The organism is Puia sp. P3, from assembly GCF_050632245.1.
Classification (GTDB): Bacteria; Bacteroidota; Bacteroidia; order Chitinophagales; family Chitinophagaceae; genus Puia.
The window spans coordinates 6568204-6786897 of sequence record NZ_CP192583.1; the positions used below are offsets into that span (position 1 = coordinate 6568204).

Genomic DNA, 218694 nt, shown 5'->3' on the forward strand with positions numbered 1-218694 from the left:
GCGGGTTTGGGGGGATGTTTGGGGAGGGCTGCGGCCGGGAGGGGACTGGGAGCCGGGACGGTGGATGGGGGACCGAAGGCGGCCGGGCCGGGGACGGCTGGCTGGGACGGTGGTCGGGGGACTGAGATGGGGGACAAAAAAAGCCAGGCTTAGAAAAGCCCGGCGGTTGTTGATCGTACCCTTTAAAACTAAAAATTTATAATATCTTCAATGAGACGTCGGTATACCCGGGGGAAACGGACCCATAGGGAACAACGCAGCTCACAATAATCAGATGAATACGGGATTGCCCGAAACAAAAAGTAGTGGAGTCAACTAATTCAAAAAACCACTAACGGAGGATTGGAAATAAAAATTAACGGATTGTTTTTCGGGAGCTTGGAGGGTTTGTCTTGATGACGATGTAAAGATTGCCAAAAGTTTTTAAATCTGCAAGCCTTTAGACCTGATTTTTTGACCGCAGGTATCTAAAATTTTCCGCAGTGGACCGACAGAATCGATGCTGGGGGTTGGTGGAATTTTATTGGGGCCGGTGAGATTTTGAGAGGGGGTTGGCGGAGTGTTGGCGGCGGGCCGATAAAAAGAGGTAACCCGGGTGGATTACCTCTTCGTATTTTTCAATTCCTGATTGTTACTTATACTGCGGCATGAGACTGTTGGCCAGGTCGACCATCTTCTTTACGCCGTCGTCGGGAAGGTTACCCTTCTTGAATTCGGCCAGAACGTCGGACAGTTTGTTCTCCATCTCCATCAGAAAATGTTCTTCGAACTCTTTCACCTTGCGCACGGCCACCTGACGCAGCAGACCCTGGGTACCGAGGTAGATGATCGCAACCTGCTTCTCAACAGGGAACGGGCTGTACTGCGGCTGCTTGAGGATCTCCACGTTGCGGGAGCCCTTGTCGATTACCAGCTTGGTAGCCGCGTCGAGGTCGCCACCGAATTTGGAGAAGGCTTCCATCTCACGGTAGAGGGCCTGGTCGAGCTTGAGGGTACCGGACACCTTCTTCATGGACTTGATCTGTGCGTTACCACCCACGCGGCTAACGGAGATACCTACGTTGATCGCGGGCCGGATACCTGAGTTGAACAGGTTGCCTTCCAAAAGATCTGGCCGTCGGTGATCGAGATAACGTTGGTGGGGATATATGCGGATACGTCACCGGCACTGGGTCTCGATGATCGGCAGGGCCGTCAGCGAACCACCACCCTTTACGAGGTGACGGATAGACTCGGGAAGGTCGTTCATATTTTTGGCCACGTTGTCATCGGAGATGACTTTCGCTGCGCGCTCGAGCAGACGGCTGTGGAGGTAGAATACGTCACCGGGATAGGCTTCGCGGCCGGGAGGGCGGCGGAGCAGCAGGGACACCTCACGGTAAGCGACAGCCTGTTTCGACAGGTCATCATAGATGATCAGCGCGGGCTTGCCCAGGTCGCGGAAGTACTCGCCGATAGCGGCGCCCGCGAAGGGAGCATAGAACTGAGGGGGCGGGATCGGAAGCCGAAGCGGCAACGATCACGGTGTATTCCATGGCGCCGTTGTCGGCGAGGGTCTTCATCACACCGGCAACGGTGGACGCCTTCTGGCCGATAGCGACGTAGATACAGAATACCGGTTTGCCCGCCTTGTAGAATTCTTTCTGGTTGATGATCGTGTCGATCGCGATAGCGGTCTTACCCGTCTGGCGGTCGCCGATGATCAGCTCGCGCTGTCCGCGACCGATGGGGATCATCGCGTCGATGGCCTTGATACCGGTCTGGAGGGGCTCCTTAACCGGTTCGCGGTAAATAACGCCGGGGGCTTTGCGCTCGAGCGGCATTTCATATCTTTCGCCTGCAATGGGTCCTTTACCATCGATGGGTTCACCGAGGGTATTGACCACACGGCCAAGCATGCCATCACCGACTCTGATAGAGGCGATCTTACCGGTGCGACGGACCTTTGCGCCTTCCTTAATGTCTCCGCTCTCTCCCATCAGTACCACACCCACATTGTCCTCTTCGAGGTTGAGGGCGATGGCTCTGACGCCATTCTCGAATTCCACGAGTTCACCGCTGCTGACGTTGCTCAGTCCGTAGACACGGGCGATACCATCACCCACCTGCAGCACGGTGCCGACCTCTTCCAGTTCGGCGGAAACGTTGGAGTCGCTCAATTGCTGACGCAATATCGCTGAAATCTCATCCGGTTTAATCTCTGCCATAATTGTATTCAGTTTGAAGTTTGTTTGTTTTGTTATCTCCGGCCCCGGAGGGCCTTTGTCCACCCCCGGGCCTTTGGGTCCGGGTTATCTGATCTTATAGATAAAATCGTTGTTCTGAAATTCCTTTTTGATATTGTTCAGTTCGAACGCGACGCTCGCGTCGACCAGTTCGTCCCCGATCTCCAGTACGAAACCGCCGATAAGCGCGGGGTCCACTTCAGTATGAAGGTCGACCTGCTGAATATTCCTTGCAGCCTTCAGCTTGTCGAGGATCGCCTGTTTCACGTCTTCGCCGACGGGCGAGGCAGTAGTGAGCTTTACGGTCCTGATGCCCTTATACGCCTTGTACTGTTCGATAAAAGCAGTCGCGATCTCGGGCAGGTACGCTTCCCTTTCCTTGTTCAGCAGCAGCCTGTTAAAGGAAGCCGTGATCTCAGAAACCTTCACGGACGTGATAGCGTCCAGGATCTTCCCTTTCTTATCGGCCTTGATTATCGGACTGCGCAGGAGGTTGACCAGGTCACGGCTGCTGCGGCAGGCGGAGTCAAGGAAAAGCATGTCACTATATACGGCGTCCAGCTGGCCTCTCTCGATGGCAAGATCGAGGACAGCCTTTGCATAGCGCGCTGAGAGACGTGGGTTTGGTTTCATAAATTAGTTCAGTTTCACTTCGTTCGACAATTGACGGATATAGCTTTCCTGCTGGCTCTTGTCTGTCAGCTCGCGGCGCAGCACTTTTTCCGCCAGCTTCGACGACGAGGCTACCGACCTGGTTCTTGATATCGGTGATCGCGGCCATCTTCTGCGTTTCGATAGCGGCCTGTGCGTCGGCAATGATCTTTCCTGCCTCGACCTTGGCCTGTTCCTTAGCCTCGGCGATCATCTTGTCCTTTGTATCCCGCGCTTCCTTCAGCATCTGTGCTCTTTCTTCACGGGCTTTGGCCAGCAATGCCTCGTTCTCGCTCTTCATCTGGGCCATTTCCAGCTTTGATCTTCTCGGCACTGGCAAGGGAATCGGCAATCCCGGTCTCCCTTTCCTTCAGGGACTTCAGGATCGGCTTCCGGGCCAGCTTACGCAGGATGATCAAAAGAAACAGGAAGATGATCACATTCCAAACAAATAAACCTAAGTCAGGAGTTAACATAATAACTATTTTGTAAAAAGTTGTGTAACCAGGTTAAAAATACTGCACCCTCGGCCCTGTGCGTCGGATGCAGTACATTTCTTTAACGTTCCGTCCCGCCGGACAAAGTCCGGCAGAGCATCGCCTTATCCCTTTGCGAATACCGCGAGCAGACCAGCGACGGCAGCGAGAAGGGCAACACCTTCAACCAGAGCCGCAGCCAGGATCATGTTGGAACGGATGTCATTCGAGGCTTCCGGCTGACGGGCAATGGAGTCAACTGCTCCTTTACCGATCTGTCCAATACCGATGCCAGCACCGACAGCGGCCAGACCTGCACCAAGTGCACCGTAACCGGGCTGAATAACGTCAGCCAAGAGATTCATCATCATCATTTTTGTTGATTTTATATTTAAAAAAACGTTTGGTCAATTTTAGATTGCTACATTCTCGTGATGGCCGTGCGCGTCGTCGTGTCCGCTCTCAAAAGCCTGTGCAACAAACACCGCGGTCAGGTTGGCAAAGATATACGCCTGGATGAACGCGACCAGTACTTCGATCAGATAGATAAAGATCGACAGGGCCACGAACAGCGGCGAAGTTCCCCAGCCCAGGGCCGTATTCATCGCGCCGAAAATAAAGATCAGGATGATAAAGCTGAGGATGATGATGTGCCCGGAGATCATGTTCGCAAAAAGACGGATGATCAGGGCGAAGGGCTTTGTAAAGATGCCCATTATTTCCACCGGCCACATGATCACCTTTACGCCTGCGGGTACGGGTGGGTTAATGATATGTCCCCAGTAGTGCTTGCCCGTGCTGAACATGATCACTACAAAGGCGAGCAGCCCCATCGCACCGGTAAAAGCGATATTGCCGGTGACATTGGCGGTCCCGGGAATCAGCCCCAGTAAGTTGTTGATCAGAATAAAGAAGAAGACGGTCAGCAGGTAGGGCATGTATTTCTCGTACTTGTCGCCGAGGTTCGACTTGCCGACTTCGTCCCGGACGAAGGTAATGACCGGCTCGACCGCATTCTGAAATCCGGTAGGCGCCGTTTTTACACCCTCGCCTTTTTTGTACTGGCTTGCAACGCTTCTCATCAGGAAGATCAGCAGGATCGCGGCGATCAGCGCCTGCATCGCGTTCCGGCCGAGGAAAAATCATATACGGCCACCGAAGCGTCGGGCCGGCCTTCCGCGTCGACGGCGTAGATCTTTGCCGTCTTGAATTGTTTCTCGTCCAGGTGGTGCTCCTCGACGTACTCTTCGTTCAGCAAACGGTAGCCATTGTAGACCGTATTGCCTTCTTCGAATTTCGAAGACATGAAGACCGAGAAACCTTTCCCGGAGGAATAGACGATCACCGGAAGGGGAATCGTAACGGGCTTCTTATTGAGAGTGAAAAAATGGAATTCGTGGGCGTCGCCGACGTGTTCGAGGATCAGTTTGGCGGGATCCAGGCTGCCGTGTTGCTTAGCCGTCTCTTCGCCGGCATTCGGGGCCGGCGGCTGCGCCATACACACATTAAAAAAACAAACTACTTAGGCTGAAAGCCGCGACCAATATAGATTTGAAGCATCTCAATGCCATACCTTCCTGAAATTTGCCGCAAAGATACGGGCGGAGGGGCAGAATATAAAAAGAAGATTAAAAAAAGTCATCCCCATTCCTAACGATACTAGTTAATTGATTCTCACGGTTTTCAGTCAGCGATGCCTCGCTACGACGCCTTCTTCTCAGCGTGGGTGTGTTTGCTGAACTGCATCTCGTGCAGCCGGGCGTAAAACCCACCTTTTGCCAGCAATTCTTCGTGCGTTCCGATCTCCCGGATCTCACCCTTGTCCAGGACGATGATCTGGTTCGCCTTGCGGATCGTGGACAGCCGGTGGGCGATGATTATCGAACTGCGCCCGGTGATCAGTTTGTCGATGGCTTCCTGGATCAGCAGTTCCGATTCGGTGTCGACGGAAGAGGTGGCCTCGTCCAGGATCAGAATGGAAGGATCGTAGAGCAGCGCGCGGATGAACGACAGCAGCTGCCGCTGGCCGAGGGACAGGGACCCACCCCGCTCCATGACGTTGTAGTGATACCCGCCGGGCAGGCGCATGATAAAATCGTGCATCCCGATCAGTTTGGCGGCTTCGATCACCCGCTCCATCGGAATATCCTGATTACGGAGCGTGATATTGTCCACGACGGACCCCGAGAACAGAAAGACGTCCTGCAGTACCACGCCGATGCTCCTGCGCAGTGCATCGAGTTTGTATTCTTCGATACGCACGTCGTCGATCCGGATCGCGCCGTCCTTTATCTGGTAAAGGCGGTTCATCAGGCTGATGATCGAGGTTTTACCGCTGCCGGTATGTCCGACGATAGCCACGGTCTGGCCTGGCTGCATGGTAAAGGAAATGTTCTTCAGGACGAGCCGGTCGTCGACGTAGGCGAAATTGACCTTGTCGAACTCTACCTTGCCCCTTATTTTCCCGGGAGGGAAATTGCCCTCTACTTTGATCGTATCATCGTTGTCCAGTACGCGGAATACCCTCTCGCTGGCCACCATCCCCATCTGAAGTACGTTGAATTTGTCGGCGATCACCCGCAACGGTCTGAACAGGAGGTTGAGATAGAGATAGAAGGCCACGATCTTGCCGCTGAGCTCCTTTGCCTCCAGCTCGGAAACGTTCAGGACCGGGTGGCGCCCCACCAGACCAGCAGACCGGTGGAGATGGCAAGGATGATCTCCACCACGGGAAAAAATACCGAATAGGCGAAGATCGCATTGATATTGGCGTTGCGGTGTTCGCGGTTGATCTTGTTGAACTTGGCGTCCTCGCGCTGTTCGGCTGCAAAAGCCTGTACGATCGGCATACCGGTGATATGCTCCTGAACGAACGCGTTCAGCGCCGCCACGGCATTGCGTACGCGGATGAAGGACTTGTTGACGGATTCTTTAAAGAGCCAGGTCGCCAGGATCAGGAAAGGGAATGGCGCGAGACAGACGAGTGTCAACCGCCAGTCCACGACAAACATAAACGCCAGTACCGAGAGAATGGACAGGAGGTCCGCAATGATGGGGATCAGGCCATCGGAGAAAATGTCGTTGATGGCCTCGATATCGTTGATGGTACGGGTCGTGAGCGTTCCGATCGGCGTTTTGTCGAATTGGGAGAGGTTCAGTCCGAGGATCTTCCGGTAGACGTCCACCCGCAGGTCTCTCACCACCGTCTGACCAAGCCAGGCCGTTATGAAGGAAAAATAGAAGCGGGCGACGGTTTCGATCAGCAGAAAAACGATCTGAAGGACCGTCATCCAGATGACCAGCTCTACAAAATGGTTCTTCAGGGACAGGCCCGGGGCTCCGGCCCCACCCCGTATGTAGGTGTTGATCGTTACCTGGATCAGAAAGGGCCGAAGGGGGAGAGTATGGCCAGGAGTATAGAGAGAAATACCGATACATAGAGCCTCCTCTTATAGGGGGCCGCATAGCGGAATACCCTGCGCAACAAGCTAAAATCAAAAATTTTCTTTTTCTTCTTCTCGTCTGACATATCCGGCCTGCAAATTACAAAGAATTCTAGTCATCCTGGTCCATGGCCTTGCGGTAGGCTTTTATAAAGATCGCCCCGAGATTCTTATAGGGGGAATATAGTCGTCGAACCTCTCTTTGGCGGCGGGGTCCTTTTGAAAACTGGCTTCCAGTTCCCGCCACATCGGCAGCCAGTCTATTCCCTTCCCTGCGACCAGCGAATTGTTGATCGCCCGGAGAATGGGCTCGTTGACCGTCTTTGTACCGACCTGTTTGGAAGAGATGATATGCGCGTCCTCGCTGATCTTCAGCACTTCGCTGAGGTTGTTATATCCCCCGCAGGAGCCTAATACGACGATCCTCGCCGAGGCCGGCATCTGTTCGATGGTATACTTTACGTGATAGCTATGTCCGCGGTGGATCACGATGGTGGGCTTGAGGTGATGGTCGTAGAGGTAGTCGTTCAGCGCCTTCTGGGCTTTGGCGTCGGGATCGTCTTCGCCGAGCAGGGGTTTGTTGGCATAAATGGTCACGGGTTTGCCGTGGATCGAGCTGATCGTCACCCACTGCGGGTTCTCGGCGATCTTCCATTCCGGCTTTGCATGCAGTTTGGGCCGGAAAAGGGACATGAAATCGATGTAGGAGTTTTTGCCCGTCCTTGTCCTTATCGCCGTAAAAGAAAACCTGCTGGATCACCCGGCCGCTGTCATCCGTCAGCGCGCTGCGATCGATGGTATATACGGGCGGTATGCCGAGCTGGGCGGAGAGGTCCACCTTTTTGGTCGTATCGGCCGACTCGAAAAGGGTCTGGAGAAGGTTATAGATGATGGTGCCCTTCTTGTTGGCCGCGGCCACGTTCTTGTCGTAGTTCCATTTCACCTCGCTGAGGATATACCGGGCCAGGGCCGGATTCTTTTCCACGATGCTGCTATAGGAATCCGCTACGTCCACGGCCTCTTCTTCATCCGCATTTTCCAGATGGATGACAAAGGATTTCATAACTGTACCGGCGTTCTGTTTGTCCATCGTACCCAGAAAATGTTCCAGCTTGTTATAGGCCGCCGCCATCTTGATGAATTTCCTGAAATAGTCGCCGTGTACCTGCATCAGGAGGCTATCCCCGTAGGGGGCCTTCATCCGCTGGAAGATCCGGTCGTATACGCCCAGATAGCTGGATGTATAGATCTCGTCTTCGCTGAGCACCACGAGATAGTAGAGCTCCTCCGGTGTCAGGGGGTCCAGTATTTTGAACCGGATGGCGGGGTTCTCGACCGTGTGCAGGGCGTTGATCTCACCTACAAAAACCTGTTTGCCCTTCTTTTCCAGCATTTCGGTCAATGCATTCATTTCCAGAGGAGTATCTTTTGCCGGGGGCAGGAGGCGGGCCGCGTAGTCAAGGCGCGTCCTGACCAGCAGCCGGTAATAGTTGAGGTCGTCGTCCTTTACTTTGTCGATATCTTCGATGGTTATCCTGCCTTTGACCAGATTGTCCAGGAAGGGAAAATAGAGCTGTCCGCTCTTGCTGTTGGCCAGTTGGGCGACGGTATGGACGAGGGAGTCTTTGCTATTGCGGATATGGCTGCCCAGATCGCCCGAGATAGCGGCAAAATCATACATCTGGCGGACGTTGTTATGACCCGCCACGATGATGAGGCTATCCTCGAATGGCAGCCCCTGATGTCCACGTAAATAGTTGAGGATCAAATTGGGGTGCATCTCGCAGTATCGCCGGGTCAGAATCAGCCGGGAGGGTTTTACGCCGACATTCTCCGACGGATAGCCGAAGCAGTCTACGACGATATTGCCGACCTCGTAGGGGCTGGCGAAGATCACCGGTTCGATACTCCGGCCCTTCTTATCGAGTTCCATGGCCTCGGTGAAGGCGTCGACCAGCCGGGGGCCAGCGCCGCGGAAATGGCCCGGGCCTGCCAGGTCTTGTTGAACCCGAATAGTAGGTCGGCAAGCCCGCGCAAATAGCGTTTCTTATTGTTGGTATTGAGAGTGGAATCGAGCTCTATCTGCTGCTGGAGGAGGTCGATACGCCTGCTCAGGGCGTCCGTCACCTGAAGATTGACGGTCTCGTCTTTGGAAAGCCGGATCAGGCTGTCGTATTTCCCCCGCCGAGAATGACCAGCCGCTGCTGTTCCTGGTCTACCTTGTCGTGCCAGAGCATGCGGTCCTGGGCAATTTTGAAGGGATAGGAATTGGGTTGAGCCATCCCGGTAAAAGGGATCGTCATCACCAGACCAAGAACCCAAAAAAGAGGTAAAACCGTTCGTATCGCTCTATTCATAGGCATTTTATCCACCCGTTGTCAGCAAAAATACGACCAAACACCCCTATCATATTATTTATGTATTAAGAAATTGTAAACTGATCCGGGATATTTTTAGCCCAAACTTAATTTGGAGTAGGTTTGCGTAAATTTTTAATTTGATGGAATCCAAAGGCAAGAAGATCCTGATTGCAGACGATGAGCCCGATATCCTTGAGATCATTCAGTACAACCTGACCAAGGAGGGATATGAGGTGACCACAGCCAAGGATGGAGATGAAGCAATTGGAAAGGCCAAGATTGTCCGGCCGGACCTGATCATTCTGGACATTATGATGCCGAAAAAGAACGGGGTCGAGGTCTGCGAGGTCCTGCGCTCACAGCCTTCCTTCAAGGAAACCCTGATCCTTTTCCTGACAGCGCTCAGCGACGAGGGTTCGCATGTGCGGGGCCTCGAGACCGGCGCCGACGACTATGTCACGAAGCCGATCAGTCCGAAGGTGCTGATCAGCCGGGTCAACGCCCTTTTCCGGCGGGTCAATAAAGAGCCGGAGGACAAAGTGCTGAAGATCGAGAATCTGTCCATCGACCCTGCCAAGTTCGAGGTGATGGTAGACGGCAAGGACGTGACCCTGGCCAAGAAAGAGTTTGAGCTGCTGTACCTGCTGGCTTCCCGGCCAGGGAGGGTCTTTCTTCGCAACGAGATCCTGAATCAGGTGTGGGGGAATGAGGTCATCGTTGGGGACAGGACTATCGACGTACATATCAGGAAGATCCGGCAGAAGCTGGGTCTGGACTGCATTACGACTGTAAAAGGGGTGGGTTATAAATTCAATCTCTAGACCGGGGCCCGAACACGGGAAGCGATTTTTTTGTAATTTATGATCCATGCCTTCCACTAAAAATCTATCTCCCAAACAATTATCTGCCCTTACCGCCAGCCTGCTCGCCCTGCCCATCGCGGCGGGTATTTATGTGCTGACGGGCAACCGGGTCTTCGGACTGGCGTCGCTGCTGATCATTTTTTCCGGCAGCTACGCGCTGATCCTGTTCACGCTGGAGAAGTTCATCTACCGGAAGATCAAGCTGATATACAAGCTGATACACCAGACAAAGGCTACCAAGAAAGAGGAGGTCTACTTCAAATACATCCTGCCCCAGAAGAGTATCGATGAGGTCCGGGAGGATGTGGAAAAATGGGGGGAGAAGCGCAACGAGGAGATCGAGCTGCTGAAAAAGAACGAGGCCTACCGCAAGGAGTTCCTGCAGAATCTGGCCCACGAGTTCAAGACCCCGATATTTGCGATCCAGGGCTATGTCGACACGCTGCTGGGCGGGGCTATGGAAGACGCGGTCATCCGGAAAAATTCCTTGAGAACGCCGCCAAGAATGTGGACCGGCTGGTGAATCTGATGAACGATCTGGACGAAATTTCGACGCTGGAGCGCGGTGAACAGCTGCTGTACAAACAGAATTTCGTCATTCAGGACCTCACCCGCGAGATCTACGAGTCGCTGTCCATCAAGACCCATGGCAAGAACGTGAGGACTACCATCAAGAAAGGGTGTGAATCTCCGATCACCGTTTTTGCCGATAAGGAGAAGATCCGGATGGTGCTGATCAATCTGGTGGAGAACGCGACGAAGTATGGGAAGACGGGAGGGAGTATCGTTGCCAGTTTTTATAAGATCGATGAGAAGAATGTCCTGATCGAGATCAGTGATGATGGGATCGGGATAGAGGAGGAGCATCTCTCGCGTATTTTCGAGCGGTTCTACAGGACCGATACGGCCAGAAGCCGGGACAAGGGGGTACCGGATTAGGGCTCGCCATCTGCAAGCATATTATTGAGGCCCATAGCCAGTCCATACATGTGAGGAGTACGCCGGATGTAGGGACCACGATCGGGTTTACCCTCGAATCGAGGAGGGATTAGGGTGCCTGGGGGAGTTGGAGGGGAATTGGAGGGGAGCTGGCCCGGCCAGGGACGGGATTAATTGGATTTTCGTAGCTTTGCGGGCTATGACGACGACCACCCAAATATTCGATTATAGCAAGTGGACGGCCCAGCTGCCTGAGCTGAGCAAAAAATATCAGGCCGCCAGCCCCTACCCCCATATCGTACTGGAAAACTTCCTCGACCCGCAGGTTCTTGACCAGTGTATCGCCGAGTTCGACAAGCTGAATGAGAACAACGGCTGGATCAACTATAAACACTACAACGAGGACAAGCGGGGTTTGAACAAGATCGACCTCCTGCCGGAGACCATTCGCGGGACCATCAACGAACTGAACTCCCCCGAATTCCTTCAAGTGGCTGAGCGTCATCACCGGAATCAAGGATCTCCAGAAGGACGAAAGCCTCGAGGGTGGCGGCATTCACCAGTCGACGCGCGGCGGTTTCCTGAACATCCACGCGGACTTTACCGCCCACCCCCACCAGAAGAACTGGCAGCGGAGGGTAAACGTACTTGTTTATCTCAACAGGGACTGGAAAGAAGAATACGGCGGCAAGCTGGAACTCTGGGACAAGAAAATGAAATCGTGTGAAGCGGCGGTGCTACCCGTCTACAACCGCTGTGTCATCTTCAATACGGACGCCGACTCCTACCACGGGCATCCCGAACCGATGACCTGTCCCGAAGGCGTATTCCGCAGATCGATAGCCCTCTACTATTATACGGTCGAAGCGAACCCGTACCGCCGGGCCACGTACTATAAAGCAAGGCCGGGCGACGGCAGCAACAAGCTGCTGGTGAAGCTGGACAACGCGCTTGTCTCGGCGTATACGGCGGTAAAAAGCAGGCTGGGGGCCAATGACAAAGTGGTCTCCGGGATCCTCCGGATGTTTCAGGGAAAGAAGAAATAATCAGAAAGGCTCCCTTCGGGAGCCTTTTCTTTTAATCATTTATTTCGTGGGGGGCGGGACTTCTCTCCTGAGGAATACAAACCCGTTCTTCCTGTAAAGTTCTTTCAGCTGCGGGAACTTATATTTATCCTCCCGGTCTACTTTTGTGACGAAATAGGCCGGTTTGTCGATGGGGCCCCAGAGCAGCCACTTGCTCGTCGTAAGAGTTGGGGTTGGTGGGCCGGGGTTTCATCGTATAGAAAAGGTCGCCATAGCTCTTATAGCCGAGCGTATGTACATAACAGTCTTCTCCCTGGCGGGCGATGAAGAAGTCGATGGCCGCGCCCTGGCTGTAGCGTTCGACTTTGGGGACGATGATCGCCGATGCAAAAAAGATCACGATGGCCGTTCCGACAAACAAAACCCGCGCCGCGCGCGTATAGTTGCCCCTCGACAAATTGCGGATGCCGACGACCAGCGCCACCACCATCAGAATGCCGATCAGCCCTTCGAGACCGGACCAGTGAACCTCGGCCTCCATATTGCCCTGGGCGAACTTGTCGTCGACGTAGGGCGCCAGTTTATGAACATACAGGCCGATAATGGCAACGCCCAGGATCGCAAGGGAAATGAGCCCTCCGAGAATACCCATCAGCACTCCCGTATATTTCTTATAGATGAGTTCGTGCCGGTCCCATTTGTAAATGGAATACGCGGCCAGGAACGTGACGGGGAACCAGGCCATGGAAGAATAGTGTATGATTCTGGACTGGACGATGGTGAACAGTATCGTCACCACCCAGAAGAGCAGTACCATCCATTTCTTAAAGTCCCGGTCGTACCGTCCGTTGTACTTGGCCTTGAAGAAAGAGGGAATCGCCAGAATAGAAGCGGGAAAACAGCCGATCAGCAGGACAATATAGTGGTACCCGAAAAATCCCGCCTGGTCGGCGTCGTGGGTCGTGAACAGGCGCCACTGGTATTTGAGGAACTCGTTGATGAACCAGGGCCCGCGTTTGATCGTCTCGTAGCCATACCACGTGAACGTGACCAGAGCGGCGACGATCAGGAATACGATAGCGTGCCACCAGGAGAAATAGAACTTCACCCTATTATAGAGCAGATAGACGCCGAGGACCAGCAGGAAGACCATCAGGGCGACCTGTCCCTTCATCAGTACGGCCAGGCCCATCCAGATACCGGACCAGATGACGTAGTAGAGCTTGCTCCTGTCGACGCCGGGTTTGTCGAAATTATTCCTCTTCCAGTGGTAGAGTATAAAATTATAGAGAGACAGAAAGATGAACAGGTTGAACCAGGGGTCGATGATTCCCGACTTGAAATACATATTCGGGAAGAGTGACCCGCCGTAGGCCAGCGCCCAGAGGACGCCGAATTTACGGTCATAGACGCGGGTGCCGACCACAAAGACCACGATGAGCGTGACGATCCCGCAGAGCGCGTTGGGGAAGCGGGCGGCGAATTCCGTTACGCCGAATAGTTTCATGGCCGTGCTCTGCATCCAGAAGAACATGGGCGGCTTCTCCCAGAACGGTTTAAAGTCAACGTATACCCGCGTATAGTCGTCCATTTTGATCATTTCCCGGGAACATTCGGCAAAATTGATCTCGTCCCAGTCGAAGAGGTGGACATGGCCAAGAAAAGGAATGAACAAAAGAGCGGCCAGCGCGCCGATCACGAGGATAGTGGTTGTCTTCGTCAAACGCATTATTTACGTGGTTTATACATTTCTCTTTTCATCAGCCCCCATTTACAGAGGCGGTGGACGACGGATACGTGCAGAACGCCAAGCCCATAGACGACGCTGCGACGGAAATTGATACTGGAAGCCTCGTCGAAATACTTGGTGGGGCAGGTGATCTCCGCTATCTCGTAGTCCAGATAGATTATCTGGGAAAGCATTTCATTGTCGAATACGAAGTCCTCGGAATTGATCTCGTAGTTGATCCGCTCGAGGACCTCGCGTGAAAATGCGCGGTAGCCCGTGTGATACTCTGCCAGTTTTTGGCGGAGCAGGACGTTCTCGAAGAAGGTAAGCCCGCGGTTGAAGATATATTTATACAGGGGCATGCCGCCGCGAAGAGCGCCCTTGCCCAGGGTTCTGGCTCCCAATACGACCTGGTAGACGTTGTTGGCGATCAGCCAGGCCATGGACGGGATCAGTTTGGGCGTATACTGGTAGTCCGGATGGAGCATGATGACGATATCGCCGCCCAGTTCGAGCGCCTTGTTGTAGCAGGTTTTCTGGTTGCCGCCGTAGCCGCGGTTCTTGTCGTGTTTGATGACGTGGCGGATGCCGAGCTCTTTCGCGACGGCAACGGTCTGGTCGCTGCTGTTATCGTCGACGAGGACGACCTCATCGACTATATCGAATGGGATCTCTGAATAGGTTTTCCGAAGCGTAAGTGCTGCGTTGTAGGCAGGGAGAACGATAACCAGTTTTTTTCCTTCAATCATGCTTTCTATCTTTCTATTGGATCTTTGTACGACAGGATGGGGGTTTTACCAAAGGTACCCCATCCTGTCGCACGTCTGATGATGGGCCTTCGGCCAGCGGAGAACTTCGTCGGAGCTGCTTCGCCACGCGCCTCCCTGTTCTCACCCTTCGTTCCTCGGGTGGGTCCGCTCTTCCGATTAATTTTCCCATTGCGGGAAAATTATCGAAAAATTGAGGGCAAACCTACGCATAATATTTTATACTCTATCCCCCTACCCGCCGGGACCTCGTAAAAAGGGGCAGCGATTCCAACTTTTCACCCAATAACCAATAAATAACCAGTGAAGTAAGCATTCCGATCGTCGATCCCATTAACACGTCGTTTAGAAAATGTTGTCCGAGATAGATCCTCGAATAACCCACCGCCACGGCCACCAGCAGATAGATGGCGTTCGTTTTTTTGTTCTTCTCGAGCAGGGCGAGCATGGTGGCCAGCGCGAAAACCGATGTGGTATGGCCGGATGGGAAACTGGCAAAGCCCACATTGGTCACCCCATTGATGAAATAGGCGTACTCCCCCGGGGCAAAGAACTGTTTGGGCCTGGGCATCGAAAAGACGTTCTTTAGTATATTGGCGAACAGCGCCGAAAGAAGAAATGAAATAGTGACGAGGCTGGCCTGGGACCAGCGCCGCATCAGCAGGAACAGGACGATCACCAGTACCGAGAATGTGCCGTCCCCCAAAAAGGTGACGTATATGAAGAAGGTATCGAGGGCGCTCCTATGATAAGGGTTCAGCGCCACAAAGGCTCCGGCCTTTCCCTCCATCAGTAAAAAAATGAATCCTACGATGAAAACGAAGACAAAACAGCTAAAAAAAGACGGTTGTCCGCAAAGATGTCCCTCAGCTTGTTCATCCGGTAAAAGTACATAATCCCGCGGAAACGGGATCCGCGGGCGGTGAGGCCCGTGGGGGGTGTCGGGCCCGCTTGATGGCCAGGCCTACAGTCCCTCGACCAGTTCTTCGGCCAGGCCGAAGGAAAGGGTCATACCGGCGCCACCTACCCCATTGATGACATAGACGTAGGGCTCGGGGGAAAAGAAGAGGTCTGCCTCGCCATCCGTGAGTTTCGCATACACTCCGTTCCAGGTCTCGGCAACGGACCAGTCCCTGAAACAGGCAAAGCGGCGGAGGTAGTCCAGGATCTTCCGGTTGATAAAGTCCTTGTCGAACGGGTCGTGCGTGAGGCCGTACTCGTGGGAATCTCCTACGGTCAGTTCGCCCCGGCCGTTCTGGGCGACCATCACGTGGATGCCCCACTGCAGGTAGTCGGCCATTTCTTCCTCATACCGGCTCCTCAGCTTCGACAGTGAGGGAGCGGCCTTAAAACTATTGTAGTGTATCAGCGACAGTCCCCCGCAGAGTGCGGGTCCGATACGCCAGTCTTCCGGCTGGGCGGTGAGCCGCATCATCTGCAGTTTGCATTTGGTGACGGGCTGCCCGGCGAAGTGTTCCGGATAGAGGGTCTCGAAGTCGGCGCCGTTGCAGATGAAGACAAGGTCGGCTTCGTACTCTTCGTCGTTGCCGATATAGACGATCTGGTCGGAGATATAGGACACGCATTTACCCCAGTAGAACTCGACTCCGTACTGTTCGGAAAGCCATCCTGGCAGTGCGGCGATGGCTTCGCGCGGGTCTACGATGACTTCGTCCGCGCTATGCAGGCCGCCTATCAGTCCTTCGGTGACGACGGCTCCGGATATGGCTTTGACTGCCCTGGAGTCGAGCAGCTTGATGGGCCGCCCTTCCTTCTCAAAGCCGGCGCAAAGCTCCTGCAGCACCTGCCATTCTTCGGGCTGGTAGGCCAGGTGGAGGCTGCCCGCGGATTCCAGCCAGAAATCGGCCCTGGGAGCAAGATCTTTCCAGATGTTCCTGCTGCGGACGGCCCGGTCATACATCTTCCCTGCCGGCTGACCGATCGGCCAGATCATCCCGAAGTTGCGGATGGAAGCCCCGACCGCCTTGTCGGTTCGTTCGAAAACTTTTACCGAGAAGCCGCGTAGCGAAAGAGCCCTTGCGGTTGCCAGTCCTACAATACCGGCGCCAATAACGATTGCAGATCGCGACGTCATAAATTCCTCAATTATTTTTCCTGTAAATATTTGCAAAAAGTACGGAACCCCACAATACCAGCAACATACCTGCTGCGGCAGAGACGTAGAACATGCCGGTAAAAAAGTCGACCCAGGTATAGTGGATATGTACAAATTCCTTGATCAGCAGGACGACTACCGTCCCCAGATAGCCGAAGGCGTCCGCCAGATAGATCAGAAAGCCGACGTTCCCCGCGACCTTATAGGCGGCGAGCATGCGCTCGAAATAAAAACAATTGTAGGGCACGTAGCCCAGATAGAGCCCCGCCGAGGCCGTGACGATCCAGGCTACGGGCGAAAGCAGGTGCAGATGAAACAGGACCGTAGCGCCCGCGGCCAGGATAAATCCGCCGACAATGATGGCGTTGTTCAGCTGAAACGCGAGGTAGTTGTTGCGGAGGAGAAAAACCGCCGACTACCGCCAGGACGATGAGTGACACGATGGTGCTGGTGTTGGCAAAAACGCCGGTGTTGGCGCCGTAGCCGGTTTCGGTCCAGAGCTCTTTCGCGAAATCCTCGGTGAAATCGCGGAGGATGGTGAGCATTACGTAGGCGATGACTATCGGGATCAGCGCGTATCCGAACCGGTTCAGGAAGTCGCGGCGCTGCTGTGGCCCCATCGGCAGCCTGATCGTCCGCTGGGCGATGTCCTCGCGGGTGGGGGGCGGCGTCTGGTTCAACAGCCAGGTCGAGAGGAGCAGGGGACCGATAAATGCGGCGCCTGCGACAAAGGGCATCCAGGTCTCGCTGACTCCGTGTTTGGTCATCGCGCTTCCAACGGTCTTGGCGAGGCCGCTGGCGAAGATAAAGCTGGTGGCGAGTACGGCCCCCATGAGCTCGGTCACGCGCCGGCCTTCGAGGAAGCCGAAGACGAGGCCCCAGACCATCCCGAGCGGAAGACCGTTGACGAACATGAATATGAAGTTATAGGGAACCGGTACTATCGCAAACAGCAACAGTGATGCCCATGCGACTAGGACCAGTCTCACGATAAAGCCCGCTCTTTTCGACGGTTGCATGCCTGCGATAAAACGAATGCCGTAGAACTTACTCAGCATATAGCCTATCACCTGGGAAATGACCAGTATGACCTTATAGGAGATCCCGAGAAAGGTTATTCCCGAATAAGAGGCGGCGGTGAAGGGTTTCCGGAAGCCGTACATGCAGGTATAGACAACGAACGACGTCAGCGACACGTAGACGACAAAGACCCATACCGGCGAGCGTTGCAGCCGGGCCTTGAGACTCATTCCGCCCTGCGCAGGCGTCACCAGCTGACTCATACCCTCACCCCCCGGCTGAATCGCGTCCATAGTAAATGATTTATTCCTATTAATGATTGTCTTTGCCGGTCTCTTCAGAGGCCTCGAGTATGGAGAGCAGCTCTTCCAGATCGTCGATAATATGATCGGGCCGGTAGGCTTCCAGCTGCTGACGGGTATATGCACCCGTAGTAACGCTGACGACCTTTCCGCAGGCGGCGTTGCGTCCTTCCTCCACGTCGACCTCTGTGTCGCCCACCTTCAGGACCCGGGCGGGGGAGGTGATCCCGAGGTCTTCGATCAGCACTTCGATCATGTCGGGGTGGGGTCGGCCATTGGCGACCTCGTCGCTGCAGATGACCTTATCGATCAGTGAATTCCGGCTGTCCCAGCGAAGGCGGTGCAGAATGGTATCGGTAATGCTGCGGGTAAACCCGGTATTGAGCGCGATCTTGATGCCTTTGCGTTTGATCTCGGAAAACACGCGTTCCGTATGAGGGAAAGGCGCCAGCGCCGTGTCGTTGCGATAAAAAGCGATCATCCGGTCGATAAAACGGACGTGAATGCGGTCGATGAGCACGTCGTCGTCCCGGTGTTCGGGATAGAATTTCTTCAGGAGCCTGGCTACCGCCTCTATCTTGCGAAAACCCATGACCTTTTTAACCTCGTCTACAGGTACCTCCAGATCAAAATCCCTGAAAGCGGCCATGAAGGCTTCCGCCACGCTGCCGTTGTCACGGACGGTGGTGCCTGCTATATCAAAAACGACAAGTTGTATCGAGCTCATATTGTTGGGGGATTTTGTGTGACGACGGGTTTATCGGGGTGGTTGTGACTCAGGGTTTGTTGGGGGATTGTGGGTCAATGGTTTTAGCGGGGGGTAGCGGGACTATTAGAAAGGTGCTGAAAGATCATGGCGCGGTAGTGCTGCAGGTCGGGAAGGGGTTTGTTCTCGATCTTCGCCTGCTCGTCCCATTTCCTCATTTGTATGATAAGGTCGAAGAGGGGATATTGTTCGAAGGCGGCGGCTTCGTCTTCCGTCATGGGTCCGCCCCGGAATTCCAGGGGTTTTTTGCTGGCCTCGGACAGCTGGGCGTAGTATTCCGGGTCCCTGGCGGTCAGGTAACGTTTGGCTTCCACGTGCGACTCGACAAGGCGCACGATTTTTTTCGAAAAGCCCTTGCCGCGCAGGAAATCGGCCCCGAGTTCTTCGTGGTCCATCACGCCGAAGCCGTCCATGTCGCGGGGGGTGGAGGAAGCCCCGGCGTTGATATGTCCGATATCGTGGAGAAAAGCGGCGAGCACCAGCTTCCTGATCATAGCCCTGCTGTTCGGCGAGTTCGGCGGCCTGCGCCATGTGTTCCAGCTGGGTTACCTTCTCACCTGCATACCCGGCTCCGCCAAAGCCTTCATAGAGGCCCATTATTTCGTCTGTGATCCGTTGCGCTTGCTCTGTATTCATAAGTGATAAATTTAAATAAAAAGTGCGGCCCCTACGGAGCCGCACCCAATTGATAACATTTAATTTATTTCAGTATCCACATCTTCTGGTTCAGGTCGTCCGTGCCGAATCCCTGACCCGACAGTGCGGCCCTGTAGTTAACGGTATTTACCGTCTGCTCGGCCACGGGATACGCCCACCGTAGCGGAATTATCCCGTTGTTGCCGACACCGCTGCCGCCATCAAAGGACGGAACGCCGGTCCTGCGCCAGTTGTAGTAGGACTCGTAGCCGGAGTTCTCGAATGAGGCGATATATTTCTGCAGGACGATCTGGTTGATCGCCGTAGCCGTCGTGGCGGAGAGCTTAACGGCCGGCTGGGCATAGTATGCAGTAAAGTCAAAGGTTACCGGATATGGCTGCACATCGGAGGTGGAAGTCCCGCCCGGCGGCAGGAAAAAGGCGGTGAATCCAGGCTGCGTAACGTCGATGCCATAGAAGGCAAACGAGTTGGTGATGCCTTTTTTGTACCAGTCCTCGGCGGTCCCGCCGATCCAGCCGCGCTCGATGGCTTCGGCGATGTTAAAGCACAGTTCCTTGTAGCCAACCAGTACGTTGGGTTCGCCGGTGAAATTGGCGTAGTAGCGCTTCCGGTTGATAAACGAATACAGTCCGGCGTCGGCGTTATTGTACATCGTCGCCAGCGGCTCGCCGGTGCTGGCTCCTGCAAAGTACTTGTATTGCGCCGGATGAAGGCTGTCGTTGCCAACCAGCGCCCAGGCCGGTTCGGAGGTGACGAAGACGCGCGCGTCGTTGAGCGTCGTCATCGTGCTGACGTAGGCTTTCGCCATGTTGAACCGGGTAGCGATCGATCCGAAATTGCTCGGATTGAAAGGATAAAGACTGTATGTATTGGTCCCGCCCGGGTTGAAGTTGAATTTCAGGTCGTCGTCCTGGCTCTGGAAGATCGGGTATTTACCGGGGTTATTGATGATGTTGGCAAACTGCGCCGCCACATTCAGCGTGGCGTCGGAAGCTTTGCCGCTCAGGCTGATGAGGACGCGCAGCTTAAAGCTGTTGACCAGCCGCTGCCAGCTGACCAGGTTGTTAGCCTGGGTACCGTAATAGATATCCTGGTTCTTGTCCAGCAGGTTGTTGATATCGCCTGCCGCGATGAGCGACGCCAGCTCGGTATTGGCTGTGTCGAGCACGCTAAGCACGTACTGGAAGACCTTCTGCTGTGTAGTATAGGATGGCGTCAGGTTGGACAGCCCCTGCAGGTCGTTGCCAAGAGGAATATCTCCGAACATCATGGTCATGTTGTAGTAGTAATAGGCGCGGACGAATCTGCCGACTGCCTTGTACGGGTTGACGGCCGGCAGCAGCTTGGACGCTTCGCCTTCCATCTGCACCACCTGTTTGAGGACCGTGTAGGAGTTGAAGGAGCCATTGGTCCAGGAATAGATATTGTTGTCGTAGTAGTCGTAGTTGCTGCAGTGGTACTGGTTCCACCGGTGAGCCGCGTCCCAGGCATTGACACCCTCATTGGATCCCGTTGCGCTGAGCGAACCCTGTCCTTTTACCGTACCGGACATATCGGTAAGGACGGTACCCAGGATCAGCCTGGGAGGCACGCTGGAGGGATTGTTCGGGTCGACTTGTTTTTCGTTGATCTGCTTGTTACAGGATGCCGCCACGATTGCGGCCATCAGCAGCAGAAAGATATATTTTCTCTTTTGCATATTTTGATGTTTATACGATTAAAAGGAGAAATTGATGTTTATGCCATAGCTCCGGGTCGTCGGCGTCTGCAGGCCTGATGAGGACGAGGGAGTAGCGCTGTATTTCCCGTTATTGCCGACCGAATAGACGCTCTGGCTGTACTGGTCCACGTCAAGGTCCTTGTACTTGTCCGGGAAGAAGTAGAGCAGGTTCCTTCCTACCAGCGAGACGCTCGCGTCGCTGATGATGGTCCGCTTGCCAAATACCTTGTTGGGCACTTTATAGGTAATGGCGACCTCTCTCAGTTTGGCGTAGGTCTTCTTTACGATGTCGAGATCGGGGATGCTGGCCGCGCGCGTAACGAAGGGCTGTACCTGGCTCTTGACCGTATTCTTCGTCTCGTTCAGGTCTTTCATGTTGACGATATTGCCGTTGATGGGATCCAGCTGGATGCCATTCGTACCGGTCAGGACCACGCCGTCGCCCGTATAGGCTGCCACGTTCGCCTCGTCGGAAGGCCTTGCCGCGCCCAGTGCGCCGGTGGCACTCTCGGTATGACGACCGGCCTGCAGCGTCTTCTTTCGTACGTTGTCCTCGATTACGCCGCCCACCATGCCGTCGAACTGAAAGCGAAACGAAAAGCCTTTGTAGCTGAGGGTATTGATCACACCCCACTGCCAGTCCGGGTCGCTGTGTCCGTATACTTTCTTCGCCGAAGTTCCGACGTCCGAATACCGCAGATAAACGCCCGACTGCGGATCGATGACCATCTTGCCGTCCGGAGTCCGTACGAATGCGTCGTCATAGACCAGGTCCACTCTGGCGCCGTTCTTCTCATAGTTGTCGGGCTTGCTGACGTAGTCGGTCCATTTCCTCTTGAACGTAAAGAAATTCGCGGTTACATTCCAGCTGAATCCATCCTTGTGAGAGACCGGCGTACCGTTGATCACGGCTTCCCAGCCATCGTTGGTATAGCCGTCGCCGTTGGTCCGGTAGCCGGAATAGCCCGAAGCCTGCGAGGTCAGCTGCTGTACGATGCCCGTGTTCTTGTAGTGGTAGCGGGTGAGGTCCAGACCCAGCCTGTTGTTGAGGAAGCGGATGTCGAGGCCTGCCTCATATGCTTTCCGCTCGGAGGTCTGGATATTGTTGCTGATCACTACGTCGGTATAAGCAGCGCTGACCTGGTTGTTGTAGGTAGGGCTGAGCGTGTAGGTTTTCGAGAACAGATAGGCTGGGCCATTGTAGGGAGAAGCCCAGTAGTAGCCGTATCCGTTGGCGGGTGTGCCGGTGATATCAGGCGAGAACGTTGCGCTGGTGCCACCGCTCTTGCTGGATGCGTAAGAACCTCTGACCTTCAGGAAGGAGATTGCGCTGGGCAGGTGCACGTACTCCGAAATGACCGACGCAAGGTTGAAGGAAGGATAGAAGTAGCTGTTGGTATTGGAAGGCAGTGTGGAGGATTTGTCCACGCGGCCGGTAATATTCGCCGTTATATAGGACTTATAACCGAGGTCCAGCGAGTAGTAGGCGCTCAGCACCAGCATGCTCGACCGGTAGCTGATACCTGTCACGGGATTCAGGGAGTTTGCGAAATTATAGATGCCGGGGACGTTCAGGTAGTTCGTCGACGTATAATCGGAATTGAAGGTCTGATTCCTGACCGTTCCTCCGCCTACCGCCTGCACGTCGAGGAAGCCGGCGATCTCGTTGCGGTGATACCTGACCTGCAGGTCTTCGTTGGTCTCGAACTGGGACCTCCGGTCTTCGCGGTAGTCGCCCTGACGAAGCTCGCGGCCGTATACGCCGGCCGAGTACGGCAGTTTTTCGTTGTTCATCATGTCGTATGCCGTCATGCTGGGGCGAAACTGGAAGTCGACTTCGTTGTTAAGCTTGTAGTTCAGCGAGAGATAGCCGTACTCGTTGTTCTGATAGTGTCCGCGCAGCCATTCGTAGGACATGAAATAGGGGTTGTTATACCGGTAGTACTCGGCATATTTCTGCTGGATGCCGACCTTTCCGGGCTGCCAGTAGTCTTTCATATCGTTCATGGACCAGTCGGCGCCCCCCACAATATAATATTGTAGATGATGCTGTTTGGGCCGTATTGGACGTCCGGCACGTTCGGTGTCGACTGGCGGCTAAAATTGAAATAGGTCGTAAGGCTCAGTTTGGGGTTGAAGCGCTGGACTACGCTGGCGGTGAAATTCGCATTGTTCAGCTTAGTATTGGGTACAACGCCCTGCTGATAGGTATTACCGGCGGAGATGCGAATGTCAGTTCTTTCGGTGGAGGAGCTGACCGCGATGCTGTTGGTGGAAAGAACGCCAGTCTGGATGAATTTCCTCAGGTTGTCCTTGCCGCGTGCTACCCACGGCGTAGGCTCAACGTGACCAGTAAACGATTTGCCGTCGGCAAATGTCGTCTTATAGGTCTGGCCGGCCGTAAACTTGCCGTCATACTGGGGGAGCAGCTGGCCTCTGAACTGGGGGCCCCAGACGTCATAGTCGTAGTCGTTTACGCCGACGCCGACCGCACCCGTTCCGAAATAGCTGGCGGGGCTCGATCCGCCGCCGCCGAATGCGTATTTGCCGTTGTCGCCGGGACCGTAGGTATCCTGATATTTGGGCAGGGCGATAAAGCCGCTGTTGATCTGGGTGCTCGAATTGACCGTTACGAGCGTCCCGGCTTTTGCTTTCGAGCCTTTCCTGGTAGATATGATAATGGCCCCGTTCTTTCCCTGGAAACCATAGAGCGCTGCGGCGTTGGGTCCCTTCAGAATGGTAAAGGTCTCGATATCGTCGGGGTTGATATTGTAGGTATCGGAAGCGATCGGCACGCCGTCGACCACGAAGAGGGGGCGGTCTTCGGGACTGTTCTCGCCGCGGATGATGACGTCCGGGGAGTGGCCGATCTCGGAATTGATGTTGACCTCGAGGCCTGCGGCGTTACCCTTCAGAGAGTTGACCGGGTTGGGTTCCCGGGCTGCGGTCAGCTGCGAAGCGTCGATGGCCTGGATAGCATATCCGAGGCGTTTTGCTTCTTTCTTAATCCCTGTTGCGGTGACTACTACCTGGTTCAGCTCTTTGGCATCGGCTGCGACCGTGATCGCGAGGTCGGCGCCCGCGACAGTAGACTCTGTGCTGGCTACGCCTACGCCCGATACGACAAGGACGTCGCCTTCTTTCGCTTTGATGGCAAAGCTGCCGTCTACCGCGGTAGACGTACCGATGCGGGTGCCTTTGATAACCACTGAAACGCCGGCGATCGGTGACTGGTCAGCCTTTGAGAAGACGTGGCCCGTGATGGCCTTTTGTTGTGCGAAAGTAAATAGAGGGAACAGGAGGGTCAGCAAGAGGATCCCCCTTGAGCAGTTCGTTTTCTTACTCATAAATACAGTTTATTAATTGTGTGATTAGCCGGGAGCGAAATTATTCCGGTAGTGTGACCGGAAGGTTAGGGGGATTTAAGTAAATGTTAACAGTTTAGAAATACTAAACGAATGTTAAGTATTTGTAAATAAGAGGAAACACTTGATTACGCATGCAGCAACGCTGATACCGCGCCGGGCGGGTCGCTCAGTGGCGGGAATGGGGAGATGACGGACAGGAGAAGACTGATAACCGGTCAGAACAGATAGATCACCAGAATGAGAGCCTCGGTGTCGCCGATGTTCTTCAGCCGGTGGGGGGCGCGTCCGTCAAAGAATAGTGTGTCGCCTTCGTGAAGGGTGAAGACCTCTTTGTCGATCTGGTATTCGATGTCACCTTTTAAGATATACTTGCATTCGAATGCGTCGGTGCGGATCATCTGTTTGCGGACGGAATTCTTTTTGAGCCCGAGCAGAACGACGTCGGTGGCCTGTGAAGTTATAGACCGGGTGAGTATGCGTTTGTAGCTGAATCCTTTTACGGGTTCCTTGCTGAACATCTTCTCCTGCCCCTTCCGGATGATGAGGATATGGTTGTTATTGAAGCTGTCCTGCATGTCCTCGAAAAAGCTGCGCAGGTCTTCTTCGAGCGAATGGATAATATTGAACAATACGGGGAGGGAAGGGACGGTACGGTTGTTCTCGATCTGAGAGATCAGGCCTTTGCTGACGCCCGCGCGGGTCGCCAGTTGTTCGAGGGTGATATTCTTTTGGGTTCGTTTGGCCTTTATCTTATCACCGATGAGCAGGAGAAGTCCTTCGTTCATGGTGGTTAAACTATATCATAAAGATACATGCTCGTTGAGATAAGCGGCCAATTCTCTGATATGATCCGTATTGATATAGTCGGCGTGCAGCTCCATGAGCGTCTTCCAGGCTGTGGGGGTGTCGGGCGCGTCCCAGAAGCGCACGGGCAGGTGCTGTTCGTGGGCGTTCTTTATGGCGGTTTCCAGCAGGCGTCTGTCCGCAGCGGGCAGTTCGGTCTGGCCGTTCCAGTGCGTAAGGCTGTGCAGGTCGTCGCTCATCATCACGATGCGGGAAAGGGCTTCCGGCGTATAGGCGCGGCCGAGAATGCCGTCGAATGCGATAAAGGAGGGATAGGAGGTATAGAGGGCGGGCGCGGGGCGGTTGCCGCTGATCACCCATTTTATATTCGGACACTGTTCGAGTGCGGGGTATTTGTCGAGCAGCGCTACCAGTGCGGCGAGCGCGGCGACGGAGTCGGCTTTTACGTCGATGAGTATCTGCAGTCGTCTGGCGCTGTCGGCGTAGGGGTGCCCGTTGTTCTTCTCCAGACAGGACAGCAGCGGCTTGATATAGTATTCTTCCAGAGTACGGCCGGCCTTGATCTCCTCCCTGTTGTGCCCTACGAGCACCCGGCCTTCCTGCAGCCAGATATCGGCTTCGATCGACCCAAACCCGGCCTGCCAGGCCAGCCAGAACGGAATGTCCTGTTCGTAGTCGTTATGAGAATGCGTATTCGCGACGGAATACTTCTCTTTCCCCGTCATCAGCCAGCCGGGAAAACTGGCGCCGACGGCTACCCTATCCACTGCGGGAGCGGCAGAGGGCTGCGCCCTGAGCGAACTTACGGTCAGGCACAAACAGACTGCAATAAAGAGAGGTCCAGGCATTTTTTTCATGGGCGCAAAGGTAAAATATCCCTTCCGGCTATAGCCAGAAACCTTTAAAGTTACAATTTCTTAACGTCCAGGTAAAATACCAGTAATATGTGTTATAGAACTTTGGAAAACCACAGAAATGGAAAAGCGACCCGTAGATGTAGTTGTTTTATCAGATGTTCACCTGGGGACATACGGATGCCGGGCCAAGGAGCTTGTCAACTACCTCAAAAGTATCACGCCTAACATACTCATTCTCAATGGGGATATCATCGACGGCTGGCAATTTACCAAGCGTTACTTCCCCGTCGCCCACATGATGGTCATAAAAGAGATCATCCAGTTCATCACCAACGGGACCCGGGTCTTCTATATTACGGGCAACCATGACGAGATGATGCGCCGCTACACGGATATCCAGATGGGGAATTTTACCCTGACCGACAAGCTGGTGCTGGAGATCGACAACAAAATGACGTGGATCTTTCACGGGGACGTTTTCGACAACACTACCAAAGGGAGCGCCAAGGTTCTGGCGAAAGCTGGGCAGCAGCGGGTACAATCTCCTGATCCGTTTCAACAGATTTATTAACTTTATTCTAAAGTCCCTGGGCCGCGAAAGAGTATCCATCTCCAAAAAGGTAATGGCTGGCGTCAACGCGCTCAGCAAGGTCAACGAATTCGAGAATATCGCAGCTGAGCTCGCCATTGAAAAGAAATACGACTACGTCATTTGCGGGCATATTCACCAACCCCAGAAGAAGATCGTAGAGACAAAGAACGGGAAGGTCACGTACCTGAACTCCGGAGACTGGGTGGAGCATCTTACCGCACTGGAATACCAGCAAAACGAATGGACCATCTTCGAATACGATGAAAAGGATTTCCCGGTGACACAGACGATCGAGATGAAGCCCAGTGTGAACGTTATCACAGACGAAATAAATTTCTATATCAATTCACTCGCAGCTATTTAAAGGACTATGAAGATTTTTTACGCAGTTCAGGCAACAGGCAATGGCCATATCAGCAGGGCGATGGAACTGATCCCTTACCTCGAGCGGTATGGCGAGGTGGACATTTTCCTGAGCGGTGCGAACAATAGTCTTCAGCTGGACGGCTCGGTCAAGTACCGGAGCAAAGGCCTTAGCCTTTTTTACACCAACAGCGGCGGGCTCAACTACTGGGAAATAGCCCGACAGATCGCCCCCTCCGCATCTGGAGAGAGGTCCGCGATCTTCCGGTGGAAAAGTATGATCTGGTGATCAATGATTTTGAAAGCATCACGTCTCTGGCCTGCGCCTATAAAAAAGTGCCTTCGGTCAATTTCGGTCACCAGGCCAGTTTTATATCGCCCAAGGTGCCTCGTCCGGAGAAAAAGACCAGATGGGTGAATGGATCCTGCGCCACTATGCTCACGCTACCCAATATATCGGCCTGCACTTCAAACAATACGACGATTTTATCCTCCCGCCTGTGATTAAAAAGGATATACTTCAGGCCGAGCCGCAGGACAAAGGGCATATCACCGTGTATTTGTCCTCCTACAATGACGCCACGGTTCGTCAGCATCTCCAGCCCCTGAAGGAGTTTCGGTTCCAGGTGTTCTCCAAAGAGGTGAAACAGGCCGTCCAGGACGGCAATATCCTGTTCCTCCCCGTCAGCAGGAACGCCTTCAACAAGAGTCTCATCACCTGCAAGGCCATTCTCACCGGTGCGGGTTTCGAAACGCCGGCCGAGGCGCTTTATCTCGGGAAGAAGCTCATGGTCATCCCCATCAGGGGCCAGTACGAACAGTTCTGCAATGCCGCGGCCCTGAAGAAAATGGGGGTGCCGGTGTTGAAAACGCTGGATGCCGGATTTGAGCAGGTGTTTCGCCCGTGGATGGAGCAGAAGAGGAGGCCGACGCTGCATCTCGACTATTCGACGGAGTCGACTGTTAGTTATTTGATGCACAATTGCTCGAATGAGAAGAAGAATGCGTTGGATCTCATCTATCCCGAATTTGTTTTTAATTAGATTTTACTGAGTTTAAGTGCACGGCTTAGGTGCATGGCTCAGGTCCTGGTGTGATTCTCCGCTACGCCGCCGGGCGGCGGCTATGCCGGGGCCGGCAAAAAAATTTCCCCCATAGAGATGGGGGAAATTCTGCATGAGAAAATTCAACTCTACATATATAAACCATCGATTAACAGGTGACTAACCAATTGTCAATTCATTGGCGGCCCAAAAATAAACTCCCCGTATTACGGGGAGTTTACTGAATCGTTATCCTAATATTATATCGGGTGTACCGGGGGAGGGCGGGTGAAATATCCGCCGCGTTCGGAGAAGCTTAGGCGAATTTTTTGCTGTGCTTCAGGACCTTAGCCTCCAGGTAGAAGATGATCTCTTCGGCGACGTTCTTGGTCTGGTCGCCGACGCGCTCGAGACGGCGGATGATCGAGATCAGCCACAACGCCTGGGCCGTGTCCTCCGGATGAGCCTTCAGGTGAGCTTCCAGTACCTTGTTCGACGATTTGTTGACCGCGTCGAGGAGGTCATCGCGCTTGAAAACGCCGCGCGCAAGGATGGTGTCTTCCTTCTCGAAAGCGGCCTGCGTATCTTCCAGCATGCCGACGGCCTCTTCGTACATCGGCATGACGCGCGAGACCTCGAGCAGTTCTTTGGAGAAAGGGGCTTCCGCGTCGATGATATACTTGGCGATGCCTTCCGCGATATCCCCGATGCGCTCCAGATTCGAGTTGATCTTCAGGACGGCCAGGAGGAAGCGCAGGTCGATGGCGACCGGGCAGAAAAGGGCGAAGATGTTTTCGCAGTCCCTGTCGATCTTGAGTTCGCTGCCGTTGACCCTTTTTTCCTTCAGCACGACTTCGCGCGCGAGGTCTTTGTCAAAGGTCAGGAAAGCTTCCCGCGCCTTGTTCAGCTGAGAATTGACCAGCGTCCACATATTGATAGCTTCAGACTTTAGTAGCTGGAGTTCGGTTTCTATTTGTGCCATGGTTCTTTATAAGTTAATACATAAATGTACGATACACCGCGGTATTATTCGCCTGCCGGATCAAACTAGCTGAAGCGGCCCGTGATGTAATTTTGCGTTCGATTGTCCTTCGGGTTGGTGAACATGATCTTGGTATCGTCATACTCGACCAGTTCGCCCATGAAGAAAAAGGCCGTTTTATCGCTGACCCTCGCCGCCTGCTGCATGTTGTGGGTGACGATGATCAGGGTGTAGTTGACCTTCAGCTCGTGGAACAACTCCTCCACCGTCGAGGTAGAGATGGGGTCGAGGGCGGAGGTGGGCTCGTCGAAGAGCAGTACCTCGGGCTCCATCGCGACGGCACGGGCGATACAGAGGCGCTGCTGCTGGCCACCCGAAAGGAAGGAGCCTTTTTTGTTCAGCGAGTCCTTGACCTCATTCCACAATGCGACTCGGGTGAGCGAATGCTCGACGATGCGATCCCGTTCGGCCTTCGGCAGCTTGACCCCGTTGAGCTTGTAGCCCGCGATGACGTTGTCATAGATGCTGAGGTTGGGGAAGGGATTGGGACGCTGAAACACCATGCCTATCTTCAGACGAACAAAGATGGGGTGCATCTGGTAGATGTCCTCTTCGTTGAGCTTCATCTCGCCTTCGCAGGTGGCTCCGGGGATGAGTTCGTGCATCCGGTTGATACAGCGCAGATAGGTGGTCTTTCCGCAGCCGGAAGGACCCATTACCGCGATAACATGGTTTCGGGGAATATCGATGTTGACATTCTTAACGACATGATTGCTACCAAACGAAGCGTTAAAGTTCCTGCTCTTTATAACTGTACTTTCCATTTTCTGGTTACTATCTTAGTAAAAATGTTTAGGAATAAGACCCACAGCAAAAGGATCAGCGAAGCGCCCCAGGCGAGATCGTGCCACTCGTTGTATGGACTGGTGGCATAGTTGAAGATCAGCAGGGGCAGGCTCTGCATGGGTTGGGTCAGGTTGGTCGACAAATAGGGGTTGCCAAACGCGGTAAACAGCAACGGGGCTGTTTCCCCCGTTATACGGGCAATGGAAAGCATGACACCGGAAAGAATACCACTGATACCTACCGGGATAATTACCTTAAAGATCACACGATGAAAGGGCATGCCCAGTGCCAGCGCCGCTTCTTTCAGGGCGTCGGGCAGCAGCTTGAGGGTCTCTTCCGTGGACCGGATGACGATGGGCAGCATCATGATGGCCAGGGCCGCGCTACCGGACAGCGCCGAGAATTTGCCAAACGGCTTGACCAGCCAGAAATAGGCGACGATACCGATCACGATGGAAGGCACACCCTGCAGGATATCCGTGGACAGGCGGCACCAGTAAGCGAGCCGGCTTTTCCTGTTCTCGCTGAGATAGACACCGGCCAAAATCCCGATGGGGATCGCGATGACTGAAGCGACGAGGACGATCAGGATGCTGCCGACGAGGGCGTTGGCGATACCGCCGCCCGTTTCACCGACGGGCTTGGGAATATTGACGAGGAAATGCCAGTTGATCTTGGTTATGCCCGCCTTGATGATGAAGAAGAGAATTGCGAGCAGGGGAACCACACAGGCAAAAGCCAGCACATAGGTCAGGATCTGAAACCCATAGCTTTTACCGAGTCTGTATTTTACGTTGGAGGCTTGCATAACTTATTCGTTGGTGAAGCGGTCAATGATCTTCTTTCCGATCAGGTTGATGACAACCGTGACCAGGAAGAGTACCAGTCCGAGTTCGATGAGTGCGGAGAGATATACCGGTTTGTCGGCCTCCGTAAATTCGTTGGCGATGACGCTGGCCATGGTATTACCCGGCGCAAAAATGCTTTTAGGAATAAGACTGGTATTTCCGATGACCATGGTGACGGCCATCGTCTCACCAAGTGCGCGTCCGAGCGACAGCAGAATGCCGGCGAAAAGGCCGGACTTGGTATACGGCAGTACGACGCTGCGAATGACTTCCCAGCGGGTAGCGCCCAGTCCGTAGGCGGCCTCCTTCAGGTGTGAAGGGACGAGGTTGATCATCGAACGCCCCAGCGAGGCAGCATAGGGAATGATCATCACCGCGAGGATAAGAGAAGAGCTGAAAATACCCACGCCGACGGGCTCCACGCCAATGCTGGATTCGAACGAGCGGACGATGGGTACGAGAACGGCCAGTCCCCAGAAGCCATAGATGACCGAAGGTACGGCGGCGATCAGCTCGACCGTATTCTTCAGGAAATTCGGCAGCCAGCCCTTCGGGTGGTATTCACCCAAAAAGATGGCGACGGCGACGGAAAAAGGGATCGAAATGATCAGCGCCAGGAATGAGCTGAGCAGGGTTCCCAGCAGGAAGGGCCAGGCGCCGTAGACGTCCTGGACGGGATCCCAGACCTTGCTCCACAGGTATTTCGGCCCCAGCGCTTTTATCGACGGGAGGGACTGAACGACCAGCGTAAGCAGGATTCCGAGCACGAGGATGACGATGAGCAGCCCCATGATCGAAAGGGTCCTTTTGAAAACGCTCTCTGTCCTGATCTGGCGAAATGACCTTCTTGCACGCTTCTTCGCCTTTAAAATCGCTTCGGGGGTAGAATTAATTACCCGCAGGGGAAGATCGCTGCGGGTAACCATACCATTCTCTACAGATGTATCCATAAATGTCAGTTAAGGGCGCCGCCACGAAGGCGGCGCCTCGTTCGTTCAATTACTGTAAAATGGGCTTGCCATCATATGTGGCGGACTTCAGGATCGCGTCGCCGGCGCTGACAGCAGCGGGAGACAGCGGAGCATAGGTCAGCGCAGAGCTGAATTGCTGGCCGTCGTGGATCATCCAGGAGATCAGTTTCACCAGCTTGGTAGCGCGTTCGGCGCTGCGGCTGTTGTATTTCTGCTCCTTGTAGATGATAACCCAGGAGAACCCGGAGATGGGGTAGCCATCAGCGGCGTCCGTGTTGGTCAGGGATACCTTGCTGTCGGCAGGGATCTGGATATTCGCGGCAGCAGTTACGCTGGCGATGCTCGGCGTAATGAAATTGCCGGATTTGTTCTTCAGTTTGGCATAAGGCATCTGGTTCTGAACGGCGTAGGCCAGTTCGATATAGCCGATCGTGCCGGGAGTGTTCTTGATCAGACCAGCAACGCCTTCGTTGCCTTTTCCGCCAAGACCCGCGGGCCAGTTGACAGAAGAACCCTTTCCAACCCTGGTGCTCCACTCTTCGCTGACCTTGGACAGGTAGGTGGTGAAGATATTGGAAGTACCGCTGCCATCGCTGCGGTGGGCAATCACGATGGACGTGGCGGGAAGTTTGACGCCCTTGTTCTCAGCGGCGATTTTTCCATCGTTCCACTTGGTGATCTTACCGAGGAAGATATCGGCCAGGACTTCGGGAGTCAGCTTCAGGGTATCTTTTACTTCGGGCAGATTGTAGCTGAGTACAACTGCACCGGCTGTAATTGGGATGTGGATCGCAGGGGCGGAGATCGCGGAATCCTGCTTGCCGTTCATCGGGGCGTCAGAAGCGCCGAAGTCGACGGTCTTGGCGGTCAGCTGTGAGATACCGGCGCCGGAACCTACAGACTGATAGTTGACCTTCAGGCCGTTAGCCTTGTTATACTCAGAGAATTGTTTAGAGAACAGGGGATTATCGAAAGAGCTACCGGCTCCGATGAGGGTATTGTCGTCGCTGCTGGCAGAACCGGTGGAGTCAGCACCGGAAGTGCTGCCGCCGCCACCGCAGGATACCATAGCGACAGTAATAACCGCAAAGATAGAAGTGCTAACCAGGGTCTTAATGTTGAAAAATTTTTGCATCATGATCGTATTGTTAAGGAGTATATATCTTTTTTGATTAATGGACATAAGGATAATAAGAGTATGTCGGGTTCGAGAACAGTTTGCCAAAAGTGAAATAGAAAGTCACCCGATACACCAGATCATAGTCGTGAGCAGCAGCACCCGTAAGACCGGACTGCTGACCCATATACCTGTTATACCAGATATTGGGCATGATATGAACGTTATTTACAGGCGAGTAGTCGATACCGGCGGAAAGGAATCGCTCTTTATTGCTCGGATCATAGGTCGTACTGACCGTGTAAAGAGACTTGTACTTGCTGTAAGTAGTATTATCGTATTTCGTGTTAGGATTGTAGAAATCGTACCGGGCAAAAACACTGAGCTTGTTGCCGATGAGGTTGTAATGTCCGTACAGGCTAAGACCGGTGGCCGTTCCATCCAGCGTATCTACTATCGCACCCCGGGTTGCCTGCTCGGCCTGCGCCAGTTTGTTGGTATAACCTTCCACACCAACCCTGAACTTTTTGTCTACCCAGACGATCGACCCCTTAAGCATCTGACGGTAGGAATGACTATGAGGCCCGGCCACCCAGTTCTGACGCTGATAGTCGGCATAAGCATCCAGGATTAGATGATTCTTAAGGAATCCAACAAATACATCTCCGTAGAACCATTTGTAAAGGGTGCCGTTGAGCGCCTGGGGCTTTGCGCTTGTCCCATTGGCCACCAACAGATTATACCCATATGTTACGTTCTTGTCGGCAGTGTTGAACCGGCCCTGCAGTCCGAGACCGAAGTCAAAGGAAGGAGTCCGGCGGATATCGGTGATGGTCCTTTCGATCGGACGGGAATAAGTAAACAGGTTTTCCGTCATGTAAGGAAAGGCTGGGGTGGGTTGCAGGCCAAAAATAAGGTCATTGCCCTTAAACAGAAAGTTCTTCCAGCGAAGGTTAGCGAATTTAATGTAAGGGGTGAACTTGTTATTCTGAAGAAGGTCGCCGGTCGTGAAATCATCCTCTGCGGCAAAAAGGAACTCAGCGGAAAAATTCTTCGCTATATTATAATCATATCCAATGTAGATGCGACGGAACTGAAATTCATCCTGGTCCTTCTTTACATTGGTGTACTGATTGTTCCCGCCGCGATTCAGGGAGTCTGCATGCGACTTATGGAAATAGTCGCCGAATATATAGCCCCAGACCCTGCCGGAATTCGGAACACCCGCCCGAAAAGCAGAATCGTTGTTCCATAAATACTGCCCCTGGGAGGCGAAAGCCAAAAATGAGAAAATAGCGATAAAAAGGAATTGTTTTGCGAAGTTACGTTTCATAAAAGTCTTGGTTCATTAAAAAACTTGGTTCGAAAAATAAGTTTAGCGGTTCGACGTCGTTCAAATTCGACTGCAAAACAATGTTTAAGCGATGAACCCAATGTTAAGGGAATATTACCTTAATGTTAACAGTTCCAAAAAGAGAGCAAGTTCTCCAAAAAATTGTCTTTTTATTTGCTGTTTTTGAATATTTTATGTATGTTAACTATTTTATCTAAATAAAAAATAGCGTTTATACCCAAGGGTTGGATGCGGATGAGCTTTTGCTGTGTTAAGAAATTATTACCAAATTAATTTTAGCCCCGGTTACCGGTCACATTGAATTTAAATTTGTGATCCTCGCAAAAATTTTATGAAATGAAGGGGTTTAATGCAATTGTTCAGTTATTCATGCCCAAGGACAAGGTCTTCTATTCCCTTTTCGAAGAAGCTGGCAGATAGTGTGGCCCGGATGGGCGAGCTTTTAAAAGGGGTGGTGAGCGAACCGGATTTTGACAAGAGGGCGGTGTTGATCTCTCAGCTGGAGACACAGGAACACGTGAACGACGAATTTACTCATCGGATATTTACGGAGCTCGGCCGTAATTTTATCACACCCTTCGACCGTGAGGACATCCACTATCTCGCCAGCGCCCTCGACGATATCTGCGACTATATCTATGCGGCAGCCAAAAAGATCAACTTCTATAAAGTAAACCCCAATGACCCGGGGATCCAGAAGATGGCCGATCTGATCGAACAGGGCTCGAAACAAATACGTAATGCGGTAAAAGAGCTGCGGAATATGCGGGACATGCGCACGATCACCGACGCGCTGGTGCGGGTGAACAGCATCGAGAACCAGGCCGACGATATCTTCGACATGAGCATCGAGCGCCTCTTCGAGACCGAACCCGACGCCAAAGAAGTCATCAAAAAGCGGGATATCTATCAGGTGATGGAGATCGTGACCGACAAGTGTGAAGACGCCACCAACGTGATCGAATCTATTATTATCAAATACGCCTAGGCGGATGCCTTATTTTTTGAATCGCCCCCTGAAAGCCTTTCCCACATATGTTACTGCTTTTTATCACTATCGCCCTGGCACTGGTATTCGACTACATCAACGGATTTCATGACGCGGCCATCTCCATCGCCACGATCGTTTCGACCAAGGTCCTTACTCCTTTCCAGGCCGTGCTCTGGGCAGCCATCTTCAATTTCGCGGCGTTCTTTATCTTCAAATATTTTATCGGAGAGTTCAAGATCGGCAACACGATCGCCCATTTCGTCTCCCGCGATTTTATCACCCTCCCGGTGATCCTCTCCGGTCTAATCGCGGCCATCACCTGGAACCTGTTCACGTGGTGGTTCGGGATCCCCTCCAGTTCGTCCCATACCCTTCTCGGCGGATTTGTCGGCGCGGCGCTGGCTCATGCCGGCGGGTGGACCGTCCGGGGGCATGACGTCATCGACTATGGCAGCGTGCTTCCGACCTTTTTCTTTATCGTTCTGGCGCCGCTGATCGGTATGTTCGTCGCCCTGATCATCACCATATTAATTGTCAACCTTTTCCAGAAAAGCAATCCCTACCGGGCCGAGAGCTGGTTCCGCCGTCTGCAGCTGCTGTCCTCCGCCCTGCTGAGCCTCGGTCACGGCGGGAACGACGCCCAAAAGTACTGGGTATCATCGCGGCGGCGCTGGTTGCCCACGGCGACATGGAAAATATCCGCGAGATCCCCACCTGGGTGCCGATAGCCTGTTTCTCGGCCATCGCCCTTGGCACTATGAGCGGGGGTTGGCGGATCGTCAGGACCATGGGGAGCCGAATCACCAAGGTCAGTCCGCTCGAGGGCGTTTGCGCGGAGACTGCGGGGGCTATCACCCTGTTCCTCACCCAGTCGCTCGGGATCCCGGTGAGTACGACCCACACCATTACCGGGGCTATCGTAGGTGTTGGCGCGACCAGGCGGATGTCGGCGGTCCGCTGGGGAGTGACGATCAATCTTGTCTGGGCCTGGATCCTGACCATACCGGTGAGCGCGCTGCTCGCGGCCGGGGTATACCGGGTCCTCCGGATGTTCCTGCACGCGGGGTAGGTGGACGGGGAATCCCCGCCGAATCGGACATGGGGGGCGGCCCGCAGCGGGGTAGGTGGACGGTCGTTTAACGATTCGTTACGACCCCGCTAAAATATTTATTACTATATTTACGCCTCGCTTTAAACATGCAAAAAAGGATTTATAAGATTTTCTTCTATACGCTGCTGCTTGCGGTGTATGGAGTATTTTTTCCGTCGAATCCTTTTACAATTTCGAGGGCCACACCGATGCAAAGGCCGTTTTTAATTATTCCGCCCTCGCTGAGCTCCGGGTGAACCACCAGCAGGTGGTCAAATCCAGCCCCATTCAGTCTTCGGGCAAGCACAAGATCCGGCTTAACAAACGCTTTCATCAGGAAGAGATAGCTCCCTGTCCGATGATCACGGTCGCCGCGCCGGAAGAGCGGATCATTCCAAGAGTGCTGGGTGCGTACCGGACCGCCCCGCTGCCTTCCGTGCCGGAGGCGTGCCTGCGCCTGCGAGGTCCCCCGTCGTTGCCTGATTCTCCGGCAACAACATTTTTCATTAAAATAAGCATTGTATGGTCGCTTTCTGTCACAGAAAGTCACTGCGGACCTGGGGTATTCTGGCAATACTGCAGCTATCCGTACTTTCTCTCTTTGCACAACCCAAAAAATATTCGCTCGCGCAGTTCATCGATTCCGCCCAGAAACACCTGCCGGCGCTTCTCCAGAAAAAATCGCTGGTCGATGCCGCAAAAGCGGGGGTCACGGACGCCAGACACGCGTACCTGCCTACCTCCTATATCGGCGATCAGGTGACGGCGGGCACGGATAATTCGTTACCCGGCTCGTATATCGGCTTTGGGGTCATCCCCTCGAGTTCCAGCGGCGTACGCCCTTCCAATATATATGAGTCCGCCATCGGGAATATTGGCTTCTTTTCCAACCAGTACGAGCTGCTCGACTTCGGTCTGAAAAAAGCCACGGTCCGCAGCGCCGAGGCGTTCGCGAATCTCAGCCAGGCCGACCTGGACCGGGAGACCTATCTCGTCCAGTGGCAGGTGGGCAAATTGTATCTGGATATCCTGAAGAACCAGTTCCAGCTGGCTATCGACCGGGAGAACGTCGCCCGCTATGAGACTATATATAAGGTCATCCAGGCGGTGACCCAGAGCGGGATCAAACCCGGCGCTGACTCGGCGCTGGCCATGGCGGAGCTGTCAAGGACCCGTATTACGTACAACCAGACCTACGGCAGTATCCGCGGACTGCAGCAGCAGCTGGGTTATCTGACCGGCATTCCCGCGGACGACATCAATATCGATACGGCGCAGACCAAGAGCTATCTGTCCGCGCTCGGCATCATCGGCCGCATCGACAGCGCCTCGGTCTATAACAATCCACTGGTAGACTATTTCAACAAGGAGAAGCTGCTGTACCAGCAGAAGGAGGATCTCGTCAAAAAAAGCTATCTGCCAAAGGTATTCCTCTCAGCGGCGGGCTGGGCCAGGGGCTCGAGTATCGACTATACGGACAACTACAAATCGACAATCAGCGGACTGGGGTACCAGCGTTTCAACTACCTGGCCGGACTAACGCTGGAGTATGATCTCTGGAATACGGTCCACCGGAAAGACAAGGAGCGTATCGCCCGCAGCAATACCATTGCCAGTGAATACGGGCTGCAGCAACAGCAGCTGTCCCTTGCCAATGTCGGCAATAAAGCCGAAGAAAGCATCCGTACGGCAACCAAAAACCTGATCGAAATTCCGGTACAGGTAGACGCGGCGAACAGCGCCTTCGAGCAGAAGACGGCCCAGTATAAGGCGGGCATCATCAATCTCGTGGACCTGACCAACGCCTCCTTTGTGCTCTACCGCAGCCAGACCGACTATGTGCAGACGCTCAGCGACTGGCTGCTGGCCAACCTGGACAAATATTCTGCGGCAGGCCAGCTCAATCTCTTCATTCAATCAATCAAATAATAATGGTACGAACAGCTCTGAAAAGGCCCATAACGATCATCGTTCTCTTCATGGGGCTCCTGTTGTTCTCAGTAATGGCGATCCGCACCATACCGATCGATATATTCCCCAAACTGAACGCGCCCACGATCTATGTGATCGAACAGTACGGGGTATGTCGGCGCAGCAGATGGAAGGCTTTTTCGCCACGCGTATGCAGGATCAATTCCTTTATGTCAACGGGATAAAGAACATCGAGAGTAAAAATATACAGGGTCTGACCCTCATCAAACTTAGCTTCTACGAAGGTACGGACATGGCGGAAGCCTCGGCGCAGGTGGCGCTGCAGGTGAACAGGACGATGGCCTTCTTCCCGCCGGGGGCGCTGCCTCCGCAGGTGGTCCGCTTCGACGCTTCCTCGCTGCCCGTGGGCGAGCTGGTGTTCAGCAGCAGGACCAAACCGCTCAAGGATATCTTCGACCTGGCCCTCACCCGGGTCCGTCCCCTGTTCGCGACGGTACCCGGTCTCTCGGCGCCGCCGCCTTTCGGGTCGAACGCCCGGTCGGTGCTCATCAACGTCAATCCTGAAAAGCTGCGGATGTACAATCTCTCCGCCGATGAGGTGGTGGAAGCCATCGCGCACAACAATGCGATCACGCCTTCCGGGAATTTACGTATCGACAGCATGATGTATGTCACTTCGATCAATTCGCTGGAGTCGAAGGTGGAACATTTCGGGGACATCCCGGTAAAAAGCAACGGCTCGTCGTCGATATATGTACACGACGTCGCCACCGTCGCCGACGGCGCGGACATCACCGTGGACTATGCGCTCGTCAATGGAAAGCGCTCGGTCTATATACCCGTGGTCAAGACGGCAGACGCCTCCACCCGGGAGGTCGTGCAGACCCTGCGTAAGAGAATGCCCGAGATGAAAAACCTTCTCCCCGACGATATCGATATCAGCTATGAGTTCGACCAGTCGGTCTTCGTCATCAATTCTGCCAAGAGCCTGATGACGGAAGGTATTCTCGGGGCCGTTCTCACCGGGCTGATGGTGCTGCTCTTCCTCCGCGACTGGAGAAGCAGCCTGGTGGTCATCATCACCATACCCGTCGCGGTGATGAGCGCGGTATTCTTTCTGAATCTCGCCGGACAGACGATCAATATCATGACCCTCAGCGGTCTCGCGCTGGCTATCGGGATCCTTGTGGACCAGGCGACGGTGACGATCGAGAACATACACCAGCATCTTGAAATGGGTAAGGACAAAAAGCAGGCGATCCTCGACGCCTGTTCGGAGATCTCCTTCCCGCTGCTGCTGATCCTGCTGTGTATACTCGCGGTCTTCGCGCCGGCCTTTGTCATGTCGGGCGTGCCGAGAGCCATGTTCCTGCCTCTGTCGCTGTCGATCGCCTTCGCCATGATCGTGAGTTTTGTGGCGGCCCAGACGCTGGTGCCGGTCGTCTCGGTCTGGCTGCTGAAGGCGGAGATGTTCCAGTACCATCATACCGGCTTCCACGCCCACGCGGGCAATGCCCTGAACCACGGCGAAAGCGCGCAGGTCGGCCTGCACGGCGGCGAAGAGCATAACCACAAGGAAGATAACGGCTTCTTCCAGCGCATCAAGACCGGGCTGGCGTCCCGCCTCGAAAAATGGATGCCCCGCCGCAGGTTGATAGTTACCATCTATCTCGTACTCGCTTTCGGAGCAGCGGGAGCGTGTTTTGTAATCATCGGTAAGGACCTCCTGCCGAAGACCAACAACGGCCAGCTGCAGCTGCGGCTGCGCGAACCTGACGGCACCCGTCTCGAGATAACGGAGAAGGCCACCCAGGGCGTCCTCAACATCATCGACTCGACCGTCAACCATCAGGTGGCGATCACCTCCGCGTATGTGGGTCTGGTGCCCAGCAATTTCGGCACGAGCAACCTGTATATCTTCAACAGCGGCACCCACGAGTCGGTGATCCAGGTCAATCTTAGCGAGGAATTCAAGGGGAAGGTGGAAACGCTGAAAGAGACGCTGCGGAAAAATATATTGGCCCGGTATCCCGATCTCCGTCTCTCCTTCGAGCCTATCGAGCTGACGGAAAAGATCATGGCGCAGGGAGCCAGCACGCCGATCGAAGTGAGGGTGGCAGGCAAGAATATGGACAATATCGAAGCCTATGCCGGACGTCTGGTGGATGCGCTCAGGCAGGTGCCCTTTCTCAGGGACGTGCAGATCGCTCAGCCGCTGCACATGCCTACGGTCAATATCAGCGTCGACCGCAACAAGCTGGCGCTAATGGGTCTGTCGATCGACAACGTGTCCCGGAGCATTACCGACGCCACGTCCTCGAGCCGTTATACGAACAAGAACCTATGGCTCGATCAGCGGTCCGCCTATACCTATCAGAGTCAGGTGCAGATACCGGAATATATCATGAACTCGATGCAGCAGCTGCAGTCGGTGTCGCTGGTAAAAGGACAGCCCCGCCCTGTGTTGTCGGACGTTTCGACGGTCCGGATCGACACGCTGCCCGGGGAATTCGACCGCAGCGGACCGAGGCGCTATGTGACGGTGAGCGCGAATATCCACGGCAAGGACCTTGGCTCGGCTACGGCGGCGGTGGAAAAGGCGATCAGGGGACTCTGGCGCTACGCCCCCGGGTCTGATCGCGGGAAATAAAAGGGATGTCGTCGCTGTTGATAGAAACGCTCGACTCGCTGCAGACGGGGCTATTGGCAGCCATCGTCGTCATTTTGCTGCTGCTCGCGGCCAACTACCAGTCCTTCGGCCTGTCCATATCGGTGCTGGCGACGGTGCCGGCGGTGCTGCTCGGCGCTATGCTCGTGCTGCTGGCGACGGGCGCGACGCTGAACCTGCAGTCCTATATGGGTATCATCATGTCCACGGGCGTGTCTGTGGCCAATGCGATCCTGATCGTCACCAATGCCGAAAAGCTTCCGGATCGACTATCAGGACCCTTTCAAGGCCGCCATCGTGGCAGCCAGTATCCGGCTGCGCCCCATCCTTATGACCAGTCTGGCGATGATTGCCGGGATGATCCCGATGGCCAGCGGTCTCGGTGAAGCGGGTGACCAGTCCGCGCCTCTCGGCCGCGCGGTGATCGGCGGGCTTGCCGCCTCGACTTTATCAGCGCTGTTCATCGTCCTTTGGTTTATGGCTGGATACAACAAAAGAAATCTTTTAACTCAGTTTCATTATTGCCCGAAGACTCCTCTAAATAAAACTATATGAAGAAGGTTATTTTTTTATTTCGCTCACAACTGTTTTTTTCTACGGTTGTTCCGACAATAAAGCCGCGGAGACCAAAAACGCGGCGCCCGCGGCGCGGCTCCTCACTATGTGCTGGCAACTGCGCGGCAGGAGGCGGTGCGTCAGGGTCATGAAGCTACCCGCGCAGCTGGCGGCCTATCAGGAGGTCAGCATCTTTCCGAAAGTCAACGGCTATGTCAGATCGGTGCAGGTGGATATCGGCTCGCATGTACAGGCGGGCCAACTGCTGATGACGCTGGAGGCGCCCGAGCTGCAGCAGGCTACCGCCGCGGCGAAGGAAAAATACGCGAGGGCTCAGTCGGACTACGCGATCAGCAGGGACAACTTCGAACGCCTCAGGCAGGCGTCCCGTACCCCTGGCGCCATCTCTCCGATGGATCTGGCGACGGCAGGGTCGAAGACGGCAGCCGACAGCGCCCTCTGCAATTCCGAGAAAGCCAACTGGCAGATGCAGCAGACGATGATGGGGTATCTCACGGTCACCGCGCCTTTCCGCGGGGTCATCACCCAGCGCAACGTCCATCCCGGCGCGCTGGTCAGCGCGGAGGCGAAAGACATGAGGCCGATGCTCGAGCTGAAACAGATCGACCATCTCCGTCTGCAGGTAGACATCCCCGAGAGCATCGCCGCCACGCTGCGCAGCAACGACACGCTGTCGTTCTATCTGAGCGCTTTCCCCGGCAAACGAATGACCGGCCGGATCGCGCGCACGGCGATGAACATCAATATGCAGTACCGCACCGAGCGGATCGAGCTGGACGTCTACAACAAGGACGAGGCGCTTTCCCCGGGATGTACGCAGACGTCCTCTTCGACTCGAAGGGTAACCCTCACGCCCTTGCGGTACCAAAATCAGCCGTGGTGACTTCGACCGAACGCAAATACGTCATCGTCGTCCGGGACGGGAAGACCGTCCGCGAGGACGTATCGACCGGCAACGAAAGTAATGACAAGATAGAGATACTGGGCAATGTCCGGCCCGGCGAATCAGTTGTCGCAAACGCCAATGACGAGATAAAAGAAGGAACAGTTGTAAAATAGGCCTGCAGAGTGAGTCAGACTTCGTCTGACTCACTTTTATTCAAATACTCCAGAATATCTTCTTTTGTAAGGAACAACTCTTTCCGGGAATGGTCCCAGTGCTGCTTGGCTGCTATCTGTTCGGTCGTCCCCTTTCAAAATTCCAGAAACGTGCGGCGTCGGAAGAACAGTGCAGGATAGCCTCGTAGTTACCGTAGTTGGTGACATACAACGAGGCTCCGCAAACGGAACAGCTATACGAAAGTTTTTGAAGAACCTTATAGAACAGTTCGATGTGGTCAACATCCATAGTGTCAAATTAAGAGTAAAGTGAAGTTAGGTTCGATGGACTATACCTCCGGAGGGCCCCGAAGGGAGGTCACCGGAAAGCAGGACCATATCACCGCCTCGTTCACTTCATAAAACTCCGGATTACAGGAGATTAGCCAGTTCCTTTGATCGGGTGCAGGTGTAAATAAGGTATAGCCGTTTTCAGAATGGTAGCGTTTGTCAGGGGAAAAATAGCAGTCCTGCGAGAGGCCGGGCTTGCAGGAGAAAATGGCGTTGTGCGCCCTGTGTTTGGCGTTCAGTCCGACGAAAGGCTTATTCGCAAGAAAGTAAAACCTTTCGGAAAGCCGGACAGAGAAGAGCGCCAGACCAACCAGGAGCAGAATGACCTTATACGCGATTTCCTTCTTTTTATTATTTCCTGCATTCATGCCTTGGCATAAAGGTAGCCATCATTTCCGACCCCGGTACCCCTTAATGCGATTTTAATTTTAGGACAAGGGGCGGGTACGGTACCTGAATTACAACAGCTACTGACGGTTACCAGGGGATGCCGAAGCCAATATTACTCAAATTGGTGTAGGTTTGCGTCAACATGACCATTCTCGTATTTACTCTTGCGCTCTTTGTAGGCGCGCTGGCCGCGGGTCTGCTCGGGTCCCTCACCGGACTTGGCGGAGGCGTCGTGCTGATCCCCTGCTGACGCTGGTATTCAAAGTAGATATTCACTACGCGATCGGCACATCCTCTTGTCAGCGTCATCGCGACGTCGTCGGGCGCGGCCGCGGCCTATGTCCGTGAAGGCATCACCAATATCCGCCTGGGTATGTTCCTCGAACTGGCCACTACGATCGGAGCCATCTGCGGCGCCTGGCTGTCCGCCCTGGTCAGCACCTCTTTTATCGCCGTTCTCTTCGGGGTGATCCTGATACTGTCCGCCGCCATTTCCTTTTTCAAGCTCGCCGATCCCGTCAGCACGGGCGAAGGGAGTCCGCTTTCGCGCTGGCTAAAACTCAACAGCAGCTATCCCACTCCGGAAGGGGAGAAGCCATATATCGTAAAGAACGTGATCGGCGGCTTTTTCATGATGAATGTCGCGGGTATCATCTCGGGGCTGCTGGGTATTGGTTCGGGCGCGCTGAAGGTCATCGCGATGGATAACGTCATGCGCATCCCTTTCAAGGTGTCCACGACAACCAGCAATTTTATGATCGGTGTGACGGCGGCCGCCAGCGTCGGCGTTTATCTGAGCAGGGGTTATATCGACCCCGGTCTGTCGATGCCGGTGATTCTCGGCGTCCTGCTCGGCGCGTTCATGGGCTCGAGGATACTGACCACGGCGAAGACCTCCAGTCTGAAAATACTGTTCGCACTGGTGATCATCGTGCTCGCCATAGAAATGATGTACAACGGTTTTACGCATAAGATCTAGCGCTCTTACAAACAAAATATAACGCCGCATGTCCCTGCTCCGAAAAAGACCACAGATACCGACCTGGAAAAGATCATCGGGCAGCTGCTGCGTTATGGAGTGCTGCTTTCTTCGGGAATCGTGATCATCGGCGGCATGATCTATCTCTGGCGGCATGGCAGGGAGCAGCCGCAATTCCATGTATTCAAGGGCGAGCCCGAAAAGTTTCGAACGCCGGGTCCGCTATTTCGCGCGATCCTCAACGGAGAAGGACGTCCCATCATCCAGCTGGGCCTTTTCGTCCTTATCGCTACGCCCATACTCCGGATCGTCTTCTCCATCTTCGGCTATCTGCTGGAAAAAGACTGGCTCTATCTGCTGATCACATTGGTCGTTCTCGCCGTCATACTTTGGAATTTTTGAGTCCGGGCCGTGTAGAAGTAAGTGCTATCTTCGGGCATGCAATGTCCATCCTTCGCCTCTATTCTGACAGCACTGATCCTTATTTCCTTTTTGCCCGCGGCGGCGCAGCACAATCAGCGTGAACATATTCCCTACGACGACAGCATGCTGACCAGCGAAGCGGGTCCATATGCCATGCCGTACAACCGGTGGATAGATCCGGCAGGCGTGGTTGTGCGCTTTGGCGATCCGAAGCTCGAGAACCACAGTCTCGACGCCGTGATGCTGCCAGGGCAAGCTGCTGGCGGTAGAAGACCGCTATGGCATCGTCATCTTTCAGGCGGATGGAAGGCAGGTGATGGCCAGGTATAGCTTTACGGGCGACAGGAAATACGCGCAGCTGATGAGCACCTACTCGGGTATAAAAGCCGTCAGCTATAAGGGCGCCGTACATATTTTCTGGGGAGCGGGGCACGGATCGAACGCGGACTCTTATGTGATGGAGGCCGTCTGGGACGGTACGAATTTGGATTTGGTGCAGGCTATTCCTTTTCCGACGAAGGCGCCGGCTCCGATGGCTTTACCCAATGAGGTGTATGTCCGGGAAGAAGAAGGCGATCTCTATCTTTATGCAGTGCTCAACGGCTGCAACCAGCTGGCCAAGGTCAGGGTAAAAGACCAGGTCCTCATCTGGATCACGGCCACCGGAGTGGCACCCTATGGGATCACGATGGCCGGTGGTCGCCTCTTCGTCACCAACTGGGCGGGTCCCGAACCCACCGACACCGTCGGAAAGGAAACGGCCGGTGTGCCCTGGGGCGCTGCGTATACGGATCCCCGTACCGGCGCCACCGCCCGTGGCACGGTGAACGTAATAGACCCTGCCACAGGACATTTGATAAAAGAGATCGAAGTGGGTCTGCACCCCAGCGCTATTATCCATAGCCCTGACGAGCAGACCGTCTACGTCGCCAACGGGAACAGCGACTATATATCTGTTATACGCGCTGCTACGATGGAGGTAATTGACACGATAGCGGTTTCGCCGTTCGAACAGTCCAACCATTATGCGGGCAGTACGCCCTGCGCGCTTGCGATCGATTCGGGTGCGGGGCGGCTTTATGTGGCTAATGGGCTTAATAATGCGATAGCGGTGATCGGCCTACGGCCGCAGGTGAAGGCACAGGTGAAGGCGCGGTCTTCCGTCCTGGGCTTTATTCCCACGGAGGCGTGGCCTTCCGGGATCGTATGTTATCAAAATACTTTGTTCGTGACCAACCTCGAGGCCATCGGCTCGAGGGTTAAACAGGCCAACGGAGCTTATAATTCTCACTGGCAGCAGGCATCGGTCAGCTGGATACCGATACCCGACGCGCACCGGCTGGAGAACTATACTACGCGGGTACGGCAGCTCAACCTCACCTACCGCGAAGCGCTCTCGAGACAGCTGCCGCGGCCGGACGCGAAGCCGCTGCCCGTGCCCGAGCGGGTCGGCGAGCCCTCGGTCTTCCGCCATGTGGTCTATATCATCAAAGAGAACAGGACCTATGACCAGGTCCTCGGCGATATGCCGGAGGGCAGGGGTGAACCTTCGTTCTGCGTGTTTGGCGACAGCGTTACCCCGAATGAACACCGGCTGGCGAAAGAGTTCCACCTGCTGGACAACTACTATGCCTCCGGCAAGAGCTCCGCCGAAGGACACCAATGGACGGACGCGGCGATGGTGACGGACTATATCGAGAGAATGGTCAGGGCCTGGTTCCGCAGCTATCCACATGCGCAATACGACGCGATGGTATACGACAAGGAAGGTTTTATCTGGAACAATGCGCTGGACCATGGAAAGACGGTTCGCATCTACGGCGAGGCCTGTACCACGACGGTAGACAAACAGTTCGACTGGACGCAGTTGTATCAGGTACACCGGATGGGGCAGTCCTTCGATGCGAAGAACCATAGTACCATTTCCCGCGTAAGGCCGATCCTTTCCGCCGAATATCCGGGTTATGACGACGCCCGTATCAACGACCAGCTACGTGCTGACGCCTTTATAAAAGAATTGAAGGCCTATGAGAACCGTCCGGGCGATAGCTGGCCGCAGCTGATGGTAATGTCCTTACCGAACGACCATACGACGGGTACGAGCCCGGGTTATCCGACGCCGCGGGCGATGGTGGCCGACAATGATCTGGCGCTTGGACGTATCGTCGAAGCCATTACGCATAGCCGTTTTTGGGCATCGACGGCGATATTCGTGACGGAAGACGACAGCCAGGCGGGCTGGGACCATATCTCCGCCTACCGGACGACGGCGTTCGTGATCAGCCCGTGGTCGAGGCTGCGCCGCACTGTTTCCACCAACTATAATCAGACCTCACTGGTACGGACAGTCGAACAGATACTTGGGATCCCGCCGATGAATGCGATGGATGGAACGGCGCTGCCGATGTTCGACTGTTTTACCGATAAGCCCGATACGACGGCCTACACTGTCATCCCGAACCGGATCCCGCTGAATGAGATGAATCATGCGCTGGCGGGGTTGAAGGGGCGTGCGCGGAAGTTTGCGAAGATGTCGATGGAGAATAAGGCCGACGAGATCGATGAGGGGATGACGACGTGTTCAATCGCATATTGTGGTGGGCGACGAAGGGATCTACGCGGTATCCGAGTGTGCCGAAGACCAGTCCTGGGCCGGTGCTGCTGCCGGGGGCAGGGGGTTCGGAGTAGGTGCGGGGTCGGGTGGACGGAGGGTCGCGCGGACGGGGGTCGCGCGGGCGGAGGGTCGCGCGGGCGGAGGGTCGCGCGGGCGGAAGGTCGCGAGGACGGGGGGTCGCGGCGGTCTGGGAGTTGCGGCGGTCTGGGAGTTGCGGGCGGGCACGGGAATCCGCACGCAGTCGTGTTCTGGCGGTTCACGCGCGGTTCACGTACCCGGGGGTGACACACCGGGGGGACGTACCGCCCGAGGTGATGCACCGGGACATTGTGATCCACCGGGATGTAGTGATGTACCGGGGCGGTGATGCTATTCCTCTTCTTCCTCTTCGAATTGGGTATATTCTTCCTGGGGCTGCTGATAGAGGCTTTCCAGCTGCTGGGCTGTTTCCTCATCCAGCTTCTTCGACGAGTTTGAAGATCGGTTCGTCGTGGTACTTGAAAAAGTCTTCTGCCTGTGGCAGGTAACTACGCAACAGCACAGTTTCTTTCGTATGAAGGATAACGGAAACGAGTTCGATATCCGAGTCAGCGTCTACCTGTATCAGGTAGTACGTATCGAGTTTTAATTCTCCGAAGCTGGCCATAGTGGTGTAATTTAGTAGTCAGTAAATTTCCGTTATTAATATTACCAGAGGGTGAATTTTTCAAAAAAGAAAACCCTACCCGTCATAACAACGAATAGGGCAACAAAAGTGTTGAAGCACTAAAGCATTATTTCTTAACCGCGTTCTTCTCTGTTTTCTTAGCAGCGGCCTTTTTGGCTGAAGCCGCGGCCTTCTTCGACTCGTGCCGATGCTTCTTGCTGATCTTCAACAGATCGCGGCTTATCAGCTTACTTACTTCTTTTACCCTGGTGGCCAGTTTCTTCTCGCCCAGTTCCTGTTTATATTCGGCCAGGGCTCCCGTCAGCTTTGTCCCCGATCTCCTTACGCACTTGTTTCTTGCTAGGCGTCGGGGCAACGACTGTTTCTTGTTGATTCATACAATAAATGTTTTTGGTAATAATATGGTAATATAAATTTAACATTAAAAGCCCTTAAAAGTGCAAAAGCCAATGTTAAGTTTTTCCTGACAGCTGCTGACATAAGGCTGTCACAAGGCCGTCGTTATTTTGGTCTATCATCAAAAACCAAACAGCATGTCAACGATCAAACCTCTTCTGAAAGAACTTGAACAGGAAGCCCTGACCACCCGCAGGATGCTGGAACGCATACCCACAGCCTATTTTACGTGGCAGCCCCACAAGAAAAGTATGACGGTGAAGCAGTTGGCCACGCATATCGCCGAGTTGCCGGGATGGGTGACGATGGCCGTGACAACGGATGGGCTCGACTTCGCCGCCAATCCTTACAAGCAGGAGGAGGTACACAATACCAATGAGTTATTGGACTACTTCGACCGTTCGCTGGTGGACGGGAGGCAGCATCTGGAAACGACCACGGAGGACATCCTGGAAGAAAACTGGACTCTCCGCAACGGAGCACAGGTACTTCAAGTTGCAACGAAAGCGGAGATCATCCGGATGACCTACTGCCAGATCGTCCACCACCGGGCTCAGCTTGGAGTCTTCCTGCGACTGCTGGATATCCCGATACCGGGGAGTTATGGACCGAGTGCGGATGAACACGGGAATTAATTGTCTGTCTCTTCCGGCTCGTCTGCCGCCAGTATCGCTTTTTTAGGAGCGCGCTGATCCGTCGTTCGGCCTCGGCGGGAGAAAAAGAGGATTCAAAATCGAGCTTAACAGGCACATCTGCATCGCACAGCCTGGAAGGGTCCTGGTTCCAGGGTCCGACACAGGCGAGGTAGAGGCTATCATCAGAATCGGCTTTGAACGTATAGAACAGAAATCTCCCTGAGTCCTTTTTTGTCTGACCCGACCGGATGGCCAGAAAGGCTACCGGCCTCCATATCATCCTCATTGACTTCCTGATACACCAGGCTTTCTCCGAATGCCTTCTGTGTCCTGAAAGCGGGTGGGAAAAGGGAGAGCCGGTCCGCGTCTTTCAGGTACCGGTAAATCCGGAGCCGTGAAGCCCGGTCGGACGCCAGCGACCGCAGTGAGGCCGCGTCGACGGTCTGCATGTTCCATAAAAGCCGGCGTACTGCCATCAGCCGGAGGTCGGCCAGTGGCCGCGAAATGGGCGCTGTCGCGCCTGCCGGCCATCAGCCTGAGCAGTCTATTTTTCATATTGTTGGTCAGCGGGGTGGCGGGTTACTTACCCGCTATAAATAAAGAGTAAGCTTGTACTGCGGAGTCACGGGTCCTGTAGTTGAGAAATTCTCCCGTAAGCTGGCTGACGTGAAAGCTGGGGAAGCGGTGGACCTCCTGAGAATGAAATCCCAGTTTGCCCAGCGAGTCTGCGTATTCGGGCGGCGCGAAAACGTAGACGGAACTGTCAAGCCGGTAACGCTTTCATGGAAACGCGTTCGACGGGCAGGGCACAGTCGAAGTCGAAGGAATAGCTGGCCGGGGCTTCCTGAAGCGTATAGACCGCCGAAGGCCTGGAAATATAGGGGAGGCCGAACATATGGTTTACAAAACGTCCGGCCTGTGTACCTGCCTGGTACTGAAGGATGGCAGGATAGAGAATAAAATTGACAAAGGAAAAAGCGAGTAATGCCATCCAGAAACTGCGCGCGATCGCCGCCTGAAGGCGCCCGCTGCGAAAGAGAACAAAAGGCAGGACACCGGCGGCCACCAGCCCGGCCATGATCAGCGGCCATGATCTGAAATGATACAACCAGCAGAGCAGGAGTAGCAGCGCCGGCAGGAGAATATTGATGACGCCCTGTATGATGACCAGCGTCCGCTGTGTCCAGCGGCGCCTCACGCCATACAGGTAGCCAGCGGCCAGAATGGAAAAGAAGGGAAATAGAATATTCAGATAGTGCGGCAGCTGGAATCTTGAAAGTGAAAATATGATGAAGCTGAAGAGCGCCGCGCCAAGACAGATATAGTCCCCGTTGACGCTTCTCCTGAACCAGCCGTCGTCTACGCTGCGCCTGCATTTCTGTACGATCGCGGCATAGAGGATCAGGGACCATGGAAGAAAGGCCCACAGCAGGGTATGAAAATAAAAGAAGGGATCCCCCGCTCCCCTGATCGGTCCCGTGTTGAAAAAGCGGCCGAACTGGCTGTCCCAGAAGAAAAAACGGATTCCGGAAACACCCGTCCTCCCGAACACGGTCTTTTCCGGATGCAGGTCAAACTGAAGGTATAAGCATATCAGCTCGGGCAGGGTAAAGACGGCCGTCAGCACAATGGCTATCCACCAGCGGATGTTCCGGAACTGGTCCCATTCCTTACCCGCGACCCAGTCGAGGATAAAGCCCGCGCCAATGGTGATCAGCACAAAGGGGCCCTTGGTCATCGCTGCGCAGCCGGCAAACAGCGAGCCGATGATCAGATGCCAGCCAGGCCTCGTGCGGGAAGCCTTGTGAAAATGGTAGACCGCGCCGATGATCAGACCGGTCAGATAGGGTTCGGCCCTGACGTCGTTGTTGGAAATGACGAGATGGGCGGCGGAGACATAGATCAGTGTGGAAAGCTGCGCCACGGGCTTACCATAGAGGGAGAAAGCTAGGCGCCAGGTGTACAGACCGCCCATGGCCCAGAACAAAAGCGCGGGAAATTTATATGCGAAGGCGTTGATGCCGAAACAGCGAAAGCTAAATGCTGCGATCCAAAACGGAAAATGGGGTTTATCGAGCCAGTCCTTACCCTCGACCCGGAGATTGACGAAGTCGCCAGTGCGTGCAATAGTTTTGGAAATTGTAGCATAGAGAGAGCCGTCGGGTTCAAGAATGGGGATCAAAAGGCCACCGGCATTGACGAGTATCGCGGGTACCAGAAGTCGTATAAACCATTTTTGCAGCCAGGCCTCCCACCCGGCATTGTATGGATCGAGCATAGCTCAAATATAATCTATATACCCGAACCGTAGTTCCGGCCTATATACCCGAACTGTACTCGCGCCGGAAGAGGGGCGGCCTGGGGTTCTGTCTCTTTTCCCAAAAAACGAACAAACGGTATGTGACCAGCCCCGTTAGGTACCCGGTGACGCCACCCACAAATACGTCGAATGGATAGTGTTTGCCTACGTATACCTGGGCATAGCAGACGGCGGCGGCCCAAAACCAGAGCCAGTGCCATTTCTTACCTGATATCGAACGGAGGGTATAAAACCAGAACGCGGCCAGACCGAAATGGTTGGCGGCGTGATTGGAAGGCATGGAATAAAGACCGCCGCAGTCGATCAGACCCCGCAGCAGCTGCTGCATCTCCGGATCGTGACAGGGACGCAGCCGGCCGAACATGGGCTTCAGGACCTGTGCAGCCAGTGAATCGGTGATCGCGAATGTCAGCAGGCTCAGCAGGATAAAAAGTACGGCCTTGTTCTTATTCTTAAAGATGATATAGCAGAACATAAAGACATATAGCGGTATCCAGGTGAGCGGATCGCGCAGCACCGGCATCACGACGTCCATTATGGAATGATCCGAGTCGTGCTGGATCAGCACGAATAGCGTTTTATCCAAATGGTCCAACCAGTCTAGCAGGGACATACGGTATTATTTTGAGCAATTTTCTCCGGCTAAGCTAGTGGGAAAATCCGGCCACCTACCCTTTCCGGGATTATCCTTCCGTTAATAAAAGAATTGTGCCATTCCGGTCGGGAATCCAGGTTGCACAACGTCATCTGATTCACTGCAAAACTAAAGCCACCTGTGGACTCCAACGGCCAACATGATGAGTTCATAATGTTAAATTAATCTTCCGGTAAACATCCCGTCATACCCCTCCGGTAACTTTGGCAAACCCATTAAAGATGAAATATCTCCTCACTTCACTGGTGGCGCTGCTGCTATATTACTCCGTTGAAGCGCAGGGCCACGCTAAGACAAAACACCTCTTCGTCATCACGATCGATGGTTTCCGCTGGCAGGAAGTTTTCAGCGGAGCGGATGCTTCCCTGGTAGCCAATGAAGAATATGTCAGGGATACCGCGCTGATGCGGAGTCTCTACTGGGACAGCAGCGCCGGGGTTCGCAGAAAGAAATTGCTGCCCTTTTTCTGGGGCACTATTGCGGAAAAAGGACGACTATATGGCAACAGAGTGTGGGGAAATAAAGTGAACGTCCGTAACTGGTATAAGATCTCCTATCCCGGTTATAACGAGATCTTCACCGGACATACCGACGCGTTCAGCAGCCCCAACCTCGCCATCAACAACAAGCACGTCAACGTACTGGAGTATCTGAACAGCAGCGATGAGTATAAGGGAAAGGTAGCCGTCTTTACGTCCTGGAATGTTTTTCCCTATATCCTCAACGAAGGCCGCAGCGGTTTTCCGGTGAATAGCGGTTATGAAAGGCTGAACGAAGGACAGGACCCGGAGGCGGGGCTTATCGATAGTGTGCAGGGGACGATGCGGCCGGGCAAGACTCGCCACGATATGCTGACCTATCTGACCGCCCTCGAATATATCCGGGAACACCACCCTTCCGTTATGTTTCTCGGCTTTGGCGAGACGGACGAATGCGCTCACTCCGGACGCTACGATCTCTACCTGCAGCAGGCCACCGATCTCGACCGCATGATCTCCGATCTCTGGTATTATGTCCAGACGGACCCTTATTATAAGGACAGCACTACTTTTTGATCACCACCGACCATGGCCGGGGCTGGAAGCCGAATAAATGGACGACACACGGGTTTTGGGCGGAGGGCTCGGGGGATGTCTGGATGGCCGTCCTGGGTCCCGGTATACGGCCGGAGGGAGAGCTGCGTTCGAGGGGTCAGGTCTACCAGAAACAGATCGCTGCTACGATCGCCAGCCTCCTGGGCGACCCCGCCGCGCCGGGACATCCGCCCGGAAAAGCCATCGGGTTCCCTGTCAGGCCGCGCCCGGCCGAGATTGCAGTTCTGCCGGCCGTTCCGGCCACGGTTGGAAGTAGTGGGGCTTTGCAGGGGAGGTAGGCCCGGGGGAGCCGGGTTCCGCCCGCAGCGGGTCGCCGGGGATGCTCCCTGTGTCGGGGGATGCTCCCCGTGTCGGGGGATGCTCCCTGTGTCGGGGGATGCTCCCTGGGTCGGGGATGCCCCCTGGATCAGGGATGGCCGAGGGGCCGGGGATAGCGGTAGACCGGGGGTTCGGGGATGGCCCGCAAGAATGTGGTCTAATAGTTCTAAATTTGCGGCAAATTTTGCTACCGCATGGGATTCAACTCTATACTACAGCTCTTTACCCCAAAGGACCGGGTTTTCTATTCTCTCTTCGAAGAGGTCGCCGACAGTGTCGGAAAAATGGGCAAGCTAATGAAGGAATTTGCTGCCGAATCCGACGCCGACAAGCGGACCTCCATCCTATCCCGGATGGAAGACCAGGAGCATATCAACGACGACCTCACTCACCGGATCTTTACCGAGCTGGGCCGCAATTTCATCACTCCGTTCGACCGTGAGGACATCCACTATCTGGCGAGCGCGCTCGACGATATCTGCGACTATATCTATGCTACGGGAAAAAGATCAATTTCTATAAGGTCAACCCCAACGATACCGGCATCCAGAAAATGGCGGACCTTATCGAACAGGGCGCAGGACAGATACAGATCGCGGTGAAGGAGTTGCGCAATATGCGGAATATGCGGAAGATAACCGATGTTCTTGTCAAGGTGAACAGTATTGAGAATCAGGCTGATGATATTTTCGATTTTAGTATCGAGCGACTTTTGAGACCGAGCCCGACGCGAAGGAAGTGATCAAGAAAAGGGAGATCTACCAGGTGATGGAGATCGTTACCGACAAGTGCGAGGACGCGGCCAACGTCATCGAATCCATCATCATCAAATACGCCTGACCCAAATACGACAGACCCGTATGCATTTCCTGGTAGTTATCATCATTCTCGCGCTCGTCTTCGACTATATCAACGGCTTTCACGACGCCGCCAATTCCATTGCCACCATCGTATCGACCAAGGTACTCACGCCTTTTCAGGCGGTACTGTGGGCGGCGGTCTTCAACTTCGCCGCCTTCTTTATTTCGCGGTACGTCATCGGAGAGTTCAAGATCGGCAATACCATCGCCAGCTCGGTGAACAAGGATTTTATCAACCTCGATGTCATCTTTGCAGGACTGGTCGCCGCCATCGCGTGGAACCTTCTGACCTGGTGGTTCGGTATCCCGTCCAGTTCCTCCCACACGCTGCTCGGGGATTCATGGGCGCGGCGCTGGCGCATGCGGGCGCACTCAGCCGCAACGGCGTCAACGTCATCAACTATGCCAAGGTGATCCCCACCTTCTTCTTTATATTTCTCGCTCCTTTTATAGGAATGGTGATCGCCTTCATCATAACGCTGATCATCCTCAACGTCTGCCGGCGCGCCAATCCGTACCGGGCCGACAACTGGTTCAGGCGCCTGCAGCTGGTGTCCTCCGCCCTGCTCAGTCTGGGGCACGGCGGCAACGACGCGCAAAAGGTGATGGGCATCATCGGCGCCGCGATGATCTGGTTTGAAAAATCGCAGGGGCATGAATTGTCATTCAGACAGTTCATCGACCACAATATGTGGTGCCGCTGGCGAGCTTTACCGCTATCGCTCTCGGCACCATGAGTGGCGGCTGGAAGATCGTAAAGACGATGGGGACGCGTATCACCAAAGTAACTCCGCTGGAAGGCGTGAGTGCGGAGACCGCCGGGGCGATCACCCTTCTGGTCAGTGAAAAGCTGGGCATCCCCGTCAGTACGACGCATACGATCACCGGGTCGATCATCGGAGTGGGCGCGACGCGTCGCCTCTCAGCCGTCAGGTGGGGCGTAACGATCAACCTCCTCTGGGCGTGGGTGCTGACCATACCGGTAAGCGCATTGCTGGCAGCCCTCGTATATTTTATCGTCAAATAATCGGGCTTTCGGAGGGGCATTTCAGCCACAATCGTTATCTTTCCGGGATTTTCTAACTTTCCTTACACGAACTAATGAAAGGAATCATTCTTGCAGGGGGATCGGGAACGCGTCTGCACCCCATTACATACGCGATCAGCAAGCAGATCATGCCGGTCTATGACAAACCAATGGTCTACTACCCTTTGTCCACTCTGATGCTGGCGGGTATCAGAGAGATACTCATCATTTCGACTCCGCACGATCTGCCTCTCTTCAAAAAACTATTCGGAGACGGGTCGCAGCTGGGTCTCAGTTTTTCCTACGCGGAGCAGCCCCTGCCCAATGGTCTGGCGCAGGCCTTTGTCATCGGCGAGGAGTTCGTCGGCAAGGACTCTGTGGCACTCGTTCTCGGGGACAATATATTTTACGGCGCGGGTCTCGGAAAGCAACTCGCGAAGAACGCCAATCCCGACGGGGGTATCGTCTATGCCTATCAGGTAAGCGATCCCGAGCGATACGGGGTCATCGAATTCGACCAGGACAACAAGGCCGTTTCGATCGAGGAAAAACCGGCCAAACCCAAGAGTAACTATGCCGTGCCGGGTCTCTATTTTTACGACAACAATGTCGTCCCCATCGCCAAAAACCTAAAACCTTCGGCCAGAGGAGAATACGAGATTACCGACGTCAACAGGGAATATCTCCGGCAGGGCAGGCTGCAGGTGTCGATCCTCGACCGGGGCACGGCCTGGCTGGACACCGGCACCTTCGACTCGCTGATGCAGGCTTCGCAGTTCGTACAGGTCATCGAACAACGGCAGGGGATCAAGATCGCCTGTATCGAAGAGATCGCCTGGCGAAAGGGATTCATCGGAAAAGAGCAGCTGGAAAAAATAGCACAACCTTTGCTAAAAAGCGGGTATGGGCAGTATCTTATCAATCTCATTCAATAATAACTAAACGCGGGCCCAGGTCCGCATTCTTTTTATGTCAAAGATTCTTGTAACCGGAGGCTGCGGCTATATAGGCTCACACACGATAGTGGACCTCATCTCCAACGGATTCGAGGTCATCTGTGTGGACAACAACGTGCGCAGTTCACCCCGGGTCCTCGAAGGAGTAGAAAAGATCACCGGAAAAAAGGTCAAGAACTATAAGGTCGATCTGTGCAACTACGACGATACCTTCGCCATCTTTCAGGAGAATGAGGATATCGAGGGTATCATTCATTTTGCAGCTTATAAGGCGGTGGGAGAGTCGGTCGAACACCCTCTGATGTATTTCGAGAACAACCTCATGTCGCTGATCAACCTGCTGAAATGCGTACAGGAATTCGACATCCCTAATTTCGTCTTCTCATCTTCGTGTACGGTCTATGGCAATCCGGACGAGATCCCGGTGACAGAACAGACTCCTCCCAAGCCGGCTGTTTCACCCTATGGCTATACCAAGCAAATGGGGGAACAGATCATCAACGAATTCTCGAAGGCGTCGAATACCAGGTGCATTCTGCTGCGTTATTTCAATCCGGTGGGTGCGCATCCGAGCATCCTTATCGGCGAAATGCCGATCGGCAGCCCGGCCAATCTGGTGCCTGCGATCACGCAGACGGCGATCGGGAAGATCCCGCAAATGACAGTTTTTGGCGATGACTATCCCACGCGTGACGGGTCCTGTCTGAGGGATTTCATTCATGTCAGCGATATTGCGCACGCACACACTCTGGCGATACAGTATATGCTGGCGGGGAAGATCACGAAGAACGCCGAAGTTTATAATCTCGGGACGGGCAACGGAGTCACGGTACTGGAGGCGATCAGGGCCTTCGAAAAGGTCAGTGGTGTCAAGCTGAACTACGTCATCGGACCGCGCCGGCACGGGGACGTCATTGCCATCTATGCCAACAACGACCTGGCAAAAGACAAGCTGGGCTGGGTAACGATTTACGGCCTGGAAGACATGTTGTCCACGGCCTGGAAATGGGAGCAAAAGCTGAAAGCAGACGCAAAATTCTACAACGGCAAGTTCTCGGAGTTCAACTAAAAAATCCTTACTTTGTACCGCCAAAACCAGGGATTCGCGTCTCTGTAATCCATTTTAATCACATTCAAAGTTTTGAAGTAATGCTAAAAGATATTCAAGTAACTGGCCAGAAAGATACACGCAGCGGATTTGGAGATGGAATCGCAGAAGCAGCCCGGAAGAACCCGAACATCGTAGCCCTCACTGCCGACCTCGCCGGCTCGATGAAACTCAACACTTTTATCAAAGAATTCCCCGAGCGTTTTGTCCAGTGCGGTATTGCCGAAGCCAATATGATCGGCATCGCGGCCGGTCTGACTATCGGCGGCAAGATCCCATTTACGACGACTTTCGCCAACTTCTCCACGGGTCGCGTCTATGACCAGATCCGTCAGTCGGTCGCCTACTCGGGCAAGAACGTAAAGATATGCGCATCCCACGCCGGCGTAACTTTAGGTGAAGACGGCGCGACACATCAAATACTCGAAGATATCGGTCTGATGAAAATGCTTCCGGGGATGACGGTTATCGTGCCCTGCGACTATGCACAGACCAAGGCCGCAACGATGGCTGTCGCCGACTATGTCGGCCCTGTCTACCTCCGATTTGGTCGGCCGGTATGGCCCATCTTTACCGACGGCATGCCATTTGAGATCGGTAAGGCACAGGTCTTCTCCGAGGGTACTGACGTGTCGATCTTTGCCTGCGGTCACCTCGTATGGAAGGCCATCGAAGCTGCGAAGGCCCTCCAGGAGAAAGGCATTTCTGCAGAAGTGATCAACATACACACGATAAAACCGCTGGATACTGCGGCGATCATTAAGTCGGTTGCGAAGACCGGCTGCGCTGTAACGGCCGAAGAGCACAATATCATCGGAGGCCTTGGCGACGCCGTTGCACAGACCGTAGCCCGCAACACCCCGATACCGATCGAATACGTAGGCACATACGATACCTTCGGTGAGAGCGGTACTCCAACCGAACTGATGAAGAAATACGGACTGGATACGCCAATATCGTCGCTGCAGCCGAAAAGGTTATTGCTAGAAAAAACAAATAAATGGGGTGACCATCCAAGATACCGAACTGCTTCTGCAATTCCGGGATCCTGCGACCAAAGAAAAGGCCTTTACTGCTATTATTAAAAAATACCAGGAGAAGCTCGTATTGGCATATTCGCCGAATGGTAGTAGAACACGAAGACGCCAATGACGTATTGCAAAATGTCTTCATAAGGGTCTGGAACGGTCTGGAGAACTTCCGGGAAGATTCCCAGCTCTATACCTGGCTCTACAGGATCGCTACCAATGAGTGCCTCAGCTACCTCGAACAGCAGAAAAGGAAGTCCGCCCTACCCTGGACGAATCCGAATCCGGCCTGAGCAATAAGATCGTAGCGCGGATAAACATTTCGATCCCAACAAACTGGAATGGAAACTGCAACTCGCAATTCAACAACTCCCTGAAAAACAGAGGGTTGTTTTTATGTTGCGGTACTATGACGAAATGCCCTATGAAGAAATGAGCTGGGTGCTGGAGACCTCCGAGGGGGCGCTGAAGGCGTCCTACCATCACGCCGTCAAAAAAAATAGAGGATTATATCGTCAATCATTAAACTTTGATTAAGGAGAGGGGTCTCAAAAATAGATGTACGCCAGGAATGAAATATCAGAAGAATTGAGGCTGCTGAGCGCCACGTGTCGGTGAGATCGGCCGGGAGACCCCTTATCGGGTCCCGGCGGGGTGCTTCGATGGGTTTCCGGCGGAGATGCTCAGGGCGCTCGGCCCGGCCGGCGAGGAGGTTCCTTCTTTGCCAGTTCTCTGGATAAACCCCTGACATTCAGTGTACCTGAGGGTTATTTCGACGGATTTGCCGAAAATTACTCAACAGGATCAAGTCGGGGGTTGCGGGACAGGCCACCGCGGTCGGGCAGACCAGAGATAGGGACGGCGAGGCGACCCAAACCGGGCTATCCGTCCTGGCGGGGGAGTCCGTTTCCCCCCGGAGGAGCTGGCAGCGCTTTCTCCCCTGCTTAACGGGATCAGCCGGAGCCTACCCTATCAGGTGCCGGCCGACTATTTTGCACAACTGAGCCCGATCATGGCCCCACTGGCCAGCGTTCGGGACAAGCCCCTATATACCGTTCCGGAAACTTATTTCGACGGGCTTGCCGGCGAGGTCATCGCCAGCGTAAGCACGGCAGAGAAGAAGAGCCGGCCCGGGTGATCTCCCCCGGATCGATCCGTAAACCCGAAGAAAAGGTTCATCCAGCCCTCGTGGTTAAAGTACTCGGTGGCAGCCGCCGTCGCAGGTCTTATAGTCACATTTGGCTGGCTACGCTTGCACAACCCGTCCGGTGGCCACCAGACTCAGTCCACCGAACTCGCCAAAAACCTTGGCAAGGTGAGCGATCAGGACCTTCAAACCTATGCCGAGAGCAACAGCGATCAAGCGACTACGGAATCTATGAACAGCACCGCTACCCTGGACATTAATGACAGCGATGTTAAATCTCTCCTGGGGATGTGCCTGATGATGTTCTGAAACAATACATGGAAGAGCACGGAGGGGCAGTTGACATTGCAACGAATTAGAAGCAACAATGAAAAAATTATTTTCCGTATTGGTGATCTTCTGCTGGCTGGCCCTACCCGCTATGTCTCAGGACGGCCCCGGCCCTAAAAGGCCTATGCTGGAAGCCTATAAAACGGCTTTTATCACACAGAGGCTCAACCTTACCCCGGAGGAAGCACAGAAATTCTGGCCCATCTATAACGCCTATATTGCCGAAGTACGGCAGGCGAACGGCAACTACCGCCGCGACGGCGACGAGCTCAAACACGAAGAAGCCCGTCTCAACATCAAGAAAAATACAGCGTGGAATTTCTGAAGGCCATCTCACCTGGCAAGATCAACGATTTCTTCAAGGCTGAGATAGACTTCGAGAACTTCGTCAAGAAGGAGTTGCAGCGCAGACAAATGGAGCGCTATCCCAATCGACCCTAACATTTCGGCAATTGACCGAATAATTTTATTATAAACTAACCGATATACGATATTTGAACTTGGTGTTTTTCATAGGTTAGCAACGGCCGGCTCTTTCCAGGGCAGGCCTTTTTCTTTGTGAGGCCTGCGGCCCCACGGCCCCCGGCCAGACATTAGCATTTAATCCCGTTTTAATGTTGGTGTGTTGACGTCGTGATAGAAGAGGAAGGTCCATCCTTCTCTTCCTCCGCGCTCCCACCATTCCTGTCTAAGTTCCATCGCCTTCTTTCCATCATAATCATATTTTGCTACAAAGCGGCTCTTCATTTGTTGCAGCTGCGGCGCCACGTCTCCGCCAAAGAAGGCGGTCTCGCCACCATCCACTATCCAGAACGCCTGATGATATGGACAGTGCGCTCCGGTCACGGCATAGCGGATATATCCGTCGATAACGCCGTCTCCATCCAGGAAGGTTACGCGCGGCGAGTCCTTCAGACAGAGGAGTTCCTCTGGAATGTAGGAGGTCGGGCCTTTCTCGAATGCATACTCCAGCTCTTTCCGCTGCACGTAGTATTGCGCGTTAGGGAAAGAGAGTTCGCCGGCACGCGGGGGCACGGATGCAGTGTTGGGGTGAAGGGACCCTGGGGTGTGCACCGCTGTGTCGCTGGTGTGAACCGGATCGCTGGTGTGAACCGGATCGCTGGTGTGAACCGGGCCACCGGTGTGGGCGGGGTCACTGGTGTGGGCGGGGTCACTGGTGCAGTCGCCGCTGAGCCCGCCGGCGTGATCTTTATGCAGATGACTCATCAGGACTTTGGTGACCTTTTCCGGCGGGATGCCGGCTTTGCGGAGGTTGTGATACAACTGCAGCTCGCCGTTGACGCGGAAGCCGAGGCCCGTATCGATGACGAGGATATCTTCAGAAGTGATGATGGCGAAGGGTTGGATTTCGACGAGGAGGCTGCCGACGGGACGCTGCTGGAGGTCGTCTTTTCCGGTGTCAAATGGAACGAATCGTTTGGTCCTGTCTATCGTAAATGCCCCTTCGGACAGTGGAATGATTTGCATACTGTAAAAATACGAATTACCTCAGCACCATCTGCCGGTCCGCGTCGAGACGGACAAGGATGAACAGCATGACGCTGAAGGTCAGCAGCGAGTTGCCGCCGTAGCTGATAAAGGGAAGTGTAATACCGATGACGGGCGCCAGTCCTACTGTCATACAGATATTGATGACTATATGAAAGAACAGCACGCTGGCCACGCCATAGGCATAGCAGCGGCTGAAAACGCTTCGCTGTCGCTCGGCAATGGTCACGATGCGCATCAGGAGAAGCGTATAGATGCCCATAAAGACCATGCATCCCAAAAACCCAAAGCCCTCGCCAATGGTACAGAAAATAAAGTCGGTCTTCTGCTCGGGCACAAAATCGTACCTGGTCTGGGTTCCCTTGAGCAACCCTTTTCCGACGAGCCCGCCGGAACCGATAGCGATCTTGCTCTGCTTCACGTTGTAGTTGTCGTTCCCCTTCTTTCCGCTCTTCTTCTGCTCGTTCTCAAGGGCGGCCTCGTCGGCCTGGTCCTTGGGGATATAGTCCTTACCGATGGCGTCATAGATACGCTTTACCTGGTAGGGCTTGAATACGTGGTCAAACGCAAAAGGCACGACGAAGCGCTGGACGCCCACGCAGACGAACCAGATGCCGACGACCAGAAACAGAACACTCCTGTTCCTCTTGATGGCCTTACGGAGAATATAGATCGCCGCAATCGCGATAGCCGTCAGGACGAGCGCCAGCGTATTGGGCTCCATCAGTAGCGTCGCGACCACCAATACGGCAAAGGAAAAGCCGATGACCAGCACCGAAGGCAGGGAGACCCTCCCGGAACATCACCAGAAAGAAAGAAAAATAGACGAGAGCCAGCCCCGTCTCCTTCTGCATGATGCTCAGCATAGCAGGTACCAGCGCAATAACCGTGGCAATCAGCTGTGACCGGGGACGCGTAAAGTTGGTCTCTACCCGCGACAGGTATTTCGCCAGTGCGAGGTTCACAAAAAGTACACAAAGGTCCGCGGGCTGCAGCTGGAACGCGCTGCCAAAACGGATGATCGACTCGGTCCCCTTTACGCGGGAGTGAAAAGGAAATACGAGCAGCAACAGGAAAAGCCCGAAGGCATAGGTCAGATTGGCCGTAGCTGTAAAAAATTTACTATCCGTCAGCAGGATGAAGGTCCCGAGGATCCCCGAGAGGACAAAGAAGAGCAGCTGACGGCTATACTCGGTCTTCAGGGAAATAAAACCCTGTATGATATTGTCGCCGTTGTGATACGAAGCCGCAAAAATGCTCATGATGCCGATGGCACTCAGTGCAAACCAGATCCAGACCAGCGACCAGTCAACTCCTTTTGATATGGTGGGATTACTCTTGCTCATAGTATTTAGCGGGTCGAGTCTTTACGGCTTTCGTCCGTGCCTGCAGGCGGCGCGTCGGGTTTAATATCGGGTTTAACAGTACTGTCTTTCTTCGGACGCGGAGCGGAAGACTTTTTCTTTCCGGTATCCGGGACGGCACGCACCGCGGAATCCGGACGCGCCGCGGCGGCGTTCTGCGCCTTCAGCCTGGCCAGCCTCTCGGCCAGCGCACTCTTATAAGGAGAAGGCTTGCGAAGGTTCAGGAACAGCGGGCTTCTCGAACCGTCGGAAGTATCCATCATCATATAACGAAACGAAGCCGTCTGGTATTTCATGAGTGTGGTGCTGTCGCCGGTCTGCTTTGCCCTGTAGGCGGCGCGGACCGAGTCGTCCCTGAACTGCCGGCGGACGAGGATCCTGGGCATCAGGTTCCTGGTGGTCACGTCGTCTTCCAGCGCAAGGCGGTTGGTCGCGATCGTATCGTTCAGGTATTTCTCCACCAGGAGCGAGGCGATAGGGCCGGCCTGCGCGCCGCCATAGCCGCCATTTTCGACGACGACCGCAACGGCGATCCCGGGATTCTCCCGCGGCGCGAAACAGACGAACCAGGAGTGCGACTTCAGCTTGATAACCCTGCCGTCGAGGACCGTCTTGTTCTCCGCGGTACCCGTCTTGGAGCACATGTCGATGCCGGGGATGCGGGCAACCTTTCCGGTACCGATCTCGGTCACGTCCTGCATACCGCTGTGCACCAGCTTCGTAGGCCGCGTCGGAGATATGCGTCACTGGCTCGTGCTTCTGGTGAAAACGGCTCAGCAGCGTATCGTCTTCCGGTGCGCCTTCGATGCTCTTCACAAAATGCGGGGTATAGTAATAGCCCTTGTTGGCGACGATGCATATGGCGTTGCAGATCTGCAGCGGGGTCGCCGTCAGCTTGTCCTGACCGATGCCCATCGTCACCATGGTACAGGAGTTCCACTGGTGGTTGTATTCCTTGTCGTAGGCGGTGGTGTCCGGTATGTTGCCGTTGTCCTCGCTCGGCAGGTCGACGCCGAGGCGGTGTCCGAGACCGAAGGCGTTGACGTATTCCTTCCATTTCATGAGCCCTGCCCGGACGCCGTGGTAGGCCGGATTGTCCAGCTCGAGCCGGAAGGTATTACAGAAAAAGGAGTTGCAGGAATGCGCTATTGCCAGGCGCAGGTTCGCGGCGTGGCCTGGATCCTTTTCGTCGCATTTGACCGGCCTGCTGCAGCCATTGTACCAGCCGAGACAGCCGATGCCGCTGGCGGGAGTGATCACGCCTTCGTCGAGGCCGATGAGTGCGCCGATCGGCTTGTAGGTAGAACCGGATGCATACTGGCCCTTGATCGCGCGGTTGAGCAGCGGCCCGGAAGCATCCAGCACGAGTTTCGCGTAGTTGGACTGTTTGTCGGGGCCGGTCAGCGAGTTGGGGTCGTAGCTGGGACCCGAGGCCATGGCGAGGATACCGCCGGTGGAAGGTTCGATGGCCACCACGGCCCCCGTCTTCCCGTACAGCAGGCGCTCGGCGAGCTGCTGCAGCTCGATATCCATATAGGTATGCAGGTTCTTCCCGGCGATGGCGGGGGTATCGAGGGCCTGGTCCTGGTAGTGGCCGACGAGTCTGTTCTTGTTGTCCTTGATCCAGAACTCGATACCGCGCTGGCCCATCAGCACGCGCTCGTAGCTCTGTTCGAGCCCGCTACGGCCCACGTAGTCACCCAGCTCGATAGAAGCCGTTGGACCGGCGCAGGATCGCGGAATCCACCTCTCCGACATAACCCATGATATGCGCCGCGGAATAATAGGGATAGACCCGAACGGGACGTTCCTGCAGGTTGAATCCGGGAAACTTCCAGATATTCTCCTCCATCCTGGCGTAGATCTCGGGCGGCAGCAGGTCTTCGAAGATGGTCGGCCGGAAGAGCCCGTTCTTGATGCGTGCGTCGATGATGCGGCGGCGGAACTCCGGGGTGTCGATGCCGATCAGCTGGCAGAAATAGGTCGTATCGATGTTCTTTACCTGGGAGGGGGTCACCATCAGGTCGTAGAGAATGGTATTGTTGAGGATGGCTTTGCCCTTCCGGTCATAGATGATTCCGCGGGTCGGATAGACGCTCTTGCGGAAAAGCGCGTTCTCCTGGGCCTGCTGTTTGTATCTCGAGGAGATGATCTGAAGATTGAACAGCTGCGCTGCAATGATCAGAAACATTCCTGCAAAGATCAGACGGACAATATTGCTACGGGATTGATTGAAGACAGACATACAACATTATATCGTATTGGTCCTGAATTTTTGTTTACGGAAGAACAGCAGCTCGGTAAGCAGGACCAGCAACAGGCTGACGGCCGTCGACGCCACGACCTTGCCCAGGAAGTACATGAAGGAGCCGAAATTCAGCCACTCCAGCAGGACCAGGTAAGTATGATGCAGCAGTGTCAGCACAATGACGTAGGTGGCATAAGGAGCCCATCCCATACTAACAATGGAAGGAGAGATATAGTTCTTGTCGGCGCCTTCCTGTGAGATCAGCAACCCGATCACAAAAGGGCGTGTGTATGCGATGAGTGTACAGGCGGCGGCGTGCAGGCCGGGGGTCATGGTGAAATAGTCCAGACAGAGACCAAAGAAAAAGCCGATAAAGGTGAGGGCGGCCCGCGAAAGCCCGAAGGGCAGCCAGAGAATAAACAGATAGTACAGATAGGGGGTGATAAACCGGTGCAGGGGCGGCATCTTGAAAAGGATGAAGACCTGGACCAGGATAAACAGGACAAACCGGAATATATTTTTCAGCAGTTCGCTCATTGGATCTTTTTACGCGTCGAATCCTCCAGCCTTCTCTGTTCGTCATATTGAAGATTGTCAATCACATACACATATTCAACATTGGAAAAGCTGGTGGCGGGTTTTATTTTCAGGTTATAGAAATTCGTGGTATTGTCCGGGACGATCTCGTACACCGTTCCGATCATCAGGTCGGCGGGAAACAGAGAGGAGATCTGGGTAGTGATGACCGTATCGCCTTTGTTGACCTGGGCGCTCTTGGGGATATTCCGCAGGGTGACGAAAAGGGGGCTGGCTCCGTCCCAGTCGATGGTGCCGGTCTCGTTGCCGTGTTTCAGCCTTGCCACCACTTTGAACTGGCGGTGGAGCATGCTCATTACCGTGGAGAAGTTCTCGCTGACGTTGACGACGGAACCGACGATGCCCTGGGGACCGGTGACGCCCATATTGGGGCGGACGCCCTGGGCGGAACCACGGTGAATGGTCAGGTAGTTGGTTTGTGATCCGATGGAATTATTGACCACCTTGGCCTCCATGATCCTGTACTTGATGATGGACCTGCCGGTATCGACCTTAATGGTATCCCGGATCAGCCGCTGGAGTGAGTCCGGTGCCTCGTAGTTGGTCTTCAGCTGCTGGCGGAGGAAGAGATTCTCCTGGACGAGGGCCTCGTTGGTCTTCTTTAGCTGGAAATAGTATTCGATACCGTTGTATCTTTCGTTGATGCGTCCGGTGATCTCGCTGCTGACGTTGAGAAAGGCTGCTTCGTGGAATCTGTTGTAGCGAAACAAAAAAGAGAGGGCTATTATCTGCAACACCAGAAAAAATACAAAGTTGAAATGCCTTCTGATGAAGAGAAAAACGTTACGCACCTGATTGGGAGTTGGTTTTTTATAGTTACTTGACGACAGCCCGGGGGCTTGCGTCTATCTCATAACGAACGGATACCGGTCATAATTCTTGAGTGCTATTCCGGTACCGCGGACCACGCTTTTCAGTGGGTCGTCGGCGATATGCACCGGTAATTTGATCTTCTGGCTCAGGCGCTTGTCGAGCCCACGGAGAAGTGCGCCGCCACCGGTCAGATAAAGACCGCGGCGGTAGATGTCCCCTGCCAGCTCGGGCGGGGTCGTCTCCAGTGCCTTTAGGATCGCTTCCTCTATTTTGAAAATGCTCTTGTCGAGCGCTTCGGCTATTTCCTGGTAGGAAACCATGATCTGCTTGGGGATGCCCGTTACGAGGTCACGGCCATTGACCGGAATATCGTCCGGCGGGTTGTCCAGATCCTTGAGGGCGGCGCCGATCTGGATCTTGATCTGCTCGGCGGTTCTTTCCCCGATGAGCAGGCTATGATACCGGCGGAGGGCTTCCATGATGTCGGCGGTAAATTCGTCACCCGCGATACGTATCGACTGGTCGCAGACGATACCTGCGAGGGCGATGACCGTGATACCCGTGGTACCGCCGCCGATATCGATGATCATGTTCCCGACCGGCTCTTCGACGTCGATGCCGATACCCAGGGCGGCAGCCATGGGTTCGTGGATCAGGTATACTTCTTTCGCTCCGGCCTCGTTCGGCGCTGTCGCGGACGGCCCTTTTCTCCACTTCCGTGATGCTCGAGGGGATGCAGATCATCATCCTCCAGCTGGGTGGGAACAGCGGCTTTTTGGGATAGATCATCTTGATCATTTCCCGTATCATGAGCTCGGCCGCGTTGAAGTCGGCGATAACGCCATCCTTCAGGGGGCGGACGGTCCGAATGCTTTCGTGAGTTTTTTCGTGCATCATGAGGGCCCGTTTGCCGACGGCCAGCACGTTCTTGGGATTGTTTCTGTCCAGGGCCACAATGCTCGGCTCATTCACCACTATCTCGTCGTTATGTATGATTAGGGTATTGGCGGTACCCAGGTCCATGGCTATTTCTTGCGTAAGGAAATTGAATAATCCCATTTTATTTAAAAGGTCAGATTTTACGTTTTGATGTGTCTTTCGTCGTGGCCCTGCTTCTACCGGATTCATTCCCCTATCCGGTCGTTTGGCGTTGCCCTACCCCGGATTTGACCATACATCCTACCTTAAAATGGCCAATAGACCGAAGCCTACTATAAATTGTCAGCAAAATTGAAGGAAATAATTTGAATTAACAAGGTAGAACCCCTTGATTTGATGGATTATTTTCCTCACACCTTCAAACGCAAAACTCGTCGGCATCGTATCCGCCAGGAGCATAAAAAAACGCTTAGTTCAACATTCTGTATCCGGCGGATGAATATCCTGCTCTCAGCGGGCCGCAGTTGTGCCGTAAAAGCCTCAGGCGCCCACGACGAAACCAAGCCGGCTCTCCATTTCGGCGCTCAGTGCAGGCAGTCGCCGTCGTTCGATGAGAAAGCTCGTAAGCGCCGCGATCTCCCTGAAGAGATGGTGGCGCTCCAGGGCCGACGCGAGATAGTTCCGGCCGGTGCTGCCTCCTGTGCCGATGCGGGTGCCGATGATCCGGGCCACCATGCTCATGTGGCGATAGCGCCAGGTGCTGAGTTGTTCGTCTATTTCGAGCAGTTGGTGGAGTACCTGAAAAGGCAGCTGCAGCAGCGGATAGCCGCGGTAGAGCATAATGAACAGCGCTGAACGGCAGGCCAGCGGGGAGAGGTTCCGGGACGGAGGGGTTGTTGGGGATGATTGGGGTCCTGCGGACGGTTGGGTTCCTGCGGATGGTTGGGGTTGGGTTGCCGGGGATGACGGAGTTTTGCCGGAGAAGACCGAATCGAAGTATTCCAGATTGCCTTTCTCCGCATCGGCTAGGCTCGCCTGATAGCGCTGGCGGTAGTCCGCGAACCAGTGCGTCGGATGTCAGCATCTGGTCTTCGGGTGGATTTGGGGTTCCGGCGCCCGGCCTCGCCCCGCCCGCGTGGGGCGGCGTTGCGCCGGTCCATACCGAAGGCATCCGTTCGAGCCAGCCGTTGAGCAACTCGAGCAGGGTGGGTTCCGCCTCCGTCGATTTGATCCGGTCGACTTCTCGGCTGGCGCAGCTGGGAGAGGTAGTACTGCTGGCCGAAGCGGTGTTCGTATTTCAGGCCCAGCCTTGCTTCCAGCAGCTTGAACTGGACGCTCTGGAAATCCCGAGGCGGGGCGTAGTTTGTCACGAAAATCGAGAAAATCCATGGGGGTCATGGTCTCCATGATGTCTATCTGGTGAACCAGCACCTTCAGGATGGTAGCACAGCGGGACAGCCGGTGGACGATGGTTTGCAGCTCCGGAGAATTGTCGTTCAGCGTGGGCCGGCCAAAGATGCCGATAACGGAATCCACTTCGTACAGCGACTGATGGAACCATAGCTCATAGGCCTGATGGATCACGATAAAAAGCATTTCGTCGTGGGCCGGCTCTCCCAGCCGCTCACCCTCGGGCTCCTGGGCATTCAAGATCTTATCCAGCTGCAGATAGTCGCTGTAGTGCATGGCGCTCCGATTAAAATTTAGAGGAATTCATATCCGATGTCGCGACGGTAATAGATGCCGTCGTAGTAGATCTTTTCGAGTACGTCCCTCGACTTGTCCACGGCCTCATAGACTGTATCCGCGAAGGACGTTATGCAGAGCACCCGCCCCCCGTTGGTAACGACTTCCTCGTTGTCCACGCGCGTGCCGGCGTGAAAGATGAGGCTGTCGCCGCTGGCAGGCAGGGGCTGGTCGAGACCCGAGATAGGCAGTCCCTTTTCGTATGAGCCCGGGTAGCCGCCGCTGACCGCCACGATCGTACAGGCAATGCGGTCGTCCTCGGCCGATCACGCATTTGTCCAGAGTTCCGTCGGCAACGGCCTGCAGCAGCTGCACCAGGTCGTTCTTCAACCTGGGCATGACCACTTCGGTCTCGGGGTCGCCCATCCGGCAGTTATACTCTATGACGTAGGGCTCCTCGCCGACCTTGATCACTCCGACAAAAATGAAGCCGCGGTAGTCGATCTTTTCCTCCGCCAGCCCGCGGACGGTCGGGACGATGATCCGGCTGTTCACTTTCTCCATAAAAGCCGCGTCGGCAAAGAGGTACGGGGCTGACCGCCCCCATGCCGCCGGTATTGGGTCCTTTATCTCCTTCTCCAATCCTTTTGTAGTCCTTGGCCTCCGGCAGCACCAGAAAATTCCGGCCGTCGGTGAGGACAAAGACGGAGAGTTCGATACCGGTGAGGAATTCCTCGACAACCACCTTATTCCCTGCTTCTCCGAATTTATTCCCCTGCACCATCAGCTCGAACTCGGCCACCGCCTCGATGGTGGTCTGACAGATCAGGACGCCCTTCCCCGCTGCGAGTCCGTCGGCCTTCAGAACGATGGGCAGTGAGTGCTGCTGGATATAGGCAACGCCCTCCGTATAGCTGGCGGAATCAAATTCCCGGTAGGTGGCGGTCGGGATATTGTGCCGTTCCATGAATTGTTTCGAGAAGGCCTTACTGCCTTCGAGTCTGGCACCGGAAGCCGAGGGACCGATAACGGGTATCTTCCTCAGCGCGGCGTCGCCGGCGAAAAAGTCGACGATACCCCTGACCAGCGGCTCCTCCGGTCCGACTACAACCATCCCGATGCCTTCGTTCACGCAGAAATCCTTAACCCCGCCAAAGTCCAGCGGTGAAAGGTCCAGGTTGGTACCGCAGGTGGCAGTACCGGCATTCCCAGGAGCAATGAACAGTGCAGAACAGTGCGGACTTTGAGCCAGCTTCCAGTGCCAGCGCATGCTCCCTTCCGCCGGAGCCTAACAGTAAGATCTTCATGGCCCGAAATTCGAATTTCGCGGGGACATATTGAAAAAAGAATTTGACCCATCTGTCCCTTCCGGCGACCGGAATACCGATAAATCTGTATTTTAGGCTCTTTAATTATATAAAAGCATGACCCAACCTACCACCGGGAAAGGCAGACATCCGAGAGCCCTTTACATACTTTTTTTGACAGAAATGTGGGAACGTTTTGCCTATTATCTCCTGGCGGGGATACTCTTCCTCTACCTTATAGGCGACAAATCCGGCGGCGGGAAAGGCCTTCAGGAAAAGAATGCGGCGGATGTCACCGGAACTTTTCTCGCGCTCATCTGGCTGCCGCTGTTCGTCGGCGGCATGATCGCCGACCGCTATCTCGGCTATATCAAATCGATCTTCATCGGGGGCGGTCTCGCTGGCGCTGGGTTATCTGGGACTTACGCTGCCCGGCGATACGGCCATGTACGTCTCTCTCGGCCTGATCATCTGCGGCAACGGATTTTTCAAACCCAATATCAGCACCCTTTTGGGGAACATATATAATAAAGAGGACCTGAAGCCGCTGAAGAATAACGCCTATAATATCTTCTACATGGGCATCAATTCCGGCGCCCTGCTCTGCAATTTCGCGGCGGCCTATCTCCGCAACAAATACAGCTGGGGTTATGCCTTTGGCGCGGCCGGCGTCGGAATGGTCATCGGACTCATCGTCTTTGGCTTCAATCTGAAACACGTAAGGGCCGGCGACGTCCGGAAGCCGCCGCAGAAAGAGGATATGAACCTCGGCCAGATCGGACTGTACGTCTTCGTGCCGGCCGCGATCGCAGCCATCATCGGATTTGTCGTGCCCATGAGACTTTTTCATGGTACGATCATGGGTACCCAGTCCAGCGATGCCTTCGTCTTCGCGTGTATCCCCATCATCGCCTTTTTCATCTCCATATGGGTGAGGGCCAACAAGAATGACAAAAGGGGCATCGGCGCCCTGCTGTTCATCTTCGCGATCTCGATCATCTTCTGGGCGCTTTTTTACCAGAACTTCACCGCCTATACCCTCTGGACCGAAAAACATACGGACCGGACTCTCAGTTCCCCCGCCATCGCAGGCGGCGCAGACTGGCTGGGCCTTCTGCAAACGGTAAACACCAATCCCCGGACGATCGATTCTGTAGACGCCCACCTTGCGCCGGTACGCGACGCGTCCGGCCAGGTACTGAAGACGACCGGACCCGATCCCTATTTCCTCAATGTCCCGAAAGACAAATGGCCGCCACCGGGACAGGACCTCAAACTGGCCAATGCGGAACTGTACCAGTCCATCGGCCCCTTCTTTATTGTGACGCTGACGCCGCTGCTCGTTGCCCTGTTCAGTCTCCTGCGAAAAAGGGGTAAGGAGCCGACGACTACCTCCAAATTCGGCATCGCCCTCTTCCTTTCCGGGCTGTCGTCCCTGGTGATGTTGTTTGCCGTACTCTCGGTAGCTTCCATCTATCAATATAAGGTGTCACCGGCATGGCTGTGGGGGACCTATTTCGTCATCACTGCAGCGGAGGTCTTCCTCAGCCCGATGGGTCTGTCATTGGTTTCCAAGCTGGCGCCGCCCCGACTGACGTCGCTGCTGATGGGCGGCTGGTTCCTGACCATGTCCCCTGGGCAGCAAGGTCGCCGGTCTGATGACGAGCAGCTGGGACAAATTCCCGGATAAGAGGGTCTACTTTCTGATATGGTTTACCGCGGGCATCATCGGCGGGGTCCTGATCTTTACCCGTATAAAGTCGCTGAACGCCATCGTCCGTGAAAAAACAGGTGAAGCATAACCAAAACAAACCACCAGCATGAGCGAGAAAAAATTCCAGCCTTTCGTCAGCCCGGAGACGCAGATGAAAGAATTTACCTTCAAGGCCCTTCTGATGGGCAGCATCTTCGGCGTCCTGTTCGGCGCCTCGACCGTCTATCTCGCCCTTAAAGCCGGGCTGACCGTATCGGCGTCCATCCCGATCGCCGTACTCGCCATCACCCTGGGACGCAAGCTGTTCAGGACGACGATCCTGGAGAACAATATCATCCAGACCACGGGCAGCGCCAGCGAAAGCATCGCCGCGGGCGTCGTCTTTACGCTTCCGGGTTTTTTGTTTTTGTCTACGGCCGACGCCGCGAACTATTTTGACTACGCGGTGATCTTCATTCTTGCGGTGTTTGGCGGACTGCTGGGGACGCTGATGATGATCCCGCTGCGCCGGGCGCTGATCGTAAAAGAGCACGAAACCCTGCCTTACCCTGAAGGCACCGCCTGCGCTTCGGTGCTGAAGGCGGGGGAAAAAAGGCGGACATTTTGCAAGAACGGCTTTTAGCGGACTGGGTTTCGCCTTTATCTATGCCCTTTTTCCAGAAGATGTTCAAGGTCATCGCCGATACGCCGCTGTTCGACACGGTAAAGAGCAAGGGCCTTAATAAGATATTCCCTTCCGCACAGATATCCGCGGACATCACCCCCGAATATATGGGTGTGGGCTATATCATCGGTCCCCGCATCTCCGGATATTCTGGTGGCGGGCAGCATACTCAGCTGGCTTGTGCTGCAGCCTCTGCTCGCGTCTCTTGTGAGCCCCCTGCAGATCGCTCTCCAGCAGGTGAAGCTGGGCTACCTGAAAGATATCCATACCGCGGGCGGATACGGGGGCTGGGATCCCGTGAGCCAGGACCTTTGCGGACCCCGCCTCAGCGATCTACCGCAGCTATGTCCGTCTGATCGGCGCCGGTGCGGTGGCCATGGGCGGCTTCATTACGCTAATAAAGACTATCCCTACCATTGTATCTTCTTTTAAAGACAGCCTCGGTTCGGTAAAGGAAAAGGCGGCGACAGCCGTCTGCGGACCGAGAGGGACCTGAGCATAAAAGTTGTGCTGTTCGGCAGTATCGCGCTGATCTTCCTGATCGCCATGCTGAGCATTATTCCAGGCAATTCTTCTTCAACCGCCTCCTGATCGGCGTCCTGATAGTGGTCTTCGGGGCCTTCTTCGTGACCGTCTCGTCGCGCATCGTAGGTCTGATCGGCAACTCCAACAACCCCATCTCCGGCATGACTATCGCCACGGTGATGAGCACCTGTCTGATATTTCTTGCAGTAGGGTGGGGAGGAAAGGCTTATGAGGCCATGGCGCTGGTAGTCGGAGGTATGGTCTGTATCGCTGCCGCGAATGCCGGGGCGACCTCCCAGGACCTCAAGACGGGTTATCTCGTCGGTTCCACTCCCAAATACCAGCAAGCTGGCGTTATTTATCGGCGTCATCGTCTCTGCCATCGCGATCGGTTTTACGGTAAAGACGCTGGATATACCGAGTTCGGAGCTCGCCGCGAAAGGCATCCACCACGCCATCGGCAGCACGTATAACGCCCCGCAGGCGACCCTGATGGCCACTCTCGTCAAGGGTATCCTCTCGGGTAATCTGGACTGGAACTATGTTCTGGCCGGGGCCTTTCTGGCACTGGTCATGGAGCTTTGCGGAGTGAGGGCGCTGAGCTTTGCGATCGGTGTTTATTTGCCGTTGTCTACCACCCTGCCGATATTCTGTGGAGGAGCGATCCGGGGAGCGGTCAATCATTTTAAGAAGAAAAGAGGAGAGACGGCCGGGAAAGAGGGGGAGGAAGATCTGGAAAAAGGCAATCTCTTTGCAACGGGGCTGGTGGCCGGGGGCTCGCTGATGGGTGTGCTGTTCGCCTTCCTGAATATCCCTGAAAAGGTAAAGGAGCTGATCGGCAGGCTGAGTGCCGAAAAATTCCTGGTCGGGGCGATGGGGGATACGGGATATTATATCCTGGGGGTGGTCTTCTTTGCCGTGATGGGTTTTGCGCTCTTCAGGACGGGGATGTCGAAGGAGGAAACGGTGAACGCGGATTTTGAATCGAAGAGATTTTAGGGGATGGTGATGGTGGATGATCCTGGACGGATAGTGACGAACGACGATCCTAGAGTTTGCGGATGGCGACGATATAGACGACGCGGAAGCTGGGCGCCGGCGATGCCGAGCTGCTTCATCCCTCCTGTGTTCACGATCTTCAGCGCGACCGCCGTATTGATATCTTTTTGCTGGTACTCGGCGGGCAGGTTGATGGGAACGACGTTCTCTTTGCTGTCATCCAATTTGATATAGATGCCCATGCCATCGGCGGCAGGATCGCCGCCATCGACGACGTGTGCTTTGACTTCAGATATATTGGCTGGGGCGCTCTTCTGGCAGCCGGCGAATACGGCCAGCAGAACCGTCAGCGTAAGCAGGAGACCGGGTATTTTTTCATGGAGGGGTGTGTATGATCAAATGACACGGCAATTTACTCAACCGTTGCACGCCAAAATGTTAAAAGGGCCTGCCGGGGGTAGTTGGGGGACTGGCGGTGGGCTAAATCCACCAAACGGGGATTTCCCGGAGGGGAGTGGTTCGCGGAGTGAGCTCTGCGGGGAGTGCGGCCTTATTCACGGGAGTGGTTGATCCGAGGCGTGGGGGCTGGCTGATCCGGGGGAGGGGGAGTTAGTTCATTTTGAATGGAACGATCATCTCGAAGATGGGGATATTCACTTCGAAGTTCTTCTTGTTGTTGAGGTTCTCCATCGTATAGGAACCATACATCTTCCCCATTTCGGTGCGGAGGTTGCAGCCGCTGACGTACTGGTAGCGTTCGCCGGGCTGGAGGATGGGCTGGACGCCTACGACGCCCTCTCCTTCGACCTCCCGGTAGCTGCCGTTGCTGTCGAAGATATGCCAGTGACGGCGATGAAGTTTGACGGAGAAATTGTTGTGGTTTTCGATCGTGATGCGATAGGCGAACATGTACTCACCGGAAATTGGGTTGGAATAGTCTGGCTGGTAGAAGGTCTCTACGCTCACTTCCATTCCTTCGGAGATCTTGTTTGCCATCTAACCAATTTTTTCTAAAGTTAATCAAAATAGGCACAAAATCTTAACCTAATTTTGCGTCCGAACCACCCCTGCAGTTTTGCAGATTTTAGCATAAACCCCCGCTGCCTCTGAGAGTTATCGAGGCTAAAACAAATACAAAAAATTCAACATATGAAGATCGCAGTTGCAAAAGGAGATGGAATCGGCCCGGAGATAATGGACGCAGTGCTCGGCATTTTTAAGGCGGGAAAGGTCCCCCTCGAATATGAAATGGTAGACATGGGAAAATGGGTTTTCGACAGGGGTTTCTCCAACGGCATGACACCGGAAGCCAAACACACCATAGAAGAACTGGGGATCCTCTTCAAGGGGCCCATGGAGACGCCGAAAGGAAAGGGCGTGAAGAGCGTGAACGTGACGGCGCGAAAGACCTGGAATACCTATGCGAACAAACGGGTGTTTCAGACCCTCCACGGCGTCGACACGGTGTTCTCGCGTGCGGGCATACCGATCGACATCACGATCGTCCGGGAGAATATCGAAGACACTTATGGAGGCATTGAGCATATGCTGACGCAGGACGTCGCGCTGAGCCGCCGCTTTATCACGCGGCCGGGCAGCCTGCAGGTGATCAAATATGCCTTCGAGATGGCCAAAAAGAACGGCGCCCGCCGCATTACCTGCGGGCACAAGGCCAATATCATGAACGCTGACGGACGGTCTCTTTCTCGAGTGCTTTCAGGAGGTCGCTAAGGAATATCCCGAACTGAAAGCCGACGATATCATCGTAGACGATCTGGCCATGAAGCTGGTGGTCAGGCCGCAGGAGTTCGATGTGGTTGTCCTGACCAATCTCCAGGGCGATATCATCTCCGACCTCTGTGCGGGTCTCGTCGGAGGACTGGGCTTTGCCCCTTCGGCCAATATCGGAGACCATATTTCTATTTTCGAAGCCGTCCACGGGACCGCTCCCGATATTGCCGGCAAGAACATCGCCAATCCGACGGCGCTGCTGCTCAGCGGAATCTCGATGCTTCGCCACCTTGGCCTGATGGAAAACGCCGCGATCATCGAAAACGCCCTGCTATATACGCTGGAACAGGGAATCCACACGGGCGACTTCGGCGACAAGAGTAGTCCCTCGCTGAATACGACCGCATTCGCGGATGCGATCGTCGCGAACTTCGGCAAGACGCCGCAGCATATGGCCAAGCCCCTGCTGCCGAACATGCCCGTTACAACCACCGAATTCAAGTTGTCCCGCAACGAAATGATGGTTTCGGAAGAGACGCAGAACGAATTCATCGTGGGCGTCGACCTCTTTATCGAGAGCCCGGAACAGCCCGAATTTATCGCAAAAAATGCCAGCGGCACGCGGGTGTCAAGTTCAACCTCATCAACATCAGCAACCGGGGAACGCAGGTGTGGCCCACGGGTTCGGTATACACCAATCTGGTGAATCAGTACAATGTCCGGTTTGAAAGCATCGACGGCAGTCCGCTGAACCAGCAGGATGTACTTGGGCTCTACGTCAGTCTGAGCGGCGATTTCAAGATCTGTTCTTCCGAGCTGCTGAATATGTGGGGGAATAAAAAGGCTTACTCTCTCGCGCAGGGACAGTAAATAAGTCATATAGGTATCGCCGCGGCTCAGCATCCGCGGTCTTTTGGCATGGAATTAGTGGAAACTACCTGCTTACCGGTCAGTTCATGGCCACCTGATTCCCATATAAGTATCTACCCTTCTCCGTTCCCTCGCGATTTTGGAAAACGAATGGCATGTGTCCCTGCGTGTCTACTCCTATTCTAAGCCCCATAAAAACAAAAAAGCTTATCATGCGCGAATTGTACAAGTTCTGCCGGGCGGTTGTCTGTATCTTACTCTTTATCCCGATGCCCTCCCTCCTTTTTTCCCAGGCGAAGCGGACGCTTACCGCCTTTCCGGGTACAACGATCGATACCTATATTCACGGTTTCTATGTCTCTCTGCCTGCCAGCTATGGTACGGGCAGTAAGAGCTATCCATTGCTGATATTTCTGCACGGCATCGGAGAGGTTGGCGACGGCAGCGCCTCGCAGCTGCCCGCTGTGTTGCGCAACGGACCGCCCATGCAGATCAACCAGCAGGTGAACAATAACACCGACGCCCATTTTCCGGACCCGGTAGTGGTGAATGGCAACAGCTATGAATTTATCGTGATCGCTCCCCAGATAGCGACGCAGCCGGATCAGAACGGGGCTGAGCAGGCGATGGTCGACGATATCATCAACTATGCGAGCAGCCACTGGCGGGTCGACGCGTCCAAGATATCCCTTACGGGTCTTAGCATGGGTGGCGGAATAGCCATCGAATATCCGGGGCAGTCGGCTACTCTTTACGGAGTAAAGCTGGCGAGCCTGCTGGGGGTTGCGGTATCTTCCTTCAATGCTTCGGACAGGACAAAAGAGATCGCCGCCGCCCATTTGCCGGTATGGCTGACGGTCAATCAGGGCGATCCCACGGGTCCCTACTCTTACACTATCGGGTACGTCGATCAGCTGAATGCCCTCAGTGCCGATCCCGCTCCGCTGGAGACCATATTTCCGGTGTCCGGCCACGGCGGCTGGGTGGATACCTACGGCGCTCCGACGGACGGCAGCGGCGCTCATCCGGGCATCACCAACAGCGCCGGTCAGAATGTCTATCAGTGGATGGCACAGTACAAAAGGGTGGGCAGCAATGTCGTTATAGACGCCGGCGCGCAGCCCCTACCCGTAACCTGGGGGCCCTACTCCGCCAGGCTTAGCGGGGGCACTGTAACCGTAAACTGGTCGACCTTGCAGGAACAGAATAACCGATATTTTATCGTTCAGCGTTCCGCCGACGGAAAATCCTTCGCCAGCCTCGATACGACGGCGGCGGCCAATACTCCGCACGACTATACGTATGTGGACGAAACTCCCCTTGCGGGCACCAGCTACTACCGGATCATACAGACAGACCTCGACGGCAGGAGCGACTATTCGGGCGTCATGCGCATAAATAGCTCAGGTTCAGAACAGCTGTCGCTAAAACCCAATCCCACGGCGGGGCTCGTCTATCTCGAAATGATGAACGCCGATCTGGGACGACTGGAACTGAGCATCACGGATGCTGCGGGCAGGACGATGCGCAAATGGTCCTACGATAAACAGACCCTGTACTGGATGCAGGCGATCAACACCGGTAGTTTGCCCGCGGGTACCTATTATCTGACTATCAGGGGCCCGAAGACCCGAACGGTCCGCAGCTTTGTCAAAAAGCAACAGTAACGGGAATCATAACACAGAAGTAAGTAAGGGACTCCCGCAGGGGAGTCGCCGATGGAGACCGTCTGCAACGGCCCTGCCAGCAGGTGCCTGGCATGGAATTAGCGGGATAGATTCTACTCACGGGCCCGTTCCAGGGCTGCGCATATCCCACTAAAATCTGATTCCGGGCCAATTTTATCCGTTAAATGAACAGCATGCGCGAATTGTACAAATTCTGCAGGGCATCCCTATGGCTGGTATTATTTATTCCGATGCCCCTGCTGATCTTCTGCCAGCCCAAGAGAACGCTGACTGCCATGGCGAGTACAACGATCGACACCTGGGTCCACGGCTACTATGTATCGCTGCCCGCCAACTACAGCACCAGCGGCAAGCGCTATCCACTACTGGTATTTATTCACGGGGAGGGTGAGATAGGCGATGGCAGTGCGAGTCAGCTGCCTGTCGTGCTGCGCGGCGGGCCTCCCATGCAGATCGATCAGCAGATCAACCATAACGTCGACGCCCATTTCCCAGATCCGGTAGTCGTCAATGGCAATACCTATGAATTTATAGTGATCGCGCCACAGATGACCATGCAGCCCAACCAGAACGGCCCTGAGCAGCAAATGGTAGACGATGTCATCAACTACGCCGCCAGCCACTACCGGGTCGACACCAGCAAAGTGTCCATCACCGGGCTTAGCATGGGCGGGGGTATCTCCATCGAATATCCGGGACAGTCCGCCAGGCTTTACGGCAGGAGGCTCGCGAGCATGCTGGGATGCGCGACGGCATCCTTCGACGCGCCGGACCGGTCCAAAGAGATCGCCAAGGCTCATTTACCGGTATGGCTGACGGTCAATTCCGGAGACAATACCGGCCCCTACACGTATACGATGGGCTATATCCACCAGCTGGATAGTTTTAATGCGAGCCCGAGGCCGATACTGACCGTATTCCAGGCTGCGGGGCACTATGGCTGGCTTCAGACCTATGGGGCTCCCGGCGTGCCGGGGTTAAAGACAGCACCAGCGGGCTCAATGTGTACCAGTGGATGGCGCAGTACCGGCGGGTAGGCGACAGCGTTGTGATCGACCAGGGGCCACCGACGGACTCGGTGCCGCCAATTGACTCGGTGCCTCCGATCGACTCTGTGCCTCCGGTTGACACGGTGTCTCCGCCGGTAACGCCGCCTCCTCCGACGACACCGCCGCCGACCACGCCACCTGTGACGCCGCCGCCAACTACTCCACCTGCGACTCCTCCCCCGACGACGCCACCCACAACGCCGCCGGCAACTCCTCCGCCTCCGGCCGTCCGCCGGTGACCTGGGGACCATGCAGCGTCACTCCCGATGGAAAAGCGGTGACGGTCAACTGGTCGACACTGCAGGAACAGAACAACGACTATTTTATCGTGCAGCGTTCCGTCGACGGGAATTCCTTTACCAGCATCGATACGACGGCCGCGGCCAATGTTCCGCACGCCTATAGCTATATGGATCAGGTCCCTTTGTTGGGGGCGAGCTATTACCGTCTGGTGCAGGTGGCCATGGACGGAAGCACCAGCTATTCGGACACCATGAGCATAACCGTTGCCGGCGATGTGCAGGTGTCGCTCGGTCTGAGGCCCAATCCGTCAACCGGCATCGTCTATCTCGAAATGACGAACGCGGACCAGGGGAAGATAGAGGTGAGTATCGCGGACGCGTCGGGGAGGCCGCTGCGAAAATGGGTTTTTGACAAGCAGGGTCTCAATTGGGTGCAGACGATCAGCACGGCCGGCTTGCCGGCGGGCACCTATTATATGAATGTAAAGGGACCGAATAGCCGCGCGGTGCGGGCTTTTATAAAAGCTCAGGAGTAGGAGGTGCCGCGGCTGATGCTGTCCGAGAGGTGGATGAGGATCAGTACGCCGAAGAAGACGAAGAGAAAAAGGCTTAGAAAATGGATGGACCGCCAGCGCCGTTCGTCCGCCAGTTTGTTCGCCATTCTCGCCCGTACGTAGAGGAAAAAGGAAACGATTGCGACGACGCCACAGGCGATACAAAGGATGATATACAGGGAGAACATCAAATGCGTTTGGTCGACGTGTATCCGTTCTTCAGCAGCCACTGGGTTATCTTATCCCGCTGGTCGCCCTGGACGATGATCTCTCCGTCCTTCACCGAGCCGCCCGTGCCGCAGTGGGTTTTCAGCTTTTTTCCCAGGTCTTCGAGGTCGTCCTTTTTTCCGGCGAATCCGGTGACGAGGGTAACGGCCTTGCCAGCGCGCTGGCGTGTGTCCAGAATGACGCGCAGCCGTTGTTGTTTGGCGGGCAGCGTCTCCTCAGCGGGGGCGTCCTCTTCCATCCGGAAACCGGGGTCCGTAGAATAGATGATCCCGCCTGAACCTGTTTTCTTCTTGCTCATACTATTTGTAGATTACCGCCTTCAGGCTCATGTCCAGGCTGCGGGCCTGGTGAATGAGCGCGCCGACGCTGATATAGTCTACGCCGGTGCGGGCGTAGTCTTCGATATTGTTCAGGTTGATACCGCCGCTGGCTTCCGTCTCATAGCGGTCGCCGATAAGCGAAAGGGCTTCGGCCAGAAGGCGCGGGGTAAAATTATCCAGCATGATCCTGTCGACCTTGCCTATGGCCAGCACCCTTCTCACTTCGCCGAGATTGCGGGTCTCCACCTCGATCTTCAGCTGCGGCTTGTGCGCCTGGCGGTATGCGCTGGCTTTTTCGATCGCCGCCTCCAGGCTGCCCGCGTAGTCGATATGGTTGTCCTTCAGCATGATCATGTCGTAGAGGCCGAACCGGTGGTTGATACCTCCGCCGATACGGACGGCGTCTTTTTCGAGCAGGCGGAAATTGGGTGTGGTCTTGCGGGTGTCCAGGACCCGGGTCTTATATTTCTGGAGCTTGTCGACGTACTGGCGGGTAAGGGTTGCGATCCCGCTCATCCGCTGCATGCAGTTCAGGATAAGCCGCTCGCACTGCAGTATCGTAGGGACGGTCGCTTCGGCGACGAAGGCTTCTTCGCCGTCGCGCATGACGTCGCCGTCCCGCTTGTATGCAGTGAACTTCGAGCCGGGCTCTTTCATCTTCAGTATTTTTTCGGCTATTTCCATCCCGGCGAGTATTCCGTCCTGTTTGATGTGCAGGACGGCCTTGCCACGGGCGTCGGGCGGTATACAGGCCAGCGTGGAGTGGTCGCCATCGCCGACATCCTCCTTCAACGCGTTTTGGACAAGTAGCTGCAGTTGCTCGTCAAAGAAATTAGGCATGCGGCAAAGCTACGGAAAAAATTAGGGCCCGGCCAGTTGGCCGGGCCCTGCTAATAGGTGCTTCTTTATTGGTTGGTTATTCTGATCTATTGGTTGTTCTGGAACCTGAGTTCCTGCAGATATTGTTTGTCCCCTTTTTGTTTGATAAAGATCGTCGTCCGGTAGTCGCCATTTCTCGTCTGCAAAACTCCTACACAAAACTCAGATCCGCCGTTGGTGCCCTTGCGTTTGACCAGGAAATTTCTAACTCCATTGGTACTGAAGAAATCGCGGATGATCATTTCGGCCTGTATTTTACTGTATGTGTCACTTTTATCCGGAAGACATATATCAACCCTATTGTCCAGAAATTGTCCAAGCTGGCCGGCGTTACCCGCGCGCATGGCATATGTTATTTCGTCAAGCGTATACAGAGGGCGGAAAGAAACCAGGACCAACGATAGCGAGAGAACCGCCAACCCAAGTATGCTTTTCATATAATAGAATATTAGTCGCCCTGCTTAATACCAATTATATGCCAAACTGTCGGAATAGCTAAAAATTCCACTAAAAGGGCAGATTCGGACGAAGCCCCTACCTTTGCGGCGTCAGGAAACAAGTAAAAAAGCTGTCTTTTATGCCAAACGCCAAAAAAGTTATACTGGTCATCATGGATGGATGGGGCCTCGGACAACAAAGCTCGTCAGACGCCATCCAGAACGCCAGGGTGCCCTTCGTCAGTTCGTTATACGCCAAATATCCCAATACGACCCTCGTCACCTATGGCGAAGAGGTAGGGCTTCCGGAGGGCCAGATGGGCAATTCCGAGGTCGGCCACCTGAACCTTGGCGCGGGACGCATTGTCAATCAGGAGCTGCAGCGCATCAATGTGGCCATCCGCGACGGTTCGTTCGCGAAAAACGAGACCCTGCTGGCGGCGATCCGCGGTGCCGTAAAAGACGGCAAACCCCTCCACCTCCTCGGTCTGGTCAGCGATGGCGGTGTACACTCCCATACCAGCCATCTGAAGGCCATCGTGGACACCTGTGTGACAGAAGGCCTTAAAGACGTGTATATCCATGCTTTTACCGACGGCCGGGATACCGATCCCAAAAGCGGTCTGGGCTATGTCCGGGACCTCCAGAAGCACCTCAACGCCACCACCGGCAAGATCGCCACGGTAAGCGGCCGGTACTATGCGATGGACCGGGACAAACGGTGGGAGCGCGTAAAGCTGGCCTATGACGCCCTGGTGAACGGCGCCGGCCCGAAAGCCACCGATGCGCTTGCGGCCGTCGAATCCTCCTACGCACAAGGTATAACCGACGAATTCATCAAGCCTACCGTCGTCGTCGGATCGGACCAGCTGCCTCTGGCGACTATAAAGGACGGGGACTATGCGATCTGCTTCAATTTCCGTACCGACCGCTGCCGCGAGATCACGGAGGTCCTTACCCAGAACGATATACCTGAGCAGGGTATGAAGAAGCTCTCTATCCACTATACGACGATGACCCAGTACGATGCAAAATTCAGGGGCGTCAGCGTCGTCTTCGAGAACGACGACCTGAAGAACACCATCGGCGAGATCATTGCGGGCAAGGGGCTGAAGCAGATACGAATTGCGGAAACGGAAAAGTATCCTCATGTGAGCTTCTTCTTCAGCGGGGGGCGCGAGACTCCTTTACAGGAGAGAACAGGATCATGGTCCCTTCGCCCAAGGTGGCTACCTACGACCTGAAACCCGAGATGAGCGCTGTCGAACTCACCGATGCGATCGTCCCCGAGATACAAAATAAAACGGCCGATTTTATCTGCCTCAACTATGCCAATGCCGATATGGTCGGTCACACGGGGGTATGGGAAGCGGCGATCAGAGCGGCCGAAACGGTCGACCAGTGTGTGCGCCGCGTCGTGCAAGCCGCGCTTGACAATGGTTATACGGTGTTTTTGACGGCGGACCACGGGAATGCCGACTATATGGTGAACGCCGACGGCAGTCCCAATACGGCCCATACGATGAACCCGGTGCCCTTTTTTATCATCGACGCGGACTACAAGGGCGCTATCCGCCCTGGCAAGCTGGGGGATCTTGCGCCTACCATTCTGACAATGATGGGGTTAGAAATACCTAAGGAAATGACGGGAAATGTCCTGATCGGATAGACCCGACAGAACCCCGGGAACCGGGAGCATGGCGGGAAACGGGGGGATCCTGCGAAACGGGAGCAGCCCGCGAAATATAGGAGTACGGCCAATTTTTACCGGTGGCTGTACTCCTTCTTTTTTTAGCATACGCAGCTTTACCTCGTTAAAATTGTCTAAATTACAGGGCAACCAATTACGGTTATTGTATGACCGAAGAAGCCATCCTACAAGGCTGTTTAAAAAATGAGTCGGCTGCTCAGCGTGAGCTGTACAACAGGTACAGCCCGAAGATGTTGGCCGTTTGTTACCGGTTCGCCCACAACAGGGAAGATGCGGAGGATATGCTGCAGGAGGGATTTATAAAAGTATTTTCCCAGATACACACCTTTCAGAACAAAGGTGCTTTTGAGGGCTGGATCAGGCGGATCATTGTACATACCTGTATCAACAACCTCAAAAAAATAAACGATTCAACGAGAGTCTGGATATCGTACACGCACACGGCGTCCAGGTTCGTGAAGAAAGCGTACCGTCGATAGTACAGGCCAAGCAGGTAGTCGAATGTATCCGGCTTCTGCCCATCGGATACCGGACCGTCCTCAACCTGTACGCGATAGAAGGCTATTCTCACAAGGAAATTGCCGATATGCTGGACATCGAAGAGAGCACCAGCCGGTCGCAATACACCCGGGCCAAACAGATGCTGGAAGATATCCTGATCAAAAAGAAAATACTACCCAAACCACGGGAGAAGTCCGAATGGCTCGTCGCAATTCGCTAACCGTTTCGATAAGTATCCAAATCCATGAAAACATCCCTAAAACTGATTGACAAATGAAGGAGAGCAACTTCTATAGTGACGATTTTGAGCAGCTGATCAGGGAAAAGACAGAGCAATACAAAATGTACCCTTCTGAAAAAGTATGGAAAGGGGTTCACGGCTCACTGCACACTAAAAGAAAGTGGTTCATAGGAAGTATGGCTCTGCTGGTTGGAGGTATTCTGTTCTTCGCCGGCAGGGAGCTGATAGCCCCCTCTGCACATCCTGTATTGGCTACGAAAGGTCTTGCCGCCAGTGATTCCGGAGCAGCCCTTTCCAGGATCGTATTGCCCGCCTCTACTCACCGTCATCCAGCCCTCGCAGCTCTCCACGCTCCCAATAATACGACGCCCGCCGCGCGCCACTACAACGGCGCCGACGACCCCACGGGCAACGAAGACAACCAGTCCCCGAAAGGAATCACTATAACGCTCAGCAATCTGGTGATCAGTCAGCCCGATCTTTCTGAATTCCTGAGCCGTGCCGTTGCGCTTCCCGACCATGCCCCGGCTATACCCGTCATCGCTGCAAAGACAATCATTCCGGCCGGTGGCGGTTCATCCGATGCGGCAGCCGCGCGTCTTACCCGCGGCGGTTCCGAGCCTGAGCAGCGCGGCGCTGCGGCCGACGCGACGGACGATATAACGGCACAGAGCGTCCTCGAAAGCCTCAGTGCGAGGACGGAAGTACAGGCCCGCAACAAGCGCGACCTGGCCCATATCCGATCGGGCAACTCGTCCCTTGCGAAGGGGAGGCTCGCCGACTCGGCGTCCGGCGCTACGAGGGCTTCTGCCACCGCGATCGCGGAATCGGGCGACCGGGCGCGCATCAACTGGCTCCACGACTATGCTTTGTATACGCTGGCTGTCTCGCAGCGCCAGTCCAGAACCTATTTCCAGCTGACGCTGTCTCCCACGGTCAACTACAGGTCGCTGTCTGGTGGAGACTACGGCCTCAGCAAATATAGCGGCCCGGCAAACCTCGTGCATACCGGCGACGCACAACGATATGTCGACCATTCGCCCGCGCTGGGCTTCCAGGTCGGCGGCAGCGTCCTGTACCGCGTGACCCGCAACCTCTCCATCAAGGGCGGGCTGCAGTTCAATTTCAGCCGCTACATGATCAAGGCATATGCCACCAACGACCCGCAGCCGGCTACCATCACCCTGAGCTCGTACTACGGCTATGTGATGGACTCCCTCACAGCTTATACGAGGATGGGCAATTTCGGCGGCAGGACGCAGGAGACTTTCAGCAACGACTACTACCAGCTGTCGGCCCCTGTCGGCTTCGAACTGAGGGTCCTGGGCAACGAAAGGCTGCAGTTCAATATCGGCGCCACCATACAGCCGAGCTATCTGCTCAATACCAACGCCTATATGCTCAGCTCGGACTACCAGAGCTATCTGAAAGCGCCGACGCTCTTCAGGCGCTGGAATATCAACGGCGGAGTGGAGGCCTTTATGACCTACAAGCTCAATGGCGTGACGCTCCAGGCGGGCCCCGAGTTCCGCTACCAGCTGCTTTCCACCTATACCAACCAGTACCCCATCACGGAAAACCTGAAGGGGTTCGGGTTCAAGCTCGGTATAGTGAAAGAACTACCATAGTCGTACCTTTGCGGCATGAAATATCTCTTTGTGTTCTCCCTCGTCCTGGGGCTGGCTTGTGGCTCGTGCAACAATCATCAGCAGCCAACGGTCCGGACCATTCAGGACTCCCTGCCAGCTAACGATACCTCCAACACCTTTTTCCCGGTTGCCGAATATCTGGAAACAGAGATCCTGCACGTCGATTCCGTCCCGATGGCGCTGAAGAAATACACCACCATCAACAACAGGACCGACTCCGTCTTCATCGAGGTACCGGAGTTCAACAGCCTGGCCAAGCGGTTCCTGCCGCAGGAGCTACACGACGGGCGTTTTGAAAAGGATTTTACTGAAAGCTCATTTATGGACAAGTCCACGCAGTCCATCATTTTCACCTATTCGAGCACGGTAAAGGAACTCCCACTTGCAACGCGTAGACGTAACGACGGTTACCCACAACGGGTCGCAAAAAGTAAGGAGCATCTATCTCGAAAAGAGCTATAGTTCCGGCGACAGCCTGATCACCGAAAAAGATGTACTGGCGCGCCGGAAAAAACTTTCAGATCGTCACCATGGCTGCGCCGAAGGGCAGGCCCAGCGTCGAGCAATTGCTGAAAGTAGTCTGGGACGAAGAAGAAGAGAATTAGAAGAAGACAATCAAACATGACAGCAGAACAGTTCAGTCAGATCGCCCATACCATCCCGCTCAGTCCCGGGATCTATAAATATTTCGACGAGAAGGACGAACTCGTATACGTCGGAAAAGCCAAAAGCCTGCGCAAGCGGGTGAGCTCTTATTTCTCCAAAACCTTCACCAGCTATAAGACCTACGAGCTGGTGCAGCGGATCCGCCGCATCGAATTTACTATCGTGAATTCCGAGCAGGACGCTTTTTTGCTGGAAAATTCGCTGATCAAGCAGTTCCAGCCAAAATTCAACATCAACCTAAAGGATGACAAGAGCTATCCTTTCATCGTCATCAAAAATGAACCTTTTCCGCGCGTATTCCTGACGCGCCGGAAGATCAGCGACGGGTCGGAATATCTCGGTCCCTTTACGTCCGTGGGAAGAGTCCGCGAGCTGCTGGACCTGGTAAAGAGCAATATCCAGCTGAGGACCTGTCAGCTGAATCTCTCCGACGCCCAGATAAAAAAGGGCAAGTACAAGGTCTGTCTCGAGTACCATCTCGGCAACTGCAAGGGTCCGTGTGAAGGGCTGCAGACCAATGAGGACTACCGGGAAGGGCTGCTTCAGCTGAAGAATATCCTGAAAGGCAATCTGGGTCCGCTGATGCAGGAGTTCAAAAAGGAAATGCGGGATCATGCCGACAGGCTCAATTTCGAAAAAGCCGAACAGACCCGCAAAAAGCTGCTGCATCTCGAAAACTATGAGGCGCGGTCGGTGGTAGTGAGCAGGCATCTGAGCAATGCGGACGTCTTCTCCATCGCCCGGGACGGCGACCTGGCCTATGTCAACTATCTTATGGTCGAAACAGGCACGATTGTCCAGACGCACACCACGCAGGTGGAGACGCACCTCGAAGAGTCCGACGAAGAAGTGCTTGCCTTTACGGCGGCGCAGCTGCGCGAGACCTTCAACAGTCTGTCAAAAGAGCTTATACTGCCCTTCCCTATCGATTTTCCGGAGGAAGGCGTCGTGCAGACTATCCCCAAAGGAGGGGACAAAAAGAAGCTGCTTGAGCTGTCGGAGAAGAACGTGGGTTATTTCAGGGAAGAGCTGCGGAAGAAAAAGATCCTGCAGCTGGAGGGGAAGACTTTGGACGAGCGCAAGCAGGTGCTCTATCAGCTGATGGAAGACCTGCAGCTGGCGGAGTTACCGGTGCATATCGAGTGTTTCGATAACTCGAATTTCCAGGGCAGTTATCCTGTATCGGCGATGGTCTGTTTTCGGGATGGGGTAGAGAGCAAAAAAGACTATCGTCACTACAATGTGAAGACGGTGGAGGGCATCAATGACTTCGCTACGATGAAGGAAGTGGTACACCGGCGCTACAGGAGGCTGCTCGACGAGCAGCAGTCGCTGCCGCAGCTGGTGATCATCGACGGCGGCAAAGGCCAGCTGGGAGCGGCTATGGAGAGCATCACCGATCTCGGGCTGACGGGCATGATGACTGTTGTAGGGCTCGCGAAGAATGAAGAGGAGATCTTTTTTCCGGGCGACACAGAGTCTATCAAGCTGCCTTATAACAGCGACAGTCTGCATCTGGTGCGTCGGATCCGGGATGAGGTGCACAGGTTCGGGATCACGTTTCACCGGCAGAAAAGGAGCAAGGGAACGTTCACGAACGAGCTGGAAAAGATAGAAGGTATTGGGAAGAGGACGGCCGATCAGTTGCTAAAACAGTTTCGTTCTGTCAATAAGATCAAGCAGTTAAGTGAGGAGGAGCTTGCGGCTGTGGTAGGGCCGGCGAAGGCGAAGTTGATTTTTGAGCATTTTACTCCTCCGGCTAAGCCGTCGGCGATGTAGTGAGGAGGGCAAAAAAAGGGGCCCGGATAGACATCCAGCCCCGTTTTTAAAATCCAATATCCTATGAAAAACCATTGTAAAAGTAGTAAAAAGAATTTTATTCAGCAATACCCGCTTTTGGGTATTTTTAAAAAAAATATTTTGTAATAACTAATTAATTTATAGTTACTTAATTAAGGGATAAACAAAACGGGCGCTGTCTTCAGACAGCGCCCGTTTCTTGAAATTATATGGGTCTCTTAGTACGACCAGAGGTCCTGTTCGTAGTTGAAGATCTTTTCTTTAATGTTCTCTCCTTCGAGGAGGCGAAGGATGTCGTCCTTGATATAGCCGGCTATATAGTTATCGCCGGGGTTATCGATGGTGGACTTGATGATTCGGCTGGCGAACATGCGGCTTTCGAACAGTTCTTCCCAGCTCATGCGGGCGCCGAAGTTCTTGCCGTTGTAGGCTTCATATTTGGCGAGGATGGGGCGAAGATCGGGGTAGTAGACCCAGAAGATGGGTACAACACCGCGGAGTGTACCGTCGGCATTTTTGACGGCCTTTTCCGGGGCGATACCCAGGATGCGGACGTGCAGACGGGAGGACTCCTTATCGAATACCCACTCTTCTTTTATCTGATAGCGTTCGATGCCTTCCGGGTCGAATTCTTCCTGGATCAGGGTGTCCTTGGTCAGGCCTTTGGAGCCATCGGGGTCAGCCACCGGATCGGGGATGGAGATGGTGTGAGGGGGAGCGACTGTGTTGTTGGCGATCTGGGTGAAGGTCATCGGCGTGGAGAAGCGGTCGTCCTCGAAGGCCGTGATCTGACCAGACTTGATACCATTCAGCAGTATATAAATAAAGCGCTGGTTGCCATTGTCTTCCGTCGCCTTGTAGTTGAACGGAAGGTTCATCTTCTCGTGAACTTCGATCTCCTGCCATACGCGCTGGCGGTAGACGGCGTCGTCTTCGCGGATATGCTCGTAGGTCAGGGGAGTGCGATCCTTTACCAGATTACGTTCGATGATGGCATCGTTACGAAGGGACCGGCGGGGGGTATCGAGTTTGATATCCGCTGACATCACCTGGGCGGGCTTGGCTGTGTCCTTTACGGGAGCCACGGCCTGACTTGCCGCATCCTGGGTCTTTGTCGTCGCCTTTTTGGTAGCCGCAGGTTTCTTCTTCGCCGTACGCTTCTTAGCCTGCGCATCCGCAGCTCCTGAGATACAGGAGAACACCATCGCCAGAAGACATAATCTGATAAGCTGCTTTTTCATCTCATTCAAAGTTTAGAAAGATATGTCCGGCACAAGCCGGACATATCGGATATAATAATTTACTTCAGGTTGAACACCATTGGAGGCAGTTCGCGGACCTTTCCGTCCTTACCCTTAACCTGAACGTTATCAAAGAAGATATTCGTTCCGGGGGTAGCCTTGGCTACGATGGCTGCGGCCTGGTCGTGCCAGCGGGGGCCGGAGTTGGAGGCTTCCGTGTAGGAAGTGACACCACCGCCGAGAGCGGCCAGTTTGTAGCCTACTACTACGAAGGGAGACTGGAATTCCGAGTTATCGAGTCTGGCGAGCAGACCGCCGATAGCCTTGAACTCTGCCGAGGAGATAACGCCACCTTTGTGGGTACCTATGAATCCGGTAGGATCGGGCAGGTATTTCACGCGCATCTTGAAGGTGGTGATCTTACCGGCTGCATTAACCGTGATGGTACCTTCGCCGGGGGTGGTCGGAACTACGGTGTAGTCGTCGCCGCCCGTGTTGGTGATCTCACCCTTGTCGAAGGTTACGTGGACCTTTTCACGGCCTACGCTACCGCCGGAGATCTTGACGGGGTTGTCTTCCTTGATGTAGAGAACGTTCATTTTCTCCAGGAAGACAGAGGCGCCGGAGGGCTGACCTACTGTATATTTTACTTCCTTGTTGATAACGTCTTTGGAACCATCGGGCTTGTAATACTCGATCTTTACGTTGAGAGTACCAGTATTGCTGACCTTCGTTTTGTAATCGGCAATACCATCGCCGTTGAGGGCCTGCTTGGCGCCATTGATGTAGATATCGGGCTTCGCAGCAGCGCTGAAGGCACCGACGCCAGCCGTGACTTCCAGTTCGTCGCCAGGCATCAGGTAAGTGGCATTTGTTCCTACCAATGGTTTGAACTGATCAAATACCAGTTTAACCGATCCAATCTGTTTGTACAGATAGTCAATTACGATAGCTTCAGAATTTTTCACATCACTCTGGAATTTGCTGAGGATGGTTAGAGCTGCGATCGTCGGAGTCATATGGAAATAGCGGACTGTCCAGTCTTTGGCGCTATCACCTGTTGAAGCGGTGCCGGATTCTGACTGAGGAATGCGCGTATCCAGGGGAGACGCAGGGCGAATTCTGCCTTTGCCCTTGCGAGGTCAGCCTTCACCGGATCGGATAGATCCGGGTATTGAAGGGATCGAGCAGGTTCAGTACGTCGACCTTGAATTTCTTCAGTCTTTCATACAGGACCTTACCTTCTCCTTTGGTGTCGAATAACCGGGTAGCGGCATCGAGATTACCATCGGAGAATTCCCTTTTTCCGTCCTTCATCTGGGGGAAGACTCGTTAATGAGGTTTTCTTTCAGACCATCAATATAGGTAGCCAGGTCCGAAGAAAGTTTTTGGGCCTGAACGGCCTTGGGTGCCCAGATCGCAGCCTTTGAAGCGGTCTGCGGATCCTTTGCGGCTGCATCAAAGTTGTTATAAGTAGTGGTATTCTTCTTAGTAACAACCTCATTGGATTGTTCGATACTATGATTGACGGTCTTGAAGGCATTCAACACTTCCACGGATACGTTCAGCGCTAGTAGGGCTGTCAGTACCAGGTACATCATGTTGATCATCTTCTGCCGTGGCTCTTTTGGTAAAGACATGGGTCAGTAAATTATTTGTACTTTTTTAATAGTTTTTCATTGGTTCATGCGGGCCGGACAAAACGGGCTTTTGGCAAATTTCAGGTAGATGGCCGTGTTATGCCCTGGCGACCTTGCATGGCACTGAGCATGTTACCATAAACATGGTTCAGGTTGCCGAGGTTCTTGGCCAGCAGAGCGATCTGTTCCTGTGTTTTCTTAGCGTCGGTTACGGAACCCTGCATGGTCTCGGAAGCCTTCACCAGGTTGCCATAGAAGCTGTTCATAGCTTTCAGGTGGTTGTTGGTGTCCTGCAGTTCCAGCTCGTAGATCGCATTCAGAGAGCCCAGGTTCTTGGTCAGGACCTGTACCTGAGAATGGAATTGTTTCGTGCTGTCTGCGGCTGCGTTAAAGCTGGAGATCGTGTTGGTAGCGTTCTGGTAGGCACCCTTCATGCTGTCGAGGGCCAGAGAAGCTTCCTTCGTCTTGTTCGTGTAGTCCGTAGTCGCGGCGAGTGCGCCGGATACGTCGCTGATCTTTTCGACTGTCGTGCCGAACTTCTTGAAACCTTCGCTCAGGTTCTTGAGGTTGGCAGGAGTGATGTCGGCTTCCTGGAGCATCTTGTCCATTTTGTCAAGAGCAGGGTTGCCGCTGGAGCCGCTGCTTGCCAGTTTGGGCAGAGCTTCTACCAGGGCGTGCATTTCACCTCCGGGAGGCGGCAGGAAAGCGTAAACGAGGAAGATCAGGGCTTCGGTCAGCAGACCCGCGGTCAGGAAGAAGTCGGCCAGCTTGGTATGCAGGATTTTCTGGAGTGCTCCGAAGATAACGACGGCTGCACCAACGCATACAATAATATTTATCAGTCTTTCTGTTGATTTAGATACACCAGCGCTCATAGTGATTAATTTTTAATTGTTTTTAAAGGATTTTAAAGGGTTATGGAAAAAAGAGTTCCTGTTGATTTTTATACGGTTCTCTAAAATCAAAAACGGTTTTTAGTCGAAAAAATTTTACAAAATTCCCTAAAGTTTATCTGTATACTTCCGAATGGCGCGCTGACAAATGAGGCCGCGGTTCACGGCAGCAGATCTCGGCGACGCGTCGACTAGCGACGGCCGGTGACGGTCGGAGACAGGTCGATCACGCAACGGAACCCGATATACGATTTCGCCGTATCCTGGTACTCATAGGTGCGGGCGCTGGTCTGCAGGTACTGACCTACGTCTTTCCAGCTACCACCGCGGATCACTTTACGCTTCATACGGGGGATCGGAGTCTTTCGCGTTCCAGCGGATATCGGGGTTCATGTCGTGGGAGAAGTTTGCAGCTCCCTCGTAATAGAAGGAGGAAGTCCACTCGGCGACGTTGCCGGCCATGCAATACAGGCCGAAGTCATTGGGCCAGTAAGCGTCGGCACGTACCGTATAGAATCCGCCGTCTTCGGGATAGTTACCACGACCGGGCTTGAAGTTAGCGAGTAAGCAGCCTTTCTTATTCCTTAAATAATAGTTACCCCAGAGGATACATCGACTGTGAGCGGCCGCCGCGGGCAGCGTATTCCCACTCCGACTCCGTCGGCAGACGGAAGCTGGATTCGGTAGCCATCTTCTTCTTCTCGAGGAAACCATTCAGGTAGTTGGTTCTCCATTCGCAGAAAACCGTAGCCTGCGTCCATTTCACGCCAACAACGGGGTAGTTGCCGAATGCGGGGTGAGAATAGTAGCGCTTGGTCATCGGCTCATTATATGAATAGCTGAAGTCACGGATCCAAACCAGCGTATCGGGATAGACAGGAACCTCTTTCTTGCGGATGAACTGCGAACGGGGTTTGCCCTCGTTGTTCTTGGCAGCCGCCTCTTTCAGGTCGAACGTCTCGGAGTGATAGATCAGCTTGCTGGGGTCGATCTCCTTTTTGCCGAAGATGCGGTTGTCGGGAGTGACCACCATCTGGTCGATCTTTTCAATGGTAGCCTTGTCGCCCCATTTGATCGTCTGGGCTTTTTCCAGTCGATCTGGAAACGACCGTCGACGTCCTTACCATACTGCATCAATGTTGCAGCGATAGAATCCCGTACCCAGTTGGTGAACTGGCGGTATTCGTTGTTGGTAATTTCGGTGGCATCCATCCAGAAGCCACTGATCGAAGTCTGTCTGTTTCGGGTAGTGAAAGCGTAGTTGACATCTTCATCGCTGGGTCCCATGTGGAAGGTTCCCGGTGGGATGTACACCATGCCAGTGGGGCTTCTGAAGATTGTAAGCACTTGCGGGAGCGACGCCATGTAGCTGCCCGTCGTCCGGCATTCCCTTACCGGATTTTCCACCTAGTTTACAGCCTGCCATTAAAAAAAGGGCGAAAAAGGCCGTCAAAACGGATAGGTTTTTCATTTTCATAATATTAAAGGGTATTGGGCAAATAAAATCTTTTGACAACATCTCGCTACAAGTTTAAAATTAATTTTTCGAAAGTCAAAGCTTTCCTCCGGTGAAAAATGTCTTTTAAGAGCCCTCCGAACCCCGACAGCAAAAGGCCATTTATTGGCCTAAACTATTCGGATTCAAGATGCTAGTTTATTAAACGCGCACAGGTACCTTTTATTGTATATTCATTGCTGAAACTTATACACATTTTCCAGGTTTCGGATCGCTGTAGCTACTTCATTTACAGGGAGTTGACAGGCATAGTTTTTACATAGGAATATTAGGGAAACCTCGTCGATAAGTTTATCCTGTAACAAAGGGAACTGGGTATCCTTCCGGTCCGCAGATTGGAAAACCCGGTAAGGAATCAGATGGGATAGAAACTCCTTCCGGGCTTTTTCCGGCTGTTCGCCGGTAATAACTACCTCTGGAATAGTATACGTAAAGGCTTGAAACAGGGTTGCCCAAACACCAAAAGACCCAGGATAAGAAATTACAGGTCTTCGAAGCTCCGAGGCCATGCTTAGCGCACGCTCCCCCAACCGGGCTCATCAAAGATTACAGATAGATATAACAAATTAAATGCCATCATAGAATTCCCCGATGGAGTTGCCCCGTCATAAATCTCCATCTTCCTCACAACCACGTCGCCCTGCTCGTCATGGGTGTAAAAAAGAATCCGTTCTCCGGGTTTTCGAAGTGTTTCAGAACCTCTTCGGTTGTCGCTCTGGCCTCCAGGGAGGTGGGCACCGTCGCCCGTGATCTCCTGCAGGCCGATGAGGGCCGCGATCAGGAATGCATAGTCGTCGAGAAAGGCGGGATACCGGGCTGCGCCCTTCCAGGAATGATAGTAGAAATTCAGTCCTTCGCCCTTCATGCGTGCTTTCAGGAAGGCCATGTTCTGTACGGCCATTTCCCTGTATTTTTCTTCGCCGAGGGCCGCGTAGGCTTTGGAGCAGGCCAGATTCATCAGCGCGTTCCAGCCAAGGGAGGATCTTGTCGTCGAGGGCTGGCGGGATCCTTCCGCCGCGGCGGTCGAGGCAATTTCTTTTTTGCGTCCTCCAGCAAGGCTTTTTCCTGCCCGGTCAACGGCCTCTCCTTCCGGGTAAGTATGTTCTTTTCCTCCCAGTTGCCGTCTACCGTCACGCCATAAATCTCGCAGAATAATTCCGCGGCGTCGCCCAGAACTTCCTCTATTTCTTTTCTTTCCCACGCATAATATTTTCCTTCTATTCCTTCGCTGTCTGCGTCGAGCGCCGAATAAAATCCACCCTCGCCATTGGATAAGTCTCTGGCTACAAAGGCGATGGTCTCTTCGATCGCCGTCCGGTACAGCTGCCTGCCCGTCGCCTGAAAGGCTTCGCAGAGTACAATGACGAGGAGCGCATTATCATATAGCATTTTTTTCAAAATGAGGAACCAGCCAGCGCTCGTCGGTCGAGTACCGGGCGAATCCGCCTCCCAGCTGGTCATAGATGCCTCCGAGGATCATCTTGTCCAGGCTCAGGCAGGCCTGGTCGAGAGCGGTCTTGTCTCCGGTGAAATGGTAGTAGTGCAGTAAATAACGGATGGAGAAACTCTGCGGGAATTTGGGTGCGCCGCCGAAGCCGCCTTCCTTTTTGTCGGCGGTAGCCATGAGCTGGTCTCTTGTTTGTTGCAGGGTTGCCGTGGAAAAGATGGACTCCGTGCCGGAGTCGGCGGACGACCCGGTGGTCCCGGACTTTTTCTCGCCGATAGAGAACATGCCGGATGTTTTTACGTGGCGGATCAGTCCTTCGGCCTGCTGCTCGACTTCGGTGCGGCGCTCGCGGAAGGTCGCCGAGACGCCATTGAGGACTTCTTTCCACGATGACCGGTTGTAGACCGGGCGGGGAGGGAAATATGTGCCCCCATAAAAGGGTTTACCGTCCGGAGTAAGGAATACGTTCAGCGGCCAGCCGCCGCTGCCGGTGATGGCCTGTACGGCGTCCATATAGATATGATCGAGGTCCGGCCTCTCCTCCCTGTCGATCTTGATGTTGACGAAATGCTCGTTCATGAATGCGGCCGTCTCCGGATCCTCGAAGCTCTCCCGTTCCATTACATGACACCAGTGACAGGCGGCGTAGCCGATGCTCACGAGGATCGGCCTGTTCTCTGAACGGGCCTTTTCCAAAGCTTCGAGGGCCCCATGGAAACCAGTCGACGGGATTGTGTGCGTGCTGCAGTAAATAGGGGCTTGTTTCATTCGCGAGCCGGTTCGTGTGTTGCATCATCCTGCAAACCTACAAGGTTTGAGCCAGAATATGCGGACCACCGGTCACAACGGACTGCGGATTATTTCAACGGAGTATTGGCGGCCTGCCGCTATTTCTTCTTGCCGGTGACCGCGAGATATTTCTCCAAAGCGGAAACCATGGAAGGCGCCTGGGGAGAGGAGCTTTGATGTCGAGGGTGAGACCGGCCTCTTCGACCGCGCGGGAAGTATTGCTGCCAAATGCACCGATCTTGGTACCGTTCTGTTTGAACTTGGGGCAGTTGTCGAAGAGACTTTTACGCCGCTGGGCGTGAAGAAACAGATGATATCGTATTCGCTCTGGTCGAGGACGGTCTTTACGTCGTTGCTGATGGTGCGGTACATGAAGGGAGTTGCAAAACCGCAGTTGTTCAGCTTGAGCCAGTTGATGATCTCCGTTATCCTGCTGGTTCTCCGAACAGGGATAGAGGAATTTCTCGTTCTCCTTGTGTTTGTTGATGACGTCGAACATGCTTTTGTTGAGCCCGTCCGCGCCATAGAAAACTTTCCTCTTCCGGTAGAGAATGAACTTCTGGAGGTATAGCGCCACCGCCTCGGTGATACAGAAATACTTGGTGTCCTGGGAAACGCTGACCTTCATCTCTTCGCAGATACGGAAGAAATGATCGATGGCGTTGCGGCTGGTGAATATGACAGCCGAAAACTGTGCGATGTCTATCTTTTGCTTGCGGAAATCCTTCGCGGGTATGGGTTCCAGACGGATAAAGGGATGAAAAGCCAATTCCACGTCATATTTCTTGGCAAGTTCGAAATACGGCGACTTATCTGTTTCAGGTCTGGGTTGAGTGATTAAAATCTTCTTTTTATCCCCGTTTTTAATCATGTGTGTCCCCTCTGGATTTGCAAATTTAATACACTTTTTCCAAATATGTCAATAACACCTTGTAAATCAATAGCAGGGGTGCTATTTCGAAGGCGCAAAGGTACAGAAAGAAATAAAACGGCGTTAGTTTTATTTCATTACGCACCGGCCGGTAGGCGGCGAGTACCCGGTAGGCCCACAAAACGAAAACCATTGCCAATGAGATCGTTATGAATATTTCCCGTACAGTTGGGCCCGAAAAAGTGATTATGATCAAGAATGGAAGCAGGAAAATACCCAACATTTTGTTCACCAAAAAGACGATAAATATATAAATATCGGTCGCCCGCGACACGGAAAACACCCATCCGGTGAATTTCAGGACCATGAATTTTACCAGATATACAGCCGCCAGCAGCAGCATACAATAGAAATAGAGTACCCAGAACCGGATGTCCGCTCCTATGCGCGAGTAGTGCACGAGATAGCAGGCATAGAGTCCTCCGGAGATCACGAACAGGATATTCAGCAGGAGGGAGGGAAGGGGCGTCTGCAGGACCTGCTCCCTTATCTGCTGCTGGCGCAGCGAGACCCGGAAGAAGAGGGTCATCAGGTTGTTGAAATACTTCTCGAAGAACACTCTTGTCAGCGCGAAATAGAAGAGGATCCCGACGATGAGATAGAAAAGGCTGTCCTTTGAATTGGCCCTATGCAGCTGAAAGGCGAAGACCACCGGCGTCCCGGTAAAATGAAAATAAGGGTTGTCCGCCAGCACCTTTCTCCAGAAATCCATTGCGGGCGGGCCCTCCTGGACTTCGGGTGCTGGTTTGGGCGCAGCGGGTGTTGCCGCAGGGGGTGTGGGTGTGGTGGATTTTGTGATCCTGGCCAGGGGAATCGGCGCGGGTCAGCGAGTCTACCCCGCGTCTGCGAATCGATCCGCGCGAGCGAGATCTTTGATGGCGCGCCGCACCCTTCTGATGGAATCCCGCCTGACCGAATCGCGGTGCGTCATATGCCGTACCGAATCGTGCTTTACCGTATCGATAACCTTATCAATGACCTTTTGCGCGGGCGGAGGAGGGGTGGTCGAATCGGTCTGGGCCATAACCCCTGAAAAGATCAAGAGACAGAGAAAAAGTAATAAGGAGAGTTTACCCACACTATAGTTACGCACCGGGAATAGGTTAGACCAAAATAACCCATTCCCGGTGCTCGGCTAATGATGGGCCTTCGGCCGAGGAGCCTGTGGCTCCCCCTGTTGTAAAAATACATTAAAACATTTCGTTAAAAAAAGCTGACCATTATCCGAGGTGGATCTTTGCGTCGTGAAAATTGAATTTGGTATCATCTCTTTTTCCGAGGGCATAGGATATGTTGAAGATCCCCGCTTTTGTCTCGAACGCCATCCCCAGCCCCATGCCCAGAAAACTATTGTCGAGATGATAACCCGGCACGTCGTTCTTCGCCCAGCCCGCGTCCAAAAAACTGAACAGATAGGAATTCAGTCCTATGAGATACCGGTATTCGACGGTCCCGACCGCGTACTGCGACGCAAGAATGCTCTGCTCGTCAAAACCACGCAGCAGGCGGTAGCCACCAATCAGGAAAAGTTCGTTCCGGTAAGTGTTGGGGCTGCTGAATACCCCTCCGTTGACACCCAGTTTCAGCGTCGACGCCCTCGATAGCGGGAAATAGTGTGCAGCTGCCAGCCTGACCAGGAACTCATAGGAATTCTGCTTCACGGTATCATACAGTGACGCGTAGTTAAAGCTGGTATCATTGGGGTCCTTGAGCCGGGCGATCTGCGGATTCTCTTTCACCTTTTTGGTGCCCGCGGAACCCAGGAAGCTGAACTCGTTGCCTTTTCTCGGATTGAAACGGTAGTTCGTATTGTTGAAATCGTAGGTCACGCCGAGACTTACCGAACTGACGTCGGCAATTTGCGGCAGCGCGCGCGAGGCGATGATCTGCAGGGTATCTACCTGCAGCAGATTGGAAATGGACTGCTGCAGGAATACCGAGCCGTTCTGCGTCGAAGACAGCGCATACTGGGCGCCGACTCATAAGATTGATGTTGATATAGGTGGAGTCCTGCTTGTACAGGTCGAAGGAAGCATTCAGGCCAAAGGGCGAATGGAACAGATAGGGCTGCTGGAACAACAGGTTCAGCCGGGGCGAACTCTGCTGCAGCTGCTGCCAGTTCAGTCCGATGGTCTCGCCGTTGCCAAGGGCATTTTTCAGATTGACCTGCGCCTCGCCCGTCACCAGGATCTTGTTCCCCAGTACCGGGTCGCTGCTGGGGAGAAAGCCAACCAGAGCGTTGATCTGGCTGCTCTTTTTGGGCCGGAGGTAGAGGTTGATCACGGAGCCTTCGGCCAGCATGGTGAGGTTCCATGGTTCCTGTTCCTGCACATAGGGCAGTTCCATTATTTTCTTCGTAATGGCCTGCAGCCTCTCTTTCCGGTAGATGCTGCCGTTTGCGATATTGAGGTAGCGCTGCATGAACTCGCTGGTGATCTTTGCCGTACCATAGATGCGGATGCTGTCGATCTTATACAGTGGTCCCTTGTCGATCTTCAGAACGGCCGAGATCTCAGAACTGTCTTTCAGTTCTATGCTGTCGAGGCTGACTTTCGCAAATGGGTACCCGTTATTCTCCATGTAGTCGAGCAGTTGCTGCTGCCGCGCCTGCAGCTGACGGTAGTCCAGCAGGCGGTGAGAAAAGGTCCTGTTATTCCAGGCGACGGCGGCCAGCAGCGCCGGGTCGACCCGACGGGTATCGATGCTCGCCCAGTGATAGACGCCTCCCACATAGAGTCTGATGGAGGCCGCGGCATTCTCCATAGTGATGCTGTCGATGGACGCGGTCAGGTAGCCCTTTCCCTGCAGCTGCGGGATCAGCTCGTAAAGGTATTCCGAAACAGGCATCGCGCGTTTTGAACATGGTGACCACCCCCAGCCTGTTTTTGAGAAATCCCGTGTCCCTGTCGACGGAAGAGATGTGAAGGGGTACTGCGCCCAGCCGCTCACAGGAGCCAGGAGGAATATCCATAAAAGCGCGGGCCCGCATCTTCTCATCGCCGTACCGCGACATCTCCGTAATTTTGCAGAATGGCAGGTATCTATCTTCATATTCCCTTCTGCAGGCAGGCCTGTCACTACTGTAATTTTCACTTTTCCACTTCTTTGAACCGTAAGAACGATTTTATCCCAGCTTTATTGAAGGAAATGCAGCTGCGGAAAGATTATACCGGCGGGGAACCTATCGAGACTATTTACTTCGGCGGCGGCACCCCGTCACTGCTGGAAACAGACGAGCTGAATCCGATAATCGACCGCCTGCATACCCTCTTCCCCGTAGCGCCCGGCGCCGAGATAACCCTCGAGGCAAATCCGGACGATATCAACGCTCCAAAATTAAGGGAATGGCGTAAGGCTGGCGTCAACCGGCTGAGCATCGGCGTCCAGTCCTTTTTCGACGAAGACCTCCGCTGGATGAACCGCGCCCACGACGCCGGCCAGGCTGCCAGTTGTATCGAAATGGCGCAGCGGGAGGGCTTCGGCAATATCAGCATCGACCTCATCTACGGAGGCCCTACCCTTCCAGACGGCAACTGGAAGGCCAATGTCGACCGCGCCGTCGGCACGGGAATACCCCATCTATCCTGCTACGCCCTTACCGTCGAGCCCCGCACGGCGCTCGATACGATGATCCAACGGCAGAAAAAGCAGGACGTGAGCCCGGAAGACCAGGCCAGACAGTTCCTTTTACTGATGGACTGGACCGCAGCCGCCGGCTACGAGCACTACGAGATATCCAATTTCGCTGTCCCAGGAAAACGCAGCCGTCACAACTCTTCCTACTGGCAGGGAAAGACCTATCTCGGTCTGGGCCCTTCGGCCCATTCCTTCAACGGAAAGTCGAGGGAATGGAACCTCGCCAATAACGCCAAATACATCGCGGCGGAAGGCTCCGCCATCGCCGAACTGGAGGTCCTCACGCCCGTCCAGCAGCTCAACGAATATATCATGATCTCACTGCGGACCAGCGAAGGCTGCAGTGTGTCCGAAATAATCCGCCGTTTTGGCGCCGCGGCCGCGCGGGAGTTCGAAAAGAATGCCGGCGCCTATATTCTCTCGGGCAGGATGCGGCGGGTCGACGACCGCCTGCAGCTGACCCGCGAAGGCAAGCTTCTCGCCGACGGTATCGCCTCGGAGCTGTTTTTTGAGCCCTCCCATGTCGATTTGTAAGTACCCTTAGGTACCGCCCCAGGTAACCATAAACGCAATGGCTCCCTGGGAAATCGGTTTGACTGTTAGTTATACCTGTGAGGAGGACATAAGATGCCTTGATGCGGGTGGATGCCTTGACGCGGGGGATGCCTTGACGCGGGTGGATGCCTTGAAGTTGCGGGATGACGCGGTGCCTGGTGACGAGGGTGAAGGGAGATCTTTAGTGATGCCGGTGAGACCGCAGGTAGTTGACCCCCTGCACCACCGACAGGATGACCACCATTACGATGATGGCTGTGGGTCCAAAACTTTGAAAGGAGAGTGGCATAGACTTAAGTTTATCTTTTTTCGGTCTTTGGCGTTTCGGCATTTCGGCCGGAGCTTTATCCGCGCCCTCGCCGGAGAGCCAGAGGCCCTATTGTATTAGACAAGATACGGCTCAATTTGTTTAAATCCCACACCGGCTTTAACATTTTCCCAGAGAATCCGGTATACCGTGTCAGCGATCGGCATGTCTGCACCTATCTCTTTATTAATCAAATGCATACAACGGCTTGCGTTATACCCTTCCGCTACCATGTTCATCTCCAGCTGCGCCGCTTTTACGGAGTACCCTTTTCCGATCATATTCCCGAAGGTCCTGTTCCGGCTGTACAGCGAGTAGCAGGTCACCAGCAGGTCGCCCAGGTACACGGAAGCCGCATAGTTGGCGCTCTTTCTGTGCGAGAGCGCGTCTTCCTCTGCATGAATCCCGACCTCGATATGCCTGATGCCCACTTTCCTCAGAAAACCGGCCATTTCGTCCGCGCAGTTGGCGATGAGCACGCTGAGAAAATTGTCCCCGTATTCCAGGCCGTGCGCGATACCCGCGCCCAGAGCGTAGATATTTTTCAGTATGGCGGCAAACTGCACCCCATAGACGTCCTGGTTGGTGACCGTATTCAGGTAGTCTGTCGTAAAATAAGACGCTATTTCGCGGGTCCGGGTTTCATCCAGGCCGGAAAAAGTCAGATAAGAAAGTTTTTCCGCGGCAACCTCTTCTGCGTGGCAGGGGCCCATGACGGTGAAATAATCCGTCTTGTCAAAGGCAAATTCGCGGTCGAGATAGTCGTTGAGCAGCAGGTTTTGCTCGGGCAGTATCCCTTTTATGGCCGACAGGACCTGCTTGCCCCTCGAGCGCCTTTCGGTCAAGGGTTTCCAGCGTAGCGGCGGTATAGGCCGAAGGGACGGCCACCACCAGACAGTCCGAAGCGGCTACGACCTCGCCGACGGAGTCGCTCAGAGCCAAAAGATTCGTATCAAAATATACAGAGGGAAGATACTGCGGATTATGATGCCGGGCCCGTATATGCCGGATCACGTCCTCATTCCGCACCCACCAGTTAACAGTATTCTTATTATCCGTCAGGACCTTGGCCAATGCCGTGGCCCAGCTGCCGCTGCCGATCACACCAAAACGCATCAGGTACCGTTTAGTTATTTCTTTGCTTCAAACAATTTGTCTTTCGGGACGATCTTCACCCGCTGGCCGCCTTTCATGGTCTTGCTGACCACGCTGTAGGGGCCCGTTACTACCTCGTCGCCCTCTTTGACGCCGTCAAGGACCTCAATGTAGTTGATATCCTCGGATATCCGTGCGAACTTTAACTTTTCGGACGGTGTCGCCGGGTTGCACGAGGAAGACCACCTCGTCCAGATCGCCGGAACCGGTGATCACGGGCCGCGCCGCCGCGTCGCCTTTGTTGTCGGCGTTGTCGTCGGTGTTGCCCAGGACCGCATTGTCCGTATTCTTTTCCCTAACGGCGACGGCATTGATCGGCACCGACAGTACGTTTGCGTGGGTTCGCGTCTGGATGTCCGCGCTGGCGCTCATACCCGGGCGGAAGGGGAAGTTCTTTGGGTGGGCCGGGTCTATCAGGTCCTTGTAGCTGTCGGGAGACAGCCGGATATGCACTTTGTAGTTGGTGACGTCGTTGGTGGAGACCGTCGTTGTGGAAGTCCCTGCCGCAAGTGGTAACGCTGCTGGCGATCTGCGTGACGAGTCCCCTGAACTTACGGGTGTTATAGGCGTCTACGGTGATGAGTGCGGAATCTCCGAGGTGTACTTTGGGAATATCGTTCTCTCCGACGTCCACGATCGTCTCGATCCTGCTCATGTCCGCGACCCGCATCATTTCTGTACCGGCCATCATGGAGTTGCCGACGACCCTCTCGCCTTTTTTGATGCTCAGCAGGGAGACGACGCCGTCGATGGGGAAACCACCGTGGTACGGCTCAGGTTCTTGGCCGCGATGGTCAGGTTGGCCTTAGCGCTGGCCACGCCGGCCTTGTTGCCGCGGACGGTCTCGAGGGCGGCCATATAGTTGGCCTCGGGCCGTCCTGAAGGAGCTTTCGGCCGTTTCGAATTCGGCACTGGGAAATGACCTTCTGGTCGAGCAGCTGCTTCTGCCTGTCATAGGTCTTCTTGGCGGTCTCCATCGACACCTTGAGACCCGGGAGTTGTTCGGCCATATTCGAGACCAGCGCTTCCTGCTGGCCCATCCTGCGCCGCGGCCTGGTCCCGCTGCATCGTGTATACGTCGGCGTAAATTCTCGCCAGTTCCTGTCCCTTGTGGACGCTGTCACCTTCCTGTGTCACTTTCAGGTCGACGACCTCCCCCGAGATGTCGGGAGAGATCTTGACTTCCTTTTCCGGATATACCTTCCCGCTGGCCGTCACGATCTCGGTGATATTCCGTTTGACCACCTTCTCGGAAGAGACCTTCGTCCCGTCCTTCTTGCCCAGACCCTTGACCAGAACGAGGATCAGGACAAGGACTACAACGGATATGATGATAATTAGCAGAGTCTTTTTCATGTTATAGGTTATTCTTTAGTCAGTTTAATCCCTAACCCTTTGTAGAATTCAAGAACTTTCATCTTGAATACGTAGTCGTACTGCGAAGAAAGCAAATTGATCCGGGCATTAAAAAAATTATTCTGGTTTGTGAGGAGGTCGATGGTATTCAGCATGCCGACGCTATACCTCTTCTGGGCGTAGTCGTAGCTTTTTGGGTGGCCGTCACCGAGATCTTGTTGGCCTCGAATTTTTGCAGCGCGGTGATCGCTGCGGTATAGGCCTGATAGATATTCTGCTTGAGGGTCAGGTTGTCCTGGTCGCGCTGCAGCTCCTGATTGCGGAGGTTGAGTTTCGATTTGTAGTAGTTGGTGCGCAGCTGGCCGCCATTCAATATGGGAATGCTGACGTTCAGTCCGACGAATTGCTGGAAGGTCTGGTTCAGCTGGGAGAAATAGGGCTTGGTCCGCTGGTCGATCGTGTACTGGTCCTGTACGAAGATCTGGTTCGAGCCCGGTGTCCTTAGGGTTGGCAGGGTATCGGATTTCTGGAAGACCGGCAGTGCTCCCGGTCGTGCTTCCTTGTTGATCGTCGTAAAGTTGGCGCCGAGGCTGCCGGTGAGGGAAAAGGTCGGATACATGGCGCCTCTGTTGGCTTTAACGCTCCGGCGGTATGCCTCGATCGTGAGGGCGTCCATTTTTTGCAGCGGCTGGTTGGTCAGCGCCAGTGCATAGACGGATTCCGGCTGCAGGTCGGCCAGTTTCTCGATGGGTATGTCGTCCACCGGCGGGGCATACACTTCAAAAGGAGTGGCGGCGTCGAGGTCCATATAGGCCTTTAGCGTGAGCACCGCCTGCTGGATATTGCCAAGGCTTCCTACGTAGGTCGAGCTGTCCTGTGCTACCTGTGCCTCGAGTTCGGCGGCATTCAGTTCGGGCAACGACCCGGCATTCACCTGTTTGCGGGTAATGTCCAGCTGGTTTTGCGAGAGGTGCAGCTGGAGATGGGCTGCTTCGCTTTGCTCCCTGGTGAGGAGCACCTGCAGATAGGCGTTGGCGACATTCAGGGAAAGGTCGTTCTTCGTCTTGTCCGAACTGGCCAGCGCTGCCTGCCAGGAATAGCGGTAGGCCTCGATGGTATTGCGCAGACTAAGGAAATTGAATACGTTGACGCTGGTCTGCAGCTGGTAGTTGTTGAGGAAATAGGTGGTAGTGCTGAGGCTATAGCTGCCGGGATTCTGCGTATTACCGCTGCTGACGCCGGCGGTTGTGCTCACCTGGAGGTTGGGCAGCTGGGCCAGCTTACCCTGATTGAGCGTCAGTTTGGAGAGGCGGGCCTGTACGTCCGCCTGCTTGATCGAAATATTGTTCGCCAGCGCATACTCGACGCACTTACGCAAGTCCCATTTTTCCTGCGCTTGGATGGTAAGGTTCAGGAGGGGTATCGAAAAGGATAAGAGCAGCAGTTTTTTCATACTCATGGAAACAAATTTAAAGCAATTTTTACCAGACCATTTCAAATGCCTGCCGCAGGTCCTGGATAAGATATTCCGGGTCTTCCAGACCGGTGTATAGCCGCAGCATCCGGTGTTCCTTTATGCCCGGGTCGAACTCCGCCGCTGTCAGCGACGCGCATTTGGGCAGGATCAGGGACTCGTGACCGCCCCAACTGACGGCCATCATGATATGCTTCAGCCCTTCGCAGAACCGGACGATCTCGTCTCTCGACCTCGCGCGTACGTAAAAGCTCAGCAGTCCGCAGGCGTCTTTCATCTGCGTGCGTGCAAGTTCGTACTGGGGAAAGCTTTCGTCAAGAGGGAACAGGATACTTTCCACCTGCGGGTGTGATTTGAGATAACCGGCAACTTTCCGGGTAGTGACGGTAAGCCGTTCCATGCGGGCGGGCATGGTCCGAAGCCCCCGGATCAGCAGCCAGGCGTTGAAAGGCTGGATGCCGATGCCGGCATTCAGCAGTTCGCTATCGAAGATCTTCTTCATCATGGCCCCGGTGCCGCAGAGGACGCCGCCGACCGTATCACTATGACCGCCAATGTATTTTGTCGCCGTCTGCATGGCGATGTCGATCCCATAGTCAAGAGGCCGCTGGTACAGGGGCGTGCAATAGCTGTTGTCGATGACCGTGACGATATTCTCCGAACGGGCCAGTTCGGCCACCGCCTGCAGGTCCTGCAGCTTGTAGTCCCAGGAATTGGGGGATTCCGGGTAGATCAGCGACGTATTGGGGAGGATCGCCCGCTCGAAGTTTTCGATCCGGGTGCCGTCGATATAGGTAGTCGTAACGCCAAACCGGGGAGGATCACGTCGAACATGCGCTGGGCCCGGTGTAGGGCTTGTCTACCGAGACGATATGGTCGCCGGATTTGACATTGGCGAGTACCGATGCAAAGATCGCCGATGCCCCGCTGTTGAAGACCAGACAGTCTTCCGCGCCGTCCAGCGCGGCCAGCTTCTTCCGCAGGATATCAACAGTCGGATTGAGGCCCCGGCTGTACAGGTAACCGCTGTATTCGTCGTCAAACCGGTCTCTCAGTTCGTCGACCGTGTCGACCCTGAAATTGCTGGTCTGGATGATGGGGGCGCTACCGCGTTGAAATACAGGTGACGGTCTTCGCCCAATTCGTTGATTATATAGGAAATATCCATATGTCTAGTTGACAGCCCTCCGGGCTTTTCGCAGCACAAAATAAAGGATAAAACAACCCACGAATATAAGCACCCCATACAGGGCCGACATGGGATCGTTGATGGCGATGCTGGTGGCCACGCAAACATAAGCCAATATAAAGACCAGCGGCATCACGGGAAATAATTTCATCCGGTAGATATCCCTGTCCTCGCCCGTCTTCCGGCGCCGCATGATAAATATGGTGCTGGCGCTCGTGGCAAAGCCGATGCTATCGAGGAAAATGGAATAGTTGATGATCTTTTCGACCGTGCTGCTGAATATCAGCGTTATGATGATGACCGCCGCGAAGCCCGTCAGCGACCATACGATGACGTCACGCTTCGGGGACCTCTGCTGGAAGGCTGATGGCAAAATCCCTTCCGTGCTCATCGCGCTCATCACCCGCGGATTGCTCATCAGCGCGACGTTGACATAGGCCATCACGGAAAGGAACATCAGTACCCGAAGGATGGCGTCCCCCGTGGGTCCGAACAGGTGTTCCATAAGTATGGCCGCGATGGAGTTTGCCGTTTTCAGGCGCTCGAACCCGATGACCTGGGTATATACGACGTTAATGGACAGATAGAGGGTGATGATGATCGCGATGCCGAAGGCGATGCCTCTGGGAATGGTGCGTCCCGGGCTGCGAACTTCGCCGCCGAAATTGATCGTTTGCTGGTAGCCGCCATAGCTGAATGAAGCCGCGACCAGTGCAAAACCGAGGGCCTTCCAGAAGGGGAGTTGCAGGCCTGCGGCTCCGGTAGCTGTGCCCGTCGCCGGGGGACTATCCGGGAGTGGATGCTTGCCAAAGACGGCGAGCAGCAACAGCAGGATCAGCAGGATCTTGACACAGGTAAGGATATTCAGGACACGGCTGCTCATCCGCAGACCGAGCAGGTTGATGGCGTAAAAAAAGCGACGCCCACAATGGTCACCATTTGCAGGAATACCTGCGGGGTGGGACCGGTGAAAAAGAACCTTCCGATATACTCCGCGCCGATGACCCCCACGGCTGCAGTCGAGCCGGCGTTGGATACGAGTATGATGCAATTGACGGCAAAAGCTATGGACGGATGAAACCCATATGAAAAGATCTTGTAGTATCCCCCCATCACCGGATAGCGGGAGCCAATCTCCGCATAGGTAAGCGCGCCGCACAGAGCGATCACCCCGCCGACTATCCAGGCGAGAAAAAGATGGTCGGCGTGCCGGCACGGGCAGCTGCCTCTACCGGAGTCCGGAAAATACCCATACCGATGACCAGGCTCACCACGATCATCGTAAGGTCAAAAAGGTTCAGCTGTTTTTTATTCATACAATTGTTAGAGAGGAGCAATTGAAGATAATGAAATAACTTTACCGTAAATCCTGTCGGGTGAAAAAACAAACTCCTGTTTACGGTCTCTCTTTGTTACGCTACAGCCCTATCCGCGCAAAGTTCACATCCGACACCATTTTTGACAGACTCGTCCGATACAAAGCCGTTGAACGAGGTAGTGGTAAAAGCCTATGAGCAGCACCGGAAGCTGACCGAAGTCGGCGCGCCCGTGAGCATCGTCAGCAAGGCGTCCCTCAACCGGTTTGGGAACATGAGCATCCTTCCCGCGCTAAACACCAACCCGGGAGTGCGGATGGAAGAACGCTCGCCGGGAAGTTATCGGTTGAACATAAGGGGTAGTTCGATCCGCTCGCCTTTCGGCGTCAGGGATATCAAGATCTACTGGAACGAGATCCCCCTGACAGACCCCGGAGGAAACACCTATCTCAACCAGCTGGGTTTTTATAATTTCCAGTCTCTCGAGGTCATAAAGGGTACCGCCGGAAGTCTCTATGGCGCTGGCATCGGCGGCGCGGTGCTTATCAACAGTATGCCCTCTGTGTGGGAGAAGGGAATAAGCGCGGACTATTCGGGCGGCAGTTACAATACCAACGGTCTCAACCTGAACGTCAGGGTTGGGGATGACGAGCACCGGAATATCATTTCCTACTCGCACCAGACCAGCGACGGCTACCGTCAGCAGTCGCAGATGCGGCGCGATATAGCCAGCTGGGAGACGCAGCTGAAGGCTTCGGAGAAACAGACCATTCACGCCTATATCCTCTATGGCGACCTCTACTATCAGACACCGGGCGGACTGACCCTGGCTGAATACAACAAAAACCCGCGCCAGGCAAGGCCCGCCGTCGGCACGCAACCCAGCGCCATAGAGGCGCAGGCGGCGATCTACCAGAAGAATTTCACAGCGGGGTTCAGCAACGAATATAGATTTAGCGGGCACTGGGAGAATACGACGGCGGTCTATGGGGCGTATACGGATTTTACCAATCCGGGTATCCGCGTGTATGAGACAAGACAGGAGCCTCATTTCGGCGGCCGGACCGTCTTCCGCTACAAGACGGAGCTGGGAACGGGCAGTCTCCGGATCGACGCCGGCGCCGAGGCCCAGCGCGGATTCTTCGAGACCCGCGACTATGCCAACAAGCTGGGAGTACAGGATACGCTGCAGACCGACGACCGCCTTGGCAACTGGCAGTATTTAGCGTTTGTGCAGGCAGACCTGCGGCTGTCCGGCGGGTGGACATTCACTGCCGGCGCCAGTTGGAACAAGACAGCCGTCGATATCACGCGGGTCTCGGTGCGGCCGCCCGTCACCCACCCGCTGCGCTTCGACAACAAGCTGGCTCCCCGGTTTGCCGTACTGAAGAAGATCCTGCCCGAGGTCTCGCTATACGCCAGCGCCGCCCGCGGCTTCTCCACCCCCACGGTACAGGAGCTCGAGAAGACCAACGGAGTCGTCGGCCCTCCCCTCCAGCCCGAAGACGGCACCGACTACGAGTTCGGCGCGCGCGGCAATCTCCTGCACGGAAGGCTGTTCTTCGACGTCAATGCCTTCTTCTTCCACCTCAACAACACCATCGTCCAGCGGATAGACTCTTTCGGCATCGGCTATTCGATCAATGCCGGTAAGACCGACCAGCACGGTATCGAGACCTATATCTCTTATCAGCTGGTGGACCAGTCCACCGGATTCTTCGGCAATGTGCGCGCGTGGGTGAGCCACACCTGGCATGATTTCCACTACCGCGATTTCGTCCAGGATACGACCAGCTTCTCCGGCAAGCGTCTGCCGAGTGTCCCGCCCCAGACCCTTGTCGGCGGCCTCGACGTCCTGCTGCAGTTGGGGCTGTATACAAACGTAACATATACCTATACCGACCGAATCGCGCTGAACGATGCGAATTCGGCTTTTGCCGGGTCGTATGCTCTTCTGGGTGCGCGGCTCGGATACCGGAAAGCGCTCGGCAGTTGGAAGCTGGATATTTTTACGGGGGTCGACAATGCTTTCGACAGGAGGTATGGACTGGGGAATGATTTTAATGCGGCTGCGGGCCGGTATTATAATGCCTCGCCCGGAAGGAACTACTATGCGGGGTTGTCGGTGAATTACAGACTCCCGTGAGACGGCGCCGGGGGCTCGCCGGGGCAGCGGGTTTGCCGGGGTGCCGGTTACTTCACGATCTTTATGGCTGTCTGATAGAAATTATTGACCGCGCCGATGACTTCGTACTTGATGTAATAGCTTCTTACAAAATCGTTCCAGGCGGCAAACTCGTGGTTGGGAATATTGAACTCGTCAAAAGCAGGATATCTCCGTTGCGGAGATAGGGCGCCATCATGGTCAGGGCAAACAGGGTGGATGAATACAGGTCCGCGTCGAGATGGAGGACGCGCGTCGCGTCGGGGTTGTCGAGGTTTTTGCTATAGTTCGCGAGAAAGGTATATACGGTGTCCTGAAAAAGTCCCTTGATGAATGTCCCGCGGGAGTCGTCTACAAAGGGGGTATCATAGCTGAATGCGCCCTTCTTGAAAAAATGCCAGTCCTCGGGGAGACCCTCGAAAGTGTCAAAGCCGAAGAACAGCGAACCCGGGTGCTGGTTGAACTTTGTCCACCAGACGAACGAAGTCCCGCCCGCGACCCCGAACTCGAGGTAGTGGATCGGCTTCTGGTCCAGGCCCTCGGTCTTCACCACATATTCGTGCAGCTTGAGCCGGTTGTTATAGGACCGGGTAGGCTTATAGAAATCCGAGAAAGGAACATTTTTGCTGTGCTTGTTGACCCAGGAAGAAAGCAGCGAAAAATTATGAAGGAATCCCAACCCAAACCGCAGCGGCTTCAGCAGAACGCCGACCCGCGACACCAGCAGAAGGTCTTTGATAAAGGAATTGGCTTTTCGTATAAAGTTTTTCATAATACTTACCAAATGGGGCCCAAGATAAACTGAATTGCGGGAGAGAGCAAATGATTCTATAGCTTTGTTTCCCCATGAACAAACTCCTTATTCCGGTTCTTCTGGTTTTCCTGGCGTGCAATCAGCCGGGCGGAAAAAGCCCCGCCGCAGCGGTGGCCGCCGGCGACAGCGCCAGCGCCACCAGTACGATGCGGTACGCGAAAGGCTTCCGTATCCAATACTACGGCCACTACAAGGTCCTTAGCACTGGTCAACCATATCGCGGGTCAGAGCGATACCCTGCGCTATCTTCTGCTGCCCGAAGGCGTCACGCCTCCCGCGGAGAAAGCGGGTATGCCCGTGATCCGGATCCCGGTAAAAAGTCTGGTCGTCCTCTCTTCGTCTCATGTAGGCCTCGCCGATTTCGCGGGTGTCGCAGACCGGATCATCGGCCTCGGCAGTCTGCAGTATATCTCCTCGCCTGAGATGCGCAAGCGGATAAAGACCGGCGCTGTAAAAGAGGTCGGGCTGGACAATGCCATCAACAACGAACTGATCGTCGCCCTGCATCCTTCGGCCGTCCTCACCATGAGCAATCCCGATATTACGAGCGGTAAGAACCGAACGCTTACCGACGCAGGCATACCGATGATGCCTGTCGCCGAATGGCTCGGAGACGACTCCGCTCGGCCGGGCAGAATGGGTCAAGCTCCTGGCGGCATTGACGGACCGCGAAGAGACCGTCAACAAAAAATTCGACAGCGTAGCAAACGAATATCAGCGGCTGGCGGCACTGGGCGCCGGCGCGGCGTCGCATCCCTCCGTCATCATCGGCATGCCCTACAAGGGCTCCTGGTATATGCCTGCGGGAGAAAGCTATATGGTAAGACTGCTGAATGACGCCGGCGCGGACTACCACTGGAAAGATTCAAAAGGGACGGGCAGCCTCTCGCTGAATTTCGAAATGGTCGCACCGATAGCCCTGTCGGCCGGGTACTGGCTCAACCTGGGTACGGTGGAGTCAAAGGCGCAGGTCGCGTCCAACGACTCCCGATTCACACAGTTTGCACCATACCGCACCGGCGCCCTGTACAACAACACGCGCCGGACGAATGATATCGGCTCCAACGACTATTGGGAGTCCGGCGTCGCCAACCCTCAACTGATACTGGCCGACCTGATCCGGATCGTACACCCAGGCCTTTTACCCAAAGATTCTTTGTACTATTACAAACAATTGCAATAATTCATGCCCGTCATCTTCCCTAAGGTCCGATTGGCAGGTCTTCTCCTGTTGCTGTTCCTGGCCTTCCTGCTGGATATTTCCATAGGATCGGTGAAGATACCGTTGAGGGAAGTATTCCATATCCTGTTCGCTTCGTCTTCCCCCGACAGCACTGAACTTCATCGTGGAAAAGATAAGGATACCGAAAGCACTGACGGCGGTCCTCGCCGGATGCGGGCTGTCCGTTAGCGGTCTTCAGATGCAGACCCTGTTTCGTAACCCTCTCGCGGACCCTTCCGTACTGGGTATCACGGCCGGCGCCGGACTGGGTGTCGCGATGGTGATGCTGTCCGGCGGCAATATGGCTACGCTGTTCGCGATCCGTGAACTCGGTATCTCCGGCAGTCTTCTGATCACCATCGCGGCCTGCGTGAGCGCGGGACTGGTCATGATCCTGGTGCTCATTCTTTCCAGCCGGCTAAGAGACAATGTCCTCATGCTGGTCATCGGCATCATGATCGGCGGCATCACGATCTCCATCACCAGTATCTGGCAGTATTTCAGTTCGCCCGAACAGGTGAAGGACTACCTGCTCTGGACCTTTGGCTCGCTTGGCGGCGTTACCGGCGGACAGCTCCTGATACTGAGCAGCGTCATCGGGGCGGGGCTGATCATGGCCTGGCTTTCCTCCAAGATGCTGGATGCGCTGCTGCTCGGCGAGAACTACGCCCGGAGCATGGGTCTGAACCCACGCCGTGCCAGGCTGGTGATCATCTGCAGCAGCAGCCTGCTGGCCGGTAGCATTACGGCCTTCTGCGGTCCCATCGGATTTGTCGGCATTGCTGTCCCCCATATTACCCGTCAGCTGTTCCGCAGCTCCGACCACAGGGTGCTCGTCCCAGGCAGCTGCCTCACCGGCGCGCTGCTTCTCCTGCTTTGCGATATACTTTCCTAGCTGCCCGGCAGCTCAACCGTACTGCCCATCAACGTCATCACGGCGCTGGCCGGCGCTCCGGTTGTGATAGCCCTCCTTCTTCGTCAAAAGAATATAAACGCGTACTGATGAGCAGTCCCCTCCTTCAAACAAGAGCGCTGCAGACGGGTTATCAGGCCGGGGGCAAGAGGACGGTCACGACAAAGGGGCCGCTGACTCTTGAAGTTCATCCGGGACAGCTGGTCTGTCTACTCGGACCCAACGGGGCGGGCAAATCCACTCTTCTCCGGACGATCGCCGGTCTTCAGCCGCCACTGGCGGGAACCATCGAGATCAACGGGCAGGACGTCCGCCAGCTCTCTCCCGTACAACGCGCCCGTACCGTCAGTCTGGTACTCACTGACAAGGTAAGTACCCACCATCTGGACGTATACTCTCTCGTGGCACTCGGCCGCTATCCATGGTCCAGCTGGCTCGGCGGTATTGGCGACAAGGACAGGGCGGCCATCGAATGGGCCATCGACTCCGCGGGGATCCGGTCATTTCTCGACCGGAAAATCAACACGCTCAGCGACGGAGAACACCAGAAGATCATGCTCGCCCGCGCGCTCGCTCAGGACACACCTCTTCTGGATGCTGGACGAACCTACCGCACATCTTGACCTGCCCAGCCGCATCCGTCTGATGCGTCTGCTGCACCGCCTGGCCCGGCAGACGGGAAAAGGAGTCCTTCTTTCCACCCACGAGCTCGAGCTCGCGCTCCAGGTCGCCGATGAGGTCTGGCTCCTTCAGGACCCGGGCGTTTTTTATTGTGGCGCACCGGAAGACCTCGTGCTGACTGGCGCCTTCGAGGCCGCTTTCGCACACGAAGACATACGGTTTGACAAGCAGACGGGGACGTTTACGATAGAGCATGAGAACCGGAGGCCCGTCGCTTTTAGCGGAGACGGGCTGCCGGCCCGGTGGACGAGAAGGGCGTTGCAGCGGGAAGGATATTTTATCAGCGACGATGCGCCCTGCTCCATCAGTGTGTCGGGTTCCGCGGGCTGGACAATGACGCGCGACGGCAAATCGTATTCGTTCTCCGACATCTCCAGCCTTTTGCAGGCACTGAAGAAGACAGACCCGCAATAATTATTTTGACTTGCCCTTTGTCTCGATTACTTTTGTAGCGTTTTTGGTTGACCTCATCGTCATTAAAAGGGAAGCCGGTGCAAAGCCGGCGCTATCCCCGTAGCTGTAAATGTCATCTCAAACGGCCGACAACTCTCTTCAAGACCACTGCCCGCCAACGCGCGGACGGGAAGGTGAAACGGACCGGACATAAGCCAGAAGACCTGCCAGAATCAAATCATCCAATTTTTTAACCGCTTTCGGGTGAAAAGCGAAAAACACAAACTGTAATGAGCAAAAGACATTCCATTCTCTTTTTGCTGCTGGCAGGCAGCCCGGCAGTGTATGCCCAATCGACAAGAGACAGCACCGTAAGACAACTCGACCAGGTAGTGGTCACGGCGACGAAGTCGCCCAAAAAACTCAGTGAGACCGGAAAAGTTATAACCGTTGTCTCCCGAGAAGAGATAGAACACAGCTCGGGTAAGGACCTTTCGCAGATCCTCAATGAACAGACGGGTATCATCGTCAACGGATCGACGAGCAATCCGGGTAAGGACAAGACCATCTTCCTCCGCGGAGCCTCCGACAAATACACGCTGATCCTGCTCGACGGCGTTCCACTCAACGACCCTTCGCAGACAGGCGGCCAGTACGACATACGGCTGATACCCGTCTCACAGGTCGACAGGATAGAGATCCTCAAAGGCAGCCAGTCCACGCTCTACGGCTCCAACGCGGTAGCAGGCGTGATCAATATCATCACGCGCAAGGGCGCTTCGGGAGAGACGACAGGACACGGCACTGTTTCCTACGGCACCTACAACACCCTGAAAGGCTCAGCTGACCTCGAGCGGAAAGGCAAGGTCTTCGACTACGACCTCAACTACCAGTACATCAACACCGACGGCATCTCCGAAGCAAAGGATACCACCGGCAAAGCAGGCTTCCCGAAGAACGGCTATAGTCTCCAGTCCTTCCAGTCCGGCCTGGTATTCACCCGACCGATAATCTGACCATCAACCCGTATTTCCGCTATTCCGAATTCAAGGGCACCTTCTCCGCCGGCCCCTTCGCAGGCGGCAATGACCCCTACAAGGGATCGCTCGTAAATACCGGGCTTATGGGCAACCTGGAAATATGCCCTGGGGACGGTTTATGCGAACTTCGGCTATGACTATACCCAGCGCTACTATGGCGGCCAGTACTCGTCGACCTACCAGGGCCGGTTCTATCACGGCGAAGCTTTTGTCAACCATCGCATTTCGGGCAACTGGCAGTTGCTGGCCGGGGTGAATTTCCAGTCCTACAGCATCGTCAAACCGGATACCGCAAATACCATCGTCAGCCCATATGCCTCTCTCTTCTACAAGACGAGGGACGGTCTCAACGTCGAGCTGGGCGGCCGGTTCAATCACGACAATAAATACGGGGACAACTTCACTTATAGTCTAAATCCGTCTTATCTCGTGCATCGCAATGTGAAACTGTTTGCGAATTTCACGTCCGGCTTCCGGCCGCCTTCGGTGAATGAGCTGTTTGGGCCGTATGGCGCCAACCCCGCGCTGAAGCCGGAGAAATCGTATAGCGAAGAAGGCGGCGTTCAGTTGTTCCTGCTGGATGACCAGCTTACCGTGACGGGCGACTATTTCGACCGGCTGATCAGGAATGTTATTTTCTATTCAACCGATCCCGTCACATTCCAAAGCCTCTATATCAACCGGGACCAGCAGCACGACCACGGCATCGAAGGCGAGGTCCGCTATTCTCCGGTGAAAGGCCTCACGCTGAAAGCGGCATATACCTATGTCAACGGAAAGACCACGCAGAAGCTGAGCGGCAAGGATACGACGTTCAACAACCTCATCCGCGTACCGAAGAGCAACTTCCAGTTGTATGCGGGCTATCAGGTGACGAAGGGCCTCTTCATCAACACCTCGCTGCAGGTGACGGGCAAGCGCCAGGACCAGTATTTCGACCCGGCGACCTATGTCGCTTCCAGCGTAACGCTCGACAGCTATGCCTTGTGGAACGCCTACGCGGAATACCAGTTGTGCGGGAACAATTTCAAACTGTTCGTGGACGTAAAGAATATCACCAACAAAAAGAATTATTACGAAGTATACGGCTACAGCGTACAGGGAACAAACCTGACGGTGGGCCTCAGCGTCAAACTGTAAATGGCGGGAATAACTTTTATTACGGGTGGTGCGCGCAGCGGAAAAAGCAAATACGCGCAGCTGCTGGCTCTCGAACGGAGCCAGCAGCCCGTTTTTGTGGCGACGGCCCGTGTCTGGGACGCCGACTTTATGGAACGGATCGACAAGCATCGCGACCAGCGGGGCCCGGAATGGACGACCTTCGAAGAGGAAAAGCAGCTCAGCAGGCTGCCGCTGGAAGGGAAAGCTGGCGGTGATCGACTGCGTCACGCTATGGATCACCAACTTTTTTGCGGATAGCCGCTACGATGTGGAGGCCAGCCTCGAAGCCTGTCAGCAGGAGTTCGACGCGCTGATGCGTCAGGATACCGACCTCATTATCATCAGCAACGAGATAGGAATGGGTCTTCACGCCCCCAACGAAGCCGGAAGAAAATTCACCGACCTGCACGGCTGGATAAATCAATATATCGCCGCCAGGGCCAATCGGGTTATCTTTATGATTAGCGGAATCCCTTTAATTGTCAAATAAAACGACTCCATGCAAACGGGTACAACGACGAGCCTGCAGGAAAAGCTGCAACACCTGATCGACAACAAGACCAAGCCAAATGGTGCACTTGGCCGCCTGGAAGAGCTGGCGCTGCAGATAGGCTCCATTCAGGGAACCACGCATCCGCAGCTGAACCGTCCCCATATCGTCGTATTTGCCGGCGACCACGGCATCGCCGCCACCGGCCTTGTCAATCCCTACCCTCAGTCCGTCACCGCACAGATGGTGCTCAATTTTATCACCGGAGGGGCCGCCATCAACGTATTCTGCCGTCAGCACAGTCTCGGGCTTACCGTCGTGGATGCGGGCGTAAACTTCGACTTCGACACGAGCCTGTTCCCCGGAAAGCTGTTGTCCAAAAAGCTCGGATACGGTACCCGCAACTATTTGGAGCAGGAGGCTATGACCGCCGAAGAAGTGCAGAAAGCGCTGGTGGCGGGAGCGGAGATTGTCACAGAACTGGCCTCCAACGGCTGCAACTGTATCGGCATGGGAGAGATGGGCATTGGCAACACTTCGTCGGCATCGCTGATCATGAGTTTTATCACCGGTATACCCGTGGAAGAATGCGTGGGCCGCGGCACCGGCGTCAATGATGAACAGCTCGGGCAAAAAAGGAGACGCTGCGCAAGGTCTTCCGGCGCCATTTGCCGGCGATAGCGGCCACGCCGGACGCGCTCACGATCTTGCAGCACGTGGGTGGTTTCGAAATAGCGATGATGACGGGCGCGTATCTGAAAGCCGCGCAGATGAAGATGGTTATAGTCGTGGATGGGTTTATAACGACCTCGGCTATGCTACTGGCGCGGCTGATCGACCAGAATGTTCAGGACTGTTGTGTTTTTTCGCACGCCAGCGGGGAAAGCGGTCACGCGAAAATGCTGGAGTATCTCGGCGCCGAGCCCCTCCTGAATCTTGGCTTGCGGCTGGGCGAGGGAACGGGTGCGGCGCTGGCCTGGCCGCTGCTGCAGTCTGCCGTGCAGTTCCTGCGCGAGATGGCGTCGTTTGAGTCTGCGGGTGTGAGTAGGGCGAGGTTAAGAACAAATGAAAAGAGAATGGAATATACTGATGACCGCGATACAGTTCATGACGCGGATAAGTGTCCCCGGAACTACCGTGTATGAGCCGGTCTATCTTCAGCAGGCGCCCCGCTATTTTCCGGTCATCGGCTGGATCGTCGGCGGCGTCAGTATTCTCTCCTTCCTTGTTCTTTCCCGATATGTCTCTACCGATGCCGGGATCCTCGCGGCCATGATCACCGGTCTTCTCGTGACCGGCGCCTTTCACGAAGACGGATTCGCCGATGTCTGCGACGGAATGGGCGGCGGCTTTAGCAAAGAACAGGTCCTTCGAATCATGAAAGACAGCCGCATCGGCGCCTATGGAGCCATCGGACTGATCGCTATACTCGGCAGCAAATTCGTCCTTTTAAAGGAGCTCGCGTCCAGCCATCGCTATTTTTTGGTGGCGTTCTCGCCGCACACAGCGTCAGCCGCCTGATGCCGGTGCTGGTGATGCAGACGGCCAACTATGTATCCGACCCGGGCGAAAGCAAATCGAAAGACGTCACCAGCCGCCGGCTGTCGGGTGGTAGCCTAATCATCACCGTTATACTGGCGCTCGCGCCTTACGGCTTCCTGCCCTGGCGCTTTTCGCTGAGCATACTTCCTGCTCTATTGGGGACCTGGCGACTGAACCACTATTTCCGTCGCCGTATCGGGGGATACACGGGTGACTGTCTGGGCGCCGTTCAGCAGGTGACAGAGTTGGTGATTTACCTCGGATTTATAATTATTTGGCGGTACTGAACCGGACTCCGTCCGGTTCGTCCACTTTGTGGACAGACATTAGCGGTATCGGGGAAAAAATTATTTTTTGGGAGAATTTTTTCCCCGATTACTTTTAGGTAGTGAACGACATCTATCTTATTCGACACACCACGCCCGCTGTGGCCAAAGGCGTCTGCTACGGCCAGACGGACCTCGACGTAACGGAAAGCTTCGAACAGGAGGCCGCCACCATTGGTCTTCACCTTCCGGAAGGGATCGACCTTGTCTATAGTAGCCCGCTTCAGCGCTGCGCCCGGCTGGCCAGCCGGCTGTTTCCGGGTCAGCCTTTATCGCTGGAGAACGACCTGATGGAAGTATACTGCGGCGAATGGGAAATGCGGCACTGGGATGAATTGCCCAAACACGAAATAGAACCCTGGATGGCCGATTTCGTCAATGTCCGGATCCCCGGCGGCGAAAGCTATCTGGACCTGCAGGACCGCGTAGGCAGGTGCTGGTCGGTCATCACCGGACAGGCGCCGGACAGGCGTATAGCCGTAGTCGCCCACGGCGGCGTCATCCGGAGCATACTCGCCGGGATCACGAATACCCCCTGATAAATAGCTTCAAAGTTTTTAACTTACACTACGGCTGCGTGGTGAGGATATACTGGAAGGAAGGTGCGCTGGGTTATGAAACGCTATCGAATATTGCGCCGGCGGAAAAGGAACAACACAAGCCGAAAAGCTTTTACTAAGGCATGAATATACACCTCGATCTTAACCAGTTGCTCACGGTGACCTTTACGCTGTTCGCCGTGATCGATATCATCGGCAGCATTCCGCTGCTGCACGCCCTGAAGAAAAAGATCGGCGGCCTGCACGAGGCGAAGGCCACCCTTATCTCCGGCGCTCTGATGGTCCTGTTCCTCTTTGTCGGCGAACAGTTCCTGAACATACTCGGCCTCGACCAGCGCAGCTTTCGCCGTCGGCGGCTCTATCGTGATCTTTATCCTGGGCCTGGAAATGGTACTCGGCATCGAGCTCTTCAAAAGCGAGCCCGACTCCAGTGGCCAGCGTGGTGGTCCCCATTGCTTTCCCGCTGATAGCCGGATCGGGCACCCTTACCACCATCATGTCGCTAAAGGCCAACTACGACACCACGACCGTCCTCCTCGGCATCTTCCTCAACCTGATCTTTATCTTCGTCGTCCTCAAGTCCATGGATTTCATCGAAAAGCTACTCGGCCAGGCCGGAATGATCGCCATCCGGAAATTCTTCGGCGTCATCCTGCTGGCTATTGCCGTCAAAATATTCAGCACCAACCTGCGGGGATTACTGAAATAAGGCTTAGCTTTGCACTCCCTCGAAATGGCCCTTTTTTTGGCCTGGACGAGCATAGGTCCTGTAGTACAATGGATAGTATAAGGGTCTCCGAAGCCCTCGGATTCCAGTTCGATTCTGGACGGGACCACACCACAACCAGACAATGCCCTGTAAACGTTTCGTTTATGGGGTTTCTTATTTTACAGGGGGCGTCTGAGGGGGCGTTTCACTTCCTTTTCCAGATATTACAATCCCATACCTCTACAGCGGCTTTTCTGGCCAAAAATCACGCGGGGAGCATTTAAAGACTTTTGCCAGGGCATTCAAATGATTGACGTTATATTTTGCCCGTCTATTAGGTGTCTCGACGTGTGACACAAAACTATCGCTCATACCCAGTCTTTGGGATAGCTCGATCTGAGACAGACCCAGCTTTTTCCTCCTTTCCCGAACCTGATCAATTATATGCTGCTCAATCTTGGTCATCACTATTTGCTTTGGGCCACCAAGTGAACGGAATAATGCAACATATACAATGGTACAGGTACCATTATTTGATTTAATCCCTTATATTTGGTTGAGAAAAACAATTGCACCGATGGATAGCTCCTGATAATACATAGTTTTTGCGATCCTTCATAACCTAACTTGAAGCATTCGCTTTGTTCTCGTCTTAGAAACGTAGGAAATTTCAAAGGAAACGGGATGCGAAGTGAAGGGCTCACGTCATGGCGTGGGCTCTCTCTTATTCGTTTCCAGGCTTCCTACGGCCTCTAAGACGGTAAGTTGAGACCCGCGCCATTTTTTATCTCTACTTCCGCCGCTCTCTTCTTACATACTTCCTCTCAAAAACGGTCCCATTCATTCATAGGCCAACTAGGTAACGGTTAAGGCAATGATTAATCCATACCCATCAATCCAGCGGCGTGCGCCATAACGGAGCCGCCGCACTTTTCAGAGATTGAAATTTCCCTCCCGACCAACTTAAACTACATGCAAAACATTCTATTAGTTTTCCTAAAAATGCACCGAAACTGCACCGACAAAACCCTTGCCTTAACGCTTGGAATAAGTGTGGACCAATATAAGGAGTTAGAGACCGGCGATCTGCTAATGACACGAAAACAAGCCCAAAAGCTAGGGCGGCTCTTTAAGGTCGATTCGAAGTACATCTATGATTGCGCGATGCTTATAGATGAGTACAAGACTAAGGATACAATTCTGACGATAACCAAGAATAGCCTCTTCTCTGTCCTGGATAGGCTCGAAGCGCTTATCGAAAAATTAGCAAATGAAATGTCCTCGAAGCCTCCAATTAAACAATAACCCAACAATTTTATCAAATGCGCCCCAAAAACGCGAAGCTACCCCAATCAAAAATAGATGCCAATGCCCGTCTACGCTTAAGATTTAAACAATCTGTCGGCATCAAGCTAAGAAACATAAGAATAAGCAGGAAAAAGACCTTAGACATTATCGCGCTCAAACTCGGAATGTCGGAAAGTCACCTAAGGAGAATAGAAAAAGGCCGGTGTGATACCGGCATATCAATTATAGGAAGGCTGTGTGCCGAATATGGGATCAAGCCCAACGACCTTTTTGATGGGACGGAGTTCTTAAACCCATATGTCAAAGACTAGCTCGCAGGGCGATAAGCGGTAGTTCGTCATGCCGCCGCCCTTGACATTTTGTTGATCCCAAGCCCTGGTGTTTTACCGGGGCTTTCTCTTATAGTGCTCGAAAAAGCCACTTCCAACTGCAACCAAACTTTGCTCCATCATCCTTCACACGGTCCTAGTATTCAGGTCCGCATATTGTATTGTTAATCGGCTATAAGGTGTTCCAAAAAAGCGCGAACTTTAAAAGGCGACCGTTATTTCATTATGCAACCAGAGAGTTTTTGCGTATCGGCGCATGTGCAAGCCATAGACCGGGAAAGGCCCCAGAAGTCTCCCCGTTACATTCCATTTAGCCTCCCGTGCTTACGCATTCACAAGCCTCGCTGCAACAGGACAAATTTGCGTCGGTCCATCCATTTATACAGATAGTTGTCGATAGCTTTTTCCGATATACCTTTGATTTCACGTTCACATACGATTGCTATTTTATTAACTGCGCTTGAAGATTTATCCAGCGATCCGGAAAAATGGTACCTTTAGTTTGCTAGCCATACTTAAAAAGTAAACCTCATGTTTGATACACTTTTGATGCGCCCAAATGCCAGCAGAACTTATGCAATGGACTATGGGCAGATGATTGAAAATCTGCTTTACTATAAAAAAACTATTGTCCATATAAATAGAAATGCAATACCTGGGCTATTTGATCTTGCTGATATACCTGTATTAGAAGATTTACTCAAAATGAACTGTCTGAACGTTTATTATAATAACTCATATACTACAGTAGGAAAGCAGGGCGACATTTATTTCGTAGACTCCATAGGCTTATCCAATCTCGATTTGGAAAAAGAGCTATATGAAGAGTCATTTACCTATAAAGGTGACGCTGCACGAAGCAAAAAATTCGCAAAAAAAATATCACGCCTTATAACCGAGTTCCAATTGCCTTCAAATTTCAGTTCCACACTGATTGAACAACTAAAAGATGAGGATTTCAGAAAACAGGCGGTCTTACAAACTTTCAACCACTATGCCCCAGACCAGCCGCTTATCCCAAATCAAATAGAATATAATTTCAATTTTGTCAACAGTACCCAATTTAAGTTAGAAACGAATATCTCTGTAACTGATCCCACGAAAATCGCTATAGATTCTCCTATACTATCTTTGGTGAATGCGTGCGAAGATTTGAAAGTAATGTCCGATTACTCATCCGAAATTTCGCTTCCGGATTTCAACGCAAAAATGATTCAAGCTAAGACCAATTTAATTTTATCAAAAAGCGCACATGCAAGAGGGGAAATAAATGCTTTCAATCATTTTGTATTTAATCACTCTTGGGCCTTGCGTGAGGCGATCAACAATAAGGACATTCATGTAAAAGCTGTAATGGACGTTATTCGAAATGCTAACAAATTTAAAGATTGGCTAAATGCCTTCCCTGACGACACCAATCTCCTATATGAATACGTAAAAAAATACAGGAAAAAAGCGTCCTTGAAAAAATGCCGGCCAAAACCGCACGTTTCTATCTGTTGGCCGGTCTAAGCACAATCTTTGGAACATTGCCGTTTGAGATCGCGATGCCTGTGACAACAGCATTGGGTACCTTTGATACTTTCCTATTGGAGAGAATCGGTCAAAACTGGTCTCCCAACCAATTTGTAGAGCAAGAAATGCGACCTTTGGCCAAGGATCACAAACAGCCAATCTGATTTTTTATCGCTTAATAAGTGATCGAAGCGCCACGAGTAAAGCCCAGCATTACTAACCCTTTTTACTCGTACCACTTTTCACTAGTGAGGCTATATTTTCGATCATTTTAGATTGTTCATATGCTTCAAATTTCAGTTTTTGGTTCTCGACAGTAGATTCACCTTTCTTTAAGACAAAGTTTCTTTCAGTCTTAGCCAGTTCCTTCAATATTTCGGCCGTAATCGGCCCTGATTCCGGATCAAACGAGCAATCCAACGCAAGCAGTTTCAATTTGACATTCGTAATTTCGTTAGTCAAATATTTAATATCATCCAAATTTTTACGATACAACCGCAAAAGAAAAAAGAAAATAATTCCACAAACAATGACAGTATTATTTTGGAAATAAATGGATAAAAGGCAGACAACGCTTGGATTTCATTGAGATTAGAATAATAATTTGAATTAAAAATGGCTGTTATAAGAACTACGATTCCAATAACACTAGTTAATATGCCTATTAATAAATTGACATTCGAATTTCTCCTGGTTAACCCCACCTCGTCTACAAGTCCCCCGATTACGCTTCTATAATAATGCAAAAGGCTATCGCTGGGAAACGAACTATCCTTTTGTGCTTCAGCTGCTGTATTTTTCGCCAACCTTTCAACATTATTTTGCAGTTTATCGTTATTAGAAAGAACCGTTTCGTTACTAAGATTTTCCCTTCCGAAAAATTCATCGTCTTCAATAATGTCTTTCCTTGTAAATATTGGTAAAGAGCAATTACAATCACTAATACAGGGACTGCTATTATCAATATATAAACAAAGTCAATTGGTCGAATAACCTTCTCATACATTGGTTGTAAGGCTATGTCATTTTGGTGTTTGATCAGTATATAAGAAATCAATGATGCTATGGCTGCACCTAAAGACAAAGAGACAATAGCGAATGTCCACTGACCATGCATTTCCTCAATCTTCTTTTTGCGCTCTCAACGAGCGTGCTTGTTTCCTTCAGTCCAGATTTTATAGCGTTCGCCTTTTCCATTAAGTCACTGAGCATTTGCTATTATTTTGTTTTCTGAATATAACCTATTTTCTTTAATATTAGAAAGATAAACATTTTCTAAGTATCGGGCGAATCGTGTTCATCAAAAATCTCTTGTCCTTAATTCATTTCATTCAGCCGAAAGACTACGATCTCGCCAATGGTCCCTTTTGTTTTGAGGGTGTAAATAATACTCGGTGTTCTCTACCCTTGCCGATCTAGACGGTAATTGGCCTGCTGGCACTTGGGTATAGTGCGTACTTTCTTTAACCCTGCAACTAGAGAGTTTTTGCGCATGGGCGCACGCGATTGATAATCAATGGGGAAGGACCCCAAAGGCCCCACTCCCACCACATTCCTTTTGTGGCCCTCGTCGGTTGCGCAAATACACACAATATAATCATACGCATTCTGTACCACACCAAAGGTAAAAGCATACTACCGGAGCCTATTGATCGAAGTTTATATATGCATTACCGTTACACTATTATTGCCGATTTGGTGTATACTTGTCCTCCCAATACGTTTGTCAATTAGGGTTTTCAATGAGACTCAGTTCGTTCCAATAAATATCAGTTTCAATATGTTCTCTGTGCCTTTATTACCATTCCTGGGAAGCGTGCCTTTAAGGGCCTGGAATGCAAATTTTGGCGCGGGCCCGTTGGAGGTTGTGAGATAATATGTACATCTCAAAAAATGGGTGTTTTTACTGTTCTTATAACTCTCAGGCATTTGATAATTTGTGGGTCTTACACCCCCAAACTCTCAATACTATGGATAAAAAAAGCAGTCAACTGATGCCAAGTGATAAACCAAAAAAAGATTTCGCCCAGGAAAATAGGCTTGGTAATAAAGGATCAATACAGGTTCCTAATTGGAACATGTTTGCTCGTTCTAACCTGGTACTTTCAAAATTTCAAAGTCGACGACAAAAAATCTCAAGTTGAGGACACTCGTAGGCTTTTATATAACTATTGGAAATATCAATCTGATCTCCGTACCGACGCCGTGGTAATTGAAACCGCCGAGCTTCATAAAAATTCATATAAGGATACTTCTATTTATAATTCAAAGATATTTGATATGGTGTGGAACCAGACGGCGGACAAGGTGAATGCCATTTACGGTCTGAAAATCCTAAAAAACGAGACTCGTGACAGTTCCGATTTCTTCTACTCTCTCTATTCAAAAGAGTTGCTAATTCTATTCGACTTAAAGAAAAAGGGCCACAGCTGGGCTAATGATAGCACGCTTCACATTATGGCTGAGGAAAAGGAAACCGAATTTCGTCACATAGACTTTGACGCACAGGCCATAGCCGTCAAGCAAATTGCAGCCTTAGACGGCGAAAGCAACTTTATAAAAAGCATCGCAACCATATTATTTGTAATAGCAACAATCCTTATCTCTTACCACCAAGCCATAAAATTCTACCAGAATTTCAAGGCGCAAAAGGAAGGCTAACCAGGTATCTGCATAAATAGCCCTGCAACGTGATACCCATAAGGGCAATGCGGTCAGGCATCTCTGTAAATGAGGGGAGATTATTTTAAACGCTATTCCCCCCAATCTTTTGACGACCTCCCGCAGTTTCGCCTCGAAATATTTTTCGCTTATTTTCATCTTCGATTTTCGTGTATTGTGATCGTGAAACCAAGAAACCACAGAAACCATTTTTTCTTACGCGGTTACGCGCATTAGGGGCGTTAGGTGGGTGCCAGCTTTCTCTCTACTGCCTAATACTACTTTTATTACTTCTAAATAAAAATGGTTTCAATCGTTTCAATGGGCTAAAATGTAGTGTGGCAAAGAGTTCTCGTGTAAACCATAAATGGTTTCAGTTGGTTTCAATGGTTTCACCATTGCCGGTCTCCGAAACCCTTAACTTGCTACCCAGTGCGTCTGTACCATTTCTGATACCCGTAATATTTGAACCTGCGTCCCCCGGTCGCGCGTTCCCAACCGGGCAAGCCCCGCAATATGGTATGTATGTCTTTCGTATTATAGGCGGTCATTTCCCCCGGCCTCTTGCCGAATAGCTCGCACCAGATTTCGCCAGCGCACACGGCAACCCGCTGTATTGTACCAACTTCCTGTAGCTCACCGCCCATTAGGTACCCCCGGCGCTGATCTATATCCCAACTCTCCCAGGATGCTGGCAGGAGCATGTCCAGGAACTCCGTAATCTGGCCAGTGCGCTCGTCCTTCTCTGTGTGATCGGCCTGTATCGCGTTTGCTTCGGCCTCCAGGTCCGCAGACAAGTGCAAAGACTCACCGGCGCGGAAAAGGTGGACTGCCTCGGCCCAAATCTGCCCTACCTCCGGTTCTGTGAGGTCTTCAAATAAGTCTTTCACTGGCGCGGAGACGTAGACGGAAATGGGCCAAAATTTACGGTTGCCGTTCGCGTCGTTCCGCAGAAACTCACCGTCGTTGGTAGTGCCGAGAAAGACGCATTGCCGCGGGCAGTCCATTACCTTCTTACCATAGGCCGCCCGAAACCGGTCCGCAGTTTTACTTATAAAGTGCTTAACCGTACCTACTTCGGCCTTCTTCAAGCCCGCCAGCTCGCCCATTTCGATTATCCAGACCCCTTGCAATTGTTCGAATGCCTCCTTCCCTTCAACCGTTGTAAAGGTGTCGGAAAACCATTCGCGCCCGAGGCGTTGGATAATCGTGGACTTACCGACGCCTTGCTGCCCCACCAGCACGGGAGCATAATCGAACTTGATACCGGGGACAAAGACCCGCGCGACGGCGGCCGTGAGTATCTTGCGCGTTACCGCCCTCGTGTACGGGGTGTCCTCCGCCCCGAGGTAGTCAATAAACAAAGTGTCGGCCCTAGCGGTGCCGTCCCAGGTCAGGCCGCTCAGATATTCTCGGACAGGATGTACTTTGTATTTCTCGAAGACGTGAGCCAACGCGGTATCCTGTTTTGTCAGATTGAGCGGTAGGCCGTACAGCTTCTCCAACCGGTGTGCAAGGTTGGCGCCGTCGCGCTCCGTAACGAACCGGCTCGTCTTAATTGGCCGCCACGGCAACGACCGGGTTATAATCTCGCGTTGGGCAAACTCGTCAAAGGCAAAGACCTGCTTTAGCTTCGGGTCGTTCTCCAATATAAGAATAATATTCCCCAGCGTGGAAAGCGTGTTGCCTTTTTTGTCTTTTTCAAGCTGTGATAGCCATTCATCCGAAGCCGGGGCAGTGCCCTCCATATCCTCGGTGGCTGGATCCACTGCAAAATCCTCCTGCGCCAGTTCCAGCCTTTCGCGACTGATTAGCAGGCTTACGCCTTTATCCCGACGCGCGAGGTCTTCCATTGTGAGATATGAGGGCCGTCGATTGATCGGCGTGTCCGGGGTACAGTTCTCGTCCTGAGTGCCGAATTTGTGAAGCCGCACAAGGTCGAAGGAGTTACACAACTTGCCGCTTGCCGGGTCAGTGCCGTGATGGCTAAACGCGTATTTGTCCTCGTATACAATTAGCCCTGCCGCCGTGCTGCCGCCAGTGAAGGTATAGCGGTCCTCCTGGTCGGTAGACTCGTACTCTTCGCTCAGGTACTCACCTATGACGTCTACAATTCCGTAGGTACGGCAAAAGGCACCGACAATGCCTGGTTTTTCCCACGGGTCGCCCTGCTTCTTAGCGCCTATACGCATCCGCTCCGATTGCCGGGAGCTCATCGGCCATTCGCTAACGTCGTTCCAATTGCGGTATGCCGATAAGCACATTTCCGCGCTCAGGGGCTCTCCATCTTGGTAATGGAATACGTATTCCCCATCTTTGGCAGTCGAGGGCCAGTACATCAGCCGGGTAGACTCAAATGTGGTGTCGTCAAAGGCATCAATGCCGAGATTGTAGGCTATGCGGCGTGCTATGGCCTCATATTGATCTGCGGACACGGGTTTATCCAGCGGGATCACCAGCCGAAACCGTGGTGTCTCGGGGCTGTGCTTATGTGTGCTATACAATGCCGCAGCATTGTCGTAGAGTAGCGTAAAATCGTCCCATAGCGCCGCGCTGCCGTGGTCGATATCCAGGGTGATAAGCCAGCCGCTCCTGTACGCTGCCGGCTTTGCGCCGCCCCCCGATAGGTAGCCGCCGACGAATCCGCCAATATCCTTAATTTCGGACTGTCGTTCTTTCTTGGCGCCTAAATATTCAGCGTAGGTCTCGGCAGTCCGATGGGTAACGGAGATTTTTTCCACCAGCGTGGACCAAAATATTGTTTTATTTTTCCAGGCTATTTCTCTTCGGCTCTTGCCTGTCGCGATGTTAAATTTAAAGTCGTGCTGTAGGTGCATTTTTTTGCTTTCGTAGATTCAACCATTTCGAATTTTTCAGCGGGGCGTATAATAAACGTCCCCGCGTCCAATAGATTTCTATATATATGCGGTGTTAGCCCTGAGTGCCTACCGCACCGAAACCCGCATTCGCTTAAGGGCGTTGTCAATTTCATCCTTTTTGTAAAGGACGCGAGACCCAATTCGATACGCAGGAAGTTTGCCTGAAAGTGTCCATTCGTGAAGGGTGGGGAGAGAAATATTCAATATGCCTGCTGCCGCTTTCCGCGTTAAATAGCCCTCTTTATGTTGGGGCACTGAGGCTTTCGTTTCATTACCTAGCTCGGCGCGGATAGCATCTTTGATAGCGGCCTGCAATGAAGATAAAGGGATGGAAGATAAAATCAATTCTTGCATAATTACGTCGTTTGTTAACGCAAATTGGCGCTATTTAATCACCTTCTATGGGCGATCTATGGGCAAAGTTTGGTGCAACTTTGAGCGGTTGATTGCGGTTATACCGCCTTCAGCTTGTCCCCTCTCTTTTTTCCGGCCCCATTTCATGTAATCAACTGGGTCGAGCGCATTGGCAAGAAAAAGATACAGTGCCGTAAGTATTCACACCGGGGCCGGCCCAATTCAGACGGCAAGCCTAACGGCCGAGGTCTCACAAACTATTATCTCTTGCTATAGGACTACCCAGGAATTTCGAAAAACAGACGTTTCCGAGGCAACGACCACATCCGCCGTATAATTTTCGGAGTCAAACGATGACGGTATAAGTGCCGCCCTAAAGGTTTTCCTAACGTCCTATGATTCCTTCACCTTATAACTACAGTTCAAAAGTAATAGTGAGAAAAAAACTCCATTAGCGAAATGTAGATGAGATACAGACGTCTAGCTCAAAATTACGACACAAGCCAGGACGTTCTCATTTAGTTTAGCTATATTAGTATTCCCATAAACCATATGCCTTATGCTTGATACTCTATTAAAATTGCTCGACGAGTTATTTAGCTATAAAAAATATAGAACCCAAAATAGAAAGGACGGATTCACGAACATTTATGACCCCATCTACTCCGACTTATCCAATATTCGCGCGGACTATACAGCCATGTTCCGCGACGTTCTAGACATTCTCAACAATCCCAAAATATTGTCATCTAAGAAACTCAATGAAACAACAGCTCTTATTCAAAAGAAAAGGAGGAAAAATGAGCCAATTCGAGACAAACTAAAGGCATTTGTTTGGAATCAAAACTTTGAAGGAATTTCGGATGAAGAGCAAGAATACTTGAAGGCAATAAAAGAATATTTCTCTCTTACTACTGGGGATGAAACCGCGCCATATGCAAGTGTAGCGACAAATTATTTGGCTTCCATCCACCACCTACAAGCAATTGAAGGTTTTGAGACATATGAAAACACTGCGCGGCGCGGGGCATGGATTGCCGAAGGACCAATTGGCCAATTTAGGAAATTCTGGTCACACGTTTCGGAAAAGTATCTACACTTAAAAATGTCAATTTGGAAATAAGCATGGGCAATTTAAAAGACAAACTCGACATAGCTATTAAATTAGGAGCACTAGTAGCACTACTTCTAATTGCGCTTAGCAATATTTACATCTTTTACTATTACAATCAATTCGGAATTGATATTTACGGCTACTTGAAACCGACCGATCTCATCCCTCTTTTCCTTCCTATTTGCTTTAAAATCGCTTTTATCGGAATCCCGTCAATTGCGATTCCGTTAGCCTCTTTCTTAAGAATTTACACTCATTTATTAAGAAGAAAAAAGCGATCCAAATTTAGGATGGTCAAATACAAGCATGATATATTAAAGAAGTTCACTTTGATTACTTCTCTTATTTGCATATCCGGGATTGTAATAACCTTAATATTGGATCAACATAAAAACCCAACCACGCATTCGCAAAATGAAATCGGCTTAACCCGAAATATTCTTTTTGTCTTGCTTATGACTCTTACTCTAAATTACGGGTTCCATTTTTACGATCCTAGATACATAATATATAGAAGGTTGCCGCACGCTACTTTAATATTTTCCCTTTTTGTTTCACTTATTTTAACCGTATGTAAATACAACGTAAACGAAGTAAAATTCCATCGGTACAATTCAACACTTGAAACAACTAAATTAGTATTCAAAGACACTACTTTATTCACAAACGATTCAACCAAACTTATTGGATCGCCGGGCGAAACCTTAATTTTCTTCCATACTGGCAGCAAAAAAACCAAAGTTTATAATAAGAGTGATCTAGTCGCACCTATTGAGATTCAAATGCAATAAGGGGTTACTTGTTCAATAGGTTGTTACCGGCATTCTCAATATGGCACCGGCTTTGTTTAAAGTATCCTCTATTCTCTCTTTCGCTCCTTTTTGATTTTGCAAGTCAGACAGCAATCGGTATTGAATCGCCATTACTTCTGAGGCTTGTCCCTTCATTACCGGCATTGGCCCAATTATAACGCTAATATGTTTTGACATATCCGATCCAAAATATGGAAGAAGAGCTAGTTCGTGGTTGACTATATCGTATTTCTCGCCCTCCGTAAATTCCGCCAGGGGTTTATTGGGGTAACTATTCATAGCAGATGGTGTAAAAGTGACAAACGACAATATTGGGATTCCTTCAAGATAACAATAAACTTTGATAATTACTACCATGTGGATGAAGGAAACTTTTTCCGATCCTTGAATAATAGAATTTTTGTTATTAAAGGAAATCGATAGCCGCTACAACATAGTAAATGATTGTGGAGCTAAAGTAGCATCACTAATAAAGAGGCGCGAACAACTGGAAGGGCGAGAATATCAGATAAAGCTGGACCCCAGTTATTCAGCTTATCTCGTTAATTGGCTTTTATCTATCCCACAATCTGAGTTCTACCATTGGCTTGTGTAAATATCAGCCATGTTCCATTCGATTCAAATTTCTGAACAAATTCTATGAATGCATTGCATACAAATGCATGTCTATGATCCACGTAACCGTTCTCAACAGGTCGCATGTTTATTCCAACAACGCACCATCTTGCGTCGCCGTCTCTATAAATGTGTGCAACTAATTTTTCGTAGTGGCATATGTAACACCAATAAGAATAGCGCCCACATAGCCTAAATACATGCCCGCCAATTCGAACATATTTACTTTCTAAGGTGCAATAAATTGGTATATTTGGTCCTATGATTAAACTTACGGCAGGCGTTATCACGAATAAAAGACTGCCTGCAAATACAAATTTCGACCGCCACCCAGATGAATGCCCTTTCTGCCACAAAGGAGTACAACCATTTTTGTTTGGTGGATTTTTACACAACAATCTTTGCAAACTGTGGCTCTTTTATGCGTGTCCTAGAGCGGATTGCGAAAGACATTTTATAGGCGAATATTCGCAAGCCATTGCATCAGATGGGGTAATTTATCATTTTGAAAAGACGTTGCTCGGCAATTATGGAAAAATGGATTTTTCCGAAGATATTAATAAATTGTCTCCCGATTTTTCACGAATATATAACCAAGCTAGGCAAGTGAGAATTTCACGGACTGACTGATATAGTTGGACCAGGGTATCGAAAATCACTCGAATTTTTGATCAAAGACTACCTAATAAGTAAAACCCCATCACAGTCGGAAACTATAAAGCGAATCCTACTTGGCGAATGCATTTCCAAGCATATTCAAAATGAGAAAATCAAGGCGCTGGCAGCTAGAGCCGCATGGTTGGGAAATGATGAAACACACTACACTAGGAAGCTGGGAAAAAAAGGACATTAACGATCTTAAACAGCTAATTGATCTAACCGCACATTGGATAGACTACGAACTGGTCAGTGAAAGAATAATTGGGGAAATGCCTACCGGAAGGTAAATTTATTTTTCTTTAATCCGATTAGGATCAAACCGCGGGTCACTCTCAGGCATCAAACCCAATTCGTCAAACATCGCCTTATCTTGCCCCACCTTTTCACGCAGGTCCTCCGGTATATATCCGAACCTGCGAATAACGTTCTGCCATCTGATAATACCTGCCCATAGATGCTCCTTGATTACTGGATTTCTTAGTACGGGCCTATCGTCTCCCGCCGCGGAGGTGTCCAGATAAACCAAGCACAACCCCTGTCATAAAAGCGCTGGAACATTGATTAACGGTAAAGCTTTGCGCGCGTGGAGATTCTCGTGCTGGCTATTGGATCGCAACTATATCGCTTTCAGTGTGTCTGCTCTTTTCTGCCAATGCAACTGCAGCAGTTTCGCGTGTTCCTTCGGGGTCAGCTTTATATATCGCAGAAACGCCTTTTTCTGTCCGGTGACCAGTAATAGCCATGATGGTAACAGTCGGCGTACCAGCTAAATATTCATTAGTAGCGAAGGACCGCCGCGCGGTATGGGTAGTAAGTAACTCCCATTTGGGAAAGGTCTCACTAACCTTTACCCCACCTTTGGTAAACTCCTCGGGTGATCGTGGCTTGCAGTGAAGTTGCCAGTTTGCCCACCTCTTTCAGGTAATCATTAGTCTTCTGATTGCTGATCGGCTTCGGCAAATTTCCTTTGTATTTCTCTACCATCGCCATCACCGCGGGATGTATAGGTATTACAACCGGGTCTCCAGTCTTTTGCCTGGGTAATATCAATAAAATCACCCTGTAAATCTTCCGCACGCAGAACGGAGTAGTCAGAATAACGTAGTCCGGTATAACACCTCAACAATGAACAGGTCGCGGACCCGCTCGAGTTTGGTGTCTTCACTAAGGTCTAAGCCTTCGATTTCTTTGATCTCAGCTTCGTTCAGATAAATGCTATCCGATGTTTCCTTGCTCACGACAAAACGTTTCCCTTTGTAGGTGAGATTATCATTTAGCCCCTCTCTGTGGCTTCACTCAATATCGTTTTTGATAATCTTAATATCGCGCCCGACAGAATTGACACCCAATTTTAAAGTCTTAATTAGGTATTCTGTGTAATCGCTATAAAAGTCCAGAGTAACCGTTTCAAAGGTGACCTTTCGCCTTGCCTTTTCTGCAAAGCTCTTTATATGAGCCAGGGTAGTAACATAGGTCTTAACCGTATTTGGACTGATCGGCTTCCCCGTCTGTGGATGAACGCGGGTCCCGCTCTTAGAAGAATCAATTATCTCCTGAAAGAAGTCCAGAAACTCTTTTTTGGTAGTAGCCACCCGTTTAAATTCCACATCCAGCAATTGTTTGAGCTGTTCGGGACCGGGAATCGCATTCGAATGGTCATTCTGAAACTGCCGGAAAACGTTCTTAACGGTCCGCTCAATTTCGTCCAGCCTCCGGTTAAGCTCCGGAGCTTCTGCCAATGATCCTTTGGCGCGTTGATAATTTTTGCTTTGCTTTCGGTCCTCCCAGTGTTTCGGGTGAATTAGTTCGGAGGTGTAATATTTCAGGCGCTGGCCCTTGTATCGGATATAACAGACGATTGGGGTTTCTTTCCCTGCTTCCTTTTCCTTGAGTACGAATGTGACCTTTGCCATATGGAACGGATTTGAGCCTACGAATATAGGGCAAATCTTTTCAGGGGGCGTTACAGGGGGCGGATTTTCTTAGTTTCATCTTATCTTTTTTGCCCCAATTTGATCAAAAAACCTTTCAAATAATTGATCATCAATATCAACAAATAAACCTCGAAAAAGCGGAGTTAAACAGGTTAGGGTCTGGACGGGACCACACTTCACTTCAATAAAAAAGAGGTCATTCGACCTCTTTTTTATTTGGCTGAATATCAGTGCAGCACTTCCTTTAATTTATTTTCCGTGGCGTCGCCGCGGAGGCTTTGGGCGATGATCTTGCCGGTGGGGTCGATCAGCACGTTGAAGGGGATGCCGTTGAACTTGAAGGTTTCCACGGCTTTGCTGTTCCAGAATTTGAGGTCGCTGATGTGGGTCCAGTCGAGCCGGTCTTCGTGGATGGCTTCCTGCCGGGGCCTTTTTCTTTGTCGAGGGATACGCCGAGAACGGTGAAATTGCGGTTTTTGTATTCCTGATAGGCTTTGACCACGTTGGGGTTCTCGGCGCGGCAGGGGCCGCACCAGCTGGCCCAGAAATCGACCAGTACAAATTTGCCTTTGAAGGAGGAGATGGATATCGCACGGCCGTTGGCGTCGGGGAGGGAGAGGTCGGGTGCAGGCTTGCCTACCCAGCTGTCGTTGTTATCCTCCTTGTCCTGCTGAGCCATCTGCGCCAGCTGCTGGTCGTAGTTCTTCTTCAGCCCGATGATCGCCTCGTTGGTGGGGTATTTCTCGAGCATGTGGGCGAGAGAGGCCTCGAATTCCTGCTGGGAAAAGCTCCGCGACGACCAGCTGAGGGCCAGGGCGCAGACCGTTGAATTGCTATTTGTATTCAGCACCTGTTTCAGGTAGGTGTTGAGGTCGAGGATTGCGTTATTTTTACCGTGGTCGCGGCGAGAAGGGCACTGTCCGCCGCATTGGCGCGCTTGAGGCTGTCGAGGGAGGCCATCGTGCGCTCAACCTCGAAATTCTTCTTGCCGAAGATGGTGATCAGGTCCCTCAGCTGGGTACTGGCCTCGGAGCCGCTCACCTGATAAAAATCGTCCCGCTTGCCAAGGTCCACGTCCAGCTTCACTTCGGGCGCATCGTTGATCAGGGGTACGGGGAGGGCGTTGGTCCCGAACATTACCTCATAGATCTCCTGTGCTTTGGCAGCTCCGGTCAGCGTAAAGGTGCCTTTTCCGGGGATAGCTTCGCCGAGTCGAGCAGGATCGGCGCAGGGTCCTTGCCGTATGCGACTTCCAGCAGGTATACCTTATTTACCGGACCGCCTTCCATCGACGCGAGTCTGTCCGCATTCCTGTACGTGCCCGTGACCGTGAATGTTCCCTTCTTCTTCGTATTGCAGGACACCAGTATAGTAAGAGAGGCCACGAGGACGATCGACAAAGATCTTTTGATCATATATTTAAGTTTTTGGCAACCAGGTCACGCCTGCGCCTGATTTTCCAGTTTTTCCAGTAATAATTGGTTGGTCAGTTTCGGATCGGCCTTCCCGCGGGACAGCTTTTTGACCTCGCCTACAAAAAGGCCGATGAGTCCTTTCTTCCCCTTTCTGTATTCCGAAACCTTGTCTGGCATTCCCGCCAGCGCCTGCTCGATCCAGGCCGATATTTCCGCGGTATCCGAGCTCTGTATGAGATTGAGGGCAACGGCAATGTCCAGTGGCTGACGCGAGGGCTCCTTTACCAGTTCGGGAAAGATCCGCCCGGCCGCGATGGAGAAGCTGAGACGTCCTTCGTCCACCATCTGAATCAGCCGCGACAGTGTCTGCGGAGGAATGGGGAAGTCTTTCCAGTCGAGTCCCTGTTCATTGAGACTGGATCTCACCGGCCCCAGCAGCCAGTTGGCTGCCGCCTTATAGTTAGACGTATGCGCGATCAGCGATTCGAAATAGCCCACCGTCTCCTTGTCGTCACAGATGCCCCGGGCGTCATACTCGGACAACTTCAGTTCGGCTGTATATTTTGCGATCAGCTGCTCGGGCATCGGCGGAATGGAAGCCTTTATTGCCGCGAGAAAAGTATCGGATACTTCGAAAGGCGGGAGATCGGGATCGGCAAAATAGCGGTAGTCGTTTGCTTCTTCTTTTGACCTCAGCGAAAAGGTCGTTCCGTTGTTCGCGTCATAAGCTGCGCGTCTCCTGCTGTACCGGGAGGCCTTTTGCCACCAGGACCGATCAGTCGCCGCGCTTCGAAATCGATAGCCCGCCGGACGTTCCGGATGGAGTTGAGGTTCTTTACCTCGACCTTGGTCCCCAGTGCTAGTCTCGCCCTTCAGGCGCACGCTGACGTTGGCGTCGCAGCGCAGCTACCCTCTTCCATATTCCCGTCGCAGATCTCCAGATAGCGCAGCATCTTCCGCAATTCCGTAAGATACGCGTAGGCCTCTTCCGAGGTCCGGATATCGGGTTCCGTTACGATCTCGATCAGCGGCACACCGGCACGGTTGAGGTCGATAGCCGTATACCGCGGATCTACGTCGTGCAGGCTCTTGCCGGCATCCTCTTCCAGGTGGATCCGGTTGAGCACGACGTCCCGCTGTCCTTCCTCCGTCCGGATAGTCACCCGTCCCCCCTTGCAGATGGGGGTGGTATGCTGGGAGATCTGGTACCCCTTTGGCAGGTCGGGGTAGAAATAGTTCTTTCGGGCGAAATAGTTGTTCCTTTCGATCTCGCAATGGCAGGCCAGTCCCATTTTGATGGCATATTCCACGGCCTTTTTATTCAGCCGGGGCAGGGCGCCCGGGTAGCCCAGCGTAACAGGGCTGACGTGCGTATTGGGTTCTCCGCCAAAGGCCGCACTGTCGCCGCAGAACAGCTTGGTGCTGGTCAGCAGTTGGGCGTGTACCTCAAGTCCCACGACTATCTCGTATGCGTCATAATTGATTTCGGGCATTCCGCAAATCTACAAAAAAAGGGTCGATCCATCTACCGATGGACCGACCATATAAATCGTTGGATTATCTGTTACAGTTCCGCGGTCTTCAGTCGCCGGGGCGTCCTTTATGTCCATCTCCATCGCTTTCCCATTCCGGAGCAGGTTCACGTGTACGCTGGTTTTGGACTTCGCGGCCTGTGCCGACTCCACCAGCGCGGAAGTACTGTTCACCTCCTTGCCGTCAAATCTGGTGATGACGTCCCCTTCCTTTACCCCCGCCTTTGCGGCAGCAGACTCGTCGTCAACGTCCAGGACCTTTACCCCTTGCCGTCTTCGGTATCCTGGGCTCGTATTCCCAGTCTGGGCCCCTGTCCCTCATAAAGCCTTCCATCCGGCGGCATACCCTGACGGTCAAAATCGAAGGATCTTCTCAGCTCTTCCATCCCTTTCATGTCCGGCATCATGTATCCACGAGCCTGCTCCGTCCGCTGCGTCTTCCCGAGTGTGGCTGTTACGGTCTGCTCTTTCCCGTCCCGCTGGAAGGTAATGGTCGCCTTGTCCATCGGCTTGTGGCGGTGAACCGCACCGGCCGGGCGTCGGGTCCTTCGATCTTTGCATCGTCGACCTTTGTGATGAGGTCTCCGACTTTCAGGCCGGCTTTAGCGGCGGCGCTGCTGTCGGAAATGGCCGTGATCTTTGCCCCCGAAGGGCCGTCTTCGTCTCTTTTGGAGCTAACCCCCAGATAGGCCTGGTCGATCGTCTTTTTCCTGCTGTCATAGCTCCATGCTCCGCCGCCATTCCGGAAGGGTGAGCCCATACCTTTAGGGCCGTCGGGGCCGTCCCAGTCAAACGGAGGCGCTATAACCATATCCCCGTCGGGACCGAAGGAAAAGTTGCGGCCGTTCATGATCTTGACCTTTCTTTTCGAAACGGTGATATCGTTATCGTGGTACTCGGATGCAGGCTTGCCATTGATGAAGACCTCTCCATTCTTTATCTCCACGGTCACTTTGGCGTCCTTGTCATTCTTGTGTTTGATGATGATCTCGTCATAGTTGTCGGGGCGCATGACGGCAGTATCTTTTTCGACCTTGTACTCGTCGTTCTGCGCAAAGGTTGAGGGGGTTGATCAGCAGGACCAGCGCCGCGAGTCCTGAAAGCCGGAGAAGGAGTTTCTTCATTGTTGCGGGTTTGAATAGTTGAATAATGTTTTCTGCAACCTGCCGGGTTAGCGACCCTGGTCAACGACCTACGTACAGATTCGTAGATCAAATATAGGGGAATTTCTGAAATACGAAAGCTTTCGGACATTTTTAAATAATGTTAAAAATGGGGTGACCGTGGGGCCTTTGGGCGGAGAGGCAGCGAACGGGTGTGGGGAGGGTCCCGGGATCAGCCTTTTTTCAGCGGATCGAGCAGCTGCTCCAATCCATTGATCCTGATCTCATAAATCGTAGCCAGCAGCATTCCCAGCTTGCCTTTCGGAAAACCCTCCCGTTGGAACCATTCGAGATAGGATACGGGGAGATTGCAGAGGAGGGTCCCCTTGTATTTCCCAAAAGGCATCGGCATGGCGACCAGTGTTTTCAGGAGCTCGGAATCGGGTAGTTGGGGCTGGTCTTCCATTATTTTTCGAGTACCGCTTTAACCTGGTGGATCACCTGGGGCAGGTTGCCGGGTTCGGCCACCTGCCGTGGCCAGTGTCTTCTGGCCGCCGCCGCCGCCTTTGATCAGCGGCGCCACGTGTTCTTTAATGATCGCGGGCGCCTGCAGCGTGGCCGATAGGTCATCGGAGACCAGAACGGCGACGGAAGCCTTGCCTTCGACATTGGCAGCCAGAACGGCGAGGTATTTTGTGGAGTTTTCCGTAAGCCCGGTTTTGAGGTCGAAGGTCAGCTTCTTCAGGGCGTCGGCGCTGCTAACTTCCACGACCTCGCCGATAAAGGCGACTCCGTTGACCGTCGCTGTCTTTTTGAGCAGCTGCTGACGCAGGTCAGCCAGTTGACGAGCCTCGGCCTTCTCGAGCTTTTTCGGAGCTCGGAATTCTCGGAGACGAGGTTATCGACGGCTTTTGTCAGCTCTTTGGGGTGTTTCAGTGCTTCGCGTACCGCGGCGAGCCCGGCGAAGACCGATTCTATGTAAGCCTCTGCGGCCGGGCCGCTGACGGCTTCGATACGGCGAACGCCTGCGGCAACGGCGGATTCGTGGAGGATCTTAAAAAAGCCCAGCTCACCGGTAGAACCGACGTGTGTGCCACCGCAAAGCTCAACAGAATAAGAGGGATCGATGATGACGACCCGCACGGTATCGCCATATTTTTCGCCGAACAGGGCCATGGCGCCGGTTTTCAGCGCCTCTTCCTTCGGCATTTGTTTGATGATGACGGGGATGTTTTCGCGGATTTTTTCGTTGACGAGTTTCTCCACCGCCCTGATCTCTTCGTCCGTCATCTTCGCGAAATGCGAGAAGTCGAAGCGGAGCTGCTCGTCATTGACGAGTGAGCCTTTCTGGGCGACGTGTGTCCCGAGCACCCGGCGCAGAGCGGCGTGCAGCAGGTGGGTTGCCGAGTGGTGGATCTCCGCAGCCTTCCTTTTGGGGGCGTCGACCCTGGCTATGACGTGAGCCTTCGGGTTAGAAGGCAGGGTTTCCGTAAAATGAATGACGAGGTCGTTCTCCTTTTTGTGTCGACCACCGCAATGGTCTCTTCACCCGACAGCAGGGTACCGGTATCGCCGGCCTGACCGCCGCTTTCCGCATAAAATGGCGTCGCTTCCAGTACGACCTGAAACAGCTCTTTCCCCTTCGCCTTTATTTTCCGGTATTTGGCGATGCTGGTATTGGTCTCCAGCATATCGTAGCCCACGAATTCGACCAGGGGGTTGTCGATCAGTACGGACCAGTCTCCGGTGTCGATGGCGGTGGCGGCGCGCGAGCGGTCTTTCTGCTGTTTCATTTCCGCGTCGAAACCGGGCTTGTCGATGGACAGGCCATTCTCCGCCGCGATCAGGCTGGTCAGGTCTTCGGGAAAACCGAATGTATCGTACAGCTCAAAAGCAGCTGTACCCGCGATGGTCTTCGAGCCACCCTTGCGAATCGTGCCGACGATCTCGTCTATGCGTTTCAGACCTTTGTCCAGTGTCCGGAGGAAGGCATCCTCTTCTTCTCTAACGACCACTGGCGATGAACTCGACCTGCTGGTGCAGTTCGGGAAAAACGTCTTTGAACTGGTCGGCCAGCACGGGCACCAGTTGGAACAGCAGCGGCTGCTTGTAGTCCAGATAAGAAAAATAATACCGGACCGCCCTGCGGGAGGATCCGGCGGATGACATATCCCGCGTCGGTATTGGAAGGCAGCTGACCGTCCGCGATCGTAAAAGAGATGGCGCGGATATGGTCGGCAAGCACCCGGAAGGCAATGTCCTGCTTGCTGTCCCCGAAAGAATATTGTTTTTTGACTATTTTTTCGACTACTCCTATCGTTCCGGTGAACAGGTCGGTGTCGTAGTTGGAATTCTTCTTCTGGAGAACCCTGACCAGCCGCTCGAGACCCATTCCTGTGTCGACGTGCCTTGCGGGCAGCAGCTCGAGCGAGCGGTCCTTCAGCCGGTTGAACTGCATGAAGACGTTGTTCCAGATCTCTATTACCTGGGGATGATCGTTATTGACCCGAGGGTGGCTCCGTCCACGGCCGCCCTTTCATTGTCCGGCCGGCAGTCGACGTGGATCTCCGTGCAGGGCCCGCAGGGACCGGTATCGCCCATTTCCCAAAAATTATCTTTCTTGTTCCCCATCAGGATCCTGTCGGCGGCGATCCATTTCTTCCATTCCTCATGGGCCTCGGTATCGCGGGGAAGTTTGTCTTCCTTGTCGCCTTCGAACACGGTGACATATAACCGGTCTTCGGGAATGCCGTAAACTTTGGTCAGCAGCTCCCAGCTCCAGGCAATGGCTTCCACCTTGAAATAATCGCCAAAGCTCCAGTTGCCCAGCATCTCGAACATGGTATGGTGATAGGTGTCCACGCCAACCTCTTCCAGATCATTGTGTTTTCCGCTGACCCGGAGACATTTCTGCGTATCCGCCGCCCTTGCAAATGGAGCCTTCTTATTGCCCAGAAAATAGTCCTTGAACTGGTTCATCCCGGCGTTGGTGAACTTTAGGGTCGGATCATTCTTTATCACAATAGGAGCCGAAGGCACGATGGTATGTCCCTTCGATACGAAGAATTGGAGGAATTTCTCTCTTATTTCGGCACTGGTCATCATAAAACGGAATAATCTTTGGTTGATATTTGGCCCGCACCCAAATTGGTCGGAGACCAATTGTATTTGAGGCCCGAAGGCCGAAAGTACAGACATTATGCTTTGGCGATAAAAAATAATTTTTGTCCTGTTTTTTATCGCCGCATGTTATATTTGTGCGCCCTGGTTCAAAAAAGGCCCCGGCATTTTTGGCTAAGGCCCTGCGAAGGTACACCAAATCAGGCTGTTTTACCGTTCTAACCCTGTCGACTGGTTTAACTGAACGGACCCTGTTGCCGGATGAAGAAGATCAAGTACTACTATAACACGAATACCCTCCGGTATGAGAAGCTGGAGACTCCGCTGCGGGTGACCCTGCTGCGGGTACTCGGTTTTCTGTCGGCCGCTGTCGTTACCGCACTCATTCTGGTCTCCATCGCCTATAAATACTTCCCGTCTGCGAATGAAAAGCGGCTGATGAGCCGCAATGAAGCCCTGCAGGACAACTATTATACCCTTAACGACAAGGTGAAAAAGTTGCAGGAGCAAATGGGTGAGCTCGAAAAAAGGGATAACAACGTCTACCGGGCCATCTTCGAGGCAGCCCCCATTCCCGACTCTGCAAGGGCCAAAGCCGCCCAGCATGAGCAGGAGATGAAGCTCGTACAGGGAATGGACCAGGGAAAATCTTTATACTTCCGTGGCCAACACTCTCGGCCAGCTGGAAGCGCGCATTGCGAGTCAGACAAAGTCCTACGTCCAGATAGACGGGTTCATAAAGAACAAGGAGCAGCTGCTGGCCTGCACCCCGGCGATCCAGCCCGTGAGCAACAAGGACCTCAACCGTATCGCGTCGGGGTTCGGGTACCGGATCGACCCGGTTTATAAGACGACTAAGTTTCATGCCGGTCTCGACTTTGCGGCGCCGCAGGGCACGCCGATCTATGCGACGGCCAATGGGACGGTCGAAGTTGCGGGCAACACCGGCAACGGCTACGGGAACCACGTCGTGATCAATCATGGCTACGGGTACGGCACCCTTTACGGACATATGTTCCGGGTGAAAGTGCATCCGGGCGAAAAGGTCAAGCGGGGCGAGATCATCGGCTGGGTGGGAAGCACGGGAAAGAGCACCGGCCCGCACTGCCACTACGAAGTACACCGCAATGGGGACCCGGTCGACCCCGTGTTTTATTTCTACAACGACATTACTCCCGAACAATATGACCGGCTGCTGAAGTTAGCTGCTTCGAGCAACCAAAGTTTTGACTAATCCGCCGTATCTTAGCGGGATGGACCTACCCGAGTTTCCGAGGAGGATGGTTAAGGGGACGTTCGCGACGGAACGGGAGAGAATGGCCAGGAAAAGGCGATGGACGAGGCCTTTTCGAAGGTCCTCCGATGTCCGAATCCATTGGTCTACCCCCTAAAAGGTCAATACAGGAACGATTTTTGAGCCGAAACCGCAGAATGAGCAGTCGACTAACCCAAATAGCGCTTGATTTTGGCCCGGAGCACACCGCTCCGACCCCGGCTCCGGCTGTGGCAGTGGCCGAATCAATCAGCCAACAGCCTCTGTCGCAATACATAGAGGCTGCGGGTGTGGTCGTACGAATCAAGACGCTCAAGAATTCTCCTCCCGAAACCGTTGCTCCCCAGCCTGAGGCGAGGACAGGATCATCAGGTGGAAATGGATCGTCGCTGGTTGAGGGAGAGCCCTTGCCGGTTGCCGCGGAGCCCTTACCGGCTGCCAAAAAAGAAGAGGTTCCCCAGTTGCCCCAATTTATCAATGGCGAATTGTTCCCGTCGCCGCCGGCTGAAGATATTGCGGAGGAAACGGGGCTTGTCGCGGAAGCGGCGGAGAACGGTATGGCCCCGTCAGAGACTGGCCTGGAGCCTGCTGCGGCGGCGGACACCAGTGAGGGATCGGAGACGGCAGAAGCTATGGTGGACCGCATAGAGGTTGAGAACCCGGTGGCTATCGGGGAAACCATCGCCGAACCGGAGTCAGTGGGAGAGACCGCAGAGGAGCCGGCGGTTGTGGAAGAGCCCGTGCCGGCAAGTGGAACTTGTAGCCGGGGAAGGACTGACCCCTGTGGCGGGACTGGAACCCGTGGGAGAATCTTCGCTTGCGGCGGGATCGGAACCCGTGGGAGAACCTTCGCCTTTGGCGGAACCTATGCCTGCGGCGGGACCTACGCCTGTGGCGGAACCTGCGCCTGTGGCGACAATGGAGGTAACAGCCGGCGCCGATGCAATCACGGAACCGCCGGTACCGGAAGGCCGGGCAAAAATCGCCGCGCCGCGGTCACTGCGGCGAAGGCGGCAAAGGCGGCCAAACCGACCGCCTCCAAAAGGGGCCGCAAGTCGCTAAAACAGGTATCCGCCGAGGCCGACCTCATCGAAATACCCGCCGACGAAGTCCTTTTCAGCAAACAATACTATACCATGGGCGAGGTCTCGGAAATGTTCCGGGTCAACCAGTCCCTCCTCCGATTTTGGGAAACGGAATTCGACATCCTCCAGCCCCGCAAAAACAAAAAAGGAGACCGCTATTTCCGCCCCGTCGATATCAAGAACCTGCACCTGATCTACCACCTGCTGCGGCAAAAGAAGTTCACGATCGAAGGGGCAAAGGAATTTCTTAAAAAAATAAAAAAGCGGAAGAGCGGTTTGAGATTGTACAGCGACTTCAGGAAATTAGATCCTTCCTTCTCGAATGGAAGGCACAACTATGAGCTAATTTTTTACCCCCGATATGAAACATATATTCCTTATCGCTATAATTATAGGCATTGGCATCCTCAGCAAGGCCCAGACCGAATACGAAGTATCCACCGACGGCCCCAACAAGCTTCTAAAAGGACTGATCAGCCGCGATATGCTGGAGAACGACACTGCCTTCCGCTGGTTCCACAAGAATCAGGTCGGCTACACTCCCAATGCAGAGACCGTCGCCGTCCTCAAGGCCAAAGGCCCGCAACTACAGTTCATGGTCTTCGGCGGCACATGGTGCGAAGACACACAAAGCCTGCTCCCAAAATTCTATACACTCCTTGACGCGGCCTCGATCACCAACGACCAGGTCTCCGTCATCATGGTCGACAGACATAAAAAAGCCATCGGCCATCTGCCTGAAGACATGCACCTCGTCAGTACGCCCACCTTTATTATACTAAAAGGAGGAAAGGAGATCGGCAGGGTAGTCGAATACGGGAAGGACGGACAGTGGGAGAAAGAAATAGGGGATATTGTCAGCAAGTCTTAACTCTGCGGCGCCGCGCCGGGGGTCAGATTCGTAACGCGAACGTCCGTGCTGGACCCGGCGATACTCAGCCCCATCTTTTCCATCAGCCTGAGCACATCCAGATTGACCTGCTGTTTGACGGCATTGAATTCGTCCTGGGTGATCGGCGAAGTAAAAATAATCCACGTTGATCAGATAGGCGGAGCCGGTAATATCATTGAGGAAAGCCGTGCTATTCTCCACTTTATCCTTCACGAGGATCCCTTTGATCCCCGCGATCAGCAGATCCAACTGGGCCGGCCCGGTCGAAAGCCCCAGTTCGAGCCTCAGCTCGCCTTTGCGCTGGGTCCTCAGCGTGAGGTTGTCCACCACGCTGTCGACCATCTGCTTGTTAGGCACGGTGACGAAAGTCTTCTGGTCCGTCCGGATACGGGTGCTCCGCAGTCCGATCTTCTCGACCGTCCCGGCGAAGGCGTTCACTTTCACGTAGTCTCCCGACTTGAACGGTTTGTCGAAAAAGATGACAAAGGAAGCTATCAGGTTCTCGATGCTCTCCTTCGCGGCCAGGGCAACGGCCGCACCGGCCAGACCGAGGGATGCCAGTATACTGGACACGTCCACTTGAAGGCCGAGTTGAGGATCATCAGCACCCCGATGATACCGAGGATCGCCTTTAAAAAGTCCCGTATAAAAACGATCATCTGAACGTCCCGGTGCCCTCCGCCCCTCGCCTTGTTCCTCAGCACCAGCGCGACAAAATCCACCAGCCGCAGCAACAGCCAGATAAAACTAACGATGATGACGATGACCGCCAGCGCCTGTACGATGGTCTTCGACTTCACCTCGTAGATATCGAAGTCCAGCTCGTCAGGAAAGTGCAGCTTCTCGATGGAAGTCATGCTGACAAAAACGATCAGGAAGATTCCGATGGGGCCGACTACCAGGTCGAGAAAAGCCGACTTGTCCATCCCTGAGCCCATCCGCCGGACAAATCGGAACAGCAGCCGGGCGATCAGTCGTGAAATAACCCGCTTGAGGGCAATAACGAAAAGGATCGTGGTCACGACCGCGACATAGCTCTTCAGCGGATTGCTCAGGAAGATCAGGCTCCAGAAATTACGCATACGCAAAGGTAATAAATGTCGGAACCGGTCGCCGGCGTCGTCAGGATTTCCTCGAATAGATCTCCAGCCCGGCAGGCTTCAGTACATAAATAACGGAGGGGTAATGCGGATACGGATGGCGCCCTGATAGGCAGGAGGAATGGGCTCTTCTTTCATGTCCAGGGTCCCCGGCTGGTAGCGGTAGAACTTTTTGGCGTCGCGGCCCACCAGATTCTTTTCGATGACGTCGAAATCCTCCCAACCGGGCAGGTCGATATGGGTTTTCAGTGTGCCATAGTGGTCGAAGATATATACCCCTTTCGTCGTGTCATAGAGATAGACGAGGCCCCCTGATCACGGATGACTGTAAGGTCCGGTGCGGCGTCGAACAGCTGGCGGAAATCGGTGGACTGGTCGACCAGCGAGCCGTCGTCGGCGATCCGCTTGAGCCGTGCGTCCAGCTCGTCATAGACCCAGACGTTGTTGTCATAGGCGAGGCCGACGGCCTTCGCCTGGAGTATATTCTGTTTGCGGAGATCGATGGTATTGACGATATTCAGAAAGCGATCCAGTTCGATAACGGTCGTAAACTCCCGGTAGTAGACCAGTATCTTCAGGGGATTGGTGGCGTCGACCGTTGCGATCTTGCCATACCGGCGGACGTCGTTGAATACTGCCAGAGAATCGCCGTTCGGACCTAGCTTTTTCAGCTGGTTGTCCCTGTTCAGCACATAGATATTGCCGAGGTTGTCCGCCGTAAAATCCACGATATCGGCCCCGATGGTTCTGGTCGAGCTGGTAGGCGCCGGTTCCGCCGGCGTCCTGGGCCGCGGCGGGAGCCGGGGAATGCCAGCACTGCAGTGAGTGCCGCGAACAGGATAATATGGAAGGGGCGTCCTTTCATTTCCGGATGATCAGGTGTTCGGTTTCCGGCGTATCGCTCACCAGCGAAAACTGCTGTCCGTCGAACACCGCATATGTATTATAACGTATCCAGTCCCCCAGGTTGATATACCGGCTGCCTGATTCATTCAGCAAAAAGTCGATGGGCAGGTGCCGGTGTCCGAAGATCAGGTAGTCATAGTGCCGGGTAAGCAGCACCTCTTTCGAATAAATGATGAGCCATTCCTTTTCCTCCCCCAGAAACCGGGCGTCGAGCGTTCCCGTGACGGCCCTGCTCCGGCGGCTGAGCCAGCCCGCTACGCCTACGCCAACGGCGGGCGGCAGGATACCGAACAGCCACTGACAGGCCTTGTTGCGGAAGATCTTTTTCATGAACTTATACCCGTGGTCGCCGGGCCCAAGACCATCGCCGTGCCCTACGAGAAACTGTTTCCCGTTGAATTCAAATTCTTTTGGTTCGTGGTATACCGGAATATTCAGCTCCTGTTCGAAATAACCGCTCATCCACATGTCGTGGTTACCCGTAAAAATGGATCGGGATCCCCGAATCGGTGATCTCCGCCATCTTTCCCAAAATGCGGATAAAGCCCTTGGGGACGACGGTCCGGTATTCATACCAGAAGTCGAAGAGGTCGCCGACGATAAAGATCACGGCTGCGTCCTGGCGGATCCTTTCGAGAAAAGCAACGATACGCCGTTCGCGTTCCAGACTGGCGGCGTGATTGGGGGCACCCAGATGAAAATCAGAAAGAAAATAGATTTTTTTGCCGGGGGGATTTGCATGGGGCAAATTTAGGCTACGACCTGTCCACTAAAAAAAGATATACCTGCTTCGGCCCGTGTACGCCGACGACCAGGGTCTTTTCGATATCGGCCGTACGGCTGGGGCCGGTAGCGAAAGTCATCAGCGAAGGCAGGTGCTGCTGGTATCGCTCCTTCAGCGCAACCAGGCCGTCCCTCACGTCATAGAGCAGCTGATCGGAGTAGGCGATACAGATATGTACGGGAGCATAGACGCTGACGGTGCGCCCGCTCGGACTGGCCGAACTGAGGATAATGCTGCCGGTACGTGCAACCAGTCCTTCACAGCCGGTAACCGCGGCGTCACAGTCGCCAAGGTCGGTGGAGGAAAAACTATCGAAATCGTGCGCTTTCAGCACCTCGCGAATCTTGTCCTCGCGGCAGTACAACTTCTTCCAGCCCTGGCCGCCGATCAGCGTCTTCAACTGAGCGACGAGCTCGTTGTGGTCGGCACAGAAGATGAACTTCCCTGAAGTTTCGTGAACTGCTCGGCGAACTCGATACCGAGGTCCTGCGTCGAGGGTTGAAAAACGGAATGGCTTCCCTCGCTTTGAGGAAAAGGAATAGGCGTTGATTCGCTCAACGCCTTCCTTATCTTTTTTAATATGTTCTCTTTTGCTGAAGAAACGTTCATAGCAAACGTTCAGATTATTTTACTTCTTCTGTAGCAGGAGGGATCACTACTGCCGGCGGAACGCCATTGTCGTGTTCGCTGACGTCCAGGGTTCTCTTTTCCTCGTAGGGACGCTTGCCGATGAGGGCTTCGACGTCGCTCTGGAAGAGGACTTCTTTCTCGAGCAGTGCTTCGGCCAGCAGCCTCACTTCCCTGCTCTTGACGGTGAGCAGCTGCTTGGTAGCCTCGTAGGCCTTGTCGATAAGCTTGCGGACCTCTTCATCGATCAGCTTGGAAGTCTCTTCAGAATAGGGTTTCGTGAAGGAGTTCTCCTGCTGCGGATCGTAAAAGCTGACATTGCCGACCTTGTCGTTCATACCGTAGACCGTCACCATCGAATAGGCGATCCGGGTGATCTGCTGCAGGTCGTTTTGAGCGCCGGTAGAGATCTTTCCGAAAATCAGCTCTTCGCTGGCCCTGCCGCCCAGTGTCATACAGATCTGGTCGAACAGCTGGTCGGTATTATACAGGTATTGTTCCTTGGGAGTATACTGCGCGTATCCGAGCGCGGCTACGCCACGGGGGACGATAGTGACCTTCAATAGAGGATAGGCGTGCTCCAGGTACCAGCCGCAGATGGCGTGACCCGCCTCGTGGTAGGCGATGATCCTCTTTTCGTCGGGGGAGATGATCTTGTTCTTCTTTTCCAGACCGCCGATCACCCTGTCGACAGCGTCCTGGAAGTCTTCCATCTCGACCGTTTCCTTCCCTTTACGGGCGGCGATAAGAGCGGCCTCGTTACAAACGTTGGCGATATCGGCCCCGGCAAAACCAGGGGTCTGTTCGGCGAGTTTGTGGATATCCAGTTTGCTGGAGATCTTTATCGGCTTGAGGTGTACTTTGAATATCGCTTCACGGCCCTTGAGATCGGGTTTATCGATGGAGATCTGGCGGTCGAAACGACCGGGACGAAGAAGGGCGGTGTCGAGCACGTCCGGACGGTTGGTTGCAGCCAGTACGATGATGCCGCTGTCGCCGCCGAATCCATCCATTTCAACCAGCAGCTGGTTGAGGGTGCTTTCCCTTTCGTCGTTGCTCATGATCGCGTTCTTTCCGCGGGCGCGGCCGATGGCATCGATCTCATCGATAAAGATGACGCAGGGCGCTTTTTCCCGGGCCTGTTTGAACAGGTCGCGAACGCGGCTGGCGCCCACACCCACGAACAGTTCGACAAAGTCCGATCCGCTCATGGAGAAGAAGGGTACCTGCGCTTCGCCGGCCATGGCCTTCGCCAGCAATGTCTTACCGGTGCCGGGAGGTCCAACCAGCAGCGCACCCTTGGGTATCTTGCCACCCAGCGCCGTGTATTTTTGGGGTTCTTCAGGAAGTCCACGATCTCCATCACCTCGACCTTGGCCTCGTCGAGGCCGGCGACGTCGTTAAAGGTGATATTGACTTTGGTGCCCTTGTCGAACAGTGTAGCTTTCGATTTGCCGATATTGAATATGCCTCCCGGTCCTCCGGCTCCGGCCTGGCCTCCCATCTTCCGCATCAGCATTACCCATATCAGTACGATGATCAGCAGCGGCAGCAGGAAGTTCAGCAACGGGCCGAACCATTCGCCTTCCGGCTTGCTGACGATCGGGACCTCCATCTGGGGGTTTCTCCCAAAATATTCGCGCAGGATCTTTTCGTAGTCCTTTACGTCGGTGACGCGGAACTCGAACTGCGGTCCTTCCTTGCCGATACCGCCCGGCCAGGAATTTTTGCTGTTGTATCTGGTATAATATGGTTTGGAAAGACTGTCTCTCTTGATATAGACCCTGACCAGATTCTTGTTCGATATGAGGTCGATCTTTTCGACGTCTCCGCTGGTCAGCATGCTCTTCCGGAACTCCAGCTCATCGATCTGATGGGCATCGGGCGAAAATGATCCGAAAAGGTTGAAACCGATCAGGACAGCCGCGATGATACCCCATATCCAATAGATGCTGAACTTCGGTCCCTTTCTCTGGCCATTCTCGTCATCTCCCCTGGGCCTGAACCTCGGAAAGTTGTTCTTATCATTTTGTTTCAAATCGTCTTGTGGCATTTTTTATTTATCCGTGTTGTTTTGCAATAATAATTCAATTTTCAGGCTCCGGGCCCCGGCTAAGCCTGTCTCAGCCCGGTTTCGATCAAATAATAAAACATAATAAGGCGAAAAAGTTCGGGAAAACCCCAGAAACGGCAAAATATACTGTTAAATTGTCGGTTCCTGGACCTTTTCTACCCTTCATGTTTTTCCGGGGAGCATCGCTCCACATATCTTCCAGTTTGTAAAAACGACGATTTTCCGGCAGCATGACGTGGACCACCACATTGACATAATCGATCAGGACCCATTGCAGGGTTTGTCTGCCTTCGTGTTTATAGGGGAGTTCATCGCAGTTCTTCCTCACTTCTTCTTCCACTGAGTCGGCTATAGCTTTCACCTGGGTGGTGCTACCTGCCTCACATACTACAAAAAAGTCTGCTACGGCTTCCGGTATCTTTCTTAAATCCAGGGAAACTATATTTTCACCTTTCTTCTCCTGTATGGCTTTGATGATTGTTTTTAAAATTTTCGAATTCCTCGTTAGTCGAACTACACTGCGTTTACGGGTAGCTAATATTGAAAGCTGTTCCAATAATCAAAACGTTTTTGTTATGTTTAAATCGCGGCAAAAAGTTGACCAAATATACCTTTTTGCCGCCATACTATCTAAAATTGACTGATCCGGCCCCGGGGGCTCGGACCGCGGAACAGGACACGATCCTGTTTTGTATTAATCGAAAGCAAATCAAAATATTGTGAGAAACCGGGTTTATTTTTGCATTCTACCAAAAATAGTACTCTTTTGGCGATCGGTCACGCTTTTATTGAGCTCAAATCGGTGGATAGCACCAACAACTATGCCATGGCCCAGGCCACTGCGGGCAAAGCTTCCCACGGAACCTTGTTTTTCGCCCACGAGCAGTGGGCCGGCAAAGGCCAGCGAGGTCGCAGCTGGGCCAGCACGCCCGGTGAGAACATCGTCCTCAGCGCTGTAATAGAGCCAGTTGCGCTCCAGCCGGCGCAGGCCTTTTCACTGAGCGTCTGTGTCGCCCTTGCGTGTCACGACCTGTTCAGCAGTTATGCCGGCCCCGAAGCCACGTCGATCAAGCTGGCCCAATGACCTGTACTGGAATGACAGAAAGGCAGGGGGTATCCTGATCGAAAATCATTTCCAGGGTGGGCGCTGGCCGCTGGCCATTGCGGGCATGGGGATCAATATCAACCAGGTGGAGTTTCCGGCTACAGCGCGAAACCCTGTTTCGTTGCGGCAGATCACGGGCCGGCAGTTTCGGGCTACGGAACTGGCGCGCGAGCTGGGGCAATGCCTCGGGCGGAGGTATGCCGAGCTGGTAGGTGGCGGGGACCGCCTCGGTGGTCATGGTGTGGAGGCGGGGGATCGGCCGTCAGGTGCTGGTGCGGGGGCGGCGGATCGGATCGCATTGGCTGCCGCCGGGCAGTTGAAAGAATACAATGAACGGCTGTACCGGCGGGGTCAGTCCGTTCGTCTGAAAAAGGACAGTGCTGTTTTCGCGACCACGATAAAGGGGGTGGACGCTCGTGGATCGCTGCTCACGCACGACACGATGTTCAGGGAGTTTTCCTTTGGGGAAGTGGAGTGGGTGATACCGGAGAACTCCCAGGGGAGGTAGAGCCCTGACCTTTCGGGGGCCCAGCCTGTGGTGCCTCCGGCTCCCCGGCCGTTACGCCTGGATTTCCTTCCACGCCTTCACGACTTCCTCTGCGTGCTGTTTGCTGCGGGGTTTCAGAAAGATCTTCCTTATCACTCCTTTTTCATCGATGAGAAATGTGGTCCGGTGCAGTCCCATGTACTTCCGGCCATACAGTTGCTTCTCGCCCCACACTCCGTACCTGTCGATGATCTTGTGGTTCGGGTCGGCGACCAGGGGAAAGGGCAGGCTGAATTTGGTCTCAAATTTCTTGTGACTCTTCTCGTCGTTCGGACTGATCCCGACCACGGTCAGTCCCTCACTCGTGAGTAGTGCAATATTGTCCCTGAGGTTGCAGGCCTGTACGGTGCAGGTCGGCGTATCGTCTTCCGGATAGAAATAAAGTACGAGACGCTTACCCTTAAAGTCGGCGAGCGAGATCTTGTTGCCGTCTGCGTCCCTGCCCGAGAATGCCGGGGCCTTTTCTCCTTCCTTCAGCTGCGTCATAGTGTGATTTTTCCCGTGAAATAATTTATCTGGTGAAATGATATTCTTCCGTTGTTGAATTGCCGGCCATGTCTTCGACGGATACCCTGAGGGTGTGCGGGCCCTCGGGGCAGTGCTGGTCGAATTTATAAATATAAGCCAGGCCTTTGTCGTTGGTAAAGCAGAGCCAGGCGCCGTCCAGCTCGGCGCGCCACTTTCGCACAGCGCCGAGATCGTCTTTGACGGAAAACGCGATCCTCGCCGCCTTGCTGAGATCGGCTCCTTCGAGGCGCTCCAGCGGGGTGATCACCGGCGCCACGTTGTCCTCCACCAGCTGAAAATCGCCGAACTCACGGAAACGCGCAGATGCCCAGCCGTCGTTCCACTCTACCCGCTGAACTTCCTTTTGACTGCCGTTGGTTCGGACCATGACGATGCGGCTGGTCAGCGACGACCACCCCGAGCGGGCCAATGAATCCACCGGAAAAGCGCGGCCGGCTTTCAGGCGTACCAGCACGGGCTGCAGTAGCGGCACCCAGGGCGCACCTATCGCGTACTGGTCCGACATGGGCCGGGTTGGGGAATGAAAGAGTGTGGCATCGTAGGCTTTTCGGATACCGAGCGTCACCGAATCATAGAGGCTTTTCTCGCCCAGAAAGAATGCGGCCTCGTTCGTCTCGACGCCGTCCACCATCCCGGAATAAAAGCGTCGGCCCGCGACCCACAACGAGTCTGTCCCGGTCGGGGCAGAGGGGTTGGTCGGGCCTGCCGTGACGGAGGGGTTAGCCGAAGGTGCGGGGTCGCCCGCCGCGGCTCCGCGCTGGTACCGCACCCTGAACGACAAGGAAGACGCATTGCCGTAGGTATCGCTGATCTCGATGCGGATCGTATGCTCGCGGCCATCGCTAAGTTCTATGACGCCGGAGGAAGGCCTGCCCGCGGGCGCGGCGTAGATCGTCGGCGACGGATATCCCGGCAACAGCGAGAGGTGCTGCAAAAACGGACCGCCCTTCGCACGCGTTCTATAGTCGATATGCGCGTTGAGGTTGCGGGTATCGTCATAGCTGATATTGTTCATGCGAAAACCGATGACGGGCTCGTCGTCTTCGAAGAGTTCCGCTTCGTAAATGCCATTGGGATTGGCCGAGCCGCTCTGTGCGTCCGAGGCGGAGATGGAAAAGGAGATGCGGTTCGTCCCTACTGTCAGCAAAGAAGGAAAAATTGTCCAGGCAACCGTTGCCCTCCCGTCCTTCGTTTTCGACAAAGTTGATGAGGGTGCTGATCCAGGATTTCGGAGAGGGGGAAGTTGATGAGGGTGCTGATCCACCGCTGCGGAGAGGCGGGACACTTGTTGGGGCCGGCAGCTTACCACGGCGGGCGGCCGCAGCCTTCCGTACAGGCAGAATATGGGGCGACTGTTCGTAGATACCCAGATTGCGATCGTACCATGCAAGGCGCGCAAAAACGGGTGGCACATTATCCGGCACCGGCAGCCCGAACAGCAGCGGATTCTGATTGACGTCGCCGGCTGTACGCCGGATCTCGAAGTGCAGGTGCGGCCCCTGTGAACCGCCGGTGTTGCCGCTGTAGGCAATGAACGCGCCCTTCTTCACCGGGAACATCGACGAAGGGATGTCGAGGTCTACCTGCCAGGAGCGTTGCTTATACTGCTGCTGGCTCACGTACTCCGCCAGCCCGGGGAAGAACTGGTTGAGGTGTCCGTAGACCGTAGTGTATCCATTGGGATGGCGTATATAGATGGCCAGACCGAATCCAGCGGGCTCGATCTGTACCCGGGCGACGTATCCGTCGGCTGCCGCGAATACCGGTAGATTTTCGCGGTGCTGCGTGCGGATATCGAGTCCCATATGATAGTGGTTGGGGCGGAGCTCGCCAAAATTCGCGGCCAGTGATATCGGAACTGCCAGCGGGTCGCGGAAGTAGTCAACGGGATAGCTGACGGCGGGGAACAATGACCCCGGAGTGGACGTAGCCGGAGTCAGCGGTGGCTGACGGAGCGCGGAAGACTGCGAAAAGGATTGCAGAGAGGACGACAGGGAGGAAAGCAGACAGAGTGCCGCAAAGAAGTTTCTCATTCGTTGTTGATTGCATTTTTTACCGGTGAAAAGGTAGTAACCATCGCTTGCGACCGTTGGGGGATTAATCTTTGGTTAAAATGGGGAGACCGTGCAACGCTTTGGTCTCGCCGGGGGCAAAGATAGGCCATTCCCATTGTGAGCCGTTTTTTCCGGTTTTGATACTCTGGACCGGGCTCCGGGCCCCGGTGCTGACGGCCGAAAGGGCCTGCGCCAAATCCGAAACGTTTGATTTTTCGTAGATAACCAGACGCTTCACCTTTAACAAAAAAATACTACTAACAGGGAAGGATTTTTTTAAAGTTTGGTACAGCTTTTGGCTAACTAAAGATGTCTTTATAACAGGTGGGCTTTTCCATCACAAACTTAAGAGCTATGAAAGGGATAAAAAACAAGATGGTCGTCTTTCTGGCAGTGACTGCCGGAGGGGTGATAGGATTTATTAAAGGCGAGGAAGCTAAACAGAAATGGGTATTTAGGGTAAAGAGCAAGTACGAGAATCGCAGGTTGATGGCGGAAAAGAAGTCAATTGCGCGCAAGGGTGGTGTTCTGCTGGACGATATCGAGCTGGCGGCCTACCACAACAACTGAACAAATGCGGTTACATCGGCAGCAGGTCTTGCCGAATTGTCATCCATTTGACTAAATTGTCTCCCCAGTAAAGTTTTAGTTTATACAAGTCCTGGTCGAAAGACCGGGACTTTTTTATGCTCCATCGCGCTCCGGTGGCGGCCCGTCGCGGTTTGGTGATGGCGCGACGTAGCGACTCGTCGCGGTTTGACGGTGATTGTCGTGATTTGGCGATGATTGTCGCGATTTGGCGGCCGGTCGCGACAGGAGGCCGGGCTGCCCGGAGCTCCGGAGTCCGCCCCGCACGCTGTAACCGCCGCTGCGCGGGCGCCCGGGCCTGCCGGACAGAAAGAACCTAAAATTAATCGGGAAAATATACCCCGCTGACTTACCTTTGCGCAATTTATTTTTTCGACATGCCCAAAGATTCCTCCATACGTAGCGTCCTGATCATTGGTTCAGGCCCCATCATTATCGGTCAAGCTTGTGAATTCGATTACTCCGGTACTTCAGGCCGCCCGCAGTCTGCGGGAAGAAGGGGTCAAAGTGATACTGATCAACAGCAATCCTGCTACCATCATGACGGACCCGATGATGGCCGACAAGGTGTATTTGCTACCCCTCACGGCGGAGAGTATCGAACAGATCCTCGAAGAGAATCAGATCGACGCCGTGCTGCCCACCATGGGAGGACAGACGGCGCTGAACCTCGCCAAGGAAGCCGAAGACCTCGGCCTTTGGGAGAAATACGGCGTACGTCTCATCGGCGTCGACATCAAGGCGATCGATAAGGCCGAGGACCGCGAGAAGTTCCGGCAAGTGGATGATCCAGCTGGGAGTACCCGTAGCGACGGCGAAAACGGCCAACTCCTTCCTCGAAGGGAAAGAATTTGCGCAGGATATAGGTTTCCCGCTCGTAATCCGTCCCTCCTTCACCCTTGGCGGCACCGGCGGCGGCTTTGTACACGGGAAGGAAGATCTTGACGAGGCCCTCAACAGGGGCCTGCAGGCCTCGCCCATCCACGAAGTGCTGGTCGAGCAGGCGGTGCTCGGATGGAAGGAGTTCGAGCTCGAGCTTCTGCGGGATGCCAATAATAATGTCGTCATCATCTGTACGGTCGAGAACTTCGACCCGATGGGCGTCCACACGGGCGACTCCATCACGGTGGCTCCGGCCATGACCCTGAGCGATACGGCTTTCCAGCTGATGCGCAATACCGCCATCATGATGATGCGGGACCTGGGCAATTTCTCCGGCGGCTGTAACGTCCAGTTCGCGCTGAACCCCAAAACAGAAGAGATCATCGCCATCGAGATAAACCCCCGCGTCAGCAGGTCGTCCGCGCTCGCGTCGAAGGCTACGGGCTATCCCATCGCGAAGATCGCCGCCAAACTCGCTCTGGGCTACAATCTCGACGAACTCAAGAACCAGATCACCAAGACCACGTCCGCCTATTTCGAGCCCGTACAGGACTACGTGATCGTGAAGATACCCCGCTGGAACTTCGACAAGTTCAAAGGCGCCAACGATACGCTGGGACTGCAGATGAAAAGCGTGGGAGAAGTGATGGCCATCGGCAGAAGCTTCACCGAAGCCGTACAGAAAGCCTGTCAGAGCCTCGAGAACAACGCTGTCGGTCTGGGCTACTACGGAAAAAGCATGATGCACGCGGAAGCGCTGCTCGAATATATCAAGACGCCGAAATGGGACCGCATTTTCCGCATCAAGGACGCGCTGATGGCGGGCATTTCGGTAGGCACTATCTCCAAGGCCACCCACGGCATCGACCGGTGGTTCCTCTATGAGATCCAAAAGATCTGCAATATGGAGAAGGAGCTCGCCAAATACAAGCTCGACACCCTTCCCATGGACCTGCTGCGGGAGGCCAAACGACTTGGATTCAGCGACGACCAGATCGTCCGCATCATGAATTCCGGTACCGAGGACGCCCTCTACGAAAAACGCAAGGCGGCGGGCATCACCCGAATCTTCAAAATGGTGGACACCTGTTCGGCCGAGTTCGAAGCCAAGACGCCCTATTTCTATTCCACTTTCGAAGGCGGTCACGCCAACGAAAGCAAGGTCAGCGATAAAAAGAAGATCATCGTGCTCGGCTCGGGTCCCAACCGCATCGGTCAGGGTATCGAGTTCGACTACTGCTGCGTACACGGACTGCTGGCCATCAAGGAATGCGGCTATGAGGCCATCATGGTCAACTGCAACCCCGAGACGGTCTCCACGGATTTCGACATCGCGGACAAACTCTATTTCGAACCCGTATACTGGGAACACCTCTGGGAGATCATCGAGCACGAGAAGCCCGATGGCGTGATCGTGCAGCTGGGCGGCCAGACCGCGCTCAAACTGGCTGAACGCCTCACCGCCAAAGGCATTAAGATCGTCGGTACTTCCTTCGACAGCATGGACATCGCGGAAGACCGCGGCCGTTTCAGCGATATGCTGAAAGAGCTGAATATTCCTTATCCGGATTATGGTACGGCCTACGACGTCGACGAGGCCGTCCAGGTAGCCAACCGCGTAGGCTATCCGGTACTGGTACGCCCCAGCTATGTACTGGGCGGACAGCGGATGCGTATCGTCATCAACGACGACGAGGTCGAAAAGGCAGTAGTAAGTCTGCTCAAACATATCCCCGGCAATAAGATCCTCATCGACCACTTCCTCGACCGCTGTCAGGAAGCCGAAGTCGACGCCATCTTCGACGGCGAGAATTTCCACGTAATGGGCGTGATGGAGCATATCGAACCGGCGGGTATCCACAGCGGCGACAGTCACGCCGTCCTGCCCGCCTTCAACCTCTCCCCGATGGAGGTAACGACGATGGAATATTATTCCGAGAAGATCGCCCGCGCCCTGAACATCAAAGGGCTTATCAACATCCAGTTCGCCATCAAGGAGGGAAAGGTATATGTCATCGAAGCCAATCCGCGCGCTTCCCGGACGACCCCCTTTATCGCCAAGGCGTACCAGATCCCGTATCTCAACGTGGCGACCAAGGTCATGATCGGCGACAAGAAGCTCACCGACTTCGAATTCGAGAAAAAGCTCGAAGGCTTTGCGGTTAAGGAGCCGGTGTTCAGCTTCAACAAATTCCCGGGCGTCAACAAAGAGCTCGGACCCGAAATGAAGTCCACCGGGGAAGCGATCCGGTTCATCAAAAACCTGAGAGACCCCTGGTTCCGCCAGCTATACAAAGACAGGAGCATGTACCTGAGCAAATAACAGGAAAATTATTATCTTGTAGGCGACAATGACCAACAAGAGAGTCCAGATCCTTGACAGCTTCCGTTTTCTCGCCGTGGCCGGCGTTATACTGTTTCATTATACGTATGCCTATGCCCGCGTAAAAGACGTGGCTTATTATCCATATGGCAGTTACTATGGAAGCCTGTTCAAATATGGATTTCTTGGGGTAGAGTTCTTCTTTATCATCTCGGGATTCGTGATCAGCTATACGCTCGAAACGACGGAGTCTTTTTCCGCCTTCTGGCGAAAGAGGCTGATCCGGCTGTTTCCGGCCATGCTGCTGTGCTCTGTCATTACTCTTCTACTGTGTCTTTTGCTCGACGGCAAAAACCTGTTTCCGGACGCTCATGACGTAAAAAACTTTTACCGAGCCTGACCTTTACCAACCCGCGGATCTGGGATCTGACGGGTCATAAGTTCGGTCTGATCAGCGGCAGCTACTGGTCGCTGTGGCCGGAGATCCAGTTCTATGCCCTGTCCGCGGTCATCTATTTTGCAGACCGAAAGAATTTTGTCCGGAACCTCATCTGGGCAGCCATTCTGGTCTACCTTGCCCGTTATATCCCCGCACATTTCAAGGCTTCACCGGGCAGGTGGCAGCACTTCTTTGAAGCCTGGGACGGACTGGTCCTGTATTTCGATATTCCTCTTTACATCCTCTGGTTCGCAATAGGCGTTGTAGTGTACAAATTATACATGAAGACCGGTGCGCGGCCAGGCCCCGTCACATTCGCGGGGATCGTCATCGTGCTGGCGCTCCAGTACCACGCCTGTCAGGACCTGCCTACAAAGCTCTTTTACTTCTTTGCGATCGCCATGTTCTGTCTGATGATCTTCAAACAGGAATGGCTGTCGTTCCTCGTCACCCCGCTGTTCACCCGAATCGGCGTGATCTCCTATTCCATGTACCTGATCCATGAGGATCTCGGAGTTCTTCTGATGAATAAATACGGGGGCTTGCTCGGCAGGGCGAGCTTTCTTTCGCCGTTCATTATGATCGTGCTGGTGATATTATTTTCAGAACTTAGCTTCCGGTTCTATGAGAACAGGGTCGGCCGCTGGCTGAAAAAAGGCTATTCCCTCCCCGACCGGTTCCGTCGCAGCCGGAGCTGTCCGTCCTGGCCGGCAACTCCGTAAAAAATAGTTGACCTGGCGGCTATTTTAGCAGGGAATTTGCAAGTAATAGTCTAACCTAAATAATACCTGATATGAAACGCCTCTGCACTATCGCACTTTGTATGAGCATTCTGTCTACTGGCATGGCCCAGCTGAAAGCCAAAGTAAAATGCCCCGATTTTTATGTGGACGTGCTGAACGGCACGGTAAATGATATCAAGCCCAGCTATACGCCCAATGAGATAAAGGAGAAATTTCCCTGTTTCACGGGCGAAGAGGAAGAAGGCGGCACTGCTAAATGCGGCGGCGGCATCTATTTCAAGGACAAAGACATCTTTTTTTATACGAAGCGGGATTATGTAGAGGTGGGATCCAAATTTCTGGGTAAGACCAGCATTCCTCTTCTCGGAACCAAACGGGGAAGCCTGTTCAGAACCCTGGGCAATCCCAAGATCAAGGATGACACCCGGGACGCGTTTGAAATGCAGTACGGCACGCTTGTCCTCCACTACGACGCCGCCGGCAAGGTCAAGTTTTTCCAGTTCAGTACTTTCGGGACGGACCAGCTGAATCTCTGCGAATAGAGTTCGTAAGACTGGGGTCAAATACCCATTTTCTCACAGATCATCGGAAATGCAAGCCGGAACCAGCTGGTGAATTGCTGCGGCTCCCGGGCGAGGCGAACGCGGATGTCGTCGGGCGGCAGCCAGCTGTACTCGCTGACTTCGGTGCTATCGGGGAAAACTTCGCCGTCGTAAATACCGGTGAAAACGTGGTCGAACTCGTATTCGGTAAGCCCGTTGTCGAACTCGCTGCGGTAGGTGAATTCGAAGGACTTCTCCAGCGGAGTGGCGAAACCGAGCTCTTCATGGAGCTGCCGGCCGGCGGCCTTGTCCGTATCTTCGCCTGGCCGTGGATGACTACAGCAGGCATTGGTCCAGAGACCCGCGCTGTGGTACTTCCCGCCGGCACGCCGCTGCAGCAGCATTTCTCCTCTGCTGTTAAATACAAATACGCTAAAGGCCCTGTGCAGAAGGGCCCTCCGATGAGCTTCCATTTTCTCCATTCTGCCGGTCGGCACGTCCTTTTCATCGACCAGGATCACTTCGTCCATTCTTGTCATAACGTTCATCTATATACTATATACGAAAAAGAAGCGACCCTGCCGGTGAACCGGCGAGGCCACTTCTGTGTTAATAATTCTGTACATATCCACAGCGTGTGCTAGAAGCGCTGTATCTGCGTCTTTAACAGTTTGCGGGCAAAGTGAATGCGGCTCTTGATCGTGCCCAGCGGCTCCTGCAGCATCTCGGCGATCTCGTGGTATTTAAAGCCATCGAAATAGAGCAGGAAAGGGTTCCTGAAGATCTCGGGCAATTTGTGAATAGCCGCCTGAATATCCTTTACGCGAAGGTTGCTCTCGACTGTTCCGGGAACTGCCACCTGCGTGGAGTTGAGCAGGAACTCATTGGGAGTACTGTCAAAGATGGTATTTTGCTTGGCTTTACGACGGTAGTTGTTGATAAAGATGTTCCGCATGATCGTGTAAAGCCATGCCTTGATATTTGTACCAACGTTGTATTTATCCTTGTTTGCAAGTGCGCGGTAAAGGGTTTCCTGGAAAAGGTCTTTTGCTGCTTCAGAATCACGGGTAAGCGTGATAGCGAACGGCTTTAAGAACTCTGCATTGTTGACCAAAAGCTGGTTGAATTCTACTGTAGCCATAGGTAAAAATTGTTTAATAAACTCTTATTCAAATTTAAACATTAAAGAACATCGATTAATAACTATATGACCTGTGGTTCTGTTAAAAAACTAACATTCACGTAGTCAATCGATTGTCCTTTCCTGAGCTTTGATTCGTGTGCCATGCTATTATTCATTTTCTTCTATAACAGCAAAAAAAGGGCCTGCCGGAAATTGACGCCAGAAAGACAGTAGAGGGGGAAAGATGGCAGAGTTATGCCAAAGAGGCGGGGAGCCCGCCTGTTGAAGGGTGAGTCGGATCCCGAGTCCGTGGCCGTCAGCGGCGGTTGTCGGAGGCCGGAATGCGTCCATCAGAGGGACGAGATAAATTCCATTACTTCCGGGATCGACCGCCGGAGGTCCACATTTTTTATCTTTTCGGCGGGCTCGTCGAGCCGGGCCCGAGCCAGTCCGCCAGATATAACAAGAGGAACACAAAAACGTTGAGCGACCTGCCCGACGAACTTTTCCAGGCTGAAATTACCGACGATGCCCGTCAGGTGTGTATAGAGATAGTCGGGCTGTTTCTGACCACAGACGAACTCCACGTCCTTCAGCGGCACGTCCGCCCCCAGATAGAGGACCCTGATGCCGTGGGTTTTCAGCAGGTAGTAGACGTAGAGCAGCCCCAACTCGTGGTGCTCGCCCTCGGGAAGGAAAAGCAGGACGGTGGTTTCGCTCCGCCGGTGCGCGACAGTACCCTCGATACCGACGATCAGTTTTTGCCGGATGATATGCGATACCAGGTGCTCCTGCGCCGGGTTGACGTGCCCCGTCGCCCAGAGGATCCCGATCCTGTGGAGAAAAGGGAAGATGACCCTCGATATGGTTTTGTCGATCCCTGTCGCCCTTACGTGCCCGTCGAGCAGCCGCTCGAAACACTCGATATCCAGGTCGATCATAAAGGCGATCAGGTCGTTGACCATCCTCTCCTGTACTGCCTCCCTGTCGGAAAGCGACACGACCCTGGTCGCCCTCTCCTGATCGGTCATCCTGCTGATATGCGAGATCTTGTACCCATACCGGTTGAGAAGGGAAATATTGAGAAGGGTCTTCAGCTCATGGTTGCAATAGTACCGGATATTCGTGTCTGTCCTATTGGGTTTCAGGAAATTATACCGCTGCTCCCATATCCGGATGGTATGGGCCTTGATCCCCGTCAGATTTTCCAGATCCTTTATAGTAAACACATTCATCGCCATTCCTACAAGAAAAACCCCGTTTTGTTTAACAAACGGTGGCCAATATATTAACTTTATTTCAACTGAGGGGGAAATCGAAATTCCGGGGGAGCCGGACAGCGGAGGGATCGGCGGACGCGGGGAAACCGGGGGGTGGAGAACCGGCCGAACAGGACGGCGGGGGGATCGGCGGAATCGGTGGAATCGGGGACCGGCTACAGCTGGGGATTCTTCAGCAGGCCCGCTTCCATAAGCTGACGGACCATTTTGAAAACGCGGGGGGACCGCAGCAATTCCAGGTGCCGCTCGTGGTGCATATCTGTCCCAACGAGGTCGACGTATTTTTTTGATCAGCCACTCGGCCAGCTGCTGACTCTCGGGACCGTAGTGGCCGCGGAAGGACAGCAGATTCAGCTGGAAAAGACAGCCGGACTCCTTCAGCTGGTCGTACCAGCCTTTATTGGCTCCGAAATACAGGTATCGCTCGGGGTGGGCCAGCACCGGCTGGTAGCCCTTCACCTGCAACTCGAAAAGGAGCTCCTTCAGATTGATATTCGGCACGGCGAAGGACAACTCGATCAGCACCATATTGTCCTTCAGCGTCAGCAGCTGCTCGCCTTCGGTGAGCAGGTGGTAAAAATGGTCGTCCAGCAGGTATTCCGCGGCCGCGGAGAACTCCACTTCGAGGCCTTGCCGGGCCAGTTCGGCGCGAACGTCGGCCTGTCCCTTTTTGATGATCTCCGGTGTATTGGGAAAGATATCCGCGTTGATGTGCGGGGTGGTTATGATCTTTCGGTATCCCAGCTCCATAAGTCCCCTGATCAGCCCGACAGAGGCATCCAGCGTCTTTACCCCGTCGTCGATCCCCGGGATAAGATGCGAATGCATATCACAGACCAGCCCGGCCAGACCCTCAGCGTCGTCCGCCGACTTCCTTTTGAAAATAGAGAACAAGGAGGTTTAGTGTTAGTTTGTCTTTTTAAATTCTTCGTAGACGCTCTTCAGTCCTTCTTCGAGACTGATTCTTGCTTTCCATCCAAAGCTATGCAATTTAGAGACATCCATCAACTTCCTTGGTGTACCGTCGGGCTTGCTCAGGTCGTGCTCGATCTTCCCCTCATACCCAACGATCTTCTGAATCAGCTGGGCAAGCTCGCGGATCTCCAGATCTTCTCCTACCCCCACGTTCACCAGCCCGGGTTCGTTGTAGTTCTGCATCAGGAAATAGCAGGCGTCCGCGAGGTCGTCGGCGTGCAGAAACTCGCGCTTCGGCTTGCCGGAGCCCCACATGACGACAGTGGGAGCGTTGTTCTTTTTGGCCTCGTGAAACTTACGGATCAGCGCCGGCAGCACGTGGCTGCTGTTGAGGTCGTAGTTGTCATTTGGCCCGTATAGATTCGTCGGCATCACCGAGATGAAATTGGCTCCGTACTGGGAACGATAGGCGTCACACAGCTTGATCCCCGCGATCTTTGCGATGGCATAGGGTTCGTTGGTCTCTTCCAGCAGCCCTGTCAGCAGATATTCCTCTTTCAGGGGTTGCGGCGCCAGTTTGGGATAAATGCAGGACGAACCCAGGAACATCAGTTTCTTCACCCCGTTGCGGTAGGCCGCGTCGATGGTGTTGCTCTGGATCATGAGGTTGTCGTACAGGAACTCTCCGCGATAGATATTGTTCGCCATGATGCCGCCGACCTTGGCCGCAGCCAAAAACACATAGTCGGGGCGCTCCTTCTCAAAAAAGCCTGGACTGCCGTCTGGTTCTTGAGGTCCAGTTCGGACGAGGTCCGCGTCACCAGGTGGTTGAACCCTTCCTTTTTCAGCTTGCGCGTGATAGCCGAGCCGACCATCCCGCGATGGCCGGCCACATAAATCTTGTCTCCCTGTTGCATAAATTATTATTCGTACTGGTTCTTGACGTAAAATCCGGAGTCTTTTAGTATCCTTTCTTTCCTAAACAGCTGAACGTCAGCGTCCACCATTTCCTTGACCAGCATCGGCAAGTCATAGACAGGCTTCCAGCCGAGTTTGGTCTGCGCCTTTGTCGGATCACCGATGAGCAGGTCGACCTCGGTGGGGCGATAATAGCGGGCGTCGACGGCGACAACTTCCTTGCCCACTTCGACGATAAAGTCGGGGTTGGTGCTGGAGGTGACGATACCGACTTCTTTTTCGGCTTTGCCCTTGAACTCCAGTTCGATGCCCAGCTCGGCGAATGCCATGCGGACGAAATCCCTGACGGGCGTCGTCACGCCGGTGGCGATGACATAGTCTTCCGGTTCGGGCTGCTGCAGGATCCGCCACATTGCCTCGACGTAGTCTTTTGCGTGTCCCCAGTCTCTCCGTGCGTCCAGGTTACCGAGATAGATCTTGTCCTGAAGACCAAGGCCGATCTTTGCCACGGCACGGGTGATCTTGCGGGTCACGAAGGTCTCGCCTCTCAGCGGAGATTCGTGGTTGAACAGGATCCCGTTGCAGGCGTACATTCCGTAAGCCTCGCGGTAGTTGACGGTGATCCAGTAGGCATACATCTTCGCGACCGCATAGGGCGACCGGGGATAGAAAGGCGTCGTTTCGCTCTGCGGAACGGCCTGTACCAGGCCGTAGAGTTCGGAGGTCGAAGCCTGATAGACTTTTGTCTTCTTTGTCAGGCCCAGGAGTCTCACTGCTTCCAGGATGCGGAGTGTGCCGATGCCGTCCGCATTGGCCGTATACTCCGGCTCTTCAAAGCTGACGTGCACATGGCTCATGGCGGCCAGGTTGTATATTTCGTCGGGTTGTGTTTCCTGGATGATACGGATAAGGTTGGTGGAATCGGTCAAATCCCCATAGTGTAGATGATATTTCACACCAGTCTCGTGGGGGTCCTGGTAAAGATGGTCGATCCGGTCGGTATTGAAGAGGGAGCTGCGCCTTTTAATGCCGTGGACGATATATCCTTTTTGTAACAGTAACTCACTTAAGTAGGCCCCGTCCTGCCCGGTAACGCCCGTGATCAATGCAACTTTAGCCATAGTCAATTTACTTGATTAAGAATTGATGAATTTTTCGCAAAGGTTTCAAATACAAGGTAAAAAAGTACGGCCTTAAATCATTCAACTTCCATGCCAGTCGATCTTCTTTATTGGCCCGGAGCCTATTTTGGAGACTTGAATTACTGACCCCCCGGCGCGCATCTTCACGATTACCCTTGGAAGGTAAAAAGCGGACATGCCCTTTTTTAGCAAAATCCGCAGCATGATCTCGTAGTCGGCCGCCGAACGGAGGTCCGGATTGAAGAGTCCGCACTGTTCGTATACCTCCCGTCTGACAAAAAAAGTGGGGTGCGGCGGCATCCAGCCGTAATAAAAATTCCCTTTTTTGAACCGGCCGGACCTCCAGGTCCGCTGAACCCGGCTGAGGTCGTCCGCATGGACGTACTGCAGGTCGGCATAGAAGGTCTTGACGGCGGGGTCTTCAAAAGCTTTCGCCACCTCCGAAAGTACGGAATCATCCGCGTATATATCGTCCGAGTTCAGAATCCCGATGACGTCTCCGGTAGCCAGGCGTATCCCCTTGTTCATGGCGTCGTAGATGCCCTTGTCCTTCTCGGATATAAGTTTTGCAACGTGCGGGAAACGCCCGACGATGCCGAGTGTATCGTCGGAAGAGCGGCCGTCGACGATGATGTGCTCCACGTCGGGATGGCGCTGCTCCCGGATACAGGTAAGCGTATCCCCCACCGTAGCCTGGCTGTTATAGGTTGCCGTTACGATCGATATCTTCATGACTAACGCGTAATGACGCAGTTCTCTAAAACGAGCATGTCCATACTGGTCCTGAGGAAACATTCCAGCGCCTCTTCAGGAGAGTTGACGATCGGTTCGTTCTCGTTGAACGAGGTATTTAACAGAATGGGGACTCCCGTCTTCCTGCGGAATGTTTCGATCAGGTGATAATAGCGGGGGCTGACCAGGCTGTCGACGGACTGGAGCCCGCCGGTGCCGTCGGCGTGGGTTACCGCGGGGATCTCCGCCCTTTTTTCCTGACGGATGGGGAATACCTTTTCCATGAACGGAACGACGTCGGTGACCTCGAAATATTCGGGTACGTATTCCTTGAGTATGGAAGGCGCAAAAGGCCTGAAACTCTCTCTCCTCTTGATCTTGCTGTTGAGCAGTTCTTTGGCGTCCGAGCGACGCGGGTCGGCCAGTATCGACCTCCCGCCGAGCGCCCCTGGGGCCAAATTCCGCGCGCCCGCTGAACCAGCCGATGACGCCGGCGTCGATCAGCCGGTCCGTTACTTTCTCGTATAGTTCGGCGTCGGCATAGCGCTGGTAAGTGATATTTCTCGACCTGAGGTATTTTTCGATCTCTTCATTGGTGAACTGGCTGCCCGTGTACGCCGACCAGACTGGCGCGGCCCTTGGCTGGTCCAGCACGTGGTTGTATACGTACAGCGCTGCGCCCATGGAGATGCCGGCGTCGTGGCCCGCCGAGGGGATATAGACGTTTTTAAAAGGCGTATTGCGTGTCAGCTTGCCGTTGGCCACCGAATTTTGTGCGACGCCGCCCGCGATACAGATGGTATCCAGACCGGTGCGTTTGTGAAGGCCTTCGAGGATATGGAAGATCAGCTCTTCGGTGATCCGCTGCACGGACGCGGCCATGTCCTTGTGGTATTCGGTCAGCGGTTCGTCCTTTTTCCGGACGGCGCCGAATTTTTCCATCATATAAGTGGAGTACAGCGGAGCTACCACCGGGATATGGTCTTCCCCGTAGGAGATGATGCCACTCTTTGCGGAGCGGAAGTATTTTTGATTGAGCTTGAAAAGCCCGTTGGGCAGGAAGACCAGCACGTCGCGCAGCCTGTCCACGTATTGCGGCTTCCCGTAGGGAGCGAGCCCCATTACCTTGTATTCGTCGCCATAGTGGGGGAAACCGAGCAGCTGTGTAAAGGCTGTATAGAACAGGCCTACGCTGTGCGGAAAGTCGACCGAACCGATGACGCTGATCTTATTTCCTTTGCCTGTTCCGATCATCGTGGTCGTAAAGTCACCCGACCCGTCGATGGACAGCAGGGCAGCCTCGTCGAAGGGAGAAGCAAAAAAGCGGAGGCCAGATGGCTCCGGTGGTGTTCGACCTGATGGATCTTCGCCTTCAGGGCCTGCTTGTCGATGCTTGCGTCGATGGCGGCAAGCTCGTCCTCGAGGCTGCTGACCTTTTTGGCGTTCTGCAGCCTGTCCATTACCGCCCCCAGACCACCGCCGGGATTTTTTGCCAGAAACAGCATTTTCTTCCAGAGTTTGGCGCGGGGATCGCGGCCGATCGCAATATGGTCCAGCTCCGCGAGGGTTATCCCCGCCTCGCGGAGACAAAATTCAATGGCCTGGGAAGGAAAGCCGGCCCAGTGCTTGACCCGTCGAAAGCGTTCTTCTTCCGTCGCGGCGATCATTTTTCCATCCTTGAAAATTGCTGCTGAAGAATCGGCATGATAAGCATTGAGCCCTAGAATATACATTTAGCTAAAGAGTTTTAAATATTCGTTTTTTATTTTCAGCCCGGAGATATATTCCTCCATATAACGCCTTGTCGCCATACACCACCGTCCGTATTCCTCCTGACCAAATCCGGCGACCTCCCCGATGACCTTGCGGAAACCGTCCGGATCGCTGAGCGGGAGGTCCCATCCGGCCATCTTTTCCCCTCAGTCCCCGCCAGGGTGTCTGATCGCTGATCAGTACCGGCTTACCAAGCACCAGGGCCTCGAAGATGGCGTGTCCAAAATTCTCTCCCCTCGTAGGCAGCGTAAATATATGATGCCGGGCGATAATATCCGGCAACTGGTGGTTGGGCATTTCGCCCGCATAGTTTACGCTGATATTGGCCGGCAGGTCACGGATCATTTTCTCACACTGCTGCCAGAATTCCGGGTCTTCACAGCTGCCGACGATCGTCAAATTTACTTTTGCCTTTACACCGCCCAGTACATCCAGCAAAAAGTCCGGATTTTTTATGGGATGAACCCGGCCGACAAAGATCATCGACAGCTCGCCGGGCTGTTTCAGCGCTACGGTGGGCGACTCCGGCAGCGACGCCGGGAAATTGGGGATCTGCACCACCCGTGTACGCGGTCCGAAATAGCCCTTCACGTCTTTTTCTTCGGTCTCATCGGAGGCCAGAAACCTGATGCTCCGTGAAAAACCTAACAAACGAAAACTTTGTAAAAAAATTTTCTTCTTCCAGATTTTGAACTGTACGGCGCTTGACCGGAGCATTCCTCTGGGGGACAGAACGACTTTTTCGGAGAGGCCGGACAGACGGGATATCAATAGGGGGAAAATCGTGAACTTCAGCGAGAACATGCTGTTGAGGTAGATGAAGTCCGGTCCGATCGCCCTGATCTCGCGTCGTATGGTGCTCCAGCCCAGCTGTCCAGGAGACGCGTAGTAGACCTTCTCGCCGCCGCCGCCGATGATCCATTGGTCTGCGGGGATGCCTTCATAGGGTTCCGGAGTATTCAGGTCGCGGTCGCCGGTAAAGACGTACACGTCGTAGCTGCCCTGCATATGACGGGCGAAATTGACGCAGGACCGGATCGGCCCGCCGGCCTTATATCCCGGCTCATACCAGTCGGCAAAAACGACTATCTTCTTCCTCGTGCTCATTCGTTGATCCCATTCTTTTCCAGCCAGTATTCCAGTACCACGAACAGCCAGATCTCGGACCATCTGGTATTTTCGTCGCCTTTGAGGAACCGCTGCCAGTATGCCAGCAGCGCGCCGCCGTTGATAAAGGAACGATCCGCCATATTCCGGATGCGCTGGTCGCAAAAAGACTTCAGTTCGTTCTTCAGCCATATATTCCAGGGAAAAGAAAGCCCTGTTTTTTCCGGAACACGATCTCATCGGGAAGCATCGGCTTCAGGGACTCGACGAGGAGGCTTTTTGGGTAGGTGGGACGCTTGAGCCGGTCCGGAATGGCGAGTACGTATTCTACCAGGTCCTGGTCGAAAAAGGTTCCCGCACTTCCAGGGAGACGGCCATGCTCATCTGGTCGGTATCTTTTAGCAGTGTGTGTTGTGTATAGCCGAGGTATTCGGCCGCTGACACCTGGCTCAGCAGGGGCAGGCGGGCCAGCTGGCCGGCCCTGGAGGAGAGTTCGGCGCCGACGCCGGATGCGGCGAGGCGTGAACCGGCGGAGGCCGGGTGTGAACCGGGAGCGGAGGCTCCCGCGCCGGGGCGTGAACCGGAAAGATCCAACAGTTCCTTCATCGCTGCCGGGCTGATGATCTGTCTGAATATCGGATAGGCCTGATCGATAGATACGGAAGGCAGGCGCAGCAGCTGCGCCATGCGGCCTTTTTTGCCGTCTCCGCCGAGAAAGCCGGCGGCCAGGCGGCGGAGGGGGCCCGGTATATTCCAGAGCGCCTTGCGGCTCTGCAGCTGGAGGTATTGTTCAAAGAAAGGATAGCCCGCAAACAGCTCGTCTCCGCCCACGCCGGAAAGCGCCACCGTCATACCATTCCGGCGGATGCTTTTCGAGACCACATAGCTGTTGATGCCGTCCCCGCTGGGGATATCCATGGCGTTGAGGGCGTTTTCGAGCTCTTCGAGGAAAAGACCGGGCTTGATCAGAAGCCTGGTATGGTTCGTATTGAATTTTTTGGCGATGATCTCCGCATAGGGGGATTCGTCATATTCTTCTTCGTTGAAGGCTACGTTGAAGGTATTCGGCCGGCTATTTCCGGCCTCGGCCATCAGTCCTACGACGGCGCTCGAGTCGATGCCGCCCGAGAGAAAGGCGCCGACGGGCACGTCGCTGACCAGCCTTCTTCCGACGGACTGCAGCATCAGATCGCGGATCTTTTTCTTCACGCTGCCTTCGTCGTGGAAGTCGATATCGTAGCGGACGTCCGTTATGTCCCAGTACCGGCGCTGTTCGGTGTGTCCACCCCTGATCTTCATCCAGGAGCCGGCCTCCAGCTGGCGCACGCCTTCGATAGGCGTATGCGGATGGCTGACCGATTGCCAGCCGAGATAGTCTACCAGCGCTGCCTGGTCGAGACGTCTCCGGACCAGACCCGTCGAGAGAATGGACCGGATCTCCGAGGCAAACAGGAACCGGTGCTCGTCCATATAGTAATACAGCGGCTTTACGCCCATCCGGTCGCGGGCGATAAAAAGCTCTTTCTCCTGTCTGTCCCAAACCGCAAAGGCAAACATGCCGCGGAACAGCCGGATACAGTCCGGGCCCCATTTGACGTAGGCCGCGATCAGGACCTCGGTGTCGCTGCTGGTACGAAAATCATAGTCTCCGATGAGAGATTTTACTTCCTGAAAATTGTACATTTCGCCGTTGAAGACCATAACATAGCGGCCCGAATTATCGGAGAAAGGCTGGTTGGCAGCCGTAGACAGGTCAATGATGGAGAGTCTTCTATGGCCCAGTGCAATTTCGCCTTCCACAAAAAGCCGTCTGCGTCCGGTCCCCGGTGGGCCATGGCCGTGGTCATCCCCGAAATAACATCTTTTGTCGCCGGAGTTGTATCAAAGTGTAGTGTCCCTGCGATTCCGCACATCTATATTAAGAATTTAGTAGTTGTTCATAGCAGGCAAGGTACTGACTGGCGACCCGTTCTGCCGAAAATCGCTGCACGTTGGCGAGCCCATCCTGTACCAGCATTTCCCTGTATGCCTTGTCTTCTATAACCCGGATCACGCCCTGACGGATCGAGGCGGTATCATAGGGGTCGACCAGGCAGGCTCCTTTTCCGGCGGTTTCCCTCATCGGGTCGAGATCGCTGGTGATCACCGGCCGGCCGGCCTTCTGGCCTTCCACGATCGGCAAGCCAAATCCTTCGAAGGTCGACGGGAAGAGCACGATGTCCGACTGCGCATATTTATCCGCAATTTCCTCGTCAGAAAGTCCGGCCTTCGCCGTGTATTCGATCCTGTGCGTCGACAGCGCCTGTTCCTGTTCCGCCGACAACCGTCCCACGATATCCAGCCGGCAGCTGAGTCCTTCCAGCGCGGCGGCCACCCGCAGCAGGTTCTTATTTTCCGTAGTGCCAACGAAAAGTAACACCGGTTTATTTTGACCGAACTCAGCCGGCCGGTAATAAATACTGTCGCTGACCGGGTCGGGGATGACGACGACCTTTTCCGGCGGGCAGTCCGAAAAATTCAGGATATCCTTTTTCGTAGCTTCCGAGATCGTCGTTACAAGGCTGCTCCGCCGAACGGGCATGTCGAGCAGGATCCATTTGAGCAGTTTTCGTTTTAGGCCGGACGCCTGGTAGAGGAACACGCAGTCGTGGATGGTCAGCACGGTCCGTCTGCGCGGAAGACCCATCACGACGTAGTGGATATCACCGGTGACGTGATAGATATCCGCCCTGTTCTTTCCAGCGGCGCGGATGTTCCGGAACAGTTCGGCCGGTGCGAATTTCGAATAGGGCGCCGACCAGGAAATCACCTTCATCCGCCGGGCAATCAAAGGGGACAGCTGCATGAAAATTCTTTCCATGCTGAAAAATCGTCCTGGCTGTCTGAACAAAAGGCAAACCGAACGCTCGTTCTCAGTCTTCATTATGATGTTTTATATAGCCAGGTCTGAAGATGTGCAAAAACGAATTTTGAGAGGCCCCAAAATACAAGGAACAGCAGGGTCAGACGTCCGAACAGAAAAAGACCGTCCGACTCGAAGGAGGCAAAGTTGATCAGCACGACATTGATGACGGCATACCGCACCAACACATTGAGTTTTTCCATTTTGTAAATGATCCGGAATATCAGTAAAATATACAGTGACATCCCGATAAGGGGAAGGAACATCCCCATGTATCCGAAATCGATATACGAATCCGCAAAATAACCGAGACTGAAAGAGGTGCCCTGCTTCCTTCCTGTAAAATGGAAGCCCGTGTATTTATTGGTTTTGACCGTAGCTTCGTAGATCGGCTTCTCAGGAAAGAAAAGCCGCGGCATCAGTACGAAGCTGATATTATCCCACCAGATCTGTCCATTCTCGTGCGGAAGCACTTCCGGAACCCTGTCCATGGTCTTTGCAAGGTGGAAAATATACTGTACCCTGTAGAGAAACAGGCCGGTAACGTTCTGATAGTCCTGCCAGGACAGCGAACCGATCTTCTCCCCGATCTTATTGAACGCCGCCGACCTTGAAACCGAAACGACCTGCTGTTTGGTACCTTTGTTAAGAAACTGCCGGTAGTCCCCCTTGATGGCTGTCCAGGTCATGAAGAAAAAAGGAGGGCCGACAGGGCCACCAGACCATAGATGATCTGCTTAAAGTTGACCCGGCGCACAAAGGCCATTGCCACCAGGATCGTAAAAAACGTGACTTCCCTGAAGCTGGAAAAAAAGAATAAAGGGATGTGACGAACTCGAACAGAACGATGACGACTAGAATGAATCTGTTCTTTTTGTTGATCCACACCACGTAGGCATAGGTCATAAAGAATACCCATTTTACCGAGGAAAAGGTCATGAGTATCTGGGTAAGGCCGCCCGCGCCGCTGAAGGCCAGTCCGGCGCCGCTCATAAAAACGGTAGAGAAAAGATAGAGGGTAAGGATCTTTCGCTCATTGATGAGTTTTGCTTGTTGCCGGAACTGCTCTATCGACGGAAGCCTGACTTTTCTCAGGCCGAGATTAAAGGTTACGGCCATCACCAACAGTCCCAAACATGAAAATATCACCGCTATGCCTCCGTGAGGGGAAATTCGGTTGATGTCCCAGCCCAGGGTATTCATCCATATCACAAAGGCAATGACCTGTGCCCATTGCACAAGGACCGAAAACAGCAGAATGCCGGGGCTGGTGTTCTTCCAAACCAATAATATGAGCAGGAAAAAGGTGAGCAGGCAGCAGAAGAAATACAGCGGATTGCCGGCAAAGGCCACACCTGCAAAGCAAAGCAATGCAAATGCCACCAGGGCTGGCGAAGACTTCATAGAATTGGACGCTGTAATTGCCATTGTAACCTTTAATAATTATACTGTGTTCTCCAGGGCCAACACGATATTTTCGAATGAAAAAGACTGAATGATCTTCAGCGATGCCCCGCCCATGCGGGAGACAAGAGCGCGGTCACCGAGCGCCTTTTCAAGAAATCGTATGCTCTCGGACAGGTCATCCGGATCGATGGTCTGTCCATTGTCCCCGTCCTGCACCAGATCGACCGCACAGCCGGCCATTTTGGATACCATTACCGCCCTGCCGCAGGCCATGGTCTCATTGATGGCCAGGCCCCAGGTCTCCGAGACGGAAGGCAGGACAAAGATATGTCCCATCCGGTAAATGACCGGCATTTTCAGCTGGTTTTGAAAGTCGAGGAAGATCCAGCGGGGGTCGCCGGCGGCGGCGGCTTTTAGCTGCTGTTCGAGGACTCCGTTGCCTACGATCAGGAACCTTAGTCTGGGATCGCCAATGCCCGCCGCGAGCCGCGTCAGGAAAAACGGGTTTTTGCGGGGTTCCAGCTTGCCTGCAAAAAGCAGCACCAGCTGGTCCTCTTTTATTCCGAGGCGGCTTTTCCATTCTTCCGCCTCAGCGTCATAACGGGCGCCGTCCAGACCAAACCGCCGGTTTGTCAATAGCATGCGGCGCAAATATCAGCTGATGTTCCTTCATCCCATGCGCAAGGTAGTAGTCCCTGTTGTTCCTGCCGACGTATAGCGCTTTATCGACATGCCTGTAAACCCATTTCAAAAAGATCCTCCGGAGCAACTTTTTGATCCCGGGCTGTTCATTCAGCAGGGTTGAATCGCCGCGGAAGAGCACCGGAACTCTGCCATGGAAATGCCGGAGACACCGGAGATGACTGTGAAAGCTCCAGCCGATGACCAGCAGGGCATCCGGCTTCCAGGCTTCCAGTTCTGCGATCAGGTCCGGATTGACGATCCCTTTGAAATGGTGCGTTCCCGGATCGGCGGAAGTATTTTTTACAAACCGGTATTCGTATCCTTCCAGAAGGGGGATATCCCATTCTATCTTCCTGCCGAAATCATGGTCGTATTTTGCGGCGGCGCCGGCCTCGCCCCAGGTGTAGAAGACGAGGGGACGGATGGATGAGCTCTGAGCCAGCAGCTTGAACCAGGGAGCATTATACTGAATAGGGTGTGAGGAAATGATCGCTAGTTTCTTCATTCAGCATTCTAGTTTTACCGGATGTATTGAAGCCGCAAAAAAAGGAATTTTTTACGGACGAAGAATTCTTCCAGCTGGACACATGCAATGGCAACAACCACCATCGTGATGACGATCGTCAGCAGGCTGATGTTCCCGAAATATTTTAATACGAGTATGACCGGGTAGTGGAGCAGATACAGCGCGTAGCTGCCTTTTCCCAGGTGAAAGAACAGAAAATTGCACGCCTTTTCCAGCGGGGCCATGACCCTGCCGGCAGCGGTCTTCCGCAGGATGCACAGCAGATAGAAGACCGTGAGTATGGCCATACCCTCGAAGAGCTCGGTCATGCTGTCCGAATGACGGAACAGCTCAAGACCGCCTGCCGCAAGGCAGAGGAGCAGTATGGTAAAAAAATTGGCGTCCGGTCTGATCGTTCCCCGGAGATATACGTCCGCCAAAAAATAGCCGCTATACCACAGCAGAAAGAACCTGGCGAATGCGATGTACGGAAAAAAGAAATACTTGTTCGCGAGGATACAGGCAACCGAAAGCACAAAGGCGACTGCCAGCAAGATCTTTTCCTGCGTCCCCGAAAAGCGCTCTGTTTTGAAGAGCCGGATAAAGGCAAAAATGAAAAGCGGGAAGAACAGATAGTAGAACATTTCGAACGAGAGAGACCATAACGGTCCGTTCTCACCATAAGGGGAAAACCAGTATCCCCGGTAAGACTCCGGGGCCTGCAGAAAAAGGACGTTGCCGATCAGATTGCGTATGCTGTAGTCCGGCCCGCCCGTCCGGTGGATCAGCAGTCCGCAGATGAAGGTGAAGCAGAGCGCGATGAAGTACAGGGGCAGGATACGCTTGAAACGCCGGTACAGGTATTCATTCAGCGTTGCTTTGCGGACGGGCAGCCCGTTCTTCAGGCTCAGCCGGATGCTGAACCCGGACAGTATGAAGAAAAACAGAACCGCCTCCACGTTGAGCTCCGAGATAAAGTTGAGGAGTCCGTGGATCTTCATCGTCTTTTCCTGCGGATACAGGTAGGTGAAACGGGTGTACACGTGGTGAAAGACCACGATAAGCGCAGCTATCCCTCTGCAGCTATCGAGTATCCTGATTCGTTTCATTGGATGTTATTGGCAAGATTTAGGTAGCCGGCAAGCTGTTTCGTCACATTGCCGGCAGAATACGTATTGAATACCGTCATATCGACCGCCGAAGGGTCGAAGCGATCGTGAAAGGTCCTGAATCCGGCAAAAAAACCGGAGAACTCCGTTCTGATCCTGTCCACCTCCTGCTCTCCGTCAAAATCAAGCACTATTCCGGCCTTCGCGCCCCTGACCACTTCCGTAGCCGTGCTTTTGCCGTGCAGCACCGCCGCCACCGGCTTGCCGGACAGCACAGCCTGGTATACCTTAGATGGAGTGTAGTGCGGTTCGGTGCTGCCGAGCACAAAAATCCCGTCGGCTGCATCCAGATGGACCAGGACATCCAGATAAGGGATCCGTCGGGGATATTCGAACACGACGGTCTGCCAGAGCCCGTATTTTTCGGCCAGCGGCTTTATATTGTATCCTTCCGGGTCATTGGGTGTCCTGCCCGTTCCGATAAAGTGAAATTCGACGTCCCTGAAAAGCCCGGGGTTTTCCTGAACAGACTGAAATACGGCCTCCAGCGGCCCGTACGCTTTTGGCAGCATGGCCCCTGCGTATACCATCTGCAGTCTGTCTTTCCCGGACTCGAAGAGATAGGGCCGTATGCCCAGTCCTGCGACGATCCGGTGGTCTTCCACCTCGCCGCCGTAGGGCATGGCGCCGAAAATGCAGTTCTTCAGCAGATGGGGGTTGCGCTCGCCGACGCCTTTGTAGTATCCTTCCGCCACACCGGTGATCAAAGCTGCATTTTTTACCGCAATCGGCTCGAGCCATCGCGCGAGTCTTGTGCTGAACCAGTGTCTCGAGAACAGCCTGTCGCTGCCTGGGAAATGGTGGACCCACGGATCGATATAGTCGATACCATAGCGAATGCCGGTACTTTGGTGAAGCCACCGGCCCAGCAGAGCGACGTAGAAAGAAGGTATCGGTATGTACAGAAAGTCGATCTTCTCCTTTTTTATCATCGCCTTAGCCTTTCTGTATAACTGAAAGAACGCCCGAAGACCGATGTCACCGATCAGCCTCGGCCGGGTCAGCGGGAATGCGCCCGCCTTTTCGATCTTCAGGCTGGGGTCGACCAGGGAGAGCAGATTATTGTCCAGCTGCTCTTCGTAGTATTTTTCATCGACCATGAGAACATAAGGGTCCCATCCATAGGATGGGAGGTGCTTCGCAAAAAGTCTGCTGCGGTGGACCGCCGCGAGATTAGAGGGCGGGAAGTGCGGCGATATGATGAGAACGCGCTTCATTTGGTACAGTCTGCGTATAGGGAGTAGTTCCTGTGGACCTCCTGGTCGGCGCGCAGCATCGGGTCGGCCGAAACGCCAAACGACACCTTCGTTACGTCCTTGAATCCCGCGTTCATCACGGTGTACCGGAGCGTAGCAAAATCATAGGCGTATTTGTGCTCTCCGTTCTGCCGGAAAGTATAGTTCAGAATATCCATTGGCGTCACCAGTCCGCCGGGAAGGTTATCGATATCGAAACCAAGACTTTTCCATGCTTCCGCTGTTCCCGTCTTATAGGCGTTTATAAAGAGTTCCAGGTCGGGTACGACGATTCGCAGCGTACCGTCCGGCTTCAGGCACCGGAGGCATTCGCTCAGGAATTTGGGCGCCTCTTCCTTTTTATCGAGGTGCTCGAAAACGTGCTCCGCGCGGATGCGGTCGACCGTGTTATCCCTGAACGGCAGCTTCTTGCGGCAGTCATAGGGAAAACTGATGTTCTTGAATTTGAACATGTCGATATTTGTCCACCCCTCCTGTCCGAAGGGGCCGGCCCCGACGTTGACCGACAGATTGTTCTTATTGCGATGCCGGTTGAGCCGGGCAATGTAATAGGGGTTGATGCTGTTATTGATGCTGACATAAACAGCGTTCAGCTCGTACCGGACCTTTTCGAAAGTTTCCCTCGACATGGGTAGTTTTGGAATGATATAGGTCCCTACAATTTGCTTTAGGCTGCGCCTGTTTTCCATATATTGTTATTTTGCGGATCGACTTATTAATTTTTCGTACAACGCCAGATAGTCTCCGGCGATGACCTTGTCCGTAAACCGTTGTTCGGCCATTTTCCTGACACCTGCGCGGCTGATCGCGCCAAGATCGCCTATCCTGTCAACCATCTCCCGGACGTCGGCGCAGACAAAACCGGTCACGCCGTTGTCGACGACCTCCGGTACCGAACCATAAGGAAATCCCAGCACCGGCGTCCCGCAGGCCATGGCTTCGGCCATTACAATACCGAAGGGCTCGTTCCACTGTATGGGCATCAGCATGGCCAGTGCCTGTCCCAGCAGCGCGTTCTTCTGCTCGTCGTTAACCGGCCCTATATAGGTGATCCTGTCGTCCAGGTATGGCCTGATCTTTTCGTCAAAATACCCTTGCGCTTCGGGCGGAAGATTGCCGGCAATCACCAGCCTCCTGCCGCTGGTTTTCGCTACCTCGATGGCGATATGCGGGCCTTTTATATGCTCCAGCCGTCCGAGAAAGACGAGGGGCGCGTCGGGCCCCACTTCAGCCGTTGCGGTGTATCTGCGGACCGGAGCAAAATTGTATATCGTGTAAGCTTCCGCTACCTGCAGAATCTGGTTGGCGATGTATCCGCTGCAGCCCGTAAACACCAGGCTGCCCTTTTTTGCCAGTTTTACGGCCTTTCCTATCTGCCCCAGCGAAGGCTCGCGCTGATAGCTCATGATCTTCGGGATCCGCATCGGGAAAAGCGCTGTCATATAGGCGAGGCGGCTATAGCTGTGGATGACGTCGAACCGGCCTTTCATCACCAGGCCCGTAAGGGCGGCCATATTTTTCAGGGTGTCGGACCATTGCTGGCTTTTTTGCCCCGGCCAGGCCACGAGCCGGCATGGCACTTTCGACTCTTTGTTGGCGCACAGGGTGACTTTGTGACCCGCCTCCAGATAGGCGTTGATGAGCCCGTCGACTATCCGCTCGATCCCGCCATAGAGGCCGGGCGGCACGGGTATCTCAGGGTCTACGGTAAGGAGGATATTCATTCTGCCGACCTCCCGTTCTGCATGGCCCGCCAAACGGCCTTATAGTCATTTTCCCAGAATAGTTCTGTCGAAGCAGCTTTTACGGAAGCCGCCTTGAGCGCGTCCAGTTTCGAACGGTCCGTACTCAGCGCGTCGATCTTCTCCGCCAGCTCTCCGCTGTCGCCCTGTTTGTACAAAAGCCCCACGCCGTATTCGTGGATCGTTTCCGCAAGCCCGGGCAGGTCGGGTACGATGACCGCCAGCCCCGCATTGATGTATTCAAACAGTTTATTGGAAGAGGTCAGCCGCTGGTTGTCCTGGGTCGCCAGTTCGCCCGCCACGCCGATATCATATCCCGCCAGGGACTCCACGATCCGGTCGGGATGGGCTGCGGGTACAAGAAATACCCTGTCCCGGATACCCAGCTCGTCGAGTGTGGCCGTAAGCGCTGCGCGGTTGGTTTCGGAAATGCGCCCCTGCAGATACAAATGGACGGTGGTCTTGCTCTTCGCCACCGCCTCCACCAGGATATGTACTCCGCGGATGTTTTTGGGCACGACCTCGAATCCATGCCAGATGATCCGGAGAACCGGGTTGTCCGTCTGTTGCTGCGGCCGGCCAGATCCCGCGGGTGTATTTCTTACCCGCAGAAATTGTTTGGGCCCGGAATATTCCCCCTTCAGCTTGTCAAGCATCACGTTGGTGGTGGCCAGTACGATGTCCGCCGATCCCGCATACCTGTCTTCTGCATAGTCCACCCACTTCTTCTTCAGCGGCGCCTCTGTTGCGTATTGTCCCCTGAAATATTCCTGGCAGTCATAAATCAATTTGCCGCCCGTCGTGGACTTCAGGCCTACGGCAAACGGAAGGCTGTCAACCAGGTGGATCAGTATGTAGTCAAATTTCTGCGAGCGCAGCGCGGCCGGAAAAAGCACATAGCCTTTGGTCAGTCCGTGCGGCACCTGGCGCCGGAGATAAATGTTCCTTTTAAAGAGTTCTTCGGCCAGCCTGGCCCGGATGCTCGAGTACAGCCATTTCATTTTTGATGAGAAGCCTCTCTTGCTGATGTCGTTCTCTACGATCTTCCATTTGCGGGATGCCTTTACCGAGTCGTAGACGTCATTGGCGGTCATCCCTACGATCGCATTGTAAACCGTAACGTCCACTCCGCTGGCATAGAGAAAATCGGCCGCTTTAAGGAGCCGGGGACAGTAGCATATTTCACAGGGACTCAGTATCAGAACTCTCATTACAGTTGCTTGTAGTAATCACGAAGTATATCGACTATCTGCCTTGACGCCGTGCCGTCGCCAAAAGGGTTTTTGCCGCTGGTCATCTTCCGGTAGCTTTCGTTGTCGGAGAGCAGTTCGACGGTCCTGCGGACGATGCGGTCGGTATCGGTACCGATCAGTTCACCAAATCCGCTGGTGACCACTTCGGGTCTTTCGGTGATATTGCGCAGTATCAGCAGCGGCTTTTTGAAGGAAGGGCATTCTTCCTGGATCCCGCCGGAGTCGCTCCAGACGAGGAAGGAGGTGTCGATCTCCTTTATCAGGTCCATATAGCCCATCGGGTCTGTGAGGCGTATATTCTTCATCCCCTGCAGTTGCTGGTAAACGGTCTGTTTGACGTTGGGGTTGGGGTGGACGGGCCAGGTAAAGACGAGATCCGGGTAAAGCCGGCTGACCTCTTTAATGGCGGCGATTATATTGTCGATGCCCTCGCCGTGGTTCTCGCGGCGGTGGGCGGTGACGAGGATCTTTCTTTCCGTCCCGTTGCTGTGTTGTGTGATCCGCTGTCTCGCGAGGCGGACCATATCGACGACGGTGTTCCCCGTGACAAAGATCTTTTCCGCGGGGATGCCTTCGCGAAGAAGGTTATCGGCTGACTGGGCCGTAGGGGCGAAGTTCAGACGGGCCATTATGCTGATGACGCGCCGGTTGAATTCTTCGGGGAAGGGTTCTTCCAGATTGTAGCTGCGAAGGCCTGCTTCCACGTGTCCGACTGGGATCTTGTTGTAGAAGCAGATCGTCCCTACGGTTGCAACGGTGGAGGTGTCGCCCTGCAGGATGACGATATCCGGGCGCAATTCTTTGAGCACGGGTTCGACGGTGATCGCCACATTTTTCATGATATCCGTCAGGGTCTGGTCATGGCGCATGATGTCCAGTGAGTAGTCCGGGACGATCCCGAAAAGTTGCTCCAGCTCATGGACCATCTCCTTGTGCTGTCCCGTATTTACGATCGAGAGCTTCAGGTCCCTGTGTTCTTTTATTTCCAGGATCAGGGGAATCAGCTTGATAATTTCCGGTCTTGTTCCATAAACAACCGCGACGTGCATGGTGGTTTCTATTTTATAGTTTTACGGGTCAAATCAATTAACCGGCCGGTAGCAATCGTGTTCGAGAACTGGCGCAGGTATTCTATGTTCAGCTGTTGCCGGTAGCCCTCTTCGAACAATTTTTCCATGATCAGGGAGGCCTTGTCCAGCTCGTCGGGAGCGCAGATCGGGCCCATCCCGCTGTTGCTGATGAAGTCGTGCTGGACCCCGGGTGTTATGAACCCGAGGACCGGCTTGCCGGAACGCAGATAGGTAAATAGTTTTGAAGGCAGACAGTAGTGTTCGTTGCCGATCACTTTCTCGGATGTCGCCAGCAGCAGGTCGAAAGACTTCTGCAGTTCGAGCGTTTTCTCGAGGACCTGAAAGCCGTGGGGAACGACGTTGTCCTTTAGTCCCATCTCTTCCGCCATCGGCAGCAGCCATTCCGGAGTGGCGCCGATATGGTGAAAGAAGATCCTGGATCGCCATTCGGGTCTTCGGGCGAACAGGTCCGCCAGGGCCTTAAAAAAGAAGTAGGGCGAACGGTAGAGCCAGTCCTCTTTTACCGGCGAATACTGCAGGATGCGGTGGCCGCCTCGTTTCCACCACGGGAGCATCATTTGCTCGCGGAGGGTGGGCGCATAGTAGAACTCGCCGACGTAACCGATATTGATCGTGCCCTTTGCGCCGATCCCGTCGAAGTTGACGGGCAGGGACGCAGGCAGGTCAAAATCGTATCCATTGTATATCAGGTTGAACTTTTCCAGCGGCAGGTTCGGGTGCGTCTCTTCGAACATAGCTTTCAGGCGGGGTGTGACCGTGATGACGGCGCTCGCCTGACTGAGCGCGTCCCGCTCGGCCCTTTCCTTTCTGAGGTAGTGCAGATATGTCCCGGAAGGCGACCATATCTGCGACCAGGCGTCGCGCATGTCGAGGATCAGCGGGAGGCCGAATTCCCTTGAGATACGGGCGCCCAGTCTGGCGGCGCTAAAGGGCGGACAGGTGACGAATATGCCTTTGGGTTTGTGTTTTTCGATGATCGCCGGCAGCTCTTTGTAGACATTCTTTTCCCAGGCCTTCAGAAAATTGTCGCTGGTATTGAAGTAGATATTCCGGAAAGCTTTCCATCGGGTATCGTAGTAGGCGGAAAGGTCGTCGAGGGGTATCCGGTATACGGGAATATCGCTGTCCAGCTTGTCCAGCAGGGCGTAGTCGAAACGAGTGTGCACCTTTCTGAGGTGCTCGTTATCCGAAAAGGTGAGAATCACAGGCTTGATGCCATTCCTGTTTAAGCCATTTGCAAATCTGAGGGGTCTGAAAACACCGCCCAGGTTCAATGGTATAAATTCCATGGCGATGAACAGGATAGTAGTCTCCGGCAAGGTGCTGTATTTATTTTAGATAGTCTTTTATTTGACGTGCGATCAGGTCCGACGCGTCCCCGCTGCCATACAGCGGATACCAGGACTTTTCGCTTACAGACTTTTTGAATGCGGCCTGGATCTTTTCGGCGTCGGCTCCCGTGACGGTGTTCCAGTCGTCGTGGACGGTCTCCACCCATTCCGTCTCGGTGCGGAGCGTGATGCAGGGCCGCTTCATCCAGTAGGCTTCTTTCTGGAGGCCGCCGGAATCCGTGAATACCTTGTAGCAGTGCTTCAGCGCGGTGAGCATTTCGAAATAAGAAAGGGGATCGGTAACGTGAACGTTGGCCGGCAGTTCGATCTGGCTCAGCTTGCTGCGCATTCTTGGGTGTATCGGCCACAGCACCGGCATTCCGGTGGCCCGCAGCGAGTCGAATATGGCGGAGAGGTTCTCGCGTTTCTCGGTATTGGCGGGGCGGTGCAGGGTGAGCAGACAGAAAGGCCGCTCTTTGAAGGGCAGCAGGCTGTCGAGGCTGACCTTTTTCTCTGCTTCTCCTGTAAAGGTCTGGAGTGCGTCGAACATGACGTCGCCGGAGATATAGACCCTTTCGGTGATCCCTTCGGCAGCCAGCTGCCTGACGCCTTCGTCGGAAGAGCAGAACAGCAGTGAAGAGAGGTGATCGGTGACGATCCTGTTGATCTCTTCGGGCATGCTGCGGTTGAAGCTGCGGAGGCCGGCTTCGATATGGATGATGGGTATTTGCAGTTTGCTGGCCGCGATCGCCCCTGCGATCGTGGAGTTGGTGTCGCCGTAGAGGAGGAGTGCTTTGGGGGCGGGTGTCTGAGACATCAAAAATGCCTCGATGCGCTCGATCATATACGCCGTCTGTGCGCCGTGGGTACCGGATCCCGACTCGAGATTTACCGAGCATTCGGGGAGTCCGAGCTCCCGCCAGAACACGTCGCTCATTTTCTCGTCATAGTGCTGACCGGTATGAATAAGGCTTTCCTGAAGACCAACTTTTTGCAGTGCCCGGGAGACGATTGCGGCTTTTACGAACTGGGGCCTCGCTCCGATAACAGTGACGATCATTATTTATTTCCGGATTTTTAGGGTTCTCAATAGACGCGTTGCGGGGAGATCGTGCTGATCACGCCCCAGTACAGTCGCTTCTGGGCAGCGTCGGTGCCAAATTCTTCGTGCGTCCTGTTCGGCTGGTTGACGATTGCGACGAACTCGTCCATGGAGAAACCGAGTTTTTTGCTCACGTATTCCATATCGTCCATGACGAGCGACCGGTCATAGGGGGCTGGCTCAATTCCTGCAGCGCCTCTTCTTTGGAAAGCTGGCCGGAGAAAATGAGATTGGACAGGTGCGCCTTCCGCTTGTCTATGCCGAACTTTACCGGCAACAGGTATCCCTGATAGAATCTGGTGAAGATATTTTCGTAGTGTTTTCCGCCGTAGTCGCGCCAGTCGAGTTCCGACACGAGCAGTTTCTTTACGTCGGCCTTATTGTAGTCGACGAAGTTGAGCATTTCTGTCGTGAGGATCCGCTTGATGGCTGCGTAGATGCCGGACTGCCAGATGCCGAGTGCGGGCAGCTTCTTCAGCGAGCCGTTCTCGAACTTTCTGTGTATGTTACGCAGGTTGACCAGGTCGAATTTATTGTAGTTCCATGCGCGGGGAAGCACCGCTTCGGTGACGATGTTCTTTCCGCTGAGGATATGCTTGATGCCGAACTTGTCGGCGGTCTGGTAGAGGGCGCCGAAGATCATGTGGTCGGCCGGCACGTCGAGGTCGAGTACGGAAGACCGGTAGTACGAACGCTGGAGGGATTTCATTTCTTCCCAGTCCATGACGATCGTGTAGAGATTGAAATCGAGTTTCTTGATGATGTTCTCGATGTTCTGTACGGCCAGCTCGAGGTTCCATCCATAGTCGAAATGGACGACCAGGGGCCGGAGTCCCTGTTGTTTGGCGAGATAGGCCAGGTACGAGCTGTCGGCACCGCCGCTGAGCCCCAGGATACAGTCATACTCTTTTCCCTGTCCGCTGGCCTTGATGGCCGCGACGGTTTGTGCCAGTTTCTGCCGGCCTGCTTCGCCGCGGAAAACTTCTTCCTTTTCGAGTTTTTTGTATTCGTGATAGTAGTTGCAGATGCCGGATGAGTCGAAGCGGATATTGGGGTCTGCGATCGTATCCATGACGCTGATGGCACACTGCTGGTACGGGCGACCGTTATTCATCGCCTTGTCTGCCTTCAGCCGGTCTTCATCATACCAGCGAATGCCGCTGATCTCCTTTATGTTCATGTTAGTGTTTGGCATACAACTTGTCTTTTAGTTCTGTCTGGGAGGGATAGCTGATCAGCACGGCGTTGTGCGGTCGCTGGAAAACGAACATGCTGCCAGCCGACAGAGCGGAAGCTCCTTTTTCCACCGCCTGGCGGAAATCGGCGACAGAAGACGCACCTCCTGCCGCGATGACGGGTATACTGACGGCCCGGGAAACGGCTTCCACCAGCGGGAGGTCGTACCCCTCGTAGCTGCCTTCCCGGTCAATGGATTGTAACAATAGCTCGCCGGCGCCGGCTTTTTCCATGCTGCGTGCGAATTCCACCGGGTCCAGACCCGTGTTGGTCTTCCCGTTGTCCGTAAACACGCGCTGGCCCTTGAACATGGCCTTCTTTACGTCGATGGAGACGACGATGCTCTGGCTGCCGAACTGGCTGGCCGCCGCGGTGATAAGACCGGGGTTGGAGACAGCAGCCTTGTTGATGATGACTTTTTCGACGCCGCGGAAGAGGATCTCTTTTACCTGATCGACGTTGCTGATGCCGCCGCCGTAGGCGATCGGAATAAATGCTTCGCTGACTATTTCCGAGATGCGTTCCATATCGGGTCCGCGTCCGTCGCGGGTCGCGTCGATGTCGATCACGGCCAGCTCGTCCACTTCCTTCTGATTGAAGATGCGAACGACGTTGATCGGGTCGCCGACATAGACGTGGTCTTTGAACCTGCGGGATTTGACCAGACCGCCATTTCGCAGTAGTAAGGACGGTATGACTCTTATTCTCCTCATTCGACGGTTGTTGTTATTCAGGTCTTTCGGTGGCGGGTGTTGCTCCGCTCATTCGACGGTTGTTGCAAAGTTCTGGAGCAGCTGCATCCCGAAGCGATGGCTTTTCTCGGGGTGGAACTGTACTCCGCGGATATTATTTCTTTCCACGGCGGCGGTGAACTCATAGCCGTATTCTGCGGCGAGCAGGATATCGGCCGGATCGTCCGGTACTACGTGGTAAGAATGAACGAAGTAAAAACGGAAAGCGTCCGAAAAATCGGATACCATCGCCGAATTCTTTTTTACGCTGACGTCCGTCCAGCCCATATGCGGTATTTTCAGGTCGCCGATCCTTTCTTTGGAGAACCGGACGGTCTTTCCGCTGATCCAGCCCAGACCGGGTTCTTTCCCCTCCTCGCTGCCGCCGGTGAGCATCTGCATGCCGACGCAAATACCCAGCAACGGGGTTTTTTCTTCCAGCGCCCGTTTTGTTACCAGCTCTCTCAGACCCGAGCCGTTGAATAGCTGCATACAATGGTCGAAGGCCCCTACCCCTGGCAGGATGATCCTGGCAGCGCGGGCGATCTCTCCGGCGTCGGATGTAATAACCGCATCAACGGAGATTTTGCGCAACATGTTGTAAACGGATGTAAGATTTCCTACTCCATAGTTGACGATGGCTATCATTGGACAACAGAATTATATAATGTGACCATGTTCTTTAAAAATTCGTCGGACCCATACCTTTTAAGAGCAGTCTGGCGTATCGTCTGCGGGTCCCATTTCGCGCGTCCTGGAGGAGCCTGGGGATCCTGTAGCGCACGTCCCGAATATGCCTGCTCCAGCGCCTGTTCCAGCTGCGCTTCGTCGTCGGGCTCTATCAGCAGCCCGAGGGACGGGTCGAGAATATATTCGGGGCCGCCCGAACGGGTGGCGATGACGGGGATCCCTCTGGCCAGCGCCTCGATTACGACGACGCCGAAGGTCTCCATTCTGCTGGGAAGTACAAAAATCCGACCCGTCGAGAACGGCCAGGACTTCGGATTTCGACAGCCAGCCCCTGAATTCTACGGACTCTGCTATGCCTTAGCTGCCGGCATTGGGCCTTCAGCTCGTCTGCGAGCGGGCCGTTGCCGCAGAGGTGGAGTTTTATGAACGGGTTTGACCGGAAGGCCTTTGCGAAGGCGCGGATCAGGAGGTCCTGTCCTTTTTTGTGCTCGAGAGACGCGACGTTTACGAATATGAATTCCCGGTTGGCTGCTGGTAATTCGGACTGACCGTTGGCCGGGGGGCGGGCCGGCAGCGGAGACTCGAACAGGGTGTCCACTACGTTCGGCAGGATCACCGCCTCCGGCAGGGGCCTTCCGAGATAGCCTTCGACGTGCGACAGCAGCGACCGGCTGACCATGATGACACGGGATGCATTGTCAACGATCTTTCCGAGAACGTCCTTCAGCGCAGCCGGGGCGATACCCCGCTGGTAGAACGTGCTGTGGTCGGTGTAGACGTATGGGAAGCCATATTTTTTCTTTACCTCCAGCGCCAGCGCTCCGGCGAAGAGGAAGCGGCCGTGCGCGTGAACCACGACGGGGGTGTTCCCGGGGTGGTGGGCTGCCTCCGCAAAGGCCCTCATCCCGGCCTCTACCCACACGTTAAGTGCGGCTACCGGATTGCCGGGTCCCCTGAAATGGTATCCTATCCCTTCGTATACTGCTATGCCTTCGATGGTATGTTTTCTCACCACCTTCCGGAGGCCGGTGCAGTGGAGAAAAGCCCTGGACATATGCCCGAAAATCGTAGCGTAAGTTTTGTCTTCTTTCCTGCCGAGTAATTTCCGGAGGAGTGCCCTGCCCATCCCGGTGAGGGAAGCGTCGGACCTCACGGATATGATCGCCACGTCGAACTGCCTGGACAGGATCTGTGCCTGCGTCAGCTCGAATGTGGATGGGAGGGTGTTGGAAGGGTCCAGCGGCTCCGAAGAAATGATCAGCACCTTCATTTGGGGGATATCGGGGGTTCGGGAGGGTTAAGGGGTGTCAGGGTTTAATCATTTTAATCAGATGCGTTCCCAGGGACTTGAGCCGGAGCATATTCCCCGAGGCGGCGATATACCGGAAGTATACCGGGAAGACCTTGCGGCCGAGTGAATACGAGCAGAGACAGATCCAGTGCCATTTTACGAACAGGGACTGGCGGAGCAGTGCCGGATCGAAATACCCGTTGCCGGCGTTGGCCCGCAGCGCCTTCAGCATTGTTTCACCCATTCTCGCCAGTTCGGCGGTGCCGGAGGGCTCCGCCTGCGTGATAAGCCTGGCGTAGTCTTCCGCCTCTTCGGCCGAAAGCCCGAAATAACGCGTGCCCTGCAGGGCAAACACTTTGCGCCTCAGGGCGGAGTAGCCCGCCGAGTAGGATTTGCTGGCGGTTATCTGCGTGGTGCTCTCGCGGTAGAGCAGGGTTACTTCTTCGAGATTGTGAAATTTCCCGTATGGGAGCAGTTCGGACCACAGGGCGTGGTCTTCGCCATCCTTATAAAATTCGTTGTATCGCAGGCCCTTTTCCTCGAGCGCGGCCCTTCTGATGATCACCGTCGAATGTGAAAAAGGGCAGAGATTAAGTGTAAATACTTTCAGGTGGTCGTTGTCGGAGATATAGGTGAAAACTCTTTTCTCCCCGATGACCTGCATATTCCCTCCGCAAATGACATAGTCGGGATGGGATTCCATAAATCCTGTAAGCGAGGCTGCCATGCCGGGAAGCGCGATATCGTCCGCGTCCGTACGAAGGATGTATTTTCCTCTGGCCACGTCCAGCCCGCGGTTGAGGGTCCGGACCAAACCAATGTTCTTTTCGTTTTCCAGAAAACGATGCGGTCGTCCCTGAATGCGCGAATGACTGCCGCCGTACCGTCCGTCGATCCGTCGTTGATCACGATGAGCTCGAAGTCGGTGTATGTCTGTTCCAGTACTCCGCGGATGGCATCTCCGACGTATCGTTCACAGTTGTAAGCGGGCATTAGCACGGACACCGTTGGCTGCGCCATCTTAGTTGAGTTGCTTTGGAATGAAAAAAACTTCTTCCGTCCTTCCGGCCCGGACTGCCTGATCTTATTGGCTATATAGGGAAAGAACTGGTATTTGTCGAGGATCAGCTGTCGTGCTTCCCGGATATGTTCGAGGTTCTTCGACCAGGCGTCCGAGTCCACGGCTTCCTGAATGATGCGGAGCGCTTCTTCCGGCTTGTTGGGGTCGATCCGGATCATCGCCTTTTCCGGAAAATAGCTGGCGATATTCACGGCTCCGTAGTAAATGGGCATCGTCCAGCTGAGCAGGCAGTCAGCGATCTTTTCGGTCCAGTAGTCGTTGCAGCTGAAGTTCTCGATGGCGATACTGTATTTGTAGGGTCCGATGCCGTCGAACTTGTCATCGATCGGCTGAAAGCCGCGGCCGAATAATTCAAAATGAAAATTCCGGGACTGCATATATTCCATGAAGGCCAGTCTGAGTGCGTGACCAGTGGCGCTTGTTCAGGTTGCTGGTGATCCAGGAAATGCCGTCTTTTTTCGAAGGAATATCCGAAGGTTCCAGCGCCTTCAGCTGGTCATAGCTCTTATTGATATGCCAGGGGAGGGCCGTCTGTTCATTGATGATCCGGCGGTCCGGAAATTCCGATGGGTCCCAGAACGTGTATACTCTGTCGAACCGGGCATAGCTTGGCGTCTGCCACCGGTACGCCTCGTGGGGAGGTTCCTGGCTCATCAGCCATCTCCCGCCGCGGCGGGAATACGTATAGATATCGCGGTCGGGTACGTTGAGCACGACCACATAGTCACAAAAAGTATTGCCGAGCGTAAACTCGATATTGTCCCACGCCCCGCTGTTTCCCGGCGTCTGTCTGAAAATGTCCGGCTCGGTCCAATCCTTTACAATCCTGACTTTCATTGATATTGGAATCTCCCGGTTAGTTATGGTTAAAAAGTTCTCTGTATTTCACGGCTTGTGTATCCAGCGTAAAATTCTTTAGCGCAAACTCCCGGCAGGAATCGCGCAGACGGACGCCCTGTTTCGGCTGCCGGATAGCCGATTCGAATGTCTTCTGCATATTCGTCCAGATCAATCTTGTCGCAGATCCAGCCGGATACGCCTTCGATGACCAGGTCAGGCATTCCGCCGGCATTGAAAGCGATCACGGGCGTCCCGCAGGAAACCGACTCGATCACCGAATTTGGCAGATTGTCGGCAAAAGAAGGAAATGCCAGACAGTCTGCCCGGTTGTAGACGGCCGCCTTCTCCTCCTTCGCGGAGACAAACCCCAGAAACTCGACTTCCAGCGTTCCGGGAAATACCACGTTCCTGACTTCCGAGTCCTCTCCCATGATCAGCAGCCTGATGTCTGAGTTATCCCCTCTGTTCTGAAGGGTATGTAACAGGATATGAAATCCCTTATTGACGTGTGACAGCGACGCAGCCGAGGCCAGGACAACGATCTTACCGGTGTTGCCGCCGCCTTGTTTGGCAGTGGGTTTGAAGATATCTGTCCAGATCCCGTAAGGGATCACCCGAACCTGGTCTTTTAAAAAAGGATGGCGTGCCAGCAGTTCGCCGGCAATCCAGTTCGAAGGAGCGATGAATCCGGATGGGGTTTTCCCGGAATACAGACTCGCGCTCCGCGACCATTTCACTCTCGGATCGTCCCTGTACGTGTACTTCGGGCAGGGTCCATCCATCCAGTATGCGCTTGTCCCGGATCACACGGAGGTCATAGGGGAATCCGACTATCGTCCACATGTCGTGCATGGTGACAAAAGTTTTGCAAAACTCCGAGGCTATGGAGAACATTTCTACGTTCATTCCCATCTCCCGTCCCCAGAGAATATTATGAAAGTTGACGACGTCCGGTCTGATCTCCTTTAGTATACGTCTGAAACGCCTGTTGGCCAGCCTGTTCCTGGCTGCCCGGGGCAGTTTTTGGAAGACCCGCATAAAAACCTTTTTCACCAGCGTATCCCTTTGCCAGAATTCTATCCTCTGCCAGCTGTAGGACCGGCTATCGTGAAAGGCCACCAGTCTGTATACTTCGTCTTCTCGGGAGAGCAATAACCCATTCACCAGGTTGGTCGTGGATGTTGCAGCACCGCCGGACGTCTCCTGATCAGAAACTATAAGGATCTTCATAATTTACCACGTTTAGACGGCCCCGCCCGGTGCATTCAGTCTGGTGATCTCCCTGTTCATCTCACTGACGGTCGCGGCATCCAGTTGATCGAGACTTTTTTCCCACCATTTCGACCGGAGCAGAAAGGCGATCGTCGCCTCATTGAACCTGTATCTTATCACTTTCGCGGGAACACCGCCCACTATCGCATAGTCCGGTACGTCGTGAAGCACGACCGCCCCGGCCGCTACTACAGCTCCATTCCCTATCGTGACGCCGTTCCTGATAAATACGTTTGCGCCAATCCATACATCGTTCATGATCCGTACGCGTGCATAGAGCGGATCACCCGATGAGGTATTTTCAATCCCGTCCTTATGTCTGTAGATATATGGACTCGTGCTCAGCTGGTTGAGGGGATGTTCTCCAAATCCGATGACCGTATTCGGCCCCACCGAACAGTAGTTCCCGATATCGCAAAATTCGACGATCGCATTATAGCTGATATAGGTATTGATGCCGAATTGTATGTCCCGGAAATGGTTGTTGCCATGATACCCCAGCCCTTTCCGATGATAGTCTCTATAGGACCGAAACTTCTTTGTCAGCGCCGTTTTGCGTTCCCGCCACAGCTGCCGGAGAAAGGAAAGGTAAAGTTTCGTCCTGCCGATCATATAAAGTCCCATTTACAGTCCACCAGTACCGACCCGAAATTGGTGTCGTAGCTCATCTGGTGACCGCTATCGACGATCTCGATATGACATATATCGGAAAGGTATTCGTATCCTTCCGCGCCGGCCTTGAATAGAGCGGCATCGAAAGAATAGAATCCCGGCACGATGGTGCGTTTGGGGATGGCGAACTGCAGCGTGATCTCCGATCTTCCTTCGAGGTCCGACTTCTCCAGGTGGAAATGGCTGGTAAAGACCTTGTGTTTCAGGGTATCCAGCAGCGCGAATCCGACCGACATGGACGAGAGATTCGAATTTTTGGAGATCCGGCATTTCAAGATAATGTCCTCGGTCGAAGAGGACGGAGTTGGTCAGCGTTCCGTCGGGCAGATAGGTCTCGATCAGCGCGAAATTTGCCGCCGAGTCCATTTTGGTGCCGACATATACGTTGTTCTGGCCGTAGCCGGAAGACGAGTATTTCTGAATAACGGCGGAGACGTTGTCCAGCAGCTGCATTTGCCCCTTGTCCATCCAGATCGCGGTCTTGCACAACTGGGCTATCACACCCATATTGTGGCTGACGAAGAGGACGGTACGGCCTTCATCCACGCTGACCTTTTCCATCTTGCCGAGGCATTTCTTCTGGAATTGGGCATCCCCTACCGCGAGCACCTCGTCCACGATCAGGATCTCGGGTTCCAGGTGGGCAGCGACTGCAAACGCCAGCCGGACGTACATACCACTGCTATAGCGCTTGACCGGGGTATCGAGGAAGCGTTCGACTTCCGCGAAATCCACGATCTCGTCGAATTTTTGTCTGATCTCCTTCCGGCCCATGCCCAAAATGGCGCCGTTGAGGAAGATATTTTCCCGACCCGTCAGCTCGGGATGGAAGCCGGTGCCTACTTCGAGCAGAGAGGCGACCCTACCCCTGAGGGTTATACGGCCGCTGGTTGGTTCGGTGATCCGGCTCAGTATTTTAAGGAGCGTGCTTTTTCCCGCCCCGTTCCTCCCGATAATGCCCAGCCGGTCGCCCTGATGTATTTCGAAATTTACGTCTTTGAGTGCATAAAATTCTTCTTTCACGGTCTTGCTGCGCTGCTGCTTCTGGACCAGGCGCTTGCCTTTGGTAACGATCTCGTCACGCAAAGATTTGTATTTTCTTTGCCTTCGTGCGAGAGCACGAATTTCTTCGACAGCTGTTCTACTTTGATTATCGGGGAGGACATGGAACTAAATATTATCTGCAAATGTTTTTTCTGTCTTGCGGAAATACCGGACGCCTATAAAACAAAACAGAACAATTACTAAATTCGAAAGGATAAAGCCGGGCACATAGATCTTCTCTTCCCCCAGAATGCACCAGCGGAAGCCGTCGATAACACCGACCATCGGGTTCAGCGAATACAACAGGCGCCATTGTTCCGGCACCCGGGAGCTGCTGAATCCGACCGGGGATACATAAAGCCCGAATTGTACGATGAATGGGATAATGTACCTGAAGTCGCGATACTTGACGTTGAGGGCGGTTACATACAGGCCCGTACCGAGCGATGCCAAAAAAGCCGTGAGTGTAAAGATGGGTAAGAATATCATATGCCATGACGGCACAAACCGGAACCAGATAAACAGTACGAGCATCAGCAGGAAAGAGATGCCGAAATCTACCAGGCTCACGATGACAGAGCTTGCGGGAACGATCAATCTTGGAAAATAGACCTTGGTGATCAGGTTGGCGTTACCGATCAGACTGCCGCTCGCCTCGCTGAGCGCGTTGGAAAAGAATTGCCAGTGGCAGCATTCCGGCATAGACAATGATCGCATAGGGAGGGCCGCCAACTTCACCCAGTTTGGCGATCCGTCCGAAGATCACGGTGAAGATGATCATGGTTAGCAACGGCCTGATAATGCTCCACGCCGCACCGATTGCCGTCTGTTTGTATCTTACCCGGATATCGCGCCAGCTCAGAATATAGAAGAGCTCTCTGTAGCGCCAAAGGTCGAGCCAGTAGTGTTTTTCGGCTGCACCCGCCTCTATGATCAGTTCATCCGGCATATTAGTTCGATTTTAGCTGATAGATTTTTTCGATGATCTCGATGACCTTCAGCCCTTCCAGGGCATTGGTCGTGATCGGTCCCCTGCCACTGAGCACGTCGCAGATATTCTCATATATATAATGGTGGTTGGCCGCCGATCCTTTGTAGGGACCGTAGTCGTTCGGCGGGTTGGAAGGCGGCAGTTCGGGCATGGTATAGTTCTCGATATTGCAGTATTCCACCTTGTTCATGTACTGGCCTCCGCACTTGACGGTACCCTTTTCGCCGATGATGGTCATGCTGCTTTCGTAGTTCTCATTCCAGACGGAGGTCGTATAGGCCAGCGAGCCCATGCCTCCGCTGACAAAATCGAACTGGACGAGCCCCGAATCTTCAAATTCGGTAAGACCGGAGTGATTGAAGTTCCTGAATTTGCCGCGGACATTCTCGATGTCGCCGAACAGCCAGAACATGATATCGATGAAGCTGGGAGAACTGGGTGTAGAGTGTCCCGCCGTCGAGGCCTTTTGTGCCGTGCCAGCCTCCATTCTTGTAATACCTGCTGTCCCTGTTCCAGAAGCAGTTGATCTGCACCATGAATATTTCGCCGAGCAGCTTGTTCTGCAGGATTTCCTTCAGCCACACGGAAGGGGGCGAATACCGGTTCTGCATGACGCAGAACACCTGTTTGTGACGGTGCAGGGCTTCATAGATGATCTTCTCGCATCCGGCCTTGGTGAGCGCCATCGGCTTCTCGATGACCACGTGTTTGCCTGCGGTCAGGCCTTTGAGCGCGTGTTCCTCGTGCAGTCCGTTCGGGGTAGCGATGCTCAGCACGTCAAAGGGAGGGGCTTCCGTCAGCAGCGTATCGACGGAGCAAAAAAATGGTACCTGATAGTTATCGAGGCCGAGCTTATTTTTGTCGGCAACATCCGCCATTGCTACGAGCTCACAGTCGGGGTTGTTTGTGATCATCGCGGCATGACGTTTTCCAATATGTCCGCATCCGATGACCGCAAATTTTACTTTTGAATTCACAACAGTCGTATTACTTTATTTTCCTTAAGTTGATAGTTTTGTCCGGTCTCCGGGCAGGCTGCGCGCCCCTGTTCGTCGAACTGCAGGCGGTGTCCGTATTCACTGACCCAACCCAGCTGTCTGGCCGGATTGCCAACCATGAGGGCATAGGCCGGCACCGGCCGGGTGATCACCGCCCCCGCGCCAATCATTGCATATTCGCCTATTTCATTACCGCAGACTATTGTTGCGTTGGCGCCGATGCTGGCCCCTTTGCGTACGAGGGTCTCCCGGTACTGATCTTTGCGGACTACCGCGCTTCTGGGATTGATTACGTTGGTGAAAACCATGGAAGGACCCAGAAACACGTCGTCTTCGCAGACGACACCCGTATATACGGAGACATTATTCTGGATCTTCACATTGTCGCCTAATACGACCTGCGGAGATATAACGACGTTCTGACCGAGATTGCAGTTCCTGCCGATAACACAATGGGGCATGACATGGGAAAAATGCCAGATCCGCGTTCCTTCGCCTATCGAGCAATCCTCATCTATCACGGCAGTGGGGTGAGCTTTGTAAGACATATCTGCGACAGAAACGTTAAGCAGGATAGTTTATTTTATCTTTCGCCCGGTCAGGAAGTCGAAGAATGATTTCTTCTTGCGCTTTTCTGTCTCGAAATATCCGGAGGTATTCCCATAGGAGTAGCCTCCATAATAGCCGTAGCCATAGCTTCCGTAGTAGCCGCCTTCGGCTTTTACGTCATTCAGGATCAGGGAAAGACGAGGTAATTTTTTTGTGTATAAAGGTCTTCTACGATATTCAGCTGTTTGCGGAAAGTGTGCCCCTGACGTACGATGTATAGCGTACAGTCGGCGTAGCGGCTGAGGTTCATGGCGTCGCTGACCAGACCGATCGGGGCCGTGTCCATGACCACGACGTCGAATTCGCGCATGACTTCCTTCATCAGGTCGTCGAGGCGGGGATCGATAAGCAGTTCTGCGGGGTTGGGTGGTATGGGACCGCAGGGGATCACATAAAGATTGTCGATCTCCTCTACTTTCACGAGCAGCTCTTCAAAGGAAGACCTTCCGATAATGTAGTTGGTAATGCCCATCTTCCGTTTGAGGTCGAGACCCGATACGATCTTCGGCTTGCGGATATCGAATTCCATGATCACCGTCTTTTTGCCGGCCAGCGCCATGGCCGCGGCGATGTTGGTACTGACAAAGGACTTTCCCTCTCCGCTGAAAGAGGACGTGATCATGATCACCGGCCGTTCATTCTTTCCGATGACATACTGCAGGTTCGTCCGGATGATCCTGAACTGCTCGGATATGAAGTGACGGTTGTTCCTGGTGACCACCAGCGTCTGTTCGTTGCTGGAATGGCCGATCTCCCCGAGCATCGGAGTCTGGGTGTGACGGTCGATATCGGCGCGGTCCCGCACTTTATCCTGCAGGACCTCTTTCAGCACGATAATTCCGCCGGGTATCAGGATGCCCAGAAATAAGTAAAAAGTATAGATGCTCTTTCGGTTCGGTTCGATTGGTAAAAGTGAGCCGATCGCGGGCTCGACCACCTTTGAATTGGAGATCGTGGAGGCGGACGAAATGGATGTTTCCAGTTTCTTCTGCAGCAGGAAGGAGTAGAGGTCTTCCAGGATCTTCTGCCGGCGCGTAATATTGAGCATGTCCATGCTCTTGCCGGGAAGCCCCTTGATGCGGCCCTGGAGCTGCGACTCCTGCTGTTGCAGATTTTGTCCGGCGATCATATAGGCCTGTCTGACACTGAGCAGGGCGGTATGTATATCGGACCTTACTTTTTCCAGTGAGTTCTGCAGCGAGATGATCAGCGGGTTGTTCGTACTGGTCGTTCTCAGATTGGCCTCCCGCTCGAGCTGCAGCCGGTTGTATTCCGTGATCAGCTGCTGCAGCGCCGGTTCAACGATGCCGAGATTGGTTGGGACGGCATTATACTGATTCTTGCTGTTCTGGATATATTCCAGCAGCCAGTTGACGACGTTCACCTTGATCTCCTGTTCCGCCTTTTCTTTCGATCCCGCCGACAGGTTGTCGAGGTATCTCCGGGACTGTTCGTCGACATCGTAGACCTGGTTGTTGATCATGTAGTTCTTCAGGTTGCCTTGCACCCCGTTGAGCTCATCCCGGATATTGTTCAGGCGGTCGTCGATAAATTTCAGTGTGATATAGGCTATCCGGCTCTTTCCTTCTACGATAAGCGTGTCGTAGACGGCCATCAGCGTGTTGAGGACGTCCTTACCCAGATTCACATTCTCTCCCTGGTAGGCAAGCGTAAGAATGGTCGCCTGGTCTTCGGGCTGGGCCACCGCGATCTGACCGAGCAGTTGTTCGGCAGCATCTGCCAGGGGAAGCCAGCTGACGATAAAGATCTTCGACTGGAACATGCCAAGATTGACGTCCATATTCCTTGTGAGCGAGCAGGTGTTCCGGCCGATCTGGAATGGCTGACCATAGGATGTCGGCGTCTTGCTGCCATCCAGCAGGAACTGGGTATCGTTGATGGCATTGGCCTGAAAACTAAATCCGGCGCTGGAATCCCCCACGTGCAGAACGACAAGGGTGAAGGGCTTCGTCTCATACAGCAGGCTCGTCCGTATGCTGCCTTTATTATTATACTGGCGCTGCAGGTCAAGGTCCCTCGCTACGCGCTGCAGAACGGGTCTCGATTTCAGGATCTGAACTTCATTGTACAGGTTCACGGACCCCTGGTTCATGAATAGCTCGCTGAAGCTGATGTTCTTGTCCGACTGCGCGCTCATTTGCTGGGATTCGTCCTTTATGAGCAGCGACGACATGACCCGATAAATGGGCGAGGAGTAACGGATCTTGATAAAAGCAAGGACAATGAAGATGGCCAGCGAGACCAGTATCCATGGCAGGTACTTGAGGTATCTGGCAATAAATTCTTTTGGGCCCATGGACAATTTGTTGTCCCGGCTTACTAATGGGTTGGTGGTGTCTATCTCTTTACTCTGTTCAGACATAGGACTTCATATCTATACAAATAGTTATTTGAATATGCTGTAAACGATCGCAAGGGCCGAAATGATAGTTGCCGCTATAGTGACATTGCGAACGGTAACCTGATCGCTGGCCGCCACTTTCTTTTTTGTCGCTTCCACGATGAGCACATCGTTCTGCTGCAAATAGAAATAGGGAGAGGACATTATTTCGGGTTTGGTCAGGTCGAGCCGGCCCCATTCCCGCTTGCCGTTGGTCTCCCGGATGACGAGCACGTTGTCCCTTCTGCCATAGAAGGTCAGGTCTCCCGCAAGGCCGATGGCCTCCAGCAGACTGACGTGCTCCCCCGGAATTCCAAAGATCCCCGGGTGCATGACCTCACCGAGTACGGTGAACCTGTAGTTCATAAAACGGATGGTGTAATAGGGATTCTTCAAATAGACCATCAGCCTGGCATCGAGCGTATCCTTCAGCGCGCCTTTTGTCAGGCCTTCCACGTGCAGGCGGCCAAGGCCCTGAAATTCGATATCGCCTTTTTCGTCTACCAGGTATCCAGGCGTGGTCGGGGAACCCGCGCCTGAGGCCCCCGCGCTGGACCCACTGCCACCGCCCGCGCCATTAGCGCCCGAGCCGGTCTGGCCGCCGGAGCTGCCGACGGTTACGAGGGACTGGTTGTACAATGCCGTAGCGGTTGGGTTGTCGCTGTACACGATAATACTGAGGAGGTCTCCCTTGCGGATCACAGGCTCTGTGATCACGACCTCACTGAGTTTGGTCGTATCGAACTTCCCCTGCATGTAAGTAAGATGTCTTGTATTGCCGCACGAAGCCATCGAACAGGCCAGTATGACAAGACCCGCTCCAAAGACCAGCCAACTCTTCCGCATTGAAAAAATAGTGGACATATTTTGTCAAAAAATTATATGCTATTCGACCGTTGTAAGATTTGATTTGTCAACCAGTGCCAGCAGCCGGTAGCCAATGCTTTCGATAACGACCTGCACCTTATTGTTCATAACCTTTATTATCTTTCCCCTCCTGTCCATGAACACGCCCTGACGGATGGTCACCTGGGCATCCTTCTCCAGTCCGACGGGCTCTGCCCAGACCTCCCTGTACTCATTCAGGAATTTATGGATCGTCTGTATCTCCTTTTCGCGCACGACGGCCGGCTTACCCAGCCAATAGACAAAATTCACGACCCCATCCACCATACGCACCCGGTTCTGCTCTCCCTCAGGCACCCGCACAAAAAGATAGGACTTGAACAGCGGCTCTTCTATCCATTTTATCCGGTCACTCCACTTCCTGCGCACCTTGTTCAACGGACAATACGCTTCGATCCCTGCCCGGGTCATTTGTCCGTAAACCTTTTTCTCCCACCGTGGTTTAGTATATACAGCGTACCAGTTCTTGTTGTCTTCGGACATAGCTTCGCCTCCTCAGTCCCATTTTCAGGTTTTAAGCGACTGATTATTAAAGGTTTGCATTTTCATGGGTGACGTATAATAATGACGAAGGGTACAAGGGAGTATTATGCCTTTCCTACTCCTTATACCCTTTAATAAAGCTCTTAATATGGATAGATCTCACAACCTTAGGGCTCATAGGAATATAAAAATTTAAAAGGCATCTCAATTCTCGCACACTAAACTTTAATTGCCTGGAAATATTGTATTGACTTTCATACAAATTCGCATGGCCGCTGCCCGAATTTTGTCACCGTGCAAATATAGGGGGATTTTGACATTTGACGATTTTAATTGAAAACTGAAAAACAAGGCATTAAGGATAGAAAAGAAGATAGAATCTACTATCTTGGAGCCGCAAATCCAATGATATGAGACTACGCTATGATCTACCTCTTTCGCGTGCTTGCGGCATGCGCCTTTTGCTGGCTACACGGACTTCTTTGCTGGCCCACCCGGGCGCTCCTTCTTACATCAGCTCTCCCGACACTTCGATCCTTCCAAAACAGAATATGAAAGCTATCCGGTCGATGGCGCCGGCCGGGTTGGCCGACGAGTTGTATCTGACAGACGCCGGGCGGCAGGGCATATTCGTGGCTGACGCCAGTGACAAGCAGTCGCCCGACGACAGCGCGATGGTGCTGGTGACGGCTTCCGGCAAGCGCTTTCGCAGAATGACCAACAACGGGACTGTGGACGTGCGCTGGTTTGGGGCTATACCGGGAGACGGAAAGGATGACTGGGCCGCCATACAGAAGGCCGTAGATTTCTGCACGAACTATGGCGACAAATATACTACGGTTCACCTGGGACCGGGCGTTTATGAGATCTCTCAGCCGATAATGCTCTATCGTCTCGCCGGCAACGGCTATGGCTTCCATAGCACCAATCTTGAAGGCGAGTCGTCTTTCTGGGAGTCGTCGGGCAACGGTACTACGATCCAGTGTGACTTCAAGGATAAATTTGCGATCGGTGTACAACTGGGGAAAGGCAACAAGATCAGGCGGCTAAAGATCATCGGCGGATTCAAGCCCCCTTCCGGGACAAGTTCTCTTTTTACCGGTCGACGTTCGACCAGTTCAAGGACCCAACCTGCCGGGATTCCGACTTCTCCCCTTATGCGGGTATCGTCATCGATCCGTTCAGCAATAGCGCAAGCCAGATCCCCGAGGACGGCGGCTACCCAGGGTATCGTTCCCGGTATCGGGGTACGGGAGCGTCTTCGGGGTCGACCGGGGTCGACATCGAGGATGTTTTCATCAGCAGTTTTGTGGTTGGCGTATGTTCTTCCCCCAACTCCTTTACCCGCAACGCTGAGCTTACGCTGATCAACAAGATCCAGTTCCTCAATACCAAGCTATGTATCTCGGGTTCGCAGGATCAGGAGAAGGACAATGTGGTTACGAATCTGGGTTGCTGGGGGACGACACACACGGTGTTTGCCACGGGCCTCTACGGAGCGCATACTCCGGGCAACTGGTACGTGGAGAACGCGAATATCGCGGGATTTGTAAACCAGTTGGTTTTTAACAACCAGGGCGGCTATTTCGGCTCGCATTTCCGTAATATTTTTGCCGAATCGCTGGGCCGTTTCGGCCTGATCTTCTCGAACCAGTCGACCACGGTGGAGTCTTCCGAGCTTGGCTTTGCCTATTATTTTAATGAGACCGGGGAATACACCAATCCACAGATCGACTGCTCGGGCGTAACTTTTATCGGTTGTAATATCCGCATGTACGGAACCTTCCAGCCGGTGACCATTCACGGGTCTTCTACCTTTATGGGCTGTTCGTTCGAGACGGTTCCTTTTGCCGTCTATTCCGTTCGCGACTACCCCAGCTTCGTCAACACATTTGTACAGGGCTCCGCGTGTCCCCTCGGTCTGTCGGGCAGCCGCAATACATATCCGGCCGAGGCTTCGCAGTGCCATAGCTACGGGCACTACAAGATCACCAGCGGTGCTGTGTCCCTGACGACTGATAACGCCGAGCCTGCGATGGCCTATCCCATCGACCTCATGGGTAACGGTGTTACGCTGAATATCACCACCGACAACAGCGGCGTCCGGTCCGCCGTTGTCCCGCTCGGGCCTGAGCAGGCGGGCAGGGTGAAAAAAGGCGATGTCATCTGCAACAGCCCGGGGGAGAATATCCAGGCAATACTGGGGACGGTCACTTCTGTGACGGCGAACAACTTCACGCTTTCCTATATTCCTTCCATTTTGAAAGGCGGAGAGCGGCTGTATCTGTCGGTTTTTCTGCCGTTATATACCATGAGTTTTTTGGGAGATATTACTGCCGGAAGCAACCAGATAACAAATGTAAAGACCGACTTCGGCGACTTCCAAAAATTCCTCACGCACGGCGGTCTTATGTACTGCAACCGCTTTATCAACTCGCAGGGCAACCAGCACTGGCGGAGGTCGCAGTTCCGCGTTGTCGCCTGGGACGCCTCTTCTCACACGATCACCCTCGACCAGCCGGCGACACGGACGATCAAAGGCGTATATTTCAGCAACGCCAATGCGGTGAAGGACGTGCACCGGAAGACTATGGAGAGGGGATCGAAAGTATCAATAAAGTGAGTTCGGATATGCTGCTGCAGCAGGGTGGACGGATCTTCACCAGGGACGCCGACGGAAATCCGGAGACTTATCTGGTCACGAAGAGTGGATACTATAATGTATCGGCAAGTCATGATAGCCGGCAGGCGGAATGGAGGAAGGAGTAGACGCCGTTATTTCTCGCCGGCCAGTTTGCCGACGGCCCAGTAAAGTGTGCAGGCCAGCATAAAGAGAAGACAGACGATAACGATGGAAAATTTGACCCGCGCCAGGTCGTAGGCGATGGTGACATCCCATTGCGAGATGGGTCCGCGGATGGTATGGGCGAGTGCGATGTTCTCGACCACGTCGCAGGTCGTGGCCACGAGGATCAGCCACGCAAAACCTCTTCCTCCTTTGATCATGATCTCATTGCCCGTGCAGGCCGAGATAAAACGGCAGCCCAGCGCAATGGCCAGGGTGTACAGGATCATGAAAACATAGGCGAAGCTGGTGCTTTTTACCACCTGCTCGTACTTCCCGGAAGTCTTCCAGTTGTCGATGATCAGCTGGGCCTTGCCGACTGTCTTGGCGATCTCGAACTGGACGAGCTCACCCGAATTCAGGGGAGCCAGAAAGCCCCTGACCCAGATCATATAGGCGATGGTAAGGAATAAGAAAAACCAAAAAAGCTGTCGAAGACGGCTGAATCGTGCAGGCCACGAAGGAGGCTCCATGTATAAAAGACGATTTGAGAGCCTAAGTTAAGGAAAACGTCGATACGACAAAAAAGCCGCCGGGGTCGGTCCGGCGGCTGGGTTGAGTTTTGTTAGCTGATCGCGTCGGGCCTGTTCTCCAGTACGGCCAGGACATCCAGCACCTGCTCGTTCCACCCGGCAACGAGATGTACCCCATCTTCCAGTAGCTCGAGCGGCCTGGCGCCATATCCCGCGAGGTCGAACAGATACAGTTTTGCGTTTGGCGCCATCTGGCTCCTGTACAGTCTCCACCAGTCCCCGAGGTTGGTACCTGCTGCCTGATTAAAGGTCCGGTTGTCCCAAAGACGGGTATCGGTAAAGATGAGCACTTTGTCGACAACCTGTTGTTTCCGCAGCAGGTCCTGAATGACGAGGTGCGCGTTGATGGCGTAGCCTGCCTCGCCTTCGCGCTGGCGAAGTTCGTCGGTTGCGGACAGGACCGGTCTGTTGGACAGCTCAAGGGGCTTCCAGGTATTGCCGACAAATCCGGTGATCACCTGGTCGCCGCGGCTTTTCCACAACATCGCCAGCAGAGGCGCGACGTCGAACCGCAGAACATCCGCCCCGGCACGGACCGGACGCTTCATGCTGTTACTAACGTCCATGGCTATGACAGATATTTCATTCCTGCCAAAATCCGACTGGCTCCAGGTGCTGTGGAGAACTGCCAGCTCCAGCGCTTCGGACAGCATACCGGCTCCGCCCTGGTCCTTCCGTTTCAGGCCGCGGTAGACTTCCAGCATCTTCAGCGGCGAATGTCCCGCCCTCGTCACGGCCGCGGTATTTCCGAGGTATTCAGCCGCCAGTTTGAGCACTTTCCCGCTGACACCCGTGCAGAGCATGGGCTGCAGGTTATCCAGCAGGGCCGTATATCCTATCCGGAAAGAGGAGATCCCTTCTTTCCATTTGTCGCGCAGGATCACCTGCCGCTGTTCGGGGCTATCGTAGTGCTGCTGGTGCAGGGCCTGCCACTCCTGCTCCCAGGTAGGCCTGAGCGCTACCTGATTGCGTTCTATCTTATTGAACAATGCCTTCTGGCTGCCGCTCGCTGCTTTGGGGCGGACGAGCAGCAGGGCCTGCCGGATGCCTTCCTGTATTTCCCTGCTGTACCGGCTGAAGGAATAGTCTTCCAGTTGGTTGAGTAGCCCCGACAGGGTCTTTCGGATAGCCTTTCCGGGTTTTTGCCCTCTGCTTGCGACTTGAAAATAATCCAGCCATGCGGGAACATCTTTTGCCTGACGAACGACTTCGCCTACCAGCGGAGCCGCCTTTTCGTCGTTGCCGGGCTGCGCCGCGAACTCGGCGGTCAGAAGGAAAGCCAGATGACCGATATTCTTTCGCTCCTTCAGATAAAGGGCGAGACTGGTCACAAACTCCAGGTCGTTGCTGCGGATGCCTTCGCGGACGGCGGCGAGGGCGTCGCCGGTCGGACCGGCGCTGGAAGACAGGGCTGCGGAGAGCAGGCTGGTGTACAATTCCCATTGAGCATCGGGCATTCCGGCCTTCGGCTCCATTCCCGGTCTTGTGTCCATTCCTTTTGGGTTCGCATCCATTCCCTTTACAAATGTGTAGTGGGCCCCGGCTGGTTGTCTTCTTTTCAGGCTAAAATTGAATTTCATGGCTACCTCCTTTCTGTTTTATAAAAAAACCCGGTCGTCGCCGACCGGGTCTCCTGTATAGTGCCTATTGCTAACACTATCATTCGATATAGCCCGGTCCCGGGCAATAGTTTGCCTTTTCACGCTGTATCAGCGTAATGTTAAATAGCTTTCTATGTCTGTGGTTCACGGTTTTCATACGAAAAAGCCCCGCGGTCGGCGGGGCTTTTATATGCTGGATCTCTTTTTTAAAGTTAAGCAGCAGTTTGCCCCGCGGATATACACACCTTAATCGGGTTATACCCGGAAAGAGTGGTCGTATGTGTATACTGTCGTAGCATATAATTGTGCTTTGGAACTCTACAAATTTAAAAATCTTTTTCACTTCTTCGCAATGAATTTGAAAAAAATCCGGAAGTTTTTTTTGCCGGCAGTTATAACGTGATGTCCGGCGGGGTTTGTCGTTCTATCGGCGGGGGGCGCAGCGAGGTGTGGCCGGGTTTTTCATGCGGCTGGGTTCAGTGGGTGTGGAGCTCGCGGGTGTGGGAAGGGTTTGCGGGGGGTGGCGGGGTCTGCGGGTGGTAACGGGGTCTGCGGGTCGGGACGGGCTCTGCGGGTCGCGGCGGGCTCGCCTCATCGGGTATGCGCGGTGGCCCGGTGGGCTCAGGCGCGGTTGGCCACCAGCTTTTGTATCTTGTTGTGAAGGTCCTCGGGCCGGAAGGGCTTCGGTACCACCTCCATGAATCCTTTTTTGATCAGGTCGATACGCATATCCTCATACACGGCCGCAGTGAAGGCGATGGCCGGGATGGCGGGCTGCATCTTCCGGATCTCCGCCAGCGCGGTGATCCCGTCCATCTCGGGCATTTCGAGGTCGATCAGCACCAGGTCGAAATTGCCGCGTCTGAACTTCTCCACCGCCTCGAGCCCGTTGACCGCCTCGTGCACTTCGATGCCCCATTTGGTCAGGAACTTCCGGGCCACGGACATATTGACAAAATTGTCTTCCGCCACGAGTACCCGCAGCCGCTCAAAAACGGGTAGTTGCTTGACCTTCTCGTCATTGATATAGAGCTTCGCGTTCTCGTTGATCTCCAGCTCGAGGTTAAAATGAAAGGTACTGCCTTTTCCTTCCTCACTTTGCAGCATCAGCTCGCCGGCAAAAAGACTTACCAGCCTTTTACTGATGGCAAGACCCAGACCCGTCCCCCCGTATTTGCGGGTAGTATCCGTATCCGCCTGTGTAAAGCTGTCGAAGACCTCCTGCTGCTTGTGCGCCGGGATCCCGATGCCCGTGTCCTGTACCATAAACTGTATAATGGACTTCTTGCTGCTCGACGATAGTTTTCTGGCGCCAAGGGTGATACCGCCTTTCTGGGTAAATTTAATGGCATTGGATAGCAGATTGCTCAGTACCTGGTTGAGCCTGGTCTCGTCGGTCAGGTACTCCACCTCGAGATTCTCGTCTATATCCACATTGAACAGAAGTCCCTTCGTATGGGCCTGCACGGAGAACTGGGTCTCGAGTTTTCTTAGAAAGGCCCGCATATTCACGGGTACGTTCTCGAGTTCGAACCTGCCGGACTCTATCTTGTTGAAGTCGAGGATCTCGTTAATGAGGGTCATCATATGCTCGGACGAGAACTTGAGGATCTCCAGGTGCGAGCGCTGGTCTTCCAGGTATTGCTCCTGCAGCAGGAGATGCGATGCCCCTATGATACCGTTCAGCGGCGTCCGGAGTTCGTGGCTCATGTTCGAGAGAAACCTCGATTTGGCCCTCGAGGCGGATTCCGCCTTTTGCTTGGCCTTCATCAGCTCGAACTGGGTCATCTTTATCTCTGATATATCGAGAATGCTGATCTTCCAGAAATGGCGGGAGTCCTCGAAGAACGGGACTACGTTGACAAAAGCGAAGATGGTATTGTCCTTTTTCGAGGTCAGGGACAGCTCGCCCTGCCAGCTGTTGATGCGTTCGTCGCCCGGACTGCCCTTGATTCCCCTGAACAGCTGAATATGTTCCTTGGTAAATAGGCTTTCCATCGGGGAGCCGACGATCTGCCGCTTGTCGTCTATTTCCAGTAATTCGAGTGCCCTGTTGTTACAGTCGGTGATAGCCAGCCGTTCCGCGTCCAGTATGAACACGCCGTCCAGTGAGGTATTGAAGATCGTATCGACAAACTGTTTTTCCTTGAGGATCGCCTCTTCGTTGTTGCGGTTGATGCGTACGATCGCGTAGGAAAAGAAGGTGGTCAGGATCAGGGCGATGAGCAGGTTACTTTCGTATAGCCTTCCGAACATATTCACGATATGCACCTGGTAGTGGTTCTCCTGGGGGCAGACATAGTAACAAAAGAGAAGGGATACCATCGTGACCAGATAGGCAAACCCGAGTTCGATAAAATTCTTCCGGAAGCTGATGATAAAGGTCATAATCAGGAAGTACGGAAAGAAGAAGAGGTACTCTCCTGCTTTGAGGCCTTCCATATAGTTCATGATCACCAGGTACAGGTTAAGGTTCACGATGGACACCAGCCTGGCGATCAGGTATTTTCTTCTGAGGTTGAGATGATAGGCGATGATAAAGACGTATGCTGCCGACAGATTGATCAGCGCACTGATATATAGACCAAAACAGAAATAGGAGATGACGCAGACGAAGTGAGCGATGAGGATGAGGAGGATGAACTGGTTGAACCGGATCGTCTTTTTCCTTTTCGCTGGGGCATAGTCTTCCCGGAGGCCGGAATAGACGATGTCCTCATAGAAGGATTGAATAAGTACGAATGGGTTGCTCACAGGATTCGAATAAGGGTTTTTTTACCACCCTATACGTGAACGTTCGAAGGCAATAAATTATTATGGCCCCCGTTGTATATCCCATTCGACCGCATAACCCAGTCTATGTCCGATAAGACATTCGTCTTTAGCGAAGCCGTCAACGGCAAATACATAATCGAGTTATATGCAGGCGATTATGTAATGATCGAAGAGACATTTACCGATGTCCTGCTCGAATACGACTCATTTGTCCAAAAAATAAATACCAGTTTCCATGAGGGAGACCCCAGGGTTCTAAAAAGTGCGATCCATAAGATGAAACCCTTATTTGGCTTTGTGGGGCTGACCGAGATCCAGGCCCGGTGTGTGAAGTTCGAGAATGCCTGTCAGGACGCCCCGTCCTGTTCGGCTCTGGCCGCGGAATACGGCCCGCTGTTCGAGCAACTGGTCCATGCCAGGGCTATTATCCAGGAGGAACAGGCGAGATTGGTTAAGTTTAATCAGAATCCATAGCGTATGGCCAGTCGCGTGAACCGGACTTCCTCAGGCGTGGTCCCCGCGTGAACCGTCGAACGCGCCTACCCCACATCTCTCAGTGTATTTCCCAGTGCCTCCAGTCCTTCCCGCAGCTGCAGTTTCGCCGGCCATCCAAAACCGATCCGCATATAGTGCCGGGGCATCTCAAACCAATGTCCCGGACCCACATAGGTGCCATACTTCTCCAGCAGTATCCGGTAGAATTGATCCATATCCAATCCGTCCGCGCGTTTGATCCGGGGAAAACAAACGCATCCGCCTCCCGGCTCCACCCATTCGAAGTCGTTCTGGTGGTCCATCCAGTCCTTTACGATCGCGAACTTCTCCGCGATGTCTCCCCTGATGAGTCGATAGTGCTCCGCCTTGTGCATCCAGTAGCGATAAGCCAGCTCTTCGTCCAGTACGGGGCCACAAATATGGATCTGTTCCTTGGCGGCGAGGAAATGTTCCATCAGCTGCTCGTCCCTGCAGACGATCCAGCCGGTCCGCAAGCCCGGCAATCCATAGGTTTTGGACAGCGAAGAGACGCTGATCACGAGCGGTGAGGCCGCCGCCGCCGGGGGCGGCAGTTCCCCGAATACCATGTCCCTGTAGGTTTCGTCGACCAGGAGGCGAACACCACGGCTCTCTGCAAGCCTCACCAGCGCTCCGAGTTGGGCTTCGTTCAGACAGACACCGGTCGGATTGTGCGGATAGGTTACCGAAATATACTTCGTGCGCGGTCCGATGGCGGCGCCTGGTTTTTCCAGGTCCAGCGCGAATCCGTCTTCGAACCGGAGATCGATATAGCGGGCTTTCGCGCCGATGGCGCGTGGCGTCTCGATATTCGTGGCGTAGTTGGGGCGGACAACGACGATCTCGTCGTCCTTGTCCGAGGAGGGTTGTGGCAATGATAAACAGCGCGCCCGCCGCACCGATGGTCAGCAGGACGTCCTCAGGGCGGAGTATGTTTGGGGGTGTGATAGTCCCGGGTCTGATGGTTCCCTGGGTATTGTCCTGCGTCCGGGCGGCTCCCGCGGAGTCCTGCGCGATCAGGCGTCTCAGCCCCTCGTGGCCTGCGTGTGACCCATAGCAGAGTACCAGATCACGGAGATCCGCCGGCAGCGGTATGTCGCGGAAAAAGGCATCGGTATACGAACTCTCGGAAAGATTGTTACGGATATTTCCGTAACCCAGCTGCTCCGGCGACTCAATTTCGATTGGCATCCGACGGTAAAGCATATGAAAAGTTTTTAAAAGAACATTGGTTCACAGCCGTCTCACGCTGGAATAGATCTTACTGATGATCTCGACAGTTTTGAGGCCCTCCAACCCGCTGGCGTTGGCTCCTTCCGGCAGGCCGGCCGCGAGGTGGTCCCCGCTTGTCCCCGACATATCCGTGTCCCCGCGGATCCCCGACTCGCCAGTGTCCGCGCGACCGCTATCATCGCCGCCTTGTCCGCCCCCGCTGCCGGCCACTGGGGTGACCGCCCACGGCTTCCACGACGCGCGCATATACTTTATCGTGGTTGGACATGGACCCCTGATAAAAGCCATAGTTGTTGGCGGGGTTTCCCGGCGGAAGATCGCCGATCTGATATCCTTCGATATCCTGGTACTCCAGCTCATTCAGATACTGGCCGCCGATCTTTACCGTTCCTTTTTCGCCAAACAGTGTCAGCGAGCCTTCCATATTCCTGCCATGACTGTTGACGGTATAGTTGATGGTGCCGATGGCTCCGTTGTAAAACCGGACGGTGACCACACCGGTGTCTTCGATGGCTATATCCGGGTGCGCGAAATTTGCGGCGTAGCCTTGCGCTTCCTTTATATCCCCGACGATCCAGTAGAGCAAATCGATAAAATGGCTGAACTGGGTGAACAGCGTCCCTCCGTCCAGCGCCAGGGAACCTTTCCACGAATTCGCGTAATAGCCGGCATCCCTGTTCCAGAAGCAGCTGAGCTCCACACTGTATATTTTGCCCAGACGTCCCTCGTCGATCAGCCTCTTGACCGCGGCCACCGGCGGATTGAACCTGTTCTGCTTTACGATGAACAATTGCCGGCCGGCCTTTTCCGCGGCATCGATCATATTCCTGCAGTCTTCGACGGTCAGCGCCATGGGTTTTTCGCAGAGTACGTGAAAACCCTTGTTGAGCGCTTTTATGGAATGCCCGGCGTGCAGACCGTTGGGTGTGCAAACCGCCACCACATCCGCCTGCCCGGCACCCTCCAGCAGATCGTCTACGGAAGTATAATAGTCGGCCCCATATTTCGCCGCAAGCTGCCGCGCCCTTTCCTCTACGACGTCACAGACGGCAACCAGCCGGCCCAGCCTGTGTATGTGTTCCGCATGTCGCGCGGCAATGCGTCCGCAGCCAATGATACAGAATTTCAGCATGTCGCAGAAGGTTATACGACCAAAGCTACGCTAAAACAAACTTATCTGCTGCCCCGGCCTCCTGAACTGCGAACAATCCAGCTCCCACCGCTCGGCATTGAGACCATACTTCTGCGTATACCTTTTATATTGCTGCGCGACGAGCTCGGCGATATTCCCTTCGCCGCGCATTCTCACGCCCCAGCGGCTGTCGTTGACCTTGCCGTTGTGGCTCGCCTCGATCAGGTGCCATACCTTGTCGGCCCTGTCCGGAAAGGTCTTGTACAACCAGTCGTGGAAGATCAGCTTGATCGCGCCGTTGAGCCGGATAAAGGTATAAGCTGAAAAGGTGGCGCCGTTCTCGGAAGCCGCCTTCATGATACGCTGCATTTCGTGCTCATTCAGGCCGGGGATCATCGGCCCGAGCATGACTCCGGTGCGGACTCCTGCCTCGCTGAGCTCCTTCATCGTCCTCAGCCGCTGTTTCGCCGTGGTCGTACGGGGTTCCATCAGTCTTCGCAACTCTTCGTCAAACGATGTCGTCGATACCAGTACGGAAACCAGCCTCTTTTTTGCCATTTCGGTCAGTATATCCTTGTCCCGGAGGATACCGGCGTTCTTGGTGATGATCCCTACCGGCTGGTTGAATTCCGCGCAAACTTCGAGCAGCCGGCGGGTAATGCCGAATTTCTTTTCGGCGGGCTGATAGCAGTCCGTATTCCCGCTGAGCGAGATGGGAAGACATTCCCATTTGGGGTTCATCAGGAATTTGCGCAGCAGGTCGGGCGCGTTCTTCTTGACGATGATCTTGCGTTCGAAATCGAGGCCGGCGCTGTAGCCCCAGTACTCGTGTACGTTACGGGCATAGCAGTAGGTACAGCCGTGCTCGCAGCCCTGGTAAGGATTCATGCTGTAAAACATACCCACGTCGGGGCTGTCTACCTTATTGACGATGCCTTTTGCGGTCTCCTCCAGGTACTGTGTCTCTACATTGGGCTCGATCCAGTCGTCTATCCCTTCCACGTGTTCTTTGACGGTCTCGTTCTTCAGGAACCGGTTTTTGGGATTGAACTGGGCGCCCCTCCCCTTTAAGTATTGTATAGGTGAAGGCTCGCGGTCATCCAGACCCCGTCCTTCCGCTGGTTGTTCTGTCATAATGATTCGATTGATTTAACCAAACAGCTCGCCCTGCCGCGTGTTGACAGGCAGATTCTGAAAGGCCATCCTCTCGACGATCTGCCAGGCCCTGTCACCCTGACGACGACGCAGCAGCAGCATCGCATCCGCCACAAACCTGCCGGTAAAACTTTTATTGCTGTATTCCAGCCAGCCCTTCTCATACTGCCAGGGTAATAGTTTTCTCGCGATCGGCACGTGCGACTCCTCGATAAAATGGGGCTTGTGCTCCTTGTCCAGCTTCATCAGCCGCTGCACGTCCCTGACCTCATTGAGCAGCGCCCTTATGGGCAGCTTGCTGATCACGTTGATAAAAATGCTGTGGGAAGGGTAGCTGCCATAGTCTTTCAGCTCTACCATGAAGGGGCTAAAACCCATGGCGATGGTGCGCAGCCGTTGTACGATGCGCTCTTCCATCAGATCGAGTTGTGTAAACCGGACTAGTCCGATATGCGGTTTGCCTCCGATAGCCGATGGCGCCTGATAGATCTCATAAAACTCCTTCTTCACCCGCTGGATCCTATTGCAAAGCTCCTCTCGGGGATTGAGGACCAGCAGGTATTCGTTGGTAGCGAGTTGCTTTTTATAGCTCTCGTTCAGGACAGCAGCAACGGGTCTTACAGCCTGTTTCATGTTCTCTTGTTTAAAAAGTGATAGTGGTTGGTTCAAAGGGGTCGGGTTACATCGTCTCAGGCAGCAGCCGGAAAATATTTACCGTCTTGCAGGCGTCGAAAGCATGTCCTCTTTTCAACAGCACCAGCTGCTCAACATGAAAGCTCTCGTGAAAATCCCTCCGGGAATACTCCGGCATGGCGCGGTGGTACACCTGCTCCGTCAGACCGCCGGCGATGCTGAGATAAGGGTGGCTGATCAGATTGACGAGAGGGCAGCCCGAAGACCGGATATAGTCTTCGATCGTCCTCAGCTGCTGCACCAGTCCGAAAAAGGGTTCGTGATCCTGGACCCGGAGATAGATGGTATGGGGCGGGAATCCGCTATAATTATTAAGGGTGATGTCAAACGTCCGGTACTGGTTGCAGATACGCTGTATCCACCGGATAAGGGTGTCCTCCATGATCTCGCCGGCCTGGAAAGCGGCAACGGTAATATGCGGCCGGTTACGGCCTCCGGCCGGAAGGCCAAACTCGGATGCCAGCTGCAGCTGTTCACGCAACAGCTTGTCTTCCAATTCTCCATGAGGATAGATGACCAGCAGGTACTCCGCCCGCCGGCCTGGTTCTCTGACGGGGCCGAGGCCTCCGGAGATCGAAGAGATAGGTACATAATTCGTTTGTCTGACTAACCCGGTTTTCATAAAATAATTTTAAATGACCAATAATTTAGCATAAATTTACTAAAGAAATTAGTACAAAAAATATTTTTTTCCCGCGGCGGGTAAAACGGGAAAGCACTACACCAGGAAAATCATCGCATATGGAACTCGAACAATTTTACGGGATCAACTATAAGGGCACCAAACGATTTACGCAGTGGGACGTGCCTACTGCCAACGCGACCGGATTTGGAGCTGCGGCGGACGACTATATGGAGCGGGGCATCGACCTCAACGAACAGCTGGTCCGGAACAAACCGGCGACTTTCTTCATGCGGGTCAGCGGGGACGCCATGACGGGGGCGGGCATCTTCAGCGGCGATGTTGTCATTGTGGACCGTTCGGTAAAGGCCGTCAGCGGCAAAGTGGTGATCGCTTCACTTAACGGAGAACTGCTGATCCGCCGGCTGGAGAAGACATTCAACAAGATCCGCCTGGTGCCGGAAACACCGCGCCTCTCACCTATCGACGTCGACGTCTCCGGCGCTGAGTTCTCTATCTGGGGCGTAGTGACATATGTAATACATAGTTTATGAAGGCGATCGTCGATTGCAATAGCTTTTACTGCAGCTGCGAGCGGCTATTCCGGCCCGATCTCCGCGACAAGCCCGTAGTGGTGCTCAGCAACAACGACGGCTGCATCATCAGCCGCAGCGACGAAGCCCAGCGGCTTGGTGTCGGCATGGCAGTTCCCTATTTTCAGGCCCGTCCCATCATCGAAAGACACAATATCGCCGTCTTTTCGTCCAACTATCACCTTTACGGAGACCTGAGCTGGAGGGTCATGCAAACCCTTCGGACCCTGATGGGAGACAACGGCAAGGTAGAGGTCTATTCCGTCGACGAAGCTTTCCTCGACCTCGACGAGAGTTCACCCGAGCGGCTGCAGGAGCTGGCGAAGGAGATCAGGACAACCGTGGAAACCTGGACGGGCATCTCCGTTTCTATCGGTATAGCCCCTACGAAAACGCTGGCCAAAATGGCCAACCGAATAGCGAAGAAAGACAAACAGTCTTCCGGCTGTATAACGGTGCTCGCGACGGAGCCTGCCGTCGATGCCGCCCTTCGGCAGACAAGGGTAGATAGTCTTTGGGGCGTCGGCAGGGCCTATGCCGCCAAACTGCTCAACCGGGGGATCACCAGCGCGTGGGAGCTGAGCAATATGTCCGAAGAGTGGGCCCACACCAATATGGGAGGCGTCGTGGGTGTCCGGCTGATCCGCGAACTGAATGGGCAGCCCGCCATCGAAATGGAAGAAGAGCTGGTCCAAAAAGATGATCGCGACGACCAGGATGTTCGGCCGTCCCGTTACCACCGTCGGCGATCTGAAAGAGGCCGTTGCTACCTATATATCCCGGGCCGCCGAGAAGCTAAGGCGGCAACAGAGTGCTGCTGGGGTCGTCAGCGTTTTTATCGTACCGAAAGAACAGGACTACATGACCGGGTTCCGGCATGGTCCCAATATCGGCAGTCATACCTCGCTGGCCAAACCGACCTCGCTGACCCACGAGCTGATCAAACCCGCGGTCGAGCTGGTCGAACAGCTCTACGAAAACGGCCGGACCTATAAAAAGGCCGGAGTGATGCTTAGCGGCCTCGTCCCCGACGACTCCATTCAGGGCAACCTTTTTGTCCCCCAGGTGGAGAACCAACACCGGTTTCTGATGAATACCATCGACAATATCAATTTTGCCATGCGCGACGACAGCATGAAATTCGGGTCGGCGGGACTGACAAAAGACTGGAAGATGAGACAGGAGCTGCGCTCCGGGCGGCACAGTACGAGGTGGGAGGAGCTGGCCGCGGTGAAATAAAAAAATTTCAATATTTTTAAAATATCGGGGTCCCTCATCCGTCTTCCTGATAGTTGGATGACCTTTTGACCATATCACCGGGCATGTCTTCTTCCGGCAGGAAAAATATCAGCACCGTCATCAGCCGCTTTAGCAAGCGACTAATGGGTTTTATTCGCCCAAGGGTAACCAGTGAAGCGGATGCGGAAGACATTCTGCAGGACGTATGGTACCAGTTGACGACAACGGTCGATACCGGGCCGATCGAACAGATCAGCGGCTGGCTTTTTGCCGTGGCCCGGAACAAGATCATCGACCGCCACCGCAAAAAGAAACCGGAGTCCCTGGACAATGACGAAATAGATTTCGCAGCCATCTTTCTCGACGAAAGCAGCAATCCGGAGACGGCCAACCTCCGCGGCCTTTTTTGGAAGGCTCTTCAGGAGGCGCTCGACGAATTGCCGGAAGAACAACGATCCGTATTCGTGTGGCACGAACTGGATGGTCTTTCGTTCAAGGAGATAGCAGAGATTACCGGAGAGAACGTCAACACGCTGATATCGCGAAAACGGTACGCCGTCGTGCATCTTCGGGAGAGATTGCTCGATCTGTACCGCGAAATTGTCGGTGGCTGAGGGCCGGGGTGCCGGGAAGTTGCGCGTGGCTGCGCAATGCGGGATCGTGGAAAATTGAAAGCCGCGTAAGGGCGGTAACCCAATAAAATGAACAATAAAAATTATAGTATATGAAAGGTTTTTGGATACGCAGAGTGGCAGGATTTATCTGCATGGCCATCGTCGGCGTCTTCGTTTTTGGCAGCATCGTGATGCTGCTGTGGAATGCCCTCATGCCGGAATTATTCCACCTGCCCATCATTAGTTTTTGGCAGGCGCTCGGTCTGCTGATCCTTACAAAAATATTATTCAGCGGCTTCCGCGGCGGCGGCCCCTCTGGTCGATGGAAAGACAAGATGAAACAAAAATGGATGAACATGACTCCGGAAGAAAGGGAAAAGTTTAAACAGGAATGGGGACGCCGCTGCAGGCCGCCGTTCGGGCCCGAGGACCCCCGGGCAGCCATTCCCGCCGGAGACGGAGCGGGGTAAGGAGGGCAGCGTATGAGCGGTTCCCGCCAGTTCCTACACTGGGCGCTGCAGGTGCTGGACGTACAGCCCTATCAGCACCTGCTGGAGATCGGCTATGGCGCGGGACATCTGACGGAAGAAGTAGCGCGGACCCTGCGCATAGGGTTCGTCGCCGGCATCGAGTCTTCGATCGCGTCGCACCAGCGGGCCTATCGCCGCAACCGCCGCTATATCGGTCAGCAACTTCTGCAGCTGCATATCGGAGAGACCAGCGAGCTCTCCTATCCCTCTCACTATTTTCATACGATATACGGCAACAATATCCATCTCTCCTGGAAAGATATCTATTCCGAACTACTCCGCCTTACCGGCCTGCTGAGGCATAGAGGCCGCCTTGTTCTATTGATTGAAGCAACCCGTGACCATCCCGACATCAGGACATCAGCCGCGCGGCTGAGAGACGCCTGCCTCCGTGCCGGCCTTGAAGAGGTCCACACCGAACAACATCGGACAATGCCCGACAGCCATATGGCGCTGATCGCCCACAAGACCCTATAAGTTAACGGGATAGAATGGCCATTCCCTTTATATAATCTTTAACAATCGCGTTTTAAATCTTTCTTCCCTTTTCATATCTCATATATACAAGGATGTACACCAGCAAAAAAGAACATCCGCTAACTTAAAATCTACAGATATGAAAAAGGTATTTATTCTTTCCGCCGTCATAGCCGCCAGCCTCATCGCTACAAAAAGCTACTCACAGGTCTATGTCAACGCGCACGTCGGCTTCCGTGTCCCCGGCGCGAGAGTATATGTTTCTTCCGGACCCGCTTATGTCGCACCAGCCCCGGTGATCTATCAGCAGCCCGCTCCCGTGTATCAGGAACCAGCCCCTGTCTATCAGGACGAGTATGCACCCGCTCCCGACCAGTGTGATCCCGTTGTATACGAATCACAGTACCCCGGGTATGTTTACTACAACTACCCCGCATGGCAGGGCCACTATCGTGACCGTTGGTACTACTCGCACTATCGCCCATATTTCGAAAGAGAGCACTACGCTTACTTCAACCACGGTCGCTTTGACCACGCAAGGTTTGAACGCGACAGTCATTGGCGTGGCGATTATGGTGGACGTGGACATGCATGGGGCCGCAGGTGGTAAGAATGAATTTAAACTATATGGAAGAGGACCGAAATGGTCCTCTTTTTTTGCCCTGGGGTGGGTGGGTGCCCCCGGTGCGTGGGGTTTGGGCTCGCGGGCCGCTCGTTAATGAACTGTTAACGGCAAAAACCGGTTAAATTTTCCTGTTCACCGACGGTCTATGATTAAAATCGAATTAAAAACTTAAAAATTTCTATTATGAGGACCCAACTATTCGTACTAACCGCCGCGGCACTGACGATCAGCACGCTCGCCAGCGCACAGCACATCGCCCACGTCCGGCACGATATCCATCACGACCGCCGCGATATCCACCACGACAAAAAGGATATCGCCCACGACAAGCAGGATATAAAGCAGGAAAAGAAAGATATCGCCGGCGACAACAAGGACATCGCCGGTGACAAGAAGGACATCGCCGGCGACCGGAAAGATATCAACGCCGATAAGAAGGACCTGTCGGGCGATCGCCACGACGCAGTCGCAGACAGGAAAGACCTGAGGGCCGACAATTCCGATATCCGCCAGGACAAAAAAGATATCGGCGCAGACCGCAAGGAAAGAAACGAAGACATCAAAAATCACGACTATACCGACGCAAAACAGGAACAGAAGGATATCAACCAGGACAAGAAAGACCTGTCCGCCGATCGCACCGATCGCAACAAAGACGCCGCCGATCTCCGCAGCGACAGAAAAGATATAACGGCCGATAAAAAGACCTCTCTGAAGACCGTCATGACCTGTCAGCCGACAAAAAGACCTCAACAGTGACCGCAAAGACAAGCTGTCCGACAAGAAAGATCTCTCCCACGACCGAAAAGATCTCTCTCACGACAAGAAGGACCTCCATCATGACCGTAAAGACCTGCAGCACGACAAGAAAGACCTCCAGAGCAGCACTCCTGCCAGTACCTCTACCACCGGCAGCAACTAACCATCTACTATAATCAGATAGCCGATAGCAAAAAAGGGAGGACGCACGCCCTGGTCCTCCCTTTTCAAGTAATCTTTTGCCATGAAAAAAATATCCCGCAGTCCCGTTTACTGGTTTTGACGATAATTTCATTGCTCCCGGCAGCAGCAAGCGCCCAGTCCGACAGTACGACCGTGCGGAAGACCGCCGACAGCACCAGACGCCACAGCTATTTCGAGATCGGCGTCAATTACCAGAGCGACAACGTCTACCTCGGCCGCAGGGACAGCGTCGCCCTGCCCCTATATCATCCCAGCAGTCACCTATACGCATCGTTCGGGACTCTATCTGACTGCTTCTGCCGCATGGCTCGACAACACGGAAGCCAACCGCATCGACCTCATTACCCTGGACCTCGGATATTCCCTGAAAAAAGGACGCTATACCGGAGACTACTGGTTCTCGAAATATTTTTATAACAGTGACGCAACGAGCGTAACGTCCGGCATCCCCGCCTCGCTCAATATCTCCAACGGCTATAACCTGGGCTTTCTGAAACCAACTCTCGACCTGACCCTGGACCTCGCCACGCACACCGACTTCCAGACCGCCCTTGGGCTCGAGCACAAATTCACCGCCTTTGACGACGGACTCGATATCACGCCCCGTATCGTCGCCAATGCCAGTACCCTCAATTTCTACGACAACTATTACCGGAACCGACGGTTCAGCAGGAAAAAGGGAAAGACGACGATCACCGGCACCGAAAAAATAACGGGCACCGTTACCAACGCCTCCGCTTTCAGGATCATGGACTATGAGGCAAGCCTTCCGCTGAGTTATTCTCTGGGCAGCGTCCTGTTAAGTTTCACGCCGACCTGGGCCATACCGGTCAACCCCGCTGCTATCCAGATAACAAGGACATACTCTTCCCCATCGATCCCCGGCACGACGAAACTCCAGACGGAACAGATATCCAGTAGCTTTTTCTTCACCGCGGGACTTTCCTGGCAGTTTTAAAACAGACCGCCCCCGCACGCAAAAGCGGCGAGGGCGGCAAATAGTTTCGGCCTCTGGCTAACAACGCTAGTCCCGGTCATCAGAGCGGCTTCCCTTCACGAAGGCCGCGCGGCTTGGCGCGGGCAGAAGCGCACCGCTGCCCTTTATTCCCTTCCAGAGTATCAGGTTGAACAGGTTGTCCGGGATCCGGTCTTCCTTTGCAAAGTCAAGGCCCGCAGACTTCTTTGCCCACTCGTTCCACGCCACATTCTTTTGGGTGAGGTCCACATTGGAAGGCAGCGAAATATAGGGCGTCATATCCGCTGTCGACGCAAATGCATTCCACATCGGCGTCGCGGCCGCATCGTACTGGGACATCGGTTTCATCCCGAGAATGAGCTCCATGGTGCGCAGTACCGATGTGGTGGAATACATCGTATGGTCTACAAAATGACGTTTGACCATACCGCCCGCCACGTATACCGGGCTGCGGTGCGCGTCCACGTGATCCGGTCCGTTCTGCGCATCGTCCTCGAGTACAAAGACCACGGATTCCTTCCATACCGGGCTTTTGCTCAGGTATTCGATAAACTCGCCGACGGCCAGGTCGTTATCGGCGACGTGTGCGAATGGCGTCAGCCTGCCTTTCTTCAGGCCTTCCGTATGGTCGTTTCCGAGCCGCACGGTGTTCAGCGCCGGCAGGGCTCCGGCTGCCACCAGCGAATCGAAGTCTCTCTTCCACTGGGTGACGCGCGCCGTATCGTAAAATCCGAGGTCCCAGCCCTTGTAGTAGGGGCAAAAATGTCCCTGCAGCACGGGTATATTGGGCTTTTCGTCGTCGGCAAACTCACCATAGGTACGGAAGCTCACGCCCTCGCGCTGCGCGTGGTCCCAGATAAAGCCGCCCTTGTTGTTGGCGATCGCCCGGTGTCCTTCCCCGTCATAGCTGCCACCTCTTCCGCCATA

The 218694-nt window shown here is 53.8% G+C and carries 268 protein-coding genes, 1 tRNA gene, 23 pseudogenes and 1 riboswitch (2 of these 293 cut by a window edge); of the genes and pseudogenes, 109 read left to right on the forward strand and 183 right to left on the reverse strand.

What is annotated here, in order from left to right:
* On the forward strand, positions 1-202 hold the 3' portion of the coding sequence (locus ACQ86N_RS41400) for a hypothetical protein (RefSeq protein ID WP_431212149.1). It extends 158 nt beyond the left edge of the window; 202 of the gene's 360 nt are visible here — the last part of the coding sequence; the start codon falls outside the window, past its left edge; it ends in the stop codon at positions 200-202.
* A gap of 429 nt (positions 203-631) precedes the next feature.
* Here ACQ86N_RS41400 and ACQ86N_RS41405 read toward each other — a convergent pair whose 3' ends face one another.
* From ACQ86N_RS41405 to ACQ86N_RS41465, 13 genes and pseudogenes are all read right to left on the reverse strand, one after another.
* Positions 632-1105: a hypothetical protein gene (locus ACQ86N_RS41405; protein ID WP_431212150.1), complete on the reverse strand. Its 474-nt coding sequence runs from the start codon at positions 1103-1105 to the stop codon at positions 632-634.
* Between the two features lie 54 nt (positions 1106-1159).
* Positions 1160-2207: pseudogene (gene atpA, locus ACQ86N_RS41410) on the reverse strand (F0F1 ATP synthase subunit alpha).
* 84 nt (positions 2208-2291) lie between these two features.
* The gene (gene atpH, locus ACQ86N_RS41415) at positions 2292-2858 is read right to left on the reverse strand and encodes an ATP synthase F1 subunit delta (protein ID WP_431212151.1); all 567 of its coding nucleotides are present in this window, start codon (positions 2856-2858) and stop codon (positions 2292-2294) included.
* The gene (locus ACQ86N_RS41420; RefSeq protein WP_431212152.1) at positions 2770-3210 is read right to left on the reverse strand and encodes a hypothetical protein; all 441 of its coding nucleotides are present in this window, start codon (positions 3208-3210) and stop codon (positions 2770-2772) included. Before ACQ86N_RS41420 ends, atpH begins: the two co-directional genes overlap by 89 nt.
* A complete protein-coding gene (locus tag ACQ86N_RS41425; RefSeq protein ID WP_431212153.1) occupies positions 3137-3352 on the reverse strand; it encodes a hypothetical protein in 216 nt (71 codons plus the stop codon). Before ACQ86N_RS41425 ends, ACQ86N_RS41420 begins: the two co-directional genes overlap by 74 nt.
* Positions 3353-3477: 125 nt before the next feature.
* Entirely contained in the window at positions 3478-3726 is a 249-nt protein-coding gene (gene atpE, locus ACQ86N_RS41430) for an ATP synthase F0 subunit C (protein WP_431212154.1), read from the reverse strand.
* 39 nt (positions 3727-3765) lie between these two features.
* Entirely contained in the window at positions 3766-4473 is a 708-nt protein-coding gene (gene atpB / locus ACQ86N_RS41435) for a F0F1 ATP synthase subunit A (protein WP_431212155.1), read from the reverse strand.
* Complete coding sequence (locus ACQ86N_RS41440) at positions 4461-4850, reverse strand: hypothetical protein (protein WP_431212156.1); 390 nt, start codon at positions 4848-4850, stop codon at positions 4461-4463. Before ACQ86N_RS41440 ends, atpB begins: the two co-directional genes overlap by 13 nt.
* A 203-nt stretch (positions 4851-5053) precedes the next feature.
* Positions 5054-6037: an ABC transporter ATP-binding protein gene (locus ACQ86N_RS41445; protein WP_431212157.1), complete on the reverse strand. Its 984-nt coding sequence runs from the start codon at positions 6035-6037 to the stop codon at positions 5054-5056.
* The gene (locus tag ACQ86N_RS41450; protein ID WP_431217803.1) at positions 6016-6786 is read right to left on the reverse strand and encodes an ABC transporter ATP-binding protein; all 771 of its coding nucleotides are present in this window, start codon (positions 6784-6786) and stop codon (positions 6016-6018) included. The genes ACQ86N_RS41445 and ACQ86N_RS41450 overlap by 22 nt, the downstream gene beginning before the upstream one ends.
* A 478-nt stretch (positions 6787-7264) precedes the next feature.
* Entirely contained in the window at positions 7265-8728 is a 1464-nt protein-coding gene (locus ACQ86N_RS41455; RefSeq protein WP_431212158.1) for a hypothetical protein, read from the reverse strand.
* A complete protein-coding gene (locus tag ACQ86N_RS41460; RefSeq protein ID WP_431212159.1) occupies positions 8689-8922 on the reverse strand; it encodes a hypothetical protein in 234 nt (77 codons plus the stop codon). Before ACQ86N_RS41460 ends, ACQ86N_RS41455 begins: the two co-directional genes overlap by 40 nt.
* A gap of 35 nt (positions 8923-8957) precedes the next feature.
* Positions 8958-9152: a hypothetical protein gene (locus ACQ86N_RS41465; protein WP_431212160.1), complete on the reverse strand. Its 195-nt coding sequence runs from the start codon at positions 9150-9152 to the stop codon at positions 8958-8960.
* A gap of 143 nt (positions 9153-9295) precedes the next feature.
* Between ACQ86N_RS41465 and ACQ86N_RS41470 the strand changes: the two genes are divergently transcribed.
* The 5 genes from ACQ86N_RS41470 (at position 9296) to ACQ86N_RS41490 (ending at position 12003) form a co-directional block, all read left to right on the forward strand.
* Positions 9296-9976, forward strand: a complete 681-nt coding sequence (locus ACQ86N_RS41470; protein WP_431212161.1) for a response regulator — start codon at positions 9296-9298, stop codon at positions 9974-9976.
* Between the two features lie 46 nt (positions 9977-10022).
* The gene (locus tag ACQ86N_RS41475; protein ID WP_431212162.1) at positions 10023-10541 is read left to right on the forward strand and encodes a histidine kinase dimerization/phospho-acceptor domain-containing protein; all 519 of its coding nucleotides are present in this window, start codon (positions 10023-10025) and stop codon (positions 10539-10541) included.
* Positions 10526-10957: a sensor histidine kinase gene (locus tag ACQ86N_RS41480; protein ID WP_431212163.1), complete on the forward strand. Its 432-nt coding sequence runs from the start codon at positions 10526-10528 to the stop codon at positions 10955-10957. The genes ACQ86N_RS41475 and ACQ86N_RS41480 overlap by 16 nt, the downstream gene beginning before the upstream one ends.
* A gap of 20 nt (positions 10958-10977) precedes the next feature.
* On the forward strand, positions 10978-11070 hold the full coding sequence (locus ACQ86N_RS41485; protein ID WP_431217804.1) for a hypothetical protein: 93 nt from the start codon (positions 10978-10980) through the stop codon (positions 11068-11070).
* A gap of 474 nt (positions 11071-11544) precedes the next feature.
* Positions 11545-12003 carry a 2OG-Fe(II) oxygenase gene (locus tag ACQ86N_RS41490; RefSeq protein ID WP_431217805.1) on the forward strand — a complete coding sequence of 153 codons (459 nt, stop codon included), beginning with the start codon at positions 11545-11547 and terminating at the stop codon, positions 12001-12003.
* A 124-nt stretch (positions 12004-12127) separates the two neighbouring features.
* Here the strand turns inward: ACQ86N_RS41490 and ACQ86N_RS41495 are convergent, their stop codons facing one another.
* From ACQ86N_RS41495 to ACQ86N_RS41550, 12 genes and pseudogenes are all read right to left on the reverse strand, one after another.
* The gene (locus ACQ86N_RS41495) at positions 12128-13705 is read right to left on the reverse strand and encodes an ArnT family glycosyltransferase (protein ID WP_431212164.1); all 1578 of its coding nucleotides are present in this window, start codon (positions 13703-13705) and stop codon (positions 12128-12130) included.
* A gap of 5 nt (positions 13706-13710) precedes the next feature.
* Positions 13711-14460, reverse strand: a complete 750-nt coding sequence (locus tag ACQ86N_RS41500; protein WP_431212165.1) for a glycosyltransferase family 2 protein — start codon at positions 14458-14460, stop codon at positions 13711-13713.
* A 244-nt stretch (positions 14461-14704) separates the two neighbouring features.
* Positions 14705-15268 carry a phosphatase PAP2 family protein gene (locus ACQ86N_RS41505; RefSeq protein WP_431212166.1) on the reverse strand — a complete coding sequence of 188 codons (564 nt, stop codon included), beginning with the start codon at positions 15266-15268 and terminating at the stop codon, positions 14705-14707.
* A gap of 174 nt (positions 15269-15442) precedes the next feature.
* Positions 15443-16573: a TIGR03364 family FAD-dependent oxidoreductase gene (locus tag ACQ86N_RS41510; protein WP_431212167.1), complete on the reverse strand. Its 1131-nt coding sequence runs from the start codon at positions 16571-16573 to the stop codon at positions 15443-15445.
* A gap of 7 nt (positions 16574-16580) precedes the next feature.
* Positions 16581-17907 (reverse strand): annotated as a pseudogene (locus ACQ86N_RS41515) (DUF5690 family protein).
* A 19-nt stretch (positions 17908-17926) separates the two neighbouring features.
* The gene (locus tag ACQ86N_RS41520; protein WP_431212168.1) at positions 17927-18643 is read right to left on the reverse strand and encodes an HAD family hydrolase; all 717 of its coding nucleotides are present in this window, start codon (positions 18641-18643) and stop codon (positions 17927-17929) included.
* A gap of 83 nt (positions 18644-18726) precedes the next feature.
* Positions 18727-19176: an HD domain-containing protein gene (locus tag ACQ86N_RS41525; RefSeq protein WP_431212169.1), complete on the reverse strand. Its 450-nt coding sequence runs from the start codon at positions 19174-19176 to the stop codon at positions 18727-18729.
* A 206-nt stretch (positions 19177-19382) separates the two neighbouring features.
* Complete coding sequence (locus tag ACQ86N_RS41530; protein ID WP_431212170.1) at positions 19383-21038, reverse strand: SusD/RagB family nutrient-binding outer membrane lipoprotein; 1656 nt, start codon at positions 21036-21038, stop codon at positions 19383-19385.
* Between the two features lie 18 nt (positions 21039-21056).
* Positions 21057-23087 carry a hypothetical protein gene (locus ACQ86N_RS41535; RefSeq protein ID WP_431212171.1) on the reverse strand — a complete coding sequence of 677 codons (2031 nt, stop codon included), beginning with the start codon at positions 23085-23087 and terminating at the stop codon, positions 21057-21059.
* Entirely contained in the window at positions 23063-24406 is a 1344-nt protein-coding gene (locus tag ACQ86N_RS41540) for a TonB-dependent receptor plug domain-containing protein (RefSeq protein ID WP_431212172.1), read from the reverse strand. The genes ACQ86N_RS41535 and ACQ86N_RS41540 overlap by 25 nt, the downstream gene beginning before the upstream one ends.
* 236 nt (positions 24407-24642) lie before the next feature.
* Entirely contained in the window at positions 24643-25212 is a 570-nt protein-coding gene (locus tag ACQ86N_RS41545; protein WP_431212173.1) for a helix-turn-helix domain-containing protein, read from the reverse strand.
* A gap of 15 nt (positions 25213-25227) precedes the next feature.
* Complete coding sequence (locus tag ACQ86N_RS41550) at positions 25228-26079, reverse strand: hypothetical protein (protein WP_431212174.1); 852 nt, start codon at positions 26077-26079, stop codon at positions 25228-25230.
* 127 nt (positions 26080-26206) lie between these two features.
* Here ACQ86N_RS41550 and ACQ86N_RS41555 point away from each other — a divergent pair, with 127 nt between their 5' ends.
* From ACQ86N_RS41555 to ACQ86N_RS41570, 4 genes are all read left to right on the forward strand, one after another.
* Positions 26207-26659: a UDP-2,3-diacylglucosamine diphosphatase gene (locus ACQ86N_RS41555; protein WP_431212175.1), complete on the forward strand. Its 453-nt coding sequence runs from the start codon at positions 26207-26209 to the stop codon at positions 26657-26659.
* A 52-nt stretch (positions 26660-26711) separates the two neighbouring features.
* On the forward strand, positions 26712-27044 hold the full coding sequence (locus tag ACQ86N_RS41560; protein ID WP_431212176.1) for a UDP-2,3-diacylglucosamine diphosphatase: 333 nt from the start codon (positions 26712-26714) through the stop codon (positions 27042-27044).
* Positions 27045-27050: 6 nt separating this feature from the next.
* Complete coding sequence (locus ACQ86N_RS41565) at positions 27051-27332, forward strand: hypothetical protein (RefSeq protein ID WP_431212177.1); 282 nt, start codon at positions 27051-27053, stop codon at positions 27330-27332.
* A 121-nt stretch (positions 27333-27453) separates the two neighbouring features.
* A complete protein-coding gene (locus ACQ86N_RS41570) occupies positions 27454-28086 on the forward strand; it encodes a glycosyltransferase family protein (RefSeq protein ID WP_431212178.1) in 633 nt (210 codons plus the stop codon).
* Between the two features lie 316 nt (positions 28087-28402).
* Here the strand turns inward: ACQ86N_RS41570 and phoU are convergent, their stop codons facing one another.
* The 6 genes from phoU to ACQ86N_RS41600 all read right to left on the reverse strand — a co-directional run bounded on the left by phoU (position 28403) and on the right by ACQ86N_RS41600 (position 34183).
* Positions 28403-29068, reverse strand: a complete 666-nt coding sequence (gene phoU, locus ACQ86N_RS41575) for a phosphate signaling complex protein PhoU (RefSeq protein ID WP_431212179.1) — start codon at positions 29066-29068, stop codon at positions 28403-28405.
* 65 nt (positions 29069-29133) lie between these two features.
* Positions 29134-29892: a phosphate ABC transporter ATP-binding protein PstB gene (gene pstB, locus ACQ86N_RS41580; protein ID WP_431212180.1), complete on the reverse strand. Its 759-nt coding sequence runs from the start codon at positions 29890-29892 to the stop codon at positions 29134-29136.
* On the reverse strand, positions 29874-30722 hold the full coding sequence (gene pstA / locus ACQ86N_RS41585; protein ID WP_431212181.1) for a phosphate ABC transporter permease PstA: 849 nt from the start codon (positions 30720-30722) through the stop codon (positions 29874-29876). The genes pstB and pstA overlap by 19 nt, the downstream gene beginning before the upstream one ends.
* A 3-nt stretch (positions 30723-30725) precedes the next feature.
* A complete protein-coding gene (gene pstC, locus ACQ86N_RS41590) occupies positions 30726-31712 on the reverse strand; it encodes a phosphate ABC transporter permease subunit PstC (protein ID WP_431212182.1) in 987 nt (328 codons plus the stop codon).
* Between the two features lie 49 nt (positions 31713-31761).
* Positions 31762-32871 (reverse strand): phosphate ABC transporter substrate-binding protein PstS, encoded by a 1110-nt coding sequence (gene pstS, locus ACQ86N_RS41595; protein WP_431212183.1) that lies wholly within the window; start codon positions 32869-32871, stop codon positions 31762-31764.
* Positions 32872-32905: 34 nt separating this feature from the next.
* Positions 32906-34183: a hypothetical protein gene (locus ACQ86N_RS41600; RefSeq protein ID WP_431212184.1), complete on the reverse strand. Its 1278-nt coding sequence runs from the start codon at positions 34181-34183 to the stop codon at positions 32906-32908.
* Positions 34184-34634: 451 nt separating this feature from the next.
* Between ACQ86N_RS41600 and ACQ86N_RS41605 the strand changes: the two genes are divergently transcribed.
* Both ACQ86N_RS41605 and ACQ86N_RS41610 read left to right on the forward strand, forming a co-directional pair.
* Positions 34635-35192, forward strand: a complete 558-nt coding sequence (locus ACQ86N_RS41605) for a DUF47 domain-containing protein (protein ID WP_431212185.1) — start codon at positions 34635-34637, stop codon at positions 35190-35192.
* A 47-nt stretch (positions 35193-35239) separates the two neighbouring features.
* Positions 35240-36264: pseudogene (locus ACQ86N_RS41610) on the forward strand (inorganic phosphate transporter).
* Positions 36265-36421: 157 nt separating this feature from the next.
* Here the strand turns inward: ACQ86N_RS41610 and ACQ86N_RS41615 are convergent.
* Positions 36422-36619 (reverse strand): hypothetical protein, encoded by a 198-nt coding sequence (locus ACQ86N_RS41615; protein WP_431212186.1) that lies wholly within the window; start codon positions 36617-36619, stop codon positions 36422-36424.
* Positions 36619-36792, reverse strand: coding sequence for a hypothetical protein (locus ACQ86N_RS41620; protein ID WP_431212187.1), 174 nt, complete (start codon positions 36790-36792; stop codon positions 36619-36621). Before ACQ86N_RS41620 ends, ACQ86N_RS41615 begins: the two co-directional genes overlap by 1 nt.
* A 15-nt stretch (positions 36793-36807) precedes the next feature.
* On the opposite strand from ACQ86N_RS41620, the gene ACQ86N_RS41625 reads away from it, so the two are divergent.
* From ACQ86N_RS41625 to ACQ86N_RS41655, 7 genes are all read left to right on the forward strand, one after another.
* The gene (locus ACQ86N_RS41625; protein WP_431212188.1) at positions 36808-38214 is read left to right on the forward strand and encodes a TolC family protein; all 1407 of its coding nucleotides are present in this window, start codon (positions 36808-36810) and stop codon (positions 38212-38214) included.
* A 2-nt stretch (positions 38215-38216) separates the two neighbouring features.
* Positions 38217-38441, forward strand: a complete 225-nt coding sequence (locus tag ACQ86N_RS41630) for an efflux RND transporter permease subunit (protein ID WP_431212189.1) — start codon at positions 38217-38219, stop codon at positions 38439-38441.
* Positions 38408-40867 carry an efflux RND transporter permease subunit gene (locus ACQ86N_RS41635; RefSeq protein ID WP_431212190.1) on the forward strand — a complete coding sequence of 820 codons (2460 nt, stop codon included), beginning with the start codon at positions 38408-38410 and terminating at the stop codon, positions 40865-40867. Before ACQ86N_RS41630 ends, ACQ86N_RS41635 begins: the two co-directional genes overlap by 34 nt.
* A gap of 5 nt (positions 40868-40872) precedes the next feature.
* The gene (locus tag ACQ86N_RS41640) at positions 40873-41271 is read left to right on the forward strand and encodes an efflux RND transporter permease subunit (RefSeq protein WP_431212191.1); all 399 of its coding nucleotides are present in this window, start codon (positions 40873-40875) and stop codon (positions 41269-41271) included.
* Complete coding sequence (locus ACQ86N_RS41645) at positions 41216-41440, forward strand: hypothetical protein (RefSeq protein ID WP_431212192.1); 225 nt, start codon at positions 41216-41218, stop codon at positions 41438-41440. The genes ACQ86N_RS41640 and ACQ86N_RS41645 overlap by 56 nt, the downstream gene beginning before the upstream one ends.
* Positions 41441-41588: 148 nt before the next feature.
* Positions 41589-42344: an efflux RND transporter periplasmic adaptor subunit gene (locus ACQ86N_RS41650; RefSeq protein WP_431212193.1), complete on the forward strand. Its 756-nt coding sequence runs from the start codon at positions 41589-41591 to the stop codon at positions 42342-42344.
* Positions 42341-42520, forward strand: a complete 180-nt coding sequence (locus ACQ86N_RS41655) for a hypothetical protein (RefSeq protein WP_431212194.1) — start codon at positions 42341-42343, stop codon at positions 42518-42520. The genes ACQ86N_RS41650 and ACQ86N_RS41655 overlap by 4 nt, the downstream gene beginning before the upstream one ends.
* A 112-nt stretch (positions 42521-42632) precedes the next feature.
* On the opposite strand, the gene ACQ86N_RS41660 is transcribed toward ACQ86N_RS41655, so the two are convergent.
* The 3 genes from ACQ86N_RS41660 to ACQ86N_RS41670 all read right to left on the reverse strand — a co-directional run bounded on the left by ACQ86N_RS41660 (position 42633) and on the right by ACQ86N_RS41670 (position 43549).
* Positions 42633-42809, reverse strand: coding sequence for a hypothetical protein (locus tag ACQ86N_RS41660; RefSeq protein ID WP_431212195.1), 177 nt, complete (start codon positions 42807-42809; stop codon positions 42633-42635).
* A gap of 40 nt (positions 42810-42849) precedes the next feature.
* Positions 42850-43218 carry a hypothetical protein gene (locus ACQ86N_RS41665; RefSeq protein ID WP_431212196.1) on the reverse strand — a complete coding sequence of 123 codons (369 nt, stop codon included), beginning with the start codon at positions 43216-43218 and terminating at the stop codon, positions 42850-42852.
* 109 nt (positions 43219-43327) lie between these two features.
* Positions 43328-43549, reverse strand: coding sequence for a hypothetical protein (locus tag ACQ86N_RS41670; RefSeq protein WP_431212197.1), 222 nt, complete (start codon positions 43547-43549; stop codon positions 43328-43330).
* 43 nt (positions 43550-43592) lie between these two features.
* Here ACQ86N_RS41670 and ACQ86N_RS41675 point away from each other — a divergent pair, with 43 nt between their 5' ends.
* From ACQ86N_RS41675 to ACQ86N_RS41690, 4 genes are all read left to right on the forward strand, one after another.
* Positions 43593-44219, forward strand: a complete 627-nt coding sequence (locus ACQ86N_RS41675) for a sulfite exporter TauE/SafE family protein (protein WP_431217806.1) — start codon at positions 43593-43595, stop codon at positions 44217-44219.
* A gap of 87 nt (positions 44220-44306) precedes the next feature.
* On the forward strand, positions 44307-44621 hold the full coding sequence (locus tag ACQ86N_RS41680; RefSeq protein ID WP_431217807.1) for a DUF1634 domain-containing protein: 315 nt from the start codon (positions 44307-44309) through the stop codon (positions 44619-44621).
* A 36-nt stretch (positions 44622-44657) separates the two neighbouring features.
* Positions 44658-44972, forward strand: coding sequence for a hypothetical protein (locus tag ACQ86N_RS41685; protein ID WP_431212198.1), 315 nt, complete (start codon positions 44658-44660; stop codon positions 44970-44972).
* A complete protein-coding gene (locus ACQ86N_RS41690; RefSeq protein WP_431217808.1) occupies positions 44959-47541 on the forward strand; it encodes a bifunctional YncE family protein/alkaline phosphatase family protein in 2583 nt (860 codons plus the stop codon). The genes ACQ86N_RS41685 and ACQ86N_RS41690 overlap by 14 nt, the downstream gene beginning before the upstream one ends.
* A gap of 166 nt (positions 47542-47707) precedes the next feature.
* Here the strand turns inward: ACQ86N_RS41690 and ACQ86N_RS41695 are convergent, their stop codons facing one another.
* Both ACQ86N_RS41695 and ACQ86N_RS41700 read right to left on the reverse strand, forming a co-directional pair.
* On the reverse strand, positions 47708-47902 hold the full coding sequence (locus ACQ86N_RS41695) for a hypothetical protein (protein WP_431212199.1): 195 nt from the start codon (positions 47900-47902) through the stop codon (positions 47708-47710).
* 127 nt (positions 47903-48029) lie between these two features.
* A complete protein-coding gene (locus ACQ86N_RS41700; protein WP_431212200.1) occupies positions 48030-48278 on the reverse strand; it encodes a hypothetical protein in 249 nt (82 codons plus the stop codon).
* 178 nt (positions 48279-48456) lie between these two features.
* Between ACQ86N_RS41700 and ACQ86N_RS41705 the strand changes: the two genes are divergently transcribed.
* Positions 48457-48954: a DinB family protein gene (locus ACQ86N_RS41705; RefSeq protein ID WP_431212201.1), complete on the forward strand. Its 498-nt coding sequence runs from the start codon at positions 48457-48459 to the stop codon at positions 48952-48954.
* 182 nt (positions 48955-49136) lie between these two features.
* Here ACQ86N_RS41705 and ACQ86N_RS41710 read toward each other — a convergent pair whose 3' ends face one another.
* The 3 genes from ACQ86N_RS41710 to ACQ86N_RS41720 all read right to left on the reverse strand — a co-directional run bounded on the left by ACQ86N_RS41710 (position 49137) and on the right by ACQ86N_RS41720 (position 51887).
* On the reverse strand, positions 49137-49430 hold the full coding sequence (locus ACQ86N_RS41710) for a hypothetical protein (RefSeq protein WP_431212202.1): 294 nt from the start codon (positions 49428-49430) through the stop codon (positions 49137-49139).
* 287 nt (positions 49431-49717) lie between these two features.
* On the reverse strand, positions 49718-51232 hold the full coding sequence (locus ACQ86N_RS41715) for an ArnT family glycosyltransferase (protein ID WP_431212203.1): 1515 nt from the start codon (positions 51230-51232) through the stop codon (positions 49718-49720).
* Between the two features lie 40 nt (positions 51233-51272).
* Positions 51273-51887, reverse strand: a complete 615-nt coding sequence (locus tag ACQ86N_RS41720; RefSeq protein WP_431212204.1) for a phosphatase PAP2 family protein — start codon at positions 51885-51887, stop codon at positions 51273-51275.
* 263 nt (positions 51888-52150) lie between these two features.
* Between ACQ86N_RS41720 and ACQ86N_RS41725 the strand changes: the two genes are divergently transcribed.
* From ACQ86N_RS41725 to ACQ86N_RS41790, 14 genes and pseudogenes are all read left to right on the forward strand, one after another.
* On the forward strand, positions 52151-52984 hold the full coding sequence (locus ACQ86N_RS41725) for a hypothetical protein (protein WP_431212205.1): 834 nt from the start codon (positions 52151-52153) through the stop codon (positions 52982-52984).
* Positions 52981-53301, forward strand: coding sequence for a hypothetical protein (locus ACQ86N_RS41730; protein WP_431212206.1), 321 nt, complete (start codon positions 52981-52983; stop codon positions 53299-53301). The genes ACQ86N_RS41725 and ACQ86N_RS41730 overlap by 4 nt, the downstream gene beginning before the upstream one ends.
* 234 nt (positions 53302-53535) lie before the next feature.
* On the forward strand, positions 53536-53943 hold the full coding sequence (locus ACQ86N_RS41735; RefSeq protein WP_431212207.1) for a DUF47 domain-containing protein: 408 nt from the start codon (positions 53536-53538) through the stop codon (positions 53941-53943).
* 258 nt (positions 53944-54201) lie between these two features.
* Positions 54202-54938, forward strand: a pseudogene (locus ACQ86N_RS41740) (inorganic phosphate transporter).
* Positions 54935-55228, forward strand: coding sequence for an inorganic phosphate transporter (locus tag ACQ86N_RS41745; protein ID WP_431217809.1), 294 nt, complete (start codon positions 54935-54937; stop codon positions 55226-55228). The pseudogene ACQ86N_RS41740 and the gene ACQ86N_RS41745 overlap by 4 nt, the downstream one beginning before the upstream one ends.
* 74 nt (positions 55229-55302) lie before the next feature.
* A complete protein-coding gene (rfbA, locus tag ACQ86N_RS41750; protein ID WP_431212208.1) occupies positions 55303-56163 on the forward strand; it encodes a glucose-1-phosphate thymidylyltransferase RfbA in 861 nt (286 codons plus the stop codon).
* A gap of 34 nt (positions 56164-56197) precedes the next feature.
* Positions 56198-57253, forward strand: a complete 1056-nt coding sequence (gene galE, locus ACQ86N_RS41755; protein ID WP_431212209.1) for a UDP-glucose 4-epimerase GalE — start codon at positions 56198-56200, stop codon at positions 57251-57253.
* A gap of 80 nt (positions 57254-57333) precedes the next feature.
* The gene (locus tag ACQ86N_RS41760; RefSeq protein ID WP_431212210.1) at positions 57334-58377 is read left to right on the forward strand and encodes a transketolase family protein; all 1044 of its coding nucleotides are present in this window, start codon (positions 57334-57336) and stop codon (positions 58375-58377) included.
* Positions 58378-58415: 38 nt separating this feature from the next.
* Complete coding sequence (locus ACQ86N_RS41765; protein ID WP_431212211.1) at positions 58416-58613, forward strand: RNA polymerase sigma factor; 198 nt, start codon at positions 58416-58418, stop codon at positions 58611-58613.
* A 103-nt stretch (positions 58614-58716) separates the two neighbouring features.
* Complete coding sequence (locus ACQ86N_RS41770; protein WP_431212212.1) at positions 58717-58857, forward strand: hypothetical protein; 141 nt, start codon at positions 58717-58719, stop codon at positions 58855-58857.
* A 439-nt stretch (positions 58858-59296) separates the two neighbouring features.
* Positions 59297-59458 carry a hypothetical protein gene (locus ACQ86N_RS41775; RefSeq protein WP_431212213.1) on the forward strand — a complete coding sequence of 54 codons (162 nt, stop codon included), beginning with the start codon at positions 59297-59299 and terminating at the stop codon, positions 59456-59458.
* A gap of 66 nt (positions 59459-59524) precedes the next feature.
* Positions 59525-59776: a hypothetical protein gene (locus tag ACQ86N_RS41780; protein ID WP_431212214.1), complete on the forward strand. Its 252-nt coding sequence runs from the start codon at positions 59525-59527 to the stop codon at positions 59774-59776.
* Positions 59777-59834: 58 nt separating this feature from the next.
* Positions 59835-60122 carry a hypothetical protein gene (locus ACQ86N_RS41785; RefSeq protein WP_431212215.1) on the forward strand — a complete coding sequence of 96 codons (288 nt, stop codon included), beginning with the start codon at positions 59835-59837 and terminating at the stop codon, positions 60120-60122.
* Positions 60110-60238 carry a hypothetical protein gene (locus ACQ86N_RS41790; protein WP_431212216.1) on the forward strand — a complete coding sequence of 43 codons (129 nt, stop codon included), beginning with the start codon at positions 60110-60112 and terminating at the stop codon, positions 60236-60238. The genes ACQ86N_RS41785 and ACQ86N_RS41790 overlap by 13 nt, the downstream gene beginning before the upstream one ends.
* Positions 60239-60397: 159 nt before the next feature.
* Here ACQ86N_RS41790 and ACQ86N_RS41795 read toward each other — a convergent pair whose 3' ends face one another.
* From ACQ86N_RS41795 to ACQ86N_RS41870, 16 genes and pseudogenes are all read right to left on the reverse strand, one after another.
* On the reverse strand, positions 60398-61285 hold the full coding sequence (locus tag ACQ86N_RS41795) for an MBL fold metallo-hydrolase (RefSeq protein WP_431212217.1): 888 nt from the start codon (positions 61283-61285) through the stop codon (positions 60398-60400).
* A gap of 16 nt (positions 61286-61301) precedes the next feature.
* Complete coding sequence (gene rodA / locus ACQ86N_RS41800) at positions 61302-62081, reverse strand: rod shape-determining protein RodA (protein WP_431212218.1); 780 nt, start codon at positions 62079-62081, stop codon at positions 61302-61304.
* Complete coding sequence (locus tag ACQ86N_RS41805) at positions 61963-62652, reverse strand: FtsW/RodA/SpoVE family cell cycle protein (protein WP_431212219.1); 690 nt, start codon at positions 62650-62652, stop codon at positions 61963-61965. Before ACQ86N_RS41805 ends, rodA begins: the two co-directional genes overlap by 119 nt.
* A gap of 5 nt (positions 62653-62657) precedes the next feature.
* Positions 62658-62936, reverse strand: a complete 279-nt coding sequence (locus ACQ86N_RS41810; RefSeq protein WP_431218041.1) for a hypothetical protein — start codon at positions 62934-62936, stop codon at positions 62658-62660.
* A 261-nt stretch (positions 62937-63197) separates the two neighbouring features.
* Positions 63198-63371 (reverse strand): annotated as a pseudogene (locus ACQ86N_RS41815) (penicillin-binding transpeptidase domain-containing protein); the annotation flags it as partial.
* Positions 63372-63456: 85 nt separating this feature from the next.
* Positions 63457-64428 (reverse strand): annotated as a pseudogene (locus tag ACQ86N_RS41820) (penicillin-binding transpeptidase domain-containing protein); the annotation flags it as partial.
* A complete protein-coding gene (locus ACQ86N_RS41825) occupies positions 64367-64915 on the reverse strand; it encodes a hypothetical protein (protein WP_431212220.1) in 549 nt (182 codons plus the stop codon). The gene ACQ86N_RS41825 and the pseudogene ACQ86N_RS41820, both read right to left, overlap by 62 nt.
* 6 nt (positions 64916-64921) lie before the next feature.
* Positions 64922-65455 carry a rod shape-determining protein MreD gene (locus ACQ86N_RS41830; RefSeq protein ID WP_431212221.1) on the reverse strand — a complete coding sequence of 178 codons (534 nt, stop codon included), beginning with the start codon at positions 65453-65455 and terminating at the stop codon, positions 64922-64924.
* Positions 65452-66306: a rod shape-determining protein MreC gene (gene mreC, locus ACQ86N_RS41835; RefSeq protein WP_431212222.1), complete on the reverse strand. Its 855-nt coding sequence runs from the start codon at positions 66304-66306 to the stop codon at positions 65452-65454. The genes ACQ86N_RS41830 and mreC overlap by 4 nt, the downstream gene beginning before the upstream one ends.
* Before the next feature lie 54 nt (positions 66307-66360).
* Positions 66361-66969: a rod shape-determining protein gene (locus ACQ86N_RS41840; protein ID WP_431212223.1), complete on the reverse strand. Its 609-nt coding sequence runs from the start codon at positions 66967-66969 to the stop codon at positions 66361-66363.
* A 97-nt stretch (positions 66970-67066) separates the two neighbouring features.
* Positions 67067-67456: pseudogene (locus tag ACQ86N_RS41845) on the reverse strand (rod shape-determining protein); the annotation flags it as partial.
* Positions 67457-67747: 291 nt separating this feature from the next.
* Positions 67748-68212, reverse strand: a complete 465-nt coding sequence (locus tag ACQ86N_RS41850; RefSeq protein WP_431217810.1) for a tryptophan 2,3-dioxygenase family protein — start codon at positions 68210-68212, stop codon at positions 67748-67750.
* Positions 68213-68284: 72 nt separating this feature from the next.
* Positions 68285-68920 (reverse strand): tryptophan 2,3-dioxygenase family protein, encoded by a 636-nt coding sequence (locus ACQ86N_RS41855; RefSeq protein ID WP_431217811.1) that lies wholly within the window; start codon positions 68918-68920, stop codon positions 68285-68287.
* Positions 68911-69186 carry a phosphoribosylglycinamide synthetase C domain-containing protein gene (locus ACQ86N_RS41860; RefSeq protein WP_431212224.1) on the reverse strand — a complete coding sequence of 92 codons (276 nt, stop codon included), beginning with the start codon at positions 69184-69186 and terminating at the stop codon, positions 68911-68913. The genes ACQ86N_RS41855 and ACQ86N_RS41860 overlap by 10 nt, the downstream gene beginning before the upstream one ends.
* Before the next feature lie 175 nt (positions 69187-69361).
* Positions 69362-69457, reverse strand: a pseudogene (locus ACQ86N_RS41865) (hypothetical protein); the annotation flags it as partial.
* A gap of 73 nt (positions 69458-69530) precedes the next feature.
* A pseudogene (locus ACQ86N_RS41870) lies at positions 69531-70163 on the reverse strand (phosphoribosylamine--glycine ligase); the annotation flags it as partial.
* 220 nt (positions 70164-70383) lie between these two features.
* Here ACQ86N_RS41870 and ACQ86N_RS41875 point away from each other — a divergent pair.
* From ACQ86N_RS41875 to ACQ86N_RS41905, 7 genes are all read left to right on the forward strand, one after another.
* Positions 70384-70728, forward strand: coding sequence for a hypothetical protein (locus ACQ86N_RS41875; protein WP_431212225.1), 345 nt, complete (start codon positions 70384-70386; stop codon positions 70726-70728).
* A complete protein-coding gene (locus ACQ86N_RS41880; protein ID WP_431212226.1) occupies positions 70646-71890 on the forward strand; it encodes a peptide MFS transporter in 1245 nt (414 codons plus the stop codon). The genes ACQ86N_RS41875 and ACQ86N_RS41880 overlap by 83 nt, the downstream gene beginning before the upstream one ends.
* The gene (locus ACQ86N_RS41885) at positions 71859-72002 is read left to right on the forward strand and encodes a hypothetical protein (RefSeq protein ID WP_431212227.1); all 144 of its coding nucleotides are present in this window, start codon (positions 71859-71861) and stop codon (positions 72000-72002) included. Before ACQ86N_RS41880 ends, ACQ86N_RS41885 begins: the two co-directional genes overlap by 32 nt.
* Before the next feature lie 18 nt (positions 72003-72020).
* Positions 72021-72536 carry an OPT/YSL family transporter gene (locus ACQ86N_RS41890; RefSeq protein ID WP_431212228.1) on the forward strand — a complete coding sequence of 172 codons (516 nt, stop codon included), beginning with the start codon at positions 72021-72023 and terminating at the stop codon, positions 72534-72536.
* A gap of 153 nt (positions 72537-72689) precedes the next feature.
* Entirely contained in the window at positions 72690-73010 is a 321-nt protein-coding gene (locus ACQ86N_RS41895) for a hypothetical protein (protein ID WP_431212229.1), read from the forward strand.
* 194 nt (positions 73011-73204) lie between these two features.
* Entirely contained in the window at positions 73205-73576 is a 372-nt protein-coding gene (locus ACQ86N_RS41900; RefSeq protein WP_431217812.1) for an OPT/YSL family transporter, read from the forward strand.
* Entirely contained in the window at positions 73512-74102 is a 591-nt protein-coding gene (locus ACQ86N_RS41905) for an OPT/YSL family transporter (RefSeq protein ID WP_431217813.1), read from the forward strand. Before ACQ86N_RS41900 ends, ACQ86N_RS41905 begins: the two co-directional genes overlap by 65 nt.
* Here ACQ86N_RS41905 and ACQ86N_RS41910 read toward each other — a convergent pair.
* Entirely contained in the window at positions 74099-74344 is a 246-nt protein-coding gene (locus ACQ86N_RS41910; protein WP_431212230.1) for a hypothetical protein, read from the reverse strand. The genes ACQ86N_RS41905 and ACQ86N_RS41910 overlap by 4 nt on opposite strands.
* A 367-nt stretch (positions 74345-74711) precedes the next feature.
* Positions 74712-75098, reverse strand: a complete 387-nt coding sequence (apaG, locus tag ACQ86N_RS41915) for a Co2+/Mg2+ efflux protein ApaG (protein WP_431212231.1) — start codon at positions 75096-75098, stop codon at positions 74712-74714.
* 153 nt (positions 75099-75251) lie between these two features.
* On the opposite strand from apaG, the gene ACQ86N_RS41920 reads away from it, so the two are divergent.
* The 5 genes from ACQ86N_RS41920 to ACQ86N_RS41940 all read left to right on the forward strand — a co-directional run bounded on the left by ACQ86N_RS41920 (position 75252) and on the right by ACQ86N_RS41940 (position 79428).
* Positions 75252-75833 (forward strand): isocitrate/isopropylmalate family dehydrogenase, encoded by a 582-nt coding sequence (locus ACQ86N_RS41920; RefSeq protein WP_431212232.1) that lies wholly within the window; start codon positions 75252-75254, stop codon positions 75831-75833.
* Between the two features lie 28 nt (positions 75834-75861).
* Positions 75862-76539 carry an isocitrate/isopropylmalate family dehydrogenase gene (locus ACQ86N_RS41925; protein ID WP_431217814.1) on the forward strand — a complete coding sequence of 226 codons (678 nt, stop codon included), beginning with the start codon at positions 75862-75864 and terminating at the stop codon, positions 76537-76539.
* Positions 76482-76703 (forward strand): hypothetical protein, encoded by a 222-nt coding sequence (locus ACQ86N_RS41930; protein WP_431217815.1) that lies wholly within the window; start codon positions 76482-76484, stop codon positions 76701-76703. Before ACQ86N_RS41925 ends, ACQ86N_RS41930 begins: the two co-directional genes overlap by 58 nt.
* Before the next feature lie 212 nt (positions 76704-76915).
* Complete coding sequence (locus tag ACQ86N_RS41935; RefSeq protein ID WP_431212233.1) at positions 76916-78370, forward strand: hypothetical protein; 1455 nt, start codon at positions 76916-76918, stop codon at positions 78368-78370.
* Positions 78371-78564: 194 nt separating this feature from the next.
* The gene (locus ACQ86N_RS41940; RefSeq protein ID WP_431212234.1) at positions 78565-79428 is read left to right on the forward strand and encodes a hypothetical protein; all 864 of its coding nucleotides are present in this window, start codon (positions 78565-78567) and stop codon (positions 79426-79428) included.
* Positions 79429-79596: 168 nt separating this feature from the next.
* On the opposite strand, the gene ACQ86N_RS41945 is transcribed toward ACQ86N_RS41940, so the two are convergent.
* Positions 79597-79728, reverse strand: a complete 132-nt coding sequence (locus ACQ86N_RS41945; RefSeq protein ID WP_431212235.1) for a hypothetical protein — start codon at positions 79726-79728, stop codon at positions 79597-79599.
* Between ACQ86N_RS41945 and ACQ86N_RS41950 the strand changes: the two genes are divergently transcribed.
* Positions 79718-80218, forward strand: coding sequence for a T9SS type A sorting domain-containing protein (locus tag ACQ86N_RS41950; RefSeq protein ID WP_431212236.1), 501 nt, complete (start codon positions 79718-79720; stop codon positions 80216-80218). The two genes, ACQ86N_RS41945 and ACQ86N_RS41950, sit on opposite strands and share 11 nt — an antisense overlap.
* Here the strand turns inward: ACQ86N_RS41950 and ACQ86N_RS41955 are convergent.
* The 4 genes from ACQ86N_RS41955 to ACQ86N_RS41970 form a co-directional block, all read right to left on the reverse strand.
* Positions 80209-80424, reverse strand: coding sequence for a hypothetical protein (locus tag ACQ86N_RS41955; RefSeq protein WP_431212237.1), 216 nt, complete (start codon positions 80422-80424; stop codon positions 80209-80211). The two genes, ACQ86N_RS41950 and ACQ86N_RS41955, sit on opposite strands and share 10 nt — an antisense overlap.
* On the reverse strand, positions 80424-80762 hold the full coding sequence (locus ACQ86N_RS41960) for a translation initiation factor (RefSeq protein WP_431212238.1): 339 nt from the start codon (positions 80760-80762) through the stop codon (positions 80424-80426). The genes ACQ86N_RS41955 and ACQ86N_RS41960 overlap by 1 nt, the downstream gene beginning before the upstream one ends.
* Position 80763: 1 nt before the next feature.
* Positions 80764-81624 carry a carboxylating nicotinate-nucleotide diphosphorylase gene (gene nadC / locus ACQ86N_RS41965; protein WP_431212239.1) on the reverse strand — a complete coding sequence of 287 codons (861 nt, stop codon included), beginning with the start codon at positions 81622-81624 and terminating at the stop codon, positions 80764-80766.
* Between the two features lie 86 nt (positions 81625-81710).
* On the reverse strand, positions 81711-82100 hold the full coding sequence (locus ACQ86N_RS41970) for a DUF4783 domain-containing protein (protein WP_431212240.1): 390 nt from the start codon (positions 82098-82100) through the stop codon (positions 81711-81713).
* A 173-nt stretch (positions 82101-82273) separates the two neighbouring features.
* On the opposite strand from ACQ86N_RS41970, the pseudogene gpmI reads away from it, so the two are divergent.
* The 6 genes and pseudogenes from gpmI (at position 82274) to uvrC (ending at position 88647) form a co-directional block, all read left to right on the forward strand.
* Positions 82274-83769 (forward strand): annotated as a pseudogene (gene gpmI, locus ACQ86N_RS41975) (2,3-bisphosphoglycerate-independent phosphoglycerate mutase).
* Positions 83770-83957: 188 nt separating this feature from the next.
* Positions 83958-84290: an RNA polymerase sigma factor gene (locus ACQ86N_RS41980; protein WP_431212241.1), complete on the forward strand. Its 333-nt coding sequence runs from the start codon at positions 83958-83960 to the stop codon at positions 84288-84290.
* 107 nt (positions 84291-84397) lie between these two features.
* A complete protein-coding gene (locus ACQ86N_RS41985; RefSeq protein WP_431212242.1) occupies positions 84398-84532 on the forward strand; it encodes a hypothetical protein in 135 nt (44 codons plus the stop codon).
* 53 nt (positions 84533-84585) lie between these two features.
* Positions 84586-86181, forward strand: coding sequence for a hypothetical protein (locus ACQ86N_RS41990; RefSeq protein WP_431212243.1), 1596 nt, complete (start codon positions 84586-84588; stop codon positions 86179-86181).
* 15 nt (positions 86182-86196) lie between these two features.
* Positions 86197-86664 carry a hypothetical protein gene (locus ACQ86N_RS41995; protein WP_431212244.1) on the forward strand — a complete coding sequence of 156 codons (468 nt, stop codon included), beginning with the start codon at positions 86197-86199 and terminating at the stop codon, positions 86662-86664.
* Positions 86665-86823: 159 nt separating this feature from the next.
* Positions 86824-88647 carry an excinuclease ABC subunit UvrC gene (gene uvrC, locus ACQ86N_RS42000; protein WP_431212245.1) on the forward strand — a complete coding sequence of 608 codons (1824 nt, stop codon included), beginning with the start codon at positions 86824-86826 and terminating at the stop codon, positions 88645-88647.
* A gap of 239 nt (positions 88648-88886) precedes the next feature.
* On the opposite strand, the gene gldN is transcribed toward uvrC, so the two are convergent.
* From gldN to ACQ86N_RS42080, 16 genes and pseudogenes are all read right to left on the reverse strand, one after another.
* Complete coding sequence (gene gldN / locus ACQ86N_RS42005) at positions 88887-89909, reverse strand: gliding motility protein GldN (RefSeq protein ID WP_431212246.1); 1023 nt, start codon at positions 89907-89909, stop codon at positions 88887-88889.
* A 59-nt stretch (positions 89910-89968) separates the two neighbouring features.
* The gene (locus ACQ86N_RS42010; protein WP_431217816.1) at positions 89969-91030 is read right to left on the reverse strand and encodes a GldM family protein; all 1062 of its coding nucleotides are present in this window, start codon (positions 91028-91030) and stop codon (positions 89969-89971) included.
* 28 nt (positions 91031-91058) lie between these two features.
* Positions 91059-91226, reverse strand: coding sequence for a hypothetical protein (locus tag ACQ86N_RS42015; protein WP_431212247.1), 168 nt, complete (start codon positions 91224-91226; stop codon positions 91059-91061).
* Positions 91223-91549 carry a hypothetical protein gene (locus ACQ86N_RS42020; protein ID WP_431212248.1) on the reverse strand — a complete coding sequence of 109 codons (327 nt, stop codon included), beginning with the start codon at positions 91547-91549 and terminating at the stop codon, positions 91223-91225. Before ACQ86N_RS42020 ends, ACQ86N_RS42015 begins: the two co-directional genes overlap by 4 nt.
* 80 nt (positions 91550-91629) lie before the next feature.
* Positions 91630-92424, reverse strand: coding sequence for a gliding motility protein GldL (gene gldL / locus ACQ86N_RS42025; RefSeq protein WP_431212249.1), 795 nt, complete (start codon positions 92422-92424; stop codon positions 91630-91632).
* 209 nt (positions 92425-92633) lie between these two features.
* Positions 92634-92789: an SUMF1/EgtB/PvdO family nonheme iron enzyme gene (locus tag ACQ86N_RS42030; protein ID WP_431212250.1), complete on the reverse strand. Its 156-nt coding sequence runs from the start codon at positions 92787-92789 to the stop codon at positions 92634-92636.
* Complete coding sequence (locus ACQ86N_RS42035) at positions 92779-93156, reverse strand: SUMF1/EgtB/PvdO family nonheme iron enzyme (protein WP_431212251.1); 378 nt, start codon at positions 93154-93156, stop codon at positions 92779-92781. The genes ACQ86N_RS42030 and ACQ86N_RS42035 overlap by 11 nt, the downstream gene beginning before the upstream one ends.
* Entirely contained in the window at positions 93038-93475 is a 438-nt protein-coding gene (locus tag ACQ86N_RS42040) for an SUMF1/EgtB/PvdO family nonheme iron enzyme (protein WP_431212252.1), read from the reverse strand. The genes ACQ86N_RS42035 and ACQ86N_RS42040 overlap by 119 nt, the downstream gene beginning before the upstream one ends.
* Entirely contained in the window at positions 93415-93729 is a 315-nt protein-coding gene (locus tag ACQ86N_RS42045) for a hypothetical protein (protein WP_431212253.1), read from the reverse strand. Before ACQ86N_RS42045 ends, ACQ86N_RS42040 begins: the two co-directional genes overlap by 61 nt.
* A gap of 740 nt (positions 93730-94469) precedes the next feature.
* Positions 94470-94916, reverse strand: a complete 447-nt coding sequence (locus ACQ86N_RS42050) for a hypothetical protein (protein ID WP_431212254.1) — start codon at positions 94914-94916, stop codon at positions 94470-94472.
* On the reverse strand, positions 94916-95347 hold the full coding sequence (locus tag ACQ86N_RS42055; RefSeq protein ID WP_431212255.1) for a hypothetical protein: 432 nt from the start codon (positions 95345-95347) through the stop codon (positions 94916-94918). The genes ACQ86N_RS42050 and ACQ86N_RS42055 overlap by 1 nt, the downstream gene beginning before the upstream one ends.
* Positions 95337-96065 (reverse strand): thioredoxin domain-containing protein, encoded by a 729-nt coding sequence (locus tag ACQ86N_RS42060; RefSeq protein WP_431212256.1) that lies wholly within the window; start codon positions 96063-96065, stop codon positions 95337-95339. The genes ACQ86N_RS42055 and ACQ86N_RS42060 overlap by 11 nt, the downstream gene beginning before the upstream one ends.
* A gap of 73 nt (positions 96066-96138) precedes the next feature.
* Positions 96139-96201: pseudogene (locus ACQ86N_RS42065) on the reverse strand (hypothetical protein); the annotation flags it as partial.
* Between the two features lie 66 nt (positions 96202-96267).
* Entirely contained in the window at positions 96268-96969 is a 702-nt protein-coding gene (locus ACQ86N_RS42070; protein WP_431212257.1) for a uroporphyrinogen-III synthase, read from the reverse strand.
* A gap of 121 nt (positions 96970-97090) precedes the next feature.
* Positions 97091-97837: a DUF4271 domain-containing protein gene (locus tag ACQ86N_RS42075; RefSeq protein WP_431212258.1), complete on the reverse strand. Its 747-nt coding sequence runs from the start codon at positions 97835-97837 to the stop codon at positions 97091-97093.
* A gap of 508 nt (positions 97838-98345) precedes the next feature.
* Entirely contained in the window at positions 98346-98954 is a 609-nt protein-coding gene (locus tag ACQ86N_RS42080) for a BamA/TamA family outer membrane protein (protein WP_431212259.1), read from the reverse strand.
* Positions 98955-100155: 1201 nt separating this feature from the next.
* Here ACQ86N_RS42080 and hemW point away from each other — a divergent pair.
* Positions 100156-101295 (forward strand): radical SAM family heme chaperone HemW, encoded by a 1140-nt coding sequence (hemW, locus tag ACQ86N_RS42085; RefSeq protein WP_431212260.1) that lies wholly within the window; start codon positions 100156-100158, stop codon positions 101293-101295.
* Between the two features lie 405 nt (positions 101296-101700).
* Here hemW and ACQ86N_RS42090 read toward each other — a convergent pair whose 3' ends face one another.
* The 12 genes and pseudogenes from ACQ86N_RS42090 to ACQ86N_RS42145 all read right to left on the reverse strand — a co-directional run bounded on the left by ACQ86N_RS42090 (position 101701) and on the right by ACQ86N_RS42145 (position 108113).
* Positions 101701-102468 carry an NAD(P)H-dependent glycerol-3-phosphate dehydrogenase gene (locus ACQ86N_RS42090; protein ID WP_431212261.1) on the reverse strand — a complete coding sequence of 256 codons (768 nt, stop codon included), beginning with the start codon at positions 102466-102468 and terminating at the stop codon, positions 101701-101703.
* Positions 102359-102739, reverse strand: a complete 381-nt coding sequence (locus tag ACQ86N_RS42095; protein WP_431212262.1) for an NAD(P)-binding domain-containing protein — start codon at positions 102737-102739, stop codon at positions 102359-102361. The genes ACQ86N_RS42090 and ACQ86N_RS42095 overlap by 110 nt, the downstream gene beginning before the upstream one ends.
* Positions 102740-102883: 144 nt before the next feature.
* On the reverse strand, positions 102884-103099 hold the full coding sequence (locus tag ACQ86N_RS42100) for a hypothetical protein (RefSeq protein WP_431212263.1): 216 nt from the start codon (positions 103097-103099) through the stop codon (positions 102884-102886).
* Complete coding sequence (locus ACQ86N_RS42105) at positions 103074-103529, reverse strand: efflux RND transporter periplasmic adaptor subunit (protein WP_431217817.1); 456 nt, start codon at positions 103527-103529, stop codon at positions 103074-103076. The genes ACQ86N_RS42100 and ACQ86N_RS42105 overlap by 26 nt, the downstream gene beginning before the upstream one ends.
* Positions 103505-103690, reverse strand: coding sequence for a hypothetical protein (locus ACQ86N_RS42110; protein ID WP_431212264.1), 186 nt, complete (start codon positions 103688-103690; stop codon positions 103505-103507). The genes ACQ86N_RS42105 and ACQ86N_RS42110 overlap by 25 nt, the downstream gene beginning before the upstream one ends.
* 39 nt (positions 103691-103729) lie before the next feature.
* Entirely contained in the window at positions 103730-104134 is a 405-nt protein-coding gene (locus ACQ86N_RS42115; protein WP_431212265.1) for a biotin/lipoyl-binding protein, read from the reverse strand.
* An 8-nt stretch (positions 104135-104142) separates the two neighbouring features.
* Positions 104143-105593, reverse strand: a pseudogene (locus tag ACQ86N_RS42120) (TolC family protein).
* A gap of 22 nt (positions 105594-105615) precedes the next feature.
* Positions 105616-106413: pseudogene (locus tag ACQ86N_RS42125) on the reverse strand (trans-sulfuration enzyme family protein); the annotation flags it as partial.
* Between the two features lie 16 nt (positions 106414-106429).
* Complete coding sequence (locus ACQ86N_RS42130) at positions 106430-106750, reverse strand: PLP-dependent transferase (RefSeq protein WP_431217818.1); 321 nt, start codon at positions 106748-106750, stop codon at positions 106430-106432.
* Positions 106751-106780: 30 nt separating this feature from the next.
* Positions 106781-107680 (reverse strand): APC family permease, encoded by a 900-nt coding sequence (locus ACQ86N_RS42135; RefSeq protein WP_431212266.1) that lies wholly within the window; start codon positions 107678-107680, stop codon positions 106781-106783.
* A complete protein-coding gene (locus tag ACQ86N_RS42140) occupies positions 107677-107967 on the reverse strand; it encodes an amino acid permease (RefSeq protein ID WP_431212267.1) in 291 nt (96 codons plus the stop codon). The genes ACQ86N_RS42135 and ACQ86N_RS42140 overlap by 4 nt, the downstream gene beginning before the upstream one ends.
* Positions 107968-107975: 8 nt before the next feature.
* Positions 107976-108113, reverse strand: a complete 138-nt coding sequence (locus ACQ86N_RS42145) for a hypothetical protein (protein WP_431212268.1) — start codon at positions 108111-108113, stop codon at positions 107976-107978.
* A 169-nt stretch (positions 108114-108282) separates the two neighbouring features.
* On the opposite strand from ACQ86N_RS42145, the gene ACQ86N_RS42150 reads away from it, so the two are divergent.
* Complete coding sequence (locus tag ACQ86N_RS42150; protein WP_431212269.1) at positions 108283-110259, forward strand: TonB-dependent receptor; 1977 nt, start codon at positions 108283-108285, stop codon at positions 110257-110259.
* A gap of 124 nt (positions 110260-110383) precedes the next feature.
* Here the strand turns inward: ACQ86N_RS42150 and ACQ86N_RS42155 are convergent, their stop codons facing one another.
* Together ACQ86N_RS42155 and ACQ86N_RS42160 are read right to left on the reverse strand one after the other, a co-directional pair.
* Positions 110384-111049 carry a class I SAM-dependent methyltransferase gene (locus ACQ86N_RS42155; RefSeq protein ID WP_431212270.1) on the reverse strand — a complete coding sequence of 222 codons (666 nt, stop codon included), beginning with the start codon at positions 111047-111049 and terminating at the stop codon, positions 110384-110386.
* A gap of 240 nt (positions 111050-111289) precedes the next feature.
* Positions 111290-111736: a hypothetical protein gene (locus ACQ86N_RS42160; protein WP_431212271.1), complete on the reverse strand. Its 447-nt coding sequence runs from the start codon at positions 111734-111736 to the stop codon at positions 111290-111292.
* A gap of 13 nt (positions 111737-111749) precedes the next feature.
* Here ACQ86N_RS42160 and ACQ86N_RS42165 point away from each other — a divergent pair, with 13 nt between their 5' ends.
* From ACQ86N_RS42165 to ACQ86N_RS42240, 16 genes and pseudogenes are all read left to right on the forward strand, one after another.
* Positions 111750-112274, forward strand: coding sequence for a hypothetical protein (locus tag ACQ86N_RS42165; protein WP_431212272.1), 525 nt, complete (start codon positions 111750-111752; stop codon positions 112272-112274).
* Positions 112275-112277: 3 nt separating this feature from the next.
* Entirely contained in the window at positions 112278-112502 is a 225-nt protein-coding gene (locus ACQ86N_RS42170; protein WP_431212273.1) for a hypothetical protein, read from the forward strand.
* Positions 112438-113208 (forward strand): iron chelate uptake ABC transporter family permease subunit, encoded by a 771-nt coding sequence (locus ACQ86N_RS42175; protein WP_431212274.1) that lies wholly within the window; start codon positions 112438-112440, stop codon positions 113206-113208. Before ACQ86N_RS42170 ends, ACQ86N_RS42175 begins: the two co-directional genes overlap by 65 nt.
* Before the next feature lie 107 nt (positions 113209-113315).
* Positions 113316-113849, forward strand: coding sequence for an ABC transporter ATP-binding protein (locus ACQ86N_RS42180; RefSeq protein WP_431212275.1), 534 nt, complete (start codon positions 113316-113318; stop codon positions 113847-113849).
* On the forward strand, positions 113821-114321 hold the full coding sequence (locus tag ACQ86N_RS42185) for a hypothetical protein (RefSeq protein ID WP_431212276.1): 501 nt from the start codon (positions 113821-113823) through the stop codon (positions 114319-114321). The genes ACQ86N_RS42180 and ACQ86N_RS42185 overlap by 29 nt, the downstream gene beginning before the upstream one ends.
* Positions 114322-114348: 27 nt before the next feature.
* A riboswitch (cobalamin riboswitch) is annotated at positions 114349-114546 on the forward strand.
* Positions 114547-114590: 44 nt separating this feature from the next.
* Positions 114591-115316: a TonB-dependent receptor gene (locus ACQ86N_RS42190; protein ID WP_431212277.1), complete on the forward strand. Its 726-nt coding sequence runs from the start codon at positions 114591-114593 to the stop codon at positions 115314-115316.
* 129 nt (positions 115317-115445) lie between these two features.
* Positions 115446-116480, forward strand: coding sequence for a TonB-dependent receptor (locus tag ACQ86N_RS42195; protein ID WP_431217819.1), 1035 nt, complete (start codon positions 115446-115448; stop codon positions 116478-116480).
* On the forward strand, positions 116481-116759 hold the full coding sequence (locus tag ACQ86N_RS42200; protein ID WP_431212278.1) for a bifunctional adenosylcobinamide kinase/adenosylcobinamide-phosphate guanylyltransferase: 279 nt from the start codon (positions 116481-116483) through the stop codon (positions 116757-116759).
* Complete coding sequence (locus tag ACQ86N_RS42205) at positions 116713-116991, forward strand: bifunctional adenosylcobinamide kinase/adenosylcobinamide-phosphate guanylyltransferase (RefSeq protein WP_431212279.1); 279 nt, start codon at positions 116713-116715, stop codon at positions 116989-116991. The genes ACQ86N_RS42200 and ACQ86N_RS42205 overlap by 47 nt, the downstream gene beginning before the upstream one ends.
* Positions 116992-117000: 9 nt before the next feature.
* Positions 117001-118136, forward strand: a pseudogene (cobT, locus tag ACQ86N_RS42210) (nicotinate-nucleotide--dimethylbenzimidazole phosphoribosyltransferase).
* Positions 118129-118512, forward strand: a complete 384-nt coding sequence (locus ACQ86N_RS42215) for an adenosylcobinamide-GDP ribazoletransferase (protein WP_431217820.1) — start codon at positions 118129-118131, stop codon at positions 118510-118512. Before cobT ends, ACQ86N_RS42215 begins: the two are co-directional and overlap by 8 nt.
* Positions 118512-118820, forward strand: coding sequence for an adenosylcobinamide-GDP ribazoletransferase (locus ACQ86N_RS42220; RefSeq protein WP_431212280.1), 309 nt, complete (start codon positions 118512-118514; stop codon positions 118818-118820). The genes ACQ86N_RS42215 and ACQ86N_RS42220 overlap by 1 nt, the downstream gene beginning before the upstream one ends.
* 101 nt (positions 118821-118921) lie before the next feature.
* The gene (cobC, locus tag ACQ86N_RS42225; RefSeq protein WP_431212281.1) at positions 118922-119398 is read left to right on the forward strand and encodes an alpha-ribazole phosphatase family protein; all 477 of its coding nucleotides are present in this window, start codon (positions 118922-118924) and stop codon (positions 119396-119398) included.
* A 143-nt stretch (positions 119399-119541) separates the two neighbouring features.
* Positions 119542-119886 carry a MarC family protein gene (locus ACQ86N_RS42230; RefSeq protein WP_431212282.1) on the forward strand — a complete coding sequence of 115 codons (345 nt, stop codon included), beginning with the start codon at positions 119542-119544 and terminating at the stop codon, positions 119884-119886.
* A complete protein-coding gene (locus ACQ86N_RS42235) occupies positions 119850-120128 on the forward strand; it encodes a MarC family protein (RefSeq protein ID WP_431212283.1) in 279 nt (92 codons plus the stop codon). Before ACQ86N_RS42230 ends, ACQ86N_RS42235 begins: the two co-directional genes overlap by 37 nt.
* 54 nt (positions 120129-120182) lie before the next feature.
* Positions 120183-120255, forward strand: a tRNA-Arg gene (locus ACQ86N_RS42240).
* Positions 120256-120368: 113 nt separating this feature from the next.
* Here the strand turns inward: ACQ86N_RS42240 and ACQ86N_RS42245 are convergent.
* The gene (locus ACQ86N_RS42245; protein WP_431212284.1) at positions 120369-120593 is read right to left on the reverse strand and encodes a helix-turn-helix domain-containing protein; all 225 of its coding nucleotides are present in this window, start codon (positions 120591-120593) and stop codon (positions 120369-120371) included.
* Between the two features lie 507 nt (positions 120594-121100).
* Between ACQ86N_RS42245 and ACQ86N_RS42250 the strand changes: the two genes are divergently transcribed.
* From ACQ86N_RS42250 to ACQ86N_RS42265, 4 genes are all read left to right on the forward strand, one after another.
* A complete protein-coding gene (locus tag ACQ86N_RS42250) occupies positions 121101-121433 on the forward strand; it encodes a hypothetical protein (protein WP_431212285.1) in 333 nt (110 codons plus the stop codon).
* A gap of 17 nt (positions 121434-121450) precedes the next feature.
* The gene (locus tag ACQ86N_RS42255) at positions 121451-121747 is read left to right on the forward strand and encodes a helix-turn-helix domain-containing protein (RefSeq protein WP_431212286.1); all 297 of its coding nucleotides are present in this window, start codon (positions 121451-121453) and stop codon (positions 121745-121747) included.
* 549 nt (positions 121748-122296) lie between these two features.
* Positions 122297-123277: a hypothetical protein gene (locus ACQ86N_RS42260; protein WP_431212287.1), complete on the forward strand. Its 981-nt coding sequence runs from the start codon at positions 122297-122299 to the stop codon at positions 123275-123277.
* 2085 nt (positions 123278-125362) lie between these two features.
* Entirely contained in the window at positions 125363-125941 is a 579-nt protein-coding gene (locus tag ACQ86N_RS42265; RefSeq protein ID WP_431212288.1) for a hypothetical protein, read from the forward strand.
* A 425-nt stretch (positions 125942-126366) separates the two neighbouring features.
* On the opposite strand, the gene ACQ86N_RS42270 is transcribed toward ACQ86N_RS42265, so the two are convergent.
* Together ACQ86N_RS42270 and ACQ86N_RS42275 are read right to left on the reverse strand one after the other, a co-directional pair.
* Positions 126367-128778, reverse strand: a complete 2412-nt coding sequence (locus tag ACQ86N_RS42270; protein WP_431212289.1) for a VapE domain-containing protein — start codon at positions 128776-128778, stop codon at positions 126367-126369.
* Between the two features lie 108 nt (positions 128779-128886).
* Positions 128887-129174, reverse strand: a complete 288-nt coding sequence (locus ACQ86N_RS42275; RefSeq protein WP_431212290.1) for a helix-turn-helix domain-containing protein — start codon at positions 129172-129174, stop codon at positions 128887-128889.
* 559 nt (positions 129175-129733) lie between these two features.
* On the opposite strand from ACQ86N_RS42275, the gene ACQ86N_RS42280 reads away from it, so the two are divergent.
* A complete protein-coding gene (locus tag ACQ86N_RS42280) occupies positions 129734-130297 on the forward strand; it encodes a hypothetical protein (RefSeq protein WP_431212291.1) in 564 nt (187 codons plus the stop codon).
* A complete protein-coding gene (locus tag ACQ86N_RS42285) occupies positions 130288-131079 on the forward strand; it encodes a hypothetical protein (RefSeq protein ID WP_431212292.1) in 792 nt (263 codons plus the stop codon). The genes ACQ86N_RS42280 and ACQ86N_RS42285 overlap by 10 nt, the downstream gene beginning before the upstream one ends.
* Positions 131080-131091: 12 nt before the next feature.
* On the opposite strand, the gene ACQ86N_RS42290 is transcribed toward ACQ86N_RS42285, so the two are convergent.
* Positions 131092-131457 (reverse strand): hypothetical protein, encoded by a 366-nt coding sequence (locus tag ACQ86N_RS42290; RefSeq protein ID WP_431212293.1) that lies wholly within the window; start codon positions 131455-131457, stop codon positions 131092-131094.
* Between the two features lie 519 nt (positions 131458-131976).
* On the opposite strand from ACQ86N_RS42290, the gene ACQ86N_RS42295 reads away from it, so the two are divergent.
* Positions 131977-132345 carry a hypothetical protein gene (locus ACQ86N_RS42295; protein WP_431212294.1) on the forward strand — a complete coding sequence of 123 codons (369 nt, stop codon included), beginning with the start codon at positions 131977-131979 and terminating at the stop codon, positions 132343-132345.
* A 1322-nt stretch (positions 132346-133667) separates the two neighbouring features.
* Here ACQ86N_RS42295 and ACQ86N_RS42300 read toward each other — a convergent pair.
* From ACQ86N_RS42300 to ACQ86N_RS42380, 17 genes and pseudogenes are all read right to left on the reverse strand, one after another.
* A complete protein-coding gene (locus ACQ86N_RS42300; RefSeq protein WP_431212295.1) occupies positions 133668-134288 on the reverse strand; it encodes a phage integrase SAM-like domain-containing protein in 621 nt (206 codons plus the stop codon).
* A gap of 248 nt (positions 134289-134536) precedes the next feature.
* On the reverse strand, positions 134537-134659 hold the full coding sequence (locus ACQ86N_RS42305; RefSeq protein WP_431212296.1) for a hypothetical protein: 123 nt from the start codon (positions 134657-134659) through the stop codon (positions 134537-134539).
* Positions 134617-135159 (reverse strand): TlpA family protein disulfide reductase, encoded by a 543-nt coding sequence (locus ACQ86N_RS42310; RefSeq protein WP_431212297.1) that lies wholly within the window; start codon positions 135157-135159, stop codon positions 134617-134619. The genes ACQ86N_RS42305 and ACQ86N_RS42310 overlap by 43 nt, the downstream gene beginning before the upstream one ends.
* Positions 135160-135164: 5 nt before the next feature.
* Positions 135165-135446 carry a hypothetical protein gene (locus tag ACQ86N_RS42315; protein WP_431212298.1) on the reverse strand — a complete coding sequence of 94 codons (282 nt, stop codon included), beginning with the start codon at positions 135444-135446 and terminating at the stop codon, positions 135165-135167.
* A 35-nt stretch (positions 135447-135481) separates the two neighbouring features.
* A complete protein-coding gene (locus ACQ86N_RS42320) occupies positions 135482-135724 on the reverse strand; it encodes a hypothetical protein (protein ID WP_431212299.1) in 243 nt (80 codons plus the stop codon).
* A 24-nt stretch (positions 135725-135748) separates the two neighbouring features.
* Positions 135749-136309, reverse strand: coding sequence for a hypothetical protein (locus tag ACQ86N_RS42325; RefSeq protein ID WP_431217821.1), 561 nt, complete (start codon positions 136307-136309; stop codon positions 135749-135751).
* Positions 136310-136396: 87 nt separating this feature from the next.
* Positions 136397-137217 (reverse strand): annotated as a pseudogene (gene gatB, locus ACQ86N_RS42330) (Asp-tRNA(Asn)/Glu-tRNA(Gln) amidotransferase subunit GatB); the annotation flags it as partial.
* A gap of 9 nt (positions 137218-137226) precedes the next feature.
* Entirely contained in the window at positions 137227-137511 is a 285-nt protein-coding gene (locus tag ACQ86N_RS42335; RefSeq protein WP_431217822.1) for a PDZ domain-containing protein, read from the reverse strand.
* Between the two features lie 5 nt (positions 137512-137516).
* Positions 137517-137762 carry a hypothetical protein gene (locus ACQ86N_RS42340; RefSeq protein ID WP_431212300.1) on the reverse strand — a complete coding sequence of 82 codons (246 nt, stop codon included), beginning with the start codon at positions 137760-137762 and terminating at the stop codon, positions 137517-137519.
* The gene (locus ACQ86N_RS42345; RefSeq protein WP_431212301.1) at positions 137711-138268 is read right to left on the reverse strand and encodes a PDZ domain-containing protein; all 558 of its coding nucleotides are present in this window, start codon (positions 138266-138268) and stop codon (positions 137711-137713) included. The genes ACQ86N_RS42340 and ACQ86N_RS42345 overlap by 52 nt, the downstream gene beginning before the upstream one ends.
* Positions 138249-138380, reverse strand: a complete 132-nt coding sequence (locus ACQ86N_RS42350) for a hypothetical protein (protein WP_431212302.1) — start codon at positions 138378-138380, stop codon at positions 138249-138251. The genes ACQ86N_RS42345 and ACQ86N_RS42350 overlap by 20 nt, the downstream gene beginning before the upstream one ends.
* A 211-nt stretch (positions 138381-138591) precedes the next feature.
* On the reverse strand, positions 138592-138825 hold the full coding sequence (locus tag ACQ86N_RS42355) for a DUF3820 family protein (protein WP_431212303.1): 234 nt from the start codon (positions 138823-138825) through the stop codon (positions 138592-138594).
* A gap of 18 nt (positions 138826-138843) precedes the next feature.
* Positions 138844-139200, reverse strand: a complete 357-nt coding sequence (locus tag ACQ86N_RS42360; protein ID WP_431217823.1) for a DHHA1 domain-containing protein — start codon at positions 139198-139200, stop codon at positions 138844-138846.
* Positions 139101-139730, reverse strand: coding sequence for a hypothetical protein (locus ACQ86N_RS42365; protein ID WP_431212304.1), 630 nt, complete (start codon positions 139728-139730; stop codon positions 139101-139103). The genes ACQ86N_RS42360 and ACQ86N_RS42365 overlap by 100 nt, the downstream gene beginning before the upstream one ends.
* Before the next feature lie 80 nt (positions 139731-139810).
* A complete protein-coding gene (locus ACQ86N_RS42370; RefSeq protein ID WP_431212305.1) occupies positions 139811-140374 on the reverse strand; it encodes an alanine--tRNA ligase-related protein in 564 nt (187 codons plus the stop codon).
* Positions 140320-140817: an alanine--tRNA ligase-related protein gene (locus ACQ86N_RS42375; RefSeq protein ID WP_431212306.1), complete on the reverse strand. Its 498-nt coding sequence runs from the start codon at positions 140815-140817 to the stop codon at positions 140320-140322. Before ACQ86N_RS42375 ends, ACQ86N_RS42370 begins: the two co-directional genes overlap by 55 nt.
* A gap of 23 nt (positions 140818-140840) precedes the next feature.
* Complete coding sequence (locus ACQ86N_RS42380) at positions 140841-141464, reverse strand: alanine--tRNA ligase-related protein (RefSeq protein ID WP_431212307.1); 624 nt, start codon at positions 141462-141464, stop codon at positions 140841-140843.
* Positions 141465-141740: 276 nt separating this feature from the next.
* On the opposite strand from ACQ86N_RS42380, the gene ACQ86N_RS42385 reads away from it, so the two are divergent.
* The 4 genes and pseudogenes from ACQ86N_RS42385 (at position 141741) to ACQ86N_RS42400 (ending at position 144708) form a co-directional block, all read left to right on the forward strand.
* Positions 141741-142328 carry a hypothetical protein gene (locus ACQ86N_RS42385; protein ID WP_431212308.1) on the forward strand — a complete coding sequence of 196 codons (588 nt, stop codon included), beginning with the start codon at positions 141741-141743 and terminating at the stop codon, positions 142326-142328.
* Positions 142264-142713: a M23 family metallopeptidase gene (locus tag ACQ86N_RS42390; RefSeq protein ID WP_431212309.1), complete on the forward strand. Its 450-nt coding sequence runs from the start codon at positions 142264-142266 to the stop codon at positions 142711-142713. The genes ACQ86N_RS42385 and ACQ86N_RS42390 overlap by 65 nt, the downstream gene beginning before the upstream one ends.
* A 1193-nt stretch (positions 142714-143906) precedes the next feature.
* A pseudogene (locus tag ACQ86N_RS42395) lies at positions 143907-144029 on the forward strand (MerR family transcriptional regulator); the annotation flags it as partial.
* Positions 144030-144198: 169 nt separating this feature from the next.
* On the forward strand, positions 144199-144708 hold the full coding sequence (locus tag ACQ86N_RS42400; RefSeq protein ID WP_431212310.1) for a thioredoxin family protein: 510 nt from the start codon (positions 144199-144201) through the stop codon (positions 144706-144708).
* Here ACQ86N_RS42400 and ACQ86N_RS42405 read toward each other — a convergent pair.
* The 10 genes from ACQ86N_RS42405 to rsfS all read right to left on the reverse strand — a co-directional run bounded on the left by ACQ86N_RS42405 (position 144616) and on the right by rsfS (position 150776).
* A complete protein-coding gene (locus ACQ86N_RS42405) occupies positions 144616-145302 on the reverse strand; it encodes a mechanosensitive ion channel family protein (protein WP_431212311.1) in 687 nt (228 codons plus the stop codon). The genes ACQ86N_RS42400 and ACQ86N_RS42405 overlap by 93 nt on opposite strands.
* Positions 145224-145811, reverse strand: a complete 588-nt coding sequence (locus tag ACQ86N_RS42410; RefSeq protein WP_431212312.1) for a hypothetical protein — start codon at positions 145809-145811, stop codon at positions 145224-145226. Before ACQ86N_RS42410 ends, ACQ86N_RS42405 begins: the two co-directional genes overlap by 79 nt.
* 78 nt (positions 145812-145889) lie before the next feature.
* On the reverse strand, positions 145890-146018 hold the full coding sequence (locus ACQ86N_RS42415) for a hypothetical protein (RefSeq protein ID WP_431212313.1): 129 nt from the start codon (positions 146016-146018) through the stop codon (positions 145890-145892).
* A gap of 56 nt (positions 146019-146074) precedes the next feature.
* Positions 146075-146557 carry a hypothetical protein gene (locus tag ACQ86N_RS42420; RefSeq protein WP_431212314.1) on the reverse strand — a complete coding sequence of 161 codons (483 nt, stop codon included), beginning with the start codon at positions 146555-146557 and terminating at the stop codon, positions 146075-146077.
* 133 nt (positions 146558-146690) lie between these two features.
* Positions 146691-147197 (reverse strand): UDP-2,3-diacylglucosamine diphosphatase, encoded by a 507-nt coding sequence (locus tag ACQ86N_RS42425; RefSeq protein WP_431212315.1) that lies wholly within the window; start codon positions 147195-147197, stop codon positions 146691-146693.
* Positions 147198-147210: 13 nt separating this feature from the next.
* Entirely contained in the window at positions 147211-147483 is a 273-nt protein-coding gene (locus tag ACQ86N_RS42430; protein WP_431212316.1) for a UDP-2,3-diacylglucosamine diphosphatase, read from the reverse strand.
* A gap of 7 nt (positions 147484-147490) precedes the next feature.
* A complete protein-coding gene (locus ACQ86N_RS42435; protein ID WP_431212317.1) occupies positions 147491-147919 on the reverse strand; it encodes a LutC/YkgG family protein in 429 nt (142 codons plus the stop codon).
* A 223-nt stretch (positions 147920-148142) separates the two neighbouring features.
* Complete coding sequence (gene ftsH / locus ACQ86N_RS42440; protein ID WP_431217824.1) at positions 148143-149465, reverse strand: ATP-dependent zinc metalloprotease FtsH; 1323 nt, start codon at positions 149463-149465, stop codon at positions 148143-148145.
* Positions 149354-150184, reverse strand: coding sequence for an ATP-dependent metallopeptidase FtsH/Yme1/Tma family protein (locus ACQ86N_RS42445; RefSeq protein WP_431212318.1), 831 nt, complete (start codon positions 150182-150184; stop codon positions 149354-149356). The genes ftsH and ACQ86N_RS42445 overlap by 112 nt, the downstream gene beginning before the upstream one ends.
* Positions 150185-150284: 100 nt before the next feature.
* A complete protein-coding gene (rsfS, locus tag ACQ86N_RS42450; RefSeq protein ID WP_431212319.1) occupies positions 150285-150776 on the reverse strand; it encodes a ribosome silencing factor in 492 nt (163 codons plus the stop codon).
* A gap of 210 nt (positions 150777-150986) precedes the next feature.
* On the opposite strand from rsfS, the gene ACQ86N_RS42455 reads away from it, so the two are divergent.
* On the forward strand, positions 150987-151304 hold the full coding sequence (locus ACQ86N_RS42455) for a biotin--[acetyl-CoA-carboxylase] ligase (protein WP_431212320.1): 318 nt from the start codon (positions 150987-150989) through the stop codon (positions 151302-151304).
* Complete coding sequence (locus ACQ86N_RS42460) at positions 151264-151833, forward strand: biotin--[acetyl-CoA-carboxylase] ligase (protein WP_431212321.1); 570 nt, start codon at positions 151264-151266, stop codon at positions 151831-151833. The genes ACQ86N_RS42455 and ACQ86N_RS42460 overlap by 41 nt, the downstream gene beginning before the upstream one ends.
* Positions 151834-151884: 51 nt before the next feature.
* Here the strand turns inward: ACQ86N_RS42460 and bcp are convergent, their stop codons facing one another.
* Entirely contained in the window at positions 151885-152358 is a 474-nt protein-coding gene (gene bcp, locus ACQ86N_RS42465; RefSeq protein ID WP_431212322.1) for a thioredoxin-dependent thiol peroxidase, read from the reverse strand.
* Between the two features lie 1037 nt (positions 152359-153395).
* The gene (locus tag ACQ86N_RS42470) at positions 153396-154433 is read right to left on the reverse strand and encodes a M23 family metallopeptidase (RefSeq protein ID WP_431212323.1); all 1038 of its coding nucleotides are present in this window, start codon (positions 154431-154433) and stop codon (positions 153396-153398) included.
* A gap of 375 nt (positions 154434-154808) precedes the next feature.
* On the opposite strand from ACQ86N_RS42470, the gene ACQ86N_RS42475 reads away from it, so the two are divergent.
* From ACQ86N_RS42475 to ACQ86N_RS42495, 5 genes are all read left to right on the forward strand, one after another.
* Entirely contained in the window at positions 154809-155024 is a 216-nt protein-coding gene (locus tag ACQ86N_RS42475) for a hypothetical protein (protein WP_431212324.1), read from the forward strand.
* Positions 155025-155826: 802 nt separating this feature from the next.
* A complete protein-coding gene (gene carB, locus ACQ86N_RS42480) occupies positions 155827-158247 on the forward strand; it encodes a carbamoyl-phosphate synthase large subunit (protein WP_431212325.1) in 2421 nt (806 codons plus the stop codon).
* Between the two features lie 28 nt (positions 158248-158275).
* Complete coding sequence (locus ACQ86N_RS42485) at positions 158276-158647, forward strand: acyltransferase family protein (protein ID WP_431212326.1); 372 nt, start codon at positions 158276-158278, stop codon at positions 158645-158647.
* A 26-nt stretch (positions 158648-158673) separates the two neighbouring features.
* Positions 158674-159408, forward strand: coding sequence for an acyltransferase family protein (locus tag ACQ86N_RS42490; RefSeq protein WP_431217825.1), 735 nt, complete (start codon positions 158674-158676; stop codon positions 159406-159408).
* 71 nt (positions 159409-159479) lie between these two features.
* The gene (locus ACQ86N_RS42495) at positions 159480-159971 is read left to right on the forward strand and encodes a hypothetical protein (protein ID WP_431212327.1); all 492 of its coding nucleotides are present in this window, start codon (positions 159480-159482) and stop codon (positions 159969-159971) included.
* Positions 159972-159988: 17 nt separating this feature from the next.
* On the opposite strand, the gene idi is transcribed toward ACQ86N_RS42495, so the two are convergent.
* The 46 genes and pseudogenes from idi to ACQ86N_RS42725 form a co-directional block, all read right to left on the reverse strand.
* A complete protein-coding gene (gene idi, locus ACQ86N_RS42500; RefSeq protein WP_431212328.1) occupies positions 159989-160510 on the reverse strand; it encodes an isopentenyl-diphosphate Delta-isomerase in 522 nt (173 codons plus the stop codon).
* A gap of 101 nt (positions 160511-160611) precedes the next feature.
* Positions 160612-161112 (reverse strand): RNA polymerase sigma factor, encoded by a 501-nt coding sequence (locus tag ACQ86N_RS42505; protein WP_431212329.1) that lies wholly within the window; start codon positions 161110-161112, stop codon positions 160612-160614.
* Positions 161113-161444: 332 nt separating this feature from the next.
* The gene (locus tag ACQ86N_RS42510) at positions 161445-163268 is read right to left on the reverse strand and encodes a CpsB/CapC family capsule biosynthesis tyrosine phosphatase (RefSeq protein WP_431212330.1); all 1824 of its coding nucleotides are present in this window, start codon (positions 163266-163268) and stop codon (positions 161445-161447) included.
* Between the two features lie 12 nt (positions 163269-163280).
* Positions 163281-164240, reverse strand: a pseudogene (locus tag ACQ86N_RS42515) (GDP-L-fucose synthase family protein); the annotation flags it as partial.
* A complete protein-coding gene (gene gmd / locus ACQ86N_RS42520; RefSeq protein WP_431217826.1) occupies positions 164213-165328 on the reverse strand; it encodes a GDP-mannose 4,6-dehydratase in 1116 nt (371 codons plus the stop codon). The pseudogene ACQ86N_RS42515 and the gene gmd, both read right to left, overlap by 28 nt.
* Positions 165329-165409: 81 nt before the next feature.
* On the reverse strand, positions 165410-166081 hold the full coding sequence (locus ACQ86N_RS42525) for a glycosyltransferase family 2 protein (RefSeq protein WP_431212331.1): 672 nt from the start codon (positions 166079-166081) through the stop codon (positions 165410-165412).
* Positions 166082-166083: 2 nt separating this feature from the next.
* A complete protein-coding gene (locus ACQ86N_RS42530) occupies positions 166084-166539 on the reverse strand; it encodes a carbamoyltransferase C-terminal domain-containing protein (protein ID WP_431217827.1) in 456 nt (151 codons plus the stop codon).
* A gap of 271 nt (positions 166540-166810) precedes the next feature.
* Positions 166811-167814 (reverse strand): annotated as a pseudogene (locus tag ACQ86N_RS42535) (carbamoyltransferase N-terminal domain-containing protein); the annotation flags it as partial.
* A 4-nt stretch (positions 167815-167818) separates the two neighbouring features.
* The gene (locus ACQ86N_RS42540) at positions 167819-168961 is read right to left on the reverse strand and encodes a glycosyltransferase family 4 protein (protein ID WP_431212332.1); all 1143 of its coding nucleotides are present in this window, start codon (positions 168959-168961) and stop codon (positions 167819-167821) included.
* Complete coding sequence (locus tag ACQ86N_RS42545; protein ID WP_431212333.1) at positions 168958-169104, reverse strand: hypothetical protein; 147 nt, start codon at positions 169102-169104, stop codon at positions 168958-168960. The genes ACQ86N_RS42540 and ACQ86N_RS42545 overlap by 4 nt, the downstream gene beginning before the upstream one ends.
* Positions 169105-169145: 41 nt before the next feature.
* A pseudogene (gene asnB / locus ACQ86N_RS42550) lies at positions 169146-170761 on the reverse strand (asparagine synthase (glutamine-hydrolyzing)).
* Between the two features lie 118 nt (positions 170762-170879).
* Positions 170880-171821, reverse strand: coding sequence for a glycosyltransferase family 4 protein (locus ACQ86N_RS42555; protein WP_431212334.1), 942 nt, complete (start codon positions 171819-171821; stop codon positions 170880-170882).
* A gap of 62 nt (positions 171822-171883) precedes the next feature.
* Positions 171884-172552, reverse strand: a complete 669-nt coding sequence (locus ACQ86N_RS42560; protein ID WP_431212335.1) for a hypothetical protein — start codon at positions 172550-172552, stop codon at positions 171884-171886.
* Positions 172509-173267: a hypothetical protein gene (locus tag ACQ86N_RS42565; protein ID WP_431212336.1), complete on the reverse strand. Its 759-nt coding sequence runs from the start codon at positions 173265-173267 to the stop codon at positions 172509-172511. The genes ACQ86N_RS42560 and ACQ86N_RS42565 overlap by 44 nt, the downstream gene beginning before the upstream one ends.
* 39 nt (positions 173268-173306) lie before the next feature.
* Positions 173307-173912: a glycosyltransferase family 4 protein gene (locus tag ACQ86N_RS42570; RefSeq protein WP_431212337.1), complete on the reverse strand. Its 606-nt coding sequence runs from the start codon at positions 173910-173912 to the stop codon at positions 173307-173309.
* A complete protein-coding gene (locus ACQ86N_RS42575; RefSeq protein WP_431212338.1) occupies positions 173866-174459 on the reverse strand; it encodes a hypothetical protein in 594 nt (197 codons plus the stop codon). Before ACQ86N_RS42575 ends, ACQ86N_RS42570 begins: the two co-directional genes overlap by 47 nt.
* Positions 174460-174473: 14 nt before the next feature.
* Entirely contained in the window at positions 174474-175568 is a 1095-nt protein-coding gene (locus ACQ86N_RS42580; RefSeq protein ID WP_431212339.1) for an acyltransferase family protein, read from the reverse strand.
* Complete coding sequence (locus ACQ86N_RS42585) at positions 175565-176845, reverse strand: hypothetical protein (RefSeq protein ID WP_431212340.1); 1281 nt, start codon at positions 176843-176845, stop codon at positions 175565-175567. The genes ACQ86N_RS42580 and ACQ86N_RS42585 overlap by 4 nt, the downstream gene beginning before the upstream one ends.
* On the reverse strand, positions 176842-177573 hold the full coding sequence (locus ACQ86N_RS42590) for a class I SAM-dependent methyltransferase (protein ID WP_431212341.1): 732 nt from the start codon (positions 177571-177573) through the stop codon (positions 176842-176844). Before ACQ86N_RS42590 ends, ACQ86N_RS42585 begins: the two co-directional genes overlap by 4 nt.
* Before the next feature lie 6 nt (positions 177574-177579).
* Complete coding sequence (locus tag ACQ86N_RS42595) at positions 177580-178608, reverse strand: glycosyltransferase (RefSeq protein WP_431212342.1); 1029 nt, start codon at positions 178606-178608, stop codon at positions 177580-177582.
* Positions 178605-179753 carry a glycosyltransferase family 4 protein gene (locus tag ACQ86N_RS42600; RefSeq protein WP_431212343.1) on the reverse strand — a complete coding sequence of 383 codons (1149 nt, stop codon included), beginning with the start codon at positions 179751-179753 and terminating at the stop codon, positions 178605-178607. Before ACQ86N_RS42600 ends, ACQ86N_RS42595 begins: the two co-directional genes overlap by 4 nt.
* An 83-nt stretch (positions 179754-179836) precedes the next feature.
* Positions 179837-180928, reverse strand: coding sequence for a non-hydrolyzing UDP-N-acetylglucosamine 2-epimerase (wecB, locus tag ACQ86N_RS42605; protein ID WP_431212344.1), 1092 nt, complete (start codon positions 180926-180928; stop codon positions 179837-179839).
* Between the two features lie 8 nt (positions 180929-180936).
* Positions 180937-182289, reverse strand: a complete 1353-nt coding sequence (locus ACQ86N_RS42610) for a hypothetical protein (protein WP_431212345.1) — start codon at positions 182287-182289, stop codon at positions 180937-180939.
* Positions 182290-182299: 10 nt separating this feature from the next.
* The gene (wecB, locus tag ACQ86N_RS42615; protein ID WP_431212346.1) at positions 182300-183361 is read right to left on the reverse strand and encodes a non-hydrolyzing UDP-N-acetylglucosamine 2-epimerase; all 1062 of its coding nucleotides are present in this window, start codon (positions 183359-183361) and stop codon (positions 182300-182302) included.
* Between the two features lie 26 nt (positions 183362-183387).
* The gene (locus ACQ86N_RS42620; RefSeq protein WP_431212347.1) at positions 183388-183537 is read right to left on the reverse strand and encodes a hypothetical protein; all 150 of its coding nucleotides are present in this window, start codon (positions 183535-183537) and stop codon (positions 183388-183390) included.
* Entirely contained in the window at positions 183534-184598 is a 1065-nt protein-coding gene (locus tag ACQ86N_RS42625; protein WP_431212348.1) for an N-acetyl sugar amidotransferase, read from the reverse strand. Before ACQ86N_RS42625 ends, ACQ86N_RS42620 begins: the two co-directional genes overlap by 4 nt.
* Positions 184585-185352: an AglZ/HisF2 family acetamidino modification protein gene (locus ACQ86N_RS42630; RefSeq protein WP_431212349.1), complete on the reverse strand. Its 768-nt coding sequence runs from the start codon at positions 185350-185352 to the stop codon at positions 184585-184587. The genes ACQ86N_RS42625 and ACQ86N_RS42630 overlap by 14 nt, the downstream gene beginning before the upstream one ends.
* A 48-nt stretch (positions 185353-185400) precedes the next feature.
* Positions 185401-186018: an imidazole glycerol phosphate synthase subunit HisH gene (gene hisH / locus ACQ86N_RS42635; RefSeq protein WP_431212350.1), complete on the reverse strand. Its 618-nt coding sequence runs from the start codon at positions 186016-186018 to the stop codon at positions 185401-185403.
* Complete coding sequence (locus ACQ86N_RS42640) at positions 186015-186323, reverse strand: glycosyltransferase (protein WP_431212351.1); 309 nt, start codon at positions 186321-186323, stop codon at positions 186015-186017. The genes hisH and ACQ86N_RS42640 overlap by 4 nt, the downstream gene beginning before the upstream one ends.
* Positions 186299-187330, reverse strand: a complete 1032-nt coding sequence (locus tag ACQ86N_RS42645) for a glycosyltransferase (protein ID WP_431212352.1) — start codon at positions 187328-187330, stop codon at positions 186299-186301. The genes ACQ86N_RS42640 and ACQ86N_RS42645 overlap by 25 nt, the downstream gene beginning before the upstream one ends.
* Positions 187331-187367: 37 nt before the next feature.
* Positions 187368-188135, reverse strand: a complete 768-nt coding sequence (locus ACQ86N_RS42650) for a hypothetical protein (protein ID WP_431212353.1) — start codon at positions 188133-188135, stop codon at positions 187368-187370.
* A gap of 65 nt (positions 188136-188200) precedes the next feature.
* Positions 188201-188818: pseudogene (locus tag ACQ86N_RS42655) on the reverse strand (glycosyltransferase); the annotation flags it as partial.
* Positions 188784-189269: a hypothetical protein gene (locus tag ACQ86N_RS42660; protein WP_431212354.1), complete on the reverse strand. Its 486-nt coding sequence runs from the start codon at positions 189267-189269 to the stop codon at positions 188784-188786. The gene ACQ86N_RS42660 and the pseudogene ACQ86N_RS42655, both read right to left, overlap by 35 nt.
* Positions 189270-189298: 29 nt before the next feature.
* On the reverse strand, positions 189299-189886 hold the full coding sequence (locus tag ACQ86N_RS42665; RefSeq protein WP_431212355.1) for a glycosyltransferase: 588 nt from the start codon (positions 189884-189886) through the stop codon (positions 189299-189301).
* Positions 189816-190502 (reverse strand): hypothetical protein, encoded by a 687-nt coding sequence (locus ACQ86N_RS42670; protein ID WP_431212356.1) that lies wholly within the window; start codon positions 190500-190502, stop codon positions 189816-189818. Before ACQ86N_RS42670 ends, ACQ86N_RS42665 begins: the two co-directional genes overlap by 71 nt.
* Before the next feature lie 12 nt (positions 190503-190514).
* Positions 190515-191156 carry a CatB-related O-acetyltransferase gene (locus ACQ86N_RS42675; RefSeq protein WP_431212357.1) on the reverse strand — a complete coding sequence of 214 codons (642 nt, stop codon included), beginning with the start codon at positions 191154-191156 and terminating at the stop codon, positions 190515-190517.
* Positions 191153-191452 carry a hypothetical protein gene (locus ACQ86N_RS42680; protein WP_431212358.1) on the reverse strand — a complete coding sequence of 100 codons (300 nt, stop codon included), beginning with the start codon at positions 191450-191452 and terminating at the stop codon, positions 191153-191155. The genes ACQ86N_RS42675 and ACQ86N_RS42680 overlap by 4 nt, the downstream gene beginning before the upstream one ends.
* A gap of 430 nt (positions 191453-191882) precedes the next feature.
* Positions 191883-192239: pseudogene (locus tag ACQ86N_RS42685) on the reverse strand (ABC transporter ATP-binding protein); the annotation flags it as partial.
* Positions 192240-192386: 147 nt separating this feature from the next.
* Positions 192387-192962, reverse strand: coding sequence for an ABC transporter permease (locus ACQ86N_RS42690; protein ID WP_431212359.1), 576 nt, complete (start codon positions 192960-192962; stop codon positions 192387-192389).
* The gene (locus ACQ86N_RS42695; protein ID WP_431212360.1) at positions 192892-193209 is read right to left on the reverse strand and encodes an ABC transporter permease; all 318 of its coding nucleotides are present in this window, start codon (positions 193207-193209) and stop codon (positions 192892-192894) included. Before ACQ86N_RS42695 ends, ACQ86N_RS42690 begins: the two co-directional genes overlap by 71 nt.
* 1 nt (position 193210) lies before the next feature.
* Entirely contained in the window at positions 193211-193663 is a 453-nt protein-coding gene (locus ACQ86N_RS42700; protein WP_431212361.1) for a Gfo/Idh/MocA family protein, read from the reverse strand.
* Positions 193584-194228 carry a Gfo/Idh/MocA family protein gene (locus tag ACQ86N_RS42705; protein WP_431212362.1) on the reverse strand — a complete coding sequence of 215 codons (645 nt, stop codon included), beginning with the start codon at positions 194226-194228 and terminating at the stop codon, positions 193584-193586. Before ACQ86N_RS42705 ends, ACQ86N_RS42700 begins: the two co-directional genes overlap by 80 nt.
* Positions 194225-194797 carry an acyltransferase gene (locus tag ACQ86N_RS42710; protein WP_431212363.1) on the reverse strand — a complete coding sequence of 191 codons (573 nt, stop codon included), beginning with the start codon at positions 194795-194797 and terminating at the stop codon, positions 194225-194227. Before ACQ86N_RS42710 ends, ACQ86N_RS42705 begins: the two co-directional genes overlap by 4 nt.
* 188 nt (positions 194798-194985) lie before the next feature.
* Positions 194986-197241, reverse strand: coding sequence for a GumC family protein (locus ACQ86N_RS42715; protein WP_431212364.1), 2256 nt, complete (start codon positions 197239-197241; stop codon positions 194986-194988).
* A gap of 24 nt (positions 197242-197265) precedes the next feature.
* The gene (locus tag ACQ86N_RS42720) at positions 197266-198105 is read right to left on the reverse strand and encodes a polysaccharide biosynthesis/export family protein (protein WP_431212365.1); all 840 of its coding nucleotides are present in this window, start codon (positions 198103-198105) and stop codon (positions 197266-197268) included.
* A gap of 39 nt (positions 198106-198144) precedes the next feature.
* Positions 198145-198648: a UpxY family transcription antiterminator gene (locus tag ACQ86N_RS42725; RefSeq protein ID WP_431212366.1), complete on the reverse strand. Its 504-nt coding sequence runs from the start codon at positions 198646-198648 to the stop codon at positions 198145-198147.
* A 410-nt stretch (positions 198649-199058) separates the two neighbouring features.
* Between ACQ86N_RS42725 and ACQ86N_RS42730 the strand changes: the two genes are divergently transcribed.
* Genes ACQ86N_RS42730 through ACQ86N_RS42740 form a run of 3 tightly spaced genes read left to right on the forward strand, consistent with a single transcriptional unit; the run spans position 199059 to position 201417 of the window.
* A complete protein-coding gene (locus tag ACQ86N_RS42730) occupies positions 199059-200015 on the forward strand; it encodes a hypothetical protein (RefSeq protein ID WP_431212367.1) in 957 nt (318 codons plus the stop codon).
* Positions 199958-201271 (forward strand): hypothetical protein, encoded by a 1314-nt coding sequence (locus ACQ86N_RS42735; protein ID WP_431212368.1) that lies wholly within the window; start codon positions 199958-199960, stop codon positions 201269-201271. Before ACQ86N_RS42730 ends, ACQ86N_RS42735 begins: the two co-directional genes overlap by 58 nt.
* Positions 201268-201417 carry a hypothetical protein gene (locus ACQ86N_RS42740; protein WP_431212369.1) on the forward strand — a complete coding sequence of 50 codons (150 nt, stop codon included), beginning with the start codon at positions 201268-201270 and terminating at the stop codon, positions 201415-201417. Before ACQ86N_RS42735 ends, ACQ86N_RS42740 begins: the two co-directional genes overlap by 4 nt.
* 6 nt (positions 201418-201423) lie before the next feature.
* Here ACQ86N_RS42740 and ACQ86N_RS42745 read toward each other — a convergent pair whose 3' ends face one another.
* The 3 genes from ACQ86N_RS42745 to ACQ86N_RS42755 form a co-directional block, all read right to left on the reverse strand.
* Entirely contained in the window at positions 201424-201885 is a 462-nt protein-coding gene (locus ACQ86N_RS42745) for a hypothetical protein (RefSeq protein ID WP_431212370.1), read from the reverse strand.
* A gap of 173 nt (positions 201886-202058) precedes the next feature.
* On the reverse strand, positions 202059-203606 hold the full coding sequence (locus ACQ86N_RS42750) for a hypothetical protein (RefSeq protein ID WP_431212371.1): 1548 nt from the start codon (positions 203604-203606) through the stop codon (positions 202059-202061).
* A gap of 642 nt (positions 203607-204248) precedes the next feature.
* The gene (locus tag ACQ86N_RS42755; protein ID WP_431212372.1) at positions 204249-206381 is read right to left on the reverse strand and encodes an ATP-binding protein; all 2133 of its coding nucleotides are present in this window, start codon (positions 206379-206381) and stop codon (positions 204249-204251) included.
* A gap of 105 nt (positions 206382-206486) precedes the next feature.
* Here ACQ86N_RS42755 and ACQ86N_RS42760 point away from each other — a divergent pair, with 105 nt between their 5' ends.
* Positions 206487-206876 (forward strand): Hpt domain-containing protein, encoded by a 390-nt coding sequence (locus tag ACQ86N_RS42760; RefSeq protein WP_431212373.1) that lies wholly within the window; start codon positions 206487-206489, stop codon positions 206874-206876.
* Positions 206877-206941: 65 nt separating this feature from the next.
* Here ACQ86N_RS42760 and ACQ86N_RS42765 read toward each other — a convergent pair whose 3' ends face one another.
* The 6 genes from ACQ86N_RS42765 to ACQ86N_RS42790 all read right to left on the reverse strand — a co-directional run bounded on the left by ACQ86N_RS42765 (position 206942) and on the right by ACQ86N_RS42790 (position 211750).
* Positions 206942-207790, reverse strand: a complete 849-nt coding sequence (locus tag ACQ86N_RS42765; RefSeq protein WP_431212374.1) for a pyridoxal phosphate-dependent aminotransferase — start codon at positions 207788-207790, stop codon at positions 206942-206944.
* Positions 207791-208148: 358 nt separating this feature from the next.
* Positions 208149-208274, reverse strand: a complete 126-nt coding sequence (locus ACQ86N_RS42770; RefSeq protein WP_431212375.1) for a hypothetical protein — start codon at positions 208272-208274, stop codon at positions 208149-208151.
* 49 nt (positions 208275-208323) lie between these two features.
* A complete protein-coding gene (locus ACQ86N_RS42775; RefSeq protein ID WP_431212376.1) occupies positions 208324-209280 on the reverse strand; it encodes a Gfo/Idh/MocA family protein in 957 nt (318 codons plus the stop codon).
* 30 nt (positions 209281-209310) lie between these two features.
* Positions 209311-210414 carry a PA0069 family radical SAM protein gene (locus ACQ86N_RS42780; protein ID WP_431212377.1) on the reverse strand — a complete coding sequence of 368 codons (1104 nt, stop codon included), beginning with the start codon at positions 210412-210414 and terminating at the stop codon, positions 209311-209313.
* 15 nt (positions 210415-210429) lie between these two features.
* Positions 210430-211068 (reverse strand): 2'-5' RNA ligase family protein, encoded by a 639-nt coding sequence (locus ACQ86N_RS42785; RefSeq protein ID WP_431212378.1) that lies wholly within the window; start codon positions 211066-211068, stop codon positions 210430-210432.
* A 46-nt stretch (positions 211069-211114) separates the two neighbouring features.
* Positions 211115-211750: a 2'-5' RNA ligase family protein gene (locus ACQ86N_RS42790; protein ID WP_431212379.1), complete on the reverse strand. Its 636-nt coding sequence runs from the start codon at positions 211748-211750 to the stop codon at positions 211115-211117.
* A gap of 119 nt (positions 211751-211869) precedes the next feature.
* Between ACQ86N_RS42790 and ACQ86N_RS42795 the strand changes: the two genes are divergently transcribed.
* The 12 genes and pseudogenes from ACQ86N_RS42795 (at position 211870) to ACQ86N_RS42850 (ending at position 217749) form a co-directional block, all read left to right on the forward strand.
* Positions 211870-212304 (forward strand): LexA family protein, encoded by a 435-nt coding sequence (locus ACQ86N_RS42795; RefSeq protein ID WP_431212380.1) that lies wholly within the window; start codon positions 211870-211872, stop codon positions 212302-212304.
* Positions 212301-212744 (forward strand): annotated as a pseudogene (locus ACQ86N_RS42800) (SOS mutagenesis and repair protein UmuC); the annotation flags it as partial. The gene ACQ86N_RS42795 and the pseudogene ACQ86N_RS42800, both read left to right, overlap by 4 nt.
* Positions 212745-213060: 316 nt before the next feature.
* Positions 213061-213336: pseudogene (locus ACQ86N_RS42805) on the forward strand (hypothetical protein); the annotation flags it as partial.
* Positions 213337-213351: 15 nt separating this feature from the next.
* Positions 213352-213582, forward strand: a complete 231-nt coding sequence (locus tag ACQ86N_RS42810) for a DUF4113 domain-containing protein (RefSeq protein ID WP_431217828.1) — start codon at positions 213352-213354, stop codon at positions 213580-213582.
* 83 nt (positions 213583-213665) lie between these two features.
* Complete coding sequence (locus tag ACQ86N_RS42815) at positions 213666-214196, forward strand: RNA polymerase sigma factor (RefSeq protein ID WP_431212381.1); 531 nt, start codon at positions 213666-213668, stop codon at positions 214194-214196.
* Between the two features lie 110 nt (positions 214197-214306).
* The gene (locus ACQ86N_RS42820; protein ID WP_431212382.1) at positions 214307-214666 is read left to right on the forward strand and encodes a hypothetical protein; all 360 of its coding nucleotides are present in this window, start codon (positions 214307-214309) and stop codon (positions 214664-214666) included.
* A 12-nt stretch (positions 214667-214678) separates the two neighbouring features.
* Positions 214679-215203, forward strand: coding sequence for a class I SAM-dependent methyltransferase (locus ACQ86N_RS42825; protein ID WP_431212383.1), 525 nt, complete (start codon positions 214679-214681; stop codon positions 215201-215203).
* 139 nt (positions 215204-215342) lie between these two features.
* Positions 215343-215813 (forward strand): hypothetical protein, encoded by a 471-nt coding sequence (locus ACQ86N_RS42830; RefSeq protein ID WP_431212384.1) that lies wholly within the window; start codon positions 215343-215345, stop codon positions 215811-215813.
* 198 nt (positions 215814-216011) lie between these two features.
* The gene (locus ACQ86N_RS42835) at positions 216012-216587 is read left to right on the forward strand and encodes a hypothetical protein (RefSeq protein WP_431212385.1); all 576 of its coding nucleotides are present in this window, start codon (positions 216012-216014) and stop codon (positions 216585-216587) included.
* Positions 216584-216763, forward strand: coding sequence for a hypothetical protein (locus tag ACQ86N_RS42840; RefSeq protein WP_431212386.1), 180 nt, complete (start codon positions 216584-216586; stop codon positions 216761-216763). Before ACQ86N_RS42835 ends, ACQ86N_RS42840 begins: the two co-directional genes overlap by 4 nt.
* 118 nt (positions 216764-216881) lie before the next feature.
* Entirely contained in the window at positions 216882-217208 is a 327-nt protein-coding gene (locus ACQ86N_RS42845) for a hypothetical protein (RefSeq protein ID WP_431212387.1), read from the forward strand.
* Positions 217209-217539: 331 nt separating this feature from the next.
* Positions 217540-217749 carry a hypothetical protein gene (locus ACQ86N_RS42850; protein ID WP_431212388.1) on the forward strand — a complete coding sequence of 70 codons (210 nt, stop codon included), beginning with the start codon at positions 217540-217542 and terminating at the stop codon, positions 217747-217749.
* 66 nt (positions 217750-217815) lie between these two features.
* Here ACQ86N_RS42850 and ACQ86N_RS42855 read toward each other — a convergent pair whose 3' ends face one another.
* On the reverse strand, positions 217816-218694 hold the 3' portion of the coding sequence (locus ACQ86N_RS42855; protein WP_431212389.1) for a bifunctional YncE family protein/alkaline phosphatase family protein. The gene runs 768 nt beyond the window's last position; the window shows 879 of its 1647 coding nt (coding positions 769-1647); the start codon falls outside the window, past its right edge — the gene reads right to left on this strand; the stop codon is at positions 217816-217818.

Bases quoted from the DNA above. Each gene is read 5' to 3' on its own strand.
- atpH (WP_431212151.1), bottom strand. From the start codon at position 2,858: ATGAAACCAAACCCACGTCTCTCAGCGCGCTATGCAAAGGCTGTCCTC.
- ACQ86N_RS41425 (WP_431212153.1), bottom strand. From the start codon at position 3,352: ATGTTAACTCCTGACTTAGGTTTATTTGTTTGGAATGTGATCATCTTC.
- atpE (WP_431212154.1), bottom strand. From the start codon at position 3,726: ATGATGATGATGAATCTCTTGGCTGACGTTATTCAGCCCGGTTACGGT.
- atpB (WP_431212155.1), bottom strand. From the start codon at position 4,473: ATGCAGGCGCTGATCGCCGCGATCCTGCTGATCTTCCTGATGAGAAGC.
- ACQ86N_RS41440 (WP_431212156.1), bottom strand. From the start codon at position 4,850: ATGGCGCAGCCGCCGGCCCCGAATGCCGGCGAAGAGACGGCTAAGCAA.
- ACQ86N_RS41455 (WP_431212158.1), bottom strand. From the start codon at position 8,728: ATGGAACTCGATAAGAAGGGCCGGAGTATCGAACCGGTGATCTTCGCC.
- ACQ86N_RS41465 (WP_431212160.1), bottom strand. From the start codon at position 9,152: ATGAATAGAGCGATACGAACGGTTTTACCTCTTTTTTGGGTTCTTGGT.
- ACQ86N_RS41470 (WP_431212161.1), top strand. From the start codon at position 9,296: ATGGAATCCAAAGGCAAGAAGATCCTGATTGCAGACGATGAGCCCGAT.
- ACQ86N_RS41475 (WP_431212162.1), top strand. From the start codon at position 10,023: ATGCCTTCCACTAAAAATCTATCTCCCAAACAATTATCTGCCCTTACC.
- ACQ86N_RS41500 (WP_431212165.1), bottom strand. From the start codon at position 14,460: ATGATTGAAGGAAAAAAACTGGTTATCGTTCTCCCTGCCTACAACGCA.
- ACQ86N_RS41505 (WP_431212166.1), bottom strand. From the start codon at position 15,268: ATGGAGGGAAAGGCCGGAGCCTTTGTGGCGCTGAACCCTTATCATAGG.
- ACQ86N_RS41510 (WP_431212167.1), bottom strand. From the start codon at position 16,573: ATGACGTCGCGATCTGCAATCGTTATTGGCGCCGGTATTGTAGGACTG.
- ACQ86N_RS41520 (WP_431212168.1), bottom strand. From the start codon at position 18,643: ATGAGCTCGATACAACTTGTCGTTTTTGATATAGCAGGCACCACCGTC.
- ACQ86N_RS41525 (WP_431212169.1), bottom strand. From the start codon at position 19,176: ATGATCAGGAAGCTGGTGCTCGCCGCTTTTCTCCACGATATCGGACAT.
- ACQ86N_RS41530 (WP_431212170.1), bottom strand. From the start codon at position 21,038: ATGCAAAAGAGAAAATATATCTTTCTGCTGCTGATGGCCGCAATCGTG.
- ACQ86N_RS41540 (WP_431212172.1), bottom strand. From the start codon at position 24,406: ATGAGTAAGAAAACGAACTGCTCAAGGGGGATCCTCTTGCTGACCCTC.
- ACQ86N_RS41545 (WP_431212173.1), bottom strand. From the start codon at position 25,212: ATGAACGAAGGACTTCTCCTGCTCATCGGTGATAAGATAAAGGCCAAA.
- ACQ86N_RS41550 (WP_431212174.1), bottom strand. From the start codon at position 26,079: ATGCCTGGACCTCTCTTTATTGCAGTCTGTTTGTGCCTGACCGTAAGT.
- ACQ86N_RS41555 (WP_431212175.1), top strand. From the start codon at position 26,207: ATGGAAAAGCGACCCGTAGATGTAGTTGTTTTATCAGATGTTCACCTG.
- ACQ86N_RS41560 (WP_431212176.1), top strand. From the start codon at position 26,712: ATGGCTGGCGTCAACGCGCTCAGCAAGGTCAACGAATTCGAGAATATC.
- ACQ86N_RS41565 (WP_431212177.1), top strand. From the start codon at position 27,051: ATGAAGATTTTTTACGCAGTTCAGGCAACAGGCAATGGCCATATCAGC.
- ACQ86N_RS41570 (WP_431212178.1), top strand. From the start codon at position 27,454: ATGGGTGAATGGATCCTGCGCCACTATGCTCACGCTACCCAATATATC.
- phoU (WP_431212179.1), bottom strand. From the start codon at position 29,068: ATGGCACAAATAGAAACCGAACTCCAGCTACTAAAGTCTGAAGCTATC.
- pstB (WP_431212180.1), bottom strand. From the start codon at position 29,892: ATGGAAAGTACAGTTATAAAGAGCAGGAACTTTAACGCTTCGTTTGGT.
- pstA (WP_431212181.1), bottom strand. From the start codon at position 30,722: ATGCAAGCCTCCAACGTAAAATACAGACTCGGTAAAAGCTATGGGTTT.
- pstC (WP_431212182.1), bottom strand. From the start codon at position 31,712: ATGGATACATCTGTAGAGAATGGTATGGTTACCCGCAGCGATCTTCCC.
- pstS (WP_431212183.1), bottom strand. From the start codon at position 32,871: ATGATGCAAAAATTTTTCAACATTAAGACCCTGGTTAGCACTTCTATC.
- ACQ86N_RS41600 (WP_431212184.1), bottom strand. From the start codon at position 34,183: ATGAAACGTAACTTCGCAAAACAATTCCTTTTTATCGCTATTTTCTCA.
- ACQ86N_RS41605 (WP_431212185.1), top strand. From the start codon at position 34,635: ATGGGCGAGCTTTTAAAAGGGGTGGTGAGCGAACCGGATTTTGACAAG.
- ACQ86N_RS41615 (WP_431212186.1), bottom strand. From the start codon at position 36,619: ATGAAAGCGTTTGTTAAGCCGGATCTTGTGCTTGCCCGAAGACTGAAT.
- ACQ86N_RS41620 (WP_431212187.1), bottom strand. From the start codon at position 36,792: ATGAAAAATGTTGTTGCCGGAGAATCAGGCAACGACGGGGGACCTCGC.
- ACQ86N_RS41625 (WP_431212188.1), top strand. From the start codon at position 36,808: ATGGTCGCTTTCTGTCACAGAAAGTCACTGCGGACCTGGGGTATTCTG.
- ACQ86N_RS41630 (WP_431212189.1), top strand. From the start codon at position 38,217: ATGGTACGAACAGCTCTGAAAAGGCCCATAACGATCATCGTTCTCTTC.
- ACQ86N_RS41635 (WP_431212190.1), top strand. From the start codon at position 38,408: ATGCAGGATCAATTCCTTTATGTCAACGGGATAAAGAACATCGAGAGT.
- ACQ86N_RS41640 (WP_431212191.1), top strand. From the start codon at position 40,873: ATGTCGTCGCTGTTGATAGAAACGCTCGACTCGCTGCAGACGGGGCTA.
- ACQ86N_RS41645 (WP_431212192.1), top strand. From the start codon at position 41,216: ATGACCAGTCTGGCGATGATTGCCGGGATGATCCCGATGGCCAGCGGT.
- ACQ86N_RS41650 (WP_431212193.1), top strand. From the start codon at position 41,589: ATGAAGCTACCCGCGCAGCTGGCGGCCTATCAGGAGGTCAGCATCTTT.
- ACQ86N_RS41660 (WP_431212195.1), bottom strand. From the start codon at position 42,809: ATGGATGTTGACCACATCGAACTGTTCTATAAGGTTCTTCAAAAACTT.
- ACQ86N_RS41665 (WP_431212196.1), bottom strand. From the start codon at position 43,218: ATGAATGCAGGAAATAATAAAAAGAAGGAAATCGCGTATAAGGTCATT.
- ACQ86N_RS41670 (WP_431212197.1), bottom strand. From the start codon at position 43,549: ATGACGCTGACAAGAGGATGTGCCGATCGCGTAGTGAATATCTACTTT.
- ACQ86N_RS41685 (WP_431212198.1), top strand. From the start codon at position 44,658: ATGCAATGTCCATCCTTCGCCTCTATTCTGACAGCACTGATCCTTATT.
- ACQ86N_RS41690 (WP_431217808.1), top strand. From the start codon at position 44,959: ATGGCCAGGTATAGCTTTACGGGCGACAGGAAATACGCGCAGCTGATG.
- ACQ86N_RS41695 (WP_431212199.1), bottom strand. From the start codon at position 47,902: ATGGCCAGCTTCGGAGAATTAAAACTCGATACGTACTACCTGATACAG.
- ACQ86N_RS41705 (WP_431212201.1), top strand. From the start codon at position 48,457: ATGTCAACGATCAAACCTCTTCTGAAAGAACTTGAACAGGAAGCCCTG.
- ACQ86N_RS41710 (WP_431212202.1), bottom strand. From the start codon at position 49,430: ATGGCAGTACGCCGGCTTTTATGGAACATGCAGACCGTCGACGCGGCC.
- ACQ86N_RS41715 (WP_431212203.1), bottom strand. From the start codon at position 51,232: ATGCTCGATCCATACAATGCCGGGTGGGAGGCCTGGCTGCAAAAATGG.
- ACQ86N_RS41720 (WP_431212204.1), bottom strand. From the start codon at position 51,887: ATGTCCCTGCTAGACTGGTTGGACCATTTGGATAAAACGCTATTCGTG.
- ACQ86N_RS41725 (WP_431212205.1), top strand. From the start codon at position 52,151: ATGAAATATCTCCTCACTTCACTGGTGGCGCTGCTGCTATATTACTCC.
- ACQ86N_RS41735 (WP_431212207.1), top strand. From the start codon at position 53,536: ATGGGATTCAACTCTATACTACAGCTCTTTACCCCAAAGGACCGGGTT.
- ACQ86N_RS41745 (WP_431217809.1), top strand. From the start codon at position 54,935: ATGAGTGGCGGCTGGAAGATCGTAAAGACGATGGGGACGCGTATCACC.
- rfbA (WP_431212208.1), top strand. From the start codon at position 55,303: ATGAAAGGAATCATTCTTGCAGGGGGATCGGGAACGCGTCTGCACCCC.
- galE (WP_431212209.1), top strand. From the start codon at position 56,198: ATGTCAAAGATTCTTGTAACCGGAGGCTGCGGCTATATAGGCTCACAC.
- ACQ86N_RS41760 (WP_431212210.1), top strand. From the start codon at position 57,334: ATGCTAAAAGATATTCAAGTAACTGGCCAGAAAGATACACGCAGCGGA.
- ACQ86N_RS41765 (WP_431212211.1), top strand. From the start codon at position 58,416: ATGGTAGTAGAACACGAAGACGCCAATGACGTATTGCAAAATGTCTTC.
- ACQ86N_RS41770 (WP_431212212.1), top strand. From the start codon at position 58,717: ATGTTGCGGTACTATGACGAAATGCCCTATGAAGAAATGAGCTGGGTG.
- ACQ86N_RS41785 (WP_431212215.1), top strand. From the start codon at position 59,835: ATGAAAAAATTATTTTCCGTATTGGTGATCTTCTGCTGGCTGGCCCTA.
- ACQ86N_RS41795 (WP_431212217.1), bottom strand. From the start codon at position 61,285: ATGCAAATCATTCCACTGTCCGAAGGGGCATTTACGATAGACAGGACC.
- ACQ86N_RS41805 (WP_431212219.1), bottom strand. From the start codon at position 62,652: ATGAGCAAGAGTAATCCCACCATATCAAAAGGAGTTGACTGGTCGCTG.
- ACQ86N_RS41810 (WP_431218041.1), bottom strand. From the start codon at position 62,936: ATGATGATGGATACTTCCGACGGTTCGAGAAGCCCGCTGTTCCTGAAC.
- ACQ86N_RS41825 (WP_431212220.1), bottom strand. From the start codon at position 64,915: ATGTCTGTCTTCAATCAATCCCGTAGCAATATTGTCCGTCTGATCTTT.
- ACQ86N_RS41830 (WP_431212221.1), bottom strand. From the start codon at position 65,455: ATGAGCGAACTGCTGAAAAATATATTCCGGTTTGTCCTGTTTATCCTG.
- ACQ86N_RS41840 (WP_431212223.1), bottom strand. From the start codon at position 66,969: ATGGCTGCCGCCCTGGGTATCGGCATCGACGTCGAAGAGCCGGTCGGG.
- ACQ86N_RS41875 (WP_431212225.1), top strand. From the start codon at position 70,384: ATGTGGGAACGTTTTGCCTATTATCTCCTGGCGGGGATACTCTTCCTC.
- ACQ86N_RS41880 (WP_431212226.1), top strand. From the start codon at position 70,646: ATGTACGTCTCTCTCGGCCTGATCATCTGCGGCAACGGATTTTTCAAA.
- ACQ86N_RS41885 (WP_431212227.1), top strand. From the start codon at position 71,859: ATGACGAGCAGCTGGGACAAATTCCCGGATAAGAGGGTCTACTTTCTG.
- ACQ86N_RS41890 (WP_431212228.1), top strand. From the start codon at position 72,021: ATGAGCGAGAAAAAATTCCAGCCTTTCGTCAGCCCGGAGACGCAGATG.
- ACQ86N_RS41910 (WP_431212230.1), bottom strand. From the start codon at position 74,344: ATGGGCATCTATATCAAATTGGATGACAGCAAAGAGAACGTCGTTCCC.
- apaG (WP_431212231.1), bottom strand. From the start codon at position 75,098: ATGGCAAACAAGATCTCCGAAGGAATGGAAGTGAGCGTAGAGACCTTC.
- ACQ86N_RS41920 (WP_431212232.1), top strand. From the start codon at position 75,252: ATGAAGATCGCAGTTGCAAAAGGAGATGGAATCGGCCCGGAGATAATG.
- ACQ86N_RS41935 (WP_431212233.1), top strand. From the start codon at position 76,916: ATGCGCGAATTGTACAAGTTCTGCCGGGCGGTTGTCTGTATCTTACTC.
- ACQ86N_RS41940 (WP_431212234.1), top strand. From the start codon at position 78,565: ATGCGCGAATTGTACAAATTCTGCAGGGCATCCCTATGGCTGGTATTA.
- ACQ86N_RS41955 (WP_431212237.1), bottom strand. From the start codon at position 80,424: ATGTTCTCCCTGTATATCATCCTTTGTATCGCCTGTGGCGTCGTCGCA.
- ACQ86N_RS41960 (WP_431212238.1), bottom strand. From the start codon at position 80,762: ATGAGCAAGAAGAAAACAGGTTCAGGCGGGATCATCTATTCTACGGAC.
- nadC (WP_431212239.1), bottom strand. From the start codon at position 81,624: ATGCCTAATTTCTTTGACGAGCAACTGCAGCTACTTGTCCAAAACGCG.
- ACQ86N_RS41970 (WP_431212240.1), bottom strand. From the start codon at position 82,100: ATGAAAAGCATACTTGGGTTGGCGGTTCTCTCGCTATCGTTGGTCCTG.
- ACQ86N_RS41980 (WP_431212241.1), top strand. From the start codon at position 83,958: ATGACCGAAGAAGCCATCCTACAAGGCTGTTTAAAAAATGAGTCGGCT.
- ACQ86N_RS41985 (WP_431212242.1), top strand. From the start codon at position 84,398: ATGCTGGACATCGAAGAGAGCACCAGCCGGTCGCAATACACCCGGGCC.
- ACQ86N_RS41990 (WP_431212243.1), top strand. From the start codon at position 84,586: ATGAAGGAGAGCAACTTCTATAGTGACGATTTTGAGCAGCTGATCAGG.
- ACQ86N_RS41995 (WP_431212244.1), top strand. From the start codon at position 86,197: ATGAAATATCTCTTTGTGTTCTCCCTCGTCCTGGGGCTGGCTTGTGGC.
- uvrC (WP_431212245.1), top strand. From the start codon at position 86,824: ATGACAGCAGAACAGTTCAGTCAGATCGCCCATACCATCCCGCTCAGT.
- gldN (WP_431212246.1), bottom strand. From the start codon at position 89,909: ATGAAAAAGCAGCTTATCAGATTATGTCTTCTGGCGATGGTGTTCTCC.
- ACQ86N_RS42015 (WP_431212247.1), bottom strand. From the start codon at position 91,226: ATGAAGGACGGAAAAAGGGAATTCTCCGATGGTAATCTCGATGCCGCT.
- ACQ86N_RS42020 (WP_431212248.1), bottom strand. From the start codon at position 91,549: ATGTCTTTACCAAAAGAGCCACGGCAGAAGATGATCAACATGATGTAC.
- gldL (WP_431212249.1), bottom strand. From the start codon at position 92,424: ATGAGCGCTGGTGTATCTAAATCAACAGAAAGACTGATAAATATTATT.
- ACQ86N_RS42030 (WP_431212250.1), bottom strand. From the start codon at position 92,789: ATGAAGCGTAAAGTGATCCGCGGTGGTAGCTGGAAAGACGTAGGTCAG.
- ACQ86N_RS42035 (WP_431212251.1), bottom strand. From the start codon at position 93,156: ATGGTTTCCTCGAGAAGAAGAAGATGGCTACCGAATCCAGCTTCCGTC.
- ACQ86N_RS42040 (WP_431212252.1), bottom strand. From the start codon at position 93,475: ATGGTGGTCACTCCCGACAACCGCATCTTCGGCAAAAAGGAGATCGAC.
- ACQ86N_RS42045 (WP_431212253.1), bottom strand. From the start codon at position 93,729: ATGGGACCCAGCGATGAAGATGTCAACTACGCTTTCACTACCCGAAAC.
- ACQ86N_RS42050 (WP_431212254.1), bottom strand. From the start codon at position 94,916: ATGAATCTGGCCTGCTCCAAAGCCTACGCGGCCCTCGGCGAAGAAAAA.
- ACQ86N_RS42055 (WP_431212255.1), bottom strand. From the start codon at position 95,347: ATGCTATATGATAATGCGCTCCTCGTCATTGTACTCTGCGAAGCCTTT.
- ACQ86N_RS42075 (WP_431212258.1), bottom strand. From the start codon at position 97,837: ATGGATTTCTGGAGAAAGGTGCTGGCGGACAACCCTTATTTTCATTTT.
- hemW (WP_431212260.1), top strand. From the start codon at position 100,156: ATGGCAGGTATCTATCTTCATATTCCCTTCTGCAGGCAGGCCTGTCAC.
- ACQ86N_RS42095 (WP_431212262.1), bottom strand. From the start codon at position 102,739: ATGCGTTTTGGTGTGATCGGCAGCGGCAGCTGGGCCACGGCATTGGCC.
- ACQ86N_RS42115 (WP_431212265.1), bottom strand. From the start codon at position 104,134: ATGAAAAAGACTCTGCTAATTATCATCATATCCGTTGTAGTCCTTGTC.
- ACQ86N_RS42135 (WP_431212266.1), bottom strand. From the start codon at position 107,680: ATGAGCAGCCGTGTCCTGAATATCCTTACCTGTGTCAAGATCCTGCTG.
- ACQ86N_RS42145 (WP_431212268.1), bottom strand. From the start codon at position 108,113: ATGAATAAAAAACAGCTGAACCTTTTTGACCTTACGATGATCGTGGTG.
- ACQ86N_RS42155 (WP_431212270.1), bottom strand. From the start codon at position 111,049: ATGAAAAACTTTATACGAAAAGCCAATTCCTTTATCAAAGACCTTCTG.
- ACQ86N_RS42170 (WP_431212273.1), top strand. From the start codon at position 112,278: ATGCCCGTCATCTTCCCTAAGGTCCGATTGGCAGGTCTTCTCCTGTTG.
- ACQ86N_RS42180 (WP_431212275.1), top strand. From the start codon at position 113,316: ATGAGCAGTCCCCTCCTTCAAACAAGAGCGCTGCAGACGGGTTATCAG.
- ACQ86N_RS42185 (WP_431212276.1), top strand. From the start codon at position 113,821: ATGCTGGACGAACCTACCGCACATCTTGACCTGCCCAGCCGCATCCGT.
- ACQ86N_RS42190 (WP_431212277.1), top strand. From the start codon at position 114,591: ATGAGCAAAAGACATTCCATTCTCTTTTTGCTGCTGGCAGGCAGCCCG.
- ACQ86N_RS42200 (WP_431212278.1), top strand. From the start codon at position 116,481: ATGGCGGGAATAACTTTTATTACGGGTGGTGCGCGCAGCGGAAAAAGC.
- ACQ86N_RS42220 (WP_431212280.1), top strand. From the start codon at position 118,512: ATGCCGGTGCTGGTGATGCAGACGGCCAACTATGTATCCGACCCGGGC.
- ACQ86N_RS42230 (WP_431212282.1), top strand. From the start codon at position 119,542: ATGAATATACACCTCGATCTTAACCAGTTGCTCACGGTGACCTTTACG.
- ACQ86N_RS42245 (WP_431212284.1), bottom strand. From the start codon at position 120,593: ATGACCAAGATTGAGCAGCATATAATTGATCAGGTTCGGGAAAGGAGG.
- ACQ86N_RS42250 (WP_431212285.1), top strand. From the start codon at position 121,101: ATGCAAAACATTCTATTAGTTTTCCTAAAAATGCACCGAAACTGCACC.
- ACQ86N_RS42255 (WP_431212286.1), top strand. From the start codon at position 121,451: ATGCGCCCCAAAAACGCGAAGCTACCCCAATCAAAAATAGATGCCAAT.
- ACQ86N_RS42260 (WP_431212287.1), top strand. From the start codon at position 122,297: ATGTTTGATACACTTTTGATGCGCCCAAATGCCAGCAGAACTTATGCA.
- ACQ86N_RS42270 (WP_431212289.1), bottom strand. From the start codon at position 128,778: ATGCACCTACAGCACGACTTTAAATTTAACATCGCGACAGGCAAGAGC.
- ACQ86N_RS42275 (WP_431212290.1), bottom strand. From the start codon at position 129,174: ATGCAAGAATTGATTTTATCTTCCATCCCTTTATCTTCATTGCAGGCC.
- ACQ86N_RS42280 (WP_431212291.1), top strand. From the start codon at position 129,734: ATGCTTGATACTCTATTAAAATTGCTCGACGAGTTATTTAGCTATAAA.
- ACQ86N_RS42290 (WP_431212293.1), bottom strand. From the start codon at position 131,457: ATGGTAGTAATTATCAAAGTTTATTGTTATCTTGAAGGAATCCCAATA.
- ACQ86N_RS42295 (WP_431212294.1), top strand. From the start codon at position 131,977: ATGATTAAACTTACGGCAGGCGTTATCACGAATAAAAGACTGCCTGCA.
- ACQ86N_RS42300 (WP_431212295.1), bottom strand. From the start codon at position 134,288: ATGGCAAAGGTCACATTCGTACTCAAGGAAAAGGAAGCAGGGAAAGAA.
- ACQ86N_RS42315 (WP_431212298.1), bottom strand. From the start codon at position 135,446: ATGTTCGGGACCAACGCCCTCCCCGTACCCCTGATCAACGATGCGCCC.
- ACQ86N_RS42320 (WP_431212299.1), bottom strand. From the start codon at position 135,724: ATGATCAAAAGATCTTTGTCGATCGTCCTCGTGGCCTCTCTTACTATA.
- ACQ86N_RS42325 (WP_431217821.1), bottom strand. From the start codon at position 136,309: ATGCCCGAGCAGCTGATCGCAAAATATACAGCCGAACTGAAGTTGTCC.
- ACQ86N_RS42340 (WP_431212300.1), bottom strand. From the start codon at position 137,762: ATGGACAAGGCGACCATTACCTTCCAGCGGGACGGGAAAGAGCAGACC.
- ACQ86N_RS42345 (WP_431212301.1), bottom strand. From the start codon at position 138,268: ATGCGCCCCGACAACTATGACGAGATCATCATCAAACACAAGAATGAC.
- ACQ86N_RS42350 (WP_431212302.1), bottom strand. From the start codon at position 138,380: ATGAAGAAACTCCTTCTCCGGCTTTCAGGACTCGCGGCGCTGGTCCTG.
- ACQ86N_RS42355 (WP_431212303.1), bottom strand. From the start codon at position 138,825: ATGGAAGACCAGCCCCAACTACCCGATTCCGAGCTCCTGAAAACACTG.
- ACQ86N_RS42375 (WP_431212306.1), bottom strand. From the start codon at position 140,817: ATGCAGTTCAACCGGCTGAAGGACCGCTCGCTCGAGCTGCTGCCCGCA.
- ACQ86N_RS42380 (WP_431212307.1), bottom strand. From the start codon at position 141,464: ATGATGACCAGTGCCGAAATAAGAGAGAAATTCCTCCAATTCTTCGTA.
- ACQ86N_RS42385 (WP_431212308.1), top strand. From the start codon at position 141,741: ATGAAGAAGATCAAGTACTACTATAACACGAATACCCTCCGGTATGAG.
- ACQ86N_RS42400 (WP_431212310.1), top strand. From the start codon at position 144,199: ATGAAACATATATTCCTTATCGCTATAATTATAGGCATTGGCATCCTC.
- ACQ86N_RS42410 (WP_431212312.1), bottom strand. From the start codon at position 145,811: ATGCGTAATTTCTGGAGCCTGATCTTCCTGAGCAATCCGCTGAAGAGC.
- ACQ86N_RS42425 (WP_431212315.1), bottom strand. From the start codon at position 147,197: ATGAGCGGTTATTTCGAACAGGAGCTGAATATTCCGGTATACCACGAA.
- ACQ86N_RS42460 (WP_431212321.1), top strand. From the start codon at position 151,264: ATGCCGGCCCCGAAGCCACGTCGATCAAGCTGGCCCAATGACCTGTAC.
- bcp (WP_431212322.1), bottom strand. From the start codon at position 152,358: ATGACGCAGCTGAAGGAAGGAGAAAAGGCCCCGGCATTCTCGGGCAGG.
- ACQ86N_RS42470 (WP_431212323.1), bottom strand. From the start codon at position 154,433: ATGAGAAACTTCTTTGCGGCACTCTGTCTGCTTTCCTCCCTGTCGTCC.
- ACQ86N_RS42475 (WP_431212324.1), top strand. From the start codon at position 154,809: ATGAAAGGGATAAAAAACAAGATGGTCGTCTTTCTGGCAGTGACTGCC.
- carB (WP_431212325.1), top strand. From the start codon at position 155,827: ATGATCCAGCTGGGAGTACCCGTAGCGACGGCGAAAACGGCCAACTCC.
- ACQ86N_RS42485 (WP_431212326.1), top strand. From the start codon at position 158,276: ATGACCAACAAGAGAGTCCAGATCCTTGACAGCTTCCGTTTTCTCGCC.
- ACQ86N_RS42495 (WP_431212327.1), top strand. From the start codon at position 159,480: ATGAAACGCCTCTGCACTATCGCACTTTGTATGAGCATTCTGTCTACT.
- idi (WP_431212328.1), bottom strand. From the start codon at position 160,510: ATGACAAGAATGGACGAAGTGATCCTGGTCGATGAAAAGGACGTGCCG.
- ACQ86N_RS42505 (WP_431212329.1), bottom strand. From the start codon at position 161,112: ATGGCTACAGTAGAATTCAACCAGCTTTTGGTCAACAATGCAGAGTTC.
- gmd (WP_431217826.1), bottom strand. From the start codon at position 165,328: ATGGCTAAAGTTGCATTGATCACGGGCGTTACCGGGCAGGACGGGGCC.
- ACQ86N_RS42525 (WP_431212331.1), bottom strand. From the start codon at position 166,081: ATGAAGATATCGATCGTAACGGCAACCTATAACAGCCAGGCTACGGTG.
- ACQ86N_RS42540 (WP_431212332.1), bottom strand. From the start codon at position 168,961: ATGAGCACGAGGAAGAAGATAGTCGTTTTTGCCGACTGGTATGAGCCG.
- ACQ86N_RS42545 (WP_431212333.1), bottom strand. From the start codon at position 169,104: ATGGCGGATCGTTCCTTTATCAACGGCGGCGCGCTGCTGGCATACTGG.
- ACQ86N_RS42555 (WP_431212334.1), bottom strand. From the start codon at position 171,821: ATGGAAAGAATTTTCATGCAGCTGTCCCCTTTGATTGCCCGGCGGATG.
- ACQ86N_RS42560 (WP_431212335.1), bottom strand. From the start codon at position 172,552: ATGACCTGGACAGCCATCAAGGGGGACTACCGGCAGTTTCTTAACAAA.
- ACQ86N_RS42565 (WP_431212336.1), bottom strand. From the start codon at position 173,267: ATGAAGTCTTCGCCAGCCCTGGTGGCATTTGCATTGCTTTGCTTTGCA.
- ACQ86N_RS42570 (WP_431212337.1), bottom strand. From the start codon at position 173,912: ATGCTATTGACAAACCGGCGGTTTGGTCTGGACGGCGCCCGTTATGAC.
- ACQ86N_RS42575 (WP_431212338.1), bottom strand. From the start codon at position 174,459: ATGAAGAAACTAGCGATCATTTCCTCACACCCTATTCAGTATAATGCT.
- ACQ86N_RS42580 (WP_431212339.1), bottom strand. From the start codon at position 175,568: ATGAAACGAATCAGGATACTCGATAGCTGCAGAGGGATAGCTGCGCTT.
- ACQ86N_RS42585 (WP_431212340.1), bottom strand. From the start codon at position 176,845: ATGAAGCGCGTTCTCATCATATCGCCGCACTTCCCGCCCTCTAATCTC.
- ACQ86N_RS42590 (WP_431212341.1), bottom strand. From the start codon at position 177,573: ATGGAAAACAGGCGCAGCCTAAAGCAAATTGTAGGGACCTATATCATT.
- ACQ86N_RS42595 (WP_431212342.1), bottom strand. From the start codon at position 178,608: ATGAATATCCTCCTTACCGTAGACCCTGAGATACCCGTGCCGCCCGGC.
- wecB (WP_431212344.1), bottom strand. From the start codon at position 180,928: ATGCACGTCGCGGTTGTTTATGGAACAAGACCGGAAATTATCAAGCTG.
- wecB (WP_431212346.1), bottom strand. From the start codon at position 183,361: ATGATCGTCACTGTTATCGGAGCGAGGCCCCAGTTCGTAAAAGCCGCA.
- ACQ86N_RS42625 (WP_431212348.1), bottom strand. From the start codon at position 184,598: ATGCCAAACACTAACATGAACATAAAGGAGATCAGCGGCATTCGCTGG.
- ACQ86N_RS42630 (WP_431212349.1), bottom strand. From the start codon at position 185,352: ATGAGGAGAATAAGAGTCATACCGTCCTTACTACTGCGAAATGGCGGT.
- hisH (WP_431212350.1), bottom strand. From the start codon at position 186,018: ATGATAGCCATCGTCAACTATGGAGTAGGAAATCTTACATCCGTTTAC.
- ACQ86N_RS42640 (WP_431212351.1), bottom strand. From the start codon at position 186,323: ATGGAGACCTTCGGCGTCGTCGTAATCGAGGCGCTGGCCAGAGGGATC.
- ACQ86N_RS42645 (WP_431212352.1), bottom strand. From the start codon at position 187,330: ATGAAGGTGCTGATCATTTCTTCGGAGCCGCTGGACCCTTCCAACACC.
- ACQ86N_RS42660 (WP_431212354.1), bottom strand. From the start codon at position 189,269: ATGAAAGTCAGGATTGTAAAGGATTGGACCGAGCCGGACATTTTCAGA.
- ACQ86N_RS42670 (WP_431212356.1), bottom strand. From the start codon at position 190,502: ATGAAGATCCTTATAGTTTCTGATCAGGAGACGTCCGGCGGTGCTGCA.
- ACQ86N_RS42675 (WP_431212357.1), bottom strand. From the start codon at position 191,156: ATGATCGGCAGGACGAAACTTTACCTTTCCTTTCTCCGGCAGCTGTGG.
- ACQ86N_RS42680 (WP_431212358.1), bottom strand. From the start codon at position 191,452: ATGTCGGTCGGATTCGCGCTGCTGGATACCCTGAAACACAAGGTCTTT.
- ACQ86N_RS42690 (WP_431212359.1), bottom strand. From the start codon at position 192,962: ATGCCGGAATGCTGCCACTGGCAATTCTTTTCCAACGCGCTCAGCGAG.
- ACQ86N_RS42695 (WP_431212360.1), bottom strand. From the start codon at position 193,209: ATGCCGGATGAACTGATCATAGAGGCGGGTGCAGCCGAAAAACACTAC.
- ACQ86N_RS42700 (WP_431212361.1), bottom strand. From the start codon at position 193,663: ATGTTCTGGCTGTTCGGCGACATCGAGAATGTCCGCGGCAAATTCAGG.
- ACQ86N_RS42710 (WP_431212363.1), bottom strand. From the start codon at position 194,797: ATGTCTTACAAAGCTCACCCCACTGCCGTGATAGATGAGGATTGCTCG.
- ACQ86N_RS42715 (WP_431212364.1), bottom strand. From the start codon at position 197,241: ATGTCTGAACAGAGTAAAGAGATAGACACCACCAACCCATTAGTAAGC.
- ACQ86N_RS42720 (WP_431212365.1), bottom strand. From the start codon at position 198,105: ATGCGGAAGAGTTGGCTGGTCTTTGGAGCGGGTCTTGTCATACTGGCC.
- ACQ86N_RS42725 (WP_431212366.1), bottom strand. From the start codon at position 198,648: ATGTCCGAAGACAACAAGAACTGGTACGCTGTATATACTAAACCACGG.
- ACQ86N_RS42730 (WP_431212367.1), top strand. From the start codon at position 199,059: ATGAGACTACGCTATGATCTACCTCTTTCGCGTGCTTGCGGCATGCGC.
- ACQ86N_RS42745 (WP_431212370.1), bottom strand. From the start codon at position 201,885: ATGATCTGGGTCAGGGGCTTTCTGGCTCCCCTGAATTCGGGTGAGCTC.
- ACQ86N_RS42750 (WP_431212371.1), bottom strand. From the start codon at position 203,606: ATGAAATTCAATTTTAGCCTGAAAAGAAGACAACCAGCCGGGGCCCAC.
- ACQ86N_RS42760 (WP_431212373.1), top strand. From the start codon at position 206,487: ATGTCCGATAAGACATTCGTCTTTAGCGAAGCCGTCAACGGCAAATAC.
- ACQ86N_RS42770 (WP_431212375.1), bottom strand. From the start codon at position 208,274: ATGTCGGGGACAAGCGGGGACCACCTCGCGGCCGGCCTGCCGGAAGGA.
- ACQ86N_RS42775 (WP_431212376.1), bottom strand. From the start codon at position 209,280: ATGCTGAAATTCTGTATCATTGGCTGCGGACGCATTGCCGCGCGACAT.
- ACQ86N_RS42780 (WP_431212377.1), bottom strand. From the start codon at position 210,414: ATGACAGAACAACCAGCGGAAGGACGGGGTCTGGATGACCGCGAGCCT.
- ACQ86N_RS42785 (WP_431212378.1), bottom strand. From the start codon at position 211,068: ATGAAACAGGCTGTAAGACCCGTTGCTGCTGTCCTGAACGAGAGCTAT.
- ACQ86N_RS42790 (WP_431212379.1), bottom strand. From the start codon at position 211,750: ATGAAAACCGGGTTAGTCAGACAAACGAATTATGTACCTATCTCTTCG.
- ACQ86N_RS42795 (WP_431212380.1), top strand. From the start codon at position 211,870: ATGGAACTCGAACAATTTTACGGGATCAACTATAAGGGCACCAAACGA.
- ACQ86N_RS42810 (WP_431217828.1), top strand. From the start codon at position 213,352: ATGCTTAGCGGCCTCGTCCCCGACGACTCCATTCAGGGCAACCTTTTT.
- ACQ86N_RS42815 (WP_431212381.1), top strand. From the start codon at position 213,666: ATGTCTTCTTCCGGCAGGAAAAATATCAGCACCGTCATCAGCCGCTTT.
- ACQ86N_RS42820 (WP_431212382.1), top strand. From the start codon at position 214,307: ATGAAAGGTTTTTGGATACGCAGAGTGGCAGGATTTATCTGCATGGCC.
- ACQ86N_RS42825 (WP_431212383.1), top strand. From the start codon at position 214,679: ATGAGCGGTTCCCGCCAGTTCCTACACTGGGCGCTGCAGGTGCTGGAC.
- ACQ86N_RS42830 (WP_431212384.1), top strand. From the start codon at position 215,343: ATGAAAAAGGTATTTATTCTTTCCGCCGTCATAGCCGCCAGCCTCATC.
- ACQ86N_RS42835 (WP_431212385.1), top strand. From the start codon at position 216,012: ATGAGGACCCAACTATTCGTACTAACCGCCGCGGCACTGACGATCAGC.
- ACQ86N_RS42850 (WP_431212388.1), top strand. From the start codon at position 217,540: ATGGACTATGAGGCAAGCCTTCCGCTGAGTTATTCTCTGGGCAGCGTC.